The 224,931-nt window shown below is 63.0% G+C and carries 210 protein-coding genes, 5 tRNA genes, 3 rRNA genes and 2 pseudogenes (1 of these 220 cut by a window edge); 115 read left to right on the forward strand and 105 right to left on the reverse strand.

What is annotated here, in order from left to right; translation table 11 throughout:
* Positions 1-140, forward strand: partial view of a YceH family protein gene (locus tag DJ563_RS11690; RefSeq protein ID WP_033696859.1) — the 3' end only. 508 nt of this gene lie to the left of the window's left edge; 140 of the gene's 648 nt are visible here — the last part of the coding sequence; its start codon lies beyond the left edge, outside the window; the stop codon is at positions 138-140.
* Positions 141-144: 4 nt separating this feature from the next.
* Here DJ563_RS11690 and DJ563_RS11695 read toward each other — a convergent pair whose 3' ends face one another.
* The 9 genes from DJ563_RS11695 to DJ563_RS11735 form a co-directional block, all read right to left on the reverse strand.
* The gene (locus DJ563_RS11695; protein ID WP_186659889.1) at positions 145-333 is read right to left on the reverse strand and encodes a hypothetical protein; all 189 of its coding nucleotides are present in this window, start codon (positions 331-333) and stop codon (positions 145-147) included.
* Positions 334-390: 57 nt separating this feature from the next.
* Positions 391-1,953, reverse strand: a complete 1,563-nt coding sequence (gene ahpF / locus DJ563_RS11700; protein WP_434519572.1) for an alkyl hydroperoxide reductase subunit F — start codon at positions 1,951-1,953, stop codon at positions 391-393.
* A 202-nt stretch (positions 1,954-2,155) separates the two neighbouring features.
* On the reverse strand, positions 2,156-2,719 hold the full coding sequence (ahpC, locus tag DJ563_RS11705; RefSeq protein ID WP_033696855.1) for an alkyl hydroperoxide reductase subunit C: 564 nt from the start codon (positions 2,717-2,719) through the stop codon (positions 2,156-2,158).
* 290 nt (positions 2,720-3,009) lie between these two features.
* The gene (gene gorA / locus DJ563_RS11710) at positions 3,010-4,365 is read right to left on the reverse strand and encodes a glutathione-disulfide reductase (RefSeq protein WP_274099481.1); all 1,356 of its coding nucleotides are present in this window, start codon (positions 4,363-4,365) and stop codon (positions 3,010-3,012) included.
* Between the two features lie 97 nt (positions 4,366-4,462).
* The gene (gene galU, locus DJ563_RS11715) at positions 4,463-5,302 is read right to left on the reverse strand and encodes a UTP--glucose-1-phosphate uridylyltransferase GalU (RefSeq protein ID WP_033696852.1); all 840 of its coding nucleotides are present in this window, start codon (positions 5,300-5,302) and stop codon (positions 4,463-4,465) included.
* A gap of 48 nt (positions 5,303-5,350) precedes the next feature.
* Positions 5,351-6,712, reverse strand: a complete 1,362-nt coding sequence (locus DJ563_RS11720; protein WP_274099482.1) for a UDP-glucose dehydrogenase family protein — start codon at positions 6,710-6,712, stop codon at positions 5,351-5,353.
* A 102-nt stretch (positions 6,713-6,814) separates the two neighbouring features.
* Positions 6,815-7,729 carry a c-type cytochrome gene (locus DJ563_RS11725; protein ID WP_434519573.1) on the reverse strand — a complete coding sequence of 305 codons (915 nt, stop codon included), beginning with the start codon at positions 7,727-7,729 and terminating at the stop codon, positions 6,815-6,817.
* Entirely contained in the window at positions 7,726-8,376 is a 651-nt protein-coding gene (locus DJ563_RS11730; protein WP_274099484.1) for a c-type cytochrome, read from the reverse strand. Before DJ563_RS11730 ends, DJ563_RS11725 begins: the two co-directional genes overlap by 4 nt.
* A gap of 144 nt (positions 8,377-8,520) precedes the next feature.
* Complete coding sequence (locus DJ563_RS11735) at positions 8,521-8,880, reverse strand: hypothetical protein (RefSeq protein ID WP_033696847.1); 360 nt, start codon at positions 8,878-8,880, stop codon at positions 8,521-8,523.
* A 161-nt stretch (positions 8,881-9,041) separates the two neighbouring features.
* On the opposite strand from DJ563_RS11735, the gene DJ563_RS11740 reads away from it, so the two are divergent.
* The 8 genes from DJ563_RS11740 (at position 9,042) to csrA (ending at position 14,821) form a co-directional block, all read left to right on the forward strand.
* Positions 9,042-9,344 carry a DUF1883 domain-containing protein gene (locus tag DJ563_RS11740; RefSeq protein ID WP_033696846.1) on the forward strand — a complete coding sequence of 101 codons (303 nt, stop codon included), beginning with the start codon at positions 9,042-9,044 and terminating at the stop codon, positions 9,342-9,344.
* Between the two features lie 7 nt (positions 9,345-9,351).
* Positions 9,352-9,522: a hypothetical protein gene (locus DJ563_RS11745; RefSeq protein WP_274099485.1), complete on the forward strand. Its 171-nt coding sequence runs from the start codon at positions 9,352-9,354 to the stop codon at positions 9,520-9,522.
* A gap of 51 nt (positions 9,523-9,573) precedes the next feature.
* Positions 9,574-10,650 carry an NAD(P)H-dependent flavin oxidoreductase gene (locus tag DJ563_RS11750; RefSeq protein ID WP_434519574.1) on the forward strand — a complete coding sequence of 359 codons (1,077 nt, stop codon included), beginning with the start codon at positions 9,574-9,576 and terminating at the stop codon, positions 10,648-10,650.
* Between the two features lie 108 nt (positions 10,651-10,758).
* On the forward strand, positions 10,759-11,517 hold the full coding sequence (modA, locus tag DJ563_RS11755) for a molybdate ABC transporter substrate-binding protein (protein ID WP_434519575.1): 759 nt from the start codon (positions 10,759-10,761) through the stop codon (positions 11,515-11,517).
* Positions 11,517-12,197, forward strand: a complete 681-nt coding sequence (gene modB, locus DJ563_RS11760) for a molybdate ABC transporter permease subunit (RefSeq protein ID WP_274099488.1) — start codon at positions 11,517-11,519, stop codon at positions 12,195-12,197. The genes modA and modB overlap by 1 nt, the downstream gene beginning before the upstream one ends.
* A 1-nt stretch (position 12,198) precedes the next feature.
* A complete protein-coding gene (gene modC / locus DJ563_RS11765; RefSeq protein ID WP_434519576.1) occupies positions 12,199-13,290 on the forward strand; it encodes a molybdenum ABC transporter ATP-binding protein in 1,092 nt (363 codons plus the stop codon).
* Positions 13,291-13,347: 57 nt separating this feature from the next.
* Positions 13,348-14,370: a DNA topoisomerase IB gene (locus DJ563_RS11770; RefSeq protein ID WP_033696839.1), complete on the forward strand. Its 1,023-nt coding sequence runs from the start codon at positions 13,348-13,350 to the stop codon at positions 14,368-14,370.
* Positions 14,371-14,623: 253 nt separating this feature from the next.
* Positions 14,624-14,821: a carbon storage regulator CsrA gene (csrA, locus tag DJ563_RS11775; RefSeq protein WP_023381281.1), complete on the forward strand. Its 198-nt coding sequence runs from the start codon at positions 14,624-14,626 to the stop codon at positions 14,819-14,821.
* Between the two features lie 45 nt (positions 14,822-14,866).
* Here the strand turns inward: csrA and DJ563_RS11780 are convergent, their stop codons facing one another.
* The 4 genes from DJ563_RS11780 to DJ563_RS11795 form a co-directional block, all read right to left on the reverse strand.
* Positions 14,867-15,229, reverse strand: a complete 363-nt coding sequence (locus DJ563_RS11780) for a response regulator (protein WP_186660081.1) — start codon at positions 15,227-15,229, stop codon at positions 14,867-14,869.
* 11 nt (positions 15,230-15,240) lie between these two features.
* Entirely contained in the window at positions 15,241-16,686 is a 1,446-nt protein-coding gene (locus tag DJ563_RS11785; protein WP_434519577.1) for an ATPase domain-containing protein, read from the reverse strand.
* A 5-nt stretch (positions 16,687-16,691) separates the two neighbouring features.
* A complete protein-coding gene (locus tag DJ563_RS11790; protein ID WP_434519578.1) occupies positions 16,692-17,852 on the reverse strand; it encodes a two-component system sensor histidine kinase NtrB in 1,161 nt (386 codons plus the stop codon).
* 83 nt (positions 17,853-17,935) lie between these two features.
* A complete protein-coding gene (locus DJ563_RS11795) occupies positions 17,936-18,220 on the reverse strand; it encodes a hypothetical protein (RefSeq protein ID WP_186663839.1) in 285 nt (94 codons plus the stop codon).
* Positions 18,221-18,435: 215 nt separating this feature from the next.
* On the opposite strand from DJ563_RS11795, the gene DJ563_RS11800 reads away from it, so the two are divergent.
* Positions 18,436-18,520: transfer RNA gene (locus DJ563_RS11800), tRNA-Leu, on the forward strand.
* A 103-nt stretch (positions 18,521-18,623) separates the two neighbouring features.
* Positions 18,624-19,037, forward strand: coding sequence for a DoxX family protein (locus DJ563_RS11805; protein ID WP_434519579.1), 414 nt, complete (start codon positions 18,624-18,626; stop codon positions 19,035-19,037).
* 1 nt (position 19,038) lies between these two features.
* Here DJ563_RS11805 and DJ563_RS11810 read toward each other — a convergent pair whose 3' ends face one another.
* The gene (locus DJ563_RS11810; RefSeq protein WP_434519580.1) at positions 19,039-19,236 is read right to left on the reverse strand and encodes a hypothetical protein; all 198 of its coding nucleotides are present in this window, start codon (positions 19,234-19,236) and stop codon (positions 19,039-19,041) included.
* 506 nt (positions 19,237-19,742) lie between these two features.
* Here DJ563_RS11810 and DJ563_RS11815 point away from each other — a divergent pair.
* The gene (locus DJ563_RS11815; protein ID WP_033696828.1) at positions 19,743-20,021 is read left to right on the forward strand and encodes a hypothetical protein; all 279 of its coding nucleotides are present in this window, start codon (positions 19,743-19,745) and stop codon (positions 20,019-20,021) included.
* A 58-nt stretch (positions 20,022-20,079) separates the two neighbouring features.
* Here the strand turns inward: DJ563_RS11815 and DJ563_RS11820 are convergent, their stop codons facing one another.
* Positions 20,080-20,253 carry a hypothetical protein gene (locus DJ563_RS11820; protein ID WP_337994324.1) on the reverse strand — a complete coding sequence of 58 codons (174 nt, stop codon included), beginning with the start codon at positions 20,251-20,253 and terminating at the stop codon, positions 20,080-20,082.
* Between the two features lie 110 nt (positions 20,254-20,363).
* Positions 20,364-20,588 carry a hypothetical protein gene (locus DJ563_RS11825; RefSeq protein WP_274099494.1) on the reverse strand — a complete coding sequence of 75 codons (225 nt, stop codon included), beginning with the start codon at positions 20,586-20,588 and terminating at the stop codon, positions 20,364-20,366.
* A 183-nt stretch (positions 20,589-20,771) separates the two neighbouring features.
* Between DJ563_RS11825 and DJ563_RS11830 the strand changes: the two genes are divergently transcribed.
* Together DJ563_RS11830 and DJ563_RS11835 are read left to right on the forward strand one after the other, a co-directional pair.
* The gene (locus DJ563_RS11830; RefSeq protein WP_434519581.1) at positions 20,772-20,981 is read left to right on the forward strand and encodes a DUF6434 domain-containing protein; all 210 of its coding nucleotides are present in this window, start codon (positions 20,772-20,774) and stop codon (positions 20,979-20,981) included.
* Positions 20,982-21,204: 223 nt separating this feature from the next.
* Positions 21,205-23,175 (forward strand): acyltransferase family protein, encoded by a 1,971-nt coding sequence (locus DJ563_RS11835; protein ID WP_434519582.1) that lies wholly within the window; start codon positions 21,205-21,207, stop codon positions 23,173-23,175.
* 90 nt (positions 23,176-23,265) lie between these two features.
* Here the strand turns inward: DJ563_RS11835 and DJ563_RS11840 are convergent, their stop codons facing one another.
* The 3 genes from DJ563_RS11840 to sohB all read right to left on the reverse strand — a co-directional run bounded on the left by DJ563_RS11840 (position 23,266) and on the right by sohB (position 25,064).
* A complete protein-coding gene (locus DJ563_RS11840) occupies positions 23,266-23,625 on the reverse strand; it encodes a hypothetical protein (RefSeq protein ID WP_434519583.1) in 360 nt (119 codons plus the stop codon).
* A gap of 191 nt (positions 23,626-23,816) precedes the next feature.
* Positions 23,817-23,890 (reverse strand) — tRNA-Cys (locus DJ563_RS11845).
* Between the two features lie 154 nt (positions 23,891-24,044).
* A complete protein-coding gene (sohB, locus tag DJ563_RS11850; protein ID WP_186660103.1) occupies positions 24,045-25,064 on the reverse strand; it encodes a protease SohB in 1,020 nt (339 codons plus the stop codon).
* Positions 25,065-25,262: 198 nt separating this feature from the next.
* On the opposite strand from sohB, the gene DJ563_RS11855 reads away from it, so the two are divergent.
* From DJ563_RS11855 to DJ563_RS11870, 4 genes are all read left to right on the forward strand, one after another.
* Positions 25,263-25,973, forward strand: coding sequence for a histidine phosphatase family protein (locus DJ563_RS11855; protein ID WP_434519584.1), 711 nt, complete (start codon positions 25,263-25,265; stop codon positions 25,971-25,973).
* Positions 25,974-26,029: 56 nt separating this feature from the next.
* Positions 26,030-26,347 (forward strand): SCP2 sterol-binding domain-containing protein, encoded by a 318-nt coding sequence (locus DJ563_RS11860; protein ID WP_186660108.1) that lies wholly within the window; start codon positions 26,030-26,032, stop codon positions 26,345-26,347.
* A 187-nt stretch (positions 26,348-26,534) separates the two neighbouring features.
* The gene (locus DJ563_RS11865) at positions 26,535-27,602 is read left to right on the forward strand and encodes a phosphotransferase family protein (RefSeq protein ID WP_434519585.1); all 1,068 of its coding nucleotides are present in this window, start codon (positions 26,535-26,537) and stop codon (positions 27,600-27,602) included.
* A gap of 23 nt (positions 27,603-27,625) precedes the next feature.
* Positions 27,626-28,393, forward strand: coding sequence for an SDR family oxidoreductase (locus tag DJ563_RS11870; protein ID WP_019470688.1), 768 nt, complete (start codon positions 27,626-27,628; stop codon positions 28,391-28,393).
* Here the strand turns inward: DJ563_RS11870 and DJ563_RS11875 are convergent, their stop codons facing one another.
* Together DJ563_RS11875 and DJ563_RS11880 are read right to left on the reverse strand one after the other, a co-directional pair.
* Positions 28,394-29,215, reverse strand: coding sequence for a class I SAM-dependent methyltransferase (locus tag DJ563_RS11875; RefSeq protein ID WP_274099449.1), 822 nt, complete (start codon positions 29,213-29,215; stop codon positions 28,394-28,396).
* A 55-nt stretch (positions 29,216-29,270) separates the two neighbouring features.
* Positions 29,271-29,621, reverse strand: coding sequence for a hypothetical protein (locus DJ563_RS11880; RefSeq protein ID WP_434519586.1), 351 nt, complete (start codon positions 29,619-29,621; stop codon positions 29,271-29,273).
* A 114-nt stretch (positions 29,622-29,735) separates the two neighbouring features.
* Here DJ563_RS11880 and DJ563_RS11885 point away from each other — a divergent pair, with 114 nt between their 5' ends.
* Positions 29,736-30,038, forward strand: coding sequence for an RcnB family protein (locus DJ563_RS11885; RefSeq protein ID WP_095064291.1), 303 nt, complete (start codon positions 29,736-29,738; stop codon positions 30,036-30,038).
* A 10-nt stretch (positions 30,039-30,048) separates the two neighbouring features.
* Here DJ563_RS11885 and DJ563_RS11890 read toward each other — a convergent pair whose 3' ends face one another.
* On the reverse strand, positions 30,049-31,200 hold the full coding sequence (locus DJ563_RS11890; RefSeq protein WP_274099447.1) for a GGDEF domain-containing protein: 1,152 nt from the start codon (positions 31,198-31,200) through the stop codon (positions 30,049-30,051).
* A 224-nt stretch (positions 31,201-31,424) separates the two neighbouring features.
* Between DJ563_RS11890 and DJ563_RS11895 the strand changes: the two genes are divergently transcribed.
* The 4 genes from DJ563_RS11895 (at position 31,425) to DJ563_RS11910 (ending at position 35,605) form a co-directional block, all read left to right on the forward strand.
* Positions 31,425-31,613, forward strand: a complete 189-nt coding sequence (locus DJ563_RS11895; RefSeq protein WP_033696810.1) for a hypothetical protein — start codon at positions 31,425-31,427, stop codon at positions 31,611-31,613.
* Positions 31,614-31,687: 74 nt separating this feature from the next.
* On the forward strand, positions 31,688-32,074 hold the full coding sequence (locus DJ563_RS11900) for a glycine zipper domain-containing protein (RefSeq protein WP_033696807.1): 387 nt from the start codon (positions 31,688-31,690) through the stop codon (positions 32,072-32,074).
* 138 nt (positions 32,075-32,212) lie between these two features.
* The gene (locus DJ563_RS11905; protein ID WP_274099445.1) at positions 32,213-34,042 is read left to right on the forward strand and encodes an SLC13 family permease; all 1,830 of its coding nucleotides are present in this window, start codon (positions 32,213-32,215) and stop codon (positions 34,040-34,042) included.
* A gap of 138 nt (positions 34,043-34,180) precedes the next feature.
* Positions 34,181-35,605, forward strand: a complete 1,425-nt coding sequence (locus tag DJ563_RS11910; protein ID WP_274099444.1) for a GGDEF domain-containing protein — start codon at positions 34,181-34,183, stop codon at positions 35,603-35,605.
* A gap of 1 nt (position 35,606) precedes the next feature.
* Here the strand turns inward: DJ563_RS11910 and DJ563_RS11915 are convergent, their stop codons facing one another.
* A complete protein-coding gene (locus DJ563_RS11915) occupies positions 35,607-36,368 on the reverse strand; it encodes a sulfite exporter TauE/SafE family protein (protein WP_434519587.1) in 762 nt (253 codons plus the stop codon).
* A gap of 98 nt (positions 36,369-36,466) precedes the next feature.
* Between DJ563_RS11915 and DJ563_RS11920 the strand changes: the two genes are divergently transcribed.
* The gene (locus DJ563_RS11920; RefSeq protein WP_274099443.1) at positions 36,467-37,372 is read left to right on the forward strand and encodes a LysR family transcriptional regulator; all 906 of its coding nucleotides are present in this window, start codon (positions 36,467-36,469) and stop codon (positions 37,370-37,372) included.
* Positions 37,373-37,503: 131 nt separating this feature from the next.
* Here the strand turns inward: DJ563_RS11920 and DJ563_RS11925 are convergent, their stop codons facing one another.
* Positions 37,504-37,698, reverse strand: a complete 195-nt coding sequence (locus tag DJ563_RS11925; protein WP_274099442.1) for a hypothetical protein — start codon at positions 37,696-37,698, stop codon at positions 37,504-37,506.
* A gap of 414 nt (positions 37,699-38,112) precedes the next feature.
* Positions 38,113-38,466: an SH3 domain-containing protein gene (locus DJ563_RS11930; RefSeq protein WP_434519588.1), complete on the reverse strand. Its 354-nt coding sequence runs from the start codon at positions 38,464-38,466 to the stop codon at positions 38,113-38,115.
* A 402-nt stretch (positions 38,467-38,868) separates the two neighbouring features.
* Here DJ563_RS11930 and DJ563_RS11935 point away from each other — a divergent pair, with 402 nt between their 5' ends.
* Both DJ563_RS11935 and DJ563_RS11940 read left to right on the forward strand, forming a co-directional pair.
* Positions 38,869-39,054, forward strand: a complete 186-nt coding sequence (locus tag DJ563_RS11935; RefSeq protein ID WP_274099440.1) for a hypothetical protein — start codon at positions 38,869-38,871, stop codon at positions 39,052-39,054.
* Positions 39,055-39,262: 208 nt separating this feature from the next.
* The gene (locus DJ563_RS11940; protein ID WP_033696799.1) at positions 39,263-39,442 is read left to right on the forward strand and encodes a hypothetical protein; all 180 of its coding nucleotides are present in this window, start codon (positions 39,263-39,265) and stop codon (positions 39,440-39,442) included.
* Positions 39,443-39,576: 134 nt separating this feature from the next.
* Here the strand turns inward: DJ563_RS11940 and DJ563_RS11945 are convergent.
* Positions 39,577-39,664: transfer RNA gene (locus DJ563_RS11945), tRNA-Ser, on the reverse strand.
* A 133-nt stretch (positions 39,665-39,797) separates the two neighbouring features.
* Here DJ563_RS11945 and DJ563_RS11950 point away from each other — a divergent pair.
* The 8 genes from DJ563_RS11950 to DJ563_RS11985 all read left to right on the forward strand — a co-directional run bounded on the left by DJ563_RS11950 (position 39,798) and on the right by DJ563_RS11985 (position 45,593).
* Positions 39,798-40,469: a Bax inhibitor-1/YccA family protein gene (locus DJ563_RS11950; protein ID WP_033696755.1), complete on the forward strand. Its 672-nt coding sequence runs from the start codon at positions 39,798-39,800 to the stop codon at positions 40,467-40,469.
* A 189-nt stretch (positions 40,470-40,658) separates the two neighbouring features.
* Positions 40,659-42,038, forward strand: a complete 1,380-nt coding sequence (locus DJ563_RS11955) for a nucleobase:cation symporter-2 family protein (protein ID WP_033696754.1) — start codon at positions 40,659-40,661, stop codon at positions 42,036-42,038.
* Between the two features lie 117 nt (positions 42,039-42,155).
* On the forward strand, positions 42,156-42,548 hold the full coding sequence (tusD, locus tag DJ563_RS11960) for a sulfurtransferase complex subunit TusD (RefSeq protein WP_033696753.1): 393 nt from the start codon (positions 42,156-42,158) through the stop codon (positions 42,546-42,548).
* A 1-nt stretch (position 42,549) separates the two neighbouring features.
* Positions 42,550-42,909 (forward strand): sulfurtransferase complex subunit TusC, encoded by a 360-nt coding sequence (gene tusC, locus DJ563_RS11965; RefSeq protein ID WP_033696752.1) that lies wholly within the window; start codon positions 42,550-42,552, stop codon positions 42,907-42,909.
* Positions 42,909-43,205 (forward strand): sulfurtransferase complex subunit TusB, encoded by a 297-nt coding sequence (tusB, locus tag DJ563_RS11970; RefSeq protein ID WP_274099439.1) that lies wholly within the window; start codon positions 42,909-42,911, stop codon positions 43,203-43,205. The genes tusC and tusB overlap by 1 nt, the downstream gene beginning before the upstream one ends.
* Entirely contained in the window at positions 43,202-43,537 is a 336-nt protein-coding gene (locus tag DJ563_RS11975; protein WP_186660134.1) for a TusE/DsrC/DsvC family sulfur relay protein, read from the forward strand. Before tusB ends, DJ563_RS11975 begins: the two co-directional genes overlap by 4 nt.
* Positions 43,534-44,535, forward strand: a complete 1,002-nt coding sequence (locus DJ563_RS11980) for a glycosyl transferase family protein (RefSeq protein ID WP_434519589.1) — start codon at positions 43,534-43,536, stop codon at positions 44,533-44,535. Before DJ563_RS11975 ends, DJ563_RS11980 begins: the two co-directional genes overlap by 4 nt.
* 95 nt (positions 44,536-44,630) lie before the next feature.
* Positions 44,631-45,593 (forward strand): glutathione S-transferase family protein, encoded by a 963-nt coding sequence (locus DJ563_RS11985; protein WP_434519590.1) that lies wholly within the window; start codon positions 44,631-44,633, stop codon positions 45,591-45,593.
* Between the two features lie 34 nt (positions 45,594-45,627).
* Here DJ563_RS11985 and cysG read toward each other — a convergent pair whose 3' ends face one another.
* From cysG to DJ563_RS12015, 6 genes are all read right to left on the reverse strand, one after another.
* Positions 45,628-47,019: a siroheme synthase CysG gene (gene cysG, locus DJ563_RS11990; protein WP_434519591.1), complete on the reverse strand. Its 1,392-nt coding sequence runs from the start codon at positions 47,017-47,019 to the stop codon at positions 45,628-45,630.
* On the reverse strand, positions 47,020-48,300 hold the full coding sequence (gene serS, locus DJ563_RS11995; RefSeq protein WP_033696744.1) for a serine--tRNA ligase: 1,281 nt from the start codon (positions 48,298-48,300) through the stop codon (positions 47,020-47,022).
* Between the two features lie 30 nt (positions 48,301-48,330).
* Positions 48,331-48,705, reverse strand: a complete 375-nt coding sequence (crcB, locus tag DJ563_RS12000; protein ID WP_274098603.1) for a fluoride efflux transporter CrcB — start codon at positions 48,703-48,705, stop codon at positions 48,331-48,333.
* Entirely contained in the window at positions 48,702-50,027 is a 1,326-nt protein-coding gene (locus DJ563_RS12005) for a replication-associated recombination protein A (protein WP_033696740.1), read from the reverse strand. The genes crcB and DJ563_RS12005 overlap by 4 nt, the downstream gene beginning before the upstream one ends.
* A 12-nt stretch (positions 50,028-50,039) precedes the next feature.
* The gene (gene lolA / locus DJ563_RS12010) at positions 50,040-50,663 is read right to left on the reverse strand and encodes an outer membrane lipoprotein chaperone LolA (protein ID WP_434519592.1); all 624 of its coding nucleotides are present in this window, start codon (positions 50,661-50,663) and stop codon (positions 50,040-50,042) included.
* 61 nt (positions 50,664-50,724) lie between these two features.
* Positions 50,725-53,151 (reverse strand): DNA translocase FtsK, encoded by a 2,427-nt coding sequence (locus DJ563_RS12015; RefSeq protein WP_274098602.1) that lies wholly within the window; start codon positions 53,149-53,151, stop codon positions 50,725-50,727.
* Positions 53,152-53,554: 403 nt separating this feature from the next.
* Between DJ563_RS12015 and aat the strand changes: the two genes are divergently transcribed.
* The 3 genes from aat to infA all read left to right on the forward strand — a co-directional run bounded on the left by aat (position 53,555) and on the right by infA (position 55,321).
* Complete coding sequence (gene aat, locus DJ563_RS12020; protein ID WP_047581837.1) at positions 53,555-54,235, forward strand: leucyl/phenylalanyl-tRNA--protein transferase; 681 nt, start codon at positions 53,555-53,557, stop codon at positions 54,233-54,235.
* A 57-nt stretch (positions 54,236-54,292) separates the two neighbouring features.
* Positions 54,293-55,000, forward strand: a complete 708-nt coding sequence (locus DJ563_RS12025) for an arginyltransferase (protein ID WP_033696734.1) — start codon at positions 54,293-54,295, stop codon at positions 54,998-55,000.
* A gap of 102 nt (positions 55,001-55,102) precedes the next feature.
* Positions 55,103-55,321, forward strand: a complete 219-nt coding sequence (infA, locus tag DJ563_RS12030) for a translation initiation factor IF-1 (RefSeq protein WP_002553999.1) — start codon at positions 55,103-55,105, stop codon at positions 55,319-55,321.
* Between the two features lie 155 nt (positions 55,322-55,476).
* On the opposite strand, the gene clpA is transcribed toward infA, so the two are convergent.
* Both clpA and clpS read right to left on the reverse strand, forming a co-directional pair.
* Positions 55,477-57,747: an ATP-dependent Clp protease ATP-binding subunit ClpA gene (gene clpA / locus DJ563_RS12035; RefSeq protein ID WP_033696733.1), complete on the reverse strand. Its 2,271-nt coding sequence runs from the start codon at positions 57,745-57,747 to the stop codon at positions 55,477-55,479.
* Between the two features lie 30 nt (positions 57,748-57,777).
* Positions 57,778-58,140, reverse strand: coding sequence for an ATP-dependent Clp protease adapter ClpS (clpS, locus tag DJ563_RS12040; RefSeq protein ID WP_003251220.1), 363 nt, complete (start codon positions 58,138-58,140; stop codon positions 57,778-57,780).
* A gap of 230 nt (positions 58,141-58,370) precedes the next feature.
* Between clpS and cspD the strand changes: the two genes are divergently transcribed.
* Complete coding sequence (cspD, locus tag DJ563_RS12045) at positions 58,371-58,631, forward strand: cold shock domain-containing protein CspD (RefSeq protein WP_033696731.1); 261 nt, start codon at positions 58,371-58,373, stop codon at positions 58,629-58,631.
* A gap of 69 nt (positions 58,632-58,700) precedes the next feature.
* Here the strand turns inward: cspD and icd are convergent, their stop codons facing one another.
* Positions 58,701-59,957 (reverse strand): NADP-dependent isocitrate dehydrogenase, encoded by a 1,257-nt coding sequence (gene icd / locus DJ563_RS12050; protein ID WP_274098601.1) that lies wholly within the window; start codon positions 59,955-59,957, stop codon positions 58,701-58,703.
* A gap of 414 nt (positions 59,958-60,371) precedes the next feature.
* Here icd and DJ563_RS12055 point away from each other — a divergent pair, with 414 nt between their 5' ends.
* The 13 genes from DJ563_RS12055 to DJ563_RS12115 all read left to right on the forward strand — a co-directional run bounded on the left by DJ563_RS12055 (position 60,372) and on the right by DJ563_RS12115 (position 75,586).
* Positions 60,372-62,597, forward strand: coding sequence for an NADP-dependent isocitrate dehydrogenase (locus DJ563_RS12055; protein WP_274098600.1), 2,226 nt, complete (start codon positions 60,372-60,374; stop codon positions 62,595-62,597).
* 152 nt (positions 62,598-62,749) lie between these two features.
* Positions 62,750-63,190 (forward strand): NUDIX hydrolase, encoded by a 441-nt coding sequence (locus DJ563_RS12060; protein ID WP_274098599.1) that lies wholly within the window; start codon positions 62,750-62,752, stop codon positions 63,188-63,190.
* A 59-nt stretch (positions 63,191-63,249) separates the two neighbouring features.
* The gene (mnmA, locus tag DJ563_RS12065; RefSeq protein WP_274098598.1) at positions 63,250-64,374 is read left to right on the forward strand and encodes a tRNA 2-thiouridine(34) synthase MnmA; all 1,125 of its coding nucleotides are present in this window, start codon (positions 63,250-63,252) and stop codon (positions 64,372-64,374) included.
* Positions 64,371-64,997, forward strand: coding sequence for a high frequency lysogenization protein HflD (gene hflD, locus DJ563_RS12070; RefSeq protein ID WP_047581833.1), 627 nt, complete (start codon positions 64,371-64,373; stop codon positions 64,995-64,997). The genes mnmA and hflD overlap by 4 nt, the downstream gene beginning before the upstream one ends.
* 189 nt (positions 64,998-65,186) lie before the next feature.
* Complete coding sequence (gene purB / locus DJ563_RS12075) at positions 65,187-66,557, forward strand: adenylosuccinate lyase (protein ID WP_033699922.1); 1,371 nt, start codon at positions 65,187-65,189, stop codon at positions 66,555-66,557.
* Positions 66,558-66,638: 81 nt separating this feature from the next.
* Entirely contained in the window at positions 66,639-67,805 is a 1,167-nt protein-coding gene (locus DJ563_RS12080) for a cupin domain-containing protein (RefSeq protein ID WP_274098597.1), read from the forward strand.
* Positions 67,798-68,232 (forward strand): GNAT family N-acetyltransferase, encoded by a 435-nt coding sequence (locus tag DJ563_RS12085; protein WP_033696724.1) that lies wholly within the window; start codon positions 67,798-67,800, stop codon positions 68,230-68,232. The genes DJ563_RS12080 and DJ563_RS12085 overlap by 8 nt, the downstream gene beginning before the upstream one ends.
* 155 nt (positions 68,233-68,387) lie before the next feature.
* Positions 68,388-70,346 (forward strand): DNA topoisomerase III, encoded by a 1,959-nt coding sequence (locus DJ563_RS12090; protein WP_274098607.1) that lies wholly within the window; start codon positions 68,388-68,390, stop codon positions 70,344-70,346.
* A gap of 108 nt (positions 70,347-70,454) precedes the next feature.
* On the forward strand, positions 70,455-71,744 hold the full coding sequence (locus DJ563_RS12095) for an NAD(P)/FAD-dependent oxidoreductase (protein WP_434519593.1): 1,290 nt from the start codon (positions 70,455-70,457) through the stop codon (positions 71,742-71,744).
* A complete protein-coding gene (locus tag DJ563_RS12100) occupies positions 71,737-72,288 on the forward strand; it encodes a helix-turn-helix domain-containing protein (protein WP_434519594.1) in 552 nt (183 codons plus the stop codon). The genes DJ563_RS12095 and DJ563_RS12100 overlap by 8 nt, the downstream gene beginning before the upstream one ends.
* 15 nt (positions 72,289-72,303) lie before the next feature.
* Positions 72,304-73,650, forward strand: a complete 1,347-nt coding sequence (locus DJ563_RS12105; protein WP_434519720.1) for a glutamine synthetase family protein — start codon at positions 72,304-72,306, stop codon at positions 73,648-73,650.
* A 182-nt stretch (positions 73,651-73,832) separates the two neighbouring features.
* Positions 73,833-74,663, forward strand: a complete 831-nt coding sequence (locus DJ563_RS12110; protein ID WP_274098595.1) for an alpha/beta fold hydrolase — start codon at positions 73,833-73,835, stop codon at positions 74,661-74,663.
* Positions 74,664-74,806: 143 nt separating this feature from the next.
* Complete coding sequence (locus DJ563_RS12115) at positions 74,807-75,586, forward strand: TSUP family transporter (protein ID WP_274098594.1); 780 nt, start codon at positions 74,807-74,809, stop codon at positions 75,584-75,586.
* Here the strand turns inward: DJ563_RS12115 and nudC are convergent.
* Positions 75,554-76,384 carry an NAD(+) diphosphatase gene (nudC, locus tag DJ563_RS12120; RefSeq protein ID WP_274098593.1) on the reverse strand — a complete coding sequence of 277 codons (831 nt, stop codon included), beginning with the start codon at positions 76,382-76,384 and terminating at the stop codon, positions 75,554-75,556. The genes DJ563_RS12115 and nudC overlap by 33 nt on opposite strands.
* 34 nt (positions 76,385-76,418) lie before the next feature.
* On the reverse strand, positions 76,419-77,231 hold the full coding sequence (locus tag DJ563_RS12125; RefSeq protein WP_047581826.1) for a crotonase/enoyl-CoA hydratase family protein: 813 nt from the start codon (positions 77,229-77,231) through the stop codon (positions 76,419-76,421).
* A 151-nt stretch (positions 77,232-77,382) separates the two neighbouring features.
* Here DJ563_RS12125 and nhaB point away from each other — a divergent pair, with 151 nt between their 5' ends.
* From nhaB to DJ563_RS12150, 5 genes and pseudogenes are all read left to right on the forward strand, one after another.
* Complete coding sequence (gene nhaB / locus DJ563_RS12130) at positions 77,383-78,885, forward strand: sodium/proton antiporter NhaB (protein WP_033696714.1); 1,503 nt, start codon at positions 77,383-77,385, stop codon at positions 78,883-78,885.
* Positions 78,886-79,059: 174 nt separating this feature from the next.
* Complete coding sequence (locus DJ563_RS12135; RefSeq protein ID WP_077068357.1) at positions 79,060-79,611, forward strand: lipocalin family protein; 552 nt, start codon at positions 79,060-79,062, stop codon at positions 79,609-79,611.
* Positions 79,612-79,692: 81 nt separating this feature from the next.
* Positions 79,693-79,992: pseudogene (locus tag DJ563_RS12140) on the forward strand (NIPSNAP family protein); the annotation flags it as partial.
* The gene (locus tag DJ563_RS12145) at positions 79,987-80,433 is read left to right on the forward strand and encodes an NUDIX hydrolase (RefSeq protein WP_434519721.1); all 447 of its coding nucleotides are present in this window, start codon (positions 79,987-79,989) and stop codon (positions 80,431-80,433) included. The pseudogene DJ563_RS12140 and the gene DJ563_RS12145, both read left to right, overlap by 6 nt.
* 17 nt (positions 80,434-80,450) lie before the next feature.
* Positions 80,451-81,410, forward strand: coding sequence for an MBL fold metallo-hydrolase (locus DJ563_RS12150; RefSeq protein ID WP_434519595.1), 960 nt, complete (start codon positions 80,451-80,453; stop codon positions 81,408-81,410).
* A 119-nt stretch (positions 81,411-81,529) separates the two neighbouring features.
* Here the strand turns inward: DJ563_RS12150 and DJ563_RS12155 are convergent, their stop codons facing one another.
* Complete coding sequence (locus DJ563_RS12155; protein ID WP_434519596.1) at positions 81,530-82,813, reverse strand: Zn-dependent hydrolase; 1,284 nt, start codon at positions 82,811-82,813, stop codon at positions 81,530-81,532.
* A 45-nt stretch (positions 82,814-82,858) separates the two neighbouring features.
* Positions 82,859-84,349, reverse strand: a complete 1,491-nt coding sequence (locus DJ563_RS12160; RefSeq protein ID WP_434519597.1) for an NCS1 family nucleobase:cation symporter-1 — start codon at positions 84,347-84,349, stop codon at positions 82,859-82,861.
* A 616-nt stretch (positions 84,350-84,965) separates the two neighbouring features.
* Between DJ563_RS12160 and hydA the strand changes: the two genes are divergently transcribed.
* From hydA to preA, 3 genes are all read left to right on the forward strand, one after another.
* Complete coding sequence (gene hydA / locus DJ563_RS12165) at positions 84,966-86,405, forward strand: dihydropyrimidinase (RefSeq protein WP_274100394.1); 1,440 nt, start codon at positions 84,966-84,968, stop codon at positions 86,403-86,405.
* A 105-nt stretch (positions 86,406-86,510) separates the two neighbouring features.
* Positions 86,511-87,878: an NAD(P)-dependent oxidoreductase gene (locus DJ563_RS12170; RefSeq protein ID WP_274100393.1), complete on the forward strand. Its 1,368-nt coding sequence runs from the start codon at positions 86,511-86,513 to the stop codon at positions 87,876-87,878.
* Positions 87,879-89,153 carry an NAD-dependent dihydropyrimidine dehydrogenase subunit PreA gene (gene preA, locus DJ563_RS12175; RefSeq protein ID WP_274100392.1) on the forward strand — a complete coding sequence of 425 codons (1,275 nt, stop codon included), beginning with the start codon at positions 87,879-87,881 and terminating at the stop codon, positions 89,151-89,153. It abuts the gene before it with no gap.
* A gap of 101 nt (positions 89,154-89,254) precedes the next feature.
* Here the strand turns inward: preA and DJ563_RS12180 are convergent, their stop codons facing one another.
* From DJ563_RS12180 to gnd, 6 genes are read right to left on the reverse strand one after another with little or no spacing between them, the layout of a single operon-like run.
* Positions 89,255-89,650 (reverse strand): DUF4440 domain-containing protein, encoded by a 396-nt coding sequence (locus DJ563_RS12180; protein ID WP_434519598.1) that lies wholly within the window; start codon positions 89,648-89,650, stop codon positions 89,255-89,257.
* Position 89,651: 1 nt separating this feature from the next.
* Positions 89,652-90,272, reverse strand: coding sequence for a TetR/AcrR family transcriptional regulator (locus DJ563_RS12185; protein WP_033696704.1), 621 nt, complete (start codon positions 90,270-90,272; stop codon positions 89,652-89,654).
* Complete coding sequence (locus DJ563_RS12190) at positions 90,272-90,628, reverse strand: VOC family protein (RefSeq protein ID WP_047581818.1); 357 nt, start codon at positions 90,626-90,628, stop codon at positions 90,272-90,274. The genes DJ563_RS12185 and DJ563_RS12190 overlap by 1 nt, the downstream gene beginning before the upstream one ends.
* A 60-nt stretch (positions 90,629-90,688) precedes the next feature.
* On the reverse strand, positions 90,689-92,485 hold the full coding sequence (locus DJ563_RS12195; protein ID WP_434519599.1) for a glycoside hydrolase family 15 protein: 1,797 nt from the start codon (positions 92,483-92,485) through the stop codon (positions 90,689-90,691).
* Positions 92,486-92,536: 51 nt separating this feature from the next.
* Positions 92,537-94,042, reverse strand: coding sequence for a glucose-6-phosphate dehydrogenase (gene zwf, locus DJ563_RS12200; RefSeq protein ID WP_274100697.1), 1,506 nt, complete (start codon positions 94,040-94,042; stop codon positions 92,537-92,539).
* Positions 94,039-95,022, reverse strand: a complete 984-nt coding sequence (gene gnd / locus DJ563_RS12205) for a phosphogluconate dehydrogenase (NAD(+)-dependent, decarboxylating) (protein WP_434519600.1) — start codon at positions 95,020-95,022, stop codon at positions 94,039-94,041. Before gnd ends, zwf begins: the two co-directional genes overlap by 4 nt.
* Positions 95,023-95,226: 204 nt before the next feature.
* Between gnd and DJ563_RS12210 the strand changes: the two genes are divergently transcribed.
* The 8 genes from DJ563_RS12210 to DJ563_RS12245 all read left to right on the forward strand — a co-directional run bounded on the left by DJ563_RS12210 (position 95,227) and on the right by DJ563_RS12245 (position 107,609).
* Positions 95,227-95,394 (forward strand): DUF6026 family protein, encoded by a 168-nt coding sequence (locus DJ563_RS12210; protein ID WP_077068354.1) that lies wholly within the window; start codon positions 95,227-95,229, stop codon positions 95,392-95,394.
* A gap of 542 nt (positions 95,395-95,936) precedes the next feature.
* The gene (gene glgA / locus DJ563_RS12215) at positions 95,937-97,496 is read left to right on the forward strand and encodes a glycogen synthase GlgA (protein WP_274100303.1); all 1,560 of its coding nucleotides are present in this window, start codon (positions 95,937-95,939) and stop codon (positions 97,494-97,496) included.
* Between the two features lie 14 nt (positions 97,497-97,510).
* Positions 97,511-99,253, forward strand: coding sequence for a malto-oligosyltrehalose trehalohydrolase (gene treZ / locus DJ563_RS12220; RefSeq protein ID WP_434519601.1), 1,743 nt, complete (start codon positions 97,511-97,513; stop codon positions 99,251-99,253).
* A complete protein-coding gene (malQ, locus tag DJ563_RS12225; RefSeq protein WP_434519602.1) occupies positions 99,250-101,319 on the forward strand; it encodes a 4-alpha-glucanotransferase in 2,070 nt (689 codons plus the stop codon). Before treZ ends, malQ begins: the two co-directional genes overlap by 4 nt.
* Positions 101,316-104,090 carry a malto-oligosyltrehalose synthase gene (locus DJ563_RS12230; protein ID WP_274100305.1) on the forward strand — a complete coding sequence of 925 codons (2,775 nt, stop codon included), beginning with the start codon at positions 101,316-101,318 and terminating at the stop codon, positions 104,088-104,090. Before malQ ends, DJ563_RS12230 begins: the two co-directional genes overlap by 4 nt.
* Before the next feature lie 14 nt (positions 104,091-104,104).
* Positions 104,105-104,353: a DUF2934 domain-containing protein gene (locus DJ563_RS12235; RefSeq protein ID WP_434519603.1), complete on the forward strand. Its 249-nt coding sequence runs from the start codon at positions 104,105-104,107 to the stop codon at positions 104,351-104,353.
* A 106-nt stretch (positions 104,354-104,459) separates the two neighbouring features.
* Positions 104,460-106,613: a glycogen debranching protein GlgX gene (gene glgX, locus DJ563_RS12240; RefSeq protein WP_434519604.1), complete on the forward strand. Its 2,154-nt coding sequence runs from the start codon at positions 104,460-104,462 to the stop codon at positions 106,611-106,613.
* 201 nt (positions 106,614-106,814) lie between these two features.
* Positions 106,815-107,609, forward strand: a complete 795-nt coding sequence (locus DJ563_RS12245) for an endonuclease/exonuclease/phosphatase family protein (RefSeq protein ID WP_274099631.1) — start codon at positions 106,815-106,817, stop codon at positions 107,607-107,609.
* Positions 107,610-107,612: 3 nt separating this feature from the next.
* On the opposite strand, the gene DJ563_RS12250 is transcribed toward DJ563_RS12245, so the two are convergent.
* Positions 107,613-107,738 (reverse strand): hypothetical protein, encoded by a 126-nt coding sequence (locus tag DJ563_RS12250; protein ID WP_274099632.1) that lies wholly within the window; start codon positions 107,736-107,738, stop codon positions 107,613-107,615.
* A 187-nt stretch (positions 107,739-107,925) separates the two neighbouring features.
* On the opposite strand from DJ563_RS12250, the gene DJ563_RS12255 reads away from it, so the two are divergent.
* Positions 107,926-109,002 carry an autotransporter domain-containing protein gene (locus tag DJ563_RS12255; protein ID WP_274099633.1) on the forward strand — a complete coding sequence of 359 codons (1,077 nt, stop codon included), beginning with the start codon at positions 107,926-107,928 and terminating at the stop codon, positions 109,000-109,002.
* 174 nt (positions 109,003-109,176) lie between these two features.
* Here DJ563_RS12255 and glgB read toward each other — a convergent pair whose 3' ends face one another.
* Genes glgB through DJ563_RS12270 form a run of 3 tightly spaced genes read right to left on the reverse strand, consistent with a single transcriptional unit; the run spans position 109,177 to position 116,768 of the window.
* Positions 109,177-111,387 carry a 1,4-alpha-glucan branching protein GlgB gene (gene glgB / locus DJ563_RS12260; RefSeq protein ID WP_274099634.1) on the reverse strand — a complete coding sequence of 737 codons (2,211 nt, stop codon included), beginning with the start codon at positions 111,385-111,387 and terminating at the stop codon, positions 109,177-109,179.
* Entirely contained in the window at positions 111,388-114,705 is a 3,318-nt protein-coding gene (treS, locus tag DJ563_RS12265) for a maltose alpha-D-glucosyltransferase (RefSeq protein ID WP_274099635.1), read from the reverse strand.
* A 44-nt stretch (positions 114,706-114,749) separates the two neighbouring features.
* Entirely contained in the window at positions 114,750-116,768 is a 2,019-nt protein-coding gene (locus tag DJ563_RS12270) for an alpha-1,4-glucan--maltose-1-phosphate maltosyltransferase (protein WP_434519605.1), read from the reverse strand.
* Positions 116,769-116,909: 141 nt separating this feature from the next.
* On the opposite strand from DJ563_RS12270, the gene DJ563_RS12275 reads away from it, so the two are divergent.
* Positions 116,910-117,071 carry a hypothetical protein gene (locus tag DJ563_RS12275; protein ID WP_003251307.1) on the forward strand — a complete coding sequence of 54 codons (162 nt, stop codon included), beginning with the start codon at positions 116,910-116,912 and terminating at the stop codon, positions 117,069-117,071.
* Positions 117,072-117,146: 75 nt separating this feature from the next.
* On the opposite strand, the gene DJ563_RS12280 is transcribed toward DJ563_RS12275, so the two are convergent.
* A complete protein-coding gene (locus DJ563_RS12280) occupies positions 117,147-118,829 on the reverse strand; it encodes an AMP-binding protein (RefSeq protein WP_274121691.1) in 1,683 nt (560 codons plus the stop codon).
* 181 nt (positions 118,830-119,010) lie between these two features.
* On the opposite strand from DJ563_RS12280, the gene DJ563_RS12285 reads away from it, so the two are divergent.
* The 4 genes from DJ563_RS12285 to DJ563_RS12300 are packed head-to-tail and all read left to right on the forward strand — an operon-like array spanning position 119,011 to position 124,569.
* The gene (locus tag DJ563_RS12285; RefSeq protein WP_186663881.1) at positions 119,011-120,174 is read left to right on the forward strand and encodes an isovaleryl-CoA dehydrogenase; all 1,164 of its coding nucleotides are present in this window, start codon (positions 119,011-119,013) and stop codon (positions 120,172-120,174) included.
* A 19-nt stretch (positions 120,175-120,193) separates the two neighbouring features.
* Positions 120,194-121,801, forward strand: coding sequence for a carboxyl transferase domain-containing protein (locus tag DJ563_RS12290; RefSeq protein WP_033696679.1), 1,608 nt, complete (start codon positions 120,194-120,196; stop codon positions 121,799-121,801).
* A 3-nt stretch (positions 121,802-121,804) separates the two neighbouring features.
* On the forward strand, positions 121,805-122,620 hold the full coding sequence (locus DJ563_RS12295) for a gamma-carboxygeranoyl-CoA hydratase (RefSeq protein ID WP_434519606.1): 816 nt from the start codon (positions 121,805-121,807) through the stop codon (positions 122,618-122,620).
* Positions 122,617-124,569: an acetyl/propionyl/methylcrotonyl-CoA carboxylase subunit alpha gene (locus DJ563_RS12300; RefSeq protein ID WP_274099640.1), complete on the forward strand. Its 1,953-nt coding sequence runs from the start codon at positions 122,617-122,619 to the stop codon at positions 124,567-124,569. The genes DJ563_RS12295 and DJ563_RS12300 overlap by 4 nt, the downstream gene beginning before the upstream one ends.
* 94 nt (positions 124,570-124,663) lie before the next feature.
* Here the strand turns inward: DJ563_RS12300 and DJ563_RS12305 are convergent, their stop codons facing one another.
* Entirely contained in the window at positions 124,664-125,371 is a 708-nt protein-coding gene (locus DJ563_RS12305; RefSeq protein WP_033696676.1) for a LexA family transcriptional regulator, read from the reverse strand.
* Positions 125,372-125,459: 88 nt separating this feature from the next.
* Between DJ563_RS12305 and DJ563_RS12310 the strand changes: the two genes are divergently transcribed.
* On the forward strand, positions 125,460-125,771 hold the full coding sequence (locus DJ563_RS12310) for a DUF6124 family protein (protein ID WP_434519607.1): 312 nt from the start codon (positions 125,460-125,462) through the stop codon (positions 125,769-125,771).
* Positions 125,772-126,206: 435 nt separating this feature from the next.
* Positions 126,207-126,722, forward strand: a complete 516-nt coding sequence (locus DJ563_RS12315) for a DUF4880 domain-containing protein (RefSeq protein ID WP_186661587.1) — start codon at positions 126,207-126,209, stop codon at positions 126,720-126,722.
* A 20-nt stretch (positions 126,723-126,742) separates the two neighbouring features.
* Here DJ563_RS12315 and DJ563_RS12320 read toward each other — a convergent pair whose 3' ends face one another.
* The 4 genes from DJ563_RS12320 to DJ563_RS12335 form a co-directional block, all read right to left on the reverse strand.
* Positions 126,743-127,075 carry a DUF3325 domain-containing protein gene (locus DJ563_RS12320; protein ID WP_047583942.1) on the reverse strand — a complete coding sequence of 111 codons (333 nt, stop codon included), beginning with the start codon at positions 127,073-127,075 and terminating at the stop codon, positions 126,743-126,745.
* Positions 127,072-128,592: a PepSY-associated TM helix domain-containing protein gene (locus DJ563_RS12325; RefSeq protein ID WP_434519608.1), complete on the reverse strand. Its 1,521-nt coding sequence runs from the start codon at positions 128,590-128,592 to the stop codon at positions 127,072-127,074. The genes DJ563_RS12320 and DJ563_RS12325 overlap by 4 nt, the downstream gene beginning before the upstream one ends.
* On the reverse strand, positions 128,589-128,876 hold the full coding sequence (locus tag DJ563_RS12330; protein ID WP_274100493.1) for an iron transporter: 288 nt from the start codon (positions 128,874-128,876) through the stop codon (positions 128,589-128,591). Before DJ563_RS12330 ends, DJ563_RS12325 begins: the two co-directional genes overlap by 4 nt.
* A gap of 114 nt (positions 128,877-128,990) precedes the next feature.
* Entirely contained in the window at positions 128,991-131,231 is a 2,241-nt protein-coding gene (locus tag DJ563_RS12335) for a TonB-dependent siderophore receptor (protein ID WP_274100492.1), read from the reverse strand.
* Positions 131,232-131,467: 236 nt separating this feature from the next.
* On the opposite strand from DJ563_RS12335, the gene DJ563_RS12340 reads away from it, so the two are divergent.
* On the forward strand, positions 131,468-132,751 hold the full coding sequence (locus DJ563_RS12340) for an arsenic transporter (protein WP_434519609.1): 1,284 nt from the start codon (positions 131,468-131,470) through the stop codon (positions 132,749-132,751).
* Here the strand turns inward: DJ563_RS12340 and DJ563_RS12345 are convergent.
* Complete coding sequence (locus DJ563_RS12345; RefSeq protein ID WP_434519610.1) at positions 132,748-134,046, reverse strand: Y-family DNA polymerase; 1,299 nt, start codon at positions 134,044-134,046, stop codon at positions 132,748-132,750. The genes DJ563_RS12340 and DJ563_RS12345 overlap by 4 nt on opposite strands.
* Positions 134,047-134,182: 136 nt before the next feature.
* On the opposite strand from DJ563_RS12345, the gene DJ563_RS12350 reads away from it, so the two are divergent.
* Positions 134,183-135,385 carry an MFS transporter gene (locus DJ563_RS12350; protein WP_274100446.1) on the forward strand — a complete coding sequence of 401 codons (1,203 nt, stop codon included), beginning with the start codon at positions 134,183-134,185 and terminating at the stop codon, positions 135,383-135,385.
* A gap of 13 nt (positions 135,386-135,398) precedes the next feature.
* On the opposite strand, the gene DJ563_RS12355 is transcribed toward DJ563_RS12350, so the two are convergent.
* On the reverse strand, positions 135,399-135,827 hold the full coding sequence (locus DJ563_RS12355) for a LexA family protein (RefSeq protein WP_033696667.1): 429 nt from the start codon (positions 135,825-135,827) through the stop codon (positions 135,399-135,401).
* A gap of 100 nt (positions 135,828-135,927) precedes the next feature.
* Between DJ563_RS12355 and DJ563_RS12360 the strand changes: the two genes are divergently transcribed.
* Positions 135,928-136,632 carry an SOS response-associated peptidase family protein gene (locus DJ563_RS12360; RefSeq protein ID WP_274100447.1) on the forward strand — a complete coding sequence of 235 codons (705 nt, stop codon included), beginning with the start codon at positions 135,928-135,930 and terminating at the stop codon, positions 136,630-136,632.
* A 34-nt stretch (positions 136,633-136,666) separates the two neighbouring features.
* Here DJ563_RS12360 and DJ563_RS12365 read toward each other — a convergent pair whose 3' ends face one another.
* The 6 genes from DJ563_RS12365 to DJ563_RS12390 all read right to left on the reverse strand — a co-directional run bounded on the left by DJ563_RS12365 (position 136,667) and on the right by DJ563_RS12390 (position 143,800).
* Entirely contained in the window at positions 136,667-138,481 is a 1,815-nt protein-coding gene (locus DJ563_RS12365) for an ABC transporter ATP-binding protein/permease (protein ID WP_434519611.1), read from the reverse strand.
* A 169-nt stretch (positions 138,482-138,650) separates the two neighbouring features.
* Positions 138,651-138,766, reverse strand: a 5S ribosomal RNA gene (rrf, locus tag DJ563_RS12370).
* Between the two features lie 132 nt (positions 138,767-138,898).
* Positions 138,899-141,791: ribosomal RNA gene (locus DJ563_RS12375) — 23S ribosomal RNA — on the reverse strand.
* 236 nt (positions 141,792-142,027) lie between these two features.
* Positions 142,028-142,103: transfer RNA gene (locus tag DJ563_RS12380), tRNA-Ala, on the reverse strand.
* 6 nt (positions 142,104-142,109) lie between these two features.
* A tRNA-Ile gene (locus DJ563_RS12385) sits at positions 142,110-142,186 on the reverse strand.
* A 77-nt stretch (positions 142,187-142,263) separates the two neighbouring features.
* Positions 142,264-143,800, reverse strand: a 16S ribosomal RNA gene (locus DJ563_RS12390).
* Together the 16S, 23S and 5S rRNA genes with 2 tRNA genes alongside form the textbook arrangement of a ribosomal RNA operon.
* Before the next feature lie 751 nt (positions 143,801-144,551).
* Here DJ563_RS12390 and rhtA point away from each other — a divergent pair.
* Positions 144,552-145,439, forward strand: coding sequence for a threonine/homoserine exporter RhtA (gene rhtA, locus DJ563_RS12395; RefSeq protein WP_047583911.1), 888 nt, complete (start codon positions 144,552-144,554; stop codon positions 145,437-145,439).
* A gap of 190 nt (positions 145,440-145,629) precedes the next feature.
* Complete coding sequence (locus DJ563_RS12400) at positions 145,630-145,911, forward strand: hypothetical protein (RefSeq protein ID WP_274098168.1); 282 nt, start codon at positions 145,630-145,632, stop codon at positions 145,909-145,911.
* 57 nt (positions 145,912-145,968) lie between these two features.
* Here the strand turns inward: DJ563_RS12400 and DJ563_RS12405 are convergent, their stop codons facing one another.
* A complete protein-coding gene (locus DJ563_RS12405; RefSeq protein ID WP_434519612.1) occupies positions 145,969-147,777 on the reverse strand; it encodes an aminopeptidase P family protein in 1,809 nt (602 codons plus the stop codon).
* A 237-nt stretch (positions 147,778-148,014) separates the two neighbouring features.
* On the opposite strand from DJ563_RS12405, the gene DJ563_RS12410 reads away from it, so the two are divergent.
* Together DJ563_RS12410 and DJ563_RS12415 are read left to right on the forward strand one after the other, a co-directional pair.
* Positions 148,015-149,127, forward strand: coding sequence for a DUF3182 family protein (locus DJ563_RS12410; RefSeq protein ID WP_274098166.1), 1,113 nt, complete (start codon positions 148,015-148,017; stop codon positions 149,125-149,127).
* On the forward strand, positions 149,111-149,881 hold the full coding sequence (locus DJ563_RS12415; RefSeq protein WP_434519613.1) for an alpha/beta hydrolase family protein: 771 nt from the start codon (positions 149,111-149,113) through the stop codon (positions 149,879-149,881). Before DJ563_RS12410 ends, DJ563_RS12415 begins: the two co-directional genes overlap by 17 nt.
* Here the strand turns inward: DJ563_RS12415 and DJ563_RS12420 are convergent.
* Positions 149,860-150,240: an antibiotic biosynthesis monooxygenase gene (locus tag DJ563_RS12420; RefSeq protein WP_274098164.1), complete on the reverse strand. Its 381-nt coding sequence runs from the start codon at positions 150,238-150,240 to the stop codon at positions 149,860-149,862. The two genes, DJ563_RS12415 and DJ563_RS12420, sit on opposite strands and share 22 nt — an antisense overlap.
* Positions 150,241-150,414: 174 nt before the next feature.
* Here DJ563_RS12420 and DJ563_RS12425 point away from each other — a divergent pair, with 174 nt between their 5' ends.
* Positions 150,415-150,969, forward strand: coding sequence for a cysteine hydrolase family protein (locus DJ563_RS12425; protein WP_274098163.1), 555 nt, complete (start codon positions 150,415-150,417; stop codon positions 150,967-150,969).
* A gap of 49 nt (positions 150,970-151,018) precedes the next feature.
* Here DJ563_RS12425 and DJ563_RS12430 read toward each other — a convergent pair whose 3' ends face one another.
* Positions 151,019-151,582 (reverse strand): helix-turn-helix domain-containing protein, encoded by a 564-nt coding sequence (locus tag DJ563_RS12430; RefSeq protein ID WP_434519614.1) that lies wholly within the window; start codon positions 151,580-151,582, stop codon positions 151,019-151,021.
* An 83-nt stretch (positions 151,583-151,665) separates the two neighbouring features.
* On the opposite strand from DJ563_RS12430, the gene DJ563_RS12435 reads away from it, so the two are divergent.
* The 7 genes from DJ563_RS12435 to DJ563_RS12465 all read left to right on the forward strand — a co-directional run bounded on the left by DJ563_RS12435 (position 151,666) and on the right by DJ563_RS12465 (position 158,823).
* Entirely contained in the window at positions 151,666-152,616 is a 951-nt protein-coding gene (locus DJ563_RS12435) for a DMT family transporter (RefSeq protein WP_434519615.1), read from the forward strand.
* 149 nt (positions 152,617-152,765) lie between these two features.
* Positions 152,766-155,681, forward strand: a complete 2,916-nt coding sequence (locus tag DJ563_RS12440) for a monovalent cation/H+ antiporter subunit A (RefSeq protein WP_274098160.1) — start codon at positions 152,766-152,768, stop codon at positions 155,679-155,681.
* Complete coding sequence (locus DJ563_RS12445; protein ID WP_003250128.1) at positions 155,681-156,025, forward strand: Na+/H+ antiporter subunit C; 345 nt, start codon at positions 155,681-155,683, stop codon at positions 156,023-156,025. The genes DJ563_RS12440 and DJ563_RS12445 overlap by 1 nt, the downstream gene beginning before the upstream one ends.
* The gene (locus DJ563_RS12450; protein ID WP_274098159.1) at positions 156,022-157,701 is read left to right on the forward strand and encodes a monovalent cation/H+ antiporter subunit D; all 1,680 of its coding nucleotides are present in this window, start codon (positions 156,022-156,024) and stop codon (positions 157,699-157,701) included. The genes DJ563_RS12445 and DJ563_RS12450 overlap by 4 nt, the downstream gene beginning before the upstream one ends.
* Positions 157,698-158,186: a Na+/H+ antiporter subunit E gene (locus tag DJ563_RS12455; protein ID WP_033700293.1), complete on the forward strand. Its 489-nt coding sequence runs from the start codon at positions 157,698-157,700 to the stop codon at positions 158,184-158,186. The genes DJ563_RS12450 and DJ563_RS12455 overlap by 4 nt, the downstream gene beginning before the upstream one ends.
* On the forward strand, positions 158,183-158,461 hold the full coding sequence (locus DJ563_RS12460; RefSeq protein WP_003259015.1) for a K+/H+ antiporter subunit F: 279 nt from the start codon (positions 158,183-158,185) through the stop codon (positions 158,459-158,461). Before DJ563_RS12455 ends, DJ563_RS12460 begins: the two co-directional genes overlap by 4 nt.
* Positions 158,458-158,823, forward strand: a complete 366-nt coding sequence (locus tag DJ563_RS12465) for a Na+/H+ antiporter subunit G (protein ID WP_274098157.1) — start codon at positions 158,458-158,460, stop codon at positions 158,821-158,823. Before DJ563_RS12460 ends, DJ563_RS12465 begins: the two co-directional genes overlap by 4 nt.
* 12 nt (positions 158,824-158,835) lie before the next feature.
* Here DJ563_RS12465 and DJ563_RS12470 read toward each other — a convergent pair whose 3' ends face one another.
* From DJ563_RS12470 to DJ563_RS12525, 12 genes are all read right to left on the reverse strand, one after another.
* A complete protein-coding gene (locus tag DJ563_RS12470; protein ID WP_274098156.1) occupies positions 158,836-159,048 on the reverse strand; it encodes a hypothetical protein in 213 nt (70 codons plus the stop codon).
* Positions 159,045-159,515 (reverse strand): hypothetical protein, encoded by a 471-nt coding sequence (locus tag DJ563_RS12475; RefSeq protein WP_033700299.1) that lies wholly within the window; start codon positions 159,513-159,515, stop codon positions 159,045-159,047. The genes DJ563_RS12470 and DJ563_RS12475 overlap by 4 nt, the downstream gene beginning before the upstream one ends.
* A 362-nt stretch (positions 159,516-159,877) precedes the next feature.
* Positions 159,878-160,072 (reverse strand): hypothetical protein, encoded by a 195-nt coding sequence (locus tag DJ563_RS12480; protein WP_033700301.1) that lies wholly within the window; start codon positions 160,070-160,072, stop codon positions 159,878-159,880.
* 182 nt (positions 160,073-160,254) lie between these two features.
* Positions 160,255-160,659, reverse strand: coding sequence for a TraR/DksA family transcriptional regulator (locus DJ563_RS12485; protein WP_264309455.1), 405 nt, complete (start codon positions 160,657-160,659; stop codon positions 160,255-160,257).
* Positions 160,660-160,926: 267 nt separating this feature from the next.
* Complete coding sequence (locus DJ563_RS12490; RefSeq protein ID WP_274098155.1) at positions 160,927-161,700, reverse strand: enoyl-CoA hydratase; 774 nt, start codon at positions 161,698-161,700, stop codon at positions 160,927-160,929.
* Between the two features lie 13 nt (positions 161,701-161,713).
* Positions 161,714-162,841: an acyl-CoA dehydrogenase gene (locus tag DJ563_RS12495; protein ID WP_033700307.1), complete on the reverse strand. Its 1,128-nt coding sequence runs from the start codon at positions 162,839-162,841 to the stop codon at positions 161,714-161,716.
* Positions 162,842-162,849: 8 nt separating this feature from the next.
* Entirely contained in the window at positions 162,850-164,043 is a 1,194-nt protein-coding gene (locus DJ563_RS12500) for an acetyl-CoA C-acyltransferase (RefSeq protein ID WP_274098154.1), read from the reverse strand.
* 12 nt (positions 164,044-164,055) lie between these two features.
* The gene (locus DJ563_RS12505; protein WP_274098153.1) at positions 164,056-164,823 is read right to left on the reverse strand and encodes an SDR family NAD(P)-dependent oxidoreductase; all 768 of its coding nucleotides are present in this window, start codon (positions 164,821-164,823) and stop codon (positions 164,056-164,058) included.
* Positions 164,824-164,833: 10 nt separating this feature from the next.
* Positions 164,834-166,480 (reverse strand): acyl-CoA synthetase, encoded by a 1,647-nt coding sequence (locus DJ563_RS12510; RefSeq protein WP_434519616.1) that lies wholly within the window; start codon positions 166,478-166,480, stop codon positions 164,834-164,836.
* Between the two features lie 121 nt (positions 166,481-166,601).
* A complete protein-coding gene (locus DJ563_RS12515) occupies positions 166,602-171,047 on the reverse strand; it encodes an NEL-type E3 ubiquitin ligase domain-containing protein (protein ID WP_434519617.1) in 4,446 nt (1,481 codons plus the stop codon).
* Positions 171,048-171,148: 101 nt separating this feature from the next.
* A complete protein-coding gene (locus DJ563_RS12520; protein WP_156310681.1) occupies positions 171,149-172,171 on the reverse strand; it encodes an AraC family transcriptional regulator in 1,023 nt (340 codons plus the stop codon).
* 57 nt (positions 172,172-172,228) lie between these two features.
* Entirely contained in the window at positions 172,229-173,092 is an 864-nt protein-coding gene (locus DJ563_RS12525) for a LysR substrate-binding domain-containing protein (RefSeq protein ID WP_033700317.1), read from the reverse strand.
* 134 nt (positions 173,093-173,226) lie between these two features.
* Between DJ563_RS12525 and DJ563_RS12530 the strand changes: the two genes are divergently transcribed.
* From DJ563_RS12530 to panB, 3 genes are all read left to right on the forward strand, one after another.
* On the forward strand, positions 173,227-174,333 hold the full coding sequence (locus DJ563_RS12530) for a 2-aminoethylphosphonate--pyruvate transaminase (protein WP_274098150.1): 1,107 nt from the start codon (positions 173,227-173,229) through the stop codon (positions 174,331-174,333).
* Between the two features lie 34 nt (positions 174,334-174,367).
* Positions 174,368-175,195, forward strand: a complete 828-nt coding sequence (phnX, locus tag DJ563_RS12535; protein WP_274098149.1) for a phosphonoacetaldehyde hydrolase — start codon at positions 174,368-174,370, stop codon at positions 175,193-175,195.
* A gap of 149 nt (positions 175,196-175,344) precedes the next feature.
* Complete coding sequence (gene panB, locus DJ563_RS12540; RefSeq protein WP_274098148.1) at positions 175,345-176,160, forward strand: 3-methyl-2-oxobutanoate hydroxymethyltransferase; 816 nt, start codon at positions 175,345-175,347, stop codon at positions 176,158-176,160.
* Here panB and DJ563_RS12545 read toward each other — a convergent pair.
* Both DJ563_RS12545 and DJ563_RS12550 read right to left on the reverse strand, forming a co-directional pair.
* Positions 176,148-177,557: a PLP-dependent aminotransferase family protein gene (locus tag DJ563_RS12545; RefSeq protein WP_434519618.1), complete on the reverse strand. Its 1,410-nt coding sequence runs from the start codon at positions 177,555-177,557 to the stop codon at positions 176,148-176,150. The two genes, panB and DJ563_RS12545, sit on opposite strands and share 13 nt — an antisense overlap.
* 79 nt (positions 177,558-177,636) lie before the next feature.
* The gene (locus DJ563_RS12550; RefSeq protein ID WP_274098146.1) at positions 177,637-178,701 is read right to left on the reverse strand and encodes an AI-2E family transporter; all 1,065 of its coding nucleotides are present in this window, start codon (positions 178,699-178,701) and stop codon (positions 177,637-177,639) included.
* Positions 178,702-178,832: 131 nt separating this feature from the next.
* Between DJ563_RS12550 and yegQ the strand changes: the two genes are divergently transcribed.
* The 6 genes from yegQ to DJ563_RS12580 all read left to right on the forward strand — a co-directional run bounded on the left by yegQ (position 178,833) and on the right by DJ563_RS12580 (position 184,753).
* Entirely contained in the window at positions 178,833-180,167 is a 1,335-nt protein-coding gene (gene yegQ / locus DJ563_RS12555; protein ID WP_434519619.1) for a tRNA 5-hydroxyuridine modification protein YegQ, read from the forward strand.
* 78 nt (positions 180,168-180,245) lie between these two features.
* Positions 180,246-181,937 (forward strand): copper resistance system multicopper oxidase, encoded by a 1,692-nt coding sequence (locus DJ563_RS12560; protein ID WP_274098144.1) that lies wholly within the window; start codon positions 180,246-180,248, stop codon positions 181,935-181,937.
* Positions 181,930-182,799, forward strand: a complete 870-nt coding sequence (locus tag DJ563_RS12565) for a copper resistance protein B (RefSeq protein ID WP_434519620.1) — start codon at positions 181,930-181,932, stop codon at positions 182,797-182,799. Before DJ563_RS12560 ends, DJ563_RS12565 begins: the two co-directional genes overlap by 8 nt.
* A gap of 14 nt (positions 182,800-182,813) precedes the next feature.
* Complete coding sequence (locus tag DJ563_RS12570) at positions 182,814-183,242, forward strand: DUF411 domain-containing protein (RefSeq protein WP_274098142.1); 429 nt, start codon at positions 182,814-182,816, stop codon at positions 183,240-183,242.
* Positions 183,242-183,679 (forward strand): YqaA family protein, encoded by a 438-nt coding sequence (locus DJ563_RS12575; protein ID WP_274098141.1) that lies wholly within the window; start codon positions 183,242-183,244, stop codon positions 183,677-183,679. The genes DJ563_RS12570 and DJ563_RS12575 overlap by 1 nt, the downstream gene beginning before the upstream one ends.
* Before the next feature lie 75 nt (positions 183,680-183,754).
* Positions 183,755-184,753, forward strand: a complete 999-nt coding sequence (locus tag DJ563_RS12580) for an alpha/beta fold hydrolase (protein WP_274098140.1) — start codon at positions 183,755-183,757, stop codon at positions 184,751-184,753.
* A gap of 2 nt (positions 184,754-184,755) precedes the next feature.
* Here DJ563_RS12580 and zapE read toward each other — a convergent pair whose 3' ends face one another.
* From zapE to DJ563_RS12615, 7 genes and pseudogenes are all read right to left on the reverse strand, one after another.
* Positions 184,756-185,865 (reverse strand): cell division protein ZapE, encoded by a 1,110-nt coding sequence (zapE, locus tag DJ563_RS12585; protein WP_434519621.1) that lies wholly within the window; start codon positions 185,863-185,865, stop codon positions 184,756-184,758.
* A gap of 48 nt (positions 185,866-185,913) precedes the next feature.
* On the reverse strand, positions 185,914-187,062 hold the full coding sequence (locus DJ563_RS12590; protein WP_274098138.1) for a PQQ-dependent sugar dehydrogenase: 1,149 nt from the start codon (positions 187,060-187,062) through the stop codon (positions 185,914-185,916).
* Positions 187,063-187,084: 22 nt separating this feature from the next.
* Entirely contained in the window at positions 187,085-187,402 is a 318-nt protein-coding gene (locus DJ563_RS12595) for a hypothetical protein (protein ID WP_434519622.1), read from the reverse strand.
* A 131-nt stretch (positions 187,403-187,533) separates the two neighbouring features.
* Entirely contained in the window at positions 187,534-188,613 is a 1,080-nt protein-coding gene (locus DJ563_RS12600; protein WP_274098136.1) for a polyamine ABC transporter substrate-binding protein, read from the reverse strand.
* A 62-nt stretch (positions 188,614-188,675) separates the two neighbouring features.
* Positions 188,676-191,111 carry a TonB-dependent receptor gene (locus DJ563_RS12605; RefSeq protein ID WP_434519623.1) on the reverse strand — a complete coding sequence of 812 codons (2,436 nt, stop codon included), beginning with the start codon at positions 191,109-191,111 and terminating at the stop codon, positions 188,676-188,678.
* Between the two features lie 120 nt (positions 191,112-191,231).
* Positions 191,232-192,104 carry a FecR family protein gene (locus tag DJ563_RS12610; protein ID WP_434519624.1) on the reverse strand — a complete coding sequence of 291 codons (873 nt, stop codon included), beginning with the start codon at positions 192,102-192,104 and terminating at the stop codon, positions 191,232-191,234.
* Between the two features lie 4 nt (positions 192,105-192,108).
* Positions 192,109-192,615: pseudogene (locus tag DJ563_RS12615) on the reverse strand (RNA polymerase sigma factor); the annotation flags it as partial.
* A gap of 136 nt (positions 192,616-192,751) precedes the next feature.
* Here DJ563_RS12615 and DJ563_RS12620 point away from each other — a divergent pair.
* Positions 192,752-193,240, forward strand: a complete 489-nt coding sequence (locus DJ563_RS12620) for an LEA type 2 family protein (protein WP_274100617.1) — start codon at positions 192,752-192,754, stop codon at positions 193,238-193,240.
* Positions 193,241-193,246: 6 nt separating this feature from the next.
* Here DJ563_RS12620 and DJ563_RS12625 read toward each other — a convergent pair whose 3' ends face one another.
* Positions 193,247-193,510 carry a hypothetical protein gene (locus tag DJ563_RS12625; RefSeq protein ID WP_186661176.1) on the reverse strand — a complete coding sequence of 88 codons (264 nt, stop codon included), beginning with the start codon at positions 193,508-193,510 and terminating at the stop codon, positions 193,247-193,249.
* A 126-nt stretch (positions 193,511-193,636) separates the two neighbouring features.
* Here DJ563_RS12625 and DJ563_RS12630 point away from each other — a divergent pair, with 126 nt between their 5' ends.
* Entirely contained in the window at positions 193,637-193,957 is a 321-nt protein-coding gene (locus tag DJ563_RS12630) for a DUF883 family protein (protein WP_033700349.1), read from the forward strand.
* A 35-nt stretch (positions 193,958-193,992) separates the two neighbouring features.
* On the opposite strand, the gene DJ563_RS12635 is transcribed toward DJ563_RS12630, so the two are convergent.
* Positions 193,993-194,610 carry a tRNA-(ms[2]io[6]A)-hydroxylase gene (locus DJ563_RS12635; protein WP_047583899.1) on the reverse strand — a complete coding sequence of 206 codons (618 nt, stop codon included), beginning with the start codon at positions 194,608-194,610 and terminating at the stop codon, positions 193,993-193,995.
* 154 nt (positions 194,611-194,764) lie between these two features.
* On the opposite strand from DJ563_RS12635, the gene DJ563_RS12640 reads away from it, so the two are divergent.
* A complete protein-coding gene (locus DJ563_RS12640) occupies positions 194,765-195,628 on the forward strand; it encodes a universal stress protein (protein WP_274100618.1) in 864 nt (287 codons plus the stop codon).
* 182 nt (positions 195,629-195,810) lie between these two features.
* Here the strand turns inward: DJ563_RS12640 and DJ563_RS12645 are convergent, their stop codons facing one another.
* The 11 genes from DJ563_RS12645 to fepB all read right to left on the reverse strand — a co-directional run bounded on the left by DJ563_RS12645 (position 195,811) and on the right by fepB (position 207,230).
* On the reverse strand, positions 195,811-196,014 hold the full coding sequence (locus tag DJ563_RS12645) for a formate dehydrogenase subunit delta (RefSeq protein ID WP_274099421.1): 204 nt from the start codon (positions 196,012-196,014) through the stop codon (positions 195,811-195,813).
* A complete protein-coding gene (gene fdhF / locus DJ563_RS12650; protein ID WP_033700357.1) occupies positions 196,011-198,890 on the reverse strand; it encodes a formate dehydrogenase subunit alpha in 2,880 nt (959 codons plus the stop codon). The genes DJ563_RS12645 and fdhF overlap by 4 nt, the downstream gene beginning before the upstream one ends.
* The gene (locus tag DJ563_RS12655; RefSeq protein ID WP_274099422.1) at positions 198,887-200,446 is read right to left on the reverse strand and encodes a formate dehydrogenase beta subunit; all 1,560 of its coding nucleotides are present in this window, start codon (positions 200,444-200,446) and stop codon (positions 198,887-198,889) included. Before DJ563_RS12655 ends, fdhF begins: the two co-directional genes overlap by 4 nt.
* Positions 200,440-200,922 (reverse strand): formate dehydrogenase subunit gamma, encoded by a 483-nt coding sequence (locus DJ563_RS12660; RefSeq protein WP_033700360.1) that lies wholly within the window; start codon positions 200,920-200,922, stop codon positions 200,440-200,442. The genes DJ563_RS12655 and DJ563_RS12660 overlap by 7 nt, the downstream gene beginning before the upstream one ends.
* Positions 200,923-201,184: 262 nt before the next feature.
* Positions 201,185-202,342, reverse strand: a complete 1,158-nt coding sequence (locus tag DJ563_RS12665; RefSeq protein ID WP_274099423.1) for a glutathionylspermidine synthase family protein — start codon at positions 202,340-202,342, stop codon at positions 201,185-201,187.
* Positions 202,343-202,344: 2 nt separating this feature from the next.
* Positions 202,345-203,064, reverse strand: a complete 720-nt coding sequence (locus DJ563_RS12670; protein ID WP_274099424.1) for a DUF1190 domain-containing protein — start codon at positions 203,062-203,064, stop codon at positions 202,345-202,347.
* A 28-nt stretch (positions 203,065-203,092) separates the two neighbouring features.
* Positions 203,093-203,518: a DUF350 domain-containing protein gene (locus tag DJ563_RS12675; protein WP_033700365.1), complete on the reverse strand. Its 426-nt coding sequence runs from the start codon at positions 203,516-203,518 to the stop codon at positions 203,093-203,095.
* 12 nt (positions 203,519-203,530) lie between these two features.
* Positions 203,531-204,205 (reverse strand): DUF2491 family protein, encoded by a 675-nt coding sequence (locus DJ563_RS12680; RefSeq protein ID WP_434519625.1) that lies wholly within the window; start codon positions 204,203-204,205, stop codon positions 203,531-203,533.
* Between the two features lie 51 nt (positions 204,206-204,256).
* Positions 204,257-205,303, reverse strand: a complete 1,047-nt coding sequence (locus DJ563_RS12685) for a FecCD family ABC transporter permease (protein WP_274099426.1) — start codon at positions 205,301-205,303, stop codon at positions 204,257-204,259.
* Positions 205,291-206,283: a FecCD family ABC transporter permease gene (locus DJ563_RS12690; protein WP_274099427.1), complete on the reverse strand. Its 993-nt coding sequence runs from the start codon at positions 206,281-206,283 to the stop codon at positions 205,291-205,293. The genes DJ563_RS12685 and DJ563_RS12690 overlap by 13 nt, the downstream gene beginning before the upstream one ends.
* Positions 206,284-206,336: 53 nt before the next feature.
* A complete protein-coding gene (gene fepB / locus DJ563_RS12695; RefSeq protein ID WP_434519722.1) occupies positions 206,337-207,230 on the reverse strand; it encodes a Fe2+-enterobactin ABC transporter substrate-binding protein in 894 nt (297 codons plus the stop codon).
* Between the two features lie 110 nt (positions 207,231-207,340).
* On the opposite strand from fepB, the gene DJ563_RS12700 reads away from it, so the two are divergent.
* Complete coding sequence (locus DJ563_RS12700) at positions 207,341-208,117, forward strand: ABC transporter ATP-binding protein (protein ID WP_274099428.1); 777 nt, start codon at positions 207,341-207,343, stop codon at positions 208,115-208,117.
* A 13-nt stretch (positions 208,118-208,130) separates the two neighbouring features.
* Here DJ563_RS12700 and DJ563_RS12705 read toward each other — a convergent pair whose 3' ends face one another.
* A complete protein-coding gene (locus DJ563_RS12705; RefSeq protein WP_274099429.1) occupies positions 208,131-208,949 on the reverse strand; it encodes an IclR family transcriptional regulator in 819 nt (272 codons plus the stop codon).
* A 220-nt stretch (positions 208,950-209,169) separates the two neighbouring features.
* On the opposite strand from DJ563_RS12705, the gene DJ563_RS12710 reads away from it, so the two are divergent.
* From DJ563_RS12710 to DJ563_RS12740, 7 genes are all read left to right on the forward strand, one after another.
* The gene (locus DJ563_RS12710; protein ID WP_434519626.1) at positions 209,170-211,251 is read left to right on the forward strand and encodes a TonB-dependent receptor; all 2,082 of its coding nucleotides are present in this window, start codon (positions 209,170-209,172) and stop codon (positions 211,249-211,251) included.
* Between the two features lie 65 nt (positions 211,252-211,316).
* The gene (locus DJ563_RS12715; RefSeq protein ID WP_434519627.1) at positions 211,317-212,624 is read left to right on the forward strand and encodes an NtaA/DmoA family FMN-dependent monooxygenase; all 1,308 of its coding nucleotides are present in this window, start codon (positions 211,317-211,319) and stop codon (positions 212,622-212,624) included.
* A gap of 190 nt (positions 212,625-212,814) precedes the next feature.
* Entirely contained in the window at positions 212,815-213,162 is a 348-nt protein-coding gene (locus DJ563_RS12720) for a metalloregulator ArsR/SmtB family transcription factor (protein ID WP_434519628.1), read from the forward strand.
* 27 nt (positions 213,163-213,189) lie between these two features.
* On the forward strand, positions 213,190-213,660 hold the full coding sequence (locus tag DJ563_RS12725; RefSeq protein WP_434519629.1) for an arsenate reductase ArsC: 471 nt from the start codon (positions 213,190-213,192) through the stop codon (positions 213,658-213,660).
* A gap of 9 nt (positions 213,661-213,669) precedes the next feature.
* The gene (arsH, locus tag DJ563_RS12730) at positions 213,670-214,371 is read left to right on the forward strand and encodes an arsenical resistance protein ArsH (protein WP_274099434.1); all 702 of its coding nucleotides are present in this window, start codon (positions 213,670-213,672) and stop codon (positions 214,369-214,371) included.
* A gap of 199 nt (positions 214,372-214,570) precedes the next feature.
* Positions 214,571-215,008, forward strand: coding sequence for an acetyltransferase (locus DJ563_RS12735; protein WP_274099435.1), 438 nt, complete (start codon positions 214,571-214,573; stop codon positions 215,006-215,008).
* Positions 215,009-215,169: 161 nt separating this feature from the next.
* Positions 215,170-217,077 carry an acyltransferase family protein gene (locus tag DJ563_RS12740; RefSeq protein ID WP_434519630.1) on the forward strand — a complete coding sequence of 636 codons (1,908 nt, stop codon included), beginning with the start codon at positions 215,170-215,172 and terminating at the stop codon, positions 217,075-217,077.
* A gap of 79 nt (positions 217,078-217,156) precedes the next feature.
* Here DJ563_RS12740 and DJ563_RS12745 read toward each other — a convergent pair whose 3' ends face one another.
* The gene (locus DJ563_RS12745; protein ID WP_033700373.1) at positions 217,157-217,357 is read right to left on the reverse strand and encodes a hypothetical protein; all 201 of its coding nucleotides are present in this window, start codon (positions 217,355-217,357) and stop codon (positions 217,157-217,159) included.
* Between the two features lie 95 nt (positions 217,358-217,452).
* Between DJ563_RS12745 and dusA the strand changes: the two genes are divergently transcribed.
* From dusA to DJ563_RS12765, 4 genes are all read left to right on the forward strand, one after another.
* On the forward strand, positions 217,453-218,463 hold the full coding sequence (gene dusA / locus DJ563_RS12750) for a tRNA dihydrouridine(20/20a) synthase DusA (protein ID WP_434519631.1): 1,011 nt from the start codon (positions 217,453-217,455) through the stop codon (positions 218,461-218,463).
* Positions 218,460-218,717, forward strand: a complete 258-nt coding sequence (locus tag DJ563_RS12755; protein ID WP_434519632.1) for a hypothetical protein — start codon at positions 218,460-218,462, stop codon at positions 218,715-218,717. The genes dusA and DJ563_RS12755 overlap by 4 nt, the downstream gene beginning before the upstream one ends.
* Positions 218,718-218,893: 176 nt before the next feature.
* Positions 218,894-219,820, forward strand: a complete 927-nt coding sequence (gene tal / locus DJ563_RS12760) for a transaldolase (protein WP_274098414.1) — start codon at positions 218,894-218,896, stop codon at positions 219,818-219,820.
* Positions 219,821-220,009: 189 nt separating this feature from the next.
* Positions 220,010-221,875, forward strand: coding sequence for an alkaline phosphatase D family protein (locus DJ563_RS12765; protein ID WP_434519633.1), 1,866 nt, complete (start codon positions 220,010-220,012; stop codon positions 221,873-221,875).
* A 71-nt stretch (positions 221,876-221,946) separates the two neighbouring features.
* Here the strand turns inward: DJ563_RS12765 and rssC are convergent, their stop codons facing one another.
* Together rssC and rssB are read right to left on the reverse strand one after the other, a co-directional pair.
* A complete protein-coding gene (gene rssC / locus DJ563_RS12770) occupies positions 221,947-222,429 on the reverse strand; it encodes an anti-sigma factor antagonist RssC (protein ID WP_016500715.1) in 483 nt (160 codons plus the stop codon).
* A complete protein-coding gene (rssB, locus tag DJ563_RS12775) occupies positions 222,426-223,610 on the reverse strand; it encodes a two-component system response regulator RssB (RefSeq protein ID WP_027596602.1) in 1,185 nt (394 codons plus the stop codon). The genes rssC and rssB overlap by 4 nt, the downstream gene beginning before the upstream one ends.
* A gap of 270 nt (positions 223,611-223,880) precedes the next feature.
* On the opposite strand from rssB, the gene DJ563_RS12780 reads away from it, so the two are divergent.
* Positions 223,881-224,180 carry a PilZ domain-containing protein gene (locus DJ563_RS12780; protein ID WP_033700379.1) on the forward strand — a complete coding sequence of 100 codons (300 nt, stop codon included), beginning with the start codon at positions 223,881-223,883 and terminating at the stop codon, positions 224,178-224,180.
* A gap of 35 nt (positions 224,181-224,215) precedes the next feature.
* On the opposite strand, the gene DJ563_RS12785 is transcribed toward DJ563_RS12780, so the two are convergent.
* A complete protein-coding gene (locus DJ563_RS12785; protein WP_274098416.1) occupies positions 224,216-224,923 on the reverse strand; it encodes an MlaA family lipoprotein in 708 nt (235 codons plus the stop codon).
* Between the last annotated feature and the right edge of the window lie 8 nt (positions 224,924-224,931).

The following is a 224,931-nucleotide window of genomic DNA, read 5'->3' on the forward strand; positions in this document are numbered from 1 at the left end:
AAATCGAAGCGATCATGGCCGCACGCCAACAGGAAGGCGGTGCCCGCAGCAGCGGTGGCAGTGTTTCGGAAGAGCGAATGGAGGCCCTGGAGGCCCGGATAGCTGCGCTGGAGGCGCGCCTGGCCGAACTCGAAGGCTGAGCCATTAGTGCTCGGGGTCGGGGAAATTGCGACAGCTCTTGCGCTCGGCCAGCTCCCGCTCACTGGGGCGCTGGTCGACGAACACGGTGCGGCCGTCGGCGTAGATTTCCAGGTAGCCCCAGTGCAGGTCCTGCTCTTTCTGCCCGGGCTTGGGTGGCACTAGCCACCAGGGTTCGCGGCTGATCAGGGTCATGGTGAGGTTCCTGAGGGTGTCTGGGGTAATGATAGACACCCTCAGGCTGCTGCTGACTTACGCCGGGGCCGAAGCCCGAATCAGGTGGTCGAAGGCCGCCAGCGAAGCCTTGGCGCCCTCACCCACCGCAATGACGATCTGCTTGTACGGCACGGTGGTCACATCACCTGCGGCAAACACGCCGGGGATGTTGGTCGCGCCCTTGGCATCGACAATGATCTCGCCGCGCGGCGACAGCTCGACGGTGCCCTTGAGCCAGTCGGTATTGGGCAACAGGCCGATCTGCACGAAGATGCCTTCCAGCGCCAGGTCATGCAGCTCATCGCTGGCGCGATCCTTGTAGCGCAGCCCCGTCACCTTCTCACCATCGCCGACCACTTCGGTGGTCAATGCGCGGGTGATCACCTTGACGTTCGGCAGGCTGTGCAGCTTGCGTTGCAACACGGCGTCGGCACGCAACTGGCTGTCGAACTCGATCAGGGTCACCTGGGCGACGATGCCCGCCAAATCGATGGCCGCTTCCACGCCCGAGTTGCCGCCGCCGATCACCGCCACACGCTTGCCCTTGAACAGCGGGCCATCACAGTGCGGGCAGTAAGCCACGCCGCGGGCACGGTATTGCTGCTCGCCCGGCACGTTCATTTCGCGCCAGCGTGCACCGGTGGCCAGGATCACGGTCTTGGCCTTGAGCGACGCACCGCCCGCCAGCCGCACTTCGTGCAGGCCACCATCGATGGCCGGGATCAGCGCTTCGCCGCGCTGCAGGTTCATGATATCGACGTCGTACTGCTTGACGTGTTCTTCCAGCGCAGTGGCCAGTTTCGGCCCTTCGGTTTCCTGCACCGAGATAAAGTTCTCGATGGCCAGGGTGTCGACCACCTGGCCGCCAAAACGCTCGGCGGCAACACCGGTACGGATACCTTTACGCGCGGCATAGATCGCGGCCGCAGCGCCGGCCGGGCCACCGCCGACGATCAATACATCGAAAGCGTCCTTGGCGTTGATCTTTTCGGCCTGGCGGCTGCCGGCACTGGTGTCGATTTTGCCCAGAATCTCTTCCAGGCCCATGCGGCCCTGGCCGAACACTTCACCGTTCAGGTAGATGCTCGGCACTGCCATGACTTTGTGCGATTCGACTTCGTCCTGGAACAGCGCGCCGTCGATGGCCACGTGGCGCACGTTGGGGTTGAGCACCGCCATCAGGTTCAGCGCCTGGACCACGTCCGGGCAGTTCTGGCACGACAGCGAGAAGTAGGTTTCGAAGGTGAATTCGCCTTGCAGCCCTTGGATCTGCTCGATCACTTCGGCGCTGGCCTTGGACGGGTGGCCACCGACTTGCAGCAGCGCCAGCACCAGGGAGGTGAATTCGTGGCCCATGGGGATGCCGGCGAAACGCAGGCTGATGTCAGCCCCAGGGCGATTGAGCGAGAACGATGGACGACGAGCGTCGGTCCCGTCCGCGCGCAGGGTAATCAGGTTCGACAGGCCGGCGATTTCCACCAGCAGGTCGTGCAATTCGCGGGATTTCGCGCCGTCGTCGAGGGAAGCAACGATCTCGATCGGCTGGGTGACCCGCTCCAGGTAGGTTTTCAGTTGCGATTTAAGCGTGGCGTCCAACATACGGGCGATTCCTTTTTCAATCTTCGGATACAAAAACGCCCAGGCAACAGCGCCCGGGCGTTTGGCGGGGCGGTAAGTACTTCAGCTTTGGCGGCTGCTTACCGCCCTCGACTGGCGCATGACGTAATTCGTTCGAGAAGTGCCGAGCGGCGATGAGTTTCAACGCAGCATGATCGTCGCGCAGGCACTTATCGGACGACGATTAGATCTTGCCGACCAGGTCCAGGGATGGCGCCAGGGTGGCTTCGCCTTCTTTCCACTTGGCCGGGCAGACTTCGCCTGGGTGGGCAGCGACGTACTGGGCAGCCTTGACCTTGCGCAGCAGTTCGCTGGCATCACGGCCTACACCACCGTCGTTGATTTCGACGATCTTGATCTGGCCTTCCGGGTTGATCACGAAGGTACCGCGATCGGCCAGGCCGGCTTCTTCGATCAGCACGTCGAAGTTGCGCGAGATGACGTGGGTCGGGTCACCGATCAGCGGGTACTTGATCTTGCCGATGGTTTCCGAGGTGTCGTGCCAGGCTTTGTGGGTGAAGTGGGTGTCGGTGGACACGCCGTAGATTTCCACGCCGAGTTTCTGGAACTCTGCGTAGTTGTCAGCAAGGTCACCCAGCTCGGTCGGGCAAACGAAGGTGAAGTCGGCCGGGTAGAAGAACACGACAGACCACTTGCCTTTCAGGTCGGCTTCGCTTACCTGAACGAATTCGCCGTTGTGGAAGGCGGTGGCGTTGAACGGTTTGACCTGGCTGTTGATGATAGGCATGAGAGACGCTCCTTCATGGGGTTGAAATCAGTTGACGGAGAGAATCCTAACCGCTGGTCGCCAGAAAGGCTCATTGGCAAACCTGATGCTGGCGATTGGTTTTGGCTATAACCAGGGTTTATTAATAGAAGAGATAGCGCTGAGCGGCGGTTGCTTTGTGTAGGAGCGGCCTTGCGTCGCGACGGGGCTGCGAAGCGGCCCCAGGATTTCGGCGTCGAAACACAGATCCTGGGGCCGCTGCGCAGCCCTTTCGCGACGCAAGGCCGCTCCTACAAAGGCCAGAGGTGCTTTTAGCGGGTGACGGTGCGCATCGTGACGAATTCTTCGGCTGCGGTCGGGTGAACGCCGATGGTCTCGTCGAACTGCTGCTTGGTCGCGCCCGCCTTCAGCGCAATGCCCAGGCCCTGCACGATCTCGCCGGCATCCGGCCCGACCATGTGGCAGCCCAGCACCTTGTCGGTCTGGGCATCGACCACCAGCTTCATCAGGGTCTTTTCCTGGATGTCGGTCAAGGTCAGCTTCATGGCCCGGAAACGGCTCTCGAAGATCTGCACCTTATGGCCGGCCTCCAGCGCCTGTTCCTCGGTGAGGCCAACGGTGCCGATCGGCGGCTGGCTGAACACCGCAGTGGGGATGTTCTGGTAGTCCACCGGGCGGTACTGTTCGGGCTTGAACAAACGCCGCGCAACGGCCATGCCTTCGGCCAGCGCCACTGGGGTGAGCTGCACGCGACCGATCACATCGCCAATGGCCAGAATCGACGGCGCTGTGGTCTGGTACTGCTCGTCGACGCGAATGTAGCCCCGTGCATCCAGCTCGACGCCCGTGTTCTCCAGGCCCAAATTGTCGAGCATCGGCCGCCGCCCGGTGGCGTAGAACACGCAGTCGGCAACCAGCTCGCGGCCATCCTTGAGGGTGGCCTTGAGGCTGCCGTCGTCCAACTGGTCGATGCGCTGGATATCGGCGTTGAACTGCAGATCGAGGCCGCGTTTTTCAAGCTCTTCCTTCAAGTGCGTGCGCACCGAACCGTCAAACCCGCGCAGGAACAGATCGCCCCGGTACAGCAAGCTGGTATCGGCACCCAGGCCCTGGAAGATGCCAGCGAACTCGACGGCAATGTAGCCACCGCCCACCACCAGCACGCGGCGCGGCAACGCCTTGAGGTAGAACGCTTCGTTGGAGGTGATGGCCAGTTCCTTGCCAGGGATGTCCGGCACCTGCGGCCAGCCGCCGGTGGCGATGAGGATGTGCTCGGCGGTATAGCGCTGGCCGTCGACTTCCACCTCGTTGGCGCCGGTCAGGCGTGCATGGCCCTGCAACAGGGTCACCCCGCTGTTGACCAGCAGGTTGCGGTAGATACCGTTGAGGCGCTCGATCTCCCGGTTTTTGTTGGCAATCAGGGTGCCCCAGTCGAAATGCCCTTCTTCCAGGGTCCAGCCGAAGCCTGCAGCCTGTTCCAGCTCGTCGGCGACATGCGCGCCATACACCAGCAGTTTTTTCGGCACGCAGCCGACGTTGACGCAGGTACCGCCCAGGTAGCGGCTTTCGGCTACCGCCACCTTCGCGCCGAAGCCCGCGGCAAAACGCGCTGCGCGCACACCGCCGGACCCGGCACCAATCACGAACAGATCAAAATCGTAGGCCATTTATTCAGTCTCCTAGGCTGGCGCCCAGCATACCGCCGTTGGCCGCCGCAAACAAAAAAGCCACCCCGAGGGGTGGCTTGCAGACCAGCGGGGCTTATCAGTAAGCCTTGCCAGTCTTGTAGTAGTTCTCGAAGCAGAAGTTGGTCGCGTCGATGTAGCCTTCGGCGCCACCGCAGTCGAAACGCTTGCCCTTGAACTTGTAGGCAATCACGCAGCCATCTTTGGCCTGCTGCAGCAGGGCGTCAGTGATCTGGATTTCGCCGCCTTTGCCAGGCTCGGTATTGGCGATGATATCGAAGATGTCCGGGGTCAGGATGTAGCGGCCGATGATCGCCAGGTTCGAAGGCGCGTCTTCCGGTGCAGGCTTTTCGACCATGTTGGTGACACGGTAGATGTCGTCGCGGATCATCTCACCGGCGATCACACCGTACTTGTTGGTTTCCTGCGGGTCGACTTCCTGGATGGCGACGATCGAGCAGCGGTACTGCTTGAACAGTTTGACCATCTGGGTCAGTACACCGTCACCTTCCGGGTTGACGCACAGGTCGTCAGCCAGCACCACCGCGAACGGTTCGTCACCGATCAGTGGGCGGCCGGTGAGGATCGCGTGGCCCAGGCCCTTCATTTCGGTCTGACGGGTGTAGGAGAAGGAGCACTCGTTGAGCAGACGACGGATACCGACCAGGTACTTTTCCTTGTCGGTGCCCTTGATCTGGTTTTCCAGCTCGTAGCTGATGTCGAAGTGGTCTTCCAGGGCACGCTTGCCACGGCCGGTCACAATGGAGATCTCGTTCAGGCCGGCATCCAGCGCTTCTTCAACGCCATACTGGATCAGTGGCTTGTTGACCACCGGCAGCATTTCCTTGGGCATGGCTTTGGTAGCGGGCAGGAAGCGGGTGCCGTAACCGGCGGCCGGGAACAAGCATTTCTTGATCATATACGTCCTTAAACAAAGGCTAGGCCTGTGGAATTCGGCGCAGTCTAATCAGGCGGCAGTCACCTTACAATGCCCCGCCTGAGGCCGACCGATGCCATGATAGAGATAACCCAGTGTAGATAGTTCCTGGGGATCGTAAATATTGCGCCCATCAAATAGCACTGGCATACGCATAAGCCCCCGCACACGCACGAAATCCGGCTGCCGAAACTGCTTCCATTCGGTCACCAGCACCAGGGCGTCTGCGCCCTCGACACAGGCGTAAGGGTCTTCGCTCAGGCGCAACTGACCATTGGTCACGGCCTGCGGATAACGCCCCTGCATGCCACCAAGTGCCACCGGGTCGCAGGCCTGTACCCGGGCCCCCGCCGCAAGCAACGCATCGATCAGCACCAGGCTGGGCGCCTCGCGAAGGTCGTCAGTGCCGGGTTTGAAGGCCAGCCCCCAGAGCGCGACGCTGCGCCCACGCATGAAGCCGCCAAAGTGCTGGTGCAACGCCTTGAACAGCAAGGTCTTCTGTTCGTCGTTGCGTGCCTGCACCGCCTGCAGAATCGCGGCCTGGTAGCCCTGCTGCTCGGCAGTGCGAAGCAGGGCCCGGACATCCTTGGGGAAGCACGAACCGCCGTAGCCACACCCGGCATAGATAAAATGGCTGCCGATGCGCCGATCACTGCCGATGCCCCGGCGCACCTGCTCGATGTCCACATCCAGCTGTACGCAAAGCCCGGCCAGCTCATTGATGAAGGAGATCTTGGTGGCCAGAAAGGCGTTGGCGGCGTATTTGCTGAACTCGGCGGCGCGGGGCGCCATCAACAGGATGCGTTCGCGGTTACGCACAAAGGGTGCATACAGCCGCTGCAGGCACTGGCCGGCCGCCGCACTGTCGCTGCCGATGATGATGCGGTCGGGGCGCATGAAGTCATCGATGGCGCTGCCCTCCTTGAGAAACTCGGGGTTGCTCGCCACCTCGACAGCAAAGCCTGCGCCACGCGCGCGCAAACCGACTGCAATGTGCCGGGCCACCCGCTCTGCAGTACCCACCGGTACTGTCGACTTGTTCACCACCAGGCTTGGGCGTGTCAGGTGGCGCCCCAGGCTGTCGGCAACGCCCAGCACATGCTGCAGGTCGGCCGAGCCGTCCTCCTGGCTGGGCGTGCCCACGGCGATAAACACCACCTCGGCACTGGCCAGCGCCTGCTGCCAGTCATCGCTGAACAGCAGGCGGCCCGCCTGCATGCCGCTGTGCAAGAGCGCCGGCAGGCCTGGCTCGTGGATCGGGCTCTGACCCTGGCGCAACTGCATCAAGCGCTGCGGATCACGCTCCAGGCAGGTCACCCGGTTGCCCATTTCGGCAAAACAGGCCGCCGTTACCAAGCCGACATACCCCGCCCCGATCACACAGAGTTCCATGGCCGCGCTCCTTGAGGATGATGGCGGTCATTCCAACCCGAAGGTGGTTGCAGGGCGGTGACGGGCAGATGACAAAAGAACGCGGCCGGCGCAGCAAACCCGTCAGCTACCCGTTCCCTGCCCGATCAACACCCCCTCGACTTGCTGGCCATACAGGTTCACCCCGTCATTGGCATGAAACTTCAGCCGCGTCTTCTCCACAGACCCCTCCACCAAGCGCGGGTCCTGCGGCCGTTCGTGGCGGTTGATCCACGCCGCCACATCCCAGGCCTGTTGATCGCTCAAGCTGCCCGGTTTACCCAGTGGCATGTTGTACTTGATGAAGGACGCTGCCGTGTTGATCCGGTGCATACCGGCCCCCCAGTTGTAGGAGTCCTTGCCCCACAGCGGCGGCATCACATACTCACCGGCCACCTTCTGCCCTTCGCCGTTGTCACGATGGCATATCGCACATTGCTCACGGTAAACCTGCTGTCCGCGCTTGAAGTCGTAGCCACCCTGGGGTTGCGCCACGTCCGGGTAGCCGCGACCCGCGATCTCGACGCCTGTGGGTGCCTTGGTCGACAACCAGTAGGCATACACCGACAGCGCCGTCATCTGCGGGCTGTCTGCCGCCGGTGGCTTGCCGTTCATGCTGAACTGGAAACACCCCTGGATGCGCTCGGCATAGGTGTTGACCTTGTCGTTTTTCTTGCGATAGGCCGGGTACATCGGGTACGCGCCCCACATCGGCGCGGAGTGTGCCAGCCGCCCCTGGTCGAGGTGGCAGTTGCTGCAGTTCAAACCGTTACCCACGGCTTCCGGCATCTTGCGTCGGGTATCGACAAACAAGGCATGGCCCTCGCGGACCATCTTGCCAAAGGCATTGTCCGGCAACTCGCTTTCGGCGGGCGGCACGAACTGCGGCGCGGCCTGCACGCCTGGCACCTTCAACTGCGACTGGTCTTCCATGGCGATCGTGGCCGCCTGGGCACTGCCCATGGCCAACAGCAGCGCGGCGGGAATCAAGGGCTTCATGGCGTGACCTCCTGGCTGGCGGGGCGGGCGAAGAACTCGGCAATGGCCTTGACCTCGTCATCGGTCATGGCCTTGGCCACGCCGACCATCAGTTGGTTGGGGTCATTGCTGCGGCTGCCGTCGCGCCAGGCATTGAGCTGCGCCATCAGGTAAGCCGCAGGCTGGCCTGCCAAGGGCGGAAAATGCTCACCTACACCACTGCCACCAGGGCCGTGGCATTGCACACAACCGGGTATCTGTCGCCCCCAATCACCGTACAGGGCCATGCGCGTGGTGGGGTCATCGGCAATCTGCTGGCGGCGCAGGTCAACCGCAGGCTCGGCCGGGAGGCTGGCCAGGTAGGCGCTGACTGCTTTGATCTCATCGTCGCTCAAGGCTTTCGCGAGCGGTTCCATGACCGGCTGCTTGCGGGTGCCATCACGCCAGTCGTGCAACTGTTTGCTCAGGTAGCCGGCGGGTAACCCGGCCAAACGGGGGAACCCAGCGGCGGCAATGCCCTTGCCGTCTGGCCCATGGCAACCTAGGCAGGCCATGGCGGCGGGGTTCGCCCCGCCCTGGGTGAAGATTTTCTGGCCATCGGCGGCATGCGCCGTGGGCCAGGCCAGGATCAGCAGGCTGCCGATCACGACTCGACTCAACGGTGTCATCACGAATCTCCATTTCTTTTGTTATAAGCTTAGGCTTAAAAAACATAAGCAAATGGATACTAGCCCCGTAAGGCAAATCGCAACAACGCCAGACTCGCCAAGCGAGGGTTATTGGCTTTTTAACCGCGAATCAATTGCGCCAGATCAATGGCCAGAAATGCACTGCGTCGTCGCCGTGCGCACGTCGCCCAGGCGCAGCGGGAAGTTGTTCAACCGCTCACGCAGTTTGATGCTGCTGCCGCTGCCACGCTTGTCGATATCGACCAGCGCCGCAGGCCCGGCCCCGGACGTCAGCTTCTGCGGCACGATCAGGCGCAGGCCATCGCCTCGCGGCTCCTCGACCAACGGATCACGGGTATCGGCCAGCTTCTGCTTGATGCAATCTGCGTATTCACGCGGCGTCTTGCCAGAGATCACATCCATTGTTTCGCGCGATTGTTCAAGCTCCGAAACGCTGACACAGCCACCCAGCGTCAGGGACAACGCCGCTACCATCCATTTCATTTGCAGCACCTCTGCCTTTCAAGAATCCCGTTCGACCACCGCCGGGCTATTTTGCTCCCTGCTTTGGCAGATTTATCTACGCCTGGCCAACAGGCGCGGCAGTGTAACGCTACATCGTGGTATCTTTCGCCTTTGCAGATCCAAACCTTGCGGAGCATCACATGAAATTCGTACACCAGCGCGAGCACCTGAACGAAGACGATATCGTCGTCATCGAGTGCTCCCAGCGCTGCAACATCCGCCTGATGAACGACGCCAACTTCCGCAGTTTCAAAAATGGCGGTCGGCACACCTACCATGGGGGTGCCTTTGACCAGTTCCCGGCAAAGATCACCGTGCCAAGTACCGGTTTCTGGAACATCACCCTCGATACCGTGACCACTCGCCCGATCTCGGTAACGCGCAAACCGACCTTGACCCACAAGATCAAGATCATCCGTCGCTCGTCGTCGAAACTCAGATAAGACCGCCATGACCCAGCCCATCAAGTACGTCATCAAATACAAACTCGACGGCGAGCGCCGCTTCGAATTCGCGTTCATGCCCGAGGCTTCCGTGGAGCAGGCCCTGCAAGCGCTGCAAAAGATCCACGGCGACGATGCCGTGAAGATCAGCGACATCCAGGTCAGCAAGGCCCTGTAAACGCCCTACGTGCACTGCCGTACCGATCACGCTGCCCGCAAGGAGAATCGCATGAGCCAGTGGCCCGACCGTCGCATCCTCGATCTGCTGGGCATCGAGCTGCCCATTCTCCAGGCGCCGATGGCCGGTGCGACCGGCTCGGCCATGGCCATTGCCGTGTGCGCTGCGGGCGGCCTCGGTGCGCTGCCCTGCGCCATGCTCACCGCCGCGCAGATCGCTGAAGAGATCGCGGCATTTCGCGCCGCCTGCCCTGGGCGCTCGCTGAACCTGAACTTCTTCTGCCACCAGCCACCGCTGCCCGATGCCGAGCGCGATGCGCGCTGGAAGCAGGCCCTGAAGCCTTACTACAGCGAAGTGGGTGCCGACTTCCAGGCCCCCACCCCGGTCTCCAACCGTGCGCCTTTCGATGAGCAAAGCTGCCAACTGGTCGAGCGACTGCGCCCTGAAGTGGTGAGTTTCCATTTCGGCCTGCCCGCGCCGCAGTTGCTGCAGAGGGTCAAGGCAACCGGCGCCAAGGTGCTGTCCAGCGCCACCACGGTGGCAGAAGCGGTGTGGCTGGAGCGCCACGGCTGCGACTCGATCATCGCCATGGGCTATGAAGCCGGCGGCCATCGCGGCATGTTCCTCAGCGAAGACATCACCAGCCAGATTGGCACGTTCGCCCTGGTGCCGCAGATTGCCGATGCGGTCAAGGTGCCGGTGATTGCAGCCGGCGGCATCGGCGACCACCGCGGCCTGGTCGCGGCCCTGGCCCTCGGCGCGTCGGCCGTGCAGATCGGCACGGCCTACCTGTTCTGCCCTGAGGCCAAGGTTTCTGCCGCTCACCGCCACGCTCTGGACACCGCGCCGGCCAGCGAAACCGCACTGACCAACCTGTTCACCGGCCGCCCGGCGCGGGGCATCATCAACCGCGTCATGCGCGAGCTGGGGCCGATGAGCGAGCTGGCACCGCGCTTTCCGCTGGCGGGTGGTGCGCTGATGCCACTGCGCGCAATCACCGACCCTCAGGGCAACAGCGACTTCAGCAACCTCTGGTCGGGCCAGGCCCTGCGCCTGGGACGGCACCTGCCGGCAGGTGAGCTGACCCGGGATATCGCCGACAAGGCCCTGCAACAGGTCGGGCGCTGAACACGGTAGGCGAACGCCTGCAACACAGTTACCTCTAGGCCTCTTCCCGGCCAATGGCCTATCGCTATATAGTTCACGCTATAACGATAACCCCAAGGAGCTGTCTTCATGCGTATCCGCCCACTGCACCTGGCCGCCACTGCACTGGCCAGCCTGATCTGCCTCAACACTGCCTGGGCCGACGAGGTCCAGGTCGCGGTCGCAGCTAACTTCACAGCACCGATCCAGGCCATCGCCAAGGACTTCGAGAAAGACACCGGCCACAAGCTGGTCGCAGCCTACGGTGCCACCGGGCAGTTCTACGCACAGATCAAGAACGGTGCGCCGTTCGAAGTGTTCCTCGCCGCCGATGACAGCACCCCAGCCAAGCTTGAGCAAGAAAACGAAATCGTACCCGGTTCGCGTTTCACCTACGCCATCGGCACCCTGGCCCTGTGGTCGGCGAAGGAAGGTTACGTGGACGCCAAGGGTGAAGTGCTGAAAAAGAACGCCTACAAGCACCTGTCCATCGCCAACCCTAAAGCCGCCCCCTACGGCCTGGCCGCGACGCAGGTGCTGGACAAACTGAACCTGACCGAGGCCACCAAGGGCAAGATCGTCGAAGGCCAGAACATCACCCAGGCCTTCCAGTTCGTATCCACCGGCAATGCCGAGCTGGGCTTCGTTGCCCTGTCGCAGATCTACAAGGACGGCAAGGTAACCAGCGGCTCGGCCTGGATGGTGCCGTCCGCGCTGCACGACCCCATCCGCCAGGACGCCGTGATCCTCAACAAGGGCAAAGACAATGCCGCCGCCAAGGCGCTGGTCGAGTACCTGAAGGGCCCGAAAGCCGCAGCGGTGATCAAGTCCTACGGTTATGAAATCTGATGCCACTGGACGCCAGTGACCTGGGGGCAATCTGGCTGACCATCAAACTGGCCAGCTTGACCACCCTGATTCTGCTGGTCCTCGGTACGCCCATCGCCTGGTGGCTGGCGCGCACGCGTTCGTGGTTACGCGGGCCGGTGGGCGCCGTGGTGGCGTTGCCGCTGGTGCTGCCACCGACGGTGATCGGCTTTTACCTGCTGATCGCCCTCGGCCCGCACGGTTGGCTCGGCCAGGCTACCCAGGCGCTAGGCCTGGGTAGCGTGGTGTTCAGCTTCACGGGGTTGGTGATCGGCTCGGTGATCTACTCCATGCCGTTTGTTGTGCAGCCGCTGCAAAATGCCTTTGGCGCTATCGGCCAACGGCCACTGGAAGTTGCAGCCACCCTGCGTGCCAGCCCCTGGGACACCTTCGTTCATGTGGTATTGCCGCTGGCCCGCCCCGGCTTCGTCACCGCGAGCATCCTGGGTTTCGCCCATACCGTGGGCGAGTTTGGCGTGGTGCTGATGATTGGCGGCAACATCCCCGACAAGACCCGCGTGGTCTCGGTGCAGATCTTCGATCACGTCGAGGCCATGGAATATTCGCAAGCCCACTGGCTGGCCGGTGCCATGCTGGTGTTCTCGTTCCTGGTGCTGCTATTGCTATACGCTGGGCGCCGCGGCAAGGCTGGCTGGAGCTGAAATGACTGGATCGATTGTGGCGCGCCTGGCGTTGGCGCGCGACGACTTCACCCTGGATGTCGACCTGTTGCTGCCAGGGCGCGGTATCAGCGCGCTGTTCGGCCATTCCGGCTCGGGCAAGACGTCGTGCCTGCGTTGCCTGGCGGGGCTGGAGCGGGCTGCCAGCGCGTATATCGAGGTCAACGGCGAGGTCTGGGAAGACAGCGCGCGCGGCTATTTCCAGGCGCCGCATCTGCGACCGGTGGGCTACGTATTCCAGGAAGCCAGCCTGTTCCCGCACCTCTCGGTACGCGGCAACCTGGAGTTCGGCTGGCGGCGAATTGCGCCGGGCGAGCGCAAGGTCAGCCTCGATCAGGCTTGCCAACTGTTGGGCATCGGCCACTTGCTGGCACGCCGGCCGGCCACCTTGTCCGGCGGCGAGGCCCAGCGCGTCGGCATTGCCCGTGCGCTGCTCAGCAGCCCACGGCTGTTGCTGATGGACGAGCCACTGGCGGCCCTCGACGGGCCGCGCAAGCGCGAGATTCTGCCGTACCTGGAGCGCCTGCATGACGAACTGGACATCCCGCTGGTGTATGTCAGCCACGCCCAGGACGAAGTGGCGAGGCTGGCAGACCACCTGGTGTTGCTGGAGCAAGGCCAGGCCGTGGCCAGCGGCCCGATCGGCGAAACGCTGGCGCGCCTCGACCTTTCATTGGCCCAGGGCGAGGACGCCGGGGTGGTGTTCGAAGGCCTGGTGGTCGGTCATGACCCTCATTACGATTTACTCGACCTACGCCTGCCCGGCAGTAGCGCGCCACTCTTGCGCATCGCCCACCCTGCGCATGTCATGGGCAGTACCCTGCGGGTCAAGGTTCAGGCCCGCGATGTAAGCCTGGCCCTGGCCGCAGACAGCGCCTCGAGCATCCTCAATCGGTTGCCGGTGCGGGTGCGTGAAAGCCGCCCGGCAGACAACCCGGCCCATGTCCTGGTCAGCCTGGATGCCGGCGGCAATGCCTTGCTGGCGCGTATCACTCGCTATTCGGCAGACCAGTTGGGCCTGCACCCGGGCCAGGCACTGTTTGCCCAGATCAAGTCGGTGGCATTGTTGGGCTGAGCAACCACCACGCGGCCGTTGTCCATTGATCAGTGACCTGATCGAGGCCTGCCGCCAATGCTCGACTGCCCCCTGCCCCGCACCTTGCATTACGTTGACGACAGCCAACCGGGCCTGAGCCGGCGGCGCTGGCGCGACCGCTTCATCTACTTTGACGCCGAGGGGCAACGGGTGCGCGACGCCGACACCCTCGCGCGCATCGCCGCGCTGGTGATTCCGCCGGCGTACAGCGAAGTGTGGATCTGCGCCGACCCGCAGGGTCACCTGCAAGCCACTGGCCGCGACGCCCGTGGCCGCAAGCAGTACCGCTACCATGAGCAATGGCGCGAACTGCGTGACCAGCACAAATACGGGCGCATGCTGGCCTTTGCTCAGGCACTGCCGAAACTGCGCCTGCAACTGGAAACGCACCTGGCCCGCCCGGGCCTGGACCGGGAAAAGGTCATGGCACTGGTGGTGAGCCTGCTGGACCACACCCTGATCCGCATCGGCAACCAGCGTTACCTGCGCGACAACCAGTCATACGGGCTGACCACGCTGCGCAACCGCCACGTCAAGGTGCAAGGCGGCACCATCCGCTTCCAGTTCCGCGGCAAGCGCGGGGTCGAGCACGACGTCACCTTGCATGACCGGCGCCTGGCAAACCTGCTCAAGCGTTGCATGGAGCTGCCGGGCCAGGCGCTGTTCCAGTACCTGGACGAAGACGGCCAACGCCGCAGCGTCGGCTCCAGCGAGATCAACCAGTTTTTGCAGGAACTCACTGGCGCCGACTTCACCGCCAAGGACTACCGCACCTGGGCCGGCAGCAGCCTGGCGCTGGACCTGCTCAGGCCGCTGGCATGGGAGCCGGAAAGCGAAGCGAAGCGCCAGGTCGCGGCCATCGTCAAACAGGTCGCCACACGCCTGGGAAATACCCCGGCCGTGTGCCGACGCTGCTACATCCACCCGGCGGTGCTGGAACACTTTGCCCTCGGGCGGCTGGCCAGTTTGCCGCGCAAGCGTAACCGCAAGGGCCTGGACCCGGAGGAAGTCGCGTTGCTGTTATTTCTTCAGGCACTAGAGGAACAGTACGATCATTGACACTGTCTATTTAGGCCATGATGCAGAGAAATTTCCCATACGGGCTGAACCCCCCTATTCTTGCCACCGAGCACCTTCGCCGACAATCCGCTTGCGGTAACTATCGGCGCCTGCAACTGAAGACACGCAACAGAATTTGTCTGTCGGGGAATTCCTATCCGCCGAAAGCGTCTTTAATGAGAAGGAAGAGGGACTGGCTCCCACCGCCGCGGCAAATAGCCCGACGGATTTCAACATTACCAAGGAGAACTACATGCTGATACTCACCCGTAAGGTTGGCGAAAGCATCGTCATCAACGATGACATCAAAGTCACCATTCTGGGCGTCAAAGGGATGCAGGTGAGGATTGGTATCGACGCACCGAAAGATGTCCAGGTGCACCGCGAAGAGATCTTCAAGCGTATCCAGGCTGGCAACCCGGCCCCGGAAAAACACGACGACTCGCACTGAGCGGCCCCGCCTCAAGCCGCACGGACGCGCTTGATCGACTGTGCCTCAGGTGCCCAGCAGTTCGCGCACCTTGGCGATCATCCTGTCCATATCGAAGGGTTTGTCGAATACCGCGGCGAACAGTTCCGGGCACCCGTGGCTGGCCTGGCTAACCTGGCCACCGCTCATCAAGATGACCGGCAGGTCGCTCAGGTGCAGCTCATCGCGCATCGAGCGCACCAGCTCTTCGCCATTGAGCAGGGGCATCATGTAGTCGGTGATCACCAGCTCGACGCGTTTTTCCTTGAGCGCTTCCAGGGCCTTGAGGCCATTGCTCGCCTTCTCCACCAGATAACCTTCATCCTCCAGGGCGAAGCCGAGGATGTCGGCGATCAGGTATTCGTCATCGACGATCAGAATGGTGTTCATCAGAGGGCCCGTCACCCGCTCCCTTGCGGCACAGGGGTCCCGGAGAGCACGCCGCTGGCGCCCTCGAAGGCCTTGCGCAAGGTGATGCCCTGGGGGCCGAGCAGCAGCTCGTGCAACGAAGGGTCATGGTGGCTGTCACGCACCTTGAGGATCGACAGCATGCGCCGCAGCTGCGACTGCTGCTCGACGAAGCGCATCAACATCAGGTTGTCGACGATGCTCGAAAGGTCCGCTGCTGGCGCAGTGATTTCCGACCCGAAGATGTCACGCATTTCCCAGGTCAACAGCACACTGACTTCACGTGCTCGCAGCTCAGCAGTCAAGGCGCGGAAAAACGCGTTGAGCCGCGCCGGGTCGATCGCCAGGCGGCTGAAGGCACCCAGGCTGTCGATCACCACACGCTTGCTGCCTTGCGCCTCGACACGTTCGAGCAAGCGCGCGCCAACCTGGTCCAGTAAACCCTCCGTGGTGGGCTGCCAGCACAACTGCAGGGCACCTTCACGCTCAAGTGCGGCAAAATCGTAGCCTAGCGACGCCGCTTTGAGGCGCAAGCGTTGGGGCGTTTCGTAGAAGCCGAAGTGCACCCCTGGCGCCTGCGCGGTACACGCGCCCAGAAATGCCAGGCCCAGGGATGTCTTGCCGATACCGGACGGCCCCATCAACAGGCTGGCCGAGCCTGCGGCCAGCCCGCCACCGCACATTTCATCCAGGCTCATGATGCCAGAAGTGACACGGCTCAGCGTGGCGTTGCCTGTCTGGCTGGGGTGACCGAGCAGCGACTCCAGCCGCGGAAACACATGCATGCCCGCTTCATCGATCAGGCATTCGTGGCGGCCCGACAAGGCTGCGCTGCCCCGCGTCTTGCGCAACTGAATGTGGCGTACGGCACGGCTGCCGACCAGTTGCTCGCCCAGCTCGATCACCCCATCGACCATCGTGTGTTCCGGGCTGCCTTCGTCCAGCCGTGCACTGGTCAACAGCAACACGGTGCAGCCGGCAAAGGCTGCGTGGCCTTGCAGTTCCGAGACGAATTTTTTCGTGTCCAGGTGCGTCTGCGCACGCACACGGGCATTGAGCACCCCGTCCACGATTAGCAGGCTGGCCTGCTGGCGGCCGATCTCCTGGCGCAGCAACTTGACCACCGCATCGAGCCCTTCCTGCTCGAGGGCGTCGAAGGCACTGACGAACTGGATCTGGTCGCCGACCAGGCTCGGGTCGAAAAAATCAAGGGTGCCCAGGTACTGGAACAGCCGCTCGTGAGATTCACTGAGCAGCGTCGCCACCAGCACCCTTCCACCCGCCTGCACGTGGTAACAGGCCAACTGATTGGCCAGGATGGTTTTACCCGCGCCAGGTGGGCCTTGAATGACGTAGGACGCCCCCGCCACCAGCCCCCCCCTGAGCAGCGCATCGAGCCCCTCGATCCCCGTCACCAGCCGCTTGAGTGCCTGTGCCATGGTTTCTACCTGTCGAGTTGGCGATCTGCTTGTGGGTCAGACGTGGGTAAATAAAGACGCATGCAGGTGCCCTTGCCGAGCACGCTGTCGACGCTGATGGCGCCATTGCTCTGCTTGGCGAAGCCATAGACCTGGCTGAGGCCCAGGCCGGTGCCCTTGCCGAATGCCTTGGTGGTGAAGAACGGCTCGAAAATGCGTGGCAGCACGTCAGGGGCGATCCCGCTTCCGCTGTCCTGCACCTCGAAGCACACGAAGCTGCCATGCAACCCCTCCAATTCACCGGCTAGCTCTACAACCTTGGCCGCCATACGGATATGGCCACTGCCCTCGATGGCATCGCGGGCATTGAACAATAGGTTCAGCAGCACCATCTGCAACTGCCCCGCATCCACTTCTATCGATGGCAGGTTCGGTGGCAGGTGATGCTCCAGATCAATGTCGCTGGGCAGCGAATGCTCCAGCAGCCCACGGGTAGCGGTGATCAACTCCAGGGGCGCAATGCGAGTGACATCGAGTTTGCGGTGGCGGGCAAAACTGAGCAGTTGCTGGGTCAGTTCGGTACCCCGTTGCCCGGCGTCGACAATGTGTTGCAGCATTCGCTGGATACGCGCCGGATCCTGAGCGTTCATGGCCAGCCGTGCCGAACTCAGGATAATGGTCAGCATGTTGTTGAAATCATGCGCCAGCCCACCGGTCAGTTGACCAAGGGCTTCGAGCTTCTGCGCCTGGAACAGCTGGGCACGCACAGCATCGAGCTGCAGCGCAGAATCGCGCCGGTCAGTGATATCCCGGGTAACCTTGGCCAGGCCGACGATCTGCCCAAGATCGTCACGGATCACGTCCAGCGCGGCCAGCGCCCAGAATTGCGAGCCGTCCTTGCGCACGCGCCAGCCCTCATCCTGCGCCACCCCCTGTTCCAGCGCTTGACGCAGCAGGCGTTCGGGGCGCCCTTCGGCACAATCCTGAGGGGTGAAGAACAACGAGAAGTGCCGACCGACCACTTCATCGGCGCGGTAGCCCTTGATCCGTTCGGCGCCAGCGTTCCAGGAAACCACGCGCCCATCCGGGTCGAGCATGTAGATGGCGTAGTCCACCACCGACTGAACCAGCTGTTCATAGCGGTGAGCGGGCATGACGGGGTGATCGAGGCAATCAGCTGAAACCATGCAAACTCCACAGGCACAGCGGGAGGGAGAAAATAGGCCTAACCAGCAGTGTCACCCTGCGTTCGCCCTGTGGCAACTGATTGTCAGCGGTCACGGTCGACCAGTACAGGGCTCACTCGCCGCGGCAGCGCCACCTTGAGCAGCCACAGGCCCACCAGCAGAATGCCGCCGCCGCCCGCCAAAGCCATCATGCGTTGGGGTTGCGGGTGCTCGGCGTCGAACCCTAGCATCAGCAAATAACCGCCGAGGCTGATGAGGCTCACATAGAGAAACGCCCCCAGCAGTGTCACCAGGGCGAACAACAGACGCCATATAAACCGCGGGCGCACCACACGACCACTAGCATCGGACGAACTGGCCCGAGTCATCGATTCACAACCATTGGATCCAAATGAGGGGGCAACACTGGCGTAATGACAGCAAGGTGTCAATCACCCATTCGAGCACCCCTTCACACCCTTGATCATAGGTGCTGCGGTTGACTCAACTATAACAATGGGTTATAAAGCGCGCTTGAATGTAAGGCACTTCTACTTAAAAGCATTGACTTAGAAGCATGCCGGTCGCTCAGACCCATTCAAGTGCGAGTGTGGTGGAATTGGTATACACAGCAGACTTAAAATCTGTCGGCGTGAGCCTTGCGGGTTCGAGTCCCGCCACTCGCACCAAATTCCTTCGAAAAGGCGCCCTTGTGGCGCCTTTTTTCGTCCTGCGGAAATTCCCGGCGCAACTGCTAGAGTGGAGTTTGTCCCCGTCCACTGGAACGCCGCCATGCGCTACTCCCTGTTCGATGGTCAACGCGACGTCATCATCCTGATTGCCCGCATACTGTTGATGATTCTGTTTGTTGTATCCGGCTGGGCCAAACTGACCGGTTTTGAAGGTACGGTCAGCTACATGACCTCACTAGGCGCACCTGCCCCAATGCTTGCCGCAGCAGTTGCGGTGGTGATGGAATTCTTTGTCGCCATCGTGCTGATTCTGGGGTTCTATACCCGCCCACTGGCCTTTCTGTTCGCACTCTTCGTGCTGGGCACCGCGCTGATCGGCCATCCATTCTGGAACATGGTCGACCCCGAACGCAGCGCCAACATGACTCAGTTCTTGAAAAACATGAGCATCATTGGCGGCTTGCTGTTGCTGGCAGTGAGCGGCCCCGGGCGTTTCTCGCTGGACCGCCGTTGACTCAATCGTCTTCGCAGTCGTCGTACCAGGCTGGGTGGTCACGGTCCTCGTCATCGAGGTCATCCAGCGTTTCCTCATCTTCGTCTACTTCGTCTAGCACGCCCTGGGCGTCAGCCTCGTGCTCGATGTCGTCGTAGAGGAATTCGTGGTCGAGCAGGTGGTCATGCTCGGGTTCGTGCAGGTCGTCTTCGTCGCGCATGCTGGCTCCTGGATTGGCGGGAGGCCTATATAGGCTGAACAGTGGGCAAGGTCAATGGATGGCCGCTTAATGCTGGGTTAACCGGGCGCGGGCAGTCTGCAGGCTCTCCCTTCAAGCGTTCCTTACCCGCCATTCAATGGCGGTTTTTTTTTGCGCGGGGGGTTTGTTAATGGCAGGGAAGCACCTGGCTTGAATACCCGCAGCAAACGACAGCCGTATGACACCCTCTTCACATATTATCGACAACCTGCTTGGCACACTGGCCTTGCTCCGTACGTTCTTTAGCCCGCCGATTGTCGGCGGGCTTTTCTTTTGTCGCTTGAAAATTGCCTGACCCCATGTTGGATCTAGCCCTTCCCTCGCGCCAACCACTAAGCGGCGTCACCCAGAAAACACGCTAAGCTCAGCTATCCGATGCCTTGGTAATCGGCGCTCCCACACGCTTGCCCATCGTCGCTCTGGCGATCCACACCGACGAGCCTATTTGGCTCAAAGAGGGTGTTCCAATGGCGACAATCGAGACAAAAGCGTTCGCTAGAGGGCTGCTGAAGGTTGAAAACGCTTGGCAGGCCTATGTCCTGTCGCGCAAGTCCACCCAGGGGCTTGCCGGCCTGGAGCTGATGGCCGCGCAGGCGGAGTGCGACCGCGACTTCATCAGGTTCCAAAATCAGAGCCAGCAGTTCTACGCCGAAGTGCGCAAGCGTATTGGCGACGCTGAGAAGCTGGAGGTGGACAGGGCGCTGTATCCTCAGCATTTCCCCACACGTCCATCAGCAGACAGCTGAAAGCCCACAAAAAAACCGGCCACTGGCCGGTTTTCCTTTAACGTCTCAAACGCAAGGCCTAGCCCTTCGAATTGGACCACCTGGCCGAAGGCTGCCTGGGGCCGACACGATCGGAAGCGCCAATACCGGAAGCCACCTCCTGGATGGATCCGCCTTTTGAGAGGAACGCTTTGATCTGCTCGTCGAGCCGCTGGTGGGCTTTGTGCGTGGGGGACTGATGGGAGGCATTCATGACTGAACCTCGATAGGGAAGTCACTGGAATGCAGCAACTCGTTTGTCACTATACGCCGCATCTGTCACTGACGGGGTGAATTCCCCTGCCCGCCCCCAGGTGCCGGCAGTTAAAGAGCCTCCATCCGCCGGTCACCGGAAGGCGGCGGCGCTTTCAAGATGTGGGAAAAGCTCCCGGTCAAGCCGAACCGAAGCTCTTTGGGCATCACGAAGGTGAAGTGGATCAGCCATGAGCCGTCGCCGAGCAACAACGTATCGCTTCGGTATCGTAGAACTTCCGCTTCGCTTATGCCGATCGCCACTGCGACTTCCTGATTGCTGGGCTTGCGATCCATTGAGGTGACTCCCTCCGACATTGCGCCGGGAAGCCATCGATACTCCTCCTCCGGCAACATAAGCGCTACTTAAAAATTTACCTACCCGTGTGTGGCCGGGCACAGAGAGTACTTACACCGTCAGAGTTCTGCAGCACGAGCAGTGCTACGCTACGGGCGACTTCGCCACCCAAGGAGCAGGGAATGATTTTTGACTGGCACGCAGGGCCGATCACCCGTGCAACCCCGCTGGACAAGAACTACCGCAACACGCAGAAGGTCCGGCAGTTCATGGTCGGCGAGTGCGGCGATGGCTTCAAGTTCGATCGCACCTTCATGGCCTGGGTCAAGAGCGGCGAGCCCGTAACACTGGGCGACGTTGCAGATGAATGGCTGCGTCGAAGGAAGCGATGACGGCAACACCGATTGATTAACTCATCCGCCATACTGTCTAGCCATTCGACACGATGCTGGATAACGACTTGCCGATTGCAGGAAATGTCGCCTCGCCTCGCGATTTATGGAGATAGACAGGGCACATCCGTCGCCGATTTCACCAAGCACAAAATTGCCCGCGAATGCAGGCAAAAAGGTATCATCCGCCGTTTATTCAGCCCCCATGACAGGGAATTCAGAAATGCAAGGCAAACACTTGGCCTATCGACCGGACATAGACGGGCTCAGGGCTCTGGCCGTTTTGGCTGTCACAATTTTCCATTTCAACAAGCAATGGCTCCCTGGCGGCTTCGTCGGCGTTGACGTTTTTTTCGTCATTTCCGGCTTCCTGATCACAGGGATCATCTACGGAAAAGGGCCCAACTTCTCTTTCGCTGATTTTTACGGTCGCCGTGTTCGTCGGATCCTACCTGCAGCTGCGTTTGTAACAATCGTCACATTAATCGCTGGCTCGTTCTTACTCTTGCCTGCCGACGTCAAGTCTCTTTCGGAGTCGGCGATCGGCGCTACCCTTTCTGCAGCTAACATCTACTATTGGCTCTTCTTGGACACGGGTTACTTCGCCGCTTCGTCCGACACCGTGCCACTGCTGCATATGTGGTCGCTCGGCGTTGAAGAGCAGTTCTATCTGATATGGCCGGCGTTGATGATCATCGCCATGAAGGTCGGAGGTAAGCGCCTGCTGGTGGCAACGGGCGTCATTCTCGCTATCGGTTCCTTCGCGGTGAGTGAGTACTTCCTGGCTCGCGACCCCTCGTTCGCTTATTACATGCTGCCTTCCAGGGCAGGCGAACTTCTGGTCGGTGCCCTTCTGTTCCTGTGGCAGGACTCGCGACGCATCCCTGCCTCCGCTGCCAACTTGGCAGGTGCAGTGGGCCTGGCCATGGTTGCCGGATCGATTCTCTATCTTGACGAGAAGAATGGTTTCCCTGGCGTTCGGTCGATTATTCCGTCCCTGGGCGCGGCACTGCTGATCCTTTCAGGCACTAACCAAAGAAACCTTCTATCCAGAATTTTTGGGAACCCAGTCGCCCGTTATGTGGGGCTGCGTTCATTCTCGCTTTACCTCTGGCACTGGCCTGTTCTGGCGTTCTACCGTTACGCATACGGTGAGCCGACGCTGTCAGGTGGCATCGCCTGCGCACTGCTGATGTGCCTACTCACCCTCATCTCGTATCACCTGATAGAGACGCCTTTCAGGGCTCGCACTCCAATGTGGCTGATCACCAAGGCTGGGCCGATCATTGCGACCAGCGCGGGTGTGATGGTACTGGGATACGTCTTGGTGAAGAACAATGGTTATTGGCCAACCGCTGCAGGCGCCGCATACAAGAGAGAAATCTCTTTACACGACTACAACACGAAACCTGCGAGCCGGTTCCCATTCAACTGCCAGATGATGCAGTACGATCCGAAAAAATGGACCGAGGATCAGTGCGTCAATGGTGATAAGACAGTGCCTGCGCAAACACTGCTTTGGGGCGACTCAAACGCAGCGCATTACGTTGGGTATCTGAAGGCTGTAGGAGAAAGCGCGCATTTCTCCATCCGAAATATCTCTCTTACATCGTGCCCTCCGGTGCATGATACAAAAGGCCTTATTGGTCCGGATCGCGCAAAGTCCTGCAATGACTTTAATGAGCGGGCGTTCGCCGAGTCCAAGCACTATAGAACCGTAATCATCGGAGCATATTGGGAAGGCTATGCTGCGAAAGGCGGGAAGGAGAAGTTCGCCGATACCATCGCTGAACTGGCCGGCAACCACAATCAGGTGATCATTGCCCTGAATGTCCCCGTATTCGTAGGCCTGGACCGCATGTGTACGGCAAAAGCCATACGCATCCCAGGAATGAACTGTCCAGCAACCGCGATGACTCCCGATCAAGGCGAAAGCGAAGTCAACCTCTACCTCAAGGAACTCGCAAGCCAGTACGCCAACGTAACCACGTTCGATGTTCGGCCGCAAATCTGCAAAAACGGAACGTGCTCGGCTTACGACAAAGACACGCTTCTCTACTTTGACAGCGGCCACATCAGCATGGTCGGATCTGAGATCATTGGCCGCTCCGTAGTAGAATCCGGTCAAGTCCCCCAGCCTATCGCGGCCCTGGGGCAATCCGCTCGATCTGTTGGGCAACACGTCGAAGATTGAACGCATGAGCATTTAAACTGCCATCTCTGCAAGCCCGCCACCTCGGCGGGCTTGCACTGAAAAGGCGCTGGCAGCTTAAACCGGGCAACCTTAGGTGCGGGCCTCACAGCCAGTGCGGGTAGTGTCAATAATCAGATCACCTTCCACCCGGTAACCGATTGAACCCACCAGGAAAGAGTGATTGAGTTGGCTCATCACCACATCCGAAAGGCCCACGGCGCACTTATCCTTCTGGATAGCGTTATCCATCGCTGTCTTCATGTTAGGGATGCCCAGCGGAAAAATGATGACCGGGTAGTTGTCTTCCCCGGTTACACGCGCACCCTTCACGAATTTCGAAGAGTTGATATTGTAATTCTTGGTGCTGGCAACAGTCATGTCTGCGACTCGAACGGTGCAACCTGAAACAACGGCAGTGGCGGCGATGAGTGCAAGTACGGCTTTCTTCATGATTCCCTCCGAATTGAGGGTGCGGAATATAGCAAAAGGCCATCATCACAAAAAGCCCGGCGTTGAAGCGAGTTTTCGCTTTCCCCTACGAGAAAACTTGGGGACTGGGGATAATCTGTTTTGGGACTTCGGTCTTTTTCGACCCACAAAGAAAAACCCCGCAGACGTTAATCTGCGGGGCTTTCGAATAATGGAGGCCGAGGTCGGAATCGAACCGGCGTAGACGGATTTGCAATCCGGAGCATAACCACTTTGCTACTCGGCCTCAAAGTTCGGAGTTAGCCGCTTGCGCTTTGCTATCCCCTTGAAACACTGAACCTTTTTCAAAGTTCGCTGCGTTTCGATGGGCGCCATTATGTCTGCATTCAATGAACCTTGCAACCCCCTGAACAGAAAAAAATTTCAAGGGGTTCAAGGTGTTAGCGCAAGCGGCCGAGTTTGCTCCAAAGCCCCACCACGGTGTTCTCCACCGTGCCGCTGGCAGCCATGCCGATGCGCTCCTGCAGGCTCTTGCGTTCGGCAAAGTGCAAATGGAACAGATTGGCGTTGCGGGCGCGGTCGCTGAGGTATTCGTCGCTGGTCTGCAGCTCGTCCACCAGCTTGCGGTTAAGCGCTGCCACGCCCAGCCAGACTTCGCCGGTGGCCACTTCGTCCATGTGCAGCTGTGGCCGATAGCGAGCGACAAAGTCCTTGAACAGCTGGTGGGTGATGTCCAGGTCTTCCTGGAACTTCTCCCTGCCCTTCTCGGTGTTTTCGCCGAACACCGTGAGGGTGCGCTTGTATTCGCCGGCGGTGAGCACCTCGAAATCGATGTTGTGCTTCTTCAGCAGACGATTGACGTTGGGCAATTGGGCTACCACGCCAATCGAACCCAGCACGGCAAAGGGTGCGCTGACGATCTTCTCGCCAATGCAGGCCATCATGTAGCCACCACTGGCAGCCACCTTGTCGATGCACACGGTCAGCGGGATGCCCGCTTGGCGAATTCGCGCCAGTTGTGAAGCGGCCAGGCCATAGCTGTGCACCAGGCCACCGCCGCTTTCGAGCCGCAGCACTACCTCGTCACGTGGGGTAGCGAGGGTCAGCAGGGCGGTGATCTCGTTGCGCAGGCTCTCGGTGGCCGAGGCCTTGATGTCGCCATCGAAATCGAGCACGAAGACCCGGCTCTTTTCTTCAGCCTTGGCTTTTTTCTGCTGTTTTTCCGCCTTTGCCTGCTGCTTGCGCAAGGCCTTGAGCTGAGCCTTGTCGAGCAAACCCGACTCCAGGCGCTCGCGCAGCTCTTTATAGAACTCGTTCAGGCGCGTGACCTGCAATTGCCCGCCCGGTTTGCGCCGCCCCTTGCCGCGCAAACCGGCAATGGCCGACAACACCACCAGGATCGCAATCACCAAGGTGGCGGTTTTAGCGAGAAAGCTTGCGTATTCTGCAAGAAACTCCACGTTGACTCCTTCAAAGACTGGCGCCGGTTCAGCGCGTAACTGCTACAAGCATACCGGTGCGCCTGAGGCGCTGCCAGCCGGTGTAAACGCTGGCAACACAGTTCAAACAACCTTTTCAAACGCTTGTATGTTTTTTCGTTGACAGCCTGTGTGGCACATCCTAACCTCGCAGCAACCTCCAACAGGCCGGATACCTTCGTGGGCAACCTCTACCTGATCCGACATGGCCAAGCCTCCTTCGGTGCCGAAGACTACGACGCCCTCTCAGCCGTCGGTGTGCGTCAGAGCCAGGCCCTGGGCGAACACCTGGCTCAGCTCGGTGTGCGGCTGGATCGTTGCGTGGCCGGCGACCTGCGCCGTCAGCAGGATACCGCACGCCTGGCGTTGGAGGCCTTGCACGCCAGCGGCTGCCAGGTGCCTGCTGTCGAGACCGACGCGGCGTTCAATGAGTTCGATGCCGACGGGGTGATCCGCGCCCTGCTGCCGGGGCTGATGGAGCAAGAACCCAACGCCCTGCACATCTTGCGCAATGGCGCACAGCACCGCAGTGAATTCCAGCGCCTGTTCGCCTTGATGGTGCAGCGCTGGCACGATGGCGAGCATGCCGATGACGGCCTGGAGACTTGGCAGGGCTTCACCGCCCGCGTCCAGAAGGGCTTGCAACGTGTGCTCGAAACCGCAGGCAGTGGCGACAACATCGCCATCTTCACCTCCGGCGGCACCATCGCCGCCCTGCTCCACCTGGTCACCTGCATTACCCCCAGCCAGGCTTTCGCGCTGAACTGGCAAATTATCAACACGTCGCTCAGCCAGCTGAAGTTCCGCGGCCGCGACGTGGCACTGGCTTCCTTCAACAGCCAAGCCCATGTGCAGCTGTTGAGGGCGCCGGAGCTCATTACCTACCGATGAGCCCGGCTTGTTGTGTCCCTGCGGGGACGTGAAAATCACTCTATAAGGAATGCGCCATGACCTCCGTAGCTGATGCCGTTAAGAAGATGCAAGAGAAGTTCAACCCAGCCGCTGCCGCCGGCCTGGACCTGGTGTTCGGCTTCGACATCACCGACGAAGGCAAAAAGTACGCGCTGATCGTCAAGGACGGTACCTGCGACATCCAGGAAGGCGAGAACCCAGACGCCAACTGCACCCTGGTGCTGGACAGCGAGACCCTCAAGGGTATCGTCAGTGGCGAGACCGACGGCATGCAGGCCTTCATGGGCGGCAAGCTGCGCGTCGAGGGCGACATGATGCTGTCGATGAAGCTGAGCGAGCTGTTCCCTTCCTGAGTGACGGGCACGCCGAGCGATGAAAAAACCGAAGCCTGACCGGCTTCGGTTTTTTTTTGCCCACCCCATCAAGGCGATTGATCCACCTGCAACACCCTTGTCTATATGACTGCCAGGACGCTTGTTCCAGTTCCCGCAGGCCATTAAATTAGCCAATAGTCCTTGCGATCGATTATAAGGAAAACGCATGACGCTCACCGATCAGTCCACCCAGGTACGCCCCGGCGAAGAACTCGACGCGGCCGTCATCGACCCTTATCTCAAGGCCCATATCCCCGGCCTGGCGGGTTTGCCGAGCATCAGCCAGTTCCCTGGCGGCGCCTCCAACCTCACCTACCTGGTCAGCTACCCGGGCCGCGACTTCGTGCTGCGCCGGCCGCCGTTCGGCCACAAGGCCAAGTCGGCCCACGACATGGGCCGCGAGTTCCGCATTCTCAATCAGCTCAACGATGGCTTCCCGTACTGCCCCAAGGCGTACGTGCACTGCACCGACGAGCGCCTGATAGGCGGCGAGTTCTACGTGATGGAGCGGGTCAAGGGCATCATCCTGCGCTCGGACATCCCCGCTGAACTCAACCTCGACGCCGCCAAGACCGAAGCCCTGTGCAAAAGCTTCATCGACCGCCTGGTGGAACTGCACCAGGTCGACTATCAGGCCTGCGGGCTGGCCGACCTGGGCAAGCCGCAAGGCTATGTGCAGCGCCAGATCGAGGGCTGGACCAACCGCTATGCAAAAGCCATCACCGAGGATGCGCCACGCTGGGAGCGGGTCATCGCCTGGCTGCACGAGAAGATGCCCGCCGACCATCCGCGCCCCGGCATCGTGCATAACGACTACCGTTTCGACAACGTGATCCTCGACGCCGACAACCCGATGCGCATCATTGGCGTGCTGGATTGGGAGATGGCCACGATTGGCGACCCGCTGATGGACCTGGGCAACAGCTTGGCCTACTGGATCGAAGCGGGCGACCCGGCGCCGGTGCAACTGATGCGCCGCCAACCCAGCAACGCCCCCGGGATGCTGAGCCGTCGCCAGTTCGTCGATTACTACGCCGAGCGCGCCGGTATCCGCCTGAACAACTTCGATTACTACTATTGCTATGGCCTGTTCCGCCTCGCCGGCATCGTGCAACAGATCTACTACCGCTTCTACCACGGCCAGACTCAGGACAAGCGCTTCGCTCAGTTCATCCACATGAACCGGCTGCTGGAGCAGATGGCCTTGAAGGTCATCGCCCACACCACGCTCTGACGACAGACAACAAGGAAAACAGCATGTCCAAGACCCACTTGTTCGACCTTGACGGCAAAATCGCCTTCGTTTCCGGCGCCAGCCGCGGCATCGGTGAAGCCATTGCCCACCTGCTGGCCCAGCAGGGCGCACACGTGATCGTCTCCAGCCGCAAGCTGGACGGCTGCCAGCAGGTCGCCGAGGCGATCATTGCCGCCGGGGGCAAGGCGACTGCAGTGGCCTGCCACATCGGCGAGATGGAGCAGATCCAGCAGGTGTTCGCCGGTATCCGCGAACAGTTCGGGCGCCTGGATATCCTGGTCAACAACGCCGCCACCAACCCGCAGTTCTGCAACGTGCTGGACACCGACCTGAACGCCTTCCAGAAGACCGTGGACGTCAACATTCGTGGTTACTTCTTCATGTCGGTGGAAGCCGGCAAGCTGATGCGCGAACACGGCGGCGGCAGCATCATCAATGTGGCGTCGATCAACGGCGTCTCGCCAGGGCATTTCCAGGGCATCTATTCGGTGACCAAGGCTGCGGTGATCAACATGACCAAGGTCTTCGCCAAGGAATGTGCACAGTTCGGCATCCGCTGCAATGCGCTGCTGCCAGGCCTGACTGACACCAAGTTCGCCTCGGCACTGGTGAAGAACGACGCTATCCTCAACGCCGCCCTGCAGCAGATCCCGCTCAAGCGCGTGGCCGACCCCAAGGAAATGGCCGGCGCGGTGCTGTACCTGGCCAGCGATGCCTCCAGCTACACCACCGGCACCGCACTCAACGTCGACGGCGGTTACCTGTCCTGATCAGGCCTTGATTGCCTGCAGGGTGTAGCTCAAAGGCAGGCGTGACGGCTGCTGGCGCAAGCGCCACTCGCCGTCGGCGCCTTTGTCCATCTGGCCCGGCAGCGCCTCCCAAGGGATGCTCTGGTGCTCGACCAGAGCTGTCAGTTGCAGCCCATGCGCCAGCAACGCACTGATCACCTCGCCCAGGCCGTGGTTCCACTCATGGGTCTCGGTATGGACCAGGCGCTGATCGGTTTCGACGTATGTCTGGTCGTTATGCCAGACCGTCGGAGTGTCGTGCTCGAAGTACGGATACTCGATCAACAGGCGGTCCTGATGGTCTTCGTTGACCGCCATCAGCATCGGGTGGCCATCGCGCAGGAACAACCGCCCACCCGGTTTGAGCAGGGCTGCCACCGTACGCGCCCACGGTTCGATGTGGGGCAGCCAGCAGAGTGCGCCGATGCCGGTATAGACCAGGTCGAAGCTACCCGCGGGCAACACCTGGTCGGCGGCATAGACATCCGATTCCACATAGACGATCGGCACCGCGCAGCGCTCGGCGAGTGCCCGCGCCTCGGCCAGCGAAGCCCCGGAGTAATCCAGGCCGCAGACCTTCGCGCCCAGGCGGGCGAGCGAGAGGGTATCGGTACCGATGTGGCACTGCAGGTGAACGGCGTTGAGCCCGCGGATATCGCCTAGCAACGGCAGGTCGAAGCGAACGGTTTCGGAAAGATGCGCCGGGTGCTCGACGAGCCGTTCGACCTCATAGTCTTTCGAGGCGGCATGCAAGGGGGCGCGTTCGTCCCAACTGCTGCGGTTGAGTTGCAGTGATCGGTCCATACTCACGTCCTTGTCCACGTGTCGTGTATTGGCGGCCCTGGTCAGGCCTTCATCATTACAGGCAGGTCGCCGCCGCCGCGCGCCGTTGCAGGGCCACACTGTCATTGTTTTGCGCGTAGTAGTCGACCCGCGCTCCACCTGCTTGCGGATAGATATCCACGAACGCTTCGGCATCGCGGGTATACACCGTGAAACCACCCAGCTTGCGCGGCTCCAGGTAGCCACTGGCATCGACCCCGAACACCGCCTCTTCCTGCCAGCTGAACTGGATGCACTGGGCTACCAGCGCGGGCGCCTTGTGCGAATCGAGCTGCGCGGTCGGCTTGCCGCCACGTGCCGTTTCCATGGTCGCAGAAGCACAACCGACCAGCATCAGTATCGCGGCCATCGGCAGAATTGCTCGCATGTTCAACCCTCAGGGCAAAAAAGAAGGCGACTCTAGCACTCGCAGGCACCGCGAGTGAATTGTCGGCGGCACGCCGCTGTCGCAGTAAGGACATGCCGTCACAAGGAAACCGCCATGAAACTGCATCACCTGCTGCCTTCACTGCTGCTCGCCGCCCTGCCCTGCCTGCCGCTGGCCGCCTCTGCCGCGCCTTCGGCCGAAGAAAGCATCACCGGGCCGGAAACCCACAACCGCGAACTCAAGGTAGGTGACAAGGCCCCCGACCAATACAAACGCGATGACCAGACGGTAAAAGACTGGAAAGCCAAAGGCCTGCCGGCACCCGAAAAGGAAAGCCACTGGGTGCGCATGGGCGAGCACTATGTGCTGGTGCAGATCACCAACGGTGTGGTCCTGGCCATCCACCCCGCGTCCTGACCCTGCCGAGCTACACACAGGCCGCCATGTGCACCGTGTTGCGCCCGGCGGCCTTGGCCTGGTACAGCGCTGCATCGGCCTGGGCAAGCAGGCTGGCCGTGTTGTCGTTGACGCCAGGCACACTGCACCACAATCCGACACTGAAACGCAGTTCGATTTCATCGCTGGCAAAGCGTGCGGGGCTGCGGGCAATGGCCTCTCGCAAGCCCTGCAGCGCCGCCATTGCGCCAACGCGGTCGGTTTCGGGCAACAGCAGCAAAAATTCCTCGCCGCCATAGCGGCCCAGGCTGTCTCCCTGGCGCAAGCGTTGCTGCAACTGACGCACGCAATGGCACAGCACCTCGTCACCGGCCAGGTGCCCGTACAAGTCGTTGATGCGTTTGAAGTGGTCGATGTCGATCATGGCCACGGCCAGGCTGCTCTGCGCGTCCCGGGCGCGGTCCAGCTCGACGACGAAGCGCTCGAGGATCGCCCGGCGATTGTAGGTATCCGTGAGCACATCGCGCAGGGCCAGGTGCTGCAGGCGTGATTCGCTGCGTTCCTTGGCCATCAGCACCAGCCCGATCGAATACATCATCACCGTGGCCGTGCCGATCGCCACCGAAATGCTTTGCTTGACGTTACTGGTGTCGTAGCGCAGTTCCACGGCCGTGCCATTGGCCACGGCCACGGCGCGCATGCCCAGCCCGACCAGGCTGATCAGCGCACCGATCTGCAGCAGCAGGTGCGCCCTGCCCGGCCGCTCGACGTAACGCCGCGCCCAATAAAGGATCATCGAACATTGCAGCATCAGCACCAACGTCGCCAGCAACATGCGGGGCTCAAGGGTATCGAGCAGCAGCATCAGCCCCACCAGCATGACGGCGGGAATGACGAAGATCATCCGCCACGGGATCACTTGCTCGCGCACCCGGAACAGGCTGGCCGAATAGAACGCCAAGGCCAGGGACAGCAGGCTGTTGCCCAAGCCATAGCTGACCCACAACGGCGCTTGGGCATAGAGCGTGTAGCACACATAGGCCAAGGCATGCACCAGCAGCCCGCAACCGGTCAGCATCAGGTTGTCGCGGCGGTTGCTGCGCCCGACCAGCAGCAGGCAGAAGGCCAGAATGGTTGCAACCAGGGCAACGGCGGCGAACAACGTGGGGGTGTGGGCGATCATCGTGATTCACCGTGTGGCAGTTTGCCGTCTTGGCTGCGGCTTGCTGTGCAGTTTAGTGGCCGACCCGCAGCTCGGCCATGACCGAGCGGGACAGAACAGCAGCCGGCAGGCACGCCGCTGATCGCGAGCATGACAAAATTTTGCCTGCCAAGGAAACCAAATGGATCGTTCCCAGTCTCAGGAAGTGCCCCGTAAACCTTTGCGGATCAAGGACCTATATCGTGATGACCCGCCTTGCAAGCTTCTCGTTGGTTGCCGCCATCCTGCTGACCGCTGGCTGCCACAGCCATCGCTACCATGACGACGACGATGGCTGGCGTGATCGCGACCGTGGCCAGCGCCACCATCATCGGCATGACCGCGACGATGACGATGACAACCGTCAATACCGCGGTGACCGCTACTACCGCTGAAGCGTCTTTGCACCCCTGACCCGCCGCCCGTTGCGCGGCACCTTAACCTGATGATTCCTTTTGAGGTTCGTACCATGCGTCTGACTCTACCTTCCCTTGCTCTCGGCCTGCTGCTGTGCCAGGGCGCTTTCGCCGGTGACGGTACCGCCGCCATTGGCGGTGGCCTGGGTGGTGTACTGGGTAACGTTGTCGGTCAACAGATCGGCGGCAGCACTGGCGCTGCGATTGGTGCCGGTGTCGGCGGCGCGGCCGGCAGTGCGGTAGGCGCACGCAAGGGCAACCGCACCGAAGCCGCCATCGGCGGTGGCCTGGGTTCGGCGGGCGGTTCGCTGCTGGGCGGCAAGGTCGGTGGCTCTGCCGGTTCGACCATCGGTGCCGGCCTGGGCGGTGCTGCAGGGGGTGCCATCGGCAACCACCTGGGCGACAACAACGGCAAGAAACACCGCCGTCACCGCCACTGATCCAGCTGACCAAGGGGTTGCTCGGCAGCCCCTTTTGCTTGTGAAACCCTGCAACACGTCAACACACCCTTCACCGCAAGCTGGCACACTGGCTGCTACTGTCTACCGTGCCCCCGTGTGAAGGAACACCCCCTCCCCATGAACCAAGAGCTGCTCTGGGTCCTCGGCCTGTTGGCCATCGTCGTCGTCCTCTTCATCATCAACCGCCCGCGCATGGACGTGGTGGCGCTGATGGTGATTCTCGCCCTGCCGTTATCGGGCATCCTTACCGTGGAACAGGCCCTGGCCGGCTTCAGCGACCCCAACGTGGTGCTGATCGCTGCCCTGTTCGTGATCGGCGAAGGCCTGGTACGCACCGGCATCGCCTACCGCATTGGCGAGTGGATGAGCGAGCGGGCCGGCAACAGTGAAGCGCGCCTGCTGGTATTGCTGATGGTGGCGGTAGCGGGGCTGGGCTCGGTGATGAGCTCGACCGGGGTGGTGGCGATCTTCATACCGGTGGTGCTGAGCATCGCCGCGCGCCTCAAGCTGTCACCCAGCCGCCTGATGATGCCCTTGAGCTTCGCCGGCCTGATCAGCGGCATGCTCAGCCTGGTGGCCACGCCCCCCAACGTGGTGGTGCACAGTGAACTGGTGCGCCATGGCGAGCAGGGCTTCAACTTCTTCAGCTTTACCCCGTTCGGCCTGGTGGTTCTGGTGCTGGGCATCGGCTACATGCTGCTGACGCGCCACTGGCTCAATGGCGAAGTGCGCAAGGACGGCCGCGTGGAAACCCGCCGTACGCTGCTCGACCTGGTGCTGGACTACAAGCTCAACGGCCGCGAGCGGCGCCTGCGCATCCGCCCCCATTCGCCGCTGATCGGCCACACCCTGGGCGAGCTGGAGCTGCGCACCCGGCATGGCGCCAACGTGATCGGCATCGAGCGCCAGCACAAGTTCACCACGCGGGTCATCGCGGCCGACTCCAACACAGTACTGCACCAAGGTGACGTGCTGTTGCTCGACCTGTTCGCCAACCGCGACGACCTGCGCAGCCTGTGCCAGACCATGCAACTGGAACCCCTGCACTTCAAGGCGGCGTACTTCATCGACCAGTCCCAGGAGCTGGGCATGGCTGAAGTGTCGCTGCCCCCCGGCTCGCAGTTGGTCGGCAAGAGCATCCTCGAGCTGGCGTTCCGTAGCCGCTTCGGCCTCAACGTGGTGGGTTTGCGCCGTGAACAGGCCGCCATCGAAGAGCAACTGGTGGAAGAAAAGCTGCGCCTGGGCGATACGCTGCTGGTGGTCGGCCCCTGGAAAGCCGTGCGTCAACTGCAAAGCAACCCCCACGACTTTTTGGTGTTGAGCCTGCCTGCCGAAGTCGATCAGGTAGCCCCGGCCCGCAGGCGCGCACCCCAGGCCTTGCTGAGCCTGGCGGTGATGGTCGGGCTGATGGTCAGCGGCGCGGTGCCCAATGTCATCGCCGCCTTGATCGGCTGCCTGTTGATGGGCGCGGGCCGCTGCATCGACATGAACAGCGCTTACCGGGCCATCCATTGGCAGAGCCTGGTGCTGATCGTCGGCATGCTGCCCTTCGCCCTGGCCCTGCAGAAAACCGGCGGTATCGACCTGGCAGTGACCGGCCTGGTCAGTGTACTCGGCGACGCCGGGCCGAGGGCCATTCTGGCTTGCCTGTTTGCCATGACCGCAGTGATCGGCCTGTTCATCTCCAACACCGCCACCGCCGTGCTGATGGCACCGGTAGCAATCAGCACCGCCACGCAGTTGGGCATGTCGCCCTACCCGTTCGCCATGACTGTGGCCCTCGCCGCATCGGCCGCGTTCATGACGCCCGTCTCGTCACCCGTCAACACCCTGGTGCTCGGGCCTGGGCAGTACCGCTTCGGTGACTTCGTCAAAGTCGGCGTCCCTTTCACCTTGCTGGTGATGCTGGTCACCGTACTGATGGTGCCGTGGTTCTTCGGCTTGTGAAGAAATCGACAGGGAATGCAGGCAATTTGGCATTATCCAGAAGGATCGCGGCAGATTGACATCAACTGCCCTGTGGAAACACACTGATACGTAATTGCCCCAGGTGCTTCAAGGCGTTTTCCTGGATTTCGTTTCCGCTTGCCGGTCGAGTTCATGGTTTTTCCAGCCCAATCGCGCTTGTTGCCCTACGTCGCTCTGCTTTGCCTGACCTTTGCCTTGACCCTGGGCGGCATCCTGGCACGCCCGATCGAGTCCCTGTCGCTGTTCTGGCCAGTCAATGCGGTACTGGTCGGCGTGCTGTTGCGTTACCCCCGCCAGGCCAATGCCCTTGGTTTCACACTGGTGTGGCTGGCCATGGTGGCGGCCGACCTGCTGTGCGGCAGTGACTGGAAGCCGGCCTTGTGGTTCAACCTGTGCAACCTCGGCATGGTGTTCAGCGTGTGGCAGTTGCTGGCACGCGTGCCGCGCCTGCACCGCCGCATGCGCAGCCCGCATGGCGTACTCAGCGTGTTTGCCGCTTGCGCGGCCGGTGCCATGGTCGCGGCGAGCCTGGCCTCGGTCATGGCCGCCCCTTGGTTCGAGCAATCCCTGCAGGCCACCTGGCTGGCCTGGTTCAGCGAACAGTTCTCGACCGGCGTACTGGTGCTGCCAGTGCTGCTGACCGCCCCCTCGGTACGCGCCCTGATGCGCAGCGGCGCCCAGCCGGTACGGTTGCCGCCCCTGCTGGTGCTGCTTGCTTCGCTGGCCTTCAGCATCGCCTTTGGTGGGCCAGGCGCCATTGCCTTCCCCATTGCCGCGCTATTGTGGTGTGCCTGGACTTACCCGCCGTTTCTGGTCTCGCTGCTGACGCTCACCGCTGGCAGCACGCTGATCGTCGCGGTCGCACAAAACCTCATGCACTTCAGCGTGCCGCAAAGCGAACCGGGCGTCACTACGCTGATGTCGGCCCGCCTGGGCATCGCCATGCTGGTGCTCGGGCCGCTGGTGGTGGCCTGTGTCAGCCAGGCCAACCGCAGCCTGCTGGCGCGCCTGGCGCATCAGGCCACCATCGATCACCTGACCGGTGTACTGACCCGCAGCGCATTCACCCGCCGTGCCAGCGCGCTGCTCGACAGCCGCCAACAACACGGCCCGGCACTGCCGCTGACCTTGATGATGCTGGACATCGACCATTTCAAAGCGATCAATGACGCGCATGGCCACGCGGTTGGTGACAAAGTGCTGCGCCAGTTCGCCCGCACCCTGCAAGACCAGTTGCACGAAGGGCAGCTGTTCGCGCGCATGGGCGGCGAGGAGTTTGTCGTGGTCCTCCCGGGCCTTGCGCCGGAGCGTGCCAAATTCACCGCCGAACGCCTGCGCCGGGCGGTGCAGGACCTGCATGTGGTGCAGGCCGACCATCGCCTGCATATTACCGTGAGTATCGGCCTGGACGGCTGCGCCGCCGATACCCCGGCACCGAGCCTGGACGAACTGCTGGCGCGCGCCGACCAGGCGCTCTACCGGGCCAAGGCCCATGGCCGCAACCGTGTCGAACAGGCCGAGGCACAGCGCCAGGTGGTCTGACTCACCCAGCCAGCAAGTCCCAGGACAGCTTGGCGATCAGTACGCACAGCAGAATCAGGAACAGCCCGCGCACGAACCCTGCCCCCTTGCGCACCGCCAGCCAGGTGCCGGTCAAAGCGCCGAGGATGTTGCATGCCGCCATCGGCAAGGCGATGGCGTACAACACGTTGCCCGACGGCACGAAGAACACCAGCGCCGCCAGGTTGGTCGCAATGTTCACCACCTTGGCCGAAGCCGAGGCATGCAGGAAGTCCAGGGCGAAGAAGCGAATGAACAGGAAGATCAGGAAACTGCCTGTGCCCGGCCCGAACAGGCCATCATAAAAACCAATCGCCCCGCCGATCAGCACCGCCAGGCACTGTTCCTTGCGACCGATCTGCGTGGGCTTGTGCAAGGTGCCGAAGTCCTTCTTGCAGAAGGTGTAGATCGCCATCAGGACGATCATCACCAGCACTCCCGGGCGCATCACGCTGGGCGGCACCAGCGAAACCGTGGCGGCGCCAGCGAACGACATGACGAAGGCACTGAGTGCGGCGGGCACGATCAGCCCCCAGTCCAGCGTGACCTTGCGAATGAACGAGCGCGCCGCAAAGGCCGTACCACACACCGAGGCCAGCTTGTTGGTGCCCAGCAAGGCCGCCGGTTGCGCGGTGGGCAGCACGTTGAACAACGCCGGGATCTGAATCAGCCCTCCACCGCCCACGGCGGCGTCGATCAAACCGGCGGCAAAGGCGAATACAGAAAGTACGGCGATATCCATCATGATGCGGCTCCAGGCAGTGAGTCAGGCTGCAAGGCTAATCAAAGTGCCGCACTTGTGTTGAAATGCCACATTGCGAAAACTGCAACGAGGGCTAGGCAATGGCATTGGACATGCTGCGGGAGATTCAGGCGTTCGTCAGTGTGGCGCACAAGCGCAGCTTCGTTGCCGCAGCGCGCGCCCTGGGCCGTTCACCCAGTGCAGTGACGCGTGCGGTGCAAACCCTGGAAGACAATGCCGGCAGCAAACTGCTCAACCGCAACGCCAATGCCGTGACCCTTACCGAAGCCGGCGAGCGCTTCTTACCCCATGCCGAACGCTTGCTGGATGTGCAACGTGATGCAGCCGATGAGCTGGCCGCGCTCAGCGGCAGCGCGCAAGGCTGGATCCGTTTTGCCGTGCCGCAGTTGCTCGGTGAACATGTGCTGCCACGGGTACTCGCCGCGTTCTCCCAACGCCACCCACAAGTGACCCTGGACGTGCAGTACAGCGATGCCGCCCTGGACCCGCTACTGGATAAATTCGACTTCGTGGTGCGCGGTGCCTTTCCGCAATCCAGCGAGCTGATCGGTTATCCGCTGTGGGGCTACCGCCGCCATCTCTATGCAAGCCCGGGTTACCTGGCCATGGCGGGCAACCCGCAACACCCCGATCAGCTGGAAGACCACGCACTGATTCTGCATACCGCCCCGCGCATACTCAAAGCCTGGCACTTCTGCCGTGATGGCCAGATCACCAGCCTGCGCCCGACGCCACGGCTGCGCCTGGATTCGGGCGATGCGGTGTACCACAGCACCCTGGCAGGGGGTGGTATCGCGCGCCTGGCAGCCTGGGTTGGCGAAGCCCAGGTCGAAGCCGGGCGCCTGGTGCGGGTGTGCCCGCAATACCACTTGACTTCAAGCACAGGCCAGGACCCACAAATGCACGCGGTGTACCCCGCTGGCGAGTTGCCCGCACGGGTGCGTGAGCTGTTGCAGGCCCTGCGCCGCGCCGGCCTATCGGCCTGACCCAAGCACCGAAAAGGACTGTTCAAATTCTGCTCAATTTAACAGAGCCCGCTTCCGGCTTGGCTTACAGCATTTTATCCACAGACCTACCCACGTTTTTTGTGGACAGATTTCCCAGCGCAAAGAACGACTTATCGCACATGCAGCAACGCCGAATTGGCCAGCTTGACCAGTTCGATCCATTCGAGGGTGCTGATCACTCCCGACTGTTCCAGCGCGCCGGCACTGCGTAGCGCCTCATCGTAGCCCTCCTCGTCGAGGGAGCCTTCAGCGAGAAAACGGCAACGCCACTCCAGCATGGCTGAAGTGCCTTTCTTGCATTCCATGTATGTTCGACTCCAAGGCAAAAGACCGGCCCGTCAATGCGGGCCGTATGACGGCGGCGGGAGACTACACGAGCCATTTGCACTTGAGAATGACTTGCAGCTACCGCTGGTCAAGCGATGGCGTCGGGCGGCGTTGGCGAAGGTCGCGCACGTGCAGGCCCATCTGGCGAATCAGACGGGCCGCAGAGGGGGAAGTGTGGTGAATATCAGCTTGGCGGGATGGTGCCTAAAAGACCTATCAGAATGGTCAGTAGCAGAAAACCACCCAGGAACAGCGTCAGCTTGCCCATCGGAACCTCTACAGTGTGATGCGGGGAATGGGCATATTGTCGTACCTGGCCTGATACGGTTACAGATTCAGGTTTGCAGAAAAAAAGCAGATCAGATACGCCGCATTAATCGAATCAAGTTGAATCAGCTCAGTTGCTTGAGCTTCTCCGCTGGCAACCAGCCCAGCTCGCCATCGCCATGGCGCTGGCACCATATCCAGCCATTGAGCGGGCGAAGCATCTGCACCAATTGCCCAGGGTCAGCGTCCAGTTCATGGGCCGAGTAGTGATCAAGCGCCCTGCCCCGCCCCACGCTGATCGGCTCGATGAGCTGGGCCGGCACCCAACCTGGTTCCTGGCCGGCGCACGAACACAGGTACCAGTCCTGCCAGCCCGGCTCACCCTCATAGCGCGGGCCAATATCCAGCAGCGTGCCCTTGGCGAAACGAAGCGGGCGTGGGTACTCGCTGCGATGGGGCTCGATCACGATGTAATGCATGGGGCCTCTCCTTGGCCTGGGAAACCAGCGATCGTAGCAGATGCTGTCTGATATGCATTTGCTAAATGCCGTGGCCCATTGCCCTCGCCAACAGCCCGCTTCAGGGCCTGTAATTGCTACACAAGATTTCGAAGCTCACGGCGCACCTGCTGCAGATCGCTGCAACTGATGGCGCTCTCGAAATCGCTTCAAAACCCGTCAGTCCGCAGTATTGAGCGCCATCTGAAACACACTTCTTGAAACGGACAGATTAAAGATTTGTAGGATTTTATCCCGCGATTCGTAGGAGAACTTTAGGCAGCAGCTTGGCCCCTGTATGAAACATCAGTTTCATCGGCAAAATCGAGCTGATACGGTCCAGTTTTCCTACAACGGCACGGACGCCTACCGCATGAGAAAAGCATGGACCCGTTCGACTCCTCAGCCCTGAAACTACAGAAAAACCTGCTGACACTGCGCCGAGCGCGTGACCGCCTGAGGCAGGAAGGCAATGACAAGGAAGCGGATCAGCTTGCGCAGCAGATTGCGCGCATCGAGAGGGTGTTGAGCACTATGCAAGGTACGATCAGACCGCCAACTTTGCAGTGAGCCCAAGCATTTTCGTGTACGGCGGGTACGCGCCCTTGGCGAACATTGGTGAAAGGTGCGTCGGTCATGCCTGCGCCTGCCCCGTAGGCTCTCGGTAACTGGCGCAAAAGTAACCCTGCGAAAGGTTCAGCCAGGCAAAGATGACCAAGCTTCACGACGCGAATTGTGTACCCTGTACGCCTTATGCCATTCGCCGTTGGAAGCGCCCATGAATAAATTGATCCTACCTGCCGCCATCTTCTTTAGCGTGCTCATCGCCGGCAAGCTAGCCGAGCACTTCGGGCTTGAGGGCAGCTGGAAAATCGGCTTGCTCTGCCTCGTGGCAGCGGCCGTGCAGATCGCGGTTTCGCGTTTGCAGCGCATGCAGCAGCAAAAAGCCCAACGTTGACTCGCCTGCTGCCTCATTCCAGTTAGGAAAACATCGCTTCATAGCAGACCGGTCAGCGGCCAACTGGGTGCACTTGATGACAATTTTTGCATGCCAAAAACGCAAAAAGCCCTGAATAATCAGGGCTTTGAATATGGCGGAAGCGTAGAGATTCGAACTCTAGGATAGTTGCCCATCGACGGTTTTCAAGACCGTTGCCTTAAACCACTCGGCCACGCTTCCAGCTCGTTTTGCGGCCGCCATAATACCGTAATGAAACACGCTGTCAAACTCTCTATGTCGCCGGTTGCAGGAGCTCTGATAGACTCCTAGCATCTGAACGTCTGAAACCACAGGTTTACCAAGGAGTGTCGCCATGCGCGAACAGGATTACGCCGTACACCACGGCCAGCAGGTCGAGCAGCAGGAGATCAGCAAGGTCCTGCGCAACACGTACAGCCTGCTGGCACTCACCCTCGCCTTCAGCGGTGTCATGGCCTTCGTTGCCCAGCAGATGCGTGTCGGCTACCCGAATATTTTCGTGGTGCTGATCGGCTTCTACGGGCTGTTCTTCCTCACCAACAAACTGCGTGATTCGGCCTGGGGCATCGTGTCCACCTTTGCCCTCACCGGCTTCATGGGCTTCATCCTCGGCCCTATCCTCAACCGCTACCTGGGTATGGCCGGTGGCGCTGAAGTGGTCAGCTCGGCCTTCGCCATGACCGCGCTGGTGTTCGGTGGTCTGTCGGCCTACGTGCTGATCACCCGCAAGGACATGAGTTTCCTCAGCGGTTTCATCACCGCAGGCTTCTTCGTGCTGCTGGGTGCAGTGGTTGCCAGCTTCTTCTTCCAGATCAGCGGCCTGCAACTGGCGATCAGCGCTGGCTTCGTGCTGTTCTCGTCGGTCTGCATCCTGTTCCAGACCAGCGCGATCATCCATGGCGGTGAGCGTAACTACATCATGGCGACCATCAGCCTGTATGTATCGATCTACAACCTGTTCGTCAGCCTGCTGCAGCTGTTCGGCATCATGGGCCGCGACGACTGATTGCGATCGGTTGTATGCAGTAAAAGGAAAGCCCGCTTCGGCGGGCTTTTTCATGAGCGAAGATTGACCTAAAAGTCAGCTTATTGGGTGAATAGCCACCGATCATGCTGCCATCGTGCTTGCCACTACCCCTAACGCGCCTGAGCCCGTAGAATGCGCTCCTTTTTTCTCCCAGGGCAGCCTTGTGCAATGAGCTCACACGAACACAGCCCAGGCGCATCGGCGCCTGCCAATGAACTGGTGCTTGGCCTTGAGGACAAACCGCGGCTGCTGATCGGCCTGCTGGCGGCGTTGCAGCATCTGCTGGCGATCATCGTACCAATCGTCACGCCTGGCCTGTTGATCTGCCAGGCGCTTGGCGTTTCGGCGCGTGACACCAACCTGATCGTGTCGATGTCGCTGGTGATCTCCGGTATCGCCACTTTCGTCCAGTGCAAGCGCTTCGGGCCCTTCGGTGCGGGGCTGCTGATTGTCCAAGGCACCAGCTTCAACTTCGTCGGGCCGCTGATTGCCGGTGGCGCGTTGATGGTAAAGCAAGGCACGCCGGTTGAAGGCGTGATGGCAGCCATCTTCGGTGTGGTGATTGCGGGCTCCTTCGTGGAAATGGGCGTGTCGCGCATCCTGCCATTCGTCAAACGCCTGATCACCCCGCTGGTGACCGGCATCGTCGTGCTGATGATCGGCCTGACCTTGATCAAGGTCGGCCTGATCAGCATGGGCGGGGGCTTTGGCGCGATGGCCAATGGCACCTTCGCCAATGGCGAGAACCTGTTGCTGTCGGGTGTGGTGCTGGCGATCATTGTCATCCTCAACCGCATCCCTGTGGTCTGGATGCGCAGCTGCGCCATCGTCATCGCCTTGGCGGTTGGCTATGCGCTGGCCGGCTACCTGGGCCGCCTGGACTTCACCGGCATGCACGAGGCCGCGCTGTTCCAGGTGCCAACACCTTTGCACTTTGGCCTGAGCTTCTCGTGGGCGCTGTTCATTCCGATGCTGGTGATCTACCTGGTGACGTCGCTGGAAGCCATCGGTGACGTCACGGCTACCAGCAAGGTCTCGCGCCAGCCAGTCGAAGGCCCGGTGTGGATGCAACGGATCAAGGGCGGGGTGCTGGTCAACGGCGCCAACTCGCTGCTGGCTGGCCTGTTCAATACCTTCCCCAGCTCGATCTTTGCCCAGAACAATGGCGTTATCCAGCTGACCGGTATCGCCAGCCGCCACATCGGCATCTGGATTGCTGTCATGCTGGTGCTGTTGGGCTTGTTCCCATCGGTTGCCGGGGTGATCCAGGCGGTACCGGAGCCGGTGCTCGGTGGCGCAGCCATGGTCATGTTCGGCGCGGTAGCGGCCTCGGGCATCAACATTCTGGCCAGCACTCAGCTGGACCGTCGTGCCCTGTTGATCATCGCGGTATCGCTGGCCCTGGGCCTGGGTGTGGCTCAGGTGCCAGAGTTTCTGGCCCACATGCCAGCGGCGATCCGCAATGTACTGGAGTCGGGCGTCGCTACCGGCGGTATCTGCGCCTTGGTACTGAACTGGTTCCTGCCAGAGAGTAAAGAGCGCGCCTGATCACTCGGCGCCTCAGCTAAAAAGCCCACCCCTTTGCGCAAGGCCACAAGGCCCTTGCATGAGCGGGGATGGGCTTTTTTGCTTTATCATGGCGGCATTCCCTTGCATGAGTTGTCCATGAAATTCGCTATCGCGGTATTTTCCCCGGCCCATGCGCCCTCCTCGCGCCGCGCGCTGCGCTTTGCCGAGGCGGTGCTGGCCGGCGGGCATGAGATTGCCCGGCTGTTCTTCTACCAGGACGGGGTACACAGTGCCTCGGCCAATGTGGTCACCCCTCAGGATGAGCTGGATGTCGCCGCCCAATGGCGCACCTTCATCGACAGCCACCAACTGGACGCTGTGGTGTGCATTGCCGCCGCCCTGCGCCGTGGCGTGCTCGACGAAGCCGAGGCCAGCCGCTATCAACGCCCGGCCGCGAACCTGCCCAAGCCCTGGGAGCTGTCGGGGCTCGGCCAACTGCACGAGGCGGCGCAGAGTGCCGATCGCCTGATCTGCTTCGGAGGCGATTGAAATGGCCAAGTCCTTGTTGATCATCAGCCGCCAGGCCCCCTGGAACGGCCCATCGGCCCGCGAAGCGCTGGACATCGCATTGGCCGGGGGCGCGTTCGACCTGCCGCTGGGCATGCTGTTCCTCGATGACGGTGTGTTCCAGCTTGCCCCAGGCCAGCAGCCCACCGCCCTGCAACAAAAAAACCTTGGCGCCAACCTGCAGGCCTTGCCGATGTTCGGCGTAGAAGCACTGTTCGCCTGCAGCCACAGCCTGCGCCAGCGCGGCCTGGCAGCCGACACCCTGGAACTGCCCGTACAAGTGCTGGACGATGCGGCCCTGGCTGCATTGATCGCCCGTTTCGACCAGGTGGTAACGCTCTGATGACGACCCTGCATGTAATTGCCCATTCGCCCTTTGGTGACGACCGGCTGGCCAGTTGCCTGCGCCTGCTCGGTGCCGACGATGCACTGCTGCTGTGTGGCGATGCGGTCTATGCACTGCACGCCGGCAGCGAACCACAGCGCCTGTTGCAGGGCGCAAACCTCAGCCAGCGCCTGTTCGCCCTCGACGAAGACCTGCAAGCCCGCGCAGTTGCCAACCACCTGGCCACGCCCGTGGACTACGCCGCATTCGTCGAGCTGTCACTGCATTACGACAAGGTCAACAGCTGGTTATGAGTACCCTCAACGTTGGCGATCAGGCGATTGCCTTGGACAAAGACGGCTTTCTGGTCGACCTGCAAGACTGGTCCCCTGCCGTTGCCAATGCCCTCGCCGCACGCGAAGGTATCCCGTTGACCGAGGACCATTGGGCAATCCTCGAACTGCTGCGCCAGTTCTACCAGGAATTCCAGCTCTCCCCGGCCACACGCCCACTGATCAAGTACACCGCCCTCAAGCTGGGGCCCGAAAAGGGCAACAGCGCGCACCTGAACCGCCTGTTCAACGGCACTCCCGCCAAACTTGCCGCCAAGCTGGCGGGCCTGCCCAAGCCGACCAACTGCATATGATCGAACCACGCCCGCTCACCCTGCAAACCCCCGCCGAACACCCGTTCGCCGAATTCGTGCGCATACTTGGCAAAGGCAAGCGCGGCGCGCGCGGCCTGACCCGCGAGGAAGCCCATGCAGCAATGACCTTGCTGCTGGAGGACAAGGTCGAAGACGCTCAACTGGGTGCCTTCCTGATGCTGCTACGCCACAAGGAAGAAAGCGCCGAGGAGCTGGCCGGCTTCACCGAGGCCCTGCGTGCGCACCTGCAGGCCCCGCACATTGCCGTGGACCTGGACTGGCCCACCTATGCCGGCAAGAAACGTCACCTGCCCTGGTACCTGCTGGCCGCCAAGTGCCTGGCCAACAACGGCGTGCGTATCCTGATGCACGGTGGCGGCGCCCATACCGCCGGGCGCATGTACACCGAACAACTGCTTGCACTGCTGCACATCCCACTGTGCCGTGACTGGTCGGCAGTCGGTACCGCGCTCGACCAGCACCGCCTGGCGTTCTTCCCGCTGCAGGACTGGGCGCCGCAGTTGCAACGCATGATTGATCTGCGCAACACCCTGGGCCTGCGCTCGCCGATTCATTCGCTGGCACGGGTACTCAACCCGCTGGGCGCACGCTGCGGCCTGCAGAGCATCTTCCACCCGGGCTACCAGGCGGTGCACCGCGAAGCCAGCCGCCTGCTCGGCGACCACGCCGTGGTGATCAAGGGCGACGGCGGCGAAATCGAAGTCAACCCCGACGTCATCAGCCACCTCTACGGCACCACCGCTGGCGAGGCCTGGGATGAAGAATGGCCAGCCCTGAGCGAACGGCGTCACGTCAAACCGCCTAGCCTGCAACCGCAGCAGCTGCTTGCCGTGTGGCAAGGTGATGCCGAGGACAGTTACGGCGAAATGGCGGTGGTCGCCACCATGGCTTTGGCCCTGCGCGGCCTTGGCCAGCATCGTGAAGACGCCTTCGCCACCGCGCGCCGTTACTGGAGCGAACGCAACACATCGATTTAATCGATCAAAGACCCCGAGTCTTTGCGCTATTTGTTCGAACGATTTTCCCTAGACTGGGCTCCAACGACAAACAACTTTGTTCCGAGGAGCTCAGCATGGGCCTTTTGATCGACGGCCGCTGGCATGACCAGTGGTATGAAACAGGCAAAGACGGTGCCTTCAAACGCGAAAACGCCCAGCGCCGCAACTCCCTGCCCGCGCCTGAAGCCGGCCGCTATCACCTGTACGTCTCGCTGGCTTGCCCATGGGCCCACCGCACCCTGATCGTGCGTGCGCTCAAGGGCCTGGAGCCGCTTATCGATGTGTCGGTGGTGAGCTGGTTGATGCAAGAAAACGGCTGGACATTCAACCAGCAACAGGGCTCCAGCGGCGATCACCTCGACGGCCTCGAGTTCCTGCACCAACGCTATACCCAGGATGACCCGCATTACACCGGGCGTGTCACCGTGCCGGTACTCTGGGACAAGAAAGAGAAGCGCATCGTCAACAACGAATCGTCCGAGATCATCCGCATCTTCAACAGTGCCTTCGACGAGTTGACCGGAAACCGCCTGGACCTGTACCCCGAGCCGTTGCGCCCAACGATCGACGCACTGAACGAGCGGATCTACCCGGCGGTGAACAATGGCGTATACCGCGCAGGTTTCGCCACGACGCAGGACGCGTACGAAGCGGCATTCGACGAGGTGTTCAATGAGCTGGATCATCTGGAAGCGCTGCTGAGCCGCCAGCGGTACCTGGCCGGTGAGTACCTTACCGAGGCCGATGTGCGCCTGTTCACCACGCTGGTGCGCTTCGACGCGGTGTATCACGGGCACTTCAAGTGCAACCTGCGGCGCCTGGCCGATTACCCGAACCTGTCAAACTGGCTGCGCGAGCTGTACCAGTGGCCAGGGGTGGCGCAGACGGTGGATATGGAGCACATCCAGAAGCACTATTACATGAGCCACAAGACCATCAACCCGAATGGGATCGTGCCCAAGGGGCCGCTGCAGGAGTTTGGCCTGGCGCATGATCGGGAGCGTTTGGCGGGGCGTGGGATATGGCTTAATAGCTGATAACGCCGGGGCCGCAAAGCGGCCCCGTTCGATTTCAGCTTTGTTGCGACCCTTCAAACCAAGCCAGCTTTTCACGCAACTGCACCACTTCCCCGACGATCACCAGGGTCGGCGCATGCACTTCATGCTGGGCGACCAGGCCCGGCAAATCCGCCAGGGTACCGGTGAACACCCGCTGATTACGCGTTGTCCCCTGCTGCACCAGCGCCGCAGGTGTGCTGGCCGCACGCCCATGACGAATCAGCTCGGCGCAAATGGTCGGCAAGCCCACCAGCCCCATGTAGAACACCAGAGTCTGGTTCGGCGCCACTAGGTCATTCCAAGGCAGGTTACTGGTCCCGTCCTTCAGGTGCCCGGTCACGAAGCGCACCGACTGCGCATAATCGCGATGGGTCAGCGGGATGCCGCCGTAGGCAGAGCAACCACTGGCCGCAGTGATACCCGGTACCACCTGGAACGGGATGCCCTGCTCGGCCAGTTCTTCGATCTCCTCGCCACCCCGCCCAAAGATGAACGGATCGCCACCCTTGAGCCGCAGCACGCGCTTGCCCTGCTTGGCCAGGTCGACCAGCAGACGGTTGATCTGGTCCTGCGGCACCGCATGCTCGGCGCGGCGCTTGCCCACGTAGATACGCTCGGCATCACGTCGGCACATCTCGATGATGGCCGGGGCCACCAGGCGGTCGTACAGCACCACGTCGGCCTGCTGCATCAGGCGCAAGGCACGGAAGGTCAGCAAGTCCGGATCGCCCGGCCCCGCGCCCACCAGATACACCTCACCGCCCTGTTGCACCGGTGCACCATCGACCATCGCCTGCAACAAGCGCTCGGCCTCCGCGCCCTGCCCGGCCAGCTGGCGCTCGGCAACCGGGCCCTGGAATACGTTTTCCCAGAAACCGCGACGCTGGTTGACGTCCGGGTACAGGCGTTTGACCTGGTGCCGGAAACGCGCGGCCAACCCGGCCAGCTCGCCGTACGCCGAGGGGATCCACGCCTCCAGCTTGGCGCGAATCAAGCGCGCCAAGACCGGCGCATCACCGCCACTGGAGACGGCCACCACCAACGGCGAGCGGTCGACGATGGCCGGGAAGATCACCGTGCACAGGGCCGGCGCATCCACCACATTGACCGGCAGGTTGAGCGACTGGGCATCGGCCGACACCTGGGCGTTGAGCCCAGGGTCGTCGGTGGCCGCGATCACCAGCCGGCAACCGACCAGGTCGGACGCCTGATACCCCCGCACCAGCACCTCACCGCCACCTTCCCGGGCCAATGCAGCCAACTGGCCATCAACCTCGGGCGCCACCACGCGCAGCGCGGCGCCGGCATCAGCCAGCAGGCGCGCCTTGCGCAAGGCAATTTCACCGCCACCGACAACCAGTACCCGGCCGCCCTGCAGCTTGTGGAACAGTGGCAGGTAATCCATTTAGCGGATGACCTCGACGCCACCCATGTACGGTTTGAGCACCTCTGGCACACGGATAGAACCGTCGGCCTGCTGATAGTTCTCAAGGACCGCCACCAGGGTGCGGCCTACCGCCAGGCCAGAGCCGTTGAGGGTGTGCACCAGCTCTGGCTTGCCGGTTTCCGGGTTGCGCCAGCGGGCTTGCATGCGACGGGCCTGGAAGTCACCGCAGTTGGAGCAGGAGCTGATCTCGCGGTACTTGTCCTGGCTTGGCACCCACACTTCCAGGTCGTAGGTCTTCACCGCACCAAAGCCCATGTCGCCGGTGCACAGCGCCAATACGCGGTACGGCAGCTCCAGCAGTTGCAGCACACGCTCGGCGTTGCCTGTCAGGCCTTCCAGGGCTTCCATCGACTTGGACGGCTCGACCACCTGCACCATCTCGACCTTGTCGAACTGGTGCTGGCGGATCATGCCGCGGGTATCACGGCCCGAAGCGCCGGCTTCACTGCGGAAGCACGGGGTGTGGGCGACCAGCTTGAGCGGCAGTTGCTTGGCATCGAGGATTTCACCCGCGACCAGGTTGGTCAGCGAAACCTCGGCCGTCGGGATCAGGTAGAAGTCGGCTTCGCCTTCACGGGTGATCTTGAACAGGTCTTCCTCGAACTTGGGCAACTGGCCGGTACCCTGCAGGGCCGGTGCCTGTACCAGGTACGGGGTGTAGTGCTCTTCGTAGCCGTGCTCGCCGGTGTGCAGGTTGATCATGAACTGCGCCAGGGCGCGGTGCAGGCGGGCGATCGGGCCACGCAGCACGGCAAAGCGTGCGCCAGACAGCTTGGCAGCGGCTTCGAAGTCCAGGCCACCGCTGACCTCGCCCAGGGCAACGTGGTCCTTGATCTCGAAGTCGAACGCTGTCGGCGTGCCCCAACGGCGCACTTCGACGTTGTCGTCTTCGCTGGCGCCGACCGGCACGCTGGCGTCCGGCAGGTTGGGGATGGTCAGCAGGATGGCGTCCAGTTCAGCCTGGATGCCATCCAGTTCGACCTTGCCGGCGGCCAGTTCATTGGCCATGCGCTCGACATCGGCCATCAGCGGCGCGATGTCCTCGCCTTTGGCCTTGGCCTGGCCGATGGACTTGGAGCGGGCGTTGCGCTCGGCCTGCAGCTGCTCGGTACGGGTCTGCACCGCCTTGCGGCGCTCTTCCAGTGATTCGATGCGCGCGACATCCAGGCTGAAGCCACGGGAGGCCAGGCGATCCGCCACTTCCTGAAGTTGGCCGCGTAACAGTTTGGAATCGAGCATATCGTTCTCTCGTTATATGTAAGTGTTGGTTCAGAATCGGGTCAGGGACAGGCCGGCCCAGGTCGCGAGCAGCCCGCCCACCACGCTGATACCGGTATAGCCCAAAGCCAGGGGCATCTGCCCGCTTTCCATGAGGCGTACGGTATCGAGCGAAAAAGAGGAAAACGTCGTCAAGCCGCCAAGAAAGCCGACCATCAGCCCGGCGCGCAGCTCGGCCGGCACCATCGGCTTGTGCAAGAACAGGCCGTAGAGCAGGCCGATCAGCATGCAGCCGATCAGGTTGACCGCCAGCGTACCGAGATAGAAGTGCCGTGGCCAGTGGGCAACCACCCAGTTTGCAGTGGCAAAGCGCAGCAACGTGCCCGCGACACCGCCCGCACTGACGGCGGCGATCAGTGCAATCACGGTTTTCTCCGTTGCCGGGGGCTGCTGCGGTCCAGCTCGGCCAGGTGCCGAAGCTTCTCGCCGATCTTCAGCTCCAGGCCACGGGGGACGGGCTGGTAGTACTGGCGGGGTTCAAGCTGGTCGGGGAAGTAATCTTCACCCGCCGCGTAGGCATCGGGCTCGTCATGGGCGTAGCGGTACTCATCGCCATAGCCCAGTTGCTTCATCAATTTGGTCGGGGCGTTGCGCAGGTGCAGCGGCACCTCCAACGAGCCGTGCTCGGCGGCCTCGCGCAGGGCGGTCTTGAAGCCCATGTACACAGCGTTGCTCTTCGGCGCGCAGGCGATATAGGTGATGGCCTGGGCGACTGCCAGCTCACCCTCGGGACTGCCCAGGCGCTCTTGCACGTCCCAGGCCGACAGGCACAGGCTCAAGGCACGAGGGTCAGCGTTGCCGATGTCTTCGCTGGCCATGCGCACCACGCGGCGGGCGATGTACAGCGGGTCGCAGCCACCATCGAGCATGCGCGCGAACCAGTACAAGGCCGCATCGGGGTTGGAGCCGCGCACCGACTTGTGCAGCGCCGAGATCTGGTCATAGAACGCCTCGCCACCTTTATCGAAGCGGCGGCGGCTGTCGCCGAGCAGGCTTTGCAGCAGCTCGACAGCAATTTCGCTGCCATCTTCAGCCAGGTCCGAGGCATTTTCGAGAAAATTGAGCATGCGTCGGCCATCGCCGTCGGCGGCAGCCATGAGCATCTTGAAGGCCTCGTCGCCAACCCGCAGGTTGTGCTGGCCCAGGCCGCGCTCCTCGCTGAGGGCCCGGTCGACCAACTTGCGCAGGGCCGGCTCGTCCAGGCTCTTGAGCACATACACCCGCGCCCGCGAGAGCAAGGCGTTGTTCAGCTCAAAGGAGGGGTTTTCAGTGGTGGCGCCGATGAAGATCAGCGTGCCGTCTTCCACATAGGGCAGAAAAGCGTCCTGCTGGGACTTGTTGAAGCGGTGCACTTCGTCGACGAACAGGATGGTCCGACGGCCATACTGGGCCGCCTGCTGCTTGGCCACCTCGACCGCCTGGCGAATTTCCTTGACCCCCGCCAGCACCGCCGAGACGGTTTCGAAGTGGGCATCACAGAACTGCGCCAGCAACCGCGCCAGGGTGGTCTTGCCGACCCCGGGCGGGCCCCAGAAGATCATCGAGTGCAAAGCCCCCTGCTCCAGCGCCTCGCGCAGCGGCTTGCCGCGCGCCAGCAGGTGCTCCTGGCCGACGTACTCGTCCAGGTTGGACGGGCGCAGGCGAGCAGCCAGGGGCTGGGCGACGGGTTCGCTTCGAAACAGGTCCATCACGGGCTCCGCTTACTCCTGGATGATGTCCGCGCCTTTCGGGACATCGAACTTGAACTTGCTGTCCGGCACCGCCTGGTTGGCCTTCACCCCGGTGAACAGGATGTTGGTGCGCTGGCCGACGCTGTCGATCAGTTGCATGTCATTGATCAGGCCCTTGCGGAACGAAACACGCAGCGAGTCGAACAGGGTGTCCTTGGTTTTCGGCTTCAAGGTGAAGTCCATCACTTCGCCCTGCTCCTTGGAGTCGATATCGAAGCTCTGGCTGATCTTCGACACGTCACCGGACAGCAACAGCGCCGGGGTCTGGTTCAGGCGTACATCGAGTTTCTTGATGGTGGCCTGTTCCAGGTCCGGGTCCCACAGGGTGACCATCTTGCCATCGGACACCACCACCTGCTCCTGCGGGGCATCGGTGTGCCAGTAGAAAAGGCCCGGACGCTTCACGGTCATCTGCCCGGCAGTTTCCTGCAGGCTGGTGCCATCGGCGCCCAACGTCAGTTGAGAGAACTTGGCATCGATGGTTTGCGACTTTTCCAGCAACTGGGTCAGGCGCTTTACGTCCAGCTCGCCGGCGTGGGCCGGCACAGAGCCCATGGCCAGGGCAGAAACCAACAGCATGCGAATCGCGCGCATGGAAATCCTCGTAGGGCAGTCTATGAACCAGGCGCCCTCGAGGCGCCCGGCAATGTGTTCATCAATCGCGCGGGCCGCCTGGGGCAATCACTTCCCGCGAGCCGTTGCTGTTCATGGGGGTGACCACGCCGGCCATCTCCATCGCCTCGATCATGCGTGCGGCGCGGTTGTAGCCGATCTTCAGCTTGCGCTGCACCGCCGAAATGGAGGCACGACGGCTTTCCAGCACGAATTGCACCGCCTCATCATACAGCGCATCGCTTTCCGAATCGTCGCCGTCACCGCCACCACCACCGCCTTCGAAGCCGCTGCCGGCCTCTTCGACGCCGTTGAGGATGTCGTCGTTGTAGTCCGGCGCGCCACGTAGCTTCCAGGCCTCAACCGTGCGGTGCACTTCGTCGTCGGAAACGAACGCGCCATGCACACGAATCGGCAGGCTGGTGCCCGGCGGCATGTAGAGCATGTCACCGTGGCCGAGCAACTGCTCTGCACCGCCCTGGTCGATGATGGTGCGCGAGTCGATCTTGCTCGACACCTGGAACGCCATGCGGGTCGGGATGTTGGCCTTGATCAGGCCAGTGATCACGTCAACCGACGGACGCTGGGTGGCGAGGATCAGGTGAATACCGGCAGCCCGCGCCTTCTGGGCGATACGGGCGATCAGCTCTTCGACCTTCTTGCCGACGATCATCATCATGTCGGCAAACTCGTCGACCACTACCACGATGGTCGGCAGGGTCTTCAGCGCTGGCGGCTCGTCGTCCATGCTCTCGCGGCGGTACAGCGGGTCGTGAATGACCTCGCCTGCCTCCTGGGCATCCTTGATCTTGCGGTTGAAGCCGGCCAGGTTACGCACACCCATGGCGGCCATCAGTTTGTAACGCCGCTCCATCTCGGCAACGCTCCAGCGCAGCGCGTTGGCGGCATCCTTCATGTCGGTGACCACCGGGCACAGCAGGTGCGGAATGCCTTCGTAGATCGACAGTTCGAGCATCTTCGGGTCGATCATGATCAGCCGCGCATCTTCGGGCCCGGACTTGAACAGGATCGACAGGATCATCGCGTTCACACCCACCGACTTACCGGAGCCAGTGGTACCGGCGACCAGCAGGTGCGGCATCTTGGCCAGGTCGGTGATGACCGGCTTGCCGCCGATGTCGTGGCCCAGGGCCAGCGCGACCGGTGATTTGGATTCGTCGAACAGCGGCGACGACAACACTTCGGAGAAGCGCACCATCTGCCGGTTTTCGTTGGGGATCTCGATACCCACAGTGGTTTTGCCCGGGATCACCTCGACCACCCGTACGCTGGTCACTGCCAGTGAGCGCGCCAGGTCCTTGGCCAGGTTGGCGATACGGCTGACCTTTACCCCGGCCGCTGGCTGGATCTCGTAACGGGTAATGACCGGGCCTGGGTGGATGGAGTCCACCGAGACTTCCACGCCGAATTCCTTGAGCTTGATTTCCAGCAGCTGGCCGACGCCGGCCAGGGATTCTGGCGAGTACTCGATCTTCTTCTGCTCGGCCGGGTCGAGGATGGAAATGGACGGCAACGTGCCTTCCACGGCGCTGTCGACGAACAGCGGCGCCTGCTTCTCCTTCATCACCCGCTTGCTCGGTTCCGGCGCCTTGGCCGGCGCGGGCGGGACGATTACCGGGGCCGCAGGTTGCTCGCGGGGCACCACGGCCTCACGCGCCACCACGGGTTCACGCGGCGCAGCAGGCGGCGCGGCTACAGGCCGGGCGGGCACATCGTCACGCTCGACGCTGCGCTCGCGCAGCTGTGGCTTGGCCGGGTCGCGCTTCTGGGCCACCATGGGCGCCGCGCCGAAGTCAGGTTCATCGACCTCGCGCAACTGCGCCTCCAGGCGCTTGCGCTCGTTGCGGGCTTCCCACCAGCGGTTGGCGGCGCCTTGCACCAGTTCGAACAGGTCGAGGGTGATCTTGCCGGTAAGGTCCATCACCTTGAACCAGGACAGGTCGGTGAACACCGTCAGGCCAAACAGGAACAAGGCAATGAACATCAGCGTGCTGCCCTGCACGTTCAGCAGGTTGCGCGCCAGCTCGCCCAGGCTTTCGCCCAGGGCGCCCCCGGCAGAGAACGGGATGCTCGCCGGCGGGTGGAAATGGATATGCGCCAGGGCCGCGCCCGACAGCACCAGGAACACCAGCCCGATGAGCCGCCAGGAGAACAGCCAGCCGCTCCATTCCCAGGCCTGGTGGCGTTCGCGGAAGATCTGCAAGGTCTTGATCGCCAGCAGCAGCGGGAAGATGTAGGCGAAGTAGCCCAGCACCATGAACAGGATGTCGGCGAAGTAGGCCCCTGCTCGCCCGGCGGCGTTCTGCACCTGGTCGACGTTGCTGGTGTGGCTGAAGCCAGGGTCGGACGTGTCGTAGGTCAGCAGCGCCATCCACAGATACAGGCACATGGCGCCGACGGCGATCAACGCACCTTCCTTCAGGCGATAGTGCAGCTGCTGCCGCCACATGGGCACTGGCAAGGGAGCTGGAGTTGCGGTGGATTTCTTCAAAACGCGTCTATTCCTGCGCGTGCTGCGCGTCCAATAGTGATCGGCCAATGCATGGCCAATGAACCACTACTTTTAACATTACTGCCCGTCAGCCGCCATGACGGCGCGCCGCACATGGGCTTGAGGGGGCTACTTTCACTTAGCTGCAATTTGAGCATGCATTTTCTTTTGTGACAAAGGCTTATGCTGTGTTTTTGCACAGGTATGACAGCAAATGTCCCGGATGGTGCCTGTGGCCTCATGAATGTGTAGGAAATTACCTAAACGGTTGCCCGTACCTTGGCGAATGAACGACAGCGATTGACCCTGCTTTTCAGCCGCGCCATGCTGGCCGCTCCCCTCCCCCACCGCACAATAGACCATGCTCACCTGGCTGACCCGCGACTCGCTGACCTTCCCGCCCCTGGAAAAGGCCCTGCACGAACCCAACGGCCTGCTCGCCGCCGGCGGCGACCTGAGCCCCGAACGCCTGGTGCAGGCCTACCGCCATGGCTGCTTCCCTTGGTACCAGGAGGGCCAGCCGATCCTCTGGTGGTCACCCAACCCCCGCACGGTGCTGTTGCCAGATGAGCTGCACGTCTCGCGCTCGCTGGCCAAGTTCATCCGCCAGGGCCACTACCAGGTCACCTTCGACACCGACTTCGCCGCCGTGATCGCCGCCTGTGCCGCACCCCGCGACTATGCCGACGGCACCTGGATCACCGACACCATGCGCGCCGCCTACTGCGAGCTGCACCGTCGCGGCCACGCCCATTCAGTGGAAGTGCGCCAGGACGGCGAGCTGGTCGGCGGCCTGTATGGCCTGGCGATGGGCCGCCTGTTCTTCGGCGAGTCGATGTTCAGCCGTGCCGACAATGCCTCCAAGGTCGGCTTCGTCACGCTGGTCACGCACCTGCGCCAGGCCGGTTTTGTCCTGATCGACTGCCAGATGCCGACCAATCACCTGCACAGCCTTGGCGCCCGCGCCATCAGCCGCGCCGAGTTTGCCGGGTACCTCGCGCGTTACCTTGACCAGCCCAACAGCGCCACCTGGGTTCCCTAGGCGAGTTCCCAGAGCTGGCTTACACTTAAAGGCAAAGTCTCACCGAAGGGGTTGATCATGACAGAGTTGGCGCGGTTGAAGTTCTATGCCACTCAGCCCCACTCCTGCAGCTACCTGCCCGAGGAGCAGGCCACCACGCTGTTTCTCGACCCCAGCCAGCCGATGGACGTGAACGTCTATGCCGACCTGTCTGAAATGGGTTTTCGGCGCAGCGGCGATCACCTCTACCGCCCCCATTGCCAAAACTGCAATGCCTGCGTGCCGGCGCGCATTCCAACAGCGCGCTTCATCCCCAACCGCCAGCAGCGCCGCATCCTCAAGCGCAACGCCGACCTGACCGTGACTGCGGCACGCCCGGCATTCAAGGAAGAGTACTTCGACCTGTACCGGCGCTACATCGAGACCCGTCACGCCGACGGCGACATGTACCCGCCCAGCCGCGACCAGTTCTCCACCTTCCTGGTGCGCGACCTGCCGTTCTGCTGGTTCTACGAGTTCCGCCTGGCGGGGCGCCTGCTGGCGGTGGCGGTGTGCGACCTGCTGCCTAACGGCCTGTCGGCGGTGTACACCTTCTACGAGCCCGATGAAGAGCGCCGCAGCCTGGGCCGTTTCGCCATCCTCTGGCAGATCACCGAAGCCCTGCGCCAGAATCTTGAGGCGGTTTACCTCGGTTACTGGATCAAGAACTGCAAGAAGATGAACTACAAGACGCAGTATCGCCCCATCGAGCTGCTGATCAACCAGCGCTGGGTCACCCTCAACTGAAAGCATTGGCTTGAAACACTATTTTCCGGCATAATCCACGCCACTTTTTTGCCCGGTGCGGTTATGCGTCGGGCCAACACTGGACACCGAGGGCTCAACTGCATGTCGAAAGAAGACAGCTTCGAAATGGAAGGTACTGTCGTCGACACCCTGCCCAACACCATGTTCCGCGTGGAGTTGGAAAACGGGCACGTCGTAACCGCGCACATCTCCGGAAAGATGCGCAAGAACTACATTCGTATTCTCACTGGCGACAAGGTCCGCGTCGAACTGACACCTTACGACCTGAGCAAAGGCCGCATCACTTACCGTGCGCGCTAAGCCCAAGCCATGAAAAAGCCCGGCCATGTGCCGGGCTTTTTTTTGGGTTGAAGAACTGGGAGGGCTTTGCCCTCCTTTCGCGACGCAAGGCCGCTCCTACAGGATCGCGGAAACCTGTAGGTACGGCGAGAAAGGGCCGCATAGCGGCCCCACTGTCACGCCACCTCAGCCGTGGTCTCGAAGTCGAACACCAGTTCGCCATCGCGCAGGTCGACGTGCACCACGCCACCATGCTCGGCCAGCTCGCCAAACAGGATCTCCTCGGCCAGTGGCCGTTTGATCTTGTCCTGGATCAGCCGCGCCATTGGCCGCGCGCCCATCTGCACATCGTAGCCCGAGGCCGCCAGCCAGCCGCGGGCGTCATCACTGACTTCCAGCAGCACACGCTTGTCTTCCAGCTGGGCCTGCAGCTCGATGAGGAACTTGTCGACGATGCTCTTGATCGTCTCGTGGCTCAGGCGGCCAAACTGGATGATGGTGTCCAGACGGTTGCGGAACTCCGGCGTGAAGCTCTTGCGGATGACTTCCATGGCATCGGACGCATGGTCCTGATGGGTAAACCCGATCGATGCCCGCGCCGCGGTTTCTGCCCCGGCGTTGGTGGTCATGATCAGGATCACGTTACGGAAGTCCGCCTTGCGCCCGTTGTTGTCGGTCAGCGTACCGTGGTCCATCACTTGCAGCAGCAGGTTGAAGACTTCCGGGTGCGCCTTCTCGATTTCGTCCAGCAGCAGGACGCAATGCGGCTGCTTGGTGATTGCCTCGGTCAACAGGCCACCCTGGTCGAACCCGACATAACCGGGCGGAGCACCGATCAGGCGCGAAACGGTATGCCGCTCCATGTACTCGGACATGTCGAAGCGCACCAGCTCCACGCCCAGCGCCTTGGCCAGCTGCCGCGCCGCTTCGGTCTTGCCGACACCGGTAGGCCCGGCGAACAGGAACGAGCCGACCGGCTTGTCGGGCGCCTTGAGCCCGGCACGGGACAGCTTGATCGCGGTCGACAGCGAGTCGATGGCAGGGTCCTGCCCGAACACGGTCAGCTTCAGGTCACGCTCCAGGTTACGCAACAGTTCCTTGTCGGAGCTGCTGACATGCTTCGGCGGAATCCGTGCAATCTTGGCGACGATGTCTTCAACTTGCGGCACGTCGATGCGTTTGACCCGGTTCGCCTCTGGCTGCAGGCGCTGGTAGGCACCCGCCTCGTCGATCACATCGATGGCCTTGTCCGGCATGTGCCGGTCATTGATGTAGCGCGAGGCCAGCTCGGCGGCGGCGCGCAGGGCTTCGTCGCTGTACTCGATGTTGTGATGGCTCTCGAACCGGCCCTTGAGCCCGCGCAGGATGCCCACGGTGTCTTCCACCGAAGGCTCGCTGACATCGACCTTCTGGAAGCGCCGCGCCAAGGCACGGTCCTTCTCGAAGATGCCGCGAAACTCCTGGAAGGTGGTCGAACCAATGCAGCGAATGTCGCCAGACGACAGCAGCGGCTTGAGCAGGTTGGACGCATCCATGACCCCACCAGACGCCGCACCGGCACCGATGATGGTGTGGATCTCATCGATGAACAGGATCGCCTGCGGGCGTTTGCGCAGCTCGCCGAGCAGCGCCTTGAAACGCTTCTCGAAGTCGCCACGGTACTTGGTGCCGGCCAGCAGCGCACCCAAGTCGAGGGAGTACACCACGCTCTGGGCCAGCAGGTCTGGCACCTGACCGTCGACGATACGCTTGGCCAGGCCTTCGGCAATGGCAGTTTTGCCTACCCCGGCCTCACCCACCAGCAGCGGGTTGTTCTTGCGCCGACGCGCCAGAATCTGCGCGACGCGCTCGACCTCCTGCTCGCGCCCGACCAGCGGGTCGATGCGCCCGGCGCGGGCCAGCTCGTTCAGGTTGCTGGCGTAAGCATCCAGCGGGTTGCTCGACGATGACGTTTCGCCACCGTCCTCGTCCTGCATTTCCTGGTCGCCTTCAGTGTTCGGGCCATGGCCCGGCACCTTGGAAATGCCATGGGCGATATAGTTGACCACGTCGATCCGGGCCACGCTCTGCTGCTTGAGCAGGAACACGGCCTGGCTTTCCTGTTCGCTGAAGATCGCCACCAGCACGTTGGCGCCGGTCACTTCACGCTTGCCGGAGCTTTGCACATGGAACACGGCACGCTGCAGCACACGCTGGAAGCCCAGGGTTGGCTGGGTCTCGCGGTCTTCATCGTTGACCGGAATCAGGGGCGTAGTGGAATCGATGAACTCTTGCAGATCGTGCTTGAGTTTGTCGAGATTGGCGCCACAGGCGCGCAGAACGGTCGCGGCAGCCTCATTGTCAAGGAGTGCCAGCAGCAGATGTTCGACGGTCATGAATTCATGACGTTTCGAACGAGCCTCCTTGAAGGCCAGATTGAGGGTGACTTCGAGCTCGCGGTTTAACATAGCTTCACCTCATACCCAAGTGGTCGGCGATTAACCGTCCTTCTCGATTTCACAGAGTAGCGGATGCTGGCTTTCCCTGGCGTATTGGTTGACCTGCATGGCCTTTGTTTCGGCGATGTCACGGGTAAACAATCCGCACACTGCCCGCCCCTCGGTATGGACGGTCAGCATGATCTTGGTCGCCAGCTCGCGGTTCAGACTGAAGAACGTCTCGAGCACTTCGACGACGAAATCCATCGGTGTGTAGTCATCGTTGAACAAAACCACCTTGTACATCGGTGGCGCCTGCAGGATCGGCTTGGCTTCCTGGACAGCAAGACCTGAGCCGTCGTCCTCATTCGATTGCGGGCGATCCTGATTGAATGTTAGTCGAATCTCACTAGGTGCATGCATGGAAAGAATTTCATCATGATCGACAGGTTAAAGTTGTCGGTTGAGCGCAAAGTTCGCCTACGGCGCACGCGCCGCCTGACCTTGACTATCGGCAAAACGGTGTTACAACCAATAAGAACCCACCGTGGTCGATAAAGATCCGCGCAGTCAACCAGATTTTTCGCATGGTTCGTATGCGGATGAAGTGGATGATACTCCAGTGATGGAGTCCTTTGCAGAGGGACATAGGGATGGCAAGCGGTAAAGTCAAGTGGTTCAACAATGCCAAGGGCTACGGATTCATCAACGAGGATGGTAAATCCGATGACCTGTTCGCTCACTACTCGGCCATCCAGATGGACGGATACAAGACGCTCAAGGCTGGCCAGGCCGTGGAATTCGAAATCATCCAGGGCCCCAAAGGCCTGCACGCGGTCAAGATAATGGACGCCGTTACCGCTGCGGCTGCCAAGGCCCAAAGCCAGACCGCGAGCGAAACCGCCAGAGCCTGAACCCTGCTCCGTGTCGGTATACGAAAAAACCGGTCGCCTCTTTAGCCAGGCGACCGGTTTTCTCTTGCCTCACATATGCTTGATCATTTCATCGCCAAAGCCCGAACTGCCCACCAGCTTCGCCCCTTCCATCAGGCGCTCGAAGTCGTAGGTCACGGTCTTGGCAGCAATCGCGCCGTTGGTGCCCTTGATGATCAGGTCGGCCGCCTCGGTCCAGCCCATGTGGCGCAGCATCATTTCTGCCGACAGAATCACCGAACCCGGGTTGACCTTGTCTTGCCCGGCATACTTGGGCGCAGTGCCGTGGGTGGCCTCGAACATGGCCACGGTGTCGGACAGGTTGGCGCCCGGCGCGATGCCGATACCGCCCACTTCCGCCGCCAAGGCGTCAGACAGGTAGTCACCGTTGAGGTTGAGGGTGGCGATCACGTCGTACTCGGCCGGGCGCAGCAGGATCTGCTGGAGCATGGCGTCGGCGATGGCATCCTTGACGATGACCTCGCGACCGGTCTTGGGGTTGTTGAACTTCATCCAGGGGCCGCCGTCGAGCAGCTCGGCGCCAAACTCGTCGCGGGCCACCTCGTAGCCCCAGTCCTTGAAGGCGCCTTCGGTGAACTTCATGATGTTGCCCTTGTGCACCAGGGTGAGCGATTCGCGGTCGTTGTCCACCACGTACTGCAACGCCTTGCGCACCAGGCGCTGGGTGCCCTCCCTGGAGACGGGCTTGACCCCGATGCCGCAGTCCTGGTCGAAGCGGATCTTGGTGACGCCCATTTCCTCCTTGAGGAACTTGATCACCTTGTTCGCCTCAGGCGAACCGGCTTTCCATTCGATGCCCGCATAGATGTCTTCGGAGTTTTCACGGAAGATCACCATGTCGACATCGCCAGGCTTTTTCACCGGGCTCGGCACGCCCTGGAACCACACCACCGGGCGCAGACACACGTACAGGTCAAGCTGCTGGCGCAAGGCCACGTTCAGTGAGCGGATGCCACCGCCGACCGGCGTGGTCAGCGGGCCCTTGATCGACACCACGTACTCACGCACCGCATCGAGGGTTTCCTGCGGCAGCCAGGTGTCCTGGTCATAGACCTGGGTGGCCTTCTCGCCCGCGTACACCTCCATCCAGGCAATCTTGCGCTTGCCGCCGTAGGCTTTCTGTACGGCAGCATCCACCACTTTGATCATCACCGGCGAGACATCGACGCCGATCCCGTCGCCTTCGATATAGGGAATGATGGGGTTGTCGGGCACATTGAGCGAATGGTCTGCATTGACGGTGATCTTGGTGCCGTCGGTCGGAACCTTGATTTTCTGGTATCCCATGCTTGCACTACTCCGCTTTCGGGTGTGATTGGACATCGTGCGATCCACTGAGCCTAAACCACATCTGCTGACCTGCAAGCGCTGCGACAACGCGCCACATTGCCCCTACGTCTTTGGTCTTATAAATGGCGCCGATGTCACTTCGCCTTGCTGAATAGCCCGATTGGTTTGATATACTGCGCCGCGACCGTAGGGTCATCGGGGCGAACCCTTGGAAAATGCGGCTCGCCCTTGGCCAAGAACGGCCACGAAGCCTGGGCTGTTACCGCAGTTCAGCACTTGACGCTCGACTGATGCATCCACCATCACCGCTCGCAGCCTCTCGACTTTCCGCTCATGGCGTCGCCAGGGCGAAGCGCCTACCCTGCGCACCTCGAGACTCGAGTACGCTCAGCACATAGAGAGTTAAACCGCATGCCCACCCGTTCCAAGATCATCTATACCTTCACCGACGAAGCCCCTGCCCTCGCCACCTACTCGCTGCTGCCGATCGTCGAAGCGTTCACCGCCTCGGCCGACATCGCCGTCGAAACTCGCGACATTTCCCTGGCTGGCCGTATCCTCGCGGCTTTCCCGGAGCAACTGGGCGCCGAGAAGCAAGTAGGCGATCACTTGGCGGAACTGGGCCAACTGGCTACCACCCCTGAAGCCAACATCATCAAGCTGCCAAACATCAGCGCCTCGGTACCGCAGCTCAAGGCCGCGATCAAGGAACTGCAAGGCAAAGGCTTCAACATCCCCGACTACGCCGACGAGCCGTCCACCGAGGCCGAGAAAGAATCCCGCGCCCGCTACGACCGCATCAAGGGCAGCGCCGTCAACCCGGTACTGCGCGAAGGCAACTCCGACCGCCGCGCCCCGCTGTCGGTCAAGAACTACGCACGCAAGCACCCGCACAAGATGGGCGCCTGGGCTGCCGACTCGCAGTCGCACGTTGCCCACATGACCCAAGGCGACTTCTACGGCAGCGAAAAGGCCGCGCTGATCGAGGCTGACGACAGCCTGCGCATCGAGCTGGTCGGCAAAGACGGCACCACCACCGTTCTGAAAGCCAAGACTGCGGTCAAAGCTGCCGAGATCGTCGACTGCGCCACCATGAGCCGCAAGGCCCTGCAAGCCTTCATCGCCGAGCAGATCGCCGATGCCAAGGCCTCTGGCGTGCTGCTGTCGGTGCACCTGAAAGCCACCATGATGAAGGTCTCCGACCCGATCATGTTCGGCGTCATCGTCGAAGCGTTCTACAACGACGTGCTGGCCAAGCACGCCGCCGCACTGGCTGAAGTGGGCTTCAACGCCAACAACGGCATCGGCGACCTGTACGCCCGCATCAAGGACCTGCCAGCTGACAAGCAGGCCGAGATCGAAGCCGACATCCAGGCCCTGTACGCCGTTCGCCCGGCCCTGGCCATGGTCAACTCCGACAAAGGCATCACCAACCTGCACGTGCCGAGCGACGTCATCGTCGACGCCTCGATGCCGGCCATGATCCGTGACTCGGGCAAGATGTGGAACACCGCTGGTGAGCTGCAGGACGCCAAGGCGATCATCCCGGACCGCTGCTACGCCGGCATCTACCAGGCCACCATCGAAGACTGCAAGGCCAACGGCGCCTTCGACCCGACCACCATGGGCAGCGTACCGAACGTCGGCCTGATGGCGCAGAAAGCCGAAGAGTATGGCTCCCACGACAAGACCTTCCAGATCCAGGCCGATGGCGTGGTGCGTGTGGTCGACGGCAAAGGCCAGGTCGTGCTGCAGCAGAACGTCGAAGCGGGTGACATCTTCCGCATGTGCCAGACCAAGGACGCGCCGATCCAGGACTGGGTCAAGCTGGCCGTCAACCGTGCCCGCCTGAGCAACACCCCGGCGGTGTTCTGGCTGGACCCAGCGCGCGCCCACGACGGCGTGATGATCGAGAAGGTGCAACAGTACCTGAAGGATCACGACACCACCGGCCTGGACATCCGTGTCCTGGCACCGGTCGACGCCATCAAGTTCTCCCTGGCCCGCATCCGCGAAGGCAAGGACACCATTTCGGTGACCGGCAACGTGCTGCGCGACTACCTGACCGACCTGTTCCCGATCATGGAGCTGGGCACCAGCGCCAAGATGCTGTCGATCGTGCCGCTGATGAACGGCGGTGGTCTGTTCGAAACCGGCGCTGGCGGTTCGGCACCCAAGCACGTGCAGCAGTTGGTCGAAGAGAACTTCCTGCGTTGGGACTCGCTGGGTGAGTTCCTGGCCCTGGCCGCTTCCCTGGAGCACCTGGGCAACACCTACGACAACCCGCGCGCCAAGGTCCTGGCCAACACCCTGGACCAGGCTACCGGCAAGTTCCTCGACACCAACAAGTCGCCTTCGCGCAAAGTCGGTGGCATCGACAACCGCGGCAGCCACTTCTACCTGACCCTGTACTGGGCCGAAGCCCTGGCCGCCCAGGCTGACGACGCCGCCCTGCAGGCGCGCTTCGCCCCGCTGGCTAAAACCCTGGCCGAGAACGAAGCGACCATCGTCGCCGAGCTCAACGCCGTTCAGGGCAAGCCGGCCGACATCGGTGGCTACTACGCCACGGATGCCGAGCTGACCGCCAAGGTGATGCGCCCAAGCCAGACCTTCAACAGCGCCATTGCCGCCCTGTAAGGTTCGCTTGATGTAACACCACAAACCCCGGCCACGCACCGGGGTTTGTGCTTTTTAGCCGCAAACTGCAAGCCACAAGTCAAAGCAGCCCGCGTACTGCTTCGACTTGTGGCTTGCAGCTTGAAACTTGCTACTTAGGGAGAGCATCGACCGTGTCTTGGCAACCCCATATCACCGTCGCCACCGTCGTCGAGCACGAGGGCAAATTCCTCTTCGTCGAAGAGTTCAAAGCTGGCCAGCATGTCTTCAACCAGCCCGCTGGCCACCTGGAACCCAACGAAACCCTGCCCCAGGCCGCCCTGCGCGAAACCCTCGAAGAAACCGCCTGGGAAGTCGAACTGACCGGAGTGGTCGGCATCTACCTGTACACCGCACCCAGCAATGGTGTGACCTACCAGCGCATCTGCTTCGCCGCACGCCCGGTGCGCCATCACGCCGACCTGGGGCTGGACAGCGACATCGTCCGCGCCGTCTGGCTGACCCGCGATGAACTGCTGGCCGACCCCACCCGCTGGCGCAGCGAGCTGGTGCCGCGCTGCCTCGACGACTACCTGGCCGGCCCGCTGCACAGCCTCGCCCTGCTGCGCGACTGACGCGCGGCCTCGGGTTTGATAGAATCGGCGTTTTTCCCCTCTGATACACATCGGTAGCCATGACCAGCCCAGCACTCAAAGACCCCGCCAAGACCCGCGTCATCGTCGGCATGTCCGGCGGCGTGGACTCTTCCGTCTCCGCCCTTCTGCTCATGGAGCAGGGCTACCAGGTGGAAGGGCTGTTCATGAAAAACTGGGAAGAGGACGACGGCACCGAATACTGCACCGCCCGCGAAGACCTGGCCGACGCCCAGGCCGTGTGCGACCGCATCGGCATCAAGCTGCACACCGCCAACTTCGCCGCCGAGTACTGGGACCACGTGTTCGAGCACTTCCTCGAAGAATACAAGGCAGGCCGCACGCCCAACCCCGACATCCTCTGCAACCGCGAAATCAAGTTCAAGGCGTTTCTCGACTACGCCCTGTCGCTGGGTGCCGACCTGATCGCCACCGGCCACTACGTGCGCCGCCGCGACACCGGTGAGCTCACCGAGCTGCTCAAGGGCCTGGACCCGAACAAGGACCAGAGCTACTTCCTGCATGCCGTCGGCGGCAAGGAAATCGCCCGCACCCTGTTCCCGGTCGGCGAACTGGAAAAACCCGAAGTTCGCGCCATTGCCGAAAAGCACGGCCTGGCCACGGCCAAGAAAAAGGACTCCACCGGTATCTGCTTCATTGGCGAGCGCCGCTTCAGCGACTTCCTCAAGCAGTACCTGCCGGCCCAGCCAGGTGAAATCCAGACCACCGACGGCGAAGTCATCGGCCGCCATCATGGCCTGATGTACCACACCATCGGCCAGCGCCAGGGCCTGGGTATCGGCGGCCTCAAGGATGCCGGTGACGAGCCGTGGTACGTGCTCGACAAAGACCTCTCGCGCAACGTGCTGGTGGTCGGTCAGGGCAATGAGCACCCGTGGCTGTTCTCCCGCGCCCTGCTGGCCTCGGACATCTACTGGGTCAACCCTGTCGACCTGTCCAGCCCACGCCGCCTGACTGCCAAGGTGCGCTACCGCCAGGGCGACCAGGGTTGCACCCTTGAGCGCAGCGAAAACGGCTACCGCGCGGTGTTCGACGAGCCGCAGCGGGCCGTGACGCCCGGCCAGTCGGTGGTGTTCTACGACGGCGAGGTATGCCTGGGTGGCGGCGTGATCGAGACCGCCGAGCCCTGGAGCCCGCGCGCATGAGCAACCTGCAGGAGCAATTGATTGCCCTGGGCGGTGTGTTCCAGGCCGCCGTGCTGGTCGACCGCATCGCCCGCACCGGTCAGGCCAGCGAGGCCAACATCGGCTGCATGCTGGGCAGCCTGCTGGTACGCGACCCCAAGGACACCCTGGAGGTGTTCGGCGGTGACGACCTCAACCTGCGCGACGGTTACCGCGCCCTGGTCGGCGCGCTCGAGCGCGACCCCAGCAGCCTGCAGCGCGAGCCACTGCGCTATGCCCTGTCGATGCTGGGCCTGGAACGCCAGCTGGCCAAGCGCGGCGACCTGCTCGACACCATCGGCAACCGCCTGCCGCAGATCCAGTCGCAGGCCGACCATTTCGGCCTGGTTCATGAAAACGTCATCGCTTCCAGTGGAGCCTTGTACCAGGACACCCTGAGCACTTTGCGCCAGCGTATTCAGGTACACGGCGACATGCGCTTCCTGCAGCAGCCCAGCAACGCCTCGAAGATCCGCGCCCTGCTGCTGGCCGGCATCCGCGCCGCGCGACTGTGGCGCCAACTGGGCGGCCATCGCTGGCAGTTGGTGTTCAGCCGCCGCAAGCTGCTCAACGAACTGTACGACATGATGCGCACGCCGTCCTGAAGAAAAACGCCGGACCTGTAGGAGCGGCCTTGCGTCGCGAAAGAGCTGCACAGCAGCCCCAGAATCGCCGCCCCAGCATAGATTGCCGGGGCCGCTGCGCAGCCCTTTCGCGACGCAAGGCCGCTCCTACAGGCATTTTTCATGTATGATATGCGCCCTTCCAAAAGCCTGACTGTCCGAGAACACCCCATGCAGCTTTCCTCGCTCACTGCGGTTTCCCCTGTAGACGGCCGTTATGCCGGCAAAACCCAGGCCTTGCGCCCCATTTTCAGCGAATACGGCCTGATCCGTTTCCGCGCCCTGGTCGAAGTACGCTGGTTGCAGCGCCTGGCCGCCCACCCGCAAATCGGCGAAGTGCCGGCGTTCTCCGCCGAAGCCAACGCCGTGCTGGACACCCTGGCCACCGATTTCAAACTTGAGCACGCCGAACGCGTCAAGGAAATCGAGCGCACCACCAACCACGACGTCAAGGCCATCGAGTACCTGCTCAAGGAGCAGGCTGCCCAGCTGCCTGAGCTGGCCAAGGTCAGCGAGTTCATCCACTTCGCCTGCACCAGCGAGGACATCAACAACCTGTCCCACGCCCTGATGCTGCGCGCCGGCCGTGACGAAGTGCTGCTGCCGCTGATGCGCCAGATCGCCGACGCCATCCGCGCCCAGGCCCACGCCCTGGCCGACGTGCCGATGCTGTCGCGCACCCACGGCCAACCGGCTTCGCCGACCACCCTGGGTAAAGAGCTGGCCAACGTCGTGTACCGCCTGGAGCGCCAGATCGCCCAGGTGGCAGCCGTGCCGCTGCTGGGCAAGATCAACGGCGCCGTAGGCAACTACAACGCCCACCTGTCGGCCTATTCGCAGATCGACTGGGAAGCCAACGCCCGCGCCTTCATCGAAGACGAGCTGGGCCTGCAGTTCAACCCGTACACCACCCAGATCGAGCCGCACGACTACATTGCCGAGCTGTTCGATGCGATCGCCCGCTTCAACACCATCCTCATCGACTTCGACCGCGATGTGTGGGGCTACATCTCCCTGGGCTACTTCAAGCAGAAGACCGTCGCGGGCGAAATCGGCTCGTCGACCATGCCGCACAAGGTCAACCCGATCGACTTCGAAAACTCCGAAGGCAACCTGGGTATCGCCAACGCGCTGTTCCAGCACTTGGCCAGCAAGCTGCCGATCTCGCGCTGGCAGCGTGACCTGACCGACTCCACCGTGCTGCGCAACCTGGGCGTGGGCTTCGCGCACAGCGTCATCGCCTACGAAGCCAGCCTCAAGGGCATCGGCAAGCTGGAAGTCAACACCGCACGCATCGCCGCCGACCTGGACGCCTGCTGGGAAGTGCTGGCCGAGCCGATCCAGACGGTCATGCGCCGCTTCAACATCGAAAACCCCTACGAGAAGCTCAAAGAGCTGACCCGTGGCAAGGGCATCACCCCTGAAGCGCTGCTGACCTTCATCGACGGCCTGGACATGCCAGCCGACGCCAAGGCCGAGCTCAAGCTGCTGACCCCTGCTACCTACATCGGTAACGCGGCAGCACAGGCCAAACGCATCTAAGCTGACCGTCGCGTTCAACGCCCGGCTTAGCCGGGCGTTTTTATTCCCGGACGAAAATTACGTTTTTTCAATAGGTTGAACATGAATCCTGATACTCCACTGCAGCTGCTGGGCGGCCTCTCTGCCCGCGAATTCATGCGCGACTACTGGCAGAAGAAGCCCCTGCTGGTACGCCAGGCCTTCCCCGACTTCATCAGCCCCATCGAACCCGACGAACTGGCCGGCCTGGCGCTGGAAGAAGAAGTCGAATCGCGCCTGGTGCTCGAACACGGCGAACGCCCTTGGGAACTGCGTCGCGGCCCGTTCGAGGAGGATGTCTTCGCCACCCTGCCCGAGCGTGACTGGACCTTGCTGGTACAGGCCGTGGACCAGTTCGTCCCGGAAGTAGCCGAACTGCTGCAAGAATTCCGTTTCCTGCCCAGCTGGCGCATCGACGATGTGATGGTCAGCTTCGCTGCCCCCGGTGGCAGCGTCGGCCCGCACTTCGACAACTACGACGTGTTCCTGCTGCAAGGCCACGGCAAGCGCAACTGGAAGATCGGCCAGATGTGCAACAGCGACAGCCCGCTGATCGAGCACGCCGACCTGCGCATCCTGGCCGACTTCGAACAGAGCGGTGAGTGGACCCTGGAGCCCGGTGACATGCTCTACCTGCCGCCGCGTCTGGCCCACTACGGCGTAGCCGAGGACGACTGCCTGACCTACTCGGTCGGTTTCCGTGCCCCGAGCGCTGCCGAAGTGCTGACCCACTTCACCGACTTCCTCGGCCAGTTCCTGCCGGACGAAGAGCGCTACAGCGACGCCGACGCGCAGCCGGTCAGCGACCCACACCAGATCCAGCACGATGCCCTCGACCGCCTCAAGGGCCTGCTCGACAAGCACATGGGTGACAAGGACCTGCTGCTGACCTGGTTCGGCCAGTTCATGACCGAGCCGCGCTACCCGGAGCAGGTGGTGGGTGAAGAGCTGAACGAGAAAGAGCTGATCGAAGCCCTTGAGGATGGCGCCATCCTGATCCGTAACCCTAGTGCGCGCATGGCCTGGTCCGAGCTCAACGACGACCTGATGCTGTTCGCCAGCGGCCGTAGCTGCCCGCTGCCTGCCAAGCTGCGTGAGCTGTTGAAGCTGGTCTGTGCGGCGGACGCGTTACACATCGAAAACCTTGCAGAGTGGTTGGAGGATGAAGATGGCCTTATGCTGGTACAGCAACTGATCAAACAAGGAAGCCTGGGATTCGCCAATGAATAAGATTCGTGTGCGCCTCGCCGACTGGCATAAGGACAACGCCGACATCCGGCGTATCCGTGAAGCGGTGTTCATTGCCGAACAGCACGTACCGCCGGAGCTAGAGTGGGACTCGGACGATCCGACTGCGGTGCACTTCCTGGCCCTGGAGGGTGACTACCCGATCGGTACCGCCCGCCTGCTGCCCGACGGCACTATCGGCCGAGTATCGGTACTCAAGGACTGGCGCGGGCTGAAGGTGGGCGATGCGCTGATGAATGCGGTCATCATCGAAGCCCAGCAGCGCGACCTGAAGCAGCAGACACTCAGTGCCCAGGTGCACGCCACGCCGTTCTACGAGCGCCTGGGCTTTCGCGTCGTCAGCGAAGAGTTCCTTGAAGCCGGCATCCCGCATGTGGACATGGTGCGCGACTCTCGCGAAATCGCCTGATCCCTAAGCGCTTGCCTGCACTGCCCCGCGAAAGGGGCAGCGCAGGCAAAACATCTCGACTGACAAAACCTGTACATCCATCCAGATAAAACTTGCCTCTGCGCCCCTGCTTGCGCATCCTAGGGCCCATCACCCCCGATGAAGCGTTTGCGGCCATGCGCCTGTTCCTCTGCGAAAAACCCTCCCAGGCAAAAGACATCGCCAAAGTACTCGGCGCCACTCGCAAGGCCGACGGCTGCTGGCAAGGCACCGATGTCTGCGTGACCTGGTGCATCGGCCACCTGCTCGAAACCGCCCCGCCCGACAGTTACGACGAACGCTACAAGCGCTGGAACCTCGCCGACCTGCCGATCATTCCCGAAAAATGGAAGATGCTGGTCAAACCCAAGACCGCCAGCCAGTTCAAGGCCGTCAAGCGCCTGCTCGGCGAGGCGCGCGAACTGGTGATCGCCACCGACGCCGACCGCGAAGGCGAGATGATCGCCCGCGAACTGGTCGAGCACTGCCGTTACCGCGGGCCGATCCAGCGTTTGTGGCTGTCGGCACTCGACGATGCCTCCATCCGCAAGGCCCTGGCGCGCCTGCTGCCCGGCCACGAGACGTTCAGTCTTTACCACTCGGCGCTGGGCCGCTCCCGCGCCGACTGGCTGATCGGCATGAACATGAGCCGGCTGTTTACCCTGCTCGGCCGCCAGTCCGGCTACCAAGGGGTGCTGCCGGTAGGCCGGGTGCAGACGCCGACCCTGCGGCTGGTGGTGGACCGTGATCGCAGCATCGCCGACTTCGTGCCGGTGCCGTTCTGGGCCATCGACGTGCAACTCGAACATGCCGGCCAAGGCTTCAATGCCCAATGGCGAGCCCCGGAGGACGCCTGTGACGACCAGGGCCGGTGCCTCAACCCGGCCTTGGCGCAACAGGCTGCCGCCGACATGAATAATGCAGGCACGGCCCGAGCGGTCAAGGTGGCGACAGAACGCGTGCGCGAAGCTGCCCCCCTGCCCTTCGACCTGGGCACCCTGCAAGAGCTGTGCTCGAAAAAATTTGGCCTCGGCGCCCAGGAAACCCTCGACATCGCCCAGGCCCTGTACGAAACCCACAAGCTGATCACCTACCCGCGCAGCGACTGCGGCTACCTGCCACTGAGCCAGCACGCCGAGGCGCCCGCCATTCTCGCAGCGTTGCAGCGCGCCGATGCCAGCCTTGCGCCGCTGCAGCCTCACCTTGAGCCCCAGCGCCGCTCGCGTGCCTGGAACGATGCCAAGGTCAGTGCCCACCACGGCATCATTCCCACAGCAGCAGCCAGCGACCCCGCGCGCCTGCCCGCCAAGTACAAGGCGGTCTACACCTTGATCCGTGCCCGTTACCTGGCGCAGTTTCTGCCCAACCACGAGTACGACCGCACCCAGGCCGATTTCGACTGTGCAGGCCATGCCCTGCGCGCCGTGGGCAAGCAGATCGTCGAGCCTGGCTGGCGGCGTGCCTTGCCCGAGGCATTGACCCCGGCCAAAGGCCGCGAGGCAGCGCCAGCCCAGGTCCTGCCAGCCCTGCGCGAAGGCCAGGACTGCAACGTACAAGGCCTGCAGCTGAAGGACATGTGGACCCAGCCGCCCAAACCCTTCACCGAAGGCGACCTGATCAAGGCGATGAAGAACGTCGCCAAACTGGTAGATGACCCTCGGCTGAAACAGAAGCTCAAGGAAACCACCGGCATCGGCACCGAAGCGACCCGGGCCAGCATCATCCAGGGCCTGCTCGACCGCGGCTACCTGGTCAAGCATGGCAAGGCCTTGGCCGCGACGCCTGCGGCCTTCAGCCTGATCGACGCCGTGCCACGCGCCATCGCCGACCCCGGCACCACGGCAATCTGGGAGCAGGCCCTGGACATGGTGCAGAGCGGTGAAATGAGTCTGGAAGAGTTCGTCGCTCGGCAGTCGGCCTGGATGGGCAAGCTGGTTGAACGCTGCAGCGGCATGCGCATGACCATCACAGGGCCGGCAGCCGGCGCCGCGCCCCCCTGGAAAAAGAAGCGTCGGGGCGGTGGGAAAGGCAAAACCACCGCAAGCAAGGCGGCCGCAGGCAAGCCAAGGCAACCGAGGAAAAAGGCGGCAACCTGAACCCTTGCAATGCCAAAACCACAAAAGCCGACAAACAAACTGGCGCCGTGAAATTTACCTGCTAAATTTTCATGAAAATAATCATAAAAATTTTCATGAGGCCCCGGCATGTTCAAGCAATCCGCGCAACACATTGCCACCTACTACGCCCAGACCTACCCCACCCCTATTCCTCTACGCCCTACTCTGCAAGGCCGACACGACACCGAAGTGCTGATTGTCGGCGCCGGGTTCAGCGGCCTGCACACCGCCCTGCGCCTGGTCATGGCCGGCAAGCAAGTGATGCTGCTGGAAGCCAGCCGCGTGGCCTGGGCCGCGTCCGGGCGCAACGGTGGCCAGGCGTTGCTGGGCTGGTCATGCGACATGCCGCCGTTGGAAAAAGCCTTAGGCATCGAACGCACTAGGCGCTTGTGGGACAGCATGTGCTGGGCCGCCGATGAAATGCGTGAACTGCCGCAACGCCACGGTTTCGATGTCGACTACCGGCTTGGCAGCTTGTGGACCGCCGTGCTGCCACGGCGGGTGAAGATGCTTGAAGAAGCCCTGCATGACGCCCAGGCCAAGTGGGGCTATGACGCCCTGCGCCTGATTGGCCGCGATGAGCTGCCTCAGTGGATCGACAGCCCGCGCTACCAGGCTGCGCTGTATGACGCCAAAGGTGCACACCTCAACCCGCTCAAGCTGGCCCAGGGCCTGGCCAGCACTATCGAGGCTGCCGGCGGGCACATCTTCGAGCAAAGCCAGGTGCTCGACTACCAGCAGACCGGCAACGGTTATGTCACCCGCACCGACCATGGCGAGGTGCACAGCCAGGCCCTGGTGCTGGCCTGCAACGCCTACATCGACCGCCTCGACCCGGCACTGTCGCGCCGTTTGCTGCCCGCTGGCTCCTACCAGGTAACGACCGCGCCACTGGAAGCCGACGTCGCCAAATCATTACTGCCGCGCAACAGCTGCGTGATCGACAACCAGTTCGTGCCCGACTATTTCCGCCTTACCCCCGACAACCGCCTGCTGTTCGGCGGCGGCTGCACCTACCTGGGCGGCATCCCCAAGGACGTGGCCGGCGCCACCCGCCCCTACCTTGAACGGGTGTTCCCGCAATTGGCTGGGGTGGCCATCGACTTTGCCTGGGGCGGCCACATCGACTGCAGCATCCAGCGCACGCCCGACATCGGCCGTGACGGCCAGCGCTATTGGTTGCAGGGTTTCTCCGGCCATGGCGTGCTGCCGACCCTGGCTGGGGCGCGGGCCGTCAGCGATGCGATCCTCGGTAACGACGACCTGCTGACGCTGTACCAAGGCATCGACAACGGTCGCTTCCCTGGCGGCGACTTGATGGCCGCACCGCTGGAGGCCGCGGCCAAAGCCTGGTACAGGTTGCGCGACCATGTCTGATGAAGTTCAAACACTGGCGGTGCTGATCCGCGACCTGCGCAAGCACCGCGGGCTGACGCTTGACGAGCTGGCCGGCAAGGTCAAGCGCTCACTGGGCTTTCTCTCGCAGGTCGAGCGCGGCCTGTCGCGGCCGACCGTGGCCGACCTGACGGCCATCAGCGAAGCCCTGCACGTACCGACCACCTACTTCTACCAGGCCGGCCAGCCACGCCCGCTGGACTGGGTCACCCGGCCCGGCGAACGGCGCACGATCTACTACGCCGAAGGCATCAGCGACGTGCTGGTATCGCCCACCCTCAATGGCGGCTTCTCCATGCTCGAAAGCCACCTGGCGCCTGGCGCCAGCAGTGGCGAGGGGCACCTGAACGACAGTTCCGAGCAAGGCGGCTTCGTCCTCGAAGGCGAGCTGACGCTTTGGCGCGAAGGCCACGCCGAGGCGGTAACGCTGCGGCGCAACGACAGCTTTCAGCTCCCCCCGCACAACCAGTTCCGCTACGCCAACCTGACCGACCAGATGACCCGGGTCCTCTGGGTCTTCCGATGAGAGCACAGCATGACCATCACCACAGGTTTTCCCGATCTGCTCAGTGAAGTACGCGCGTTCCGTGCCCGCTACCCCGACGTACGCCACGTCGACCTGCTGAGCCTGGATATCCCCGGGCATTTCTACGGCAAGCGCTACCCCATCGACATGCTGGAAAAGGTCGCCGCCGGCAGCCCGCTGAAACTCCCACAGAACTGCGTGCTGCTGGGGGTACAGGGCGGGTTGTTCCCGATTGGCGACTATTGCTTCAACGACGGCGACCCGGATGCCCTGCGCCGCCTGATCCCCGGCACGCTCAAGCCGGTCAGTTGGGAACGCGAGCCGCTGGGGCAGATGCTGATCAGCTCTGACGGCACCGCCGCGCCCATCGAGTTCGAGCCACGGGAGGTGCTCGCCCGCGTGTTGCAGCGCCTGGCCCGGCGTGGCATTCGCCCAGTGGTGGCGTTCGAACTGGAGTTCTACCTGTTTGAGCGGGCACTCAAGGAAGGCCTGCCGCAGTTTCCGCGCGACCCGTTCAGCGATGACCCGGACGATCAGCCCAACATGCATATCGAGCGGCTGTCGCGTTTCAGCGACGTGCTGCGCGACATGGTCGAAACGGCCAACGCGCAGGGCGTCGACGCCAACGTCATCACGGCGGAATTGGGGCCGGGCCAGTTCGAGATCAATTTCGGCCACTGCGACGACGGCCTGCGCGCCGCCGACTGGGCAGCCCTGTTCTGCCGCAGCACCCGTGGCGTGGCGCTCAAGCATGGCCTGCGCGCCTCGTTCATGAGCAAACCCTACCTGCAAGCCCCGGGCAGCGGCATGCATGTGCATGTGAGCCTCTATGGCAACGACGGCAACAACCTGCTGGCCGCCGACGGGCAGCGCCCGCTGCGCCATGCGGTGGCAGGTTGCCTGGCGACCCTGCCGCACTGCATGCCGATCTTTGCCGCCAACCACAATGCATTTCGCCGCTATGGCGCCATGGTCAACGCTGCCAGCCGTGCGAGCTGGGGCTTCGAGGACCGCGATGCGTGCATCCGCATTCCCGAGTCCGATGCGCGCAATTTACGCATCGAGCATCGTCTGGCGGGTGCCGACGCCAACCCGTACCTGGTGCTGGCGGCGATCCTGTGTGGCATGGAGCATGGGCTGGATGCGGCGCGGGAGCCGATTGCGCCGCTGAACGAAGACCGTGGCAGCGGTATCGACTTCCCGAAGGACATGCTCAGTGCCGTAACCGCGATGCGCAATCACCCGGCGGTGAATGAGGGGCTGGGCGAAGAGTTCGTGATGGTGTATTGCGAGAACAAGCGTCAGGACCATCTGGCGTTCATGCAGGAGGTCAGTGCCAGAGAATATCGATGGTTCCTGTAATGACTTGATTGTCAGTGCTGGCCCTTTCGCGGGGCCAGCCCGCTCCCACTACAATCTCCAACCTTGTGGGAGACCTGTGGGAGCGGGCTTGCCCCGCGAAAGGGCCGGTACTGACAAGACCAAAATCTCTCCTATTCTCAATAGCTCACTTGGCAATCCCCCTGCACAGAGGAGCCGCGACCATGAGCTACGTAACCACGAAGGATGGCGTTCAGATCTTCTACAAGGACTGGGGCCCGCGCGATGCGCCGGTCATCCACTTCCACCACGGCTGGCCGCTGAGTGCCGACGACTGGGACGCCCAGCTGCTGTTTTTCCTGGCCGAGGGCTTTCGCGTGGTCGCCCACGACCGCCGCGGCCATGGGCGCTCCAGCCAGGTGTGGGACGGCCATGACATGGACCACTACGCCGACGACGTGGCGGCCGTTGTCGAACATCTGGGCATCCAGGGCGCGGTGCATGTAGGCCACTCGACCGGCGGCGGCGAAGTGGTGCGCTACATGGCGCGCTACCCCGGCGACAAGGTCGCCAAGGCGGTACTGATTGCCGCCGTGCCACCGCTGATGGTGCAAACACCTGCCAACCCGGGCGGCCTGCCCAAGTCGGTGTTCGACGGCTTCCAAGCCCAGGTGGCAGATAACCGGGCGCAGTTCTACCGCGACGTGCCGACAGGGCCTTTTTATGGCTACAACCGGCCTGGCGTCGAACCTGCTGAAGGCATCATCGGCAACTGGTGGCGCCAGGGCATGATCGGCAGCGCCAAGGCGCACTACGACGGCATCGTTGCGTTCTCGCAGACTGACTTCACCGAAGACCTGAAGGGCATCAACCAACCGGTTCTGGTGATGCATGGCGACGATGACCAGATCGTGCCCTACGAGAATTCCGGCCCGTTGTCAGCTAAGTTGCTGCCTAACGGCACGCTGAAGACTTACAAAGGCTACCCGCACGGCATGCCCACCACCCATGCCGATGTGATCAATGCCGATTTGCTGGCGTTCATCCGCAGCTGAGGCGGTGCCAGTGCGGGCCCCTCTGGCGGCGGGTCTACCCGCGAGAGGGCCCGCACTGGCAACACCCACTCGTCAGGATTACCATGTCCCACTTCTAGCGCGGCCGTTTGCCGCACCCTTGCCTCCCTGCCTGCCAGATACCAATGCCCTTCGAACTCACCGTAGAACCCCTCACGCTGCTGATCCTGGCCCTGGTCGCCTTCGTCGCCGGTTTCATCGACGCCATCGCCGGCGGTGGTGGCCTGCTCACCACGCCGGCATTACTGACGGCCGGCATGCCACCGCACCTGGTGCTGGGCACCAACAAGCTCAGCTCCACATTTGGCTCGGCCACCGCCGGTTTCACCTACTACAAGCGCAAACTGTTCCACCCTGCGCAGTGGCGCCCGGCACTGTTCGCCACCCTGGTCGGCGCCTCGCTGGGCGCAGTGATCGCCCACTACCTGCCCGCCGAATGGCTGAACAAGATGCTGCCGGTGGTGGTCTTCGCCTGCGGGGTCTACCTGCTGTTCGGCGGCACGCCGAAGGCACCGCTGGATGCCGATGCGCCGATCAAGAAGAAATGGCAAGTGCCGCAAGGCTTCACCCTGGGCTTCTACGATGGCGTGGCCGGCCCCGGGACCGGCGCGTTCTGGACCGTGAGCACCCTGCTGCTGTACCCCATCGACCTGGTACGCGCCAGCGGCGTGGCACGCAGCATGAACTTCGTCAGCAACATCGCGGCGCTGACAGTATTCATCATTTCCGGCCAGGTGGACTACATCGTCGGCCTGGCCATGGGCCTGTCGGTGATGGTCGGCGCCTTCTTCGGCGCACGCACGGCGATCAGCGGCGGCAGCAAGTTCATCCGCCCGGTGTTCATCACCGTGGTGCTGGCCTTGACCGTGCGCCTAGCGTGGCAGCACTGGTTCGGGCAGGCCTAGACGCCGAGCCACATACAGGTCGATCAGGTAGCGGGCGATGGAACGCCCGGCCGGCAGCGGCGGCAGGTCGTGCACGCTGAACCACTGGGCGTCTTCGATCTCGTCCGGTTGCATCACAATCTCCCCGCCCGCGTACTCGGCATGGAAGCCCAGCATCATCGAATGGGGGAACGGCCAGCACTGGCTGCCAACGTACTGGATGTTCTGCACCTCGACCGCCACCTCTTCACGCACCTCGCGTACCAGGCAGTCCTCGGCCGACTCGCCTGGCTCGGCAAAGCCCGCCAGGGTGCTGTAGACACCGGTGACAAAACGCGGCGAGCGCGCCAGCAGAATCTCGTCACCGCGGGTGACCAGCACGATCATGCTCGGCGAAATGCGTGGGTAGCTGCGCAGGTCGCACGGCTGGCAATACATTGCCCGCTCCCAACGGATTTGCGTCATCGCCTGGCCGCAACTGCCGCAAAAACGGTGTTCGCGGGCCCAGGTGCCGATCTGCGCGGCGTAGCCCAGCACCTTGTACAGGTCGAAGTCGCCTTCAAGCATGAACGCACGCAACCCACGCCAGGCACACCCCGGCACCTCGGTGGCGGTGCGCAGTTCGAGCAGGAACACCGGCTGGCCATCGAAGTGACCGATGCCATGTTCGCACAGCACATCCAGGTCCTGGCGCTTGAGCCACTCGCGGGGGAACAGCGCGCCGTTGTCGTCCACCAGGAACCCGCCCGGGCTGCGGGCGACGGCCCAGCCCCCGGTGATCTGCGGGTCGAGTACTGCGGTAGTCCAGCGTGCTGACATGTTGGGGGTTCCTTGCTGAGCGCCCCCCGAGCTGTCAGTCGGCGAACGTCGGTTTCTGTTTGCTCATGTGCGCCGCCACCGCCACGCGCAGGTCTTCGGACTGCAGCATCGCAGCGTTCCAGGTGGCGATGTATTCGAGGCCATCGTCAATGCGATGGTCACGCATGTAGCTGAGCATTTCCTTGGTGCCGGCCACGGCGATCGGCGATTTTGCGGCAATCTCGCGGGCAATGGCAAAGACCCCGTCGAGCAGCGCGGCCTGATCATCATAGACGCGGTTGACCAGGCCTATGCGCAGCGCCTCATCGGCCTCGACGTTGCGCCCGGTGAATGCCAGCTCACGCATCATGCCGTCGCCGATGATACGTGGCAAACGTTGCAGCGTGCCGACATCGGCGGCCATGCCCATGTCGATTTCCTTGATCGAGAACTGCGCATCCTGGCTGCAGTAGCGCATGTCGCACGCCGAGATGAGGTCGATGGCGCCCCCAATGCAGTAGCCCTGCACCGCCGCCAGCACCGGTTTGCGGCATTTGTCCACGGCGTTGAACGAGCCCTGCAGGCGCAGGATGGTACTGCGCAGGAAGCGCGCATTACGACCGACGTCCTTGCCCATCTGGCCAGCGAGCGAGGCCAGCATCATCAAGTCGATGCCGGCGGAAAAATGCTTGCCCGCACCGCTGATGACCACGGCACGCACGGCATCGGTGTCGTCAACCCACTGGAAGATGTCGATGATCTCTTCCCAGAAGGCCGCGTTCATCGCGTTGACCTTTTCCGGGCGGTTGATCTGAACGTGGGCGATATTATCGGTCAGTTCGACCTTGAATGCGCTGTACTCGGTCACGTGCGGCACTCCTGAGGGTAAAGGGTTCATAGCGCAGGATGGTAACCCAGCCGCGAGGCCGCACTTGTGCCAAAAACGGGACTGCACACCTTGCCTAAGGCGGCCCGATCCGGCACCGTGCGGCATTGCCGAATTATAAGGATACATATTCATGTCACGCTCCGTGGCCGGCGCGCTCGCGCACAATTTCCTGGGCCAGTCACCGCTCTGGTACAAGGCCGTCATCGGCCTGTTCCTGGTGCTCAACCCGTTGCTGCTGCTGACTGCAGGCCCGGTCACGGCGGGCTGGGTGCTGGTGATCGAATTCATCTTCACCCTGGGCATGGCGCTCAAGTGCTACCCGCTGATGCCTGGCGGTTTGTTGCTGGTTGAAGCACTGCTGCTGGAGATGACCACGCCTCAGGCGCTGTACGAAGAACTGCAGCACAACTTCCCGGTGATCCTGCTGCTGATGTTCATGGTTGCCGGTATTCACTTCATGAAGGAACTGCTGCTGTTCCTGTTCTCGCGGATCCTGCTTGGCGTGCGCTCGAAAGCGCTGCTGTCGGTCCTGTTCTGCGTGCTGTCGGCGTTTCTCTCGGCCTTTCTCGATGCCCTGACGGTTACCGCGGTGATCATCAGCGCTGCGGTAGGCTTCTACGCGGTCTTTCACCGTGTCGCCTCCGGGGCCAACCCGCGCGAAGACAGCGCGCTCGACAGCGACCAGCAGATCCCCCAACTGCACCGTGAAGACCTCGACCAGTTCCGCGCCTTCCTGCGCAGCCTGCTGATGCACGGTGCGGTCGGTACCGCGCTGGGCGGCGTGTGCACGCTGGTGGGCGAACCGCAGAACCTGTTGATCGGCCATGAGATGGGTTGGCACTTCGCCGACTTCTTTTTCAAGGTCGCGCCCGTGTCGTTGCCGGTGCTCGGCGCCGGGCTGCTGACCTGTGTGCTGCTGGAAAAACTGCGCCTGTTCGGCTACGGCACGCTGATGCCCGAGCGCGTACGCCAGGTGCTGGCCGCCTACGCCGCCGAAGACGATGCCGCGCGCACCGCGGCACAGCGAGCCGCGCTGTGGGTGCAAGGCAGCGCCGCGCTGATTCTGATCATCTGCCTGGGCCTGCACATTGCCGAGGTTGGCCTGGTGGGCCTGCTGGTGATCGTGCTGATCACCGCGTTTACCGGCATTACCGATGAACACCGCCTGGGCCGTGCCTTCCAGGACGCCATGCCGTTCACCGCGCTGCTGGTGGTGTTTTTCGCCGTGGTCGCGGTGATCCATCAACAGCAGCTGTTCAGCCCGCTGATCGCCTGGGTACTGGCGCTACCCGCCGAACAACAACCCGGCATGCTGTACCTGGCCAACGGTTTGCTGTCGGCGATCAGCGACAACGTGTTTGTCGCTACCATCTACATTACCGAGGTCAAGCAGGCGTTTCTCAATGGTGGCATGAGCCGCGAGCATTTCGAGACGCTGGCGGTGGCGATCAACACCGGTACCAACCTGCCGAGCGTGGCGACCCCAAATGGGCAGGCGGCGTTCTTGTTTCTGCTGACCTCGGCGGTTGCGCCGCTGATCCGGCTGTCGTATGGCCGAATGGTGTGGATGGCCTTGCCTTATACCGTGGTCATGGGTGGGCTGGGGTGGTGGGCGGTGACTTACTGGCTGTGAGGGCCTGGCTTGGGTTTTGCTGCGTCTGCGCGATCGAGCGCCGCCCGCACGGCGCTCGATCTCATAAGCGCTGCAATCCTAAAGACAAACATCCCACACCCAACCCGATACAACTTTTGCCGCCAACCCGCATCGAATCACAGTAAGTCCCCATCCGCTTCAAGGAGGTTCGCCATGGCGATGCGCTCGGCACTGTTGCTTTCCTGCATGACCCTTGCCCTGATCGGTTGCGCCGGGTCCAACGACGAACACAAGACGCCCCCCACCACGCAGCAGGTCGACCTGCAACGCTACCAAGGCACCTGGTACGAGCTGGCGCGCCTGCCGATGTTCTTCCAGCGCAACTGCGTGCAGTCCGAAGCGCATTACGGCCTGCGCGAGGACGGTCGCATCGACGTCAACAACCGCTGCAAGGAAAAGGACGGCCAATGGAATGAAGCCAAGGGCATCGCCGAAGCCCAGCAGCCAGGTAAGACCGACAAGCTCTGGGTGCAGTTCGACAACTGGTTCAGCCGCCTGGCACCGGGCCTGACCAAGGGTGACTACTGGGTGCTTTACCACGACAAGGACTACCGCGTAGCCCTGGTCGGGCATCCGAACCGCGAGTACCTGTGGCTGCTTTCGCGCACCCCGGCGGTCACCGACCAGGAGCGCGAACAGCTGCTGTCGATAGCCCGCAAGCAAGGCTATGACACCAGCAAACTGATCTGGCGCCAGGAGGGCTAGCCCGCCGCACGGCTGCTCGTCGACGACGCGGGGCAATCAAGCTAAGGTGTGCGCCCCGCATCCCCTCGAAGGAACGAGCCGTTGATCACCTGCCACGTCAAATACACCGTCGACCCTTACCAGCTGCCAGCGTTCGAGGCCTATTCGCGCCTGTGGATGGGCGTGGTTACGCGCATGGGCGGCAAGCACCACGGCTACTTCCTGCCTGCCGAAGGCGCCAACAATGTTGCCTACTGCCTGTTCAGTTTTCCCAGCCTGGCGGCCTACGAGCAATACCGCAAACAGGCCGAGACCGACCCCGAATGCATCGCCGCGGTGGCCCTGGCCACTGAGCAACGGTTTATCCTCAGCTATGAGCGCAGCTTCCTCAAGCCACTGCTCGAGCCGCGCATTCGCTCACTTGCCCTGTGTGTGTTCCATCACCAGGGCAAGATCCTGGTCAACGTCTTCGATGACCCTGTGACCCAACGGACGCTGTGCCGACCGCTCGGTGGCGGCATCGAGTTTGGTGAACGGGGCAGTGCAGCCATCGCCCGGGAAATCGAAGAAGAACTGGGGCAGTCGATCAGCGATGTGCGCTTGCTTGGTACGCTCGAGAGCCTGTTCACCTATGCCGGTGCACCGGGGCATGAGATTGTGCAGGTATTCGATGCCCGCTTCGATGATGCCAGCCTGTACCAGCAGCCTTGGCTGGAAGGCCGCGAATCCAACGGCAACCCTTTTCGCGCCAAGTGGTGCGACAGCGCCGACTTCGACAGTATCGGCCCGCTTGTCCCCGAAGGGTTGCAAGCCATGCTGCGCGACCTGTCGCTGTTCGGTTGAACTGAAGGAGGCAGATCATGGACCTGCTGTTTCTAGGCACCAGTGCCGGTGTGCCGACCAAGGCCCGCAACGTCAGTGCCACCGCCGTGATCGAAGCCAGCGGCAGCCACTGGTACCTGGTCGATTGCGGCGAAGGCACGCAACACCGGCTACTGCACACGCCGTTATCGATACGCGACCTGCGCGGCATCTTCATCACCCACGTTCATGGCGACCATTGCTTCGGCCTGCCGGGCTTGCTGGCCAGTGCCGGAATGAGCGGGCGTACCCAGCCGCTGGACCTGATCCTGCCCGCTGCGCTGCATGATTGGGTGAGGCTGAGCCTGGCTGCCAGCGACAGCTACCTGCCTTTCGAAGTGCGCCTGCTGGCAGTAGAGAGCCTGGCTGACTGGCGTAGCGAGACGCTGCAGGTCAGTACCGTGCAGCTGTCGCATCGGGTGCCGAGCGTTGGCTTCGTGTTTACCGAGCTCAACCCTGAGCCGCGCCTGGACGTGCAACGCCTGGATGCCGAAGGCATCCCTCGCGGGCCGTTGTGGGGCGACTTGGCCAAGGGGCTGTCGGTGGAACATGAGGGGCGAACCCTGCACGGGCATGACTACCAGCGCGCGTCGCGAGCGGCACGGCGAGTGATTGTGTGCGGTGACAACGACAGGCCCGAGCTGCTGGCGGAGGTCGCCAAGGGCGTGGATGTCCTGGTGCATGAGGCGACCTTCACCCAGGCGATCGTCGAACGCACGGGGGCTACATTCGGCCATAGCACGGCGGCGCAAGTGGCACGGTTTGCCGAGGCTGCGGGGGTACGTAACCTGGTGCTGACGCATTTCAGTGCGCGGTATCAGAGTGATTCGCGGCGTAGTCCATCCATTGATGATGTTCGGGTCGAGGCGCTGGCCCATTACAACGGGCATTTGACCTTGGCGCGGGACCTGCAGCGGTATCACATTGGGCGCGATGGGTGTCTGGTGGCGGTTGGGTAGATTGGGGTTGGGCTGACAGGTGCATGCCGTTGGGGGTGTGGCGCCCATGAGATCGGGCGCCGCCCGCGCGGCGCTCGATCTCATGGGCGCTGAAACCTCAAACCAAGGGCCTAGCAGCTTTAAGCCGCCAACCGCCCACTGGCAATCGCCTCCGAAGCCGCCAGCATCGCCCGCAACAACACCGCACACCCCGCCGCCAGATCCTCCGGCGTGGCATTCTCGATTTCGTTATGGCTGATGCCATTCTCGCACGGCACAAAAATCATCCCTGCCGGCCCCAGCTCAGCCAAAAAGATCGCGTCATGCCCGGCGCCGCTGACAATATCCATGTGCGCCAGCCCCAGCGTATCTGCCGAATCACGCACCGCATCGACACACGCCTTGTCGAAGTACAACGCCGGGAAATCCGCCGTGGGGGTCAGCTCATGCGCCAGGCCATGCTTGGCACAGGTACTTTCGATCACCCCACGCACCTCGGCGATCATCGCATCCAGCTGCTCACCTTCAAGGTGACGAAAATCCAGGGTCATGCGCACCTCACCCGGAATCACGTTGCGCGACCCAGGGTAGGCCTGCAAGCAACCCACCGTGCCACAGGCATGCGGCTGATGGCCAAGGGCGGTGCGGTTGACCGCCTCGACCACCGCCGCCGCCCCCACCAGGGCATCCTTGCGCAGGTGCATGGGCGTCGGGCCTGCGTGGGCCTCTACACCGCGCAAGGTCAGGTCGAACCACTTCTGGCCCAAGGCCCCAAGCACGACGCCGATGGTCTTGGCCTGGTCTTCGAGAATCGGCCCCTGCTCGATATGCGCTTCGAAATAAGCCCCCACCGGGTGGCCTGGCACGGCGCGCTTGCCCGCGTAGCCGATGGCGTTGAGCGCCTCGCCAACACTGACGCCCTGGGCATCGCGCTTGGCCAAGGTGTCTTCCAGGGTGAACTTCCCGGCAAACACCCCCGAGCCCATCATGCAGGGCGCAAAGCGCGAACCTTCCTCGTTGGTCCACACCACCACTTCCAGCGGTGCTTCGGTTTCCACGCTCAGGTCGTTGAGTGTACGGATCACCTCCAACCCAGCCATCACCCCGAAGCAGCCATCGAACTTGCCGCCGGTGGGCTGGGTATCGATGTGGCTGCCCGTCATCACCGGGGGCAGCTTGGGGTTGCGCCCTGGGCGGCGGGCAAAGATGTTGCCGACCGCGTCCACACTGACGCTGCAACCGGCCGCCTCGCACCACTGGACGAACAGGTCACGGGCCTGGCGGTCGAGGTCGGTCAGCGCCAGGCGGCAGACGCCGCCCTTGGCAGTGGCGCCGAGGCGGGCCAGGTCCATCAACGATTGCCACAGGCGCGCGCTGTCGACGTGGCGTTGGGTGGAATGCAGCACTTGCTTGGCTGGGGTCATGGTCGTTTTCCTCAGGCATTTCTAGTTGTCGGTACTGGCAAGCGGTCACGGCAAGGGCTTGGCCAGCCGCGTCGGGCTGCGCGCCGCCACGCCGCCGAGGACGTAGTAAAGCGCCCCACCCAGCAGCGAACCGGTGAACCAGCCGTAGTCATAGAACCAGCTGAAACTGCTGTTGCCGATGGCCATGACGGTCAGCGCCACCGGCAGTGCGAAGGCCGCAAACCCCGCCCAGTTCCAGGCCGGATACACGTCGTCACGGTACAGCCCGGCCAGGTCCAGACGCTGGCGACGGATCAGAAAGTAGTCCACCACCATGATCCCGGCAATGGGCCCAAGCAGGCTCGAATAGCCCAGCAACCAGTTGGAATAGACGCTCTCAAGGCTCAGGTCGGAAACGATCAAGCCCAGTTTCTTGAGCAGTTCATGACTCATCAGCGCCAAGCCGATAAAGCCGGTCAGCCACACCGCGCGGCTACGCCCGATCAGGCGTGGGGCGATGTTCTGGAAGTCGTTGGTTGGCGACACGATGTTCGCCGCAGTGTTGGTCGACAGTGTGGCAATCACGATCAGTGCCATGGCCAGGGCGACCCAGCCTGGGCTCTGGATCTTGCCGATCAGGCTGACCGGGTCCGACACCGTTTCGCCCACCAGCGACGCCGAAGCGGCGGTCAGCACCACACCCAGGGCGGCGAACAGGAACATGGTCAGCGGCAGGCCGAAGATCTGCCCCAGAATCTGGTCCTTCTGGCTTTTCGCGTAGCGGCTGAAATCGGGAATGTTCAGCGACAGCGTGGCCCAGAAACCGACCATGGCGGTGAGCCCGGCACAGAAGTAACTGACCACGCTGGCGCCCTCGGGCCGCTTGGGCGGCTGCGCCAGCAACTCGGTCATCGACATGTGCGGCAGTGCCCACACCAGCAGGCCGATGCCGACCGCCACCAGCAATGGCGCTGACAGGGTTTCAAGCCATTTGATCGACTCCGCCCCGCGCAGCACCACCCACAGGTTGAGGGCCCAGAAGATCATGAAGCCAATCACCTCACCGGTGCCCTCCAGGGCCTTCCAGCCATCGAACATCGAACCGAGGAACAGGTGAATGGCCAGGCCGCCGAACATCGTCTGGATGCCGAACCAGCCACAGGCGACGACGGCGCGGATCAAGCACGGCACGTTGGAGCCAAGAATGCCGAACGAGGAACGCAGCAGCACCGGAAAGGGGATGCCGTACTTGGTGCCGGGGAACGCGTTGAGGGTCAGCGGGATCAGCACGATCAGGTTGGCCAACAGGATCGCCAGCAACGCTTCGCCCACGCTCAGGCCAAAGTAGGCCGTGAGCACACCGCCCAGGGTGTAGGTGGGTACGCAGATGGACATGCCTACCCACAAGGCGGTGATATGCCACTTGTTCCAGGTGCGCTGGTGCACCTTGGTGGGCGCGATGTCGTGGTTGTAGCGCGGGCTGTCGAGCACGTCACTGCCCGCCTCCAGCTCGAACAGGCCTTCCTGCTCGATCACTTGCGATCTGCTCTGTTGCATGGGGCCTTCTCCAGGTTTTTCTAATTGTTTGCTCATCGGGCTAACGCGATGGCCGGAGTACACACACCACCAGTACTGCTCCTCCGGTCCGGCCTGGCGGTTGTGGCCGTACTCAAATTGCGTGCCGGGTTGGCCTGCGCCGTCCCGGGTGGCCGCCGCCTACCGGAGGTAATCAACTGAACTGCAAAGCATTTATCTGCGCCTGGCGAAAGTACGGTGTTCCCCTCGCCTGCTGCGCATACCACCTTCGGCCGCCCCTGCACCCTGCCTTTGGTTTCAATCTGGTGCAGGCTGGTTTTTTGAGCAGGATAGCCGGCCCTTCGAACCGGTTATCAAGCAGCTGATTTTGCATGGAAAATCTTGACCAATTTGGCTTCTTGTCAAGTGCGTCAAAATGGTGAAGGGCCTCACCATTTTGGTGATTTCTACATTTTTCCCTTTAATATCAATAATTTATAAATGTTATAAGCTAATAAATTATTTTCTTGAACAATCCCAAATCACCATCTAAATTTCATTCTTGTCAGGTCTGACAGGATTGCAAGTTACCCTTCAGCCACTGGCCGATAACAATTCAAGAACCGGCCCAGACCGGTCAGCCTGCGAGGAAGACGGCATGTCCCTGTTGATCCGTGGTGCCACCGTGATAACCCACGAAGAGCGTTACCCCGCCGATGTTTTGTGTGTCGAGGGTGTGATCCGCGCCATTGGCGAAAACCTCGAACCCCCCACCGACTGCGAAATCCTCGACGGCACTGGCCAGTACCTGATGCCCGGCGGCATCGACCCGCACACCCACATGCAACTGCCCTTCATGGGCACCGTGGCCAGCGAGGACTTCTTCAGCGGCACTGCTGCAGGCCTGGCCGGCGGTACCACCTCGATCATCGACTTCGTCATCCCCAACCCGCAGCAGTCGTTGCTGGAGGCCTTCCACACCTGGCGTGGCTGGGCACAGAAGAGCGCCTGCGACTACGGCTTTCACGTCGCCATCACCTGGTGGAGCGAGCAGGTCGCCGAAGAAATGGGCGAGCTGGTGGCCAAGCACGGGGTGAACAGCTTCAAGCACTTCATGGCCTACAAGAACGCCATCATGGCCGCCGACGACACGCTGGTGGCCAGCTTCGAACGCTGCCTGCAACTGGGCGCGGTGCCCACCGTGCATGCCGAGAACGGCGAACTGGTCTACCACCTGCAGAAAAAACTGCTGGCCCAGGGCATGACGGGCCCCGAGGCACACCCCCTGTCGCGCCCTTCGCAGGTCGAAGGCGAAGCCGCCAGTCGCGCCATCCGCATTGCCGAAACCATCGGTACGCCGCTGTATGTGGTGCACATCTCAAGCCGCGAAGCGCTGGACGAGATCACCTATGCCCGGGCCAAAGGCCAGCCTGTGTACGGTGAAGTACTGCCCGGCCACCTGTTGCTCGATGACAGCGTCTACCGCAGCCCGGATTGGGCCACTGCCGCCGGCTACGTGATGAGCCCGCCCTTCCGCCCACGGGAACATCAGGAAGCCCTGTGGCGCGGCCTGCAATCGGGCAACCTGCACACAACCGCCACCGACCACTGCTGCTTCTGCGCCGAGCAGAAGGCCATGGGCCGCGACGACTTCAGCCGCATCCCCAATGGCACCGCCGGTATTGAAGACCGCATGGCCGTGCTGTGGGATGCCGGGGTCAACAGCGGGCGCCTGTCGATGCAGGAGTTCGTCGCACTGACTTCCACCAACACCGCGAAGATCTTCAACCTGTTCCCGCGCAAGGGCGCCATCCGCGTCGGTGCCGATGCCGACCTGGTGCTGTGGGACCCAGAGGGCACGCGAATGATCTCGGCGCAGACCCACCACCAGCGCGTGGACTTCAACATTTTCGAAGGCCGCACCGTGCGCGGCATCCCCAGCCACACCATCAGCCAGGGCCGCGTGCTCTGGGCCGATGGCGACCTGCGCGCCGAACCTGGCGCCGGCCGTTACGTGGAGCGCCCGGCCTACCCCTCGGTGTACGAGGTGTTGGGCCGACGCGCCGAGCAGCAGCGCCCGACACCCGTCCAGCGCTGAGCCTTACCCACAGCACCCGCACTGCCGTACCGGCCCCGAAGAGGCTGGGCGGCGCCGTATTGCCGTTGACTGCCACATCCAAAAAAGAAAAGAGAGGCTACAACCGTGATCGATGCCCTGAACCACTTGCCGCGCCCCCGGGCCGGCGCCGACCAGTTGGCCGAGCGCTTCGGCGACCTCGCCCCGCCCCTCACCGCCCGCCAGGCCGCCGTGGAAAGCGCCCGCTGCCTGTATTGCTACGACGCCCCCTGCGTCAATGCCTGCCCAAGCGAAATCGACATCCCCTCGTTCATCCACCGCATCAGTGACGAGAACCTGCAAGGCGCCGCCGAACGCATTCTGTCGGCGAATATCCTCGGCGGCAGCTGTGCCCGTGTGTGCCCGACCGAAATCCTCTGCCAGCAAGCCTGCGTGCGCAACAACGCCCAGGAATGCGCACCGGTGCTGATCGGCCAACTGCAGCGCTATGCCGTGGACAACGCCCACTTCACCGAGCACCCCTTCACCCGCTCGCCGGCCACCGGCAAGCGCATCGCCGTGGTCGGCGCAGGCCCGGCCGGGTTGTCCTGCGCGCACCGCCTGGCCATGCATGGGCACGACGTAGTGGTCTTCGAAGCCTGCGACAAGGCCGGTGGCCTCAACGAGTACGGCATCGCCCGCTACAAGCTGGTGGACGACTACGCCCAGCACGAGGTGGAATTCCTGCTGGGTATCGGCGGCATCGAAATCCGCCACGGTCAACGCCTGGGTAGCAACCTCAGCCTGGGCGAGCTGCGCGATCAGTACGATGCAGTATTCCTGGGCCTGGGCCTGAATGCGGTGCGTCAGCTCGGCCTGGCCGATGAAGAGGCGCCCGGCGTGCTTGCCGCCACCGCGTACATCCGCGAACTGCGCCAGGCCGACGACCTGAGCCAACTGCCGCTGGCCGACCGCTGCCTGGTGATCGGCGCCGGTAACACCGCCATCGACATGGCCGTGCAGATGAGCCGCCTGGGCGCCCGTGACGTCAACCTGGTGTACCGCCGCGGCCACGCCGACATGGGCGCCACCGACCACGAGCAGGACATCGCCAAAGCCAACCAGGTGCGCCTGCACACCTGGGCGCGCCCCGATGCCGTGTTGCTGGATGACGCCGGCAAGGTGCGCGGCATGCGCTTCGCCCGCACGGCACTGGCGGATGGGCGCCTGCGCGACACCGGCGAAACCTTCGAGCTGGCCGCCGATGCGATCTTCAAGGCCATCGGCCAGCGCTTCGACGACGCCAGCCTCATCGACCCCGTGGCCGCGCAACTGGCCCGCGACGGTGAACGCATCCGTGTCGATGCGCATATGTGCACCAGCCTTGCGGGTGTCTACGCGGGCGGCGACTGCACCGCCCTGGGCCAGGACCTCACCGTCCAGGCCGTGCAACACGGCAAGCTGGCCGCTGAAGCCATCCATGCCCAACTCATGCTCAATATGGAGGCTGCGTAAATGGCCGACTTGTCTATCGAATTCGCCGGTATCAAGGCGCCCAACCCTTTCTGGCTGGCCTCGGCGCCACCCACCGACAAAGCCTACAACGTGGTCCGCGCCTTCGAGGCCGGCTGGGGCGGCGTGGTCTGGAAGACCCTGGGCGAGGACCCGGCGGCGGTCAACGTGTCGTCGCGCTACTCGGCGCACTACGGCGCCAACCGCCAGGTGCAGGGTATCAACAACATCGAGCTGATCACCGACCGCTCGCTGGAGATCAACCTGCGTGAGATCACCCAGGTGAAGAAGGACTGGCCCGACCGCGCGTTGATCGTGTCGCTGATGGTGCCGTGCGAGGAACAATCGTGGAAGTTCATCCTGCCCCTGGTGGAGGCCACGGGCGCCGATGGCATCGAACTGAACTTCGGCTGCCCCCACGGCATGCCTGAACGTGGCATGGGCGCGGCGGTCGGCCAGGTGCCGGAGTATGTGGAGATGGTCACCCGCTGGTGCAAGACTTATTGCGCCCTGCCGGTGATCGTCAAGCTCACGCCAAACATCACCGACATTCGCCAGTCGGCCCGCGCCGCGCACCGCGGCGGGGCGGACGCGGTGTCGTTGATCAACACCATCAACTCGATCACCAGCGTCGACCTGGACCGCATGGTGGCCCACCCCATCGTCGGCGACCAGAGCACCCATGGCGGTTACTGCGGTTCGGCGGTCAAGCCGATTGCCCTGAACATGGTCGCGGAGATCGCCCGCGACCCCGAGACACGTGGCTTGCCGATTTGCGGCATCGGCGGTATCGGCAACTGGCGTGACGCTGCCGAGTTCATCGCCCTGGGCAGCGGCGCCGTGCAGGTGTGCACGGCCGCGATGCTGCATGGGTTCCGTATCGTCGAAGACATGAAAGATGGCCTGGCCCGCTGGATGGACCAGCATGGGCACCGCAACCTGGAGGCGTTCAGAGGCCAGGCCGTGGGGCATACCACCGACTGGAAGTACCTGGACATCAACTACAAGTCAGTGGCACACATCGACCAGGACGCCTGCATCGGTTGCGGGCGCTGCCACATCGCCTGCGAAGATACGTCGCACCAGGCCATTGCCAGCACGGCCAAGGCTGATGGCACCCACCTCTACAGCGTGATCGAGGAGGAATGCGTGGGCTGCAACCTGTGCCAGATCACCTGCCCGGTGGAAAACTGCATCGACATGGTGGCGCAGGATACCGGCAAGCCCTACCTGAACTGGACGCAGGATCCGCGTAACCCCTATCGCGAGGCGAGCTGAGGCTGAAGCTCCCACAGGCGTTGTGTGCTTTTTCAGGCAGGCAGAAATCCTGTGGGAGCGGGCTTGCCCCGCGAAAGGCTGTGAAGCGGCCCCATCTCTGGTCAAGCCACCGCTGTCTCATGCAGGTACACCCACACCACCCGCTGCTCGTCACACGCCACAATCGCCAACGAATACCGCGCAGTCTCCTGCCCCTGCAACCGGTGGGTCTCCTTGTAGCGCACCGCCACACTCGCCCCCGCCTGCCACACTACCTGCACGTCACTGACCTCGATTTCCAGCCCTGGCCGAGCCCCGGCCCCCCGCTCGAACAACTGCCCCACCTGCTGCCGATCAACGATCGCGCCCGCCGTGGTGACCATACTGAAGTTGTCGGCAAACACCGCCATCAACTCGCTGCGAAGCGCCTCGGTCTGCGCAGCAGGCCGGGTGAATACTGCATGGATCAGATCATGTACATCGTGGATGCTGCGTACAGCCCGTTCACTCAAAGTCATATCAAGGTTCCAAACCAATGCCACGCAGGATGACACTGGTCACCGTCTGCACCGCGTTTTCGAATGCCATGTCCGACAAGGGCTCGCCGCCATTGAGCAACGCCACCTGATAGCCAAAGTCCGCATAATGCTGGGTCGATGCCCAGATCATGTACAACAGCGCAGACGGCTCCACCGGCAGGATGCGCCCGTCTTCCACCCACCGGCGAATCTTGGTCTCCTTCAGCTTCGCCCAGGGCACCAGGCTTTCGTCCAGGCTCACGCCCAGCACGGGCGCGCCGTGCAGCATTTCTTCAGCCCAGATTTTCGAGCCCAGCGAGCGTGAACGCGAATGGCCCATCTTGGCGCGGATGTAGCTGGTGAGCACCACACGTGGGTCATCGAAGTTCTCGAAACACAGCGCATCCTGCTTCCACACATCCAGCAGGTCCTGCAGCACGGCGCGGAACAGGTCGTCCTTGGTGCTGAAGTAGTAATGAAGGTTGGAGCGCGGCAACTCGGCCTGCTCGGCGATATCGCCCATCGAGGTGGCGCCATAGCCTTTCTCGGCGAACACCTTTTCTGCAGCCTGGAGAATCTTCTCGATGTTACGCCGGCGGATCTCGATCTTGTGGTTGGCCATCAAGCTTGGGCCGTCCACACCGCCAGTTCATAGCCGTCCGGGTCGACGAAGTGGAACCGTCGCCCGCCGGGGAACGAAAACGTGGCACGGCTGATCTGCGCACCGGCGGCCTCGACCCGCTGCTGCGTGGCGTCGAGATCGTCGGCGTACAGGATGACCAGCGGGCCACCCGGGCGTACCGGCTCGCCTGTAGTAAAGCCACCCGTCAGCCGACCATCGCTGAATTCCGTGTAGGCAGGGCCGTAATCGGTGAAGCGCCAGCCGAAGACGCTGCCGTAAAAGGCCTTGCTCCGTGCGATATCGCTGACATTGAATTCGATGTTGTCGATCTGTCGATCGTGGCCACGAACGCTCATGCGTGCTCCTTGCCAATGGGTAATGGCCCAGTCTACTTGAGTCAGTGCACACACGCAGACCTAACCACAACGCGCCCGATCGCGCACCGGGCACTGCGCGCGGTGCAGGTTCAGCGCCGTGTTGATGATGCCGATATGGCTGAACGCCTGGGGGAAATTGCCCAGCATTCGCTTGCCTGCCGGGTCGTACTGCTCCGCCAGCAACCCCAGGTCGTTGCAAAGGCCGCTCAAGCGTTCGTACAGGGCCTGTGCCTGGGCTTGCCGGCCTAACAGCACATAGACATCGGCCAGCCAGAATGAACACACCAGGAACGTACCCTCCCCGGGTGTCAGGCCGTCGCTGCAGCTGTCGGTGTCATAGCGCGACAACAGGCCATTTTTCAGCAGCCGCTTTTCGATTTCTGCCAGCGTGCGCAAAAACCGTGGGTCTTCCGCCGGCAGAAAGCCGGTCAATGCGATCTGCAACAGGCTGGCGTCCATTTCGTTGGCGCCGTAGGCCTGGACAAAAAACGCCCCGCTCGGGTCCAGCCCGCGCTCGCACACCTCACGGCGAATCTCGTCTGCCACCTGGCGGTAATGCCGCCCGCGCTCGCGATCCTCTTCGGTGGTTTCGGCCAACCCCGCCGCGCGGTCGAACGCCACCCAGGCCATGACCTTGGAATGCACGAAATGCTGCCTGCCACCGCGAACTTCCCAGATACCTTCGTCCGGGTCTCGCCAGATGCGCTCCACGTACGGCAGGATCAACCGGGCAATCGCGGCGCTGCGTGGGTGCCGAGGCAAACCGCCTTTGATCGCCTGGGTCATGGCATCGGCCAGCTCGCCGTAGATATCCAGTTGCATCTGCCCGGCCGCCGCATTGCCCACCCGCACCGGCTGCGAGTGCTCGTAACCGGCCAACCATGGCAGGGTGTACTCCTGCAGGTCACGCTCGCCGGCCAGGCCGTACATGATCTGCATCTGTTCGGGGTTGCCGGCCACCGAACGCAACAGCCATTCGCGCCAGGCCTGGGCTTCGTCGAAGTAGCCCAGGTTCATGAACGCCAGCAGGGTCATGGTGGCGTCGCGCAGCCAGCAGAAGCGGTAGTCCCAGTTGCGTTCGCCACCTATGCGCTCGGGCAGCGAGGTGGTGACAGCGGCGACGATGCCGCCGGTGGGCGCGTAGGTCATGGCCTTAAGCGTGAGCAGCGAGCGCCGCACCAGGGCGGTGTAGGGACCGACCTCCGGGCAGCGGACGGCAAAGGCCTGCCATTGGTTGATGGTTTGCGCCAGCGCCGCCTCGACATCGCAATCGGGCTGCACAGGCAGGTGCGAGGGTTGGTGGCGCATGCTGAACACTTGACGTTCGCCGGCACCGACGCGAAAGCGTGCGACGGTGTGGTGGTCACGTGCGTGCGAGGGGACCGTGCTGCACAGGATCAGGCGGTCAGGGCCGGCTACTGCGCTGAGGGTCAGGGGGTCGAGCTTCTCTACCCAAGGCACGCTGCGCCCGTAGTCGAAACGCAGCACCAGGTCCATCTCGAAGCTGGTTTCGCCGGCCAGGCCTTCGACGATGCGCACGACCGAGTTGACCTCGCCCAGCGGCATCAGGTCGAGCACGCGCGCCCGGCCAGAGGCGGTGACCCAGGTGGTTTCAAGCACCAGGGTGTCCTCCAGGTATTGCCGGCTGGTGTGCTCGACCGGGTCGCAAGGGGCCAGGCGCCAGCGGCCATTTTCTTCATTGCCCAGCAGGGCCGCAAACACGGCGGGGGCGTCGAAGCGGGGCAGGCACAGCCAGTCAATGGAGCCATCGCGGCTGACCAGGGCGGCGCTGCGGCAATTGCCGAGCAAGGCGTAGTCTTCGATGTGGGCGGGCATTGAGTCTCCTTTCGGTTGAGCCGGTTGGTTGCCTGTGCCAGCTTGATCAGGTCACCCCAAACGGTGCCATTCCCGCCTGTCGCGGGTCAGCAGTTCATTGCCAGCCTCTGGCCCATCTTCACCTGCCGGGTATTCATGCACTTCGCCATCGTTGGCCCAGGCATCGAGAAAGGGCTGCACCGCGCGCCAGCCGTTCTCGATGTTGTCGGCCCGCTGGAACAGCGTCTGGTCACCGGTCAGGCAGTCGTAGATCAAGGTTTCGTAGCCCGTCGCCGGGGTCATCTTGAAGAAGTCCTTGTAGGCAAAGCCCAGCTCGACGTTCTCCATCACCAGCTCAGGCCCTGGGCGCTTGGCCTGCAGGTCGAACCACATGCCCTCATTGGGCTGGATCTGGATCTTCAGGTAGTTGGGCTTGGGCCGCTCCAGCTCCGACTCGCGGAACTGCGCATAGGGCGCGGGCTTGAAGCAGATGGCGATCTCGGTGTCGCGCACGCTCATGCGCTTGCCGGTACGCAGGTAGAACGGCACGCCGGCCCAGCGCCAGTTGTCGATCATCACCTTGAGCGCCACGTAGGTCTCGGTCTGGCTGCCTTCGCCGACATTGGCTTCCTGGCGATAGCCGGGCAAGCGCTTGCGCCCCTGCTTGCCCGCCGTGTACTGGCCACGCACCGAGTTTTTCAGCGCCATCTTCGCCGACCACGGGCGAATGGCGCCGACCACCTTGGCCTTTTCGCCGCGCACGGCATCGGCGCCAAAGGCCGCCGGAGGCTCCATGGCGACCATCGCCAGCAACTGGAACAGGTGATTGGGGACCATGTCGCGCAGGGCCCCGGTGTTGTCATAGAACGCACCGCGGGTTTCGACGCCAACGGTCTCGGCGGCGGTGATCTGCACGTGGTCGATGTAGTGGTTGTTCCAGAACGACTCGAACAGGCCGTTGGAGAAGCGGCTGACCAGAATGTTCTGCACCGTCTCTTTACCCAGGTAATGGTCGATGCGGTAGATCTGCCGCTCGCCCATCACCTTCAGCAAACAGGCGTTGAGTGCCTCGGCGCTGGCAAGGTCAGTGCCGAAGGGTTTCTCCACCACGACGCGACGAAAGCCCCCGGCCGACTCGTCGAGCAGGCCGGCCTGGCCCAGACGCAGGGCCACTTCGGGGAAGAAGCGTGGCGAGGTGGCCAGGTAGAAGATCGCGTTGCCATGACGGGTCGCTTCGATGCGCTTGGCAATCGCCTGGTACGTGGCCGGGTCAAGAAAGTCGCCGGTCTGGTAGTCCAGCCGTTTGGCCAGCCGCGCCCACAGTTTTTCGTCCAGGCACTTGGCGCTGCCTTCGCCGCCCTTGTCACGCTCCAGCATGAAGGCGTGCAGGCGCTCGGCGAACGCCTCGGCGGTGGCGGCATTGTGATCGACGCCGACGATGCGCAGGTTGCGGTCCAGCAACCCGTCACGGCTGAGGTTGTACAGCGCCGGCATCAGCAGGCGCTTGACCAGGTCGCCGTTGGCGCCGAACAGAAACAGGGTGCAGGGAGGCGCTGCAGGGATCGTCTGTTTAGTCATTCGCCTTTCTTCTCGACATGCCCACCAAAGCCCAGGCGCATGGCCGAGAGAATCTTGTCGCCATACGTGCCCTGCTGCTGGCGCGAACGGAAGCGAGCGAACAGCGCGCTGGACAGCACCGGCACTGGCACGGCCTGCTCAACAGCGGCATCGATGGTCCAGCGGCCCTCGCCACTGTCGGACACCGAACCACTGAACTGCACCAACTGCGGGTCGGCCACCAGCGCGTCGGCGGTAAGGTCGAGCAACCAGGACGTGACCACACTGCCGCGGCGCCAGACCTCAGCGATCTCGGCTACGTCGAGGTCAAAGCGCTGGTCTTCGGGCAGCTCGTTGCCGCCCTTGCTGCGCAGCAAGTCGAAGCCTTCGGCGTAGGCCTGCATCAGGCCGTACTCGATGCCGTTGTGCACCATCTTCACGTAGTGCCCGGCACCGGGTGGGCCTGCGTGGATGTAGCCATGCTCGGCGCGCTGGTGCTCGCCCTCGCGGCCATGGGTACGCGGGATGTCGCCGACGCCGGGCGCCAAGGCCTTGAACAGCGGCTCGAGGCGCTCGAACACGTCCTTTTCGCCCCCGATCATCATGCAGTAGCCACGCTCCAGCCCCCACACACCGCCAGAGGTGCCCACGTCCAGGTAGTGCAGGCCACGTTTTGCCAGATCAGCGGCACGGCGCATGTCGTCTTTATAGAAGGTGTTGCCCCCGTCGATGATCGCATCGCCCGGTTCCAGCAGGTCGGCCAGTTGCGCAATGGTCTGCTCGGTAGGGTCACCGGCCGGCAACATCACCCACACCGCACGCGGGGCCTTGAGTTTTTGCACCAGGGCGCCGAGGTCGTGGGCACCTTGTGCGCCCTCGCCCTCCAGCCCGACGACGGCGTCGCGGTTGCGGTCGTGCACCACGGTGCGATGGCCGGCGCCCATCAGGCGCCTTGCGATATTGCCGCCCATGCGGCCCAGCCCGACGATTCCCAGTTGCATGAGCCGATGCTCCCCTTTCGAAAATGGATGATGATGCAGTTAAGCGTTTCAGATTAGTCCAGCGTACCGCCCAAGGGTTCAGCGACGAACGGCGAGACCACGATAAACAAAAAAGTTCCCATGGGCGGCGAAAGAATTCAGAATGCGCACCGCGTGAAGCGACTACGCTTTAACTGTCACCAGCCAAAACCGCGAGGTGTGCTCATGGGTACCTTGATGCCTGCTACTCCAACCCAGACCCTCTATGTCTCCGTACGCCGTGATGAGCTGCGTAAGTTGAAGGACGAACGTGACCAACTGCGTCAGCAGGTCGCTCAGTTGCACATGATGCTTGAGCAAGCTCGCTCCGGCGACAAAGCTATCAATCTCTGATCGTGACCTTCCCCGGTGGGGGCTGACCGGCTCCCACGCTGCTGTACCTCCCCCTCTCCGCTTGCCCCTGCACACGCACCAAAACAGGGCGTCGCCGTTCTCTGCGCGACGAAATGATGCGCGTCTGAAACCCTGTGCCCTACCCTCGAGCACCCCGTTCACATCTGGTCACAGACGCCAACGTTTGCGTCTAAACCGGCCATAACGAAAGTGACCAGTGGGTCACCTTTTTTACTTCTTCTCTCCTACACTCAGCTTTCGGCCCGCCATTTGCTCATAGGAAGAGTGACGTAAAAAAGTCGAACTTTCACAAACGGCGGTGGGTCAGGAACTAAGTAGGCCAAATGCAAAGGGACCTCCCCCGCTTCGGCCCACCAACCCCATTCAGTCCAATCGCCTTCGGCCGGAATGCTGATCGCGCTGTGCCTGCGCGCACGACTCAGGGGCATGGATAGCACTACACGGATTTGAACCAGAGAGAACCAACACGAGATAACGCCGCGGGTGCCAGCACCCGGCCAAGCATAGGGACGGAGAGAAGTATGATCAGTGCCGCTGTCGAGCCTCACGTAGATTCATTCAAACCGGACAACCGCGAGCCGCTTACCCCGGAATTCGCCACGACAGGCAAGGCACCCGGCGCACAGCGCCAGCACAACCCGAACAAACGCAAGATCCTGTTCGTCACCTCGGAAATCGCCGACCTGATCAAGACCGGCGGCCTGGGCGACGTCTCCGCCGCCCTGCCCCGCGCCTTGGCGCACCTGCACGATGTACGCGTGCTGATCCCCGGCTACCGCCAGGTGATGGAGAGCGACAACCCGATTCACGTCGTCGGCGAACTGGGCGGCCACGCCGCACTGCCGCCGTGCAAGATCGGCCGTATGGACCTGGCCGATGGCCTGGTGATCTATGTGTTGATCTGCCCCGAGCTGTACGAGCGCGACGGCACTCCCTATGGTGCCAACAATGGCCGCGACTGGCCCGACAACCATATCCGCTTCGCCCGCCTGGGCCTGGCTGCCGCCGAGATTGCCGCCGGCGAAGGCATGATCCACTGGAAGCCCGAAGTGGTGCACGCCCACGACTGGCCTGCAGGCCTGGCCCCGGCCTACATGCACTGGCGCGGGCTGAACACGCCGACCCTGTTCACCATCCACAACCTGGCCTACCAGGGCGTCTACAGCCGTGGCTGCAGCCCGGAGCTGGCAATCCCCGAGCATGCCATGCAGCAGGAAGGCATGGAGTTCTACGGCAAGCTGTCGTTCCTCAAGGCCGGCCTGGCCTACTCCAGCCACATCACCACGGTCAGCGCCACCTATGCCCGGGAAATCACCACCCCCGAGTTTGGCTGCGGTTTGGACGGTTTCCTTGCGGCCAAGGCCCAGCAAGGCCTGCTGGGCGGCATCCCCAACGGCATCGACGAAAGCTGGGATTCGGCCACCGACAAGCACCTGCAACACAACTTCAGCATCAATGACTGGGACGGCAAGGCGCGCAACGCCGAAGCCGTGCGCCAGCTGTTCGAGCTCGAACCCTCCGAGGGCCCGCTGTTTGCCGTGGTCTCGCGCCTGGTCTACCAGAAAGGCCTCGACCTGACCCTGGGCGTGGCCGACTACATCGTCGAGCAAGGCGGGCAGATCGCGATCATCGGCCGTGGCGAGCCGGAAGAAGAACAGGCCATGCGCGAACTGGCGCTGCGCCACCCGGGCCGTATCGGCGTGCGCATCGGTTTCAACGAGACCGACGCGCGGCGCATGTTCGCCGGCAGCGACTTCCTGCTGATGCCGTCGCGCTATGAACCGTGCGGCCTGAGCCAGATGTACGCGCAGCGCTTCGGTTCACTGCCGGTGGCGCGCAACACCGGCGGCCTGGCCGATACCATCGAGTGTGGGGTGACGGGTTTCCTGTTCAACGAATCGACCGTCGAGAGCTACCGCGAAGCGCTGAGCCGCGCCTTCTATGTGTACGGCAAGAAAGACCTGCTCAACGCCATGCGCTGCCTGTCGATGACCCAGCCGTTCAACTGGTGCCAGGCGGTGGAACCCTACGCTCGCCTCTATGAGGACTTGGTCAAGCAGGCACAGTTCAGCCACAACTGAGCGGAGAATCGAAGATGCACAGGCATGGCGCACAGTTGTTGGACGCCACGTCGGCGCGCTTCGCCCTCTGGGCGCCGGATGCGCGCAGCGTGAGCGTGGAAATCGAGCAGCAGCCGCCGGTCGAGCTGCTGCCCGACAATGATGGCTGGTACACCGGCACAGCCCCGTGCCAGGCCGGCGATCGCTATCACTATCGAATCGACGGCAAATTGCAGGTAGCGGACCCCGCGTCGCGCTACCAGCCCGAGGGCGTGCAGGGGCCGAGCGAACTGGTGGATGTGGCCAGCTATGACTGGCAACACCCCTGGCAGGGCCGCCCGTGGCACGAAGCGGTCATTCAGGAATTGCACGTCGGTGTGCTGGGCGGCTATGCCGGGGTTGCCCGGCAACTGCCACGCCTGGCCGACATCGGCATCAGTGCTGTCGAATTGATGCCGCTTGGGCAGTTTCCGGGTGAACGCAACTGGGGGTACGACGGCGTGCTGCCGTTCGCGCCGCAGAATATCTATGGCAGCCCGCAGCAGTTGTGCGCGCTGGTCGACAAGGCCCATGGCGAAGGGTTGATGGTGCTGGTGGACGTGGTCTACAACCACTTCGGCCCAGACGGCAACTACCTGCACCAGTACGCCAGCCCGTTTTTCCGCGAAGACCAGCAGACGCCGTGGGGCGCGGCCATCGACTTCCGCCGTGCCGAGGTGCGCGAGTTCTTCATCCAGAACGCCCTGATGTGGCTGTGCGACTACCGCTGCGATGGCCTGCGCCTGGATGCGGTGCACGCCATCGACCAGCCGGACTTTCTCGTCGAGCTGGCGCAACGGGTACGCGCTGCGGTGGAGCCTGGCCGGCATGTGTGGCTGGTGCTGGAGAACGAGCACAACCAGGCCTTTTTGCTGGAGCAAGGTTTCGACGCGCAGTGGAATGACGACGGCCACAACGCCCTGCACGTGCTGCTGACCGGCGAAACCGAAGGCTATTACGCCGACTACAAACAGCGCCCCATCGACCAGTTGGCCCGCTGCCTGTCGGAAGGCTTCGTGTTCCAGGGCCAGGCCAACCGCCATGGCGAGCCGCGCGGTGAACCCAGCGGGCACCTGGCGCCGAGCGCGTTCGTGCTGTTCTTGCAGAACCACGACCAGATCGGCAACCGCGCCCTGGGTGAACGCCTGACCCGCCTGTGCCCGCCGCCAGCCCTGCGTGCGGCCACGGGCCTGCTGCTGCTGGCGCCGATGATCCCGCTGCTGTTCATGGGCGACGATGACGGCAGTTGTCGCCCGTTCCTGTTCTTCACCGACTTCCACGATGAACTGGCCGATGCCGTGCGCGAAGGCCGACGCGGCGAATTCGCCCACTTCACCGCATTTGCCGACCCCGCGCAGCGTGAGCGCATTCCCGACCCCAACGCCGAGCAGACATTCGAGTCATCACGCCCGCAGCACAATGAGGTCATTGCCGGCTGGCACGGCCTCTATCAGCAGTTGCTCGACCTGCGCCGTCGCCATGTCATCCCGCACCTGCCTGGCAGCCGTGCGCTGGGCGCCGACGTGCACGGCGACAAAGCGCTCAGCGCACGCTGGCGGCTGGGCGATGGCAACACCTTGCGCATCGACTTGAACCTGGCCGCCAGCCCCCAAGCCGTTGAACTACCCCCTGCCGCAACACGGCTGTTCGACAGCAGTGACAACCGCCACCCCGATACCCATCTGGCCGCGTACAGCTGCGTGGTCAGCCTGATTCCCCCTGGCCAGGAGCGCCCATGAGCGAAACCGCCCTGCACCGTCTGGCGGCCCGCGTCGGGCTCAGCCGTGACTGGATCGATGCCAACGCCCGGTCGCAGCAAGTCAGTGACGCCGTACTGCGCAACGTCCTCGAAGGTTTGGGCCACCCCGCCGCCGACGAGACCGCCATCCAGGCCAGCCTGCGCGCTGTGGAGGCCGCCGAGGACAGCGAGCACCTGCCGCCCTTGCTGACCGTCGAGCTGGGCCAACCGCTGCCCCTGCACCGCTACTTCAGCGCAGGCAGCGCGGTGCGTTGCACCTTGGAAGACCACAGCCAGCGCAGCCTGGCCCTGGACAGCCAGGCTGGCCTGCCCGGCGAACTGCCCTTGGGCTACCACAGCCTGGAAATCGACGGCCGCACCTTCACCGTGGCCGTGGCGCCGTCGCGCTGCTACAGCCTTGAAGACAGCGTGTCGCAACCGCCGCCGCGCTGCTGGGGCCTGGCCGTGCAGCTGTACAGCCTGCGCCGCAGTGGCGATGGCGGCTACGGCGACTGCCTGGCGCTGGAGCAACTGGCGCGGACGGCCGCCGAGCGCGGTGCCGACGCCTTGGCCATCAGCCCGATCCACGCCCTGTCGTCCATCGACCAGCAGCACTACAGCCCCTACTCGCCCTCCAGCCGCCTGCTGCTCAACAGCCTTTATGCCAGCCCGGCCGCGCTGTTTGGCGAGCGCGCCGTGCGCATGGCCATCGAAGCCTGCGGGCTGGAGCAGCAGCTCGAAGACCTGGAGCAACGCCCGCTGGTCGACTGGCCCCGCGCTGCCAGTGCCCGCCTGCGCCTGCTCGAAGCGCTGTACCAGGACTTCAGCCAGGGCGATCACCCGCTGCGCAAGGACTTCGACAGCTACCGCGAAGCCGCCGGCCAAGCCCTGGAGCACCACTGCCGCTTCGAGGTGCTGCAGGCACAAGCCGTGGAGCATGGCCTGGGCGCCGACTGGCGCAAGTGGCCCAGTGCCTGGCACGACCCCTACCACGCCGAGGTCGAAGCCTTCGCCAATGCCTACCCGGCCAAGGTCGAGTTCCACGCCTTCTGCCAATGGCTGACCGAACGCAGCCTGCAACGAGCCCAGGAGGCCGCCCGTGGCAATGGCATGGCCGTCGGCCTGATCGCCGACCTGGCGGTAGGCGCCGACGGTGCCGGCAGCCAGGCCTGGAGCCGCCAGGACGAGTTGCTGGCCAACCTCAAGGTCGGCGCGCCGCCCGACATTCTCAACCGCTCAGGGCAGGACTGGGGCATTTGCGCGTTCTCCCCCGAAGGCCTCAAGCGCAATGGCTACCGCGCCTTTATCGAGATGCTACGGGCCAACATGGCCCATGCCGGTGGCCTGCGCATCGACCACGTCATGGGCCTGCGTCGGCTGTGGCTGATCCCCCGGGGCGCCAAGCCCAGCGAGGGCGCTTACCTGAACTACCCCCTCGAAGACCTGCTGCGCCTGCTGGCGCTGGAGTCGGTGCGCCACCAGGCGATCATCCTCGGCGAAGACCTCGGCACCGTGCCCGAAGGCCTGCGCGAACACTTGGCCGACAAGGCCGTGCTGGGCATGCGCGTGCTGCCCTTCGAGCAGACCCGGCCCGGCCACTTCAAGCCCATTCTCGACTGGCCGGACAGCGCCCTGGCCACCACCGGCACCCACGACCTGGCCCCGCTGGCCGGCTGGCTGCAGAACCGCGACATCGACTGGAGCCATCGCCTGCAGTTGATCGACGCCGCCACCGAACTCCATTGGCGCCAGGAGCGCCAGCAAGAACACGACGGCCTGCGCCGCACCCTGGAGGCCAACTACGGCCCCTTGCCCGACAACGACGCGGTGATCGACGCCGCCCTGCGCTACGTCGGCCACACCCGCGCCCCGCTGGTGCTGGTGCCACTTGAAGACCTGCTGGGCTGCGACGAACAACCCAACCTGCCCGGTACCACCGAAGGGCACCCCAATTGGCGCCGGCGCTTCGCCCTGCCGGTGCGCGAACTGCTCGACGACGAAGACGCCGCACGGCGCCTGGAGCTGCTGGCCCAGGCCCGTGAACAAGCCTGGGAGCGTGACCGATGAAGCCCTTGACCGCGACCCTGCGCCTGCAATTTCACAGCGACTTCACCCTTGATCACGCCGTGCCGCTGGTGCCGTATTTTGCCCAGTTGGGCATCAGCCACCTGTATGCCTCGCCGATTCTCAAGGCCCGCGCCGGCTCCCGCCACGGTTACGACGTGGTCGACCCGACCCAGGTCAACCCGGAGCTTGGCGGTGAGGCTGCGCTGGAGCGCCTGGTGGCCGCCCTGCGCCAGCACGGCATGGGGCTGATCCTCGACACGGTGTCCAACCACATGGCCGTGGGCGGCGCCGACAACCCGTGGTGGCAAAGCCTGCTGGCCTGGGGCCGGCGCAGCCCGTATGCGGCGTTCTTCGATATCCAGTGGCACTCCAGCGACCCGCTGCTGGCCGGCCAGTTGCTGCTGCCCTTCCTGGGCAGCGATTACGGCGCGGCCTTGAAGCAAGGCGATATGCCGCTGACCTTCGACAAGCACCACGGTGTGCTGCAGATTGCCCACTACGAACACCGGTTCCCCATCTGCCCGATCGACTACGGCTGGATCCTCGCGCAAAGCCCCGAACCTGCCTTGCAGGCGTTGGCCGCGCATTTCACTGCCCTGCACGACAGCGCCCAACCGCTGGCCGCTGCCCTGCCCTTGCAGGCTGAACTGGCGCGCCTGGTAAAAGACGGCGCCGACCTCGACACGGCCCTGCTCGCTTTCGATAGCCGCAGCGAGGCCGGTTTCAAGCGCCTGCACCTGCTGCTCGAACGCCAGACCTACCGCCTGGCCAGCTGGCGCACCGCCGCCGACGACATCAACTGGCGGCGCTTCTTCGACATCAACGAGCTGGGCGGCCTGCGGGTCGAGCGCGCCGTGGTGTTCGAAGCCACCCACGCCAAGCTGTTCGAACTGATCGAACGCGGCCTGGTGGACGGCCTGCGCATCGACCATATCGACGGCCTGGCCGACCCGCGCGGCTATTGCCGCAAACTGCGCCGAAGGGTCGATGGCCTGCTGGCCCGGCGGCCCATGCATGCAGCGCTGGAGCACTTCCCGATCTACGTGGAGAAGATTCTCGGGGCCAATGAACACCTGCACCGCGACTGGCTCACCGACGGCACCACCGGCTATGAGTTCATGAACCAGGTTTCGCTGCTGCAACACGACCCGGCGGGCGAAGCGCCGTTGACCGAGCTCTGGGCCAACGTCAGCGAACGCCCGGACTTCGCCGAGGAGGTGCGCCTGGCCCGCCACCTGGTGCTCAACGCCAGCCTGGCCGGTGACTGCGAATCGGTGGCGCAGGCGTTGCTGCAGGTGGCCCGCGACGACCTGATGACCCGTGACCTGACCCTTGGCGCCATCCGCCGGGCCTTGCAGGCGCTGGTCGCGCATTACCCGGTGTACCGCACCTACTTCAACGCCTGCGGCCGCCCAGCCGAGGACGAAGCGTTCTTCCAGCAGGCCTTGGCCGCTGCCCGCCAGGACCTTGGCGAGGCGGACTGGCCACTGCTCGAACAGCTCGAACGATGGCTGGGCGGCCAGCCCTGGCGCGGCCTACCACCAGGCCGGCCGCGCAAGCACCTGCGCCATGCCTGCGTACGGTTCCAGCAATTGACCGCACCCAGCGCCGCCAAGGCAGTGGAAGACACCGCCTTCTACCGCAGTGCGCGGCTGCTGTCGCGTAACGACGTGGGCTTCGAGGCCGAGCGCTTCAGCGCGGGACCTGCGTATTTCCACAACGAGGCCCAGCGGCGCCTGCGCGACTTCCCCGACAGCCTGCTGGCCACCGCTACCCACGACCATAAACGCGGCGAAGACACCCGCGCCCGCCTGGCGGTGCTCAGCGAACGCGGGCCGTGGCTGGCCAGCCGGGTGGAGCATTGGCGCGAGCTGGCGGCGCCCCTGCGGGCGCAACTGGACGATGGCCTGGCACCCAGCCCCGGCGATGAGCTGATGCTGCTGCAGACGCTGCTGGGCAGTTGGCCGCTGAGCCTTGAGCCACACGATGACGGCGCACTGCGCCAGTACGCCGAGCGCCTGCGGCAATGGCAGCAGAAGGCCCTGCGCGAAGCCAAGTTGCGCAGCAGCTGGAGCGCCCCGAACGACGCCTACGAGGCCGCCTGCGCACGCTACATCGATGGCCTGCTGCTCGATGGCGAAAACCAGCAGTTGCGCAAGTCGCTGGCCGATGCCGCCCAGCTCATCGCCTGCCCAGGCGCGCTCAACGGCCTGGTCCAGGCGCTGTTGCGCATGACCGTGCCCGGCGTGCCCGACCTGTATCAGGGCAATGAATACTGGGACTTCAGCCTGGTCGACCCGGACAACCGCCGCCCGGTCGACTACGCCAGCAGGCGCCGTACCCTGGACGATGCCACGCCGGTTGCCGAGCTGTTGGCGCACTGGCGCGATGGCCGCATCAAGCAAGCCCTGGTGGCGCGGGTGCTGGACTGTCGCCAGGCGCATGCCGAGCTGTTCCGCCGTGGCGCCTACCTGCCGCTGACCGTGCAGGGCCGGCATGCCGACAAGGTGCTGGCCTTCGCCCGCCTGGGTGACGACCAGCGCGCCATCGTGATTGCGCCGCGCCTGGCCAGCGGCCTGCTCGGTAGCGCCCCTACACCGTTGATCCCGGCCCATAACTGGGACGACACCCGGCTGATACTGCCGTTTGCCTTGTCGCCTGCCAACTCGACGGGACTTTTCCCCAGTGCTGCGGTCAGCCTTTCAAAGGAGCTGCCGTTGAGCGCCGTACTGTCGGAATTTCCAGTCAATGTGTTGATACAACAATCTTGAGCATCAGGAGCGTCATGATGAGTGTCGATGAAAAACGTATTCGTGAATTTGCCTACCAGATCTGGGAGTCGGAAGGTAAGCCGGTCGGTGAGGAGGAACGCCATTGGGAGATGGCGCGCAAGCTCGCCGAGGCTGAAGCACTTGCGCCCAAGGCAGCGCCACGCAAGAAAGCGCCAGCCAAGACAAAGGTAGTAGCAGAGCCGGTTCAGAAACCTGCAGCGGTGAAGAAGCCCCGGGCTGTGAAGAAACCAGCTGCTGGTTAAACCTGTACCGGCCTCTTCGCGGGGCAAGTCGGATCGCCGCACCGCGAAGAGGCCGGTACAGTCGCTGCACTGTTTCCCCCTTCACCACGGCCACACGAGGACCGCCATGAGCCCCCGCATTCCGAAGAAAACCCGCTCAGTCGCCCCATCGCGCATTCGCGAAGGCATGCCCTTCCCCCTCGGCGCCACCTGGGACGGGCTTGGGGTCAACTTCGCCCTGTTCTCGGCCAATGCCACCAAGGTCGAACTGTGCCTGTTCGACTCCAGCGGCGAGCAGGAAATCGAACGCATCGAACTGCCCGAGTACACCGACGAGATCTACCACGGCTACCTGCCCGACGCGCACCCGGGCCTGGTCTACGGGTACCGCGTCTACGGCCCCTACGAGCCCGAGAACGGCCACCGTTTCAACCCCAACAAACTGCTGATCGACCCCTACGCCAAGCAACTGGTCGGCAGCCTGAAATGGTCCGAGGCCCTGTTCGGCTACACCATCGGCCACCCCGACGGCGACTTGTCGTTCGATGAGCGTGACAGCGCGCCCTTCGTGCCCAAATGCAAGGTCATCGACCCGGCCTTCACCTGGGGCCGCGATCAGCGCGTGCAGATTCCGTGGGAGCGCACCATCCTCTACGAAGCGCATACCCGCGGCATCAGCATGCGCCACCCGGCGGTGCCCGAAGCGCTGCGCGGGACCTTCGCCGGCCTTGCCAATGACGAGCTGCTCAAGCACATCAAGGACCTGGGCGTTTCCAGTATCGAACTGCTGCCGATCCATGCCTTCGTCAACGACCAGCACCTGCTGGACAAGGGCCTCAACAATTACTGGGGCTACAACAGCATTGCCTTTTTCGCCCCCCACCCCCGCTACCTGGCCAGCGGCAAGATCGCCGAATTCAAGGAGATGGTCGCGCACCTGCATGACGCCGGCCTGGAGGTGATTCTGGATGTGGTCTACAACCACACCGCCGAAGGCAACGAGCGCGGCCCGACGCTTTCCATGCGCGGCATCGACAACGCCTCCTACTACCGCCTGATGCCCGATGACAAGCGTTACTACATCAACGATTCGGGCACCGGCAATACCCTGGACCTGAGCCACCCTTGCGTGCTGCAACTGGTCACCGACTCACTGCGTTATTGGGCCGGTGAGATGCACGTGGACGGCTTCCGCTTCGACCTGGCGACCATCCTGGGCCGTTACCATGACGGCTACAGCGAACGCCACGGGTTCCTCGTCGCCTGCCGCCAGGACCCGATGCTGAGCCAGGTCAAGCTGATTGCCGAACCTTGGGACTGCGGCCCCGGTGGCTACCAGGTGGGCAACTTCGCGCCCGGCTGGGCCGAGTGGAACGACCGCTTCCGCGATACCGTGCGGGCGTTCTGGAAAGGTGACGAAGGCCAGCTGGCCGACTTCGCTTCGCGCATGACCGCGTCGGGCGACATGTTCAACAACCGCGGCCGGCGCCCCTATGCCTCGGTCAATTTCGTCACCGCCCACGATGGCTTCACCTTGCGCGACCTGGTGTCGTACAACAACAAGCACAACGAGGACAACGACGAGAACAACCAGGACGGCACCGACAACAACCTGTCGTGGAACTGTGGCGCCGAAGGCCCCACCGACGACCCGGAAATCAACGCCCTGCGCATGCGCCAGATGCGTAACTACTTCGCCACCCTGTTGTTTGCCCAAGGCACGCCGATGATCGTCGCCGGCGACGAGTTCAGCCGCACTCAACACGGCAACAACAACGCCTATTGCCAGGACAGCGAGATCGGTTGGGTCAACTGGGACCTGGACGACGAGGGCGCCGCGCTGCTGGCCTTCGTCAAGCGCCTGACCCGCCTGCGCCTGGCCTACCCGGTGCTGCGCCGCTCACGCTTTCTGGTGGGCGACTACAACGAGGCGATCGGGGTCAAGGATGTCACCTGGTTGGCGCCGGATGGCAGCGAGATGAGCGTCGAGCAATGGGAAGACCCCCATGGCCGGTGCCTGGGCATGTTGATCGACGGGCGTGCCCAGGTCAGTGGCATCGCCCGGCCAGGCGCCGAGGCGACGGTGCTGCTGATCGTCAATGCCCATCATGACGTGGTGCCGTTCCAGTTGCCGACCGTGCCTGACGGTGATTACTGGAGCTGCCTGGTGGATACCGACCGGCCAGAGTTGCGCAAGGGGCAGCACTTGGCATTCGAGAGTACGTTCGAAGTGAAGGGGCGCTCGATGTTGTTGATGGTGTTGCAGCACGAGGAGGAGTGAACCCGAAGGGCCATGACCGGTCCCTTGTAGGAGCGGCCTTGCGTCGCGAAAGGGCTGCGCAGCGGCCCCAGCAATCTCTGCGGCGAAGCTGAAATCCAGCTCTGCGGCGAAGCTGAAATCCAGGGGCCGCTGCGCAGCCCTTTCGCGACGCAAGGCCGCTCCTACAAAGGCCGTGCGTGACGTTTTAACAGAGGAGGCACTGTGAACCCCGAAGCCGGCAGTGCAGGTTTCGCCACCGTCAACCAGGCCCCGGCCGTGCATCGGCTGCGGGTACTCACGGTCAACACCCACAAGGGTTTTACCGCCTTCAACCGGCGCTTCATCCTGCCGGAACTGCGCGAGGCGGTGCGCAGCACCCAGGCCGACATCGTCTTCCTCCAGGAAGTGCTTGGCAGCCATGACCGCCACGCTGCGCGCTACCCCGGTTGGCCGCAAACCTCCCAGTACGAATTTCTCGCCGACAGCATGTGGAGCGACTTCGCCTACGGCCGCAACGCGGTCTACCCCGACGGCCACCATGGCAACGCCCTGCTGTCGAAGTACCCGATCATCGAGCACCGCAACCTCGACGTCTCCATCACCGGCCCTGAGCGCCGTGGCCTGTTGCATTGCATCCTCGATGTGCCCGGCCCACACCAGGTGCATGCCATCTGCGTGCACTTGTCGCTACTGGAAAGCCACCGCCAGCAACAGTTGCAGCTGCTGCGCAGGTTGCTCGAATCATTGCCGGAAGGCGCCCCGGTGATCATCGCCGGCGACTTCAACGACTGGAAGCTGCGCGGCAATCGTACCCTGGGCCTGCGCAACGACTTGCATGAAGCGTTCGAGCGCCACCACGGGCACTTGGCGCGCACCTACCCCGCGCGCATGCCGCTGCTGCGCCTGGACCGTATCTACCTGCGCAACGCCGAAAGCCATGCGCCGCGGATTCTGGGGCACAAACCTTGGACGCACCTCTCCGACCATCTGCCGCTGGCCGTCGAGGTCAAGCTGTAGCAATCATTCTTCATAGCCAAGCAGCGGTAAATAGCGAACTTCGATATACCCGAGTATTTCACTCAACAAATCAGCTACTTGTACCGAATCACAGGCCATGAACAGATCCTTCACGCTTTCTTGACGCAAGCCCAGACCTCTCCTTAGCTGAACAGTATCTAGTCGTAAAGATCTCGCGCCGGGCCTCTAGCTCGCGCCTTCGTGCGCGTTTGCGAAAGCAGGCGTGCTGGTTTGGGTCGCCCCCTGTTTTTGCCGTACAGCTCGTGACAACAGGCCAGGTCCTTGGGCTGTACCACAAAAACAACGGAGATCCGCCATGAAAAGAACCTCGAATCCCTTGCGCTTCGACAGCATTTTCTGCGCGGTTTCCACGTCGCTGCTTCTGGCAACCCCGGTGGAAACTTTCGCATTCGACTTGCAGGACGACCCGACCTCCCCCCGTTTTCTGCAACAAACGGCGGTCCCGCAGCTATCGCTCGACCCGGTCAGCGCCAGCGGGTTGAACATCGGTACCCTCAACGCATTCTCGGAAAAGATGTCCGAGCGCCACGGCCAGGGAGTAGCCGACCTGGTCGCCAGCCAGTGGTCGCAATTCTTCCCTGGCGCCCCGCGCACCGGTGCACAGCCGCCCGACCAGTTAGAGGCCCCCAGCCAGCAACTGATGATCGGTCCGGACCTGTTCATGCGTGAAACCACGGCGGGCAATGTGCACCGGGCGGGCATCTTCGTTGGCCATAACAATCTGCAGAGCAGCTTCAATGGCATTCGCCCGCTGCTGGGCGACAAGCAGCGCAATGCCGTGAACCTCAGTGGCGAAAGCCTGGGCGTGTACTGGAGCATGACCCATGAACGGGGCTGGCACCTGGATGCCGTGGCCATGGGCTCGCGTATCGATATCAATGGCCGTGGCGAGAGCGGCCAGCGCCTGGACGACAGCGGCCATGCCATGACCTTCTCGCTGGAAGGTGGCTACCCGATCGGCCTGGGCGGGGGTTGGGTGATCGAGCCGCAGGCACAGTTGATCAACCAGCAGTTTTTCCCCGGCAGTCGCGTGCAGGAGGAGACGTTGCAGGCGTTCGACAGCCAGCCCAGCTGGAGCGGCCGGGTCGGTGCCAAGTTGTCCGGGCGCTACGAGGTGCGTGGCATGCCGATTGAACCCTATGTGCGGACCAACGTCTGGTATGACTTCAGCAATGCCGACGAGGTGAAGCTGGACCAGGTCGACAAAATTTCCAGCTCGCGGTATTCGACCACGGTGGAATTGGGGTTGGGGCTGGTGGCCCGGGTGACGCCGAATGTGGCGTTGTTTGTGAGTGCCGACTACAGCAGCGATGTAGATGACAATGACCTGAATGGGTTGATCGGCAGCCTTGGGGTGCGGATGCGCTGGTAGCCGGTAAGCTCGGTTTGTGTGTAGGAGCGGCCTTGCGTCGCGAAAGGGGTGCGTAGCAGCCCCAGCAATTTCAGCATGTACGCTGAAACCTTGGGGCTGCTACGCACCCCGTTCCGACCGGTCCGGCGCCCCGGCAAGGCCGCTCCTACAACAGCAACCGAGTTGGCAGGCCGATCAGGCGGGTTTGAGGATCAATACGCCCAGCGGCGGCAGGTTCAGCGCCAGCGACAATGACTGCCCATGGCTGGACACCTGATCACTTTCCACGGCCCCCAGGTTGCCTACATTCGACCCGGCATACAGTTCGGCATCGCTGTTCAGCAGTTCTTCCCAGCGCTCGCCAAACGGCACGCCAATCCGATACCCCTCACGCGGCACCGGGGTGAAGTTGGCCACCACCAGCAACGGCTCGCCATTGCTGCTCCAGCGCAGCCAGGCATACACGCTGTTTTGCGCATCGTCGCCGATCAGCCACTGGAAGCCCTGGGGCTGACAATCCTGTTCGTGCAGCGCCGGCACCTCGCGGTACAGCCGGTTGAGGTCGCCGACCAAGCGCTGCACGCCCTTGTGCTCGGGGTACTGCAGCAGGTACCAGTCCAGCTCGCTGTCGTGGTTCCACTCGCGCCACTGGCCAAATTCGCAGCCCATGAACAACAGCTTCTTGCCCGGGTGCGCCCACATGAACGTCAGGTAGGCACGCAGGTTGGCGAACTTCTGCCAGCGGTCGCCCGGCATCTTGTCGATCAGCGAATGCTTGCCATGCACCACTTCGTCGTGGGAAATCGGCAGGATGAAATGCTCGGAGTAGGCATAGATCAGCCCGAAGCTCATCTCGTTGTGGTGATAGGTGCGGTGCACCGGGTCGTTCTGGATGTAGTGCAAGGTGTCGTGCATCCAGCCCATGTTCCACTTGTAGGCAAAGCCCAGCCCGCCCTGCTGGATCGGCTGGCTGACGCCCGGCCAGGCGGTGGACTCTTCGGCGATGATCAACGCGCCAGGAGCCTCGTGCGCCGCCACGCCATTGAGGTGACGGATGAAGTCGATGGCCTCCAGGTTCTCGCGCCCGCCATGGCGGTTGGGCACCCACTCGCCGGCCTTGCGCGAGTAGTCGCGGTAGAGCATCGATGCCACCGCGTCGACCCGCAGGCCGTCGATGTGGAACTGCTTGAGCCAGAGCAACGCCGAGGCCAGCATGAAGCCGCGCACTTCGTTACGCCCAAGGTTGTAGATCAGCGTGTTCCAGTCCTGGTGGTAACCCTCCAGCGGGTTCTCGTATTCGTACAAGGCGGTGCCGTCGAAACGCGCCAGGCCATGTTCGTCGGTGGGGAAATGCGCCGGCACCCAGTCGAGGATCACACCGATGCCGCCCTGGTGGCAGGCGTCGATGAAGGCGGCGAAATCTTCGGCACTGCCGTAGCGTGAGGTGGGCGCGAACATCGACAGGGGCTGGTAGCCCCATGAGCCGCCGAACGGGTGCTCCATGATCGGCATCAGTTCGATGTGGGTGAAGCCCAGGGCCTGCACATAGGGCACCAGGCGCTCGGCCAGCTCACGCCAGTTGTAGTAACGCGCAACTTCGCCCAAGTCATCCAGCTCGCATTGCCACGAGCCGACATGCAACTCATAGATCGAAAGGGGCGCGCTGTAGGCGTGACGTTGCGCACGCTGCGCCATCCAGTCGTGGTCCTGCCAGGGGTGGCTGAGCGCGCTGGCCACCTTCGACGCCGTGCTCGGCGGCAACTCGGTGGCACGGGCCAGCGGGTCGGCTTTCAAGGGCAACACACCGTCTTTGCCCAGCACCTCGAACTTGTAGGTTTCGCCAACGCCAAGGCGTGGCACAAACAGCTCCCAGACCCCTGCACTGTGACGCAGGCGCATGGGGTGACGGCGGCCGTCCCAGTTGTTGAAGTCACCCACCACCGACACCCGTCGGGCATTCGGTGCCCACACCGAGAAGCACACGCCGTCGACGCCGTCGGCCTGCATCGGCTGCGCACCGAAGCGCCCCGACAGGTCACGGTGGTTGCCCTCTGCGAACAGGTACAGGTCCATATCGCCCAACTGCGGGCCAAAGCTGTACGGGTCTTCGGTCACCTGCTCGCCGCCGGCCCAGGCAATGTGCAGCTGGTACGGCTGTGCCTCATCAAGGTGCGCGGTAAACAGCCCCGGCAGGCTGCCCTGGCGCATTTCGGCGAGTACGCGCCCATCGTCGCGCGCCAGTACGCGCACGTTCAGGGCAGTGGGCAAGAAGGCGCGCACGAACTGCCCACCCGCGCCATCGCCATGGGGGCCAAGTACCGCAAATGGATCGGCGTGCTCGGCGCGGGCCAGGGCGTCGAGGTCCCGTTGCCGAAGACCGCCGTTTTCACGCGTGGTTGCATTCATCTATGACTCTCCCCAGGTACTGATCAGTCCATGCAAGCCATGCAAAGGCACGGCCAGCCAATTCGGTCGATTTTCAGCTTCGTATGTGATTTCGTACGCGGCTTTTTCCAGGCAGAACAATTCCAGCGCGGCACGCTCGCCTTCCGCCTGTTGCCAGGCGTGGGGCATGGCAGCGGTGGCCAGGCCATAGGCTTCGACAAAGGCATGCCGCGACTGGTGCAGGTACTGCCTGGCCACCCGTTGCCGCGCCTTGCGTGCAGGGTCGGAAAGGTCCACGGCAGAGGCGCTGCGCAGAATCATCGCAGCAGCATAGTCGAAGGATCGCAGCACGCCGCTGACATCTTTGTAGGGGCTGTGCCGGGCCCGGCGCTCTTCCACGGGGCGGGACGGCTCACCCTCGAAATCGATCAGGTAGGCATCGCCCTGCACCACCAGCACCTGGCCCAGGTGCAGATCGCCGTGCACCCGCATCAGCAAGCCGCCCTGGGCTTGGTGCGCGAGGTTGTCGATGTGCTGGGCAAGGCCGTCGCGCTGTTGCTGCAGGTCATCTACCAGCGCCTGGCTGTCGCTGTCGAGGCTGTCGCGGTGCTGAGCCAGCAGCTCGAGGGCGTGGGTCAGTTCGGCGCTGATCTGGCGGCTCCAGCGTTCGCTGTCCCGGGCATCGCTTGGGCGCGGCTGGAAGGCAGTGTCTTCGGTCGGTGCCGCCAGCAACAGGTGCATTTCGCCCAGGCGCTGGCCGAGCAAGGCGGCGAAGCCGTCGAGTTCGGCCAGCGCATCGGTGTGGGCTTCGCTGGCCGCGCTGGACGGCTCCATTTCGTCGCGGATGGCCCGTTCCAGGGTGTTCTGGGTCCAGGCCCAGGCATCGCCCTGGTTGCTCAGGTAGCCCTGGGCAATCATCAGCAGGTGCGGGGTGGCGTGCTCGTCCACGCGGCTGACCCACGCCAGCAGTGGTGAAATATTGGTAAAGCCCGCTGCGGTCAGGTAGGCGCTCATCTCAAGCTCGGGGTGAATGCCTGGGTTGACCCGGCGGATCAATTTGAGCACCACCCGGTCAGCGACCACCACCGAGCTGTTTGACTGCTCGGCACTCAAGTAGCGCACCGGGCTGTCTTCGCCAAGCCCCAGCCTGGCCAGCTGATCGGTGCACTCGAAGCGCAGCTCGCCCAGGCCATTGCCGCACGGCAGGCGGTGGCGCTCCTGGCAGGCACGCAGCACGGCGCGGATGAACGGCTCGAGGACGAACGCGTCGGTGATCAGGCCGACCTGGCGGCCACGGCGCACCCGCGACAGCGCCAGCTGCTGGGGCAAGGCGCTGTTGATCTGTTCTTCGGGCAACAGGCCGAAGGGCAGTTGGTAGTGGTTGACCACACCGTCGCTGAGCACCTCCAGCTCGCTGAGCAACACCGGCGTGGTCGCGGTGCCGAAGCGCACGCCATAGCGCAGGCGAACCTGGTCGAGCGGCCCTTCCTTGCCGGCGAACCAGCGCCGTTTAGGCAGGTACTGCGGCAGTATCGAGCCTTCGAGTATTTCGCTGGAAGGCGCTTCGAGCAGCTCTTCCAGGCGCTTGCGCAGCACCAGTGTGGTCAATTCGGGTAACCCCTCGGTAGCCTGGATGTGCCAGCTGGGCATACGGTCGTGCGAGGCCAGCAGGAACCAGTAGAACGCATACGGCGGTAACGTGAGCAGAAAAGGCAACTGGCCGATCGGCGGAAAGGCGCTGCCACCGAGCATTTCCACCGGCACTTTATCGGCGTATTGCGACAGCTCCAGTTCAGCGGCCTGTGCGGCACGGGACACGTTGGCCACGCACAGGATCACCTCGCTGTTGCCGTCCTGGTCGGTGTACTCGCGCAGGTAAGCGAGGATGCGCCGGTTGCTCGGTGTGAGCATGCGAATGCTGCCACGGCCAAAGGCCTTTTGCTGGTTGCGCACCGCCAGCAGGCGGCGGTTCCAGTTGAGCAGCGAATGCGGGTCGTGGGCCTGGGCTTCGACGTTGACCGTCTGGTAGCCGTACAGCGGGTCCATGATCGGCGGCAGCACCAGGCGCTGCGGGTCGGCGCGAGAGAACCCGCCGTTGCGGTCCGGCGACCATTGCATGGGGGTGCGCACGCCATCGCGGTCGCCCAGGTAGATGTTGTCGCCCATGCCCAGCTCATCGCCGTAGTACAGGGTCGGTGTGCCGGGCATCGACAGCAGCAGGCTGGTCAGCAGTTCGATGCGCCGACGGTCGCGTTGCAGCAAAGGCGCCAACCTGCGGCGGATGCCGAGGTTGATACGCGCGCGGCGGTCTTCGGCGTAGTAGTTCCACAGGTAGTCGCGCTCGCGGTCGGTGACCATCTCCAGGGTCAGCTCATCGTGGTTGCGCAGGAAGATCGCCCACTGGCAGTGTGCGGGGATCTCTGGGGTCTGGCGCAGGATGTCGGTGATCGGGAAGCGGTCCTCCATCGCCAGGGCCATGTACATGCGCGGCATCAGCGGGAAGTGGAAGGCCATGTGGCACTCGTCGCCGTCGCCCTCGCCAAAGTACGGGCGGGTGTCTTCGGGCCACTGGTTGGCTTCGGCCAGGAGCATGCGGTCCGGGTAGTTGGCGTCGATCTCGGCGCGGATGGCTTTGAGCACCCGGTGGGTCTCGGGGAGGTTTTCGTTGTTGGTGCCGTCGCGCTCGATCAGGTAGGGGATGGCGTCCAGGCGCAGGCCGTCGACGCCCAGGTCGAGCCAGAAGCGCATCACCCCGATCACGGCCTTGAGCACCTGCGGGTTGTCGAAGTTGAGGTCCGGCTGGTGCGAGTAAAAGCGGTGCCAGAAGTATTGGCCGGCGACCGGGTCCCAGGTCCAATTGGACTTTTCGGTGTCGAGGAAGATGATGCGTGTGCCGTCATACTTCTGGTCGTCATCCGACCACACGTAGAAGTCGCGCGCCTTGCTGCCGCGTTTGGCCAGGCGGGCGCGCTGGAACCACGGGTGCTGGTCGGAGGTATGGTTGATGACCAGTTCGGTGATCACCCGCAGGCCGCGCTTGTGCGCCTCGGCAATGAAGCGCCGGGCGTCGGCCATGCTGCCGTAATCGGGGTGCACGGCCTTGTACTCGGCGATGTCGTAGCCGTCGTCGCGCCGTGGCGAGGGGTAGAACGGCAGCAGCCAGAGGGTGTTGACGCCCAGTTCGGCGATGTAATCGAGCTTGCTGATCAGCCCGGCGAAATCGCCAATGCCGTCGTTGTTGGCGTCGAAGAACGACTTGATGTGCAGCTGGTAGATCACCGCGTCCTTGTACCACAGCGGGTCGTCGATGAAGGCTGCCGGGCGGGAACGCTTGGCCATGGGTGACTCCTTTCAATTGCGGGTTCAGCACCGCCCCTGAGGGACTAACGGGCCTTTTCTATGCGCCAGATACCAAACGGCTGATGCCAGGGTTCGATACGCATCCACTGGGTCTTGCCGTGCCAGGTCCAGCGGTGGCCGTTCATCAAGTCTTCACCCAACGTGTCGGCATTGTCGTCCAGCCCCAACTCCCACAGCGGCAACTCGAAGCTGGCTTCCTGGGCGTTGTGCGGGTCCAGGCTGATGGCCACCAGGATGAAGTTGTCGCGCTCGGGCGTGCGCTTGGCGAAGTACAGGATGTTGTCGTTCCAGCAATTGAAGAACGCCACCCCCAGGTGCGTCTGCAGGGCGCGGTTCTGCCGGCGAATACGGTTGAGCTGGGCGATTTCGGCAATGATGTTGCCGGGTTGGGTGAAATCACGCGGGCGGATTTCGTACTTCTCCGAATCGAGGTATTCCTCCTTGCCGGGCAGCGGTGTGGCTTCGCACAGCTCGAAGCCCGAATACATGCCCCACAACCCCGAGCCCATGGTGGCGAGGGCCGCGCGAATGAGAAAACCGGCACGCCCTGAGGTGTGCAGGAAAAACGGGTTGATGTCAGGTGTGTTGACGAAGAAGTTGGGCCGGTAGCACAGGCTCCACGGTGGCTGGTTGAGCTGTTCGTAGAACTCGCGCAATTCCTGCTTGGTGTTGCGCCAGGTGAAATAGGTGTAGCTCTGCGCGTAGCCGACCTTGCCCAGGCGCGCCATCATCGCGGGCTTGGTGAAGGCTTCGGCGAGAAAGATCACGTCCGGGTGCTGGCTGCGCACATTGGCGATCAGCCATTGCCAGAATGGCAACGGCTTGGTGTGCGGGTTGTCAACGCGGAAGGTCTTGACCCCCTCCTCGACCCAGCCGACCACCACATCGCGCAGCGCCAGCCACAGCGAAGGCACGGCGTCGGGGGCATAGAAGTCGACGTTGACGATGTCCTGGTACTTCTTCGGCGGGTTTTCCGCATAGCGGATGGTGCCGTCGGGGCGCCAGCTGAACCAGCCGGGGTGCTGTTTGAGCCACGGGTGGTCCTGGGAGCACTGGATGGCGAAATCCAGGGCGATTTCCAGGCCGTGCTCGGCAGCGGCGGCTACCAGGCGGCGGAAGTCATCACGGGTGCCCAGCTCAGGATGAATGGCATCGTGCCCGCCTTCGTCGCTGCCGATGGCGTATGGGCTGCCCGGGTCGCTGGGCGTTGCCTGCAAGGCATTGTTGCGGCCCTTGCGGTGCTGCTTGCCAATCGGGTGAATGGGCGGGAAATACAGCACGTCAAAGCCCATGTCGCGGATCATCGGCAGGCGTTCGTGCACGTCGTTGAAGGTGCCGTGGCGCTCGGGGCTGTCGGTGATCGAACGCGGGAACAGCTCGTACCAACTGGCGAATTGCGCGGCGGGGCGGTCGACGTCGAGGGGGAAGTCGCTGCTGCGGGTCAAGTAGCTGCGGTGCTCGGCCTCGCTCATCAGGCGCGCGGTGCTGTCGCTCAGGAACACCGCCACCTGATCATCGGCGCTCAACCCAGGCAAGCGCTGCTGCACGGCTACGAGCTCGTCACGCAACGCACCTTGGCTCAGCTCGATGCCTTTGCCCAGCATCAACCTGCCTTCTTCCAGCTCCAGCTTCACCTCCACCCCGGCGTGGTACTTTTTTTCCAGGTCGTGGCAGTAGGTAGCGAACGGGTCGATCCAGGCTTCGATGCTGAACAGGTGCGGGCCGAGCTCGGTCGGGGTGAACTCGGCCAGCCACAGGTCATTGCCGGGGGAGTGCATCGGCACGCAGTGCCAACGCCGGCTGTTCGCCTGGCGCCAATTGAGCATCACGGCCAGACGGTCGTGGCCGTCGCTGTAGACCTTGCTGCTGACTGCGACCGCTTGGCCGCTAATGGCCTTGACGGCGAACGTACCGCCGTCGAGCGCGGGTTGGGTGCCTTCGATCACGATGCGCGGTGCCAGCAGCGCCTGGGACAGGCTGATGGCCTGCTCCGGATGATCATTCGCCGCGGGCACGCTCTGGAAGGGCTCGTTTCGTGACATCGGACCTTGCTCCCTTAGGCTGGTGGCGGTAAGGGTTCAGAGCCGAGCGCGGGCGTGGGGGTTCAAAAAAATTGAGCGAATGGCAGCCCCTGACAGTCAGAGCCTGCAGCACCTCTTCATTCACCCACGCGAGGTCAGGCCATGAACATTCCCATTCCACCGGAGACACCCGATCCCAACATCGACGACCCCAGCTTGCCGCCCCCCGTACCGGAAGAAGACCCGGACGAGCTGCCGATCAAGCCGACGGTACCGCCGACAGTGGGCGACCCGCCGAGCCAGGAGCCACCGGTGAAGGCTTAAGGATAGAGGCTTTTACAGTGGCTGCACTGGCCTCTTCGCGGGCTTGGCCGCGAAGAGGCCGGCAGCCCGAACCTGTCAACCTGCAGAGACCGCCGAAATTTCCGCTGAGCTGATTTCGCGCATCCGAAACTTCTGCACCTTGCCCGTCACCGTCATCGGGAACTCGTCGACAAAGCGGAAATGCCGCGGCACCTTGTAATGCGCGATACGTGCCTTGCACCAGCCGTGCAGCTCATCAACCGTAGCGCTATGCCCCGGATGCAGCTTGATCCAGGCCACCACCTCTTCGCCATATTTGCTGCACGGAATGCCGATCACCTGCGCATCGGCCACCGCCGGGTGGGTATAGAAGAACTCCTCCAGCTCGCGTGGATAGATGTTCTCGCCACCGCGGATGATCATGTCCTTGTTGCGCCCGACGATGCGCACATGGCCCTCTTCGTCCATCACCGCCAGGTCGCCCGAGTGCATCCACCCTGCGGGGTCGATGGCATCTGCCGTGGCCTGCGGGTTGTCCCAGTATCCCAGCATCACGCTGTAGCCACGGGTGCACAGTTCGCCGATTTCGCCCCGGGCCACGATGCAGCCGTCGGCATCCACCAGCTTGTTCTCCAACTGCGGCTGGGTGCGGCCGACCGTGGTCACGCGCAGTTCAAGCGCGTCATCCGGGCCGGTCTGCAGCGATACCGGGCTGGTTTCGGTCATGCCGTAGGCGATCTGCACCTGGGCCATGTGCATCTGGTCGATGACCCGGCGCATCACCTCGATCGGGCAGGTGGCACCGGCCATGATGCCGCTGCGCAGGGTCGAGAGGTCCATGCCCTGGCGGGCCGGGTGGTCGAGCATGGCGATGAACATGGTCGGCACGCCGTAGAGGATGCTGGCGCGCTCTTCGGCAACCGCGCGCAGGGTCAGCTCGGCATCGAAGGCGTCATTGGGGTAGACCATCGTGCTGCCATGGGTAATGCAACCGAGGTTGGCCATGACCATGCCGAAGCAGTGGTACAACGGCACCGGGATCACCATGCGGTCGTCGCTGGTCAGGCCCAGGCTCTCGCCGACCATGAAACCGTTGTTGAGGATGTTGTAGTGGCTGAGCGTCGCCCCCTTGGGTGCGCCAGTGGTACCGGAGGTGTACTGGATGTTCACCGGCTGGTCGAACTGCAGGCTCTGCTGGCGGGCCTGGTAGGCTTCGGCAGGCGTCTGCCCTGCCCGCTCTGCCAGCGCAGGCCAAGGCAGAAAGCCCTGCGGCGGGTTGCAGGCCAGGCTGATCACCCCGTGCAGATCGGGCAAGCGTTCGCTGGCCAGCTCACCGGGGGCCGCTGCAGCCAGTTCCGGTACCAGCTCCTGGACCATGGCGTGGTAATCGGACGTCTTGAAGGTATCGGCGCACACCAGCCAGCGGCAGCCAGACTGCCGCAGCACGTATTCCAGCTCACCCACGCGGTAGGCCGGGTTGATGTTGACCAGAATCGCGCCGACCTTGGCGCTGGCCAGTTGCAGGATGCACCACTGGGCGCAGTTGGGCGCCCAGATGCCGACCCGGTCGGCGGTGCCTACGCCCAGAGCCATCAAGGCGCGGGCGTGTACATCGACCTGTTCGGCCAACTGCCCCCAGGTGTACCGCAGGCCCTGGTGGCGCACCACCAACGCTTCGCGGTCGGGGTAACGGGCCACGGTGGCGTCGAAGGCCTGGCCGATGGTCAGGGTCAGCAAGGGCCGGTCCTGGCGACCGCAGGTATAGCTCGGTTGACTCATGGGTGTCCCTTCTTGTGGTTGTTCTGGGCACGATTGAAGCAAGCGGGAGATACTCTGGCGCAGATTTACGTTTACGTAAAGGTGATGCTGAGATTGACAGTGATGGAAGGCAGGTTTACGTTAACGTAAAGGTGAAAAAGACACTGTGCTTTCCCTATTTCAAGAACAAGAAGGTGCCCCCATGCATTACCCCTCCCTGAACTTCGCCCTGGGCGAGACCATCGACATGCTCCGCGACCAGGTGCGCAGCTTCGTCGCCGCCGAACTGGCGCCGCGTGCCGCGCAAATCGACCACGACAACCTGTTCCCCGCCGACATGTGGCGCAAATTCGGTGACATGGGCCTGCTGGGCATCACCGTATCGGAAGAATACGGCGGCGCTGGCCTGGGCTACCTGGCCCATGTGGTGTCGATGGAAGAAATCAGCCGCGGTTCGGCCTCGGTGGCGCTGTCCTACGGCGCGCACTCCAACCTCTGCGTCAACCAGATCAACCGCAACGGCACCCATGAGCAAAAGCTCAAGTACCTGCCCAAGCTGATCAGCGGCGAACACATCGGTGCGCTGGCCATGAGCGAGCCCAACGCCGGCTCCGACGTGGTCTCGATGAAGCTGCGCGCCGAAAAACGCGGCGACCGCTACGTGCTCAACGGCAGCAAGACCTGGATCACCAATGGCCCCGACGCCAACACCTACGTGATCTACGCCAAGACCGACCTGGACAAGGGCGCACATGGCATCACTGCGTTCATCGTCGAACGTGACTGGAAAGGCTTCAGCCGCAGCAACAAGTTCGACAAGCTGGGCATGCGCGGCTCCAACACCTGCGAGCTGTTCTTCGATGACGTCGAGGTGCCCGAAGAGAACATCCTCGGCCAGCTCAACGGCGGCGTGCGCGTACTGATGAGCGGCTTGGACTACGAGCGCGTGGTGCTCTCCGGCGGCCCGACCGGCATCATGCAAAGCTGCATGGACCTGGTAGTGCCCTACATCCACGACCGCAAGCAGTTTGGCCAGAGCATCGGCGAGTTCCAGCTGATCCAGGGCAAGATCGCCGACATGTACACCCAGCTCAACGCCAGCCGCGCCTACCTGTACGCCGTGGCCCAGGCCTGCGACCGTGGCGAGACCACCCGCAAGGACGCTGCCGGGGTCATCCTTTATACCGCCGAACGCGCCACGCAAATGGCCCTGGAGGCTATCCAGATTCTCGGCGGCAACGGCTACATCAACGAGTTCCCGGCCGGGCGCCTGCTGCGCGACGCGAAACTCTACGAGATCGGCGCCGGCACCAGCGAAATCCGCCGGATGCTGATCGGCCGCGAACTGTTCAACGAAACCCGCTGAGCACAAGGGACGGGCGCACATGGCTACCTTGCACACCCAGATCAACCCGCGTTCGGCGGAGTTCGCCGGCAACAGCGCGGCCATGCTCGAACAGGTCCAGGCCCTGCGTGGCCTGCTTGCCCACATTGCCCAGGGCGGCGGCCCCAAGGCCCAGGAGCGGCATACCTCGCGCGGCAAACTGCTGCCGCGCGAGCGTATCGACCGCCTGCTGGACGCAGGCTCACCCTTCCTCGAAATCGGCCAGCTGGCCGCCCATGAGGTATATGGCGAAGACGTGCCCGCCGCGGGCGTGATTGCTGGCATCGGCCGAGTCGAAGGCGTGGAGTGCATGATCGTGGCCAACGACGCCACGGTCAAAGGCGGCTCCTATTACCCGCTGACGGTCAAGAAACACCTGCGCGCGCAAACCATCGCCCTGCAGAACCGCCTGCCGTGCATCTACCTGGTCGATTCCGGTGGCGCCAACCTGCCGCGTCAGGACGAAGTGTTCCCTGACCGCGAGCACTTCGGGCGGATCTTCTTCAACCAGGCCAACATGAGCGCGCTGGGCATCCCGCAGATCGCCGTGGTGATGGGCTCGTGTACCGCCGGCGGCGCCTATGTGCCGGCCATGGCTGACGAAGCGATCATGGTCCGCCAGCAGGCCACCATCTTCCTGGCCGGCCCGCCGCTGGTGAAGGCCGCCACCGGTGAGGTGGTGAGCGCCGAAGACCTCGGCGGCGCCGATGTGCACTGCCGCATCAGCGGCGTGGCCGACCATTACGCCGACAATGACGAACACGCCCTGGCCCTGGCCCGGCGCAGCGTGGCCAACCTCAACTGGCACAAGCTGGGCACCTTGCAGCGCCAGGCGCCGATCGCCCCGCTGTACCCTGCCGATGAGCTGTACGGCGTGGTACCGGCAGACGCCAAGCAGCCGTTCGACGTGCGCGAGGTCATTGCCCGCCTGGTCGATGGCTCGGTGTTCGATGAGTTCAAGGCACTGTTCGGCACCACCCTGGTGTGTGGCTTCGCCCACCTGCACGGCTACCCGATAGCGATCCTGGCCAACAACGGCATTCTGTTCGCCGAAGCCGCGCAAAAGGGCGCGCACTTCATCGAACTGGCCTGCCAGCGCGGCATCCCGCTGCTGTTCCTGCAGAACATCACCGGCTTCATGGTCGGCAAGAAGTACGAGGAAGGCGGCATCGCCAAGCATGGCGCCAAGCTGGTGACCGCGGTGGCCTGCGCCCAGGTACCGAAGTTCACGGTAATCATCGGCGGCAGCTTCGGCGCCGGCAACTATGGCATGTGCGGCCGCGCCTACGACCCACGCATGCTGTGGATGTGGCCTAACGCACGCATCGGCGTGATGGGCGCCGAACAGGCCGCAGGCGTGCTGGCCCAGGTCAAACGCGAACAAAGCGAGCGCAGCGGTCAGCCCTTCAGCGCCGAGGACGAGGCCAGGCTCAAGCAGCCGATCCTCGACCAGTACGAGCACCAGGGCCACCCCTACTACTCCAGCGCCCGGCTGTGGGACGACGGCGTGATCGACCCGGCACAGACCCGCGACGTGCTCGGCCTGGCGTTGTCCGCCGCGCTGAACGCCCCGATCGAACAGAGCCGCTTCGGCATTTTCCGGATGTGATCCATGAGCGATTTCAGCACCCTTGAAGTGGTCAACGACCCTCGCGGCTTCGCCACCCTGTGGCTCAGCCGCGAAGACAAGAACAACGCCTTCAACGCCCAGATGATCCGCGAGCTGATCGTTGCCCTCGGCCAGCTAGCCGAAGACAGCAGCCTGCGTTTTCTGCTGCTGCGCGGCCGTGGCCGGCACTTCAGCGCCGGCGCCGACCTGGCCTGGATGCAACAGTCGGCACAACTGGACTTCAACACCAACCTCGATGACGCCCACGAGCTGGGCGAGCTGATGTACACCCTGCACCGGTTCAAGGCGCCGACCCTGGCTGTGGTGCAGGGCGCGGCCTTTGGTGGCGCGTTGGGCCTGATCAGTTGCTGCGACATGGCCATCGGCGCCGAAGACGCCCAGCTGTGCCTGTCGGAAGTGCGCATCGGCCTGGCCCCGGCGGTCATCAGCCCCTTCGTGGTCAAGGCCATCGGCGAGCGCGCCACGCGCCGCTATGCCCTGACCGCCGAACGCTTCAGCGGCGTACGCGCCCGTGAAATGGGGCTGCTGGCCGAGGTGTACCCGGCCCATGAACTGGATGCCCAGGTCGAAGCCTGGGTGGCCAACCTGCTGCTCAACAGCCCGCAAGCCCTGCGCGCCAGCAAAGACCTGCTGCGCGAGGTGGATGACGGCGAACTGAGCCCTGCCCTGCGCCGCTACTGCGAAAACACCATCGCTCGCATCCGCGTCAGCGCCGAAGGCCAGGAGGGCCTGCGCGCCTTCCTCGAAAAGCGCCACCCGGCCTGGCAAACCGACGACAACAAGGAGCCGCGCCCATGAGCCGCACCCCGTTGACCACCCTGCTGGTCGCCAACCGCGGCGAGATTGCCTGCCGGGTGATGCGCACCGCCAAGGCCATGGGCCTGACCACCGTTGCCGTGCACAGCGCCACCGACCGTGACGCACGGCACAGCCGCGAAGCCGATATCCGCGTCGACCTCGGCGGCACCAAGGCCGCCGAAAGCTACTTGCTGGTGGACAAACTGCTTGCCGCGGCCAAGGCCAGCGGCGCCCAAGCCATCCACCCGGGCTATGGTTTTCTTTCGGAAAACGCAGGCTTTGCCCGCGCCATCGAAGACGCCGGGCTGATCTTCCTCGGCCCACCGGCCAGCGCCATCGACGCGATGGGCAGCAAATCGGCTGCCAAGGCCCTGATGGACGCTGCCGGCGTGCCGCTGGTGCCGGGCTACCACGGTGAAGCCCAGGACCTGGACACCTTCCGTTCCGCCGCCGAACGCATCGGCTACCCGGTGCTGCTCAAGGCCAGCGCCGGTGGCGGCGGCAAAGGCATGAAAGTGGTCGAAGACGAAAGCCAGCTGGCCGACGCCCTGGCCTCGGCGCAGCGTGAGGCGCAATCGTCGTTTGGCGATGCTCGCATGCTGGTGGAAAAGTACGTACTCAAGCCACGCCACGTAGAAATCCAGGTGTTCGCCGACCAGCACGGCAACTGCCTGTACCTCAACGAACGTGACTGCTCGATTCAGCGCCGCCACCAGAAAGTGGTCGAAGAAGCCCCTGCCCCTGGCCTGTCCCCCGCGCAGCGCCAGGCCATGGGCGAGGCCGCGGTGCGCGCTGCCCAGGCCATCGGCTATGTGGGTGCGGGCACGGTGGAGTTTCTGCTCGATGCCCGCGGCGAGTTCTTCTTCATGGAGATGAACACCCGCCTGCAGGTCGAACACCCGGTTACCGAAGCCATCACCGGCCTCGACTTGGTCGCATGGCAAATCCGCGTGGCGCGCGGCGAGGCATTGCCGATCACGCAGGCACAAGTGCCGCTGATCGGCCATGCCATCGAAGTGCGCCTGTATGCCGAAGACCCGGCCAACGGGTTTCTGCCAGCCACTGGCAAGCTGGCCCTGTACCGCGAGTCGGCGCCGGGCGAAGGCCGCCGGGTGGACAGCGGGGTCAGCGAGGGTGACGAGGTGTCGCCATTCTACGACCCCATGCTGGGCAAGCTGATTGCCTGGGGCGAGGACCGCGAACAGGCGCGCCTGCGTTTGCTGGCGATGCTGGACGAATTCGCCATCGGCGGGTTGAAGACCAACATCGCCTTCCTGCGGCGCATTCTCGCCCACCCGGCGTTTGCCGAGGCCGAGCTCGACACCGGGTTCATCCCGCGCCACCAGGATGTTTTGCTGCCCGCCCCGCAAGCGCTGCCAGCACCTTTCTGGGAGGCGGCCGCCGAAGCCTGGCTGCAGGGCCAGGCCGGCCAGCAACGTGACGACGACAACCGTTCGCCCTGGGCTGAGCGCAACGGCCTGCGCCTGGGGCTGCCAGCGCGTAGCTGCCTGCATCTGGCCAGTGCCGGGCAGGACCAGGCGGTGGCGCTGGAACGCAGCGCGGCCTCCACCTGGCAGCTCGATGGCGAGCAACTGGTGCACGACCAGGAAGGCGTGCGCCGTCAGCACCTGGCGATACGCCGCGGTGGCACCTTGTACCTGCGCTGGGAGGGCGAGATGCACGCGATCGAAGCCTTCGACCCGATTGCCGAGGCTGAGGCCAGCCATAGCCACCAAGGTGGCCTGGGCGCGCCCATGAACGGCAGCATCGTGCGGGTGCTGGTCGAGCCGGGGCAGGTGGTGGAGGCCGGTACGGCGCTGGTGGTGCTGGAGGCGATGAAGATGGAGCACAGCATTCGCGCACCGCATGCTGGGGCGGTGAAGGCGCTGTTCTGTCAGGAAGGGGATATGGTCAGCGAAGGGACGGTGCTGGTCGAATTGGTGGAATGATTCAAGGCGGCCCGGCTTGAGGTCTGGGGTGTCTATGCGATCGAGTGCCGCGCGGGCGGCGCTCGATCACATGGGCGCTACAAAAAATCAGCAGTCAAAACGCCCCATGCACCCGCACGACCACGCCCAGAAACACGCAGCCCTCCTCGCACAACAGTGCCGGGTAGCTGCTGTTCAGCGCCTTCAGGTACAGCTGCCCACCCTCTTCGGCCAGCTCACGGAAAATCGCCTGCTTGCCCGGTTGGCGGGCGATGACCAAGCGCCCCGGCTCAGCCTCCACCCCTGGGTCCACCAGCATGCGCATGCCCTGCGGCACGCTGCGGCCACTGGCGGCACTCATCGCATCGTTTTCAACGGTCAGCCAGAACGCCTTGCCTTGGGCCATGTAGTCCGTCTGCTCGTATGCAACAGGCTCCGCCAGCGCCTCTGCACCGAGCTCATCCCAACTCAGTACCGGGTAGCGGAAACACACGATGTATTGCATGAGATCCAGGTCGTCGTCGGCATCATCCACATCATAGATGCCTCGCGCCTCGCCAACCTGCCCCACGATGCGCAGCCGTAAGCTGACATTGTAATGAGGCATGCCAAGCTCGATGAACGTTCGGTTCATCGACTCGATCTTCGGTTGTCGCCGCTTGTTCACCCAATGCCCTACGCTGCCTTGCGACACGCCAACGCGCTCGGCAAGCTGCTCTTGAGTAAGCCCTAGCTCCTCCATCCGGTCACGGACGAGGGCAATCCATTTATCCATATTCATCGCTGGCACGATACGGACTGCCTTCCGGCGCTCAATAAACATTCAGTATTATTTATCAGAAAGCGCGAAAATACTTTAGGTATTAGTATCGACCTGAACCCTTTCCCTATTGGCATTCGCAGGTATCAGGATGAAACCACCGCAAAACGACGAAACAGATCTCGACAGCGAAGCGGCCCGCCGCGCCCTCGACTACTACCTCAACCCCAACCCGACGCGCCCCAGTATCGAGAACAAGATCTGGACGCTCCACGAAGGCGTAACCGGTGAGCAAGCCCAGGAGCACGCCATCGCCCTGCTCCGCTGTGCCGCCGCCACGGCGCAGGAAACCGCTGTCCATCAGCAAGGCACCCAGCGCGAGTTGACCTTCGCATTGATGCACATGATGGACATGGCGCGCGCACTGCTGGAGCACAAACGCACCGCGCAGACGGGTTTGTAGGTAACAAGGAAGGGAGATACGTGATGGCCGGGGTAACGGCAAAGGCCCCGATTGCCGGGACAAGGAAGCGCATCGGTAAAACTATTTTACCGAATTAGCGAAAAATCATTTGACTGGCAAATGATAACGATTATTATTGCACTCAGCTGATCGCGAGATCTGCTGGATAACCTGGAGCTTAGGTCGCTCTCAGATTATCTCCTCATCAGGCTAATCACGGTTTTTGACCCGGCTTTTTGCCGGGTCTTTTTTTTTGCTCTTCAGGCTAATGAAGATCGTGAATGGCCGGCATGATAGCAAAAGTGTGTCAGACCGTGAACGCTCATTACAAAACTTTGCCGAATCAGCACTTGAGAATCAATCTCGTTTCGCCTACGCTGATGAGGCATCAAGGAAGATGCCCCCACACCTCCCCCTTTGAGCAAGGAGCTGTCCATGACACGTCTGCTGCTGCCCCTTGAACACCCAACCCCCACTGCCGAGCACGCTGCCGAAGACGCCCTGCTGCATGCCCTGAAACGCCTGCCCCGACGCGTCCAGCAAGTGTTCCTGCTCAACCGTCTCGACCAACTGGATTTCGCCACCCTCTCTGCCCGGCTTGATTTGCCGTTGAGCAGCATCGAGCGCCATATGAACCAGGCGCTGCAGGCAGGCCGTTCGCGCCTCGATGTGCTGGCGAGCGTTGCCGGGCAATGGTACGTGCGCCTGCAGAGCCCCCACGTGAGCGCGTGCGAGCGCATCGACTTTCGCCGCTGGCTGGATGCCGACCCGGCGAACTTGCAGGCGTTTCACGACACCGAGCTGCGCTGGCGCAGCCTGCTGGCCCCGGCCCGGCAACTTGGCCAGGACGGTTGGTACCGCCAAGGGCGCGCGGCGCTGTCGTTGGGGGGTTGTTCGATTGCAATGGGCCTAGGCGTTGCAGCGTTGCTGCTGTTTGGCTTTTGGGCCTGACCCCTGCTCAGTAACGGGCATCACCCAAACAGCTGCACCATCCCCCACACAGGCACAACCGCCGCCAAGCCGACGGCCAGCCGTGGCCAGTACGGCAGCAGCATCACCAGCAGCATCCCCGACAACGACATCGCGCCCAGCCAGGCCACCGGCCCCATGGCCCACCCCCAGGCTTGAGCGCACAACAGCAGGCTGACCAGCAACGCGAGCCACCCCGCGCCGCGCAACCCCACACGCAGCGCACGTGGGCAGGGCCGCTGCCATACCTGCTTGTAATGCCGTTCCAGGCCCTGGCACAGCCCGAGCATGCCAACGTAGGCGAACAACACGCCACCTGTGACCCACATCATCATGCGCCAGCCTCCACATTGCGCCCAGCTTTGGCCCGGATCGGCGCCGGTACCGCTTTGCCCACCCGCCACGCCACCAGCCCCAGCAAAACGCCCATCACCAAGGCACTAAGTACCACGCCCACGCGCATCGCATCCCCCACGCCGCCCAGTGCGCCCAAGCCGATGCACAGCACGGCCGCCAGCAGCAGTTGCTCGACCCAAGCCCGCCGGGCCGGCCTGACGCCTGCATGCAACAGCGCCAACAACCACACACCGAAGAACGTACGCACTTCCCAGCTTTCCCGTTGCGCCAGCTCGACCGGCAGCACGCGGCTGGCCCACAGCAGAGCCACGCAGGCCAGCAGCAAGCCGCTGATGAAACCGACATTGCACACTTCGGCCACCCGGTACCAGCGCCGCGCCGAAGCCTGGGCCGTACCGTTGGCATACTTGCGCCCACGCTTGACGCAGAACAGCACCAACCCACTGGCGATCATCACGCAACTGACCAGCCCACAGATGAAGTACAACCAGCGCATCGGGTAACCGCCAAACTGCGCGAAGTGCAGGCCCACCATCACCCGCTGGGTCAGGGGGGCCGCGCGCCATTGCGGTACATCGCTGAGCAGCTCGCCACTGACGCCATCGAAGACCATGGCCTGGCCTTTGGCGAGGGCGATGCGGTTGCCCAGCTCGGGGCGGATTTCGATGCGCGCACCGGCCGTGTTGGGGTTGCGGATGTTGAGGCCGCCCAGCGGCCCCAGCCGGGCCTCGGCCTGGGCCAGCAACGGTGCCACATCGACCAGTTGGCCCGGCTGCCTGGCCAGCTGCCGAGGCTGCTCCAGGCGGGCATTGCCCTGGGCATTGAAGTAGGCGCGGCTGTCGCCTTCGAACAGCGCATCGACCCCAGCCGGGATGTAGATGAGCATGAAGATCACCAGACCGGTATAGGTGATCATCAGGTGGAACGGCAGCAACAGCACAGCGCTGGCATTGTGAAAGTCCAGCCACGAACGTTGGCCCTTGTCGGGCCGAAAGGTGAAGAACTCTTTGAAGATTTTCTTGTGGATCACGATACCGGTGACCAGTGCGGCCAGCATCACCAGCGCCAACGCACCGACCACGAAGATGCCCCAGTTGCGCGGCAGGTCGAGGGTGAAATGGAAGCGGAAAAAGAAGTTGCCGCCAACGCTGTCACGCACCTCGATGGCCTCGCCGGTTCGCGGGTCGAGCTGCACGCCACCGCCATGGCGACGGTCGCCGGTGGATACGCGCAACCCCGGCGAACGTTCGGTCGGCAGGCTGATGCCCCAGTTGCCGGCCTGCGGTTCATGGGCCTGCAGGTAGGCAACGGCCCGTCGCGCGGCATCGGCCTGGGAAACCTCGGTAGCCGGGACCTCTGGCTGCATCCAGTGGTCGAGTTCCTTGTCGAACACCGCCAGGGTGCCGGTGACGAAGATGGCAAACAACAGCCAGCCGAAGATCAGCCCGGCCCAGGTATGCAGCCAGGCCATCGATTGTGTGAAGGTATTCTTCATGCCAGCCACCCCAATGCCTGCGGCCAGAAGCCGAGCAATGCCAGCGGTACGGCGAGGGCCAAGGGTGCCCAGGCGCGCACGGCGTCACGGCTGGCAAAGGCCCAGAGGATTGCGCCGGTGTAGAAGACGAACGCTGGCAGGGTCGCGACAATGACTGCGTCGGCGGCCGACAGCGGCAACAACCGGGCCAGGCAGGCACTGGCGGCGTAGCTGAGCGCGTAGCCGCCAAACAATGCGGCCGCGCTGCGAGAGAGGATCTGCAGCCAGGCGGGGGCTTGGATCATCGGGTGTCCCTCAGAGGTCATGATGGGGCGCGAAGCAAGGCCGCGCCTGCGTACAGGAGCGGCCTTGCCGGGGCGCCGGACCGATCGCAAAGGGCCGCACAGCGGCCCCAGGGGTCAGAATGTGATGTTCAACGAGGCAAACACCGCCCGACCCGGTTGGTTATAGGTATTGGCCCCCGAGCTGCTGGCATTGCCACCGCGCAGGATCTGTTTGTCGAACACATTGTTCACCCCCACCCGCACGTCATAGTTGGCGTTGAATTTGTAGCCCGTGCTCACGTCCACCAGCCCGTAGGCTTCCACATCCTGCTGTGCATCCTGGTCGTAGCTTTCCTGGGTGCGGTAGTTGTAGGTCGGCGATTTCTGCTTGCCGAAGTACGTACCCGCGACCTGGAACGACAGCTTGTCGGTGGCGCGCCAGTCGAGGGTGGTATTGACCGTGTACTCCGGGATCACCGACAGCGGTTCGCCAGTCTCGCGGCTGTCGTTGTCGAGCATCCAGGTCAGGTTGGTGTTCCAGTCCAGGGTCGGGGTCAGCTCGATGAAGAAGTTGCCCTCGATACCTTCCACGCGCGCCTCGCCGGCGTTCTCCCACTGGGTCACGCGACGGCCGCTGTTGATGGTGTAGAGCACATCGGTGTCACCGATGATCTTGTTCTTGTAGTCGTTGCGGAAGTAGGTCGCGCTGGTACGCCAGGTGCCACGGTCGTACAGCAGGCCGATCTCCTTGTTGACGCTGATCTCGGGCTTGAGGTCGGCGTTGCCCTGCAGGTAGCAGCCACCGGAGTTGGTCTGCTGCACGCTGCAACCGTTACCCCGGCTGTAGAGCAGGTAATTAGGGTTGGACTGGTACAGGTTCGGCACCTTGTAGGCCCGGGCGATACCGCCCTTGAGCGACAGCGCCTCGGTCAGCTTGTGCGACAGGTTCAGGCTAGGGCTGAAGTTGTCACCGAAGGTTTCATGGTGGTCAAAACGCAGGCCCGGGGTGACGGTGGTGTCGCCAACAATGATGTTGTCTTCGACGAACAGCGCGTAGCTCTTGGCGGTCATCTTCGAGTTGCTGCGATCGAAGCCGCTGATCGCGTCGTTGCCACCGCCGCTCGGGTCGAAACTCTGCGGGCGGAACGAGCCTTGATCGTTCAGCGACTCGTACAGGTACTCTCCCCCCAGGGTCAGCACATGTTCGGTGCTGCCCATGGCGAACGGCAGGTTCACTTCACTGCTCAGGCGTGTATTGCGCAGCCGCGACATGGCCGCGCCGCTGTCGTTGATCGCGCCTTCCGGGCCACCGGCCAGGCCTTCGTTGAGGCGCCAGTTGCGCACGTATTCATAGGCCAGGGTGGTCTTGCTGGTGCCCCAGGTGAAGTCGCCCAGGTGGGTCAGGTCGTAGGTGTTGCGTTGCATCACGTTGGTCTCGTGGCCATACAGGCTGGAGATCAGCTCGACATTGCTGCCACCGTTGCTGTTCATGGTGTCGCCGGCGTAGAGGTTGCCTTGGCGGCTATAGCCGGCGCTGGCTTCGAGGCGGTGCTCGTCGTTGAGCTTCCAGCTCAACAGGCCGTTGATGTCCTTGTTGCGCACGCCTTCGCGGCCAGCCGACAACGCACTGTTGGCATGGCTGGCGTTGATGTCCAGGTCGTCGGCATCGGTCTTGGCCAGGCCACCGTACAGGCGGAACCCAAGGTTTTCGGTGAGCCCGCCGCCCAGGTTGAAGTTGGCGCGGCGGCTGGCACCCTCGGCGCTGTCTTCGGGCATCTGCGTGTACAGGCTGACGCTGCCCTTGAGCTCATCGGTCGGGCGCTTGGTGATGATGTTGACCACCCCACCCATGGCGCCGGAGCCGTAACGCGCCGCCGCCGGCCCGCGCAGGATCTCGATGCGCTCGACCGCTTCAGCCGGCACCCAGTTGGTTTCGCCACGGGTGTCACGGTCGCCGTTCCAGCCGTAGCGCACCGCGTTACGGGCGCTGGAAGGCTTGCCGTCGATGAGGATCAAGGTGTTTTCCGGCCCCATGCCGCGCAGGTCGATCTGCCGGTTGTTGCCGCGCGCACCGCTGGCGCTGTTGCCGGTCAGGTTGACCCCGGGCTCGCGACGGATCAGCTCGGACAGGTCATTGGTCGGAGGGTGACGCTTGATGTCTTCTTCGGTGATGATCGACGAACCCAGTGCCTGCCGCGCCTCGCGCTCGGCGGTGACGAGGGTGTCCTGGATGACCAGGGCATTTTCAGCAGCCGGTACTTCCAGCACTTCACCCGTGCGTTGCTCTTCGGCGTGGGCTACGGTCGCGACCATGGCCGGCGAGGCCAGCGCGACGAACGCCAGGGCCAGGCTGTTGGGTGAGGTTCTGGATTGCATCGGTACATCTCCTGCGGTTCATGAGCGAAAGGCACATCCTTGCCAGGCCGGAGAGCCCTCGCCCACCGCCCTCGCAAACACAATGTGGAGGTCAATAGGGGTGGTAAATATAGTGATTCTCAAATGAGTTTAAATCTTATTTACGAAACTTACATGTTTGTAACGGAACTTTGCTGAAACGCCCGAGCTTGCCCTACTCTGTGGCGGCCTCTTTGGCCCATCGAGACCTTCTGTTCATGCTTGCAGCCGCATTGATTTTCCTGTTCACCCTCACCCTGGTCATCTGGCAACCCAAAGGCCTGGGCGTGGGCTGGAGCGCCACCATCGGCGCGGTGCTCGCCCTGCTGTGCGGGGTGGTCTCGCTGCACGACATCCCTGCGGTCTGGGCCATCATCTGGAATGCCACCGCCACGTTCATCGCCCTCATCATCATCAGCCTGCTGCTGGACGAGGCCGGCTTCTTCGAGTGGGCGGCGCTGCATGTGGCGCGCTGGGCGCGGGGTGACGGGCGCCGCCTGTTCGCCTTCATGGTGTTGCTGGGTGCGGCCGTGTCGGCGCTGTTCGCCAATGACGGCGCGGCGTTGATCCTCACCCCGATCGTCATGTCGATGCTGCTGGCGCTGCGCTTCTCGCCTGCCGCGACTCTGGCCTTCGTCATGGGCGCAGGCTTCATCGCCGACACCGCCAGCCTGCCGCTGGTGGTGTCGAACCTGGTGAACATTGTCTCGGCCGATTACTTCGACCTCGGGTTCAATGCCTATGCCTCGGTCATGGTCCCGGTGAACCTGGTGGCGGTAGCGGCGACCCTGCTGGTATTGAGGCTGTACTTCGGCCGCGACATCCCGCTGCGCTATGCCACCGCCGACCTCAAGCCACCGGCCATGGCCATTCGCGACCGCGCCACCTTTCGGGTCGGTTGGGTTGTGCTGCTGGCCTTGCTTGCCAGCCTGTTCGTGCTTGAGCCTTTGGGCATACCGGTCAGTGCCGTGGCCGCGGCCTGCGCAGTTGTTCTGTTCGCCGTAGCTGCCCGTGGCCATGTGATTGCCACCCGCCGCGTGCTGCGCGAAGCGCCGTGGCAGATCGTGGTGTTTTCGCTGGGGATGTACCTGGTGGTCTACGGCTTGCGCAATGCCGGCATGACCGATGCGCTGGCCAGCGTGCTGAACTGGCTGGCCGGGCATGGGGTGTGGGCTGCGTCGCTGGGTACCGGGCTGATTGCTGCGCTGTTGTCGTCGGTGATGAACAACTTGCCCAGCGTGCTGATCGGCGCGCTGTCGATCCATGCCAGCGAGGCACAGGGTGTCGTGCGTGAGGCGATGATCTATGCCAACGTCATTGGCTGCGACCTGGGGCCGAAGATCACCCCGATCGGCAGCCTGGCCACGCTGTTATGGCTGCATGTGCTGGCGCGCAAAGGGGTCAGCATTGGCTGGGGGTATTACTTCAAGGTCGGGGTACTGCTGACGGTACCGGTGTTGCTGGTGACATTGGCGGCGTTGGCGGTGCGCTTGAGTATTTAGGTGCACCGGCGCTCTATGGGCGCGCGGTTTACCCGCCACAACCCATCCACCTGTGTGGTAAAGCCTGCGCTCATCAGCTCCCGCCGCATCGCCCATTGCGCCGCCGCCGGCACCGCGGCACTGCGCAGCGTGCCCCTGCCCCAGCGCGCATTCACACCGTCGATCACGCTCATCACCCGCTCCGTCTGCAGCGTCTGCGACGGCGTAAACAAGTCGCCGGTGAACTCCCCGCGCCGGCACAACTGCAACAGCAACACCTCTGCCTTGCTGTAGCGAAAGCCCTGCCGATACACCCGGCCCACCGCCTCCAGGGCCATGCGCGTGAGCAGCCGCACGTCATCGGTAGGGTATGGCAACTGCACCGCCACGCCATTGGCATACTTGGCTTCGTCCGGGTTGAACATGCCGGTACGGATGCTGACACGCATCTTGCTCGCCAGTGAGCCCTGGCCGCGTAGCTTCTCCGAGGCGCGCATCACGTAGGTGGCCACTGCTTCCTTGATGGGCGCCAGTTCGGTCAGGCGCTGGCCGAACATACGGCTGCAACAGATTTCCTGGCGTGGCGGATCGATGTCCTGCAGTTGCAGGCACGGCGTGCCGGCCAGTTCGCGCGCGGTCTTTTCCACCACCACGCTGAAGGTCTTGCGCAACAAACCCGGCTCGGCGCGGGACAGGTCCCAGGCCGTGCGGATGCCCAAGCCCTGCAGGTGCGCGGTGAGGCGCTTGCCGATGCCCCAGACCTCTGACACGTCGCACTTCTTCAGCACCCACTCACGATGCGACGCAACCCGCAGGTCGACCACCCCACCGCTATGCACCGCCCAGCGCTTGGCCGCATGGTTGGCCAGCTTGGCCAGGGTCTTGGTACCGGCGATGCCAACGCCCACGGGGATGCCGGTGTGCTTGAGCACCCGCTCACGGATGCAGCGGCCAAGGTAGTCGAGGTCGCCAGGCACGCCGGCCAGGTCCGCGAAGGCTTCGTCGATGGAATACACCTCCAGTGCCGGGACCATGCCTTCGATTACCGTCATCACGCGCTGGCTCATGTCACCGTACAGCGCGTAGTTGGATGAAAAAGCCACTACGCCATGGCGGTGCAGCAGCTCCTTCACCTGATAATACGGCTGGCCCATCTTCACCCACTGCTTGGCCTCGGCGCTGCGGGCGATGATGCAGCCGTCGTTGTTGCTCAGCACGACGATGGGTGTGCGCAACAGATCAGGGCGGAACACACGCTCGCAACTGGCGTAGAAGCTGTTGCAATCGATCAGGGCGAAAACGGGAGAAGGATTCATCGGGCGGCAACACGAATACTGTATTTATATACAGTTAAACACAGCGCTGCGCGGATGCTGCTACCCGCTCATCCGATTTGCATCCTGGGCCAGGGCTCCTACAGTTTCGAACGTAGCCACCAGGCCGAGGCCAGCGATGCGCAGCGTCGAGAAAACCCAGCACATGGCCACCGCCAAGGCCTTGCCGAAGATCCCACGCAGTGTCTGGGCGCTGGGTATCGTGTCGATGTTCATGGACATCTCCTCGGAGATGATCCACGCCCTGCTGCCGCTGTACATGGTGACCGTGCTCGGCACTTCGGTGGTGGCGGTGGGCGTTATCGAAGGCATTGCCGAGGCCACGGCGTCGATCACCAAGGTGTTTTCCGGCGCGCTGAGCGACCGCTTGGGCAAACGCAAGCTGCTGACGGTACTGGGCTATGGCCTGGGCGCGCTGACCAAGCCGGTGTTCCCCTTGGCCTCGGGCCTGGAGTGGCTGATCGGGGCGCGTTTTGTCGACCGCATCGGCAAGGGTATCCGGGGTGCGCCGCGGGATGCGCTGGTGGCGGATGTGACACCGCCCGAGTTGCGCGGCGCTGCGTTCGGCCTGCGCCAGGCCCTGGACACGGTCGGCGCCTTTCTTGGGCCGTTGCTGGCAATCCTGTTGATGTGGCTTACGGCCAGCCATTTCCAGACGGTGTTCTGGGTCGCGGTGATCCCTGCCCTGCTGGCGGTCGGCACCCTCGTGGTGTTCGTGCACGAGCCCGAGGCCACGGCTGCGGCACGGCCTGTGCGCTCCCCCCTGGCCATGCGCGAACTGCTGCGGCTTGGCGCCGGCTACTGGCGGCTGATCGTGCTGGCCATGGTGTTTACCTTGGCGCGCTTCAGTGAGGCTTTTTTGCTGCTGCGCGCCCAGGACATGGGCCTGGCCGCACAGTGGGCGCCGGCGGTGCTGGTGGTGATGGCCCTGGCCTATTCGCTGTCGGCCTACCCCGCCGGTGTACTGTCGGACAGGCTCGGCCGCCGTGGCGTGCTGATGACCGGGCTAGGGCTACTGGTAGCAGCTGACCTGCTGTTGGCCTTGTGGCCGGGGTGGGCCGGGCTGGCCCTCGGGGTGGTGGCGTGGGGGCTGCACCTGGGCTTTACCCAAGGCATCTTTGCCGCGCTGATCGCCGACAGCGCCCCGGCCAACCTGCGCGGTACCGCGTTCGGCCTGTTCCATCTGCTGACCGGAGTTGCGCTGCTGATCGCCAGTGTAGTGGCTGGGCTGATGTGGGACGGGGTCGGGTTCCAGGCTACATTTCTGCTCGGCGCAGTGTGTGCCGGGGTTACCCTTGCAGGGCTTGGCCTGCTGCGCTGAACGGGCTGCGCCGCTATTTCAGGTCATGGCTGCGGACGCTGAACGTCACCACGCCCCAGATCGTCAACTCGTCGCCTTCGAGGATGTACCTCGGCGGGTAACGCGGATTCTCCGAGCGCAACGCCACCTGCCCGCCAATGCGGTGCAGCCGCTTGCACAGCGGCTCGCCATTGACCGCAGCGATCACGATCTGGCCATGCCGCGCTTCGAGGGAGCGGTCGACCAGCACCAGGTCGCCGTCGAAGATCCCGGCGCCCTGCATGCTGTCGCCGTCTATCCTGACCAGATACATGTGCGGGGCGCGCAGGTTGAACAGTTCGTCCAGCGAGATGGGCTGCTCCATGTGATCCGCCGCCGGTGACGGAAAGCCTGCCGGGATACGGAACAGATAACGCGGAACAACACCGCTACCGCAGGTGATGGGGCCCAGGATGGATGTCATGGCACGGCCTTGAAATTAACTGTATATAGATACAGTATCGACCTGCTGAGTATCAGGTCAATTTCGGCGTAGGAAATTTCGACAAGTGGGGGTACATGCCATGTGCGGACGCTTCGCTCAATATCAGGGCCTGGCCGATTACCTGCGTGAACTGGACGCCGAACAGGACGTGATCAGCGGCTACGACAACCTGCCAATCGGACGCTACAACGTTGCCCCCGGCAGCCGGGTGCTGATCCTGCACAATGCCGAGGACGGCCTGCGCATCGACCCTTGCCACTGGGGCTGGGCACCTTTCTGGGCCACTCGCAAACACCCGGCCCCCATCAATGCGCGGGTCGAGACAGTGACCACCGGCAAGTTCTTCAAGGCCCTGTGGCCTCAGGGGCGGGCCTTGGTAATGGCGGATGGTTGGTACGAATGGGTGGCCGACCCGCACGATGCCAAGCGCAAGCAGCCCTACTACATCCGCCTGAAAAGCCGCGCGCCGATGTTCATGGCCGCGTTGGCCGAGGTGCACACGGGGCTGGCGCCCAACGAGGGCGATGGCTTCGTGATCATCACCGCCGCCAGTGATGAGGGAATGGTCGACATCCATGACCGCCGGCCTCTGGTGCTGGGGCCGGCGGACGCGCGCGCGTGGATTGACGCTGATGTGCCGGCCGCACAAGCCGAACGCCTGGCGCGGGAGCGATGCCTGCCGGTGGAGGCGTTCGAGTGGTTTGCGGTGGGCAAGGACGTCGGGAATGTGCGCAACGACGGTGCCGAGTTGATCGTGATGCAGCATACCGAGCACCAGCCCTGACGTCGTCTTGCCGTTATCCGCGTGTGCAATGTCGCTAAACCGGAACCTGCGCCGGGTGCTGCTCCTGCACAGACCACCCCCCATGCCCATCCACTTCCAGGCGGTGGGTGTGGAACGGCGCCAAGGTACTGCGGTGGCCGACACTGACCAGCAAGGTGTCTGGCATTTCGCTGCGCAACAGCGCATACAGCGCATGCTCCAGCCCTTCATCCATTGCCGAGGTGGACTCGTCGAGAAACACCACCTGGGGCTGGTTGAACAGCACGCGGGCAAACGCCAGGCGTTGTTGTTCACCGACCGAGAGTATGTGCGACCAGTCACAACTGACATCCAGGCGCTCGGCAAGGTGGGCCAGGTTGACTTGACGCAAAGCCTGCTGCATGCGCGCTTCGTCCTCGGGCACGCTGGCCGAGGGGTAGGCGATGATGGTGCGCAGGTCACCCAACGGCAGGTATGGCCGCTGCGACAGGAACAACGCCTGGTGCCCCACAGGCCGTTTCACCTCACCTTCGGCGTATGGCCAGAGGCCCGCGAGGGCACGCAACAAGGTGGTTTTACCGCTACCCGACGGCCCTTTGATCAACAGCGCCTGACCGGCACGCAGGCTCAGGGCGAGGTCGGCGATCAGGTGATGGCCATCGGGGCGAAGCACCTGCAAGCGGGTGATATCCAGGGCGTGCGCCTGTTCCTCGGTGTTGACGCGCGGCAGTGAACTGGCCTGCTCGTTGGCATCCAGGAAGCCGGTCAAACGATCGAGGGTGGCACGGTATTGGGCGAACGCATCGTAGGACTCGCGGAAGAAAGACAACGAATCCTGCACTTGGCCAAATGCCTGGGAGGTCTGCATGACGTCACCCAGCTTGATCGCGCCACTGAAGAAGCGCGGCGCCTGGAGGATGAACGGGAACACCACGGCGACCTGGCTGATGCCCAGGTTGAAGCCGCTGAACTTGAGGTTTCGGAAGACCAATGCCCACGCGTTGACGATCAATGCGCCAAAGCGGCCCATCAACGTGCCCCGCTCGACCTTCGCGCCCTGGTAAAAGGCAATGTTCTCGGCGTTTTCGCGCAGACGCATCAGGGCGTAACGGAAGTTGGCGGTGAGTTTTTCGTTGAGGAAATTCAGGCGAATCAGCGGGCGCCCGAGACGAAAGGCGATCCAGGTGGCGACGATCACATACAGGTACACGGCAAAGACCATCGCCCGTGGTACCTCGTACCCCGCCACTTCAAGCGGCGCCGACAACCCCCAGAGGATGCCAGTGAAGGCCACCAGCGAGACCAGCGCGCTGACCGCGCCGAGCGCAAGCGACACCGAGTTGGTGACGAACGCATTTACGTCCAGCTCGATACGCTGGTCAGGGTTATCTACCGGCTCGGCGAGGAACTGGCTACGGTAATAGGCATCGCCATGCATCCAGTCGCGGGTCAGCCGCTCGGTGAGCCAGACTCGCCATTGGATGCTGAAAGCCTGTGTCACGTAGAACGTGAACAGCGAGCGCAATACGTGAATGGTCGCCAGCACCGCAAATACCCCAAGGAGGTACCAGAAGGCATTCTGGTCGAGGCCTTGCAGGGCGCTGTAGAACCCGTTGTACCAGAACGAGAACAGCACGTTCAGGCGCACCGAGAACAGTGTCAGCACCAGTAGCAAGGCAAACACCAACAACGGCCGCCAGCTGCGCCTGAAGCTGAAGTACGACCCGGCAAGCTGCCAGAATTGGCTGCCCCAGCGTGTGCAACGTACTGCCAGTGTGGCGGCTGCGGTGAAGCAGACCAAGGTGATGAACGAGGCAATTGCAAGCCAGCTCAGACTCTCTTGCAGGGCCTGGTGCCAGTTCATTTCCATGATGGGTATCCATGCTGAGTATTTACGCGAGGGTAGCACTACCCCGCGATTGATCAGGCATAGATGACGCAGATTTCATTATCGGGTGCCCGGCGGCGCGATAGATAGTGCAAGCCGGAAAAGACAAAACCCCTACCTGCTTGCGCAGATAGGGGTTTTGCGAAATGAATCTTGACGATGACCTACTCTCACATGGGGAGACCCCACACTACCATCGGCGATGCATCGTTTCACTACTGAGTTCGGGATGGGATCAGGTGGTTCCAATGCTCTATGGTCGTCAAGAAATTCTGTTGCCAGAACGTCCAGATGGACAGCCTAGCGAATTCGGATATGTGATTTGTGATGGGCATTCGAACTTTCGGTTCGTGTGTCTTCACCACCGCAATCTGCATGAGCAAATTGCTTGGGTGTTATATGGTCAAGCCTCACGGGCAATTAGTATTGGTTAGCTCAACGCCTCACAGCGCTTACACACCCAACCTATCAACGTCGTAGTCTTCGACAGCCCTTTAGGGGATTCTAGATCCCAGTGAGATCTCATCTTGAGGCAAGTTTCCCGCTTAGATGCTTTCAGCGGTTATCTCTTCCGAACATAGCTACCCGGCAATGCCACTGGCGTGACAACCGGAACACCAGAGGTTCGTCCACTCCGGTCCTCTCGTACTAGGAGCAGCCCCTCTCAAATCTCAAACGTCCACGGCAGATAGGGACCGAACTGTCTCACGACGTTCTAAACCCAGCTCGCGTACCACTTTAAATGGCGAACAGCCATACCCTTGGGACCGGCTTCAGCCCCAGGATGTGATGAGCCGACATCGAGGTGCCAAACACCGCCGTCGATATGAACTCTTGGGCGGTATCAGCCTGTTATCCCCGGAGTACCTTTTATCCGTTGAGCGATGGCCCTTCCATACAGAACCACCGGATCACTAAGACCTACTTTCGTACCTGCTCGACGTGTTTGTCTCGCAGTCAAGCGCGCTTTTGCCTTTATACTCTACGACCGATTTCCGACCGGTCTGAGCGCACCTTCGTACTCCTCCGTTACTCTTTGGGAGGAGACCGCCCCAGTCAAACTACCCACCATACACTGTCCTCGATCCGGATAACGGACCTGAGTTAGAACCTCAAAGTTGCCAGGGTGGTATTTCAAGGATGGCTCCATGAGAACTGGCGTCCCCACTTCAAAGCCTCCCACCTATCCTACACAAGCAAATTCAAAGTCCAGTGCAAAGCTATAGTAAAGGTTCACGGGGTCTTTCCGTCTAGCCGCGGATACACTGCATCTTCACAGCGATTTCAATTTCACTGAGTCTCGGGTGGAGACAGCGCCGCCATCGTTACGCCATTCGTGCAGGTCGGAACTTACCCGACAAGGAATTTCGCTACCTTAGGACCGTTATAGTTACGGCCGCCGTTTACCGGGGCTTCGATCAAGAGCTTCGCTTGCGCTAACCCCATCAATTAACCTTCCGGCACCGGGCAGGCGTCACACCCTATACGTCCACTTTCGTGTTTGCAGAGTGCTGTGTTTTTAATAAACAGTCGCAGCGGCCTGGTATCTTCGACCGGCATGGGCTTACGGAGCAAGTCCTTAACCCTCGCCGGCGCACCTTCTCCCGAAGTTACGGTGCCATTTTGCCTAGTTCCTTCACCCGAGTTCTCTCAAGCGCCTTGGTATTCTCTACCTAACCACCTGTGTCGGTTTGGGGTACGGTTCCCAGTTATCTGAAGCTTAGGAGCTTTTCTTGGAAGCATGGCATCAACCACTTCGTCGCCTAATGGCAACTCGTCATCAGCTCTCGGCCTTGAAATCCCGGATTTGCCTAAGATTTCAGCCTACCACCTTAAACTTGGACAACCAACGCCAAGCTGGCCTAGCCTTCTCCGTCCCTCCATCGCAATAACTGCAAGTACAGGAATATTAACCTGTTTTCCATCGACTACGCTTTTCAGCCTCGCCTTAGGGACCGACTAACCCTGCGTCGATTAACGTTGCGCAGGAAACCTTGGTCTTTCGGCGTGGGAGTTTTTCACTCCCATTGTCGTTACTCATGTCAGCATTCGCACTTCTGATACCTCCAGCAAGCTTCTCAACTCACCTTCACAGGCTTACAGAACGCTCCTCTACCGCATCATCCTAAGATGATACCCGTAGCTTCGGTGCATGGTTTGAGCCCCGTTACATCTTCCGCGCAGGCCGACTCGACTAGTGAGCTATTACGCTTTCTTTAAAGGGTGGCTGCTTCTAAGCCAACCTCCTAGCTGTCTAAGCCTTCCCACATCGTTTCCCACTTAACCATGACTTTGGGACCTTAGCTGACGGTCTGGGTTGTTTCCCTTTTCACGACGGACGTTAGCACCCGCCGTGTGTCTCCCATGCTCGGCACTTGTAGGTATTCGGAGTTTGCATCGGTTTGGTAAGTCGGGATGACCCCCTAGCCGAAACAGTGCTCTACCCCCTACAGTGATACATGAGGCGCTACCTAAATAGCTTTCGAGGAGAACCAGCTATCTCCGAGCTTGATTAGCCTTTCACTCCGATCCACAGGTCATCCGCTAACTTTTCAACGGTAGTCGGTTCGGTCCTCCAGTCAGTGTTACCTAACCTTCAACCTGCCCATGGATAGATCGCCCGGTTTCGGGTCTATACCCAGCGACTAAACGCCCTATTAAGACTCGCTTTCGCTACGCCTCCCCTATTCGGTTAAGCTCGCCACTGAATATAAGTCGCTGACCCATTATACAAAAGGTACGCAGTCACCTAACAAAGTAGGCTCCCACTGCTTGTACGCATACGGTTTCAGGATCTATTTCACTCCCCTCTCCGGGGTTCTTTTCGCCTTTCCCTCACGGTACTAGTTCACTATCGGTCAGTCAGTAGTATTTAGCCTTGGAGGATGGTCCCCCCATATTCAGACAAAGTTTCTCGTGCTCCGTCCTACTCGATTTCATTGATAAGAGATTTTCGTGTACGGGGCTATCACCCACTATGGCCGCACTTTCCAGAGCGTTCCACTAATCTCAAACCAACTTAAGGGCTGGTCCCCGTTCGCTCGCCACTACTAAGGGAATCTCGGTTGATTTCTTTTCCTCAGGGTACTTAGATGTTTCAGTTCCCCTGGTTCGCCTCTTGCACCTATGTATTCAGTACAAGATACTCAGCTTATGCTGAGTGGGTTCCCCCATTCAGAGATCTCTGGATCACAGTCTGTTTGCCGACTCCCCAAAGCTTATCGCAGGCTACCACGTCTTTCATCGCCTCTGACTGCCAAGGCATCCACCGTATGCGCTTCTTCACTTGACCATATAACCCCAAGCAATCTGGTTATACTGTGAAGACGACATTCGCCGAAAATTCGCATGCTGCTCGATTAAGAGCAAATCACAAATTTTACCTTAGCCTGATCCACTACCAGTGAAAGTAGTGTTCAGTCTATTTCTATCACATATCCGAATTTTTAAAGAACGATCTGACAAAAGCCAGAAATCAACATTCGACGCGAATGCTCATTTCTGAGTTTGATCAAGGTACTGCAAGAGTGGTGGAGCCAAGCGGGATCGAACCGCTGACCTCCTGCGTGCAAGGCAGGCGCTCTCCCAGCTGAGCTATGGCCCCGCATATTGGTAGGTCTGGGCAGATTTGAACTGCCGACCTCACCCTTATCAGGGGTGCGCTCTAACCAACTGAGCTACAGACCTATATAGGGTCTTGATCGTCTTCACATATGAATCAAGCAATTCGTGTGGGAGCTCATCAGCAGGCTGATGTCGTCGATTAAGGAGGTGATCCAGCCGCAGGTTCCCCTACGGCTACCTTGTTACGACTTCACCCCAGTCATGAATCACACCGTGGTAACCGTCCTCCCGAAGGTTAGACTAGCTACTTCTGGTGCAACCCACTCCCATGGTGTGACGGGCGGTGTGTACAAGGCCCGGGAACGTATTCACCGCGACATTCTGATTCGCGATTACTAGCGATTCCGACTTCACGCAGTCGAGTTGCAGACTGCGATCCGGACTACGATCGGTTTTGTGAGATTAGCTCCACCTCGCGGCTTGGCAACCCTCTGTACCGACCATTGTAGCACGTGTGTAGCCCAGGCCGTAAGGGCCATGATGACTTGACGTCATCCCCACCTTCCTCCGGTTTGTCACCGGCAGTCTCCTTAGAGTGCCCACCATAACGTGCTGGTAACTAAGGACAAGGGTTGCGCTCGTTACGGGACTTAACCCAACATCTCACGACACGAGCTGACGACAGCCATGCAGCACCTGTGTCAGAGTTCCCGAAGGCACCAATCCATCTCTGGAAAGTTCTCTGCATGTCAAGGCCTGGTAAGGTTCTTCGCGTTGCTTCGAATTAAACCACATGCTCCACCGCTTGTGCGGGCCCCCGTCAATTCATTTGAGTTTTAACCTTGCGGCCGTACTCCCCAGGCGGTCAACTTAATGCGTTAGCTGCGCCACTAAAATCTCAAGGATTCCAACGGCTAGTTGACATCGTTTACGGCGTGGACTACCAGGGTATCTAATCCTGTTTGCTCCCCACGCTTTCGCACCTCAGTGTCAGTATCAGTCCAGGTGGTCGCCTTCGCCACTGGTGTTCCTTCCTATATCTACGCATTTCACCGCTACACAGGAAATTCCACCACCCTCTACCGTACTCTAGCTTGCCAGTTTTGGATGCAGTTCCCAGGTTGAGCCCGGGGCTTTCACATTCAACTTAACAAACCACCTACGCGCGCTTTACGCCCAGTAATTCCGATTAACGCTTGCACCCTCTGTATTACCGCGGCTGCTGGCACAGAGTTAGCCGGTGCTTATTCTGTCGGTAACGTCAAAACAGCAAGGTATTCGCTTACTGCCCTTCCTCCCAACTTAAAGTGCTTTACAATCCGAAGACCTTCTTCACACACGCGGCATGGCTGGATCAGGCTTTCGCCCATTGTCCAATATTCCCCACTGCTGCCTCCCGTAGGAGTCTGGACCGTGTCTCAGTTCCAGTGTGACTGATCATCCTCTCAGACCAGTTACGGATCGTCGCCTTGGTGAGCCATTACCCCACCAACTAGCTAATCCGACCTAGGCTCATCTGATAGCGCAAGGCCCGAAGGTCCCCTGCTTTCTCCCGTAGGACGTATGCGGTATTAGCGTTCCTTTCGAAACGTTGTCCCCCACTACCAGGCAGATTCCTAGGCATTACTCACCCGTCCGCCGCTGAATCGAAGAGCAAGCTCTTCTCATCCGCTCGACTTGCATGTGTTAGGCCTGCCGCCAGCGTTCAATCTGAGCCATGATCAAACTCTTCAGTTCAATACTGCTTGGGTTTTTAAGAAACCCTAAACTTGGCTCAGCAATCTCAAATGACTATGTGATTTCTCGCATGGTCACTTGTGATGCTGATAATCTTTGTGACTATCAGTCCATACTCACAAGCACCCACACGAATTGCTTGATTCAATTTGTTAAAGAGCGGTTGGTTAAGAGCTTTTCGTCTCAACCGAGGCGCGCATTCTACGCTCTCCTCATTTGCTGTCAAGCGTTTATTTTGAAGTTTTTTGCGAGAAACTCGTTTAGCTTCAAACACTTGACTCGCTGCGATCTCTCGTAGCGGGAGGCGAATCATACAGCGTTTAGAAGCGCTGTCAACCACCATCTTAACCGCTGACGATCTTTCGATCGGAGCCCTTCAAACTTCGTCTTGACTATTTAACCCTTTGAAACTCAAGGAGTTTTTCGTTCCGACTACGCTGGAAGTGGGGCGCATTATAAGGGGATTCGAAACCGCGTCAACCCTTAATTTCAAGAAAGTGACATATAGAGGGAAAAAGACCGCATCAAGGCTGACAGGTGCCCGCCATTACCCTTTCGGCGCCTATGAGATCGAGCGCCGCCCGCGCGGCGCATCGCGAGCGAGCTCGCTCCTACATTTGTTTCGGGCCAGTTATTCCTGAGGGATTGGCGCGCGGCCCTCACCCTTACACTCAATAACCCATTGCCCCGCAGCCCCACAAGTGCGCACTATAGTGCACACCCACGCCTGCTCAAGGATCGCCGCACATAAATGAACACCCAAGCCCGCAGCCTGGCCGCCACGCTCTTCCCTATTGGCCTGCTGCTTATCGCCATGGCATCGATACAATCCGGTGCGTCACTGGCCAAAAGCATGTTCCCTATCATCGGCGCTCAGGGCACCACAGCGCTGCGCCTGATCTTCGCCAGCATCATCATGCTGCTGATCCTGCGCCCGTGGCGTGTCCGCATGACCGCCAACACCCTGCGCAATGTCATCATCTATGGCATGGCACTCGGCGGCATGAACTTCCTCTTCTATATGTCTCTGCAGACGGTACCTATCGGCATTGCCGTGGCACTGGAATTCACGGGGCCCCTGGCCGTGGCGATCTGCTCTTCGCGCCGCCCGATCGACTTCCTCTGGATCGCCCTGGCGATTGCTGGCTTGTTGCTGTTGCTGCCGGCAGGCGATGGTGGGCAAGCACTTGACCCGGTGGGCGCCGCCTACGCATTGGGGGCAGGCGTGTGCTGGGCGCTGTATATCCTCTTTGGCCAACGCGCCGGCGCCGAGCACGGCATCCAGAGCGCCGCACTCGGGGTAGTCGTCGCCGCCCTGTTCGTTGCCCCTATCGGCGTAATCCACGCCGGCAGCGCATTGCTCACCCCAGCCGTAATCCCGATGGCCTTGGCTGTCGCGGTACTGTCCACCGCCCTGCCCTACAGCCTGGAAATGGTCGCCCTGACACGCATGCCTGCACGCACCTTCGGCACGCTGATGAGTATCGAACCGGCCTTTGGCGCGCTGTCTGGCCTGCTGTTTCTCGGCGAAGTACTCAGTACCACCCAATGGCTGGCAATTCTGGCAATCATCGTCGCGTCGGTAGGCACCACGCTGTCCATGCGACAGACGCCCACCCCACCCGTCGCCGCCGACTGATATGAGAAATATTTTCATTTGTGACGGGAATAGTGATTGTAGCGGCCCGTCTCGCTGATTAAGCTGTCACAGCTTCAACATCTTTACGCTATCTACTGGACCGAACACGGACGCTGGGGAAACTTCAGGAAGAACCAAAGCGATAACGACAGGGCCAGACGGCTACTCCGCCCTGCATTTAAGGACAGGAATGAAACGTATTTTGCTCATCCTGGCCATCTTGGCTATTGCTGGATGTGCCGCCACGGCCAAGACTGAGGTCAAAAGGGGTAAGAAAGGCCTGCATATCAATTGTTCCGGCCTTTCCTCGTCGTGGGACAACTGCTACAGCAAGGCCGCGACATCCTGCAGTACACGTGGCTACAAGGTCATTGCGCGCTCGGGCGATACCGACGAAGAAGCAGGCGACTACCTGTTCGGCATCAACCCGGCTGGCTATACCAGCCGCAGCATGATCGTCATCTGCAAGTGATGACCACACGCAATTGAAAAGGGCAGCGCGAACGCTGCCCTTTTTATTTGCCGGCCATCACAGCGACGCGGTGCGCGCCTGCAGCCAGGCCAGGGCCTCGCCTTTCAACAAAGGCGCAAGGCGCTCACGCACCATTGCGTGGTAATCGTTCAGCCAGGCCAGCTCTTCCCTGGAGAGCAACTCGGGCAACAGGCAACGCGTGTCGATCGGGCAAAGCGTCAAGGTCTCGAAATTCAGGAAGTCACCAAAAGCACTCTTGCCCGCTTCACGACTGACCACCAGGTTCTCGATACGAACGCCCCACTCGCGCGGCCGGTAGGTGCCTGGCTCGATTGAGCTGATCATGCCCGCCTGCATCGCAGTCTGCGGCGTGGCTGCCGCCTGATAGGCGATTACTTGTGGCCCCTCGTGCACGTTCATGAAGTAGCCCACCCCATGACCGGTGCCGTGGCCATAGTCCACTTGATCAGCCCAGATCGGTGCCCGGGCAATGGCATCGAGCAGTGGCGAGAGGATCCCGCGCGGGAAGGTGGCCCGCGACAATGCAATCATACCCTTGAGCACGCGCGTGCAATCCTGCTTCTGCTCAAGCGTCGGGTTGCCCACCGGCACCATCCGAGTAATGTCGGTGGTACCGCCCAGGTACTGCCCACCCGAATCGATCAGCAGCAAGCCGTCACCTTCGAGCGTGGCATGGGACTGCTCGGTGGCGCGGTAATGAGGCATCGCACCATTGCCGTTGAAGGCCGCGATGGTCGAGAAGCTCAACGACACGAAGTCGGGGCGTCGGGCACGCGCGGCGCTCAGTTGCTCATCGACCGTCAACTCGGTAATGACCTCCCGGCCCAGGTTTGCGTCCAGCCAGGCGAAGAACTCGCACAAGGCGGCGCCATCCTGCTCCATGACCCGGCGAACGTGCACAAGGTCCTCCTCACGCTTGCACGACTTGCTCAGGGTAGTGGGGTTGACCCCCTCGACCAGTTCCACTCCAGGGCTCAGGTTTTCCAGCAGGCCGCAAGTGACTCGCGCCGGGTCGAGCAACAGCCGGCTCCCTGAGGGCACCGCACCCAGGGCCTGACCTATATCGGCGTAGTCACGCACCTCAATGCCGTCTACCGCCAACACATGGCGCAGATGATCATCGACTTTGTCGCGCCCCACGAACACAGTCGCCTGCTGCTGGCTGATCAGGGCGAACGAGACAAATACCGGGTTGTACGACACATCACTGCCGCGCAAGTTGAACAGCCAGGCAATGTCATCCAGGGTAGCGATGAAGTGCCAGTCGGCGCCCTTGGCCTTCAGGCTGTCGCGCAATTGGGCGAGTTTGTCCGCCCGACTCTGCGTCGCATGTGGCGGCAAGTACTGATAGACGGGGTTGCTTGGCAACGCCGGGCGCCCCTGCCAAACCTTGCCGAGCAGGTCCTTGTCAGTCACCAACCTTACCTCGCGGGCCTTCAGGCGCTCGCCCAACAGCCGCGCCGACGCCAGGGCCATGACGGCACCGTCCACGGCAACGGCCCCCTTCGGCGCGATGTGCTCACCCAGCCACTCCAGCGCGCCCGGCTTGCCTGGCAGCAGCTTCATCAGTTCGATGCCGCTGCCGGCCAGCTCGTTTTCGGCCTGCTCCCAGTAGCGGCTGTCGACCCAGAGCCCGGCAAAGCCCGCCGTGACCACCAGCGTGCCGACAGAGCCGTGGAAACCGGACAACCATTGGCGCCCCTGCCAGAAGCCGGGCAGGTATTCGGAAAGATGGGGATCGGCCGATGGCACCAGCAGCGCATCGATGCCCTCTGCGGCCATTGCCTGGCGCACCTGCATCAGGCGCTCCGGCACACTCTGCTCAATCGTGGTCTGAACGTTCATGCGCACTCCTGCGAAACATCTTGGGTAATCCAGGCTGTCGATAATGGAACAGCCACCCGAGCCCTGCAATCACGGCGACCGGCTAACGGCATGCAATGCCCGGCACGCCCTCTGCAATCAAGACGTTTCCTACAGCTGACCCTACAGAGTCGCGCGGACCACCGATCACATCCCGATGAACTTCCCCAAAACGACGGATTCACACACAGTACATTCATTGCAGACAGGCCAACCCCTATGCCCGCTGCCTGCGACTCGAAAACCGGCGTTGTGCTGCTCGACACCCGCGAGCACACGCCCGACCACGAACATGCCGCCCACCTCAAGCTCGCCGATGGCCTGGCACAGCTGCTGGGCTGCCCACGCGTAGACCCTGCCGCACCTGCCACGGCTGCAGACCGCTACTACTATGTACCGACCGAAACGCTGATCGACCCACAGCGCCATGCCGCGCTGGGTATCCGTACCGAGCAGGACCTGTTCGGCGGGCTGGTCGCCTACCCCTACATGGCGACCAAGGCGATCTCCCATCCGCTGCCGGCCGACGCCAGCTTCCCGCCAGGCTGGACCGACGCCTTCGCCCTGCAGGCCAGCGATGCGCTGCTGCGGGGCTACACCGTGTTCAGCAAAACCGATGCCCGCACTGCGGCACGCCTGCTGCTGCTCGACGGCCCAGTGCGCATCAAGCCGGTGTTGGCTTGCGCCGGCCGCGGGCAACAGGTGATCGATACAGCGGATGCGCTGGAGCCTTTGCTGGCCGACATGGATGACCAGGCCCTGGCAGTGTGGGGCCTGGTACTTGAAGAAGACCTGAGCGAGGTACAGACCTTCAGTGTCGGCCAGGTGCGGGTCGCCGGCCTGACCTGCAGCTACCACGGCACCCAGCAGCTGACCCACGACCATCAAGGCACAGAGGTTTATGGCGGCTCCGACCTGATCGTGGTGCGCGGTGACTATCAGGCACTGCTGCAACTGCCACTGGAAGACCACCTGCGCCTGGCGATCAACCAGGCCATGGCCTACGAACGGGCGGCCGAGCAGCACTTCCCGGGCTTCGTCGCATCAAGGCGCAACTACGACATCGCGCGCGGCACCACCGCCCAAGGCCATGTGCGCAGCGGCGTGCTTGAGCAGTCCTGGCGCCTAGGGGGCGCCAGCAGTGCAGAACTGCTGGCCCTGCAGGCCTTCGCCGATGACCCCACCCTGCAACGGGTTCGCGCTTCCACCCATGAAGTGTTCGGTACGCCCGACCTGCCCACTGACGCCACCCTCTTTTACCAAGGAATCGACAGTGAACTCGGACAACTCAGCAAATATGCACGGATTCGCGAACATGACTATTCAGAGTGAGACCATCGAACTGCAGGTCGAGAACGACACCATCGTCGGCACCCTGGTCAGCCCTGGCAGCAAGATGCCAGGCATACTCTTCGTCCACGGCTGGGGCGGCAGCCAGCAACGCGACCTGGCCCGCGCCCGGCATATCACCGGGCTGGGCTGCGTGTGCATGACCTTCGACCTGCGCGGGCACGAGAAGACCGAAAGCCAGCGCCTGACCGTCACCCGCGAACAGAACCTGAAGGACTTGCTGGCCGCTTACGACCGACTGGTCAGCCACCCGTCGGTGGACAGTGGTGCCATCGCCATCATCGGCAGCAGCTACGGTGGCTACCTGGCCACTTTGCTGACCCGGCTGCGGCCAGTGAAATGGCTGGCACTGCGGGTACCGGCAATGTACTGGGACGACGAGTGGGAGAACCCCAAGCAAACCCTTGATCGGCAGCAGCTTAACGCCTATCGCCAGCGCCAGCTTGGCCCGGCAGACAACCGTGCCCTGGCCGCGTGCGCGGAATTCGGTGGTGATGTACTACTCGTGGAGTCTGAACAAGACGACTATGTTCCCCACAGCACACTGATGAGCTACCGCTCGGCGTTCGTCAGCGCCCATTCGCTGACCCACCGCATCGTCGACGGTGCCGACCACGCGCTGTCCAGCGAAGAGAGCCAGAAAGCCTACAGTTCGATCCTTGCCTCCTGGATCGGCGAAATGGTCATAGGCGCGCGCCTGGACCGCTACCCGCACTACGCGCCCTGGTATGCCTGAGGCTCGCCGACCTGGCAGTGCAGGCCACCATCGGCGCCACGTACGAGGCTGCGCAATGTCTGGTAGGCGGCAAAGTTGACGCCGCGCGCCTGATGCTGGCACAGCAGGTCGAGGAAAGGCTCCTCGACGAAGTCAGCCGCAGCCGCCGCCCATGCCTGGCGCGATTGCCATTGCAGGTACTGCAAGACCCGGCTGCCATCGTCACTGGCCTGGATACTCACGCCCTGCAAGCCTTCGCAGCGTGTTGCCAGTTCCTCGCTGCGCGCCACCAACGCCTGAGCCAATGCCACTTGGCGCATGGCCGGCACTTCATATTCGATCATCTGGGTAAACCACAGAGAGTGAGGCGTCGCCCTCATGAACAGTCTCCTTGCTCTGGACGCTATCAGCGTGATGGTGAGCAGGGTAAAACCTCAAGTTAAGTCAAGGTCAAGTGGTTTTTTCGTCAGAGGACGCAAAAGCGCTGCCGCCAAACCCTCAGGTCGATGTACACCCGCTATGGTCATTCAACGACTACTGCCGCAGGAGGCAACATGAGCAAGCAAGCGCTGATCATCATCGACATCCAGAACGACTATTTCCCCGGTGGCAAATGGACCCTTGACGGCGCCGAGCAGGCAGCCGACAACGCCGCCCGGCTGCTGTCCGCCGCACGCGACCGGGGCGACCTGGTGGTGCATGTGCGGCATGAATTCGAAAGCGCCGATGCGCCGTTCTTCGCGCCGCAGTCACCAGGCGCGGCCATCCATGCCAAGGTCGAACCCGTGGCCGGTGAACCCGTGCTGCTCAAGCACAAGGTCAATGCGTTTCTCGGCACCGGCCTCAAGGATACGCTGGACCAGCATGGGGTTCAGGCGTTGACCATCATCGGCAGCATGAGCCATATGTGCATCGATGCAGCAACCCGCGCCGCCGCCGATTTTGGCTACGAAGTGACCGTGGCCCACGATGCCTGCGCCACCCTGCCCCTGGATTTCAATGGCAAACAGGTGCCGGCGGCCCATGTGCACGACTCGGCGATGGCTGCACTGGCATTTGCCTATGCCAAGGTGGTGAAGACCGACGACCTGTTGCCTCCCAAGGGTTGACGCTTGTGAGCTGCGCCCCTTTCGCGACGCAAGGCCGCTCATACAAGGGTCAGATCACCACGTTGCGGACAAAGCGCACAGCGACGGCGCCATCGTTGCGATAGGCATAACGGCAGTTGCTGGGAAACACATGAAACTGGCCGACCTGCAAGCGGTGCTCGGCGTCTTCGATGACCAGTGTGAGCTGCCCTTCGGCCACATAGATCTGCTCGCTCCAGCCATCGGCATCCGCCTCGCTGAGGTAGCACTCGCCCGGCGCCAACGTCCATTCCCAAAGCTCGACCTCACGCCGGGCGGTGCTGCTACCCAGCAGCACTGCCTTGCTTTGCGGATGTTCGCCAGCCCAGGCCAGCTCATCGATACGGCTCGGGTCGCGCTGCTCCGGCGCCTGGATCAAGGTACTGAACGCTACACCGAGGGCTTCACCGATCAGATCGAGGGTGGTGAGGCTGACATTCTTCTCTCCCGCCTCGATCGCCACCAGCATCCGCCGGCTGACGCCAGAGCGCTCGGCCAAGGCCGACTGGCTCATACCGGCTGCGTTACGCAGGCGCCGAACGTTGAGGCTGACATGCTGCAGCACCGAGGCGCGGTGTGTGGGATTTTTGTGCACGCTGTTGCTCGCTGATCGTGGCTGCGCAGTATACTGCCCACTTTGCGCAGATTGTGCGCCGGCCCCTCCGAGTGTGCAAGACCATGACCCACCCCACCCGCAAACCGAACACTGCCGTCTCTTTTCGCCTGAGCAAGGCTGAACTGGTGCTGGTCTTCATCACCATGCTGTGGGGCGGCACCTTCTTGCTGGTGCATAACGTGATGACGGTAAGCGGCCCGATGTTCTTCGTCGGCCTGCGTTTCGCTGCGGCGGCGTTGTTCGTGGGGGTGGTCTCGGCGCGTGCACTGCCGGGGCTGACGCTTACCGAGCTCAAGGCCGGCGTGCTGATCGGCGTGTCGATCATGCTGGGCTACGGTTTGCAGACCATGGGCCTGCAAACCATCAGCAGCAGCCAGTCAGCCTTCATTACCGCGCTATATGTGCCCTTCGTGCCGCTGCTGCAATGGCTGGTGCTCGGCCGCCGGCCCGGCCTGATGCCAAGCATTGGCATCTGCCTGGCATTCTGCGGCTTGATGCTGCTGGCCGGACCAGAGGGTGGCACCTTGCACTTCAGCGAAGGCGAGATGGTAACCCTGGTCAGCGCCATCGCCATTGCTGGCGAAATCATCCTGATCAGCCGTTATGCCGGCCAGGTTGATGTGCGCCGTGTAACCGTGGTGCAGCTGGCGACCGCCTCGTTGCTGTCGTTCCTGATGATCGTGCCGACCCAGGAACGCATCCCCGACTTCTCCTGGCTGCTGCTGGCCAGTGCCCTGGGGCTTGGCGCCATGAGCGCCGTGATCCAGGTGGCGATGAACTGGGCACAGAAGTCGGTTTCGCCCACCCGCGCCACCCTGATCTATGCTGGCGAGCCGGTGTGGGCCGGGATCGTCGGGCGCCTCGCCGGCGAGCGCCTGCCTGGCGTTGCATTGATCGGCGGGCTGCTGATCGTGATCGCAGTGGTGGTCAGCGAACTGAAGGTGCGCCGCCCCCGCGAAGACGCCGAGGCACGCGAAGCACAGGCCGAACGCGAGCAGCAAGCCGGCCTGTAAAGCGGCCAACTCCAGCTATGCTTTGTAAAAAACTGTTATAAAAAAACACCTTGTCACAGCGTATTTGTACGATTCTGCGACAGCTTGCGTGTTGGTGATCAACTGATCGGCACGTATGATCCTTGCAAACCTCTCCAGAATAGAACGCTATGTCCTTGATAGTGCTATTGCTTCTGCCGTTCGTGGGCAGTTGCCTGGCAGCCGTGCTGCCGCACAACGCACGTAACGCCGAGTCCATATTGGCGGGGCTCGTCGCCTTGGTCGGTACGGTCCAGGTAGCACTGCTGTACCCTCAGGTCGCCCACGGTGGCGTGATTCGCGAGGAATTCCTCTGGCTGCCCAGCCTGGGGTTGAACCTTGTGCTGCGCATGGACGGCTTCGCCTGGCTGTTCTCGCTGCTGGTATTGGGCATCGGCACACTGGTGTCGCTGTATGCCCGCTACTACATGTCACCGCAAGACCCGGTGCCGCGTTTCTTCGCCTTCTTCCTCGCGTTCATGGGCGCCATGCTGGGCCTGGTGATCTCTGGCAACCTGATCCAGCTGGTGTTCTTCTGGGAGCTGACCAGCGTTTTCTCCTTCCTGCTGATCGGTTACTGGCACCACCGCGCCGACGCCCGCCGCGGCGCCTATATGGCGCTGATGGTGACCGGTGCCGGCGGCCTGTGCCTGCTGGTCGGTGCCTTGTTGCTGGGCCACGTGGTCGGCAGCTACGACCTGGACAAGGTGCTGGCCGCGGGTGACCTTATCCGCCAGCACGCACTGTACCCGGTGCTGCTGCCACTGATTCTGATCGGCGCCCTGAGCAAGAGTGCGCAGTTCCCGTTTCACTTCTGGTTGCCCCACGCGATGGCGGCGCCGACCCCTGTGTCTGCCTACCTGCACTCGGCAACCATGGTAAAGGCCGGGGTGTTTCTGCTGGCGCGGCTTTGGCCTGTGCTGTCAGGCAGCGAGGAGTGGTTCTGGATCGTCGGCGGTGCTGGCGCCATCACGCTGCTGCTCGGCGCCTTTGCCGCGATGTTTCAGAACGACCTCAAGGGCCTGCTGGCGTACTCCACCATCAGCCACCTGGGCCTGATCACCCTGCTGCTGGGCCTGAACAGCCCGCTGGCGGCGGTCGCCGCCGTCTTCCACATCCTCAACCATGCCACCTTCAAGGCCTCGCTGTTCATGGCCGCCGGCATCATCGACCACGAGAGCGGTACGCGCGATATCCGGCGCCTCAGCGGCCTGATCCGCCTGGTGCCCTACACTGCCACCCTGGCCATGGTGGCCAGCGCCTCGATGGCCGGCGTGCCGCTGATGAACGGCTTCCTGTCCAAGGAGATGTTCTTCGCAGAAACAGTGTTCATCAGCTCCACGGCCTGGGTCGAAGCCGCCCTCCCGGTGATCGCCACGCTGGCCGGTACCTTCAGCGTGGCCTACGCACTACGCTTTACCGTCGATGTCTTCTTCGGGCCAACCGCCCAGGACCTGCCCCACACACCTCACGAACCCCCCCGCTGGATGCGCGCGCCGGTCGAACTGCTGGTGCTCACCTGCCTGGTGGTCGGCATCTTCCCTGCCCAGTCGGTCGGCCCGTTGCTGGCTGCGGCGGCCCTGCCGGTGGTGGGCGGTACGCTACCGGAATACAGCCTGGCCATCTGGCACGGTTGGAATGCGCCACTGATCATGAGCCTGGTGGCCATGAGCGGCGGCATCGTGCTCTACCTGCTGCTGCGCAAGCAACTGCGCATGGGCCGCTTCCCCTACCCACCACTGATCGAGCGGTTCAACGGCAAGCGCTTGTTCGAGCACGGCCTGGTGCGCTTGATGTTGCTGGCCCGCCGAATCGAAGGCTTGCTGACCACGCGTCGCCTGCAATCGCAGCTGTTCATGCTGGTACTGGCGGCCTTCCTGGCCGGCCTCACGCCCATGCTGTACAGCGGGCTGACCTGGGGTGAGCGCCCGAAAATCCCTGGTTCGGGCGTGTTCGTCGCACTCTGGCTGATCGCCATTGCCTGCGCCATCGGCGCCGCCTACCAGGCCAAATACCACCGTCTGGCCGCCTTGATCATGGTCAGCGTCTGCGGCCTGATGACCTGCATCACCTTCGTCTGGTTCTCAGCGCCCGACCTGGCCCTGACCCAGCTGGTCGTGGAAGTGGTCACCACTGTACTGATCCTGCTCGGCCTGCGCTGGCTGCCGCGCCGTATCGAAGGCGTATCACCGCTGCCGGGCAGCCTGGAACGCGCCCGCATGCGCCGCCTGCGCGACCTGCTGCTGGCGGTGCTGGTGGGTGGCGGCATGGCGGTGCTGTCGTACGCCATGCTCACCCGGCCGACGCCCAACGACATTTCCTCGTTCTACCTGAGCCGCGCCCTGCCGCAAGGGGGTGGTACCAATGTGGTCAATGTGATGCTGGTCGACTTCCGTGGTTTCGACACCCTCGGTGAAATCACCGTGCTGGTCGCCGTGGCCCTGACCGTGTTCGCCCTGCTGCGACGCTTCCGCCCGCCCAAGGAGAGCATGCAGTTGCCCACCCAGCAGCGCCAGCTGGCGCCCGACGTGGTCACAGACCTGATCAACCCGCGTCACGCCACAGACACCGCGCTGGGCTTCATGATGGTGCCTGCGGTGCTGGTGCGGCTGCTGCTGCCGATCGCCCTGCTGGTATCGATGTACCTGTTCATGCGCGGCCACAACCAGCCTGGCGGCGGATTCGTCGCCGGCCTGGTGATGTCGGTGGCGTTCATCCTGCAGTACATGGTCGCCGGCACCCAATGGGTCGAGGCGCAAATGAGCCTGCGGCCGCTGCGCTGGATGGGCACCGGCCTGCTGTGCGCGACCCTGACCGGGGTCGGCGCCATGCTGCTGGGTTATCCGTTCCTGACCACGCACACGGCACACCTGCACCTGCCCGTGCTGGGGGATGTGCACGTGGCCAGCGCGCTGTTCTTCGATATCGGCGTGTACACCGTGGTGGTCGGCTCGACCCTGCTGATCCTCACTGCCCTGGCGCACCAGTCGGTGCGCGCCTACCGCCCGGGCAACCCGTCGAAATCCAGCCAAGCAGGAGCCGCCTGATGGAAGAAGTCATTGCAGTCGCCATCGGCGTACTGGCCGCCTCGGGGGTCTGGTTGATCCTGCGCCCACGGACCTACCAGGTGATCATGGGCCTGTGCCTGCTGTCATACGGCGTCAACCTGTTCATCTTCAGCATGGGCAGCCTGTTCATCGGCAAGGAGCCCATCATCAAGGACGGCGTGACCCAGGACCTGCTGCACTACACCGACCCCCTGCCCCAGGCCCTGGTGCTGACCGCCATCGTCATCAGCTTCGCCATGACCGCACTGTTCCTGGTGGTGCTGCTGGCCTCACGCGGGTTGACCGGCACCGACCATGTGGATGGCCGGGAGCGTGACGAATGAGTGGCATGAGTCAACTGATCGTCGCCCCCATCCTGCTGCCCCTCATCACCGCTGCGGTGATGCTGTTGCTGGGCGAGAAACACCGGCGTATCAAGGCGCAACTGAACCTGCTGTCCACCTTCGCCGGCCTGGCCATCGCGGTCAGCCTGCTGCTGTGGGTGCGCACCCAAGGCCAGGCCGAATCGATCGGTGTGTACCTGCCGGGCAACTGGCCGGCACCGTTCGGCATCGTGTTGGTAGTCGACCATCTTTCGGCATTGCTGCTGACCCTGACCGGCATCATCGGCTTCAGCGCCCTGCTGTTTGCCCGCGCCCGCTGGGACAGCGCCGGTGCCAGCTTCCACGCACTGTTCCAGATCCAGCTGATGGGGTTGTACGGTGCATTCCTGACGGCCGACCTGTTCAACTTGTTCGTGTTCTTCGAGGTGCTGCTGGCAGCCTCCTATGGCTTGCTGCTGCACGGTTCGGGCCGCGCAAGGGTCAGGGCCGGCCTGCACTATATCGCCATCAACCTGTTCGCTTCGTCGTTGTTTCTGGTGGGCGCGGCGATGCTCTATGGCGTGACAGGCACCTTGAACATGGCCGACCTTGCGCTGAAGATCCCGCTGGTGCCGGAGGCCGATCGCGGCTTGCTGCACGCAGGCGCCGCGATACTGGCCATGGCGTTTCTGGCCAAGGCCGGCATATGGCCGCTCAACTTCTGGCTGGTGCCTGCCTACGCCTCGGCCAGCGCACCGGTTGCCGCGCTTTTTGCCATCATGACCAAGGTCGGCCTGTATGCCGTGCTGCGCTTGTGGACGCTGCTGTTCTCCGGGCAAGCCGGCGCCTCGGCGCACTTCGGTGGCGAGTGGCTGGTTTACGGCGGCCTGGTCACCCTGGCGGTGGCCGCCGTATCGATATTGGCCGCACAACGCCTGGAACGCATGGCTGCCCTGAGCATCCTGGTCTCCGCCGGCACGCTGCTCGCGGCCGTCGGTTTTGCCCAACCGGTGCTCACCGGCGCGGCATTGTTCTACCTGGTCAACTCGACCCTGGCGCTGTGCGCGCTGTTCCTGCTCGCCGAGCTGGTCGAGCGCTCGCGCTCGGCCAACGAAGTGCCGCTGGATGAAGAAGAAGACGCTATGCCTTCGCCCCTGGAGTCGCTGCACCCGCCCAAGGGCATCAACCTCGATGATGAACAAAAGGTCGTGATCGGCCAGATCATCCCATGGACCATGGCCTTCCTCGGCCTGAGCTTCATCGCCTGTGCGTTGCTGATCATCGGCATGCCGCCGCTTTCGGGCTTCGTCGGCAAACTCAACCTGATCAGTGCGCTGTTCAACCCGCTGGGGCTGGGCATAGCACCGGAGCAACCGCTGACTACAGCTGGCTGGGGCCTGGTGGCATTGCTTGTATTGTCCGGCATGGCATCGCTGATCGCCTTTGGCCGCGTGGGTATCCAGCGCTTCTGGAAGCCCGAGGAACGCCCCTCGCCTGTGCTGCGTCGCTATGAGTGCCTGCCGATCGTCATCCTGCTTGGCCTGTGCATCATCCTCAGCTTCAAGGCCGAGCCCTTGCTGCGCTACACCCAGGACACGGCTGCCAGCCTGCAGGCGCCGGACACCTACATAAAGGCGGTGATGGCTGCCCAACCGATCCCTGGCCCGACCTCCCTCGACGTGGAGGTACAGCCATGAACCGTCTGTTCCCCGCCCCGCTGCTGTCGGTGTCGCTGTTTGGCCTGTGGTTGCTGCTGAACCTGTCGGTCAGCGCCGGCAACCTGCTGCTCGCTGCCCTGCTCGGCATCCTTGCACCGCTGTTGATGGCACCCCTACGCCCCCAGCATGCCCATGTGCGGCGCCCACTGGTGATTGCCAAGCTGATTGGCCGGGTAGGCCTTGATGTGATTGTGTCCAACCTGCTGGTGGCCCGTGGCGTGCTGCGCGCCGGTAAACAGCCGCCACGCTCGGCATTCGTGCACATCCCGCTGGCGCTGCGTGATGCCCATGGGCTGGCCGCGCTTTCGATGATCACCACGGTGGTACCGGGTACGGTCTGGTCCGAGCTGGCACTGGACCGCAGCGTCCTGCTGCTGCATGTGTTCGACCTGGAGGATGAAGCCGCCTTCATCGAGCACTTCAAGGCCACCTATGAACGCCCGCTGATGGAGATTTTCCAATGACAGGCCTGCTCGCCAACGCTGTACTCGCCAGCCTGTTCATCTTCGCCCTGGCCATGGCCCTGGCGCTGATCCGGCTGTTCCGCGGCCCGTCCGCCCAGGACCGGGTCCTGGCGCTGGACTACCTGTACATCCTGGCCATGCTGACCATGCTGGTACTGGGGATTCGCTATGCCAGTGACACCTACTTCGAAGGTGCGCTGCTGATTGCGTTGTTCGGCTTTGTCGGCTCGTTCGCCCTGGCCAAGTTCCTGCTTCGTGGTGAGGTGATCGAATGACCGAAACGCTAGCACTGCCCTTCTGGCTGGAGTTGGTCACTGCCGCGCTGCTGGTGATCGGCAGCCTGTTTGCCCTGATCGGTGCCGTGGGTCTGCTGCGCCTGAAGGATTATTTCCAACGCATGCACCCGCCCGCGCTGGCCTCGACCATCGGCGCATGGTGCGTGGCCCTGGCCTCGATCATCTACTTCTCGTGGCTCAAGGAAGCGCCCATCTTGCACGCCTGGTTGATCCCGATACTGCTGTCGATCACCGTACCGGTCACCACGCTCTTGCTGGCCAGGGCTGCGCTGTTTCGCAAGCGCATGTCGAAAGAAGCGGTGCCCGAGGAAGTCAGCAGCGGCGGCGACCGCGGCCACTGACAGCGTGCAGCCTCAGCCCTGGCTGAGGCGCTGCAGCTCGCGCCGGACCATGGCCGCATACGGTGGCGGGCCGAGCCGATACAGCTCACCGGCCACCCAGTTCAGCCAAGCCCCTTGCAAGTCTTCACGCCGAGCCAACAGGCGCTCGGCTTGCGCCAGCGCATCCGCCTGGTGCTGCTGATGGAACTCGGCACGCGAAACAGGCGAGCCGTTGCGGTCAGTCATTCACTGGCCTTGAAGGTGGTCAGCTCACCCTTGCGCCATTTCGCGACTTTGCCGGTCACGGCCTTGAGCAGCTTGCCCAGGCCTTCCTGCACTTGCTGTTGCGCAGCAAAGACCAACATCACGCCATGGCCCTCGCGCAGCACGATGCCCTCGCCTTCAGGCACCGAAACAAAGGCATAGTCGCCCACGCCGTAGACGTTGAGCTTGATATCACGAAAGCGCATTTCCAACTTGCCGCCCTCGCGGCTGGGCAGAACGGCGGCACGGAAGTGATCGCCTACTTTCAGCTCCAGGCGCTGCTTGTCATCGACCACCAATGCGCTCTCGGTGTCGATCTCGGCCATATACAGGCCTTCAGGACTTTGTTCGGTGACATAGATAAAGCGGCCTTGGAACAGCTGGGCCAATTTACCGCGCAAATCGCCCAGGGCGAACAAGGCGTGGGTATCAAGAGTGCTGACTGCCAATGAAGTGATCCTCAACCGGTTACATCCCGCCCCCACACACGCTCGGTGAGGCACGGCCATTACATAGCGATAGGCGAAAAGAGTAATAAAGCGATGCGCTGATGTCTGTGCCTGCTGGCGATGCAGCATGCAGGATTCTTTACTCTGACTTGCCAGATCTGGCCTCAGTACAGGCTTTCGGCAAATTCCCAACGCGGGAAGTGTAATGCCTGACAATAAAGCCGCCAGAAAAGATGCGATAGGGAGTTGCAGAGCACCCGACAAAACGGGCTCTGAAATCCATCAGCGCATTACTGGGGAAGGAATATGCACGAAAACACTGAAATCCGTCGAGAGGCAAACAACATTTCTTGCGACCGCCTTCAAGCGGCAAGGCCCTTCCTGAGTTGCTGCAACCAGGCCGCCTGGCACTCCACCGCCTCGTCACGCGTGGCGAACGCAGTACCGCGGCGCTCGCCATTAACCAGCACCACCCAACAAATGCGCTTGCCCAGCGCCTGCAAGGTGGCAGGCACCCCAGAGCCAATCATCACGGCTACATCGACTCGGCTATTCATCATCCCCTCCGGAATTTAATTAGCACCCTAACGATAAAGCCATGATACGCCTGCCTGCAGGCTGGAAACAGCGCATCTCGGTACAGCAGTGTTACGCCACAAGCAACAAATTCAGCAGCGTTTGCCGCAACAACGCAAAAAGCCCCAGGGATTTCTCCGTGGGGCTCACGCACCGCGCTCGGTCAGATCTGCCGCTGGTGGCGGTCGAGCTGCTCGTGGCGCTCCTGGGCTTCGATGCAGTACTTGGTGGTCGGGCTGATCAGCAGACGCTTCAGGCCAATCGGCTCACCACTGTCATCGCACCAGCCGAAGCTTTCGTCGGTGATACGGTCCAGCGCCATTTCCAGCTGCGGCAGCAAACGCTGGTCGCGGTCGATGGCATTGACCAACCAGCTACGCTCTTCTTCTACCGAAGCCACGTCAGCAGGGTCCGACGGAGTGTCCAGGCCCTCGATGGTGGCACGGCTCAACTCGATGCGCTCATGGGTTTCGACTTTCATCGACTGCAGCAGGCCGGAGAAGAAGGCGAGCTGATCAGCGTTCATGTAGTCATCGGCCGACATGGCCAGCAACTGTTCCTTGGTCATCGATTTCTCTATGAAAAATGTGCATTTGGGCGATTCGGGTGCCGCCGACGCCAGTGCATCGGCAGCGGAATTCTTCAAGCGCCAACCGGCACTCTTTTACAGGGGGCGGCAGTCTAAGGCGCCACGTCGCGTGGAGCAACTGCAATTGGGGGGGAATTTACGCCCATTGACCAGAATCCGCTGGTCGGCGCCCTGGGCGGGCATGCCTTGAGAGGGCGGGTGCATTCGAGAAGAAGCGCGCCACCTCTCAAGGCAAGCACAACGCACTCAGCGATCCTTGAACTGCGCCTCACGCTTGCCAATGAAGGCACTCATGCCTTCCTTCTGGTCTTCAGTGGCGAAGGCCGCATGGAACACTCGACGCTCGAACCGCACGCCCTCACTGAGGGTAACTTCAAAGGCCCGATTGACACTTTCCTTGACCATCATGCTCACCGGGATCGACTTGCTGGCAATGGTCGCAGCCACCTTCAGCGCTTCCTCAAGCAGCTCGGCCTGGGGCACGATGCGCGCTACAAGGCCGGCGCGCTCTGCCTCTTCGGCGCCCATCAGGCGGCCGGTCAGGCACAGTTCCATGGCCTTGGCCTTGCCGACTGCGCGGGTGAGCCGCTGGGTGCCGCCCATGCCTGGCAATACACCCAGGTTGACCTCAGGCTGGCCGAATCTGGCATTGTCAGCGGCCAGAATGAAGTCGCACATCATCGCCAGTTCACAGCCGCCACCCAAGGCAAAACCCGACACCGCAGCAATGATCGGTTTGCGCCGGTTGGCGACGCGATCAGCATCGCTGAACAGGTCATCGACGTAGATCTGCGGGTACTTGAGGTCGGCCATTTCCTTGATGTCGGCACCGGCGGCAAACGCCTTGGCCGAGCCTGTCAGCACCACGCAGCCGATGTTCGGGTCCTTTTCCAGCTGGTCCAGGGCCTGGTTGATCTCGCCCACGATCTGCGCGTTGAGCGCATTGAGCGCCTGGGGCCGGTTGAGGGTAATCAGGCCGACCTTGCCGTGGATGTCCAACAGGATGGTTTCGAATGCCATGCAGACTGCTCCTTCAAAGATTGCGCGCAATGACCATGCGCTGAATGTCGCTGGTGCCTTCGTAGATCTGGCAAACCCGAACGTCGCGGTAGATCCGCTCCAGCGGGAAGTCACTCAGATAGCCATATCCGCCCAGGGTCTGCAAGGCATCCGAACAGACCTTTTCGGCCATTTCCGAGGCGAACAGTTTGGCCATCGACGCCTCCACCAGCGCCGGGCGCCCGGCGTCACGCAGCGCGGCGGCATGCAACACCATCTGCCGGGCCACGGCAATGCGCGTGGCCATGTCAGCCAGGCGGAACGCCACGGCCTGGTGCTCGATCAACGGCTTGCCAAAGCTCTGGCGCTCCTTGGCATAGTCGCGCGCCACCTCGAACGCGGCACGTGCCATGCCGACCGACTGGGACGCAATGCCGATACGCCCACCTTCAAGGTTGGCCAGGGCGATCTTGTAGCCCTGCCCTTCTTCGCCCAAGCGATTGGCAACGGGCACGCGCACATTGTCGAAAACGATCTGACAGGTGTCCGAGGCATGCTGCCCCAGCTTGTCCTCGACCCTCGCCACCTGGTAGCCCGGCGCATCGGTGGGCACGATGAAGGCGGTGATCCCGCGCTTGCCCGCTTGCGGGTCGGTCACCGCAAACACGATGACCACACCGGCGTTCTGCCCTGAGGTGATGAACTGTTTGCTGCCGTTGAGCACATAGTGATCGCCCTCCAGACGCGCGCGGGTCTTCAGGCTGCTGGCATCGGAGCCCGCCTGGGGCTCGGTCAGGGCGAAGGCGCCGATCATCGCACCGCTGGCCAGCGGCGTCAGAAACTGCTGCTTTTGCTGCTCGGTGCCAAACTTCAGGATCGGTACGCAACCCACCGAGTTGTGCACGCTCATGATGGTCGAGCAGGCACCGTCGCCTGCGGCAATTTCTTCAAGGGCCATGGCGTAGGCCACATAGCCAGTGTCGCTGCCCCCGTACTGCTCCGGCACCAGCATGCCGAACAGGCCCAGCGCGGCCATCTCGTCGATGGCTTCACGGGGGAAGCGGTGCGCCTTGTCCCACTGTTCGGCGAACGGCCGCAGGCGTTCCTGGGCAAAGTCACGGACAGCGTCAGCGATTTGTTGTTGCTCGTCAGTTACCAGCATGGTTCACCTCAATACAGGCATTCGACGGCCATGGCCGTGGCCTCGCCACCGCCGATGCAGATGGCGGCTACGCCCCGGCGCAGGTTGTTCTGGCGCAAGGCCGAAAGCAAGGTCACCAAAATCCGCGCGCCCGAGGCACCGATCGGGTGGCCCAGCGCGCAGGCACCGCCATGGATATTGACCTTGTCATGCGGCAGGTCGAGGTGCTTCATGGCTGCGAGGGTGACGACGGCAAAGGCTTCGTTGATCTCGAACAGGTCCACCTCGGCCAGGTTCCAGCCGGTGCGTTTCATCAGCTTGTCGATGGCGCCGATCGGCGCGGTAGGGAACAGCGCCGGGGCATCGGCAAAAGCGGCATGGCCATGAATGACGGCCAGGGGTTTCAAACCGCGCTTTTCAGCTTCGCTACGGCGCATCAGCACCAGTGCTGCGGCGCCGTCGGAAATCGAGCTGGCGTTGGCCGCTGTCACCGTACCGCCTTCACGGAAGGCCGGCTTGAGCTGCGGGATCTTGTCCAGACGCGCCTTGGGTGGTTGTTCGTCATCCTTGATCACGCGCTTTTCCTTGCCTACGGTGACCTCTACCGGGACGATTTCGGCGCTGAAACGGCCATTGTTGATGGCGTCCTGGGCGCGGGTCAGCGAGCTGATGGCAAAGGCATCCTGGGCTTCGCGGCTGAAGCCGCCAGCCTGCGCACAATCCTCGGCGAAGGTGCCCATCAGGCGCCCTTTGTCGTAAGCGTCTTCCAGGCCGTCCATGAACATGTGGTCAATGATCTTGCCATGCCCCATGCGGTACCCACTGCGGGCCTTGTCCAGCAGGTAGGGCGCGTTGGTCATGCTCTCCATGCCACCGGCCACCACCACATCGGCGCTGCCAGCCAGCAGCAGGTCATGGGCCATGATCGCCGCCTGCATGCCCGAACCACACATCTTGTTCAGGGTGGTGCAGGTGGTGTGTTTATCCAGGCCGGCGCCCAGCGCCGCCTGACGTGCAGGCGCCTGCCCCAGGCCTGCCGGCAGCACACAACCGAACAGCACCTGCTCGACGCTGGTGGCCTGGATGCCGGCGCGCTCGACGGCGGCGCGGATTGCGGCGGCGCCCAGTTGCGGCGCGGTCAGGCTCTTGAGGTCGCCCTGCAGGCCGCCCATGGGCGTGCGCACGGCGCTGACGATGACAATCGGGTCGTTGGCGAGGGTCATGTTCATTTCTCCTTACTTGGCAGCCATGCGCAGTGCGCCGTCGAGGCGGATCACCTCGCCGTTGAGCATGCTGTTCTCGATGATATGGCGGGCCAGTGCGGCGTATTCCTGCGGGCGGCCCAGGCGTGGCGGGAACGGTACGCCAGCGGCAAGCGAGTCGCGCACTTCCTGGGTCATGCCGGCCATCATGGGCGTCTCGAAAATGCCCGGGGCGATGGTCATTACGCGGATACCGAAACGCGCCAGCTCACGGGCCGCTGGCAGCGTGAGGCTGGCGATGGCGCCCTTGGACGCGGCGTAGGCGGCCTGGCCGATCTGCCCGTCATAGGCGGCGATGGACGCGGTGTTGATGATCACGCCCCGTTCAGCGCCTTCGTCAGCGTGGCCCTCGGCCATTGCCGCCGCCGTCAGGCGCAGCAGGTTGAAGGTGCCAATCAGGTTGACGTTGATGACCTTGGCGAAGCTCGCCAGCCCATGCGGCCCTTGCTTGCCCAGGACCTTTTCGGCACCGACGATACCGGCGCAGTTGACCAGACCATGAATGCTGCCAAACGCGCTGACGGCGGCGTCGACCGCAGCCTTGGCGGCCTGCTCGTCGCTGATGTCAGCGACCGCGAAACGGGCGTTGTCGCCCAGTTCACGTGCCTTGGCTTCGACGGCCTGGGCATTAAGGTCGACCAGCATGACCTTGGCTCCCGCCTCGATCAGCATCTGTGCGGTGGCGGCACCGAGCCCGGAAGCCGCGCCGCTGACGATGAAATGTTTGTTGATGATCTGCATGATGGGTCCCTCAGGCGCTGGCGCTGGCGGCCAGTAGCGCGTGTTGTTTGGCGATTTCCTGGTTGCGCAGGATGAAGCGTTGCAGCTTGCCGCTCGGGGTCTTGGGCAGCTCGCTGACGAATTCGATTTCACGCGGGTAAGCGTGGGCATACAGGCGCTGACGCACGTGTTGGCGCAAGGTCTCTTCCAGCTCGGCGGTTCCTGGCACACCGTTGGCCAATACCACGAAGGCCTTGATCAGTTCGGTGCGCTCGGGGTCGGGCTTGCCGATCACCGCCGCTTCGATGACTGCCGGGTGTTCGATCAGCGCGCTTTCCACATCGAACGGGCCAACCCGGTAGCCGGAGGTGGTGATCACGTCGTCGCTGCGGCCGACAAAACTGATGCTGCCGTCAGCGTTGAGCTCGACGGTGTCGCCGCTGAGGTAGTACTTGCCCACGAAAGATCGGGTAGGCACACCGTGGTAACCGCCGAACCAGCACAGCGGCGATTGCTCGCGGTCAACCGCCAGGATGCCTGGCTGGCCGATTGGCAACTCTGCGCCCTGTTCATCCAGCACGACGATGCGGTGACCGGGAATGGCGAACCCGGCTGACCCCAGGTGTACCGGGTGTTTGAGGTCATGATGGTTGCACAGCACCATGCCCAGTTCGGTCTGGCCGTAATGATCGTGGATGGTCACACCCAGCTCATCGGCGAACCAGCGAATCACCTCCGGGTTGAGCGGTTCGCCCGCGCTGCTGACGACCCGCAGGCGCCCCTTGATCGGCGCGGAAAACGCGCTACCCGCGGCAATCAGCAGCCGATAGGCCGTGGGTGACCCCGCCAGGTTGGTGATGCCCAACTTGTCGATGACCCGCGCGCAGCTCTCGACGCTGAACGGGCCATCGTAGAAGGTGGTGGCGTGGCCCAGCGACAGCGGGCCGGTCACCGCGTAATACAGGCCATACGCCCAGCCTGGGTCGGCCAGGTTCCAGAAGTTGTCCTCGGGGCGCAGGCCGATGGCATCGCGCATGTAGCCCTGGAAGGCCACGATCGCGCGCAGCGGCACCTCCAAGGGTTTGGCAGGGCCGGTGGTGCCGGAGGTGAACATCAGCAGAAACGGGTCATCGCCCGAGCGCATGACTGGCTCACAAGCGGCTGAGGCCGTCGCCAGGCATTGCTGGAAATCCAGCTCGCCACTGCGGGCCTTGACCGTGATGATCGTCGGGCAAGCCTGCACATCGTCCAGCTTGGCGCGATTGTGGCTGTCGGTGACGACGACCCGGGCGTGGGACTGCTCAAGACGGTGTTCGATGGCCTTGGGCCCGAACGCGGTGAACAGTGGCTGGTACACCGCCCCCAGGCGCCAGGTGGCGAGAATGGTGACCAGCAGCTCGGGGGTACGCGGCATCAGGCCGGCAACCCGGTCGCCGGCACCCACGCCCTGCGCCTTGAGCACATTGGCAAAACGGGCAGCTTGCGCCTTCAGCTGATCGAAACTGTAGCGCGTGCTGTTGCCCTCGCGGTCCTCGTGGATCAGCGCCAGCTTGCCGTCAACGGCATGCCGATCACAGCATTCGACACAGGCATTGAGGGCAGCGAGGTTGCCATGCAGCGCCGTGCTGGCGGCCTGGGCAAGGTCGAACGCTCGAACGGCCTCGGCGTAATCACGCATCGTCGGACTCCTGGTTCTTGTTTTTGGAGTTTAACCATCAGTCCGACGATGTTCGCGCCGCTCAATCGCGGCGGCAATGGCCAAAGCTGTCAATCTGGATGACCGGTTTGGCCGCCCTCGTTCACCCCGCTGCGCGCTTGGCTGCACGCAGGTAGGACTGGGTGAGCTCGCTGATCAGGCGCTCGGTATCCACGCTCTGCTGTTCCCGCAGGCGGCTTAACTGCTCCTCGAGCGCTGTTGGCGACAATGCAGGCTGCTGAGCCTGTAGCCGAATGATGCGCTGGGTGTAGTCCGCACTGATGGCATCGAACATCCTGCCATGTTGCTGACGCAGGTAACGGCGCCAGAACTCACGCTGGCTCAGGCTATCGGCAAGGGCTTCGAGGGTCTGTGCGCGGGTAACGTGCAGGAATGCAGCCTCTACCTGGGCCTGGGTCAGCTCGGCAGCGTCGGGGTAGCGCATGGCAGACGGCTGGTTGGGCAGCGTCAAGCGGCTGCGAAGCTGCACCCTGTAGGCCAGCCCCAGTGCCAACTGGTCGAAATGCTCCCCCGTGGCCTGACGCTGTCGGCTGTCCCGGTAGGCCACCCATTCCAGCTGGTCCAGTCGAAACAACTGGCGGCCCAGCTCCAGCAACTCGCCCCTGCTTTCAGGGTTCAGCGCGCGGATTTCGGCCTGCGCCTGCCTCACCACCAGTTGAAGTGCACTGAAACGGTTGGCAACTGCGTCCGAACAGGAGAGTGGCTGATCGGCACGTTCAAAGACGTCCCGACAAAGCACCGGGTCCCCATCCAGCGCTTCGAGCAATGACCACACGCCTTCCACCAGCGCAGCACGCCCTCCGCCTGCCTGACTGTAGTCAGCCGTGAACTCCAAGCGCGCCAGCAACCTGAATAGCCCACTGCTGCCAGGTTGCTCCAGTAACCGCTGCCATAGCGCGTCCCTGGTCACCTGGGCCGCCTCGTCGGCATGTCCGACCATGAGCGTACGGGCCCTGGGCAGGTCAATGAGCGCTGAAGCCTCAGGCAGGTGCCCGTGCTCATCGATGACATCGAGTGCGTACAGCCTACGTAGCTGCACGGCCGGCAGTGGGTTGCGCTCGACCAAAAGGGCACGCCGAAATGCATAGGGCATTTCCTGGATCTCGTTCGGCACCCTGCGCAGTTGGTTGTCGCGCAGGTCAGCATGCTCGAGCAAACCGCACAGCTCCAGGCGTTGCGGCCAGACGCCCAAGCGGCAATGACGAAGGTTCAGGCTGCTCAACCAGGAAAATTGATGGAGCCTCAAGTCAAGCACCTCCAGCCGGTTATAGCTGAGGTCAAGGTGAGCAAGATTGGGCAGGTCGTGCAAAATCTCGATTGCCTGCGCATCGAGCCGAATCTGGTTATGCGCCAGGCGCAGCACGCGAATGTCCGGTAGATATGCAATACCCCTTGGCAGGCGCAACAACTGGTTCTGACTGAGGTTCAGGTGCGTCAGGGCAGTGAACGGGCGAAGGAAATCAACCGGGATATCAGTGACCTGCGAATCGTTCAGGCTCAGCACCGTGATGCGATGAAAATCAATTTGTGCCGGTAACGGCGGCAGCGTGTTCAGGTGCCCGCCGCTCAGCGACAAACGCTGCCCATGCGCTTGCCCATCGCCTGCCGGCACGCTTTCGCCTTGCAGCCGCCATGCGCGCAGAATGCTGTCTGCCGTCAACCTGCGCGCGGCTTGCCGACCGGCCTGCAACTCGGCACCGACCCAGTGGTTGAGGTGCTGCACCAGTTGATCATGATCGTCCTGCAACGCCACCAGGGCCTCGAACGCTGGACGCGGGCCTTGCTGCAAACGCGCCTGCTCGGCATCCAGCGCTTGCTCATCCAGGCCAGGATAGAGTGAGCGCAAGTGGTCGCGGATGATCGCCTGTTCATCCCTGGGGCCAGCCGAAGGGCGGCCGCTGAGTGGGTACCCGACGCGCCCATCGTCCAGACGACGACCTGGATTGAACCAGGCGCCTTGCTCTGGCCAACGGAGCATACGTACAACCCCCGAATGCGAAGCGGGTAACCGGCTCAGCAGTTGCTCGCGCAGCTGGTTTGCCGAACCCTTGGCTGTCAGCTGCATAGCTGCCCGCTGCGCTGGGGTAAGCGCAGCAACGATTGCCTCGAAAATGCAGCCAGGCTCTTCAAGCGTAACCACCTGCTGCTCACCCAGGCCGTTGTAGACCTCAAACGTGCCTTCATGGTGGACCAGTATGCGTTCCGCCTCACTGTGCCCGCCGCTACCCAGGTGTTTGACCGAGCGCCCATCCACCGCGCCATCGCGCAAGTCGATGTCGAGATTTTCGGGTTCAAAGCTGTCCAGCAACGTGAGCACCAACTCGCCTGTCACATCGTTGTAAGCCGTGCTCAGGTAAAGCCCAGCCAGCCCCTGGTTCAAGCGTGCCAGACGCAGCAGTGCGTTCGCGTTACTCGCGCACGACAACGGCAGGCGTTGCTCAGCCCGCGCCATTGCGCGCTCAACTCCGCCCGCCTGGCCAGCCACTTCGTTGACGTAGGCCGCAGGCAAGCCAGGGAAGTCCCGTTTGACCAACAGGCTCAAAGGGTCTTCGGCAAACGGCTGCGCTGTCAGGTGGCTAAACAACTGCGGGCGCAATTGCGCCTCATGCGCCAGCGTCTGCTCCAGCCCCTTGCCAACCCCTGGCTGGCCCTGGCTCCAGGCCAGCAACTCACTGTCCGATGGCATCAAGGTCTGCAGGCGAACACGTGCGAAGAACGTGTCAATGCGTGCATGCGCCTGGAAAGCACGCAGGGTTTGCCCAAGGTTCACCGGCGCAGGCCGGTTCTCCACCAGCACACCGCGCAACTCGTCCTCATTGACACCCGCCACCTGCAATATCCGCTCGGCCTGTCGAGGTTCGATAGGCGGATGTTGCGGCCACAGCACATCGAGCATGCGTGCAGGCTCCTGCCATGTCAGCGGTTGCGCGCGCATCAGTCGCCAGCCTCGCTCACCGTTGTGCAGCACAATCGGCCCATAACCCCCCTCACCCGCGGCGTGGCGCAGCCGATAGGGGCCATCGGGTATTGGCTGATGCACCTCGTGGTAGCGTCCGTCGAGACGGACCCAGCGACGCCCTCCCTCGCCGTAGCGCCCTTCTTCGAGCAAGTCGATGGTGCCTGGCATGGATCGATAGTTCGCGGCGTCGAAGTGCCACAGGCGAGCACGCCCATTGCCCAGCGTTACAGGCTCAAGACTTGCGACAAACGCGCTGCGCAGGTAACTGACCCCCGCCACGGTGGCAGCGGTGGCAGCCAGGGTTTCGGCGACGCCCAGCAGATGCTCCAGTGCTTCGTGCTGATGGCCCCTGGACCAGTCCCTTACACCTTCGAACACTTCCGAGCAGGTCTGGACTACTAGCTGCCCCAACAACAAGGCCCCCACGACCGGAATGAAAAACCCCGCCAGGTTCACCAGGTCCAGTCCCACGGCCTTCCACTCCGCGTGCCTGGCGCGCACCGCCAGGCTATCCGCATCGGTCGTCGGTACCAGCAACAACCGGGCATCCCCTTTGACCCGTTGCACTTGCTGGGTAGCCAGTTGCGCGAAAATACCCGCCCCCTGTGTTGCACCTTCGAGCTGCAGGCCTGGTTGGTCGTCCTTCAGGCGCTTGGCGAGAGTAGTGACGAAATCTGCACGGTGCTCAAGGCTGATCAGTTGAGTGAAGTACTGCCAGTAGTCAGCGCTCTGCAGCAGCCGCGCCAGGGCGCTGTTCATGGCCTGCGCAGTGGCGAAGAAACGCAGCGCCTGATGGGGGTCACTGGGGAGGTACAGCACGACACCCCGGTCATCCCCGGCAGTGTCACGCAACGGGATCAGCAAGCCATCAGCCACCGGTTGCTCAAGGGCCGTCAGCAGCATGGGCGTGCCTTTTAGCCCTTGCTGCCGATGCGCTTGGCCGTGGTCCGCCACTTCACGCAAGGCAATCTGTACATCGGTACTGATGGCGCCCTGCAAAGCGGCCACTTCGGTCGCAAGCTTGAGGCCTGAGCGCTTGTCCTCGGCCAGCGTCGCCAAGGTGGCCGGGTGAAAGATCCTTTCCAGCTCATCTTGATAGCGCTGGCCAACGTTCAGTGTGCGGCAGGCCTCGATCAACGCCTCCAGTGACGCATTCAAAGGTTGCTCGCGGCCAGGCAATACTAACCCCGTACCCTTGTAGTAACCCGTGCCAGCAGCAAAATTGCGCATCAGCTGCAGCAGCCCGTTTTCACGCGTCTGGCTGTACTCGTAGGTGGGCTGCAAGGTGCCGGGCAGAGTGCCGAAGCGCGGCGCAATCCGCAGCCATTCGAGCTGGGCAAATGCCTGCCCGTCTGGCAACGGTGCATCCAGCAGTGCCGCCAGGTGCTGCTCGGCAAACTGCTGGAGTGGCAGTAGCTCAACCGTGAGCTCACGCAAGCGGGCCTGGCTCGCATGGTGCGCGTTCAGGCTGGTACGCAGGGTGTTGATCTGGCCTTTTGAAGCTCGCTTGAGCCACTCGGGTAACGTGGCGCCAATGAACGTGTCGTGGCCAGTGGTGGGGTTGGGCATGGTGGGCTCCCTGGGTAGTGGGCGGAGTCAACCATGCTGCATAAGCGTCAGATCAAGACGCAGAGGGAAGCGGCCCGCGAGGCCTTGCCACTGCAGCGCCCTCAGTGCCCCGAATCGCGTGCCTGAATCAATGCCCGGTAGTGCCCCGGGTTACAGCCAAACCACTTGCGAAACGCCTTGTAGAACGAACTGCTGTCGGCAAACCCAAGGCGCTCGGCGATCTCGCCCATGGCCGCCTCTTCCTGGCTTAACCAGGCGATGGCCAGCTCACGGCGCACGCTGTCTTTCAAGCCCTGGTAGTTCTGGCCCTCCTCGGCCAGGCGCCGGCGCAAGGTCGAGGGCGACAGGCACAACTGGCGCGCCAGGCTGTCACCGTCGGGCCAATGCTCCGGGGCCAGGCGCAGCAGGTCGGTGCGGATACGCCGCCCAAGGCTTGCAGGGTCACGGTATTTGACCAGGATGTTGCCCGGCGCTTCGGCAAGAAAGCGCTGCAGTTCCTCCTCGCTGCGCCGCAGTGGCAGCTCGAGGCATTCGGCGGCGATGATCATGCGCGTGCGCGGGCGCTCGAACTGCAGGTTCTCCGAAAACATCACCCGATAGTCGTCACAGAAAGGGGGTTCGGCACAGCGCAGGTCGATGGCCAAAATCGGGATGCGCCGCCCGGCCAGCCAGCAGGCCACGCCATGCACGATCATCCAGAAGGTGAAATACGTGAAGGCGCGACGTGGTTCGTCACGCGGCTCGTTGATGACGATCTCGGCCAGGCCTTCCTGGCGAACCAAACTTGGCTGCAGGTCTTCGAGCATCAGCGACAGGAACGCCAACGCGGTTTCCAGCGCCGTGCCCAAGCTCGGCTGGCCCATGCTCGCCCGGCACATGAACGCCAGGCTGCCGCTGCGCAGGCCACGCGGGTCCATGGCGAAGAACTCGTCATTGCATCGCCGCGCCAGCAAACGCCAGAGGCGGGCATAGGCGTCGGCACTGACCCGGGCAGCGGGCAGGTGCAAGTGCTCGACGGCAATGCCAGCCCGCGCCAGCAAGCCGCTGTCGGGTTCACCCTTCGGGCAGGTCTGCAACAGCGCTTCGCGTACCAGTTGCATGGAGATAGTGTCTTTATCGCTCATCGACAGTCCTGTCGGTTCTGTGCCGGCCATGTTAGGGCGCCCAGTTGAAAACAGCCATCACAGCCCCGCCGCCAGGCTCAAGAAGGCCTGGATCAGGCGCAGTTCGCGGCGGCGCTCCAGGCAGCCAATCATGTGCTGGTTGAGCAGGCCGTCGCCGGCCAGCGGCCGAGCCACCACCCTGGGGTCATGGGCCACTTCAGTGGACGACACAACGCCAATGCCCAGCTCCGAGGCCACCGCTTCGGTCACTGCCTCGCGGCTGTCCAGCTCCAACAGTACCCGCGGCTGCACGCCCGCCTTGGCGCAGGCCTTGTCAAAGGTGCGCCGGGTGGTGGAGCTCGGCTCACGCAGCACCATGATCTGCTGGTGCAGTTCGGCCAGCGGCAAGTCCCCTTCGCCACTGGCCCAGGCATGCCCCGCCGGCAGCAAGGCGCACAGGCGCGATTCACACAGGCTCTGCAAATGCAGGCCCTTGCGCGGTTCGATCTCGGTCAGCACGGCCACGTCGGCATGCTCGCTGAGCAACGCAGCCAGGGTTTCCTGGGCATTGCCCAGGCGCAGGTTGACAGTAATGCCCGGGTAGCGCTCGCGCAGCAGGGCAAGCATCGGCATGACCCGGTGCGGGCCGTCGGCGGCCACTTCCAGGCGCCCGGTCAGCAATTGCCGGTTGGCCTCGAGCATGGCCTGGGCCTCTTCCGCCAAGCCGAACATGGCGCGGGTGATGGCTGCCAACCGCGTGCCCTCCTCGGTCAGCTCCACGCGCCGGGCGGTACGCCGCAACAAGGTGATCTGGTAGTGCTCTTCCAGCGCCTTGACGTGGCCGGTGACGGCCGGCTGGCTGATGAACAACCGCGCCGCAGCGCGGGTGAAGCTACCTTCACGCGCCACCGCATCGAAGGCACGCAGCTGGAACAGGTTCATATCTATCGGCCCGACTTATTGCTGGCATAACAACAAACAATTTGATTGATAGCACAGTGAATTGCAACCTTGGCTCCGTAGTTTCAGCGCCAGATTTTTCGGCTCACCACCCGCCGCTTGTGAGGAACCACGGAATGAGCAACGCCCCGATACTGCTGACCCCCGGCCCCCTGACCACTTCAGCCCGTACCCGCCAAGCCATGCTGGTGGACTGGGGCTCCTGGGACCGCGACTTCAACCAACTCACGGCCAGTGTCTGCGAGCAATTGCTGGCGATCATCGACGGCAGCGCCAGCCACCACTGCGTGCCCCTGCAAGGCAGCGGCACCTTCGCCGTGGAAGCCGCCATCGGCACCCTGGTACCGCGTGACGGCAAGGTGCTGGTGTTGATCAACGGGGCCTACGGCCAACGCCTGGCGAAGATCTGCAAGGTGCTGGGGCGCACCTACAGCACCTTCGAAACCGCCGAAGACCAGCCGACCACCGCCGCCGACGTCGACCGCCTGCTGGCTGCCGACCCGGGTGTCACCCACGTGGCGCTGATCCACTGCGAAACCAGCACCGGCATCCTCAACCCGCTGCCAGAGATCGCCCAGGTGATCAAACGCCACGGCAAGCGCCTGATCATCGATGCCATGAGCTCGTTCGGCGCCCTGCCGATCGATGCCCGCGCAGTCCCCTTCGAGGCATTGATCGCCGCCTCCGGCAAATGCCTGGAAGGCGTACCTGGCATGGGCTTCGTCTTCGCCGAAAAAACCGCACTGGCCGCAGCCGAAGGCAACGCCCACTCCCTGGCCATGGACCTGTACGACCAGCACACCTACATGGCCAAGACCGGCCAGTGGCGCTTCACCCCACCCACCCACGTGGTCGCGGCGCTGCACGAAGCACTGCAACAGTACAACGAGGAAGGCGGCCTGCCCGCCCGCCACCAGCGCTACGCCGACAACTGCAAGACGCTGCTGGACGGCATGGCCACCATCGGCCTGCGCAGTTTCCTGCCCGCCGACATCCAGGCGCCGATCATCGTCACCTTCCATGCCCCGAACGACGCCCGCTACCAGTTCAAGGACTTCTACGAGCGGGTCAAGGCCAAGGGCTTCATCCTCTACCCCGGCAAGCTGACCCAGGTCGAAACCTTCCGCGTCGGCTGCATCGGCGTGGTCGGGCCAGACGGCATGCAGGCCGCCGTGAATGCCGTGGCCGACGTACTGCGGGAAATGGAAGTACTGACCATCTGACCCTTTGCCCACCCGACTTCAGGAAATAGCGCACATGAACTACAGCAACCCAACACAGCTGCAAGCCGCCATCCTCGACTGGGCCGGCACCGTGGTCGATTTCGGCTCGTTCGCCCCGACGCAGATCTTCGTCGAAGCCTTCGCCGAGTTCGATGTCCAGGTCTCCATCGAAGAAGCCCGTGGCCCGATGGGCATGGGCAAGTGGGACCACATCCGCACCCTGTGCAACGTGCCAGACATCGCCGAGCGCTACCGCAAGGTGTTCGGCCGCACCCCGACCGACGATGACGTCACGGCGCTCTACAACCGCTTCATGCCGCTGCAGATCGAAAAGATCGCCGTGCACTCGGCGCTGATCCCCGGCGCGCTGGACACCCTCACCGGCCTGCGCCAGGGCGGCCTGAAGATCGGCTCGTGCTCGGGTTACCCGAAGGTGGTCATGGACAAGGTGGTGGAGCTGGCCGCGCAGAACGGCTACGTGGCCGACCATGTGGTGGCCACCGACGAAACCCCGAATGGCCGCCCATGGCCGGCCCAGGCCCTGGCCAACGTGATTGCCCTGGGCATCGATGACGTGGCGGCCTGTGTGAAGGTCGATGACACCGTACCGGGCATCCTCGAAGGCCGTCGTGCGGGCATGTGGACCGTGGCCCTGGTGTGCTCCGGCAATGCCTTGGGGCTGACCTGGGAAGGCTACCAGGCGCTGAGTGCCGAGGCGCTGGAGAGCGAGCGCAAGCGCATTCATGCGCTGTTCGCCAGTTCCCGCCCGCACTACCTGATCGACACCATCAACGAGCTGCCCGAGGTGATTGCCGATATCAACCAGCGCCTGGCCAAGGGCGAGATGCCGCAGGCCTGCTGACCGTCGCGCTTGGCGCCTGGGGTTGCCTTGCAGCCCCAGGCGCGCATCTGGGTTGTTTTCCAGGGCCATTCTGTACATTGCGCCGTGACTGCGAAACTCAATAATCGGGCCACCTCTTTCCTGACGATTACACCGCAAAGGGAACACCGATGAGCACGCATACCCGCAACAGACGGCTGACGGTACCGCAGCTGGTGGCCATGAAAGGCCGGCAGAAAATTGTTTCGCTGACGGCCTACTCCAGCGCTATTGCCAAGGTCATCGACCCGCTGGTCGATTTCATTCTGGTGGGTGACTCCACCGCGATGGTCGGCTACGGCCGCCCGTCCACTCTGGGCATGCGCCTGGACGAGATCATTGGCCATACCCGGGCGGTCGTAGACAGCACGCGCCTGGCCTGCGTGATCGCCGACATGCCATTCGGCAGCTACCAGGAATCCCATGAGCAGGCGTTTCGCAACTGCGCCCAGGTACTCGCCAGCACCGGTTGCGACGCGGTAAAGCTGGAGGCCAACCAGGCCTTGGCAAGCACCGTGGCGTTTCTGGTCGCGCGCGGCATACCGGTCATGGCGCACATCGGCCTGATGCCGCAGTTCATCAATGTGATGGGCGGCTACAAGGCCCAAGGCATGAGCCCCGACAGTGGCGCTGCACTGCGTGCCGATGCGCGGGCCAACCTTGAGGCCGGTGCCTTCAGCCTGGTGCTCGAAGGCGTGGCCGAACCCATTGCCCGCGCCATCACCGAGGCCACCGACAAACCGACCATCGGCATTGGTGCCTCACCCGCTTGCGATGGCCAGGTGCTGGTCACCGAAGACCTGCTGGGGCTGGGCGGCGAGCACGTGCCACGCTTCGTCAAGCAGTATGCCGACGTCGGCCAGGTGATCCGCGAGGCCTGCGCCCGCTACGCTGACGAAGTGCGCGACGGCGCCTTCCCCGAAATGCATCACTGCTACGGGGTCTGAGCCTCGTCCTGAATCGCCTTGACCAAGCGTTGCAGCGCCTGGCCAATGTCCTTGTCCCAGTCCAGCGTGTAGCACAGCCGCAGGTGGCCCTGCCAAAGGCCACGTTGGCTGAAGATTTCCCCCGGCGCGATGACGATGCGCTGGGCCAACAGCCGCTCGAAGACCTGGCGCATGTCCACCGGCCGGGTCGCCGCCAGCCACAGGCTCGCCCCGCCCTGCGGCTCGACGATACGCAGGCAGCCTTGGCCGTGGGCTTCCAGCAACGCCTTCATGTGCAGCATGCGAGCGCGCAGCAACGGCCGCAGGCGTTGCAGATGCTGCTCTACCCGACGCGAGGTGAACAACCTGGCGATCGCCTTCTGGCGAATCGGTGACAACCGGAAACCGCGCTCCAGAAACACGTGCTGCAAGCGCTCGGCATGGCGCCTGCAAAGCAGATAGCCATAAGGTGCCTCGGCACCGATCACCTTGTCGAAGGCAGCGAACACCAACAGCCGGTCGGGGTCGGCGAAATCCCGATAGCGCGGCGCCGCCTCGTGGAAACACAATTCGCCATACCCGTCGTTCTCGAACAGCCACACCTCGCGCTCGGCCAGCCAGCGGCAGATCTGCTGCTTGTCCTCGGCCGGCATAAGGCCACCCTGAGGCGCATTGGTGGTTGACGACAGCACTGCCAGGCGTACCGGCGCGTTGCTCAGCAGTTGATGCAACTGCTGCAGGTCGAACCGACCGTCGTCGCCCAAGGGCACTTCGATGATGGTCATGCGCGCGGCCTGCAACTGCCTCAGTACCGCCCAGCTGCAGGGCGACTCGACCAGCGCCACCTCGCCTTCGAGGTTCAGGGCACGCACCGCCAGCTCCAGCATGCTGCGCAGGTCGGCACCGATGAACACGTGCTCGGCTTGCCAGCAAAGCTGCGCCGAGCGGGTATAAATGCCCGCCAGCACGCTGCGCAATTCAGGTTCACCGAACGGTTGATACAGCGGCGCTTGGGCACGCGGGTATTGGCGCGCCAGCTCCCGTTCGATCATCAGCAGCGGTTTATCCAGCGACAGCAGCATGGCCGGCGCATCACTGCCAAGGGCCAGCATGCCAGGCTGGCGAGCGCTGGCAAACACGGTGTCGAGCAAGCTCGCGGAGGGTTCCCTGAGCAACGGCGCGCTGCGGGTGACGGTGAAGTAGCCCCGCTTGGGCCGCGCAATCACCCGCCCCTGGTCCTCGAGCAGCGCATAGGCGTACTTGGTGCTGGAGACCGAAACACTCAGCCGCTGGGCCAGATCGCGCAGCGACGGCATGCGCTGCTCCACGTCGCAAGGCGCCGCCTCGATCCAGTCGAGCAGGTAGCGGTAGACCGCCTGGTAGGTGAAGCCGGGTTTGTCGCGGTTGCGGGTATCCATACTCAGGCATCGTAGGCAGATAACGGCCACAGGGTAAACGAAAGCCCCTGCCCAGCGTCCAGCATCAGCGGCGTAACCTTTACTCCGGCAACTGCACCTGCGGCTTGGTCGCGGCAAAAATCGCCCAGCTCGACACGAACAACGCCGCGATCAACGGCCCGATCACGAACCCGTTGAGCCCGAACACCGCCAGCCCGCCCAAGGTGGAAACCAGGATCAGGTAGTCTGGCATGCGCGTATCCTTGCCCACCAGAATCGGCCGCAGCACGTTGTCCACCAGGCCGATCACCAGCACGCCGAACGCGCTCAGGATCACCCCCGGCAATATCGCCCCGGTCAGCAGGAAGTACGCCGCCACCGGCGCCCACACGATGCCCGCCCCCACCGCTGGCAACAGCGACAGAAACGCCATCAGCACCGCCCACACCAGCGCGCTCGGAATATCCAGCACCCAGAAGATCAGACCACCCAGCGCGCCCTGAGTAATGGCAACCAGCACGTTGCCCTTGACCGTCGCCCGCACCACTCGGTTGAACTTCAGCTGCAACCGGCGCTTCTGGTGCTCGGGCAGTGGCACCGCCAACCGCACTCGCCTGGCGACTTCCGGCCCCTCACGCAGAAAGAAGAACAACAGGTACATCATGATGCCGAAGCTGATCAGGAACTCGAACGTGCCCTGGCCAAAGTTGAATGCCTGGCTGGCCAGCACCTGGCTGCCCTGCGTGGCCCACTTGGTGATCTTGTCGCGCAGCCCATCCAGGTTACCCATGCCCATGCTGTCCAGGCTGTGCTGCGCGAAGGCCGGCAGCATGTCTTTGCCGCGCTCGACGTAGCCGGCGATATCCAGTTGCCCGCTCTCGATGCGCTGGTACAGCGTGGCGCCCTCCTGTACCAGTAGGGCACTGGTGATGATGACCGGCAGCACCGCCACCAGCAGGCACACCATCAAGGTGGTGAACGCTGCCAGGTTGCGCCGCCGCCCAAAGCGGATCAGCAGGTTTCGCTGCAAGGGGGCAAACAGGATGCCCAGTATCACCGCCCAGAAGATCGCACCGTAGTACGGCAGCAGGATCCAGATGAAGGCAATGGTCACCAGCGTCAGGAGGACTGCCAGGGCTTTGTTCTGTAGAGCGGTTTGGTTCATGGCACTTCCTCGCGGGTTCTTGGACATTAGTGCCCGCCGCTGCCGCAAAAGTGCCGCTGCTCCGTTGATTCAGGTCAATACGCTGTGGCCGGCAGATGCTTAGCATCCGCGCCTTTTGCCCCGGTGCGTCCATGAACCCTCCCGCCAAGCCCGAACTGCTGGCCCCCGCCGGCTCCCTCAAGAGCATGCGTTATGCCTTCGCCTATGGCGCCGACGCGGTCTATGCCGGCCAGCCGCGCTACAGCTTGCGGGTGCGCAACAACGAATTCGACCACGCCAACCTGGCGCTGGGCATCCAGGAAGCACACGCCCTGGGCAAGCACTTCTACGTGGTGGTCAACATCGCCCCGCACAATGCCAAGCTCAAGACCTTCCTCAAGGACCTCGCACCGGTAATCGCGATGGCACCGGATGCGCTGATCATGTCCGACCCCGGCCTGATCATGCTGGTGCGCCAGCACTACCCAGGGATGCCGGTACACCTGTCGGTGCAGGCCAACACGGTCAATTGGGCCAGCGTGCAGTTCTGGCAACAGCAGGGGATAAGCCGGGTGATTTTGTCGCGGGAGCTGTCGCTGGAGGAGATCGAAGAAATCCGCCAGCAGGTGCCGAGCATGGAGCTGGAGGTTTTCGTCCACGGCGCGCTGTGCATGGCCTATTCCGGCCGCTGCCTGCTGTCGGGCTACCTCAACAAGCGCGACGCCAACCAGGGCAGCTGCACCAATGCCTGCCGCTGGAAGTACCAGGCCACGCCCGCCGGCGAAGACGCCACGGGCGACATCGTGCGCCAGGTCGAGCCGACCCTGGGCCTCGGTGCGCCCACCGAGCACGTCTTCCTGCTGCACGAAAGCAACCGCCCAGACGACGCGATGCCAGCGTTCGAGGACGAGCACGGCACCTACATCATGAACGCCAAGGACCTGCGCGCCATCCAGCACGTCGGGCGCCTGGCCGGCATGGGCGTGCACTCGCTGAAGATCGAGGGCCGGACCAAGTCGCACTTTTACTGCGCCCGCGCGGTGCAGTCGTACCGCCAGGCGATCGATGACGCCGTGGCCGGCCGGCCTTTCGATCGCGCCCTGATGGACAACCTCGAATCCCTGGCCCAGCGCGGTTACACCGAAGGTTTTCTGCGCCGGCATGTGCACGACGAGTACCAGAACTACCAGCGTGGCAACTCGCTGTCCGAACGCCAGCAGTTCGTCGGCGAGCTGACCGGCGCGCGCGTGGACGGCCTGGCCGAGGTCAAGGTCAAGAACCGCTTCGCCGTGGGCGACCACCTGGAGCTGATGACACCGCGTGGCAACTACCATTTCGACCTGCACCGCCTGTGCGGCCGCCAGCAGCAAGCCCTCGAAGTAGCCCCTGGGGACGGCCATGTGGTGTACCTGCCGATCCCTGAACAGGTCTCCCTGGAGTACGGCCTGCTGATGCGCGACCTGCGCCACGAAGAAGCCGCCGCCTGACAACGCTGTAATGTGCAGCTCAGCTGGCTGACAGCCGGCACAGGCGAACATCGGGGCTCTCTCGCATGAGGCCTCGCCATGTTGCGCACCCCCTCCCGTCGTACCTTCGTCAAAGGCCTGGGCGCCGCCACCACACTGGCAGGCCTGGGCCTGTGGCGGCCGCTGGCCCAGGCAGCCGATGGCCGCGACCTGGCCGGGCAGCACTTCGAGCTGTCGGTCGGCCAGCGCGCCGTCAATATCACCGGCCGCCCGCGCACAGCCCTCACCGTCAACAACAGCCTGCCCGGCCCGGTGCTCCGCTGGCGCGAAGGTGATACGGTCAGCCTGCGCGTGCGCAACCACCTCGATCAGGCCACCTCGATCCATTGGCATGGCATCCTTCTGCCGGCCAACATGGACGGCGTCCCTGGCCTGAGCTTTGCCGGTATCGAGCCCGGGGGCAGCTACCTCTACCAGTTCACCCTGCGCCAAAGCGGCACCTACTGGTACCACAGCCATTCCGGGCTGCAGGAGCAGGCGGGGGTGTATGGGGCGATCGTCATCGAACCCCGCGAAGCCGAGGCGCACCGCTACCAGCGTGACCATGTGCTGCTGTTCAGCGACTGGTCGGACCAGCCTCCCGAGCAACTGCTGGCGACCCTGAAGAAGCAGTCCGACGCCTTCAACTACCACAAGCGCACGCTCGGTGACTTCATCGATGACGTGGCCGACAACGGCTGGGGCGCTACGGTCGCCGAACGCATGGGCTGGGCAAGCATGCGCATGAGCCCCACCGACCTTGCCGATATCAGCGCAGCCACCTACACCTACCTGCTCAATGGCCAGGCGCCGGACGGCAACTTCACCTGCCTGTTCCAACCGGGTGAAACCGTGCGCCTGCGACTGATCAATGCCTCGGCCATGACCTATTTCGACTTTCGCATCCCCGGCCTGAAGCTGACGGTGATCGCCGCCGACGGCCTGCCGGTGACGCCCGTCAGCGTGGACGAACTGCGCATCGCCGTGGCCGAAACCTACGACGTGTTGGTAACCGTGGGCAACCTGCCCGCCTACACCCTGTACGCCCAGAGCATGGACCGCAGCGGCTACGCCCGCGGCACCCTGGCCCGCGCCAGCGGCTTGCAGGCACCGGTGCCGCAGCCCGACCCTCGGCCGGTGCTGAGCATGGCCGACATGGGCCACGGCGCCATGGCCGGCATGGACCACAGCAACATGGCCGGCATGGACCATTCGGCCATGCCCGCCATGCAGCAGCACCCGGCCAGCGAAACCGACAACCCACTGGTGGACATGCAGACCATGGCCCCACAGCCCAACCTCGCCGACCCAGGCATCGGCCTGCGCGGCAATGGCAGGCGGGTGCTGACCTATGCCGACCTGCGCAGCCCCTACCCCGACCCCGACGGCCGCGAACCGTCACGCGACATCGAGCTGCACCTGACCGGCCACATGGAGCGCTTCGCCTGGTCGTTCGACGGGGTCAAGTTCAGTGATGCCGCACCGTTGCGCCTGACCTACGGCCAGCGCGTGCGCATCACCCTGGTCAACGACACCATGATGACCCACCCCATCCACCTGCACGGCATGTGGAGCGACCTGGAGGACGAGCACGGGCGCTTTCAGGTGCGCAAGCATACCGTCGACATCCCGCCCGGCAGCCGCCGCTCATACCGGGTCACTGCCGACGCCCTGGGCCGCTGGGCCTACCACTGCCACCTGCTCTACCACATGGAGACCGGCATGTTCCGCGAGGTACGGGTCGATGAATGAGCCCAACAACCGCCGCATCATCACCGGCGTGGCCCTGCTGGCATTGTTCGCCAGTGAGCGCGCCCTGGCCGCCGGCATGCAGCACATGGACCACGGCGCCATGCCCATGAGCCACCGCCAGATGAACCACGCCACGCCGCCTGCGCAGCAACCGCGCACGCCATTACCGATGCTCAGCGACGCCGACCGCCACGCCGCCTTCGCGCCGCTGCCAGGGCACCAGGTGCATGACCGCGCGCTCAACTGGGCAGTGATCGTCGACCAGCTCGAATACCAGCATGTGGACAACGGCAGTGCCTTGAACTGGAACGCCAGCGCCTGGGTCGGCGGCGATATCGACCGGCTGTGGCTGCGCAGCGAAGGCGAGCACGAGCAAGGCCAGACCCACAAGGCCGAACTGCAGGCGCTGTGGGGCAACGCCATCAGCCCCTGGTGGGAACTGGTCGGCGGCCTGCGCCAAGACTTCAAGCCCGCCAGCGGCCAGGCCTGGGCAGCCTTCGGCATCCAGGGCACACCGCTGTATGGCGTAGAGCTGGAGGCCACCGCCTACGCCGGCGAGCGGCAACAGACCGCGCTGCGCCTGGAAGCCGCTTACGCTATGCTGCTGACCAACCGCTGGATACTCGAACCCACCCTGGAAGCCAACTTCTTCGGCCGCAACGATGGCGGCCGTGAGCAAGGCACAGGGCTGGCTGACAGCGAGGTCGGCCTGCGCCTGCGCTACGAAATCAGCCGTGGCTTTGCGCCCTACCTCGGGGTCAGTTTCAATCGCCTGCACGGCAACCGCGCCGATCAGGCCCGCGAAGACGGCGAAGACACAGGCCAGACCCGCCTGGTGGCCGGTATCCGCCTGCGTTTCTAAAGGAGTGCTTCACCATGCTGCGCAAACACCTGCTCACCGTCGGCCTGCTGGCCATCACCGGCCTGGCCCAGGCCGCCGAAACCATCGATGTGTACCGCGACCCCAACTGCGGCTGCTGCAAGGCCTGGATCAGCCACCTGCGCGACAACGGCTTCACCGTCAACGACCACGTCGAACCCAACATGAGCGCGGTCAAGCAACGCCTGGGCGTGGCGCCGCGCCTGGCCTCGTGCCATACCGGGGTGATCGACGGCAAGTTCGTCGAAGGCCATGTACCGGCCGAACAGGTTCGCCTGCTGACCAAGCGCGACGACCTCAAGGGCCTGGCCGTGCCGGGCATGCCCATGGGCTCGCCGGGCATGGAAATGGGTGACCACAAAGACGCCTACCAGGTCATCGGCGTGACCCAGGATGGCAAGGACACCGTGGTCGCCAACTACTGATGCTCAGCCTATGGGCGCTGTTTTTCAGCGCTTTCGGCGCCGCCACCCTGCTGCCACTGCAATCGGAGGCCGTGCTGGTCGGCTTGCTGCTGCGCCAGCCCGATGCCTGGGTAACCTTGCTGCTGGTGGCTACCCTGGGCAATGTGCTCGGCTCGGTGGTCAACTGGCTACTGGGTCGGGCCATCGAACACTGGCGTGACAAGCGTTGGTTCCCGTTCAGTGCCAGCCAGCTGGAACGGGCCCAGCAGCGCTACCAGCGCTGGGGGCAGTGGTCGCTGCTGCTGAGCTGGATGCCAGTGATCGGCGACCCGCTCACCCTGATCGCCGGGATCATGCGCGAGCCGTTCTGGCGCTTCATGCTGCTGGTAACCCTGGCCAAGGCCGGCCGGTATGCGGTTGTGGCAATGATTACCCTGGGCTGGTTTCACGCTTGGTAACACCTTTGCCGCTTGCGGGGGTCAACTCACTGTTACAGTCGCCAATTCCTACATGGCCCTACACGGAGTGCCCCCATGCTGCGCGCAACCGCCCTGGCCCTTGCCTGCCTTGTCGGCGGCCCGGCCATCGCCGCCGAGTCGCCCACCTACGGTAAACAGCTCGAAGGGTTCAGCTACCCTCACCCGCTCAAGCATTTCGATTTCAAATCCCAGGGCCAACCCCTGCAGATGGGCTACATGGACGTGCCCGCCCAAGGCCAGGCCAATGGCCACAGCGTGCTGCTGATGCATGGCAAGAACTTCTGCGCCGCCACCTGGGAAACCACCATCAATGCCCTGAGCAAGGCCGGCTACCGGGTCATCGCCCCGGACCAGGTCGGCTTCTGCACCTCCAGCAAACCTGCGTATTACCAGTACAGCTTCCAGCAACTGGCAGACAACACCCATACCCTGCTCGAACAGTTGGGCGTGAAGCAGGCCATTGTGCTGGGCCACTCCACAGGCGGCATGCTCGCCACCCGCTATGCACTGATGTACCCGCAGCAGGTCGAGCGCCTGGCGATGGTCAACCCGATCGGCCTTGAGGACTGGAAAGCCCTGGGCGTGCCATATCGCACGGTGGACCAGTGGTATGCACGGGAGCTCAAGCTCGATGCCGCTGGGGTACGTGAGTATGAGCGCAAGACGTATTACGCCGGTCGCTGGAAGCCGGAGTACGAGCGCTGGGTGCAGATGCTGGTGGGCCTGAACCAAGGCCCGGGCCACGAAGCGGTGGCGTGGAACTCGGCGCTGATCTACGACATGATCTTCACCCAGCCGGTGTACCACGAGTTCAAGGACCTGAAAATGCCGACCCTGCTGCTGATCGGCGATCAGGACACCACGGCCATTGGCAGCGATATCGCACCGCCAGAGGTCAAGGCACAGTTGGGCAAGTACCAGGTGCTGGGGCCGCAGGTTGCCAAGCTGATCCCCCAGGGTGAACTGGTGACATTCGAAGGCATGGGCCACGCGCCGCAGATCGAAGAGCCGGTGCGGTTCAACCGGACCCTGATCGAGTGGCTGGAACGCTAAGCCTACGAGCCGAAGCGCTGCAGTTGCATCTCGCGCAAGCGGCTCAGGGTGCGTTGGTACGGGAACGCCAGGTACCCTTGCGTGTACAGCGCATCGAGCGGTACCTGCGCCTCCACATACAACGCCACCCGGCGGTCGTAGCATTCGTCGACCAGCGCAATGAACCGGCGCACCGCATCGTCCTTGGGCGACAGCGCCGGCAGTTCACGGTCCCCTGCCGCGACCCGCGCCGCGCCATCTTCTGTACCCCGGGCGATGCGGCCGGCCCGTTGTTCGCCGCCCAACGCCGGTACCCCTTCCAGCAGAATCGAGGGGAAGCGGTCACACAACGCCATGAACTCGGTGGCCGCCAAGGGTTGCTCGCAGAGGTCGCTAAAGCGGCACCAGATGGCCTGCTCGCTGCGCCGGATGACCGTGATCTGCCTTGAGCCAATGGCCAACGGCTGGTCATTACCCGGGTCTGCCGGACTAAGCTGGCGAAACACCTCGGCGAGCACCCCACGCGCTCCGGGTTCAACTACCCAATAGCGCTGGCGCTGCGCGCCCGGGTGCAGGCGATGGTCCTGCTCACCGGCCACCGACAGCACCCGCATGTGCCGCTCGATGGCAGCAATCGCCGGCACGAAGCGGTCACGGTTGAAGCCGTCACAGTAGAGCTGGTCTGGCGGCTGGTTGGAGGTGGCGACAATCACCACGCCCTGATCGAACAGTACCTGGAACAGCCGCCCGAGGATGATCGCGTCGCCGATGTCGTTGACGAACAACTCGTCGAAACACAGCACACGAATCTGCCTGGCCAGTTCACGGGCCAGGGCCAGCAGCGGGTCAGCGGTGCCGTTGAGCTGGAACAGGCGCTGGTGCACCCAGGCCATGAAATGGTGAAAGTGCTGGCGTCGGCTGGGCAGTTGCAGGCAGCGGTGGAACTGGTCCATCAGCCAGGTCTTGCCACGGCCGACCGGGCCCCAGAGGTAGATGCCATGGGTCGGGCGGCCGTGTGCCACTGCCTCGAAACAGGCCTGCAGCGCGTTGATCGCATCGGCCTGTGCAGGGTCGTGGACATAGCCGTGGTCGGCCAGGGCTTGTTGGTAGAGGGTCTGCGGGTCTGGGGTCATGCGGCATTATCAGTACCGGCCCCCTCGCCGGCAAGCCGGCCCGGCCCCTCAGCCTTCGTTGAGCCCCACTTTCAACAACTGGCCGTCCTTGTCGTCGGTCAGTACATACAAGTAGCCATCCGGCCCTACTCGCACATCACGGATACGTGCCTTGAGGTCCCCCAGCAAGCGCTCCTCGTGCACGACCTTGTCGCCCTTGAGCTGAAGACGAATCAGCTCCTGGCTGGCCAGGGCGCCAATGAACAGATTATGGTCCCAGCCCTTGAATGTCGGGCTATCGTAGAACGCCATGCCGCTGATGCCCGGGGACTTCTCCCAGACATGGTGCGGGTCGACCATGCCCTGCACATGCTTGCCCTTGGCCTCCGGAATCGGCAGCAGCGAGTAGTTGATGCCGTGGGTAGCAATCGGCCAGCCGTAGTTTTTGCCCGGCTGCGGAATATTGATTTCGTCACCGCCACGCGGGCCGTGTTCGTGGGTCCAGAGCGTGTCTGTCCAAGGGTTGAGCGCCGCCCCCTGCTGGTTACGGTGGCCGAACGACCAGATCTCGGGCCGCACGTTGTCCTGGCCGACGAAGGGGTTGTCCTTGGGCACTTCGCCGTCGGGCAGAATGCGCACGATCTTGCCTTGCAGCTTGTCGAGGTCCTGGGCGGTTGGCCGTTGGTTGTTCTCGCCCAAGGCGATGAACAGATAACCCTCACGGTCGAACACCAGTCGCGAGCCGAAGTGGTTGCCCACCGACAGTTTGGGCTGCTGGCGGAAGATCACGGTGAAGTTCTCCAACCGCGCGCGGTCTTCTGACAACTGGCCCCGGCCAACCGCCGTACCGGCCTTGCCGTCATCGCCCGCTTCGGCATAGGACAGGTAAACGGTACGGTCCTTGTCGAATGCCGGCGACAACACCACATCCAGCAAGCCGCCCTGGCCCTCGGCCCAGACCTTGGGCACACCGCTGATGGGCGGGCCGACCTTGCCTTCGGCGTTCACCAGCCGCAGGTTGCCGGGGCGTTCGGTGACCAGCATGTCTTTGCCACCGGGCAGGAAGGCCAGTGCCCAAGGGTTGCGCAGGCCGTCGGCCACGGTATTGACGGTCAACTGCCCTTGCTCGCTGGGGAACTGCTGTTCGGAGGCCGCTTGCGCCAGCAAAGGCAGCAGCGCGGCAGCGGTCATGGTGGTCAGCCAGGTAGCTCTGGTCATGCAGGGTTCCTTGCAACGGGGCTCACGGCGCGCGTGGGTTATCGCGCGGTGGCCGGGTGGGTTCCAGATTGGGGGTCTGCTGTTGGCGACGCAGGTTGTCGCCGTTGCCAATGCCGCGGTTGTCCAGTGACGGCGTGCGCTGGTAGGGGTCGGTCGAAGGGCCGCGCACCGGCGGTGTGGCAGGCATGCTGCCTTGCCGACTGTTAGGGTTGGCACGCTGGATCGGGCTGTTGTACGGGTTGCTGTTGCTGGCAGCGAGCTGCAAGGGCGCAACCGGCTCGGCGCGCGCGGGCATACACAACGCCAGGCCGATGGCCAGGATTGGCAGGGTCAGGTTCATGCTTCACCTCCTGTACGAAAATGCCGCGCCTTGTGCGTTTGATAGCCTAAGGCGCGAGGGGTTCGCGGCAAAAGTGTGAATGCAGCTGGAGATAATTCCTGATGTTTCAGTATGGACCCGCCCGTGCGGGTTTACTGGCCGCTGCGAAAGGCCATCCACAGGCGGTTGCGTTGGCGCAGGTCGGAAAGCGCCATGCTGCGGTCGGCATACAGCCGCTTACGTACCTGGGTAGGCGGGTAGATGTCCGGGTCGTTGCGCACGGCTTCGTCCACCAAGGGCGTGGCTGCGCGATTGGCATTGGCGAAGAACAGCGTGTTGGTCAGTGCCGCAACCGACTCCGGCTTGAGCATGAAGGCGATGAACGCCCGGGCCGCTTCAGGGTGAGGCGCATCCTTGGGGATGACCAGGTTGTCTTGCCAGACCAAGGTGCCTTCCTGGGGGATGCGGTAGATCAGCTCGAACGGCTTGCCCGCACGGCGGGCCTGGTCGGCGGCCATCGCCGCATCGCCGTTGTAGGTCAGTGCCAGGCACACACTGCCGTTGGCCAGGTCGCTGATCTGCCGGCCGTTGGCGACATAGCGGATCGAAGGCTGCAGCTGGTTCAGCAGTTTCTGCGCCGCTGCAAGGTCGGTTTTGTCCTGGCTGTAGGGGTCCTTGCCCAGGTAGTTCAAGGTCAGGCCGATCACTTCCTGCGGCGAGTCGGGCATCGCGATGCCGCAGTCCTTCAGGCGGCTGGCGTATTCGGGCTTGAACAACAGGTCGAGGCTGTCCAGCGGCACATCGCCCAGGCGCTGGCGTACGGCCTCGACGTTCACCCCCAGGCCCAGCGTGCCCCAGGTATAAGGCACCGCATAGCGGTTGCCGGGGTCGGCCTCGGCCAGCTTGGCCAGCAGGTCCTGGTCGAGGTTGGCATAACCCGGCATGGCCTGGGCTTCGAGCGGCTGCAGGGCATTGGCCTTGAGGGCACGGGCCAGCACGGTGGATGACGGCACCACCACATCGTAGCCGCTACCCCCGGTCAGCAGCTTGGTCTCCAGCACCTCGGTGGTGTCGAAGGTGTCGTAGCGCACCTTGTAGCCGGTTTCGCGCTCGAAGCGCTGAAGGGTTTGCGGGGCGACGTAGTCGGCCCAGCTGTAGAGGTTGACTACCTTTTCCTGGGCCTGCAGCGGCAGGGCCAGGCACACGGACAACAGGCACAGCGATCGACGCATGACGGACACCTCGAAGGGGGGCTGCCCGTCACTGTAGCCCAAGGGTTTTCAGGCTGCGCCAATCAGTACGCCATGCTCCAGGTCAGGGTGTAGGTGCGCCCACGCCCCTGATAGTCGTACAGGTACGCTGGCCCATAGGTCGGTGCATAGAACAACGTCGCACGCTGCCCCCAGACCGTGCTGTACTGCTTGTCCAGCAAGTTCTGGATGCCTGCACTGAAGGTGCCGAAGCCGGTGTCCTGGCTGCCCAGCAGGTCGAAGGTGGTGTAGCCGTCGATTTCATGATCGGCATCGTCCTTGAGGCTGAACGCGTGGTTGGTCTGCAGCCGCGCACTGCGGCCATCGCCCTTCCAGCCGACGAACGCGGTGGACTTGGACAGCGACGCATAGCGGGCATCACGCTTGTTCCAGCCACCGTTGGCGGCCTCTTCTTCGGAACGGGTCAGGTGCAAGGTACCACCGGCCTCCCAACCGCTCTGGAAGTGACGGGTCAACGCACCTTCGAAACCAAAGTCGCGGCTCTTCTGCTCTTCGACGTTGATGGTCAGCGTTTGCGAGTCGACGTTGATGATCTTGTCCGACCAGATGTAATACAGCGCCGCCTGGGCGTCCCAGTCCAGGTCGGCAAAGCGCCAGCCGAGTTCGACCTGGCGGCTCTTGATACCGGCCAGCGAGTTGTCGGCGACGCTCAGGCCTGGCTTGCCGTAGTACTTGGCCGGGTCTGGCAGGTCGAAACCCTCACCGTAGTTGGTCCACAGCTGATGGCCATTCTTGAAGTCGTAGATGGCGCCGACGTTGTACAGGCTGACCTGATAATCGTTGCTGCCGCCGGGTACGCCTTTGAAATCGCTGACATCCACGTCCATCTGCTGGCGCCGCGCGCCACCGGACAAGGTCAGGTTGTCGGTGGCATGCCAGTCGAGCTGGGCGTACACCGACACACCGTCAACCCGGTAACTGGGGTAGCGCGCGGCCTTGCTGGCCTTGTCCATTTCCAGGCCACCGCTTTCGGATGACGTCAGGGCATCGAAGGTGGTCTGTTCGGCGTTGAAGCGCTCGCGGTCCAGGTCGACGCCGTAGGTCAGCTTGAGCGCATCCCATTGTTTGGCGAACAGGCCTTTGAGGCTGGTGACTTCGAAGTTCTGCTGTGATGCGGCGAAGTACACCCCGCGCGACCCGGTGGGGGTGGCGCGGTTGTAGTACGGAAACGGGTAGAAGTTGTCGTCTTCCTTGCGGTACGAGGCCTGCAGGTAGAAGTCCTGGCCCAGCACATCGGTGTGATGGTAGTTGGCGTTGAGCAACAGGCGCCGGGTGCGTGGCTCGAGGTCGGAGGAATAGCCGCTGCGCAGTTCGGCGTCTTCCAGGTCCGAGGGGGCGTTGTGGTTGAGGTTGGGGAAGTAGATACCCGTGCTGCCGTGGTTGCCCGAGTCGTAGTACTGGGCCAGCAGGTCCAGGCTCTGCTCGTCGGTCAGGGTCAGGCCCAAGGTGCCGAGCACGTCGATTGTGCGGTTGTACTGCAGGTCGGTCTGGGTATTGTCGATGAAGATCTGGTCGCCAGCGCCGTCGTAAAAGGCTTCATTCTGCTCGCCGGAGATGCCCAAACGGGCGCTGACCCGCTCGTTGCCGCCGCTGATCGACTGGGCGATGCGGGTGGCCAGGTCGTCACTGTTGTTGAAACCGCTGCTGGCACCTAATTGGGTCTCGAAGCGTGCCGGGCCGGGCTCGCCCTTCTTGGTCACGATGTTGATGATGCCGCCGGTGGCGCCACCCCCGTAGAGCGCACTGGCACCCGACAGCACTTCGACACGCTCGACGTTGAACGGCGAAATACTGTCGAACTGGCGCGACAGGCCGCGCGAGCTGTTCTGGCTGACCCCGTCGATCATCACCAGCACATTGCGCCCACGCATGTTCTGGCCGTAGTTGGTGCGCCCCTCTGGTGCCAGGTCCAGGCCCGGCACCAGCTTGCCGATGGCTTCCTTCAGGCTCACACCGCTGTCGATCTGCTCGCGCAGTTGCTGCTGGTCGACCACCCAGACGGTGCCGGGGATTTCACTGATGGCGGTGCTGGTGCGCGAGGCGACGCTGACTTCGATGGGCTTCAAGTTGACCGCTTGCGGCGCAGTGTCCGCCTTGCGCAGGGTGACGGTGCGGGCATCGCTGAACTGCCAGCCCATGCCGCTGCCGGCCAGCAACTGCTGCAACGCCTGCTCGATGCTGTAGCTGCCCTGCAAGGCCTGGCTATTCAGGCCCGCCACATCACCGGTGGTGTACAGCAAGTGCAAACCGGCCTGGTCGGCGAACGCCGTCAGGGCCTGGTCCAGCGGCTGGGCCGGCACGTCCAGCTGCACCTGGCGGGCTTCGACCTGGGCCGCTTGCGCAGCGGTCGAGGCCAACGCCTGCAGTGGGCCGGCCAACATGGCCAGGGCACTGCAAGACAGCAAGGCGTGATGGAGAGAGCCGCTGGGGCGGTGCAAGGGCTTGAGCGTAAGGGCCACAAATGAGCTTCCAGACAAGTCGTAAATGAGAATGAGTTGCTGATCAGTCCCACTACGACGATCTGGCCTGCATGAACTTGCAGCGGCAGATGAAAAATATTTCGATTATTTTTTGCAGGGTCAGTGCACCACGGCCAACCAGGGCAGGTAGGTGACCTTCAGGCCATAACGTTGCTCCAGGGTACGCAGCAGTGCCTGGGGCTCATCGAGGTCGAACACCCCGCTCACTTCCAGGGCGGCCAGCGTGGTATCGGACAGCAAAATGCGCCCCTGCTGGTAACGCTCAAGCTCCGCCAGCACCTGCCCCAGCGGCTTGCCGTTGAAAATCAGCTTGCCGCGCTGCCAGGCGGTCTGTGCACTGGCATCAGGCGACACCGGCACCCTGCGCTCACCCACCGTGGCCTCGCCTTGGGCCAGCACCACGCGGCCATCGCGGCGCACGCTGAACGTCGCCGCCGTGCCCCGCACCGCCTCGCCTGCGCTATCGACCACAAAGGGCCGTGCGTCGCTGGCCGTTTCGAACAAGGCCTCGCCAGCATTGAGCACCACTCGGCGCTCGCGGTCGGTAAATGCCACCGTCAAGGCACTGCCGCTGTTCAGCAGTACCCGCGAGCCATCGGCCAGGGTAATAGCCTGCCGCTGCCCCAGCCCGGTGTGGTAGTCCGCCAGCCAGATTGGGGCCTGCTGCCAGCCGGTAAAGCCTGCGGCCAGCAACACCACCGAGGCCGCCAAGCCTGCCGCCCAGTGCCGTCGGCGCCGCGCGGGTGGTGGCGCGACAACCTGGGCGGTCGGGGTGTGGCCAATGTCTTGCCACAGCGCTTGCGCCTCGCGCGCCGCCTCGGCATGCGCCGGGCTCAATGCGCACCAGCGCTGGTAGCGGGCGTGGTCCGCCGCCGTGGCATTGCCCGCGTGCAACAGCACCTGCCAATCGATGGCATCGTCGCTGAGGTCGCTGAGCGGTTGGGCTGCAGGCATGGCGTAAGGCTCAGTCATGGTTGTGTTTTAGCCAGTCACGGCAATGGCGCAGCGCCTGGCCGATGTATTTTGCCACCATGCTTTCGGAAACGCCCAGCCGTTGTGCAATCTGTGCCTGGGTCAGGCCTTCGATGCGGTTGAGCAACAGCGCCTGGCGGGCGTTGCTGGGCAACTGCAACAGCGCCTCGTCGAGTATCTGCAGGCGCTCGCGGGCAAGCAACGCCGCCTCGGGCGCCGGCGCCGGGCACGCCACCTCCCCTGTGCCATCGCTGTCATCGTGACGGGCAGCGTTGCGTTGCTCACGGCGCAAGGCATCGATCGCCAGGTTGCCCGCAACCCTAAAGATGAAACTGCGCGCGTGCAGCACCGGGACCGCTTGCTGGTCGATCTTCACCAGCTTCAGGTACGTCTCCTGCGCGACGTCGGCGGCGCGCTGGCGATCGCTCATGCGCCGGGTCAGGAACTGCAGGAGGTCGTCGTAGTGCTCCTGGAAACTCGCCAGCAGACCAGACACGGGAGACGTCAGCATGAGGTAGGATAAAGGCCAGTAAGAGGAATTGTCGGGCGTTAATGAGAAACAGTATCTTTCATTGTGCACGCCACTTTCAACGTCAGAGAGCATTTGCCACACTGACGCTTGAATTCTTCTGGCAAGGTTGCAATCCATGACTGCCCATTTGCACCGCTGTGCCCGCGGCTGCCTGGTACTGCTGTTGGCGTTCGGCCTCAGCGCCTGTGCGTTGTTCCAGGCGCGCGACCCGCTCAACATCAGCGTGATCGGCATCGAGCCGCTGCCCGGGCAAGAGCTGGAACTGCGCATGGCGGTGAAAATACGCGTACAGAACCCTAACGAAACCCCGATCGACTACAACGGCATCGCGCTCGACCTGCAGGTCAACGGCCAGCCGCTGGCCGCCGGTGTGAGTGACCAGCAGGGGCATATAGGCCGGTTCGACGAAGCGGTAATCGTGGTGCCGGTCAGCGTCACCGCGTTCTCCTTCCTGCGCCAAGCCTATGGCCTGGGCCAGCGCAATTCGCTGCAAGGGCTACCCTATGTACTGCGCGGCAAACTGGCAGGCGGGTTGCTGGGCACCGTCCGCTTCACCGACGAAGGCACGCTGGATTTGCCGACGGCTGCGGGCGCTGGCGGGTAGACAGCCTCAGCGGCTGTTGTTGGCGGCGGCCATCATCTTGTTGACCTCACTGCGCACCATACTGGCGTATTCGGGCGGCGACATGCCTTCAAGCTCGGCACGCACCCACTCGGCCCATTTGCCCTTGCGCCGTGGCTTTTCGGAAATCAGCCGGGCCGCTTCGCCCTTGGCCTTGCCCAGGTTGCTCTGCCACATTTCGAACAACCGCGCCTTCTCTGCCTCGATCTGCGCCCGTTCCTCGAAGCTCTTGTTGGCCAGATTGAAACTCATGAAGGTACCTGCCTGTTGAAAATGGCCGCTATCTTACACCGTAGCGACGCGTCACCGGAAAGCCGGCGCAACTTTCCCGACGCGCCGGCATCCATTGTTCACCCCCCCATTGACGAGGATGAGTTCATGGCCCGAAAAAACGCCGCACAAGCCGCCAGCGATCAGATCAAGGATCAGGTCTTCAGCGAACTGCAGGCATTGATCGAAGAATCCGAAAAGCTGCTCAACGACAGCGCAGCCCTGGTTGGCGAGGAGGCAGAAACCCTGCGCGCCCAAGTCAGCCTGAAGCTGCGCCAGGCCCGCCAGGCGGCGAGCAATGTGCGTGACAAGGCCCAGCCGGTGGTGGATGCCACCCAGGACTACATCGGCGGCCACCCCTGGCAGACCGTTGCCGTGTCCGCAGGTTTCGGCCTGGTGGTAGGCCTGTTGTTGGGCCGCCGTTACTAAGCAGCGCTAACGGCCGCAGCGCCGCCTGATGGGTTTCAGGCGGCCTGCGCCAGCGGGATACCGCTGTGGAAGCGCAGCTCCTGGTCCGGTGACTGGATCAGTTCGGCCTCGGCCTCACGTACCAGCTCCACCCGGCGGGCGATGTCCGCTGCCTCACCATACTGATGGGCCAGCTTCAGGTAGCCCTGGTAATGGCGCGCTTCACTTTTCAGCAAGCCGTGGTAGAAGGTACCCAGCTCTTCATCCAGATGCGGCACCAGTGCGGCAAAGCGCTCGCAACTGCGTGCTTCGATGAAGGCCCCCACCACCAGGGTATCCACCAGCTTGACCGGTTCATGGGCACGCACCAGGCGGCGCAGGCCCGAGGCATAACGCCCGGCCGACACCGGGCGCAAAGGCACACCCCGACGCTTCATCAGGCGCAACACCTGCTCATGGTGCACCAGCTCCTCGCGGGCCAGGCGCGACATCATGTTGATCAGGTCAAGGTGCGTGTTGTACTTGGCGATCAGGCTCAAGGCGGTGCTGGCGGCCTTGAACTCGCAGTTCTTGTGGTCGATCAGCAGGGTTTCCTGGTCGGCAAGCGCCGCTTCGATCCAGGCATCTGGGGTCGGGCAGCCAAGAAAGGCGTCGATTTCGGGGATCAAGGACATAAACGTGCAACCAGACAGAACAGGCAGGGCCGGCGATTATACCGGCGGCAAGCGGCAGCGCCAGTGACTATGCTTGATGTACATCAAGCGGCGGCGGGTGGGGCGCCGACTATAGTCAGGCATTGGCCGCCATCTTTGAACGGAGCTCAAGCCCATGCAAGCCGTCCGCAGCATCCTCGTCGTCCTCGACCCCGCGCATGCCCACAGCCGGGCCTTGACCCGCGCCAAGCTGATCGCGGGGGTGACCGGCGCGCGCCTGCACCTGTTGATGTGTGACAAGAAACAGGACCACAGCGCGCTGCTCAGCCTGCTGTGCAGCCAGTTGCACGATGACGGGTATGACAACGTGACCTCGGAGCAGGCCTGGCATGACACCCTTCACGAGTCGATCATCGCGGTGCAGCAAGCTGAAGGCTGCGAGCTGGTCATCAAGGAGCACCGGCCGGACAACCCCCTGAAAAAAGCACTGCTGACGCCCAGCGACTGGAAGTTGCTGCGCCTGTGCCCCAGCCCGGTGCTGATGGTAAAAACCGAGCGGCCATGGACGGGCGGGGTAATTCTGGCGGCCGTGGATGTCGGCAACCAGGATGAGGATCACCGCCGGTTGCACGCGAGCATCATCGACCATGGCTATGCCATTGCCGGCCTGGCGAAAGGTCAGTTGCACGTCATCAGTGCGCACCCCTCTCCCATGTTGTCGGCTGCGGACCCGGTCTACCAGCTCAGCGAGACCATTGCAGAGCGCTACCGCGAAGCCTGCCGCGCGTTTCAGGCCGAGTTCGACATCAGCGATGAACGCCTGCATGTCGCCGAAGGCCCGGCCGATGTGCTGATACCCCATACCGAGAAGAAGTTCGGCGCCGTGGTCACGGTGATCGGCACGGTGGCCCGCACGGGGATTTCTGGTGCATTGATCGGCAATACGTCGGAGGTGGTGCTCGACTCGCTCGAAGGGGATGTGCTGGTGCTCAAGAGCGAAGAAGCGATTGCCCACCTGACGGAACTGGCCCGCGAGTAGGCCCAGCACAGCGTCGGCATGCTTTTGTAGGAGCGGCCTTGCGTCGCGAAAGGGGCGCGAAGCGGCCCCGGCGATTTTTGCTGCGCCACAGAACCTGGGGCCGCTATGCGGCCCTTTCCGACCGGTCCGGCGCCCCGGCAAGGCCGCTCCTACACAGGCAAGGCGTTGCCTCGCGCGAAGGGCTAGGTCAGCGCCTCGCGCACTTTCGGGTCCAGACCTTCCCCGCCATTGGCCTCGCTCCACGCCATTAACTGCCGGCGCATCGCCGGCGTCCAGAAGCTCTGCAAGTGCTGCCTCACCCCCTGCACCGCCAGCACCCGGTTCGGTTCGCTGTCAAAATAATGGGCAATCTGATTAGCCATCTTGACCAGGTTGTCACTGCTCATCGGCGCACCTCGGCGTTCTCCGGTTGCTCGGCGGTGCGGCGCTCCTTGAGCAGGCGGCGCTGTTCGTCGCTGAAGTCCTGGTAGCGCTTCTGCCATTCAGACGGGTGGAACACCTTCACCACCTCCACCGCCGTCACCTTGTATTCAGGGCAGTTGGTGGCCCAGTCGGAGTTGTCGGTGGTGATCACGTTGGCACCTGACTCAGGGAAGTGGAATGTGGTGTACACCACCCCCGGCGCTACCCGCGCACTGACCTTGGCGCGCAGCACCGTCTGCCCGGCACGGCTGCCGATACCCACCCAGTCACCGTCGCGAATGCCACGGCTCTCGGCATCGGTCGGGTGCAGCTCCAGGCGGTCGGCATCATGCCAGGCAACGTTGCCGGTGCGCCGGGTCTGGGCGCCAACGTTGTACTGGCTGAGGATACGCCCGGTGGTCAGCAACAGCGGGTAGCGGCTGTTGACCTTCTCGTCGGTGGGCACGTAACCCGTGAGCATGAAGCGCCCCTTGCCGCGCACGAACTGGTCGATGTGCATGGTCGGCGTGCCATCGGGTGCGGCATCGTTGCACGGCCACTGCAGGCTGCCATGGCGGTCGAGCTCGGCGTAGCTGACGCGGTGGAAGGTCGGCGTCAGGCGGGCGATCTCGTCCATGATCTGGGACGGGTGGCGGTACTGCATCGGGTAGCCCAAGGCGTTGGCCAGGGCCACCGTGGCCTCCCAGTCGGCCTTGCCGGCCAGCGGCTCCATGACCTTGCGCACCCGCGAGATACGGCGCTCGGCATTGGTGAAGGTGCCGTCCTTTTCAAGGAACGAACTGCCCGGCAGGAACACGTGGGCGAACTTGGCCGTTTCGTTGAGGAAGATGTCCTGCACCACCACACACTCCATGGCATGCAGGGCCGCAGTGACGTGCTGGGTGTTGGGGTCGCTCTGGGCGATGTCCTCACCCTGGCAGTACAGCGCCTTGAAGCTGCCATCCAGGGCCGCCTCGAACATGTTGGGAATGCGCAGGCCCGGGTCGGGCTGCAAGGTCACGCCCCAGGCCCGCTCGAATTCGGCACGTACCCCTTCGTTGGAGATATGCCGGTAGCCGGGCAGTTCATGCGGGAACGAGCCCATGTCGCACGAACCCTGCACGTTGTTCTGCCCACGCAGCGGGTTCACCCCTACCCCTTCGCGGCCAATGTTGCCGGTGGCCATGGCCAGGTTGGCGATGCCCATCACCGCGGTGCTGCCCTGGCTGTGCTCGGTGACACCCAGGCCGTAGTAGATGGCCGCGTTGCCGCCGGTGGCGTACAGCCGGGCTGCGGCGCGGATCTGCTCGGCGGGCACGCCGCAGACCGGGCCGAGTACTTCCGGCGCGTTCTCTGGCAGGCTGACGAAGTCGCGCCAGCGGGCGAAGTCCTCGGTCTCGCAGCGCGCGTCGATAAAGCGCTGGGCCAGCAAGCCTTCACTGACGATCACGTGGGCCAGGGCGTTGAGCATGGCCACGTTGGTGCCAGGGCGCAGTTGCAGGTGCAGCTCGGCGCGGGCGTGGGGCGAGTCGACCAGGTCGATGCGCCGTGGGTCGATGACGATCAGCCGCGCGCCCTGGCGCAGGCGGCGCTTGAGCTGCGAGCCGAACACCGGGTGGGCATCGGTGGGGTTGGCGCCAATCACCAGGACCACGTCGGCCTGCATTACCGAATCGAAGCTCTGGGTACCGGCCGATTCACCGAGGGTCTGCTTGAGGCCGTAGCCGGTGGGTGAATGGCACACCCGGGCGCAGGTGTCGACGTTGTTGTTGCCAAACGCCACGCGCACCAGTTTCTGCACCAGGTAGGCTTCTTCGTTGGTGCAGCGGCTGGAGGTGATGCCGCCAATCGAATCACGCCCGTACTTGAGCTGAATGCGCCGGAACTCGCTGGCCGCGTAGTTTACCGCCTCTTCCCAGCTGACTTCCTGCCACGGGTCTTCGAGGCGCTTGCGGATCATCGGCTTGGTGATGCGGTCCGGGTGGGTGGCATAGCCCCAGGCGAAGCGGCCCTTGACGCAGGCGTGGCCATGGTTGGCGCCGCCGTTCTTGTCCGGGACCATGCGCACCAGCTGGTCGCCCTTCATCTCGGCACGGAACGAGCAGCCGACACCGCAGTAGGCGCAGGTGGTGATCACCGCACGTTCGGGCTGGCCGAGCTGCACCAGGCTCTTTTCGGTCAAGGTGGCGGTCGGGCACGCCTGCACGCAAGCACCGCACGACACGCACTCGGAGGCCAGGAAGTTATCGCCCCCGGCCGCCGCCACCCGCGAGTCGAAACCACGCCCTGTGATGGTCAGGGCAAAGGTGCCCTGGATGTCTTCGCAGGCACGCACGCAGCGGCTGCAGACGATGCATTTGCTGGGCTCGTAGTCGAAGTACGGGTTGGAGACGTCCTTCTTCTCAGCCAGGTGATTGGCGCCGTCGTAGCCGTAGCGGACCTCACGCAGCCCCACCTGACCGGCGACGGTCTGCAGTTCGCAGTTACCGTTGGCCGAGCAGGTCAGGCAGTCCAGCGGGTGGTCGGAGATGTACAGCTCCATCACATTGCGCCGTAGCCCGGCCAGGCGCGGGGTTTCGGTGCGCACCACCATGCCTTCGCTGACAGGGGTGGTGCAGGAGGCGGGATACCCCCGCATGCCGTCGATTTCCACCATGCACATGCGGCACGAGCCGAACGCTTCAAGGCTGTCGGTGGCGCACAGCTTGGGGATGCTGGTGCCGAGCATGGCGGCGGCGCGCATCACCGAGGTACCGGCCGGCACGCTGATCGCGCGGCCGTCAATGTTCAGGCTGACCTGCACCTGGCTGTCGCGGGCCGGGGTGCCAAGATCGGTCTCGGGGTCGAAAAAATTGATCACTGTGCGGCCTCCGTCTGAGTCAGACCGAAATCGGCGGGGAAGTACTTGAGCGCGCTGGCCACGGGGTAGGCCGTCATCCCGCCCATGGCGCACAGCGAGCCGTACTGCATCGTGTCGCAGAGGTCGCGCAACAGCAGGGCGTGGTCGTGGCGTTCGGTGAAATCGGTGCTGGCGATCAGCCGATCCACCACCTCCATGCCACGGGTCGAGCCGATGCGGCAGGGGGTGCACTTGCCGCAGGATTCCTCGGCGCAAAACTGCAGGGCGAAGCGCGCCATGCTGGCCATGTTGAGGGTATCATCGGCCACCACCACACCGCCGTGGCCCAGCATCGCGCCCATCGCGGCGAAGGCTTCATAGTCCAGCGGCGTGTCGAAGTGGCTGGGCGGCACCCAGGCACCGAGCGGCCCACCGACCTGCGCGGCCTTCAGTGGCCGGCCGCTGGCGGTACCACCGCCATAGCCTTCCACCAGCTCGCGCAGGGTCAGGCCGAACGCCCGCTCCACCAGGCCACCGTGGCGGATATTGCCGGCCAGCTGAAACGGCATGGTGCCCAGCGAGCGGCCCATGCCGAAGTCGCGGTAGAACGCAGCGCCCTTGGCCAGGATGATCGGCACCGAGGCCAGGGTAAGTACGTTGTGCACCAGGGTCGGCAAGCCGAACAGGCCCTGCAGGGCCGGCAATGGCGGCTTGGCGCGGACGATGCCGCGCTTGCCTTCAAGGGACTCCAGCAGCGCGGTTTCTTCGCCGCAGATATAAGCGCCAGCGCCAACCCGTACTTCCAGGTCGAAGGCCTTGCCGCTGCCGGCCACGTTCACACCGAGGTAACCGGCGTCACGGGCGATGGCAAAGGCCTGGTCCAGCACGCGAATGGCGTCGGGGTATTCCGAGCGCACGTAGATGTAACCTTTGTCGGCCCCCACGGCCAGGCCGGCGATGATCATGCCTTCGATCAGCAGAAACGGATCGCCTTCCATCAGCATACGGTCGGCAAAGGTACCGGAGTCGCCTTCGTCGGCGTTGCAGACCACGTACTTCTGCCCGGCCCCGGCATCGCGCACGGTGCGCCATTTGATGCCAGCCGGGAACGCCGCACCGCCACGGCCGCGCAGGCCGGAATCAAGCACCGCAGCAACCACCTCGGCGCCGTCCAGCGCCACCGCGTGTTGCAACCCGGCAAAGCCGCCGTGGGCACGGTAGTCATCCAGCGACAGCGGCCGGGTTACGCCGGCCCGGGCGAACAGCAGGCGTTGCTGGCTTTTCAGATAAGGGATTTGCTCAACCGGCCCCAAGGCCAGGGCATGCTCGTGGGCCTCGCCTGCCAAGGCATCGAGTAGCGCCGGCACATCGTGCACCGTGACCGGGCCGAAACCCTGGCGCCCCTGTGCGGTTTCGCATTCAAGCAGCGGCTCCAGCCAGTACAGGCCACGCGAACTGGTGCGCTGGATATCGACCGCCAACTGCCGGCGTTCGGCCTCGCGCTGCACGGCCTCGGCAACCTGATCGGCACCCACGGCGCGGGCTACCGAATCACAGGGGATGAACACCTTCAACATGTTTCGCCCTCCAGGCAACCGTTTACCAGGGCACGCAGGCGCTCAGGCGTGAGGCGTGCGTGCAATTGGCCGTCCAGCTCCAGTGCTGGCGAGCAGGCGCAGGCACCCAGGCAGTACACCGGGCGCAGGCTGATGGCGCCGTCGGCGCTGGTGCCATGGTCGTCCAGCGCCAATTGGTCGCGCAGTTGCGCGGCCAAGGCCTCGGCGCCACGGCTCTGGCATGACTCGGCCCGGCACAGGCGCAAGGTATGGCGTGCAGGTGGCGTGGTACGGAAGTCGTGGTAGAAGCTGATCACCCCGCGCACCTCGGCCAGGCTGAGGTTCAGGGCATGGGCAATTTCGGCGACAGCGGCATCGGGGACGAAGCCGATGCCTTGCTGAATGGCGTGAAGGATCGGCAACAGGGCGCCGGGGGTCTCCTTTTCACGGGCCAGGATGCTGTGGATCAAAGGCAGGTGGAGCAGTTCATCAGGCATACAGCGGACCTCGGCATCACGGACCCTGCCTTGGCGTTGTAGGGGCAGGGGCCGGCGTGTTCTGCTGCGGCGTACCGGCCACGTCACGGTTGCGTGGTGTCGGCAGCCTCCTTGCCCATGGCCGTGCGTCTGCGCGCACTGGCCCGAGGGCATCCTGCAAGCATGGCACTTGTGGCGGCGCAGGGTTGCATGCGAACGACCAGGCGCATCCTGAAACCGACGTGAGGTTCAGGGGGGGTCAGCTGCCCCGCTTCGCGGCCCGTCAGTCCAGCACGACATGCGGCAAAAACCGCGAACTGTCCTTGGTAATCAGGGAGTCATCCTCACGAATACCGATACCCGCCGCAGTGTCACCGACGACCCACGAACCGATCAGCGTGTAGCTGTCAGCAAACCTGGGCAACGGCGCAAACCCTTGCAGGATGTACGGCGCATCGTTGTAGGGCCCGTCTTCGAACACCCGCTGCCCCTCGCCGGTGCGAATGTCCACATTGGCCCCTTCCCGCGAGAAATACGGCTTGCGTACCCAGCCCTTGGGCACAGGCCGCGAAGGGTTATCGTCGATGAAGGCCGGCAACAGGTTGGGGTGACCTGGGTGCCATTCCCACAGCAACGGCAAGATGCCCTTGTTGGAGATCAACGCCTTCCACGGCGGCTCGATGAACTGCGTGTCACAACCTGGGATGGCCTTGCCGAAGGCTTCGTGGAAGATGTGCTCCCAGGCGTGCAGCTTGAACAAGCGCTGAATCGGCTGCCCCTCCAGGTCAACGAAACGCCCTTCGCCATTCAGGCCGATGTCCTCCAGGTCGATATGCCGGGTGGAAATACCGGCGTGCGCGGCCATCTTGCGCAAAAAGTCCGTTGTGCCACGGTCCTCTACCGAGCCCGAGATGGTCGAGAAGTAGAACGTGCCCTGCCCCTGCTGCGCGGCAAACGCCTGAATGAGGTCTTCGGCCAGGGTATTGAACTGGCTGGCATGCGCGGGCAGAACGCCCCGCTGGATCTGCTCTTCAAGCCAGATCAACTGGAATGCCGCCGCCTCGTACAGCGAGGTAGGCGTGTCGTAGTTGGCCTCGATCAGTTTCGCCGGGCCATGGCCGTCATAGCTGAAGTCAAAGCGCCCATACAGATGCGGCTGCCGCGCTAGCCACGATTGCCGCACCAGGTCAAAGAATGCCGCAGGAATGGCCAGGCGCGTCATCAGCGCCTCGCTGTCGACGATACGATCAACGGCGTCCAGGCACATCGCGTGCAGTGCTTCGGTCGGGGCCTGCAAGTCGCGCTCGACCTGGGCCTGGCTGAATTGGTAGTAGCCCCGCTCGTCCCAGTAGCGCTCGCCATCGAGGGTGTGGAAGGCAAAGCCCTCTTGTTGGGCAGTGGCGCGCCAGCCTGGGCGCTCTGCGAGCTCGACCTTGCGCATGCCTACCCCCCGAAGAAGCTGCCAGACTTGCCGCCCCAGCCACTGCGGGCCGTGGCCTGGCTGCCAAAGCCACCCCGCGAGATGGACGCAGAGACGGCCGAGCGCGACGCCGTGCGGCCTGAGGCGCCATAGCCAGCACCGCCGCCTCCGGACGAACCGCCACTGCTGCTCTGCTCGTCCTTGTTGGTGCGCTGAATGCCCCCGGCGGAACCATATCGCTGCCCAAGCAGGCCATTGCGCTGCCCGGCGCCATCGCGGTAGGTATACAGCGGCTGCGCGCGATAACGGCGGTCGGCGCTGTTGGTCATCTGCCCCAGCAGCATGCCAGCGACCACGGCGGTGGCGACATGGCCATAGCCGCCGCCCTGAGCGTGGGCCGCATCGACCTGGGACTGGGTGACTTCACCTGCGGTGTCCAGCTCGAACCCGCTCATGCGGGGCATGTAACGGCCACCGGCGCCTATCTGGCAACCGTCAGGGGCGAATTCGGCTTCGCAGTCGGGCTTCGATACATAGGTCGGGGCGGTGCGCCGGTACTCGGCCAGCGCCTGCTTGTAGGCATCGTTGCACGCCTTCTCCGGCACCTTGTCGTTGACGCAGGCTTCGACATTGCCGTAGTTCACCTGCTGGCTGACGGTGTAGGTTTCCTCTTGCGGGCTGCACGCGGTCAACGCCAAGGGCAGCGAGCTGGCCAGCACCAGCTTGACGGAGCTTCGTCTCATTGGGGATTTCATGGGGGCTCCTAGTGCGTCAGGCCGACGGGGTCATGCAAGCCGAATTGAGTAAGCCGACGCTGATCGCCACGCTGGCAGCGTAGATGGCAGCGGCCAGTTCGCCTGCGGCGATACGCCTGGACAGGCCGCGCAGCACCAGGCTGGTAAGGCCGAAGGCAAGCAACTGCACCACCGCGGCGATCACAACCCAGGCCACCACGTCGAGGATGCCGACGCTGTAGGCGATGATATTGCTGGCCGGCAGCGAAAAGCCGATCAGCGAGCCGCCCAGGGCAATGGCCGCGGCCGGGTTGTTCTCACGAATGAGCGCGAACTCGCGGTGCGGTGTAAGGCGGGTATAGATGAACTGGAACAGCCAGAACAGCAACAGTGCCACGCTGATATAAAGGATGAAGCCAGTCACTGCAGTGGCATTGAGCGACAGGCGGAGAGCGTCGAGCATGGTGAGTCCTTGTCAGGTTACGTGAAAGTCCGTGGGGTGCAGGGTGACGCCCAACGAAGTGGTGAAAGTGGCATTGCCCTGCTCGTCCTCCTCCGCTGACAGCAGCAGGAATTCGCGACGCTCTGGCAGGCCGGTATCGCGGGCGTAGAGCATCGACAGGTGCTGGATGCCATAGCGCGCATCAGGGCAGGTCACGCGCTCGTGCAACGGGACCAGTTTGGCCTGGCCTGCCTCATGGCCCCACTGGCGGGAATACAGGTAGCCGTCGTGTTCGTAGATCGGCAGGCCGACCTTGGACTGGCTGCCGACAAGGCGCTGAAGGTGCGACGCGTCGCGGATCGGTACAGCGCTGTGATAACCGAACAATACGGTGTCACCCACTTCGCTACCGTTCATCAGCACTTGCAGCCAATAGTCTTCATCGTCCAGATAGAAACGCAGCAGGTGCATCGAAGCCCCGAGGTCGACCTCGCCGACGGCCCAGACCGTTTCCGCGCCGGGAACCAGCAGTTGCGAATGCCCCTCAAGCAATGGTTCGAGTGACGCAGCGGGTGTGAACCGGCGACCGCTGAGCAAGCCAAATGGCGGCGTGGCACTAGGCGAAAGTGGCATCGTAAACGTCCTGAAGCGGGGCAGTCCTTGCGAGGGGCGACACCTTAACGGGTTTGGCCGCCCGAGCCAATTCAAGCACTGTTTGCATTGATGTCACGCCAGGTTGACGGCCATGCCGGGGCGTTGCTACGAAGACCGCGTGCGCTGGGTGGTAATCAGCCACAGCAGATAGCCGCCACCCAGCACCCCCGTCACCAAACCGACCGGCAACTGCGCCGTGCCCGCCAGGCGCTGGCTCAGCCAATCGGCGATCAGCAACAAGGCCGCCCCCATCAAGGCTGAGCAAAACAGCGGCGCGCCTGCCGTACGCGTCAGCCGCCGCGCCAATTGCGGCCCTGCCAGGGCAACAAAGGCAATCGGCCCGGCAGCCGCCGTGGCAATAGCCGTCAGCCCCACCGCAGAAAGCACCAGCAGCAACCGCGAACGGCCGACCGCCACCCCCAGTTGGCTGGCCGTGCTATCGCCCATCTCCAGCAGCGCCAGCTCACGCCCGTGCAGCAGCACTGTCGGCAGGATCAACGCCAAACCCAACGCGGCGGGGACGACATGCGCCCAGGTCCGGGTGCTGAGCGAGCCGGCCAGCCATAGCTGGGCAAACAGCGCCTGATCAAGGTCGCCGGTAACCAGCAACAACTGGTTCAGGCCCGACAGGGTGGCGCCCATGCCAATGCCCACCAGCACCAGCCGATAACCCTCGCTACCCTGCCCGCGCCGCGCCAGCAGCAGCACCAGCAATGCGGTGAGCATGCCAGCTGCCACCGCTGCCAGTGCCGTGGCCAACGGGCCGGCATCGAACAGAATGATCTGCACGATGGCACCGCTTGCGGCCCCGGTCGTAAAGCCAATGACGTCCGGCGAGCCCAGGGCATTGCGGGCAATCGACTGGAAGACCGCCCCCGCCATGCCCAGTGACGCGCCCACCAGCATCCCGGTGAGCACCCGCGGCAAACGCACGCGCGTGACAATGCGCTGGGTCATTTCACTGTCGCCCTGCCCCAGCAGGCTGGCCAGCACCTGCCCGGCGCGAATCGGCAGGCTGCCGGTACCTAGCAGCACGGTCGCCAAGCCCAGCACCAGCAGTAACAACGCACTGCCGACCCATATCGCCCGTGGGCGCAGACGCAGGCTGCAAGGCCCGCACCTGAGTACGCGTGGGGTATTCAAAGCTGACATAGACGAAACCTGCCGATCAACACGATGAACGCCGGCCCCCCCAGCAACAGCGCCAGGGTCCCGGCAGCCAGTTCCGCCGGCGCAGCCAGCACCCGCCCAAGCAGGTCGGCGCCCAGTAGCAACAACGCGGCAATCAATGCCGCATAGGGCAGCATGCGCCGGTAGTCCGGGCCGACCAGCGCGCGCGCAAGGTGGGGCGCTACCAGGCCGACGAAACCGATCGGCCCGGCGATTGCCGTGGCACTGCCGGCCAGCAGCATCAGCGCGACGCAGGCAAGCGCCCAGGTCAGGCGCAGGTTAACCCCCAGCGCCCGGCCCAGGTCGCGGCCCAGCGCCAAGGCATTGAGCTGCGGCATCAGCGCTGCCGCCAGGCCCAGCCCCAGGGTAATGGCCAGGGCGGGCCATAGCAGCGTGGCCGTGCTGCTGCCCGCCAGTGACCCCGCCGCCCAATGACGGAAGTGGTCATAAACTTGCGGTGGGGTGTTGAGTACAACGATACCGGTCAGCGACGCCAGCAGCATCGTCAACCCGGCCCCGGCCAGCACCAGGCGCACGGGGTTGCTGTCATTGCCGCCCGCCTGGCCGAGCAGGAACACGGCAACACCGGCAACGCCAGCGCCCAGAAAGGCCAGCAAGATGTACTGGCCAACCTGGGTCAGGCCAAACAGCGCGACGCCAAGGATGACGGCCAGCGCAGCACCCGCATTCACCCCCAGCAACCCAGGCTCGGCCAGCGGGTTGCGCGTCAGCGCCTGCATCAAGGTGCCCGCAGCCCCCAGCGCCAGGCCCGCCAGCAGCGCCACCAGGGTGCGCGGCACCCGCAATTCACGCACGATCAGGTGGTGATCATTGTGCAGGTCGGGCTGGTAGAGGGCGTCGAACACGACAGCCATGGGAACTGCGTGCGAACCGACCAGCAAGCTCGCCAACGCGGCCAGCAGCAGTATCAGCACGCCCACCAGCAGGCCCTGGCGCGGCATACCGCGCACCTGGCCAGCAGCCCGCACAGGCTGGGTCGACAGGTCATGCATGATCAGCGGAAGTAGCCGGCGACGGTATCGAGCATCTGCCGCCCGGAGTAGTAGTCGATGCGAAACGAGCTCGGCCCCAGCGGGTAGACACGCTGATGCTGCACCGCTGGCAGGTTGGCCAGCACCGGGTCGCTGCGAAAGGCCTGGGCATCGCTGTCATCGGCACTGAGCAGGAACACGTCGGCATCGCCAATCGCGGCGGCAAGGTTCTCGCGGGAAATGAACTGGAACTCGGTGGCCCGGATCACCTGCCCAGCCATGGCTTCAGGCAGCTCACGCAACTGGAAACCAAGCGCCGTCAGCAGCCGCGCCTGAGGGCTGATGGCACGGCCGATGGAATAACTGCCACCGATGTTGTAGCCGACCAGCATCACCGGGCGTGGCGATGGGTGCAGGCGCGTGGCGGTTTCACGGGTGTAGTCATCGAAACGCTGGATCACCTCCTGCGCTTGGCGTTGCAGCCCGGTGCGCGCGCCTAGCTCGGTGGCCAGCGCCTGCCAGGACTGGTTGGAGTAGTTCACTACCAGTGTGGGGATGCCCTGAGCCTTGAGTTCGGCCAGGTGCGGCGCGGCACTGTCGGCACCGGTGGCGGACACCACCAGCAGGTCGGGCGCACTGGCCACCACCGCTTCGATGTCGAACTGCAGGTTGCGGTACAGCACCTGCACATCGCGCTGGTCCGCCACCGTCGCCCATTGCGAGAAGTAGCCCTTGCCATCGGTCAGCCGGCTGGGCGTGGCGGCGGCGCTGGCCACCAGCGGTGCGTTCATCGCCAGCAGAATGCCGGTGACGCTCGGCGTGGTGGACACGATGCGGGTGGGCGCGGCCGCCACGCACGGGCCGAACAGCATCAGGGCAACCGCGGTCAGTGCTGCGCAAATACGAAAAGGCTTCATCGACTGGCTTCGCTCGAAGGGAATCAAGGTGCGCATGATAATACTTCTCATGCATTTAATTCCATCATGTAGAATCCATTCCGCAAATTTAACCTTGCCAAGGACCTTCGATGAGCTCTCGCCTGCAAGCCCGTGCATTGACCCTGCGCCGTGATACCCGAACGCTTTCGCACGACCTGTCGCTGGATATCGAGGATGGCGCCTTCACCGTGATCGTCGGCCCCAACGCCTGCGGTAAATCGACCTTGCTGGCGGCGCTGGCGCGGTTGCTGCCGCCCAGTTGCGGCCAGGTACTGCTCGATGGCCAGGACATCCAGCAACGCCCCGCCAAAGACGTGGCCCGGCGCCTGGCCTTGCTGCCGCAGAGCGCCTCGGCGCCAGACGGCATCACTGTCGCCGAGTTGGTCGCGCGCGGCCGTTACCCCCATCAGCGCCTGTGGCGGCAGTGGTCGCACGCCGATGAGCAGGCGGTGCAGCGGGCCTTGTGCGCAACCGGGGTCGAAGCGCTTGCCGAGCGCCCGTTACAGGCGCTGTCGGGCGGCCAGCGGCAGCGCGTGTGGATCGCCATGGTGCTGGCCCAGGACACCCCGATTTTGCTGCTCGACGAGCCCACCACCTACCTGGACATCGCGCACCAGTTCGAGCTGCTGGAGCTGCTGCGCGAACTGAACCAGCAGGGCCGCACCATCGTGGCCGTGCTGCACGACCTCAACCAGGCCTGCCGCTACGCGAGCCACCTGGTGGCCATGCGCGACGGCGCGATCGTGGCCCAGGGTGCGCCGACCGAGATTTTCACCGAAGCCTTGGTGCAGCAAGTGTTCGGCCTGTCGGCGCTGATCATCGAAGACCCGGTCAGCGGCACCCCACTACTGGTGCCGCGTTTGTAGGAGCGTAGGCGGATTAGTCTGGCAGCACTGGCGCTGGGGCACCGAGCATACGGCCGCCGGTGGCCTGGTTGACTTGCCCCGCCTCATGGAACAGCGCCTGGCGATCTTCAGGCGCACGCAACTGCCCCAGGTCGGTCACCGTGGTCATCACGCAGACAATTTCCTGCTGCGCATCGAACACCGGCGCCGCCTGCCCCGTCACGCTGGAAAGCAAGTGGCTGGTCAGCTCGGCCCAGCAATGCTGGCGAATCTGCTCCAGCACCTTGGCACTGGGCGCAGTACCGCGAAAATGCGCCGGCTGCAGCTTGCGCGCCGCATCGATGGTGGCCTTGGGCAAAAACGCCTGGAACACCAGCCCGCACGCCGTGTTGTCGATCGGCAGAATGTCGCCCAGGGCCAACGGGTTGATAGAGAAGTATGCACTGCGGTACCAGCGCACCAAGGTCGGGCCGCGATCCGTCCAGATCGCCACGCCACCGCTGGCAGCATGCCGTTGCGCCAGGGCCTTCATGTGCTGGGCGGCGATGTCCACCGCGTCCACCCGTTTCAGGGCACCAATGCCGATACTCAGCGCCGCCGGGCCGAGGTCGTACAACGCACTGGCCGGGTCCTGCCTGGCCAGCCCTTCCTTGACCAGGCTCTGCAGATAGCGATGCGCCGTGGAGCCGCCAGTGCCGGTGCGGCGGGCAACCTCGCCCAGGCTCAGCTCACTCTCGGCATTGGCCAGCACATTCAGGAACCGCGCAGCAATCGACACCGACTGGATGGTGCCGGAACGCTTCTCGCCAGGGCTCTCCGGCTCCGTATCGGCAGGGGACTGCAAAGTGTTCAACGGGGCTATCTCCTCATTTCTGATTATCTGGCCAAACGGCATCGCCGCGCCCGGCAAGCGCGGCTGCCTATCATACCGCCAGCAGCCCATGCAGGGTGCGGCGTCGCGCGCCGAGCGAAGTCACCATACCACTTCGAGGAATAGATTCTTTATTGCGGAACGAGATGGCACCGTGATACCTTCTATCGCAAACGAGGATCGTTCTCATTTGGAGGTTGTCTTGAAGTACCCCGCGCAACGCTCGATCAGCCAAGGATTCGGTGTGCTGACCCTGTCCACCCTGCTCGCTGCCCCACCCGCCCTGGCTGAACAGACACCAGCCACCAACCCGCAACTGGTGCTGGCACCGGTGGTGGTAAGCGGCGAGAAGGTCGAACGCGACCTCAAGAACACGGCCTCGTCGGTATCGGTAATCAACGCCCGCGAGATCGACACCCTCAAGACCGGCAACGCCTCGGTGCACGAAGTGCTCAACGACGTGCCGAACGTGATCTACACCGACTCGGTCGGCGCACCGATCATCCGCGGCCAGGACAGCCAGGGCCCGAACAACGGCGCCAACGTGTTCTGGGGCGGCACGGTACCGCGCGCCACCATCAACCTCGACGGGCACTACCTGAACTACAACGAGATGTACTTTGGCGCACCGTCGGTGTGGGATGTCGACAGCATCGAGGTGTACCGCGGCCCGCAGACCACCAGCCAGGGCGCCAACGCCATCGCCGGGGCGATCGTGGTCAAGAGCAAAGACCCAACCTTCACCCCCGAGGCGGCCTACCAGGCAGAACTGGGCAGCTACCACGCCCGGCGCAGCTCGCTGGCGGTCTCCGGGCCCCTGACCGACAACCTGGCCGGCCGCGTGGCGCTGGACTACTCGGCACGCGACACGTTCATCGACTACACCAACCCGTCCTTTGCCAGCCACGGCACGGACCAGGACTTCCGCTCGCTGAACCTGCGCGGCAAATTGTTGTGGCTGCCCGAATCGGTGCCAGGCCTTGGCCTGAAGTACACCTTCGCCCACGGCGACTCCAACCGCCCCACCCAAGAGGCTGCCTCGTATCCGTTTCACAAGCTGAACCACACCGGCGCCACCATGCCCAGCTGGCACCAGCAGACCAACACGCATATCGTCGACGTCGACTACGAGCTGGACAACGGCATGAAGCTGTTCAACCAGACCCAGTACTCGCTGTCCAACGTGCACCGCGTGCTGGGTGTGGCCAACAGCGGCGATGCCGATGTGCGCCAGAAGAACTTCTCCAACGAAACCCGGGTCACCTTCGGCGAACAGCAAGACACCCTCAGCGGCATGGCCGGCCTGTACCTGGCCCGCACCGATTCGGATGAAATCCTGTACTACGGCGGCATCTCCGACTTCGACGACACCAAGCGCAACCTGGGCGTGTTCGGCGAGGTCAGCTACCGCCTGAACGACCGCTGGACCCTGACCACGGCCTTGCGCTTCCAGCAAGACCAGATCCAGCGCGAGGGCACCTCGCCTTTCGCCACCGGTGGCCTGGACTACGACAAGACCTTCAACGCCTTCCTGCCCAAGGTATCGCTGGCCTACGCCCTGACCCCGGAATGGACCGTGGGCGGCATGGTCAGCCGCGGCTACAACCCCGGCGGTGTATCGCTGAACATGAGCAGCAAGCGCTTCGAGCAGTTCGACGACGAGCGCATGTGGAACTACGAGCTGTTCGCCCGCGCCAGCTTGCTGGACGACCGCCTGCACCTGAACGGCAACCTGTTCTACATGGACATGCAGGATGCGCAGTACAACATCCCCGTGGTGCTGGCCTCGGGCCTGACGCAGTCCTACACCATCAACGCCAAAAAGGCACACGCCTATGGGGTCGAGCTGTCGGCAGACTACCGCGTGCTGGACAACCTGACCCTCAAGGCCAGCGCCGGCGCCCTGCAGACCCGCATCGACGATATCGACGCCAACAGCCGTTATGCGCATAACGAGTTTGCCCGCTCGCCTGGCTACACCGTCAGTTTCGGCCCGAGCTGGGACATCACCGACCGCCTCAACCTCAACGCGCAGGTGCGTCACATCGACGGCTACTACTCGGATATCGCCAACACCAAAAGCTATGCCATCGACGGCTACACCGTGGCCGATGCCCGCATGAGCTACCGCTTCAACGACCAGGTCCAGGTGTACACCTACGTCAAGAACGTCTTCGACGAGCGCACCCCTACCTACATGCAGACTAACCGGGGCATCGGCGGAATCGAAGCCAGCATGACCGAGCCACGCACGTTGGGCGTCGGCGTCAAAGGCGCGTTTTAAGCCACCCCAGCAGGCCGGCACATACCGGCCTGCATTTATTTGCCAGCAACTGGAGACCCACCCTGATGACGCTTCAAAAAGGCTTGCACATCGGCATGTCGCTGGCCCCGACCTGGCTCAGCGGCGAGGGCTGGCGACGCCCGGACAGCCGCGTCGAAAGCCTGTTCGGCAGCGACTTTGCCCTCGATATTGCGCGCCGCTCGGAAGCCGCGCACCTGGACTTCGTGTTCCGCCCGGATGTCAGCTGCGTGGTCGCCGACGCCCTGCAAAGCGGCTCGGGATTTACCAGCCTCGACCCGACCGTGCTGCTTGCCGCGCTGACCCGCGAGACCACGCGCATTGGCCTGGTGTCGACCGTTTCGACCACGTTCTACCCGCCGTACCTGGTGGCGCGCCAACTGCAGTCGCTGAACTGGCTGAGCAATGGCCGCGTGGGCTGGAACATCGTCACCGCGCTGCAAGGCCACGAAAACTTCGGCCTGGCTGCCATGCCCAGCGCCGAAGAGCGCTACGCCCGTGCGGCCGAGTTCACCGACGTGGTGCAACGGTTGTGGCGCAGCTTCCCCAACCAGGCGCTGCTGATCGACCGCGACAACGGTGTGTATGCCGACCCGGCGCAGGTTCAGCCCATCGCCCACCAGGGTGATTTTCTGCAAGTGCAGGGGCCGCTCAACCTGCCCGAACAGGGCAGCCGTATTCCGCTGATCCAGGCCGGCGCCTCCGACAGTGGCCGCAACTTCGCCGCCCGCGTCGCCGACATCGTCTTCGCCCCCACCCCGGACCAGGCCGCCGCCGCAGAGCTGCGCCGCGACCTCACTCAGCGGGCCGAACGCCATGGCCGCAACGCTGCCGATATCCGCCTGCTGCCGGGGCTGAGTTTGTTCCTGGCGCCCACGCGAAAACAGGCGCGCGAACTGTTCATGGACACCCATGCGCGGGTCGACAAGGCGCGTAAATATGCCGCCATCAAGAACATGATCGGCATCGACCTGGCGGCCTGGCCTAGCGACCAGCGCATCCACGCCGCCGACCTGCCACCCCTGCAACTGCTGCCGGGCGCCAGCCGCACCCACGTGAGCCTGTTGCGGCGCTTGATCGAGCGCGAAGCGCTATTGCCCAGCGAACTGCTGATGCGCCCGGAAGTGCTCTCGGCGGCGCACTGGCAGGTGATCGGCACGGCTGATGATGCTGTCAAAGAGATTGTCGACTGGGCCGAAGCGGGGGTGATGGATGGCTTTATTGCCGCGCCGGGGGGCTCGTTCGGCTCGGTGTACTGCTTCCTTGATGAGGTGGTGCCGCGCCTGGTGGAGCGCGGGTTGTTCCGCGGGCAGTACCAAGGCGCGACCTTTGCCGAGCACCTGATTCGCTATTAACCCTTACCTCGGCCCTGTGTAGGAGCGGCCTTGCCGGGGCGCCGGACCGGTCGGAAAGGGCTGCAAGGCAGCCCCGGCACGGGTGAACTTCAATGCACCGTATGCATCTGCGGCCGTTTTGTCATTTTCGAGCTTGCACAATACATATGGATATCCGTATATTCGATTATCCATATATAAAGGCACGCCCATGATTACTCCTCCCGAGGTCTTCAAGAACCTGGCCGACGAGACCCGCGCCCGCGCCACCCTGCTCATCGCCAACTTGGGCGAGCTCTGCGTCTGCGAGTTGATGTGCGCCCTGAACGACAGCCAGCCAAAAATCAGCCGGCACCTGGCGCAACTGCGAAGCAGCGGCCTGCTGCTGGATCGCCGCCAGGGCCAATGGGTGTATTACCGACTCAACCCGGACCTGCCCGCATGGGTGCAGCACATGCTGCAAGCGACACTGCAGGCCAATGCCGCATGGCTCGAAGAGAACACCTCCCGCCTGCAGAACATGGACGACCGCCCCGTCCGCGCAGCCGCCTGCTGCTGAATCCGCAACCCCACGAGCGAGCCTTCCATGCAAGTCCTGTTCATGTGCACCGCCAACAGCTGCCGCAGCATTCTCAGCGAAGCGCTGTTCAATCACCTGGCACCGCCCGGCTTCGAAGCCGTCAGCGCTGGCAGTTTCCCCAAAGGCCAGGTGCTGCCGCGCAGCCTCACCAGCCTGCAGCAGGCCGGCATTTCTACCGAAGGTCTGAGCAGCAAAGGTAACGATGCCTTCGCAGCCAACCCGCCAGACATCGTCATCACCGTCTGCGACAAGGCGGCCGGTGAAACCTGCCCGACCTACTTCGGCCCAGCACTGAAAGCCCATTGGGGCCTGGAAGACCCCTCCGAAGCAAAGGGTGACGAGACCGCGATCGACGCCGCATTCAAGACCACGCTGGCAATCATCGAGCGCCGCTGCAAAGCGCTGTTCGCCCTCCCCTTCAATACCCTCGACCGCGATGACTTCAAGCGTGAGCTGGACCGCATCGGCACGCTCTAAGGAGGCCACATGACAGAATCACTGCCCAACCTCGACCCTTCCCTGTTCGACCTTGCCCCGGACACAGCCCCCACCAGCCAGCACAAACCGCGCATCCTGCTGCTGTACGGATCGACCCGCGAACGCTCCTTCAGCCGCCTGATGGTGGAAGAAGCCGCACGCCTGCTCGAGCACTTCGGCGCAGAGACCCGCGTTTTCGACCCCTCCGGGTTGCCATTGCCCGATGACGCACCGGTCGAGCACCCCAAGGTTCAACAACTGCGCGACCTGGTGCTGTGGTCCGAAGGCCAGGTCTGGTGCTCGCCGGAGCGACATGGCGCCCTGTCGGCCGTGTTCAAGGCACAGATCGACTGGATACCCCTGGCCCTTGGCGCCGTGCGCCCCACCCAAGGCAAGACCCTGGCCGTGATGCAGGTATGCGGCGGGTCGCAGTCGTTCAACGTGGTCAACCAGCTGCGCGTGCTGGGGCGTTGGATGCGCATGTTCACCATCCCCAACCAGTCTTCAGTGCCCAAGGCGTACCTGGAGTTCGACGACAGCGGCCGCATGAAGCCATCGCCGTATTACGACCGGGTTGTCGATGTGATGGAAGAGCTGGTGAAGTTCACCCTGTTGCTGCGTGACCGCACGGAATTTTTGGTCGACCGGTACTCCGAGCGCAAAGAGAGCGCCGAACAGCTTACCGCGCGGGTGAACCAGCGTTCGATCTGAGCACGTGGTGTTTGCGGGGCTCTACCCTTGACGCCCCCTGCGGCGCCCAGTATTTTTTCAGCCCCTTCCTTTTCGGCTACCTCTGCTGTGCACCGCCCAGGCGTTAAATCGCGAAGCGGGCATTCATGATGCCGACACTTATACGGTCGCCACTCAATGGCGTGCCGCTATCCGTCATCAAGTGCAAAAGGTTGCTTCCATGATCATTCGTCAGGCCAACGCCGCCGACCACTCGCTGCTGCTCGACATCTGGCTGCGCGCCGTTCGCGCCACTCACCATTTTTTGCAGGCATCCGACATAGACGCGCTGCTACCTCAGCTGCGCGACGTTTACCTACCCGCGGTCGAGCTGTGGGTCGCAGTCGATGCTGAAGACTGCCCGCTCGGTTTTATCGGGCTGAATCAGCACCATGTGGAAATGCTCTTTATCGATCCCGATTTGCGTGGGCAAGGCATTGGCCGCGCGCTCCTGGATTACGCCCGCGGTTCGCGCAGCGCATTGAGCGTTGATGTGAACGAGCAGAACCCTGAGGCCGTGGGGTTTTATCTGCATTACGGCTTTGTGCAAACCGGTCGGTCTGCGCTGGATGGCGAGGGGCGGCCGTTTCCGTTGTTGCATATGAGCTTGCCTGGCTAGGCACCTGGCAAAATCGTTCCTGCGCCAGGACGCAGGGACGATTTCCGGCATCGCGGTCCGAGCCACCAAAAGGCAGCCCTGACAACTCCGATAGTCATTGGTTCCGGGGGGATTTGTGGATACAATTTCCGGCTGTCGCAGAAAAACAAACCGGGATCTCGATGTCTACTATCAGGGTTGATATACAAGTCTTACGCGGGCTTGCCGTCTTATTCGTCGTTCTAGAACACTTGGCTATCCCGGGATTCCACTATGGATATCTGGGCGTAGACATATTCTTTGTCATCTCTGGCTTCTTGATTACCTCAATTGTTTCAAGAGGACTAGCGCGCGATAAGTTCTCCTTCAAAGAATTCTATCTTCGCCGCGCCAAACGCCTGCTGCCTGCTTCGTTCGTAACGATCCTTGCAACTATCATTGCTGCGAAACTCTTCCTGCCACCCATGCAGATTGAATCGCTGAAGCAACAGATCATCGGTGCGCTGACCTTCTCCACAAACTTTGTATTGCTGAGCCAGGCGGGTTACTTCGACCTCGAGTCTGCGACCAAGCCCCTGCTGCACATGTGGTCGCTCGCGGTTGAAGAACAGTTCTACTTCTTTGTCCCAGCGCTGCTGGCCTTCACCCCGGCCAGGCATTGGCGCAAGATCCTGGTGGTGCTCGCCATCGCCAGCTTCGTGGGCTGCCTGTACCTGTCCTTGAGCAACCAGTCGGCAGCGTTCTATCTGCTCCCGACCCGGGCCTGGGAACTGCTGATCGGCAGCATCGCGTCCATGCTCGTGCACAGCGCCGCTGTCAAGAACGTCACGTCGAAGCTGGCAATTCCGGCATTCGCCGTACTGCTGGCATCGCCCTTCTTCAACTCTGGCCTGTCGCACCCTGGCCTTGACGCAGTGGTGGTTTGCTTCGCTACTGCCATCGTTCTTCTGGCGAATCACCGACTGATCAATAGCAAGGTTTGGTCACCCATCGAGAAAGCGGGCGACATCTCCTACTCCCTGTACCTGGTTCACTGGCCAATCATCGCGATCGCGAACGCCTCGATCGGCACCGAGAGCATGACGGTGAAAGCGACTCTGCTAGCCGCTTCGTTGGTCACGGCCATCGCACTGTACAACCTGGTGGAAAAGCCTTTCCGGGTTATGCAGTACGGCTTCAAGCCATCGCTGGTCGTCTTCCCTGCCCTTACCCTGGCACTGTTCGGCCTTTCGCATTCATTCCTCAAGGTCCAGTCGGCGGAGAAGATCGAGAAGCTGTTCGCACCGAACTACGGCCTTGACCGGTCCTGCGGCACCAACATCTACAAAGACACCGAGAAGTGCCGGACCTCGCAAGATCCGAAGATCATCGTGTGGGGCGATTCCTATGCAATGCACAACATCCCTGGACTGTCGCAAGCGCAGAAGATCGATATCCGCCAAGCCACCCGCAGTGCCTGTGCGCCCTTCCTGAACACAGCGCCGAATACCAAGCGCAGCGACTTCGAAGCGCAAGCACGTCAGTGCGTTGGCTTCAACGACAGTACCTTCAAGTTCATCAGCGACACCCCGTCGATCAAGACCGTTATCCTGGCCGGCTCCTATGGCCAATACATGCAAGACACCTTCGAGTCGATTTCCTTCGACACCAGCGGGGTAATGCAGATTGAAAAGTCGACCCCAGAGCGCGCCATGAAGGATATGCAGGTGGTCGTCGAGAAGCTGAAGGCACTGGGTAAACAGGTAGTCATCATTTCTCCGCCGCCCCCCATCAACACCACCATCGTGAGCTGCATTCAGGCCGAAATGGCCAGTCCATCGCTCACCAATCAATCCAGCAAATGCCTGCTCGACAGGAAGCTGTTCGAGCGCTCCCACAAGAATGTGCTCAACCTGATGAAGTACGCCGAGACTAGCCTCGGTGCCAAGGTGATCTACCTGTCCGACGCACTCTGCGATGCCAAGTCGTGCAAAACCATCATCGATGGCGTGCCGATCTACCGAGATCCAGGCCACCTGAGCAATACCGGTTCTGTGAAGCTGTACCAGAAAATGCCTAACATCCTTGCCGGCATCAACAGCAATAGCTAACGGCAGGAGGTAGGTTAGATTGCATGCGGCGCCTGGCCTGATCGACGGGCGCCGCATTGATTTCAGCTCGCCCGCTCGATCATCGCCTTAGTTTCGACTTCGCTATCGCACCAGGTTCGTACAGCTTGGCCTCTCGCGTCCGCTTCCCGGCCTGGGCCGGGCTCTTGCGATCGAAGGTCTGGCTTTCCTGATAAACTGCCTCCACTTTCTTCATGATTCGGATCTGGGCTGTGAAGCCAGATGCCCCGTCCTTGCGCCTGCGCTGCGTGATGGTTCCCATGGATTTGCGCCATGGCTGATTTGCTAAATAGTAGCAACGGCTGTAGCAAAACCAGCAAGGGCCGGAAAAAAGCGGCAACAAACAGAGACCCCCAAATGCTCCAGAAACAAGCAGAAACCCCAGCAAACCCAGGCGATACGGTAGTTAGGAGGTTTTCTGTCGCACCGATGATGGATTGGACAGACCGCCACTGCCGCTTCTTCCTGCGCCTGCTCTCCAAGCACACCTTGCTCTACACCGAAATGGTCACCACCGGCGCCCTGCTGCACAACGACGCCCACCGTTTCCTGCGTCACGACGTGTCCGAGCACCCGCTGGCCCTGCAACTGGGTGGCAGCGTGCCGGCTGACCTGGCGGCCTGCGCGCGCCTGGCCGAAGAGGCCGGCTACGACGAGGTCAACCTCAACGTCGGCTGCCCGAGCGACCGAGTGCAGAACAACATGATCGGCGCCTGCCTGATGGCCCACCCGGCGCTGGTGGCCGATTGCGTGAAGGCCATGCGGGATGCGGTTTCGACGCCGGTGACGGTGAAGCACCGCATCGGCATCAATGGCCGTGACAGCTATGCCGAGCTGTGCGACTTCGTCGGCCAGGTGCGTGAGGCCGGGTGCCGGAGTTTTACCGTGCATGCGCGAATTGCGATTCTTGAGGGGCTGTCGCCCAAGGAGAACCGTGAGGTGCCGCCGTTGCGCTATGACGTGGCGGCGCAGTTGAAGGCGGACTTCCCGGACCTGGAATTTGTGCTCAACGGGGGAATCAAGACCTTGGCGCAATGCCAGGCGCACCTTGAGACGTTCGATGGGGTGATGCTGGGGCGTGAGGCGTACCACAACCCTTACCTGCTGGCCGACGTGGACCAGCAATTGTTTGGCAGCGAGGCGCCGGTGGTCAGCCGCAGCGAGGCGTTGGCACTGCTGCGGCCTTATATCGTGGCGCATATGGAAAGTGGTGGGGCAATGCATCACATCACCCGGCATATTCTGGGGCTGGCCCAGGGGTTCAAGGGCGCGCGGCGGTTCCGGCAGTTGCTGTCGGCGGATATTCACAAGGCGGCGGAGCCGTTGGCGGTGTTTGATCAAGCGGCGGAACTGATGGAGGGGCGTTGAAAAGGCGCACTCGCTCACAGAGCACCTGGGGCGTGGCACTGGCGATTTTTGTTCCGGTCGCCATCATCCTGTTGGTGGCCTCGCAGTACCCGACCATGATCGAGCGCAGGGTTGAAGCGAGGAAGGCGCAGGCGCGGGCGGCACAGCCAGCACCGCGCCCTGCGGGGACCACGCTGGAAATCATCATGCCAGACGGCAAACGGCTCCAGGAAGGGGAATCCGGCACCTTGGGCGAAGCGCTGAAAAGCAGATAGTCCAGCAGACTTGGGAACCTCGCGGCGGGAGGGGACTCGAATCATCACCTTTCGCAGCCCTTTCCGACCGGCCCGATGCCCCGGCAAGGGCGCTTTGCACGCCCGGCTTCGACGGGCCTTGAGCGGCCGCCGGGGCTCGGGTAATGTCGAGTCATTGCACAGGACAGAGCACGCCCATGACCTCCAAGCTGGAACAACTCAAACAGTTCACCACCGTGGTCGCCGACACCGGGGACCTGGACGCCATCACCCGCCTGAAACCGGTCGATGCCACCACCAACCCGTCGCTGCTGCTCAAGGCGGCTGCCATGCCCGGCTATACCGAACTGCTCAAGCAGGTGAAGGGCGATGCCAATGGCGATGTGGACCTGGCCTGCGACAAGTTCGCGGTGGCGGTGGGTTCGGGCATACTGAAGGCCATCCCTGGGCGAATCTCCACCGAAGTGGATGCCCGCCTGTCGTTCGATGAACCGGCCCTGCTGGCCAAGGCCCGCCAGTTGATCGCGCTGTACGACAAAGCTGGGGTCGGCAAAGACCGCGTGCTGATCAAGCTGGCCTCCACGTGGGAAGGCATCCGCGCCGCCGAGAAGCTGGAGAAGGAAGGCATCCAGACCAACCTCACCCTGCTGTTCTCCTTCGCCCAGGCTCAGGCCTGCGCCGATGCCGGGGTGTTCCTGATTTCGCCGTTCGTGGGCCGTATCTACGACTGGTACAAGAAAAGCACCGGCAAGGAGTACGTGGGCGCCGAGGACCCGGGCGTGCAATCGGTCACGCGCATCTACGACTACTACAAGACCAATGGCTACGACACCGTGGTCATGGGCGCCAGCTTCCGCAACATCGGCCAGATCGAGCAGCTGGCAGGCTGTGATCGCCTGACCATCAGCCCCGAGCTGCTGCAGCAACTGAGCGAAGATCAGGGCGAGCTGCCGCGCGTGCTCAAACCGGGCAACGCTGGCGAGGCCAAGCAGGTATTGAGCGAAAGCCAGTTCCGCTGGGCGATGAACGAAGATGCCATGGGCACCGAGAAGCTGGCCGAGGGTATTCGCCAGTTCGCCCGCGATCAGGAGAAGCTGGAGAAACTTATGGCTGAAAAAGCCTGATACATATTAGGTTTGCCTGACGGGCGGGAAATGTTCAGCATTTTCCGCCCGTTTTTGGTTTGGCGCTGAACAGCGCCAGGCTTCAGAGGTATTTTGAATTCGATGGCCTATTCGCGGGCAAGCCCGCTGCCACCGGTGCAGTGCTGTCGCTGCACGCGTGGATGGGCTGTCTAGCCAACAGAGCTGTTGATGACCTCATCCCTACCCCTCGTTCTTGCCGGCCCGGTACTGCGCCGGCTAGAGCCCCAGCGTCTGGCCATCTGGCTGGTCGCCACGCAACCCTTGCAACCCGAATTCACCCTGGACGGCGCAGCGTGTACAGCCAACGCCACTTGCCAAGTTATCCCGATAGGCCAGCACGCGTTTATCCACTTGCTGGATATCCACTTCGCCCAGCCCCTCCCTTGCAACCAGGCGCTGGGCTACGACCTGCGCATCGATGGCCAGGGCATCGCCGAGTGGGCACCCCACCTGCTCTACCCAGGCTGCCAGCGCCCAAGCTTTGTGCTGCGGGACCGCCTCGACCATTTATTGCATGGTTCTTGTCGCAAGCCGCACCACCCTGCCGCGGATGGCCTGCTCTGCGCCGACCGTTTGCTGGCACAGTGCGAACAGCCCGAACAGCGCCCTGCCGTGCTACTGATGAGCGGTGACCAGGTGTATGCCGACGATGTTGCCGGCCCCATGCTGCGGGCCATCCATAGCCTGATCGAGCGCCTGAGGCTGTTCGACGAACAGCTCGATGGCGCGGTGGTGGCCGACAGCACAGCGCTGTACCAGCATCCGGCAAGCTATTACCACCGTGCGGACCTGCTGCCGGCCCAAGAACAGAACGAAAGCTTGCGTGAGCGCTTTTTCGGCGGCAAACGCAAGCCGATCTTCTCGTCCAGCAACGCCGACAACCACCTGGTCACCTTCGCTGAAGTCATGGCCATGTACCTGCTGGTGTGGTCACCCGAGCCTTGGCGCCTGGTGAACCTGGACATGCCCCCTGGGCTCACTGAGGAGCGCCAGGCGCGGTATCGGCAAGAGCTGCCACTGATCGAGGCCTTCGCCAGCAACCTGGGCCAGGTAGCACGGGTAATGGCCCACCTGCCGTGCCTGATGATCTTCGATGACCACGACATCACCGACGACTGGAACCTCTCGGCACAGTGGGAAGAAACCGCCTATGGCCACCCCTTCTCGCGGCGCATCATCGGCAACGCGTTGCTTGGCTACTTGCTGTGCCAGGCCTGGGGCAACGACCCGGATGGCTGCGCGGGGCTGGTCGAGCGCTGCCAGGTGCTGACAGGTACAACGCTGGACAGCCAGGCACAGGACGAACTGATCGGCGAAGCGTTGCAGTTCCAGGGTTGGCAGTACAGCTTGCCCAGCAACCCGCCGTTGCTGGTGCTCGACACCCGCACCCGCCGCTGGCGCAGCGAAAGCAGCCTGGCCAAGCCATCCGGCCTACTCGACTGGGAAGCGCTGAGCGAGCTGCAGCAGGCGCTGCTCGATCATCCGTCGGCGATTATCGTGTCACCCGCGCCGATCTTCGGGGTAAAACTGATCGAAACCGTGCAGAAGGTGTTTAGCTGGCTGGGCTACCCGTTGCTGGTGGATGCCGAGAACTGGATGGCCCACCGCGGCGCCGCGCAGGTAATTCTGAATATCTTCCGCCATTCGCGCACGCCGGGGCATTACGTGGTGCTCTCCGGTGATGTGCACTATTCGTTCGTGTATGAAGTACTGATTCGCCATCGCCAGCGCAGCCCGCACTTGTGGCAGATCACCAGCAGCGGCATCAAGAACGAGTTCCCCAGGCGCCTGCTCGATGTGCTCGACCGGCTGAACCGTTGGCTGTATTCACCACGCTCGCCGCTCAACTGGTTTACCAAGCGGCGGGAGATGGAGGTGGTGCCGCGTACGCCCAGCCATAGCAAGGCGGGGGAACGGCTGTGGAATGGTGCGGGGTTGGGGCAGGTGTTCTTTGATGAGCAAGGGCGCCCGGCGCGGGTGTTTCAGCTGGATGCCGGTGGGCGGGAAGTGACAGAGTTCGTCGTGCCGGAATGAGCGATGGTTTTAACCTTTACCGGCCACTTCACGAGGCAAGCCCGCTGCCATGGGCCGGTAAAGGCAATGAATCAGGTACGCTCTAGCGCATTTACCAGGTCATGGAAGGCTTCGCGGTTGGAGTCATTGAGCCCCATGAGAATCTTGTGCGCCTCCAGCACCTTGGACCGCACCACCTCTTCGTTCTGGTCCTGCGACGGCAGGTCGGTCAGGCACTCCGGGCACGGTATCGGACGATCGACGATGTTGAACACCTGATCGAAGCCCATCGACTGCAGCAACCGGGAAATATCCGGGTTGGTGGTGACCACGGTCGGCAGCAGCCCAACCTTCTGGCGCGACAGGATCGACAACTTGGCCAGCAAGCCTAAAGTGGTGCTGTCGATGCTCTCGGTTTCAGTCAAGTCGATGACGATGGCCGAGAAATTCAGCGCAGTGAAGATCTTTTCGATCGTCGCATCCAGCGCCGAACACAAGGTCAGGCGCACTTCACCGACGAATTTCAGTACAAAGGTACCGCTTTGCTCGGCGAACTGAATTCTACCGGTACTCATTGAAGGTTCCTGCTCAACACCAATAGGGCGATATCATCCGGCATCTCCCCAAGCGTAGCCAATCCAAATCGTTGGCGCAGCCCATCCAGGCTGCCACCCGCTGCCTTGACGATTTCTGGCAAGGCGGCTTCTTTATCTTTGAGCGTGTCACCCGGCAAAAGGTCCAGAATGCCATCGGACATCAAGCTGAGGCTGAACACAGGCGGCAGCTCCACCACCAGGTCCTGGTAACTGGCCTCGTCGAACAACCCCACCGGCAGGCCGCGGCCTTCCAGGTAGCGGGTATTGCCCGGGGTGTACAGCACCGGCAGCGGCAAGTGGCCGCCCACGGCATAGGTCAACAGGCCGGTGTCTTCGTCGATGACACCGCCGACCATGGTCACATGCTTGCCCAGCTTGCAGTTGATCAGCCCGCGGTTGATGTGGCTGAGCACTTGCGAAGGCTTGAACTCGCGCATCTTGCTGCCGCGCTTGAATTCGAACAACAGGCGCGTGGTCATGAACTTGAGCAGCACCGTGACGAAGGCCGACGACGCGCCATGCCCGGAGACATCGGCGAGGTAGAAGGCGATGCGGCGGTCATCCACACGGAAGTAGTCGGCGAAGTCACCCGACAGGTACAGCGACGGGATGATCTGGTGCTCGAACGCGAACTCGCCGGCTACCCAGGGGCTTTCCGGCAGCATGTTCATCTGCACCTGCCGACCGGCGGTCTGGTCCTCCTGCAGCAGGTGCAGGCTGGCTTCGAGCTCACGGTTGGCCGCTTCGAGCTTGTCGCGGTAGCGCTGGTTTTCCAGCACCAGGCGCGAACGGTCGAGCGCCCGGCGCACCGAATGCTCGAGCACGGCAAGGTCTTCCAGCGGCTTGATCAGGTAGTCGGCAGCGCCCAGGCGCAAGGCCTCGACCGCATCGCTCATGACACCGGCACCGGACACCACGATCACCGGCAATTGCGGCGCTCGCTCGCTGATCTGGCGGATCAGTTCGAGCCCGCCCATCTGCGGCATGCGCAGATCGCAGATCACGAGGTCGGGCTGGTGTTCTTCGAAGACCTGAAGCCCCTGCTGGCCATTACCGGCCTGGAGGACGCTGAAACCACTGTCTTCAAGATAGGCGGCGAGGCTCGCACGGACCACGTCGTCGTCATCGATGATCAACAGCGTTGCACTGGTTTTCTGCATGTGGGCGAACGGCGCCGATTTGGGTTGGTGCAGCGGTGTCGGCAAAGCTGACGGCCGGCTACGGGAATACTCTGTGGTAACACTCTACTTGAGTTGTAGGACAAGAAGACCCGCCCGGCAACTATCAGCACTACCCTGTAAGGCGCAGACGGTACTCCCATCCGCCAGGCGTTTCAAGCGTACGAGGTTCGACCTCGCTGCTCTTTACAGGCCAAATCACCGGGAGTTATAAGAAAGCCGACCCGTGCAACCCAAAGGGAAGGATGCAGCATGCCTCAGACGCCCTCCAACCACAGCGAAAAACGCGATTTCATCCGCATGCGCATCGATACCGAGGTGAGCCTGCTGCACGAAGGCCAGGTGATTGCGGCGGTGTGCCTGGACCTGTCCAGCGGGGGCATGCAGGTGCAGGCGCCGCAGCGCTTTCAGGTGGGGGATACGCTTGAGGTGCGGATCGATTCCGATCACCCGGCGCTCAAGGGCTTGCACGCCAGCACCGAGGTGGTGTGGATTGCCGATCAGCCCGATGGGCAGCAGAAGTTCGGCCTGCGCATCCTGGCCATGCATTGACGCGGGGGCTGCAGGGCAGCCCCCTTGCTCAAGAATCAGAAGTCGTCTTCGACTTCGCCGTCCTTGACCTTGAACTCGCGGTTCTGCAGGTAGGCGTTGCGAATGAAGATGTACTTGTCGCCCTGAATCAATTTTTCCGCCGACAGCAGGCTGGCGCGGGTATCGATCACGTCCAGTGCAAAGATCGAGTTGCGCGTCGGCACATGGTCGATATAGCGGTAGGGCTTGGTGTAGCTGTCGGGGTACTTGGCCAGGCCATCACGCACGGTGCTTGGGCCCAGCAACGGGATGACCACGTAGGGGCCGCTGCCCACACCCCAGTAACCCAGGGTCTGGCCAAAGTCCTCGTCGCTACGCTGCAGGCCCATCTTGGTGCCGACGTCGAAGAAGCCACCGATGCCGAACGTGGTGTTGACGATCAAGCGTGCGGTGTCCACCCCTGCCGCATGCGGCTTGAGCTGCAGCACGTTGTTGACCAGGTTGGTCACGTCGCCCAGGTTGCGGAAGACATTGTGGATGCCGTCTTCAAGAAATTGCGGCGTCACCGCCTCGTAGCCCTTGGCCAATGGCTTGAGGGCATAGGTGTCGACGGTATCGTTGAACCTGAAGATCGGTCGGTTGACCGCCTCCCACGGGTCCTCCTCGGTGGCCGCCTGGGTAGCCGCCACGGGCGCCAGCAGCAAGCTGGCGCAGACACAGGCCTGGGTGACTCGCTCGATCACACCGGCACCGATCCTACGCATAGATGTCT

Source organism: Pseudomonas sp. NFX1 (assembly GCF_051123555.1).
GTDB classification, from domain to species: Bacteria; Pseudomonadota; Gammaproteobacteria; order Pseudomonadales; family Pseudomonadaceae; genus Aquipseudomonas; species Aquipseudomonas capeferrum.

What these genes read in the sequence shown, in the direction of transcription:
- DJ563_RS12135 (WP_077068357.1), top strand. Translation starts at nt 79,060, where the DNA reads ATGGCGATGCGCTCGGCACTGTTGCTTTCCTGCATGACCCTTGCCCTG.
- DJ563_RS12545 (WP_434519618.1), bottom strand. Translation starts at nt 177,557, where the DNA reads ATGGATACCCGCAACCGCGACAAACCCGGCTTCACCTACCAGGCGGTC.
- DJ563_RS12620 (WP_274100617.1), top strand. Translation starts at nt 192,752, where the DNA reads ATGACTGCCCATTTGCACCGCTGTGCCCGCGGCTGCCTGGTACTGCTG.
- DJ563_RS11885 (WP_095064291.1), top strand. Translation starts at nt 29,736, where the DNA reads ATGAAACTGCATCACCTGCTGCCTTCACTGCTGCTCGCCGCCCTGCCC.
- DJ563_RS12230 (WP_274100305.1), top strand. Translation starts at nt 101,316, where the DNA reads ATGAAGCCCTTGACCGCGACCCTGCGCCTGCAATTTCACAGCGACTTC.
- DJ563_RS12090 (WP_274098607.1), top strand. Translation starts at nt 68,388, where the DNA reads ATGCGCCTGTTCCTCTGCGAAAAACCCTCCCAGGCAAAAGACATCGCC.
- gnd (WP_434519600.1), bottom strand. Translation starts at nt 95,022, where the DNA reads ATGCAACTGGGAATCGTCGGGCTGGGCCGCATGGGCGGCAATATCGCA.
- DJ563_RS11985 (WP_434519590.1), top strand. Translation starts at nt 44,631, where the DNA reads ATGGGCCTTTTGATCGACGGCCGCTGGCATGACCAGTGGTATGAAACA.
- DJ563_RS11740 (WP_033696846.1), top strand. Translation starts at nt 9,042, where the DNA reads ATGAAATTCGTACACCAGCGCGAGCACCTGAACGAAGACGATATCGTC.
- DJ563_RS11930 (WP_434519588.1), bottom strand. Translation starts at nt 38,466, where the DNA reads ATGCATTACATCGTGATCGAGCCCCATCGCAGCGAGTACCCACGCCCG.
- DJ563_RS11720 (WP_274099482.1), bottom strand. Translation starts at nt 6,712, where the DNA reads ATGGAACTCTGTGTGATCGGGGCGGGGTATGTCGGCTTGGTAACGGCG.
- DJ563_RS12520 (WP_156310681.1), bottom strand. Translation starts at nt 172,171, where the DNA reads ATGAGCGATAAAGACACTATCTCCATGCAACTGGTACGCGAAGCGCTG.
- tusB (WP_274099439.1), top strand. Translation starts at nt 42,909, where the DNA reads ATGACGACCCTGCATGTAATTGCCCATTCGCCCTTTGGTGACGACCGG.
- glgB (WP_274099634.1), bottom strand. Translation starts at nt 111,387, where the DNA reads ATGAATGCAACCACGCGTGAAAACGGCGGTCTTCGGCAACGGGACCTC.
- DJ563_RS12235 (WP_434519603.1), top strand. Translation starts at nt 104,105, where the DNA reads ATGATGAGTGTCGATGAAAAACGTATTCGTGAATTTGCCTACCAGATC.
- DJ563_RS12715 (WP_434519627.1), top strand. Translation starts at nt 211,317, where the DNA reads ATGACGCTTCAAAAAGGCTTGCACATCGGCATGTCGCTGGCCCCGACC.
- DJ563_RS12700 (WP_274099428.1), top strand. Translation starts at nt 207,341, where the DNA reads ATGAGCTCTCGCCTGCAAGCCCGTGCATTGACCCTGCGCCGTGATACC.
- DJ563_RS12610 (WP_434519624.1), bottom strand. Translation starts at nt 192,104, where the DNA reads ATGACTGAGCCTTACGCCATGCCTGCAGCCCAACCGCTCAGCGACCTC.
- DJ563_RS12575 (WP_274098141.1), top strand. Translation starts at nt 183,242, where the DNA reads ATGCTCAGCCTATGGGCGCTGTTTTTCAGCGCTTTCGGCGCCGCCACC.
- nudC (WP_274098593.1), bottom strand. Translation starts at nt 76,384, where the DNA reads ATGTCAGCACGCTGGACTACCGCAGTACTCGACCCGCAGATCACCGGG.
- icd (WP_274098601.1), bottom strand. Translation starts at nt 59,957, where the DNA reads ATGGGATACCAGAAAATCAAGGTTCCGACCGACGGCACCAAGATCACC.
- DJ563_RS11785 (WP_434519577.1), bottom strand. Translation starts at nt 16,686, where the DNA reads ATGGCACAGGCACTCAAGCGGCTGGTGACGGGGATCGAGGGGCTCGAT.
- rssB (WP_027596602.1), bottom strand. Translation starts at nt 223,610, where the DNA reads ATGCAGAAAACCAGTGCAACGCTGTTGATCATCGATGACGACGACGTG.
- DJ563_RS11860 (WP_186660108.1), top strand. Translation starts at nt 26,030, where the DNA reads ATGACCTCCGTAGCTGATGCCGTTAAGAAGATGCAAGAGAAGTTCAAC.
- DJ563_RS12690 (WP_274099427.1), bottom strand. Translation starts at nt 206,283, where the DNA reads ATGCCGCGCCAGGGCCTGCTGGTGGGCGTGCTGATACTGCTGCTGGCC.
- DJ563_RS11805 (WP_434519579.1), top strand. Translation starts at nt 18,624, where the DNA reads ATGCGCTACTCCCTGTTCGATGGTCAACGCGACGTCATCATCCTGATT.
- DJ563_RS12055 (WP_274098600.1), top strand. Translation starts at nt 60,372, where the DNA reads ATGCCCACCCGTTCCAAGATCATCTATACCTTCACCGACGAAGCCCCT.
- hydA (WP_274100394.1), top strand. Translation starts at nt 84,966, where the DNA reads ATGTCCCTGTTGATCCGTGGTGCCACCGTGATAACCCACGAAGAGCGT.
- DJ563_RS11730 (WP_274099484.1), bottom strand. Translation starts at nt 8,376, where the DNA reads ATGACACCGTTGAGTCGAGTCGTGATCGGCAGCCTGCTGATCCTGGCC.
- DJ563_RS12580 (WP_274098140.1), top strand. Translation starts at nt 183,755, where the DNA reads ATGCTGCGCGCAACCGCCCTGGCCCTTGCCTGCCTTGTCGGCGGCCCG.
- DJ563_RS11795 (WP_186663839.1), bottom strand. Translation starts at nt 18,220, where the DNA reads ATGACTCGGGCCAGTTCGTCCGATGCTAGTGGTCGTGTGGTGCGCCCG.
- DJ563_RS12665 (WP_274099423.1), bottom strand. Translation starts at nt 202,342, where the DNA reads ATGCGCAAGGTCGAGCTCGCAGAGCGCCCAGGCTGGCGCGCCACTGCC.
- panB (WP_274098148.1), top strand. Translation starts at nt 175,345, where the DNA reads ATGAGCACGCATACCCGCAACAGACGGCTGACGGTACCGCAGCTGGTG.
- nhaB (WP_033696714.1), top strand. Translation starts at nt 77,383, where the DNA reads ATGTCACGCTCCGTGGCCGGCGCGCTCGCGCACAATTTCCTGGGCCAG.
- DJ563_RS11830 (WP_434519581.1), top strand. Translation starts at nt 20,772, where the DNA reads ATGATTTTTGACTGGCACGCAGGGCCGATCACCCGTGCAACCCCGCTG.
- DJ563_RS12340 (WP_434519609.1), top strand. Translation starts at nt 131,468, where the DNA reads ATGCTTGCAGCCGCATTGATTTTCCTGTTCACCCTCACCCTGGTCATC.
- glgX (WP_434519604.1), top strand. Translation starts at nt 104,460, where the DNA reads ATGAGCCCCCGCATTCCGAAGAAAACCCGCTCAGTCGCCCCATCGCGC.
- DJ563_RS11870 (WP_019470688.1), top strand. Translation starts at nt 27,626, where the DNA reads ATGTCCAAGACCCACTTGTTCGACCTTGACGGCAAAATCGCCTTCGTT.
- DJ563_RS12155 (WP_434519596.1), bottom strand. Translation starts at nt 82,813, where the DNA reads ATGACCCCAGCCAAGCAAGTGCTGCATTCCACCCAACGCCACGTCGAC.
- arsH (WP_274099434.1), top strand. Translation starts at nt 213,670, where the DNA reads ATGACAGAATCACTGCCCAACCTCGACCCTTCCCTGTTCGACCTTGCC.
- DJ563_RS11810 (WP_434519580.1), bottom strand. Translation starts at nt 19,236, where the DNA reads ATGCGCGACGAAGACGACCTGCACGAACCCGAGCATGACCACCTGCTC.
- DJ563_RS12280 (WP_274121691.1), bottom strand. Translation starts at nt 118,829, where the DNA reads ATGAGTCAACCGAGCTATACCTGCGGTCGCCAGGACCGGCCCTTGCTG.
- rhtA (WP_047583911.1), top strand. Translation starts at nt 144,552, where the DNA reads ATGAACACCCAAGCCCGCAGCCTGGCCGCCACGCTCTTCCCTATTGGC.
- DJ563_RS12780 (WP_033700379.1), top strand. Translation starts at nt 223,881, where the DNA reads ATGCCTCAGACGCCCTCCAACCACAGCGAAAAACGCGATTTCATCCGC.
- DJ563_RS12330 (WP_274100493.1), bottom strand. Translation starts at nt 128,876, where the DNA reads ATGATCCAAGCCCCCGCCTGGCTGCAGATCCTCTCTCGCAGCGCGGCC.
- DJ563_RS12560 (WP_274098144.1), top strand. Translation starts at nt 180,246, where the DNA reads ATGTTGCGCACCCCCTCCCGTCGTACCTTCGTCAAAGGCCTGGGCGCC.
- DJ563_RS12415 (WP_434519613.1), top strand. Translation starts at nt 149,111, where the DNA reads ATGACTATTCAGAGTGAGACCATCGAACTGCAGGTCGAGAACGACACC.
- DJ563_RS12360 (WP_274100447.1), top strand. Translation starts at nt 135,928, where the DNA reads ATGTGCGGACGCTTCGCTCAATATCAGGGCCTGGCCGATTACCTGCGT.
- DJ563_RS12255 (WP_274099633.1), top strand. Translation starts at nt 107,926, where the DNA reads ATGAAAAGAACCTCGAATCCCTTGCGCTTCGACAGCATTTTCTGCGCG.
- DJ563_RS12305 (WP_033696676.1), bottom strand. Translation starts at nt 125,371, where the DNA reads ATGTTTATTGAGCGCCGGAAGGCAGTCCGTATCGTGCCAGCGATGAAT.
- DJ563_RS12510 (WP_434519616.1), bottom strand. Translation starts at nt 166,480, where the DNA reads ATGCGTGATTACGCCGAGGCCGTTCGAGCGTTCGACCTTGCCCAGGCC.
- DJ563_RS12470 (WP_274098156.1), bottom strand. Translation starts at nt 159,048, where the DNA reads ATGACTGACCGCAACGGCTCGCCTGTTTCGCGTGCCGAGTTCCATCAG.
- infA (WP_002553999.1), top strand. Translation starts at nt 55,103, where the DNA reads ATGTCGAAAGAAGACAGCTTCGAAATGGAAGGTACTGTCGTCGACACC.
- DJ563_RS11790 (WP_434519578.1), bottom strand. Translation starts at nt 17,852, where the DNA reads ATGGTTTCAGCTGATTGCCTCGATCACCCCGTCATGCCCGCTCACCGC.
- DJ563_RS12435 (WP_434519615.1), top strand. Translation starts at nt 151,666, where the DNA reads ATGACCCACCCCACCCGCAAACCGAACACTGCCGTCTCTTTTCGCCTG.
- DJ563_RS12420 (WP_274098164.1), bottom strand. Translation starts at nt 150,240, where the DNA reads ATGAGGGCGACGCCTCACTCTCTGTGGTTTACCCAGATGATCGAATAT.
- DJ563_RS12270 (WP_434519605.1), bottom strand. Translation starts at nt 116,768, where the DNA reads ATGTCACGAAACGAGCCCTTCCAGAGCGTGCCCGCGGCGAATGATCAT.
- DJ563_RS12325 (WP_434519608.1), bottom strand. Translation starts at nt 128,592, where the DNA reads ATGAAGAATACCTTCACACAATCGATGGCCTGGCTGCATACCTGGGCC.
- cspD (WP_033696731.1), top strand. Translation starts at nt 58,371, where the DNA reads ATGGCAAGCGGTAAAGTCAAGTGGTTCAACAATGCCAAGGGCTACGGA.
- DJ563_RS12080 (WP_274098597.1), top strand. Translation starts at nt 66,639, where the DNA reads ATGAATCCTGATACTCCACTGCAGCTGCTGGGCGGCCTCTCTGCCCGC.
- DJ563_RS12785 (WP_274098416.1), bottom strand. Translation starts at nt 224,923, where the DNA reads ATGCGTAGGATCGGTGCCGGTGTGATCGAGCGAGTCACCCAGGCCTGT.
- DJ563_RS12180 (WP_434519598.1), bottom strand. Translation starts at nt 89,650, where the DNA reads ATGACTTTGAGTGAACGGGCTGTACGCAGCATCCACGATGTACATGAT.
- DJ563_RS12625 (WP_186661176.1), bottom strand. Translation starts at nt 193,510, where the DNA reads ATGAGTTTCAATCTGGCCAACAAGAGCTTCGAGGAACGGGCGCAGATC.
- zwf (WP_274100697.1), bottom strand. Translation starts at nt 94,042, where the DNA reads ATGACTAAACAGACGATCCCTGCAGCGCCTCCCTGCACCCTGTTTCTG.
- DJ563_RS12505 (WP_274098153.1), bottom strand. Translation starts at nt 164,823, where the DNA reads ATGCAGATCATCAACAAACATTTCATCGTCAGCGGCGCGGCTTCCGGG.
- DJ563_RS12440 (WP_274098160.1), top strand. Translation starts at nt 152,766, where the DNA reads ATGTCCTTGATAGTGCTATTGCTTCTGCCGTTCGTGGGCAGTTGCCTG.
- DJ563_RS12355 (WP_033696667.1), bottom strand. Translation starts at nt 135,827, where the DNA reads ATGACATCCATCCTGGGCCCCATCACCTGCGGTAGCGGTGTTGTTCCG.
- DJ563_RS12685 (WP_274099426.1), bottom strand. Translation starts at nt 205,303, where the DNA reads ATGTCAGCTTTGAATACCCCACGCGTACTCAGGTGCGGGCCTTGCAGC.
- DJ563_RS11780 (WP_186660081.1), bottom strand. Translation starts at nt 15,229, where the DNA reads ATGAACACCATTCTGATCGTCGATGACGAATACCTGATCGCCGACATC.
- DJ563_RS12530 (WP_274098150.1), top strand. Translation starts at nt 173,227, where the DNA reads ATGAGCAACGCCCCGATACTGCTGACCCCCGGCCCCCTGACCACTTCA.
- DJ563_RS12405 (WP_434519612.1), bottom strand. Translation starts at nt 147,777, where the DNA reads ATGAACGTTCAGACCACGATTGAGCAGAGTGTGCCGGAGCGCCTGATG.
- DJ563_RS12365 (WP_434519611.1), bottom strand. Translation starts at nt 138,481, where the DNA reads ATGGAAATGAACTGGCACCAGGCCCTGCAAGAGAGTCTGAGCTGGCTT.
- DJ563_RS12595 (WP_434519622.1), bottom strand. Translation starts at nt 187,402, where the DNA reads ATGAACCTGACCCTGCCAATCCTGGCCATCGGCCTGGCGTTGTGTATG.
- DJ563_RS11770 (WP_033696839.1), top strand. Translation starts at nt 13,348, where the DNA reads ATGCTCGACTGCCCCCTGCCCCGCACCTTGCATTACGTTGACGACAGC.
- DJ563_RS12100 (WP_434519594.1), top strand. Translation starts at nt 71,737, where the DNA reads ATGTCTGATGAAGTTCAAACACTGGCGGTGCTGATCCGCGACCTGCGC.
- DJ563_RS12015 (WP_274098602.1), bottom strand. Translation starts at nt 53,151, where the DNA reads ATGTGGCGGCAGCAGCTGCACTATCGCCTGAAGGAAGGTGCGTTGATC.
- DJ563_RS12635 (WP_047583899.1), bottom strand. Translation starts at nt 194,610, where the DNA reads ATGTCCTTGATCCCCGAAATCGACGCCTTTCTTGGCTGCCCGACCCCA.
- DJ563_RS12725 (WP_434519629.1), top strand. Translation starts at nt 213,190, where the DNA reads ATGCAAGTCCTGTTCATGTGCACCGCCAACAGCTGCCGCAGCATTCTC.
- DJ563_RS12465 (WP_274098157.1), top strand. Translation starts at nt 158,458, where the DNA reads ATGACCGAAACGCTAGCACTGCCCTTCTGGCTGGAGTTGGTCACTGCC.
- purB (WP_033699922.1), top strand. Translation starts at nt 65,187, where the DNA reads ATGCAGCTTTCCTCGCTCACTGCGGTTTCCCCTGTAGACGGCCGTTAT.
- DJ563_RS11825 (WP_274099494.1), bottom strand. Translation starts at nt 20,588, where the DNA reads ATGGATCGCAAGCCCAGCAATCAGGAAGTCGCAGTGGCGATCGGCATA.
- DJ563_RS12085 (WP_033696724.1), top strand. Translation starts at nt 67,798, where the DNA reads ATGAATAAGATTCGTGTGCGCCTCGCCGACTGGCATAAGGACAACGCC.
- DJ563_RS12490 (WP_274098155.1), bottom strand. Translation starts at nt 161,700, where the DNA reads ATGGCATTCGAAACCATCCTGTTGGACATCCACGGCAAGGTCGGCCTG.
- DJ563_RS12335 (WP_274100492.1), bottom strand. Translation starts at nt 131,231, where the DNA reads ATGCAATCCAGAACCTCACCCAACAGCCTGGCCCTGGCGTTCGTCGCG.
- DJ563_RS12675 (WP_033700365.1), bottom strand. Translation starts at nt 203,518, where the DNA reads ATGCTCGACGCTCTCCGCCTGTCGCTCAATGCCACTGCAGTGACTGGC.
- DJ563_RS12300 (WP_274099640.1), top strand. Translation starts at nt 122,617, where the DNA reads ATGAGCCGCACCCCGTTGACCACCCTGCTGGTCGCCAACCGCGGCGAG.
- DJ563_RS12525 (WP_033700317.1), bottom strand. Translation starts at nt 173,092, where the DNA reads ATGAACCTGTTCCAGCTGCGTGCCTTCGATGCGGTGGCGCGTGAAGGT.
- DJ563_RS12565 (WP_434519620.1), top strand. Translation starts at nt 181,930, where the DNA reads ATGAATGAGCCCAACAACCGCCGCATCATCACCGGCGTGGCCCTGCTG.
- DJ563_RS12455 (WP_033700293.1), top strand. Translation starts at nt 157,698, where the DNA reads ATGAACCGTCTGTTCCCCGCCCCGCTGCTGTCGGTGTCGCTGTTTGGC.
- DJ563_RS11815 (WP_033696828.1), top strand. Translation starts at nt 19,743, where the DNA reads ATGGCGACAATCGAGACAAAAGCGTTCGCTAGAGGGCTGCTGAAGGTT.
- DJ563_RS12190 (WP_047581818.1), bottom strand. Translation starts at nt 90,628, where the DNA reads ATGAGCGTTCGTGGCCACGATCGACAGATCGACAACATCGAATTCAAT.
- serS (WP_033696744.1), bottom strand. Translation starts at nt 48,300, where the DNA reads ATGCTCGATTCCAAACTGTTACGCGGCCAACTTCAGGAAGTGGCGGAT.
- modB (WP_274099488.1), top strand. Translation starts at nt 11,517, where the DNA reads ATGCCACTGGACGCCAGTGACCTGGGGGCAATCTGGCTGACCATCAAA.
- DJ563_RS12160 (WP_434519597.1), bottom strand. Translation starts at nt 84,349, where the DNA reads ATGCAACAGAGCAGATCGCAAGTGATCGAGCAGGAAGGCCTGTTCGAG.
- tusC (WP_033696752.1), top strand. Translation starts at nt 42,550, where the DNA reads ATGGCCAAGTCCTTGTTGATCATCAGCCGCCAGGCCCCCTGGAACGGC.
- aat (WP_047581837.1), top strand. Translation starts at nt 53,555, where the DNA reads ATGCTCACCTGGCTGACCCGCGACTCGCTGACCTTCCCGCCCCTGGAA.
- csrA (WP_023381281.1), top strand. Translation starts at nt 14,624, where the DNA reads ATGCTGATACTCACCCGTAAGGTTGGCGAAAGCATCGTCATCAACGAT.
- malQ (WP_434519602.1), top strand. Translation starts at nt 99,250, where the DNA reads ATGAGCGAAACCGCCCTGCACCGTCTGGCGGCCCGCGTCGGGCTCAGC.
- DJ563_RS11695 (WP_186659889.1), bottom strand. Translation starts at nt 333, where the DNA reads ATGACCCTGATCAGCCGCGAACCCTGGTGGCTAGTGCCACCCAAGCCC.
- DJ563_RS12460 (WP_003259015.1), top strand. Translation starts at nt 158,183, where the DNA reads ATGACAGGCCTGCTCGCCAACGCTGTACTCGCCAGCCTGTTCATCTTC.
- DJ563_RS12115 (WP_274098594.1), top strand. Translation starts at nt 74,807, where the DNA reads ATGCCCTTCGAACTCACCGTAGAACCCCTCACGCTGCTGATCCTGGCC.
- modC (WP_434519576.1), top strand. Translation starts at nt 12,199, where the DNA reads ATGACTGGATCGATTGTGGCGCGCCTGGCGTTGGCGCGCGACGACTTC.
- DJ563_RS11865 (WP_434519585.1), top strand. Translation starts at nt 26,535, where the DNA reads ATGACGCTCACCGATCAGTCCACCCAGGTACGCCCCGGCGAAGAACTC.
- hflD (WP_047581833.1), top strand. Translation starts at nt 64,371, where the DNA reads ATGAGCAACCTGCAGGAGCAATTGATTGCCCTGGGCGGTGTGTTCCAG.
- ahpC (WP_033696855.1), bottom strand. Translation starts at nt 2,719, where the DNA reads ATGCCTATCATCAACAGCCAGGTCAAACCGTTCAACGCCACCGCCTTC.
- fepB (WP_434519722.1), bottom strand. Translation starts at nt 207,230, where the DNA reads ATGAAGCCTTTTCGTATTTGCGCAGCACTGACCGCGGTTGCCCTGATG.
- lolA (WP_434519592.1), bottom strand. Translation starts at nt 50,663, where the DNA reads ATGCGCGCGATTCGCATGCTGTTGGTTTCTGCCCTGGCCATGGGCTCT.
- DJ563_RS11920 (WP_274099443.1), top strand. Translation starts at nt 36,467, where the DNA reads ATGGCATTGGACATGCTGCGGGAGATTCAGGCGTTCGTCAGTGTGGCG.
- yegQ (WP_434519619.1), top strand. Translation starts at nt 178,833, where the DNA reads ATGAACCCTCCCGCCAAGCCCGAACTGCTGGCCCCCGCCGGCTCCCTC.
- DJ563_RS12350 (WP_274100446.1), top strand. Translation starts at nt 134,183, where the DNA reads ATGCGCAGCGTCGAGAAAACCCAGCACATGGCCACCGCCAAGGCCTTG.
- clpS (WP_003251220.1), bottom strand. Translation starts at nt 58,140, where the DNA reads ATGCATGCACCTAGTGAGATTCGACTAACATTCAATCAGGATCGCCCG.
- DJ563_RS11905 (WP_274099445.1), top strand. Translation starts at nt 32,213, where the DNA reads ATGAACCAAGAGCTGCTCTGGGTCCTCGGCCTGTTGGCCATCGTCGTC.
- DJ563_RS12765 (WP_434519633.1), top strand. Translation starts at nt 220,010, where the DNA reads ATGACCTCATCCCTACCCCTCGTTCTTGCCGGCCCGGTACTGCGCCGG.
- DJ563_RS12445 (WP_003250128.1), top strand. Translation starts at nt 155,681, where the DNA reads ATGGAAGAAGTCATTGCAGTCGCCATCGGCGTACTGGCCGCCTCGGGG.
- tusD (WP_033696753.1), top strand. Translation starts at nt 42,156, where the DNA reads ATGAAATTCGCTATCGCGGTATTTTCCCCGGCCCATGCGCCCTCCTCG.
- DJ563_RS11735 (WP_033696847.1), bottom strand. Translation starts at nt 8,880, where the DNA reads ATGAAATGGATGGTAGCGGCGTTGTCCCTGACGCTGGGTGGCTGTGTC.
- DJ563_RS12570 (WP_274098142.1), top strand. Translation starts at nt 182,814, where the DNA reads ATGCTGCGCAAACACCTGCTCACCGTCGGCCTGCTGGCCATCACCGGC.
- gorA (WP_274099481.1), bottom strand. Translation starts at nt 4,365, where the DNA reads ATGGCCTACGATTTTGATCTGTTCGTGATTGGTGCCGGGTCCGGCGGT.
- treS (WP_274099635.1), bottom strand. Translation starts at nt 114,705, where the DNA reads ATGGCCAAGCGTTCCCGCCCGGCAGCCTTCATCGACGACCCGCTGTGG.
- DJ563_RS11840 (WP_434519583.1), bottom strand. Translation starts at nt 23,625, where the DNA reads ATGAAGAAAGCCGTACTTGCACTCATCGCCGCCACTGCCGTTGTTTCA.
- clpA (WP_033696733.1), bottom strand. Translation starts at nt 57,747, where the DNA reads ATGTTAAACCGCGAGCTCGAAGTCACCCTCAATCTGGCCTTCAAGGAG.
- DJ563_RS12410 (WP_274098166.1), top strand. Translation starts at nt 148,015, where the DNA reads ATGCCCGCTGCCTGCGACTCGAAAACCGGCGTTGTGCTGCTCGACACC.
- DJ563_RS11980 (WP_434519589.1), top strand. Translation starts at nt 43,534, where the DNA reads ATGATCGAACCACGCCCGCTCACCCTGCAAACCCCCGCCGAACACCCG.
- phnX (WP_274098149.1), top strand. Translation starts at nt 174,368, where the DNA reads ATGAACTACAGCAACCCAACACAGCTGCAAGCCGCCATCCTCGACTGG.
- DJ563_RS12150 (WP_434519595.1), top strand. Translation starts at nt 80,451, where the DNA reads ATGGACCTGCTGTTTCTAGGCACCAGTGCCGGTGTGCCGACCAAGGCC.
- DJ563_RS12495 (WP_033700307.1), bottom strand. Translation starts at nt 162,841, where the DNA reads ATGCTGGTAACTGACGAGCAACAACAAATCGCTGACGCTGTCCGTGAC.
- treZ (WP_434519601.1), top strand. Translation starts at nt 97,511, where the DNA reads ATGCACAGGCATGGCGCACAGTTGTTGGACGCCACGTCGGCGCGCTTC.
- DJ563_RS11935 (WP_274099440.1), top strand. Translation starts at nt 38,869, where the DNA reads ATGGACCCGTTCGACTCCTCAGCCCTGAAACTACAGAAAAACCTGCTG.
- DJ563_RS12670 (WP_274099424.1), bottom strand. Translation starts at nt 203,064, where the DNA reads ATGAGACGAAGCTCCGTCAAGCTGGTGCTGGCCAGCTCGCTGCCCTTG.
- DJ563_RS12740 (WP_434519630.1), top strand. Translation starts at nt 215,170, where the DNA reads ATGTCTACTATCAGGGTTGATATACAAGTCTTACGCGGGCTTGCCGTC.
- tal (WP_274098414.1), top strand. Translation starts at nt 218,894, where the DNA reads ATGACCTCCAAGCTGGAACAACTCAAACAGTTCACCACCGTGGTCGCC.
- glgA (WP_274100303.1), top strand. Translation starts at nt 95,937, where the DNA reads ATGATCAGTGCCGCTGTCGAGCCTCACGTAGATTCATTCAAACCGGAC.
- DJ563_RS12210 (WP_077068354.1), top strand. Translation starts at nt 95,227, where the DNA reads ATGGGTACCTTGATGCCTGCTACTCCAACCCAGACCCTCTATGTCTCC.
- DJ563_RS12005 (WP_033696740.1), bottom strand. Translation starts at nt 50,027, where the DNA reads ATGGACCTGTTTCGAAGCGAACCCGTCGCCCAGCCCCTGGCTGCTCGC.
- DJ563_RS12640 (WP_274100618.1), top strand. Translation starts at nt 194,765, where the DNA reads ATGCAAGCCGTCCGCAGCATCCTCGTCGTCCTCGACCCCGCGCATGCC.
- DJ563_RS11835 (WP_434519582.1), top strand. Translation starts at nt 21,205, where the DNA reads ATGCAAGGCAAACACTTGGCCTATCGACCGGACATAGACGGGCTCAGG.
- DJ563_RS12345 (WP_434519610.1), bottom strand. Translation starts at nt 134,046, where the DNA reads ATGAATCCTTCTCCCGTTTTCGCCCTGATCGATTGCAACAGCTTCTAC.
- DJ563_RS12295 (WP_434519606.1), top strand. Translation starts at nt 121,805, where the DNA reads ATGAGCGATTTCAGCACCCTTGAAGTGGTCAACGACCCTCGCGGCTTC.
- cysG (WP_434519591.1), bottom strand. Translation starts at nt 47,019, where the DNA reads ATGGATTACCTGCCACTGTTCCACAAGCTGCAGGGCGGCCGGGTACTG.
- DJ563_RS11950 (WP_033696755.1), top strand. Translation starts at nt 39,798, where the DNA reads ATGCGCGAACAGGATTACGCCGTACACCACGGCCAGCAGGTCGAGCAG.
- galU (WP_033696852.1), bottom strand. Translation starts at nt 5,302, where the DNA reads ATGATCAAGAAATGCTTGTTCCCGGCCGCCGGTTACGGCACCCGCTTC.
- DJ563_RS11820 (WP_337994324.1), bottom strand. Translation starts at nt 20,253, where the DNA reads ATGAATGCCTCCCATCAGTCCCCCACGCACAAAGCCCACCAGCGGCTC.
- DJ563_RS12660 (WP_033700360.1), bottom strand. Translation starts at nt 200,922, where the DNA reads ATGCCTGATGAACTGCTCCACCTGCCTTTGATCCACAGCATCCTGGCC.
- dusA (WP_434519631.1), top strand. Translation starts at nt 217,453, where the DNA reads ATGCTCCAGAAACAAGCAGAAACCCCAGCAAACCCAGGCGATACGGTA.
- DJ563_RS11895 (WP_033696810.1), top strand. Translation starts at nt 31,425, where the DNA reads ATGACCCGCCTTGCAAGCTTCTCGTTGGTTGCCGCCATCCTGCTGACC.
- DJ563_RS12195 (WP_434519599.1), bottom strand. Translation starts at nt 92,485, where the DNA reads ATGCCCGCCCACATCGAAGACTACGCCTTGCTCGGCAATTGCCGCAGC.
- DJ563_RS12720 (WP_434519628.1), top strand. Translation starts at nt 212,815, where the DNA reads ATGATTACTCCTCCCGAGGTCTTCAAGAACCTGGCCGACGAGACCCGC.
- zapE (WP_434519621.1), bottom strand. Translation starts at nt 185,865, where the DNA reads ATGACCCCAGACCCGCAGACCCTCTACCAACAAGCCCTGGCCGACCAC.
- DJ563_RS12400 (WP_274098168.1), top strand. Translation starts at nt 145,630, where the DNA reads ATGAAACGTATTTTGCTCATCCTGGCCATCTTGGCTATTGCTGGATGT.
- DJ563_RS12425 (WP_274098163.1), top strand. Translation starts at nt 150,415, where the DNA reads ATGAGCAAGCAAGCGCTGATCATCATCGACATCCAGAACGACTATTTC.
- DJ563_RS12655 (WP_274099422.1), bottom strand. Translation starts at nt 200,446, where the DNA reads ATGTTGAAGGTGTTCATCCCCTGTGATTCGGTAGCCCGCGCCGTGGGT.
- DJ563_RS12110 (WP_274098595.1), top strand. Translation starts at nt 73,833, where the DNA reads ATGAGCTACGTAACCACGAAGGATGGCGTTCAGATCTTCTACAAGGAC.
- DJ563_RS11745 (WP_274099485.1), top strand. Translation starts at nt 9,352, where the DNA reads ATGACCCAGCCCATCAAGTACGTCATCAAATACAAACTCGACGGCGAG.
- DJ563_RS11900 (WP_033696807.1), top strand. Translation starts at nt 31,688, where the DNA reads ATGCGTCTGACTCTACCTTCCCTTGCTCTCGGCCTGCTGCTGTGCCAG.
- DJ563_RS12645 (WP_274099421.1), bottom strand. Translation starts at nt 196,014, where the DNA reads ATGAGCAGTGACAACCTGGTCAAGATGGCTAATCAGATTGCCCATTAT.
- DJ563_RS11955 (WP_033696754.1), top strand. Translation starts at nt 40,659, where the DNA reads ATGAGCTCACACGAACACAGCCCAGGCGCATCGGCGCCTGCCAATGAA.
- DJ563_RS11940 (WP_033696799.1), top strand. Translation starts at nt 39,263, where the DNA reads ATGAATAAATTGATCCTACCTGCCGCCATCTTCTTTAGCGTGCTCATC.
- DJ563_RS12485 (WP_264309455.1), bottom strand. Translation starts at nt 160,659, where the DNA reads ATGACCAAGGAACAGTTGCTGGCCATGTCGGCCGATGACTACATGAAC.
- DJ563_RS12185 (WP_033696704.1), bottom strand. Translation starts at nt 90,272, where the DNA reads ATGGCCAACCACAAGATCGAGATCCGCCGGCGTAACATCGAGAAGATT.
- DJ563_RS12320 (WP_047583942.1), bottom strand. Translation starts at nt 127,075, where the DNA reads ATGATGATGTGGGTCACAGGTGGCGTGTTGTTCGCCTACGTTGGCATG.
- DJ563_RS12630 (WP_033700349.1), top strand. Translation starts at nt 193,637, where the DNA reads ATGGCCCGAAAAAACGCCGCACAAGCCGCCAGCGATCAGATCAAGGAT.
- preA (WP_274100392.1), top strand. Translation starts at nt 87,879, where the DNA reads ATGGCCGACTTGTCTATCGAATTCGCCGGTATCAAGGCGCCCAACCCT.
- DJ563_RS11915 (WP_434519587.1), bottom strand. Translation starts at nt 36,368, where the DNA reads ATGATGGATATCGCCGTACTTTCTGTATTCGCCTTTGCCGCCGGTTTG.
- DJ563_RS12590 (WP_274098138.1), bottom strand. Translation starts at nt 187,062, where the DNA reads ATGACCAGAGCTACCTGGCTGACCACCATGACCGCTGCCGCGCTGCTG.
- DJ563_RS12095 (WP_434519593.1), top strand. Translation starts at nt 70,455, where the DNA reads ATGTTCAAGCAATCCGCGCAACACATTGCCACCTACTACGCCCAGACC.
- DJ563_RS11750 (WP_434519574.1), top strand. Translation starts at nt 9,574, where the DNA reads ATGAGCCAGTGGCCCGACCGTCGCATCCTCGATCTGCTGGGCATCGAG.
- DJ563_RS12450 (WP_274098159.1), top strand. Translation starts at nt 156,022, where the DNA reads ATGAGTGGCATGAGTCAACTGATCGTCGCCCCCATCCTGCTGCCCCTC.
- DJ563_RS11875 (WP_274099449.1), bottom strand. Translation starts at nt 29,215, where the DNA reads ATGGACCGATCACTGCAACTCAACCGCAGCAGTTGGGACGAACGCGCC.
- DJ563_RS12480 (WP_033700301.1), bottom strand. Translation starts at nt 160,072, where the DNA reads ATGAATAGCCGAGTCGATGTAGCCGTGATGATTGGCTCTGGGGTGCCT.
- DJ563_RS12550 (WP_274098146.1), bottom strand. Translation starts at nt 178,701, where the DNA reads ATGAACCAAACCGCTCTACAGAACAAAGCCCTGGCAGTCCTCCTGACG.
- DJ563_RS11880 (WP_434519586.1), bottom strand. Translation starts at nt 29,621, where the DNA reads ATGCGAGCAATTCTGCCGATGGCCGCGATACTGATGCTGGTCGGTTGT.
- DJ563_RS12275 (WP_003251307.1), top strand. Translation starts at nt 116,910, where the DNA reads ATGAACATTCCCATTCCACCGGAGACACCCGATCCCAACATCGACGAC.
- DJ563_RS11975 (WP_186660134.1), top strand. Translation starts at nt 43,202, where the DNA reads ATGAGTACCCTCAACGTTGGCGATCAGGCGATTGCCTTGGACAAAGAC.
- DJ563_RS12315 (WP_186661587.1), top strand. Translation starts at nt 126,207, where the DNA reads ATGACACGTCTGCTGCTGCCCCTTGAACACCCAACCCCCACTGCCGAG.
- DJ563_RS11925 (WP_274099442.1), bottom strand. Translation starts at nt 37,698, where the DNA reads ATGGAATGCAAGAAAGGCACTTCAGCCATGCTGGAGTGGCGTTGCCGT.
- DJ563_RS12735 (WP_274099435.1), top strand. Translation starts at nt 214,571, where the DNA reads ATGATCATTCGTCAGGCCAACGCCGCCGACCACTCGCTGCTGCTCGAC.
- DJ563_RS11890 (WP_274099447.1), bottom strand. Translation starts at nt 31,200, where the DNA reads ATGATCGCCCACACCCCCACGTTGTTCGCCGCCGTTGCCCTGGTTGCA.
- mnmA (WP_274098598.1), top strand. Translation starts at nt 63,250, where the DNA reads ATGACCAGCCCAGCACTCAAAGACCCCGCCAAGACCCGCGTCATCGTC.
- DJ563_RS12310 (WP_434519607.1), top strand. Translation starts at nt 125,460, where the DNA reads ATGAAACCACCGCAAAACGACGAAACAGATCTCGACAGCGAAGCGGCC.
- DJ563_RS12600 (WP_274098136.1), bottom strand. Translation starts at nt 188,613, where the DNA reads ATGCGTCGATCGCTGTGCCTGTTGTCCGTGTGCCTGGCCCTGCCGCTG.
- DJ563_RS12290 (WP_033696679.1), top strand. Translation starts at nt 120,194, where the DNA reads ATGGCTACCTTGCACACCCAGATCAACCCGCGTTCGGCGGAGTTCGCC.
- DJ563_RS12745 (WP_033700373.1), bottom strand. Translation starts at nt 217,357, where the DNA reads ATGGGAACCATCACGCAGCGCAGGCGCAAGGACGGGGCATCTGGCTTC.
- ahpF (WP_434519572.1), bottom strand. Translation starts at nt 1,953, where the DNA reads ATGTTGGACGCCACGCTTAAATCGCAACTGAAAACCTACCTGGAGCGG.
- DJ563_RS11725 (WP_434519573.1), bottom strand. Translation starts at nt 7,729, where the DNA reads ATGAAGCCCTTGATTCCCGCCGCGCTGCTGTTGGCCATGGGCAGTGCC.
- modA (WP_434519575.1), top strand. Translation starts at nt 10,759, where the DNA reads ATGCGTATCCGCCCACTGCACCTGGCCGCCACTGCACTGGCCAGCCTG.
- rssC (WP_016500715.1), bottom strand. Translation starts at nt 222,429, where the DNA reads ATGAGTACCGGTAGAATTCAGTTCGCCGAGCAAAGCGGTACCTTTGTA.
- DJ563_RS12515 (WP_434519617.1), bottom strand. Translation starts at nt 171,047, where the DNA reads ATGCCCAACCCCACCACTGGCCACGACACGTTCATTGGCGCCACGTTA.
- DJ563_RS12025 (WP_033696734.1), top strand. Translation starts at nt 54,293, where the DNA reads ATGACAGAGTTGGCGCGGTTGAAGTTCTATGCCACTCAGCCCCACTCC.
- DJ563_RS12285 (WP_186663881.1), top strand. Translation starts at nt 119,011, where the DNA reads ATGCATTACCCCTCCCTGAACTTCGCCCTGGGCGAGACCATCGACATG.
- DJ563_RS12500 (WP_274098154.1), bottom strand. Translation starts at nt 164,043, where the DNA reads ATGACCCTCGCCAACGACCCGATTGTCATCGTCAGCGCCGTGCGCACG.